The organism is Undibacterium sp. TJN25 (assembly GCF_049339885.1).
In the GTDB taxonomy this organism is placed as follows: Bacteria; Pseudomonadota; Gammaproteobacteria; order Burkholderiales; family Burkholderiaceae_D; genus Undibacterium.
The window spans coordinates 55,740-278,081 of the sequence record NZ_JBMPPM010000007.1; the positions used below are offsets into that span (position 1 = coordinate 55,740).

228 protein-coding genes, 1 pseudogene and 1 riboswitch (1 of these 230 cut by a window edge) are annotated in these 222,342 nt (G+C 58.1%); of the genes and pseudogenes, 84 read left to right on the plus strand and 145 right to left on the minus strand.

The window, feature by feature from the left end:
* The 4 genes from ACO0LO_RS18210 to ACO0LO_RS18225 form a co-directional block, all read right to left on the minus strand.
* Window positions 1–491 carry the 5' portion of a PhzF family phenazine biosynthesis protein gene (locus tag ACO0LO_RS18210; RefSeq protein ID WP_422966022.1) on the minus strand. The gene continues 409 nt to the left of window position 1, outside the view, so only the first 491 of its 900 coding nucleotides appear in the window; the start codon lies at window positions 489–491; its stop codon lies beyond the left edge, outside the window.
* Window positions 492–503: 12 nt separating this feature from the next.
* Window positions 504–869: a 5-carboxymethyl-2-hydroxymuconate Delta-isomerase gene (locus ACO0LO_RS18215; protein WP_422966024.1), complete on the minus strand. Its 366-nt coding sequence runs from the start codon at window positions 867–869 to the stop codon at window positions 504–506.
* 52 nt (window positions 870–921) lie between these two features.
* Entirely contained in the window at window positions 922–1,890 is a 969-nt protein-coding gene (locus ACO0LO_RS18220) for a threo-3-hydroxy-L-aspartate ammonia-lyase (protein WP_422966026.1), read from the minus strand.
* 75 nt (window positions 1,891–1,965) lie between these two features.
* Complete coding sequence (locus ACO0LO_RS18225) at window positions 1,966–2,598, minus strand: helix-turn-helix transcriptional regulator (RefSeq protein WP_422966028.1); 633 nt, start codon at window positions 2,596–2,598, stop codon at window positions 1,966–1,968.
* 180 nt (window positions 2,599–2,778) lie between these two features.
* Here ACO0LO_RS18225 and ACO0LO_RS18230 point away from each other — a divergent pair, with 180 nt between their 5' ends.
* Complete coding sequence (locus tag ACO0LO_RS18230; RefSeq protein WP_422966030.1) at window positions 2,779–4,020, plus strand: MFS transporter; 1,242 nt, start codon at window positions 2,779–2,781, stop codon at window positions 4,018–4,020.
* A gap of 38 nt (window positions 4,021–4,058) precedes the next feature.
* Here the strand turns inward: ACO0LO_RS18230 and ACO0LO_RS18235 are convergent, their stop codons facing one another.
* The 4 genes and pseudogenes from ACO0LO_RS18235 to ACO0LO_RS18250 all read right to left on the minus strand — a co-directional run.
* Window positions 4,059–4,391, minus strand: coding sequence for a type II toxin-antitoxin system HicB family antitoxin (locus ACO0LO_RS18235; RefSeq protein ID WP_422966032.1), 333 nt, complete (start codon window positions 4,389–4,391; stop codon window positions 4,059–4,061).
* Window positions 4,388–4,642 carry a type II toxin-antitoxin system HicA family toxin gene (locus tag ACO0LO_RS18240; protein ID WP_422966034.1) on the minus strand — a complete coding sequence of 85 codons (255 nt, stop codon included), beginning with the start codon at window positions 4,640–4,642 and terminating at the stop codon, window positions 4,388–4,390. The genes ACO0LO_RS18235 and ACO0LO_RS18240 overlap by 4 nt, the downstream gene beginning before the upstream one ends.
* 139 nt (window positions 4,643–4,781) lie before the next feature.
* Window positions 4,782–5,267, minus strand: a complete 486-nt coding sequence (locus ACO0LO_RS18245; RefSeq protein ID WP_422966544.1) for an SRPBCC family protein — start codon at window positions 5,265–5,267, stop codon at window positions 4,782–4,784.
* 18 nt (window positions 5,268–5,285) lie between these two features.
* Window positions 5,286–5,585 (minus strand): annotated as a pseudogene (locus ACO0LO_RS18250) (ArsR/SmtB family transcription factor); the annotation flags it as partial.
* A 128-nt stretch (window positions 5,586–5,713) separates the two neighbouring features.
* On the opposite strand from ACO0LO_RS18250, the gene ACO0LO_RS18255 reads away from it, so the two are divergent.
* Both ACO0LO_RS18255 and ACO0LO_RS18260 read left to right on the plus strand, forming a co-directional pair.
* Complete coding sequence (locus tag ACO0LO_RS18255; protein ID WP_422966036.1) at window positions 5,714–6,352, plus strand: DUF2239 family protein; 639 nt, start codon at window positions 5,714–5,716, stop codon at window positions 6,350–6,352.
* A gap of 132 nt (window positions 6,353–6,484) precedes the next feature.
* On the plus strand, window positions 6,485–7,885 hold the full coding sequence (locus ACO0LO_RS18260; RefSeq protein ID WP_422966038.1) for an MATE family efflux transporter: 1,401 nt from the start codon (window positions 6,485–6,487) through the stop codon (window positions 7,883–7,885).
* A gap of 635 nt (window positions 7,886–8,520) precedes the next feature.
* On the opposite strand, the gene ACO0LO_RS18265 is transcribed toward ACO0LO_RS18260, so the two are convergent.
* On the minus strand, window positions 8,521–9,213 hold the full coding sequence (locus ACO0LO_RS18265; protein ID WP_422966040.1) for a hypothetical protein: 693 nt from the start codon (window positions 9,211–9,213) through the stop codon (window positions 8,521–8,523).
* 339 nt (window positions 9,214–9,552) lie between these two features.
* Between ACO0LO_RS18265 and ACO0LO_RS18270 the strand changes: the two genes are divergently transcribed.
* Window positions 9,553–10,110 carry a TetR/AcrR family transcriptional regulator gene (locus ACO0LO_RS18270; protein ID WP_422966042.1) on the plus strand — a complete coding sequence of 186 codons (558 nt, stop codon included), beginning with the start codon at window positions 9,553–9,555 and terminating at the stop codon, window positions 10,108–10,110.
* 98 nt (window positions 10,111–10,208) lie between these two features.
* On the opposite strand, the gene ACO0LO_RS18275 is transcribed toward ACO0LO_RS18270, so the two are convergent.
* The 3 genes from ACO0LO_RS18275 to ACO0LO_RS18285 form a co-directional block, all read right to left on the minus strand.
* On the minus strand, window positions 10,209–11,018 hold the full coding sequence (locus tag ACO0LO_RS18275) for an N-acyl homoserine lactonase family protein (RefSeq protein ID WP_422966044.1): 810 nt from the start codon (window positions 11,016–11,018) through the stop codon (window positions 10,209–10,211).
* 85 nt (window positions 11,019–11,103) lie between these two features.
* Complete coding sequence (locus tag ACO0LO_RS18280; protein WP_422966045.1) at window positions 11,104–13,335, minus strand: molybdopterin cofactor-binding domain-containing protein; 2,232 nt, start codon at window positions 13,333–13,335, stop codon at window positions 11,104–11,106.
* Entirely contained in the window at window positions 13,332–13,808 is a 477-nt protein-coding gene (locus tag ACO0LO_RS18285) for a (2Fe-2S)-binding protein (protein WP_422966047.1), read from the minus strand. The genes ACO0LO_RS18280 and ACO0LO_RS18285 overlap by 4 nt, the downstream gene beginning before the upstream one ends.
* A 151-nt stretch (window positions 13,809–13,959) precedes the next feature.
* Here ACO0LO_RS18285 and ACO0LO_RS18290 point away from each other — a divergent pair, with 151 nt between their 5' ends.
* Window positions 13,960–14,334: a hypothetical protein gene (locus ACO0LO_RS18290; protein ID WP_422966049.1), complete on the plus strand. Its 375-nt coding sequence runs from the start codon at window positions 13,960–13,962 to the stop codon at window positions 14,332–14,334.
* 229 nt (window positions 14,335–14,563) lie between these two features.
* Here ACO0LO_RS18290 and dksA read toward each other — a convergent pair whose 3' ends face one another.
* On the minus strand, window positions 14,564–14,941 hold the full coding sequence (gene dksA, locus ACO0LO_RS18295; protein WP_422966546.1) for an RNA polymerase-binding protein DksA: 378 nt from the start codon (window positions 14,939–14,941) through the stop codon (window positions 14,564–14,566).
* A 573-nt stretch (window positions 14,942–15,514) separates the two neighbouring features.
* Here dksA and ACO0LO_RS18300 point away from each other — a divergent pair.
* The 9 genes from ACO0LO_RS18300 (at window position 15,515) to ACO0LO_RS18340 (ending at window position 24,368) form a co-directional block, all read left to right on the plus strand.
* Window positions 15,515–16,372, plus strand: coding sequence for an STAS domain-containing protein (locus tag ACO0LO_RS18300; RefSeq protein ID WP_422966050.1), 858 nt, complete (start codon window positions 15,515–15,517; stop codon window positions 16,370–16,372).
* A gap of 6 nt (window positions 16,373–16,378) precedes the next feature.
* Window positions 16,379–16,735: an STAS domain-containing protein gene (locus ACO0LO_RS18305; protein WP_422966052.1), complete on the plus strand. Its 357-nt coding sequence runs from the start codon at window positions 16,379–16,381 to the stop codon at window positions 16,733–16,735.
* A gap of 44 nt (window positions 16,736–16,779) precedes the next feature.
* A complete protein-coding gene (locus ACO0LO_RS18310; protein WP_422966548.1) occupies window positions 16,780–17,202 on the plus strand; it encodes an anti-sigma regulatory factor in 423 nt (140 codons plus the stop codon).
* The gene (locus ACO0LO_RS18315) at window positions 17,199–18,233 is read left to right on the plus strand and encodes a SpoIIE family protein phosphatase (protein ID WP_422966054.1); all 1,035 of its coding nucleotides are present in this window, start codon (window positions 17,199–17,201) and stop codon (window positions 18,231–18,233) included. The genes ACO0LO_RS18310 and ACO0LO_RS18315 overlap by 4 nt, the downstream gene beginning before the upstream one ends.
* A 17-nt stretch (window positions 18,234–18,250) precedes the next feature.
* The gene (locus ACO0LO_RS18320) at window positions 18,251–19,627 is read left to right on the plus strand and encodes an ATP-binding protein (RefSeq protein WP_422966056.1); all 1,377 of its coding nucleotides are present in this window, start codon (window positions 18,251–18,253) and stop codon (window positions 19,625–19,627) included.
* Between the two features lie 121 nt (window positions 19,628–19,748).
* Window positions 19,749–21,665, plus strand: coding sequence for a response regulator (locus ACO0LO_RS18325; RefSeq protein ID WP_422966058.1), 1,917 nt, complete (start codon window positions 19,749–19,751; stop codon window positions 21,663–21,665).
* 406 nt (window positions 21,666–22,071) lie between these two features.
* A complete protein-coding gene (locus tag ACO0LO_RS18330) occupies window positions 22,072–23,049 on the plus strand; it encodes an aldo/keto reductase (protein WP_422966060.1) in 978 nt (325 codons plus the stop codon).
* A 201-nt stretch (window positions 23,050–23,250) separates the two neighbouring features.
* Entirely contained in the window at window positions 23,251–24,102 is an 852-nt protein-coding gene (locus ACO0LO_RS18335) for an oxidoreductase (protein ID WP_422966062.1), read from the plus strand.
* Entirely contained in the window at window positions 24,099–24,368 is a 270-nt protein-coding gene (locus ACO0LO_RS18340) for a hypothetical protein (protein ID WP_422966064.1), read from the plus strand. The genes ACO0LO_RS18335 and ACO0LO_RS18340 overlap by 4 nt, the downstream gene beginning before the upstream one ends.
* Before the next feature lie 14 nt (window positions 24,369–24,382).
* Here ACO0LO_RS18340 and ACO0LO_RS18345 read toward each other — a convergent pair whose 3' ends face one another.
* The 4 genes from ACO0LO_RS18345 to ACO0LO_RS18360 form a co-directional block, all read right to left on the minus strand.
* Window positions 24,383–24,952: a YdcF family protein gene (locus tag ACO0LO_RS18345; protein WP_422966066.1), complete on the minus strand. Its 570-nt coding sequence runs from the start codon at window positions 24,950–24,952 to the stop codon at window positions 24,383–24,385.
* A gap of 7 nt (window positions 24,953–24,959) precedes the next feature.
* Complete coding sequence (locus tag ACO0LO_RS18350) at window positions 24,960–25,304, minus strand: zinc ribbon domain-containing protein YjdM (RefSeq protein ID WP_422966067.1); 345 nt, start codon at window positions 25,302–25,304, stop codon at window positions 24,960–24,962.
* A gap of 131 nt (window positions 25,305–25,435) precedes the next feature.
* A complete protein-coding gene (locus ACO0LO_RS18355; protein ID WP_422966069.1) occupies window positions 25,436–26,407 on the minus strand; it encodes a LysR family transcriptional regulator in 972 nt (323 codons plus the stop codon).
* Window positions 26,408–26,543: 136 nt separating this feature from the next.
* On the minus strand, window positions 26,544–26,747 hold the full coding sequence (locus ACO0LO_RS18360; protein WP_422966071.1) for a hypothetical protein: 204 nt from the start codon (window positions 26,745–26,747) through the stop codon (window positions 26,544–26,546).
* A 196-nt stretch (window positions 26,748–26,943) separates the two neighbouring features.
* Here ACO0LO_RS18360 and ACO0LO_RS18365 point away from each other — a divergent pair, with 196 nt between their 5' ends.
* From ACO0LO_RS18365 to ACO0LO_RS18415, 11 genes are all read left to right on the plus strand, one after another.
* Complete coding sequence (locus ACO0LO_RS18365; protein ID WP_422966072.1) at window positions 26,944–28,044, plus strand: glycerophosphodiester phosphodiesterase family protein; 1,101 nt, start codon at window positions 26,944–26,946, stop codon at window positions 28,042–28,044.
* A gap of 304 nt (window positions 28,045–28,348) precedes the next feature.
* Window positions 28,349–28,807, plus strand: a complete 459-nt coding sequence (locus ACO0LO_RS18370; RefSeq protein WP_422966074.1) for a hypothetical protein — start codon at window positions 28,349–28,351, stop codon at window positions 28,805–28,807.
* 187 nt (window positions 28,808–28,994) lie between these two features.
* Window positions 28,995–29,324: a hypothetical protein gene (locus ACO0LO_RS18375; RefSeq protein ID WP_422966076.1), complete on the plus strand. Its 330-nt coding sequence runs from the start codon at window positions 28,995–28,997 to the stop codon at window positions 29,322–29,324.
* Complete coding sequence (locus tag ACO0LO_RS18380) at window positions 29,306–29,452, plus strand: DUF6985 domain-containing protein (RefSeq protein ID WP_422966550.1); 147 nt, start codon at window positions 29,306–29,308, stop codon at window positions 29,450–29,452. The genes ACO0LO_RS18375 and ACO0LO_RS18380 overlap by 19 nt, the downstream gene beginning before the upstream one ends.
* A gap of 5 nt (window positions 29,453–29,457) precedes the next feature.
* The gene (locus ACO0LO_RS18385; protein ID WP_422966078.1) at window positions 29,458–29,946 is read left to right on the plus strand and encodes a lysozyme inhibitor LprI family protein; all 489 of its coding nucleotides are present in this window, start codon (window positions 29,458–29,460) and stop codon (window positions 29,944–29,946) included.
* 79 nt (window positions 29,947–30,025) lie between these two features.
* On the plus strand, window positions 30,026–30,946 hold the full coding sequence (lepB, locus tag ACO0LO_RS18390; RefSeq protein ID WP_422966080.1) for a signal peptidase I: 921 nt from the start codon (window positions 30,026–30,028) through the stop codon (window positions 30,944–30,946).
* A 193-nt stretch (window positions 30,947–31,139) separates the two neighbouring features.
* Window positions 31,140–31,340: a M15 family metallopeptidase gene (locus tag ACO0LO_RS18395; RefSeq protein WP_422966552.1), complete on the plus strand. Its 201-nt coding sequence runs from the start codon at window positions 31,140–31,142 to the stop codon at window positions 31,338–31,340.
* Window positions 31,341–31,344: 4 nt separating this feature from the next.
* Window positions 31,345–31,824, plus strand: coding sequence for a hypothetical protein (locus ACO0LO_RS18400; protein ID WP_422966081.1), 480 nt, complete (start codon window positions 31,345–31,347; stop codon window positions 31,822–31,824).
* Window positions 31,825–32,036: 212 nt separating this feature from the next.
* Complete coding sequence (locus ACO0LO_RS18405; RefSeq protein WP_422966083.1) at window positions 32,037–32,417, plus strand: hypothetical protein; 381 nt, start codon at window positions 32,037–32,039, stop codon at window positions 32,415–32,417.
* Window positions 32,418–32,763: 346 nt separating this feature from the next.
* Window positions 32,764–33,117 carry a hypothetical protein gene (locus ACO0LO_RS18410; RefSeq protein ID WP_422966084.1) on the plus strand — a complete coding sequence of 118 codons (354 nt, stop codon included), beginning with the start codon at window positions 32,764–32,766 and terminating at the stop codon, window positions 33,115–33,117.
* 115 nt (window positions 33,118–33,232) lie between these two features.
* Window positions 33,233–33,514, plus strand: a complete 282-nt coding sequence (locus ACO0LO_RS18415) for a hypothetical protein (RefSeq protein WP_422966086.1) — start codon at window positions 33,233–33,235, stop codon at window positions 33,512–33,514.
* A 288-nt stretch (window positions 33,515–33,802) separates the two neighbouring features.
* Here the strand turns inward: ACO0LO_RS18415 and ACO0LO_RS18420 are convergent, their stop codons facing one another.
* On the minus strand, window positions 33,803–34,615 hold the full coding sequence (locus tag ACO0LO_RS18420; RefSeq protein WP_422966088.1) for a class I SAM-dependent methyltransferase: 813 nt from the start codon (window positions 34,613–34,615) through the stop codon (window positions 33,803–33,805).
* 319 nt (window positions 34,616–34,934) lie between these two features.
* Between ACO0LO_RS18420 and ACO0LO_RS18425 the strand changes: the two genes are divergently transcribed.
* Entirely contained in the window at window positions 34,935–36,287 is a 1,353-nt protein-coding gene (locus ACO0LO_RS18425; RefSeq protein WP_422966090.1) for a GGDEF domain-containing protein, read from the plus strand.
* On the opposite strand, the gene ACO0LO_RS18430 is transcribed toward ACO0LO_RS18425, so the two are convergent.
* The 4 genes from ACO0LO_RS18430 to ACO0LO_RS18445 form a co-directional block, all read right to left on the minus strand.
* Window positions 36,238–36,837: a DUF1439 domain-containing protein gene (locus ACO0LO_RS18430; RefSeq protein ID WP_422966092.1), complete on the minus strand. Its 600-nt coding sequence runs from the start codon at window positions 36,835–36,837 to the stop codon at window positions 36,238–36,240. The two genes, ACO0LO_RS18425 and ACO0LO_RS18430, sit on opposite strands and share 50 nt — an antisense overlap.
* A 128-nt stretch (window positions 36,838–36,965) precedes the next feature.
* On the minus strand, window positions 36,966–37,718 hold the full coding sequence (locus ACO0LO_RS18435) for a carbon-nitrogen hydrolase family protein (RefSeq protein WP_422966094.1): 753 nt from the start codon (window positions 37,716–37,718) through the stop codon (window positions 36,966–36,968).
* 6 nt (window positions 37,719–37,724) lie between these two features.
* Window positions 37,725–38,564, minus strand: a complete 840-nt coding sequence (locus ACO0LO_RS18440; protein WP_422966096.1) for an isocitrate lyase/PEP mutase family protein — start codon at window positions 38,562–38,564, stop codon at window positions 37,725–37,727.
* Between the two features lie 162 nt (window positions 38,565–38,726).
* Window positions 38,727–39,335, minus strand: a complete 609-nt coding sequence (locus tag ACO0LO_RS18445) for an alpha-ketoglutarate-dependent dioxygenase AlkB (protein WP_422966098.1) — start codon at window positions 39,333–39,335, stop codon at window positions 38,727–38,729.
* Window positions 39,336–39,592: 257 nt separating this feature from the next.
* Here ACO0LO_RS18445 and ACO0LO_RS18450 point away from each other — a divergent pair, with 257 nt between their 5' ends.
* From ACO0LO_RS18450 to msrA, 5 genes are all read left to right on the plus strand, one after another.
* Complete coding sequence (locus tag ACO0LO_RS18450) at window positions 39,593–41,248, plus strand: acetolactate synthase large subunit (protein WP_422966100.1); 1,656 nt, start codon at window positions 39,593–39,595, stop codon at window positions 41,246–41,248.
* Window positions 41,249–41,310: 62 nt separating this feature from the next.
* Window positions 41,311–42,795 (plus strand): NAD-dependent succinate-semialdehyde dehydrogenase, encoded by a 1,485-nt coding sequence (locus ACO0LO_RS18455; protein WP_422966102.1) that lies wholly within the window; start codon window positions 41,311–41,313, stop codon window positions 42,793–42,795.
* A 579-nt stretch (window positions 42,796–43,374) separates the two neighbouring features.
* On the plus strand, window positions 43,375–43,980 hold the full coding sequence (locus ACO0LO_RS18460; protein WP_422966103.1) for a sulfite oxidase-like oxidoreductase: 606 nt from the start codon (window positions 43,375–43,377) through the stop codon (window positions 43,978–43,980).
* A complete protein-coding gene (locus tag ACO0LO_RS18465) occupies window positions 43,973–44,728 on the plus strand; it encodes an FAD-binding oxidoreductase (protein ID WP_422966105.1) in 756 nt (251 codons plus the stop codon). The genes ACO0LO_RS18460 and ACO0LO_RS18465 overlap by 8 nt, the downstream gene beginning before the upstream one ends.
* 96 nt (window positions 44,729–44,824) lie before the next feature.
* Window positions 44,825–45,343, plus strand: a complete 519-nt coding sequence (gene msrA, locus ACO0LO_RS18470; RefSeq protein WP_422966107.1) for a peptide-methionine (S)-S-oxide reductase MsrA — start codon at window positions 44,825–44,827, stop codon at window positions 45,341–45,343.
* A gap of 18 nt (window positions 45,344–45,361) precedes the next feature.
* Here msrA and egtD read toward each other — a convergent pair whose 3' ends face one another.
* The 8 genes from egtD to ACO0LO_RS18510 form a co-directional block, all read right to left on the minus strand.
* Window positions 45,362–46,339 (minus strand): L-histidine N(alpha)-methyltransferase, encoded by a 978-nt coding sequence (egtD, locus tag ACO0LO_RS18475; protein ID WP_422966109.1) that lies wholly within the window; start codon window positions 46,337–46,339, stop codon window positions 45,362–45,364.
* Between the two features lie 22 nt (window positions 46,340–46,361).
* Window positions 46,362–46,955, minus strand: coding sequence for a HupE/UreJ family protein (locus ACO0LO_RS18480; protein ID WP_422966111.1), 594 nt, complete (start codon window positions 46,953–46,955; stop codon window positions 46,362–46,364).
* Between the two features lie 49 nt (window positions 46,956–47,004).
* The gene (locus ACO0LO_RS18485; RefSeq protein ID WP_422966113.1) at window positions 47,005–47,778 is read right to left on the minus strand and encodes a DUF4198 domain-containing protein; all 774 of its coding nucleotides are present in this window, start codon (window positions 47,776–47,778) and stop codon (window positions 47,005–47,007) included.
* Window positions 47,779–47,842: 64 nt separating this feature from the next.
* On the minus strand, window positions 47,843–48,910 hold the full coding sequence (locus tag ACO0LO_RS18490) for a hypothetical protein (protein ID WP_422966115.1): 1,068 nt from the start codon (window positions 48,908–48,910) through the stop codon (window positions 47,843–47,845).
* A 98-nt stretch (window positions 48,911–49,008) separates the two neighbouring features.
* Window positions 49,009–49,518, minus strand: coding sequence for a c-type cytochrome (locus ACO0LO_RS18495; protein ID WP_422966116.1), 510 nt, complete (start codon window positions 49,516–49,518; stop codon window positions 49,009–49,011).
* Window positions 49,519–50,715, minus strand: coding sequence for an iron-containing alcohol dehydrogenase family protein (locus ACO0LO_RS18500; protein ID WP_422966118.1), 1,197 nt, complete (start codon window positions 50,713–50,715; stop codon window positions 49,519–49,521).
* A gap of 56 nt (window positions 50,716–50,771) precedes the next feature.
* Complete coding sequence (locus ACO0LO_RS18505) at window positions 50,772–51,365, minus strand: uracil-DNA glycosylase family protein (protein ID WP_422966120.1); 594 nt, start codon at window positions 51,363–51,365, stop codon at window positions 50,772–50,774.
* A gap of 119 nt (window positions 51,366–51,484) precedes the next feature.
* Window positions 51,485–52,468 carry an AraC family transcriptional regulator gene (locus ACO0LO_RS18510; protein ID WP_422966122.1) on the minus strand — a complete coding sequence of 328 codons (984 nt, stop codon included), beginning with the start codon at window positions 52,466–52,468 and terminating at the stop codon, window positions 51,485–51,487.
* A gap of 456 nt (window positions 52,469–52,924) precedes the next feature.
* Between ACO0LO_RS18510 and ACO0LO_RS18515 the strand changes: the two genes are divergently transcribed.
* The 4 genes from ACO0LO_RS18515 to ACO0LO_RS18530 all read left to right on the plus strand — a co-directional run bounded on the left by ACO0LO_RS18515 (window position 52,925) and on the right by ACO0LO_RS18530 (window position 57,292).
* Window positions 52,925–54,631 carry a cation:proton antiporter gene (locus ACO0LO_RS18515; protein ID WP_422966124.1) on the plus strand — a complete coding sequence of 569 codons (1,707 nt, stop codon included), beginning with the start codon at window positions 52,925–52,927 and terminating at the stop codon, window positions 54,629–54,631.
* Complete coding sequence (locus ACO0LO_RS18520; RefSeq protein ID WP_422966126.1) at window positions 54,576–55,517, plus strand: hypothetical protein; 942 nt, start codon at window positions 54,576–54,578, stop codon at window positions 55,515–55,517. The genes ACO0LO_RS18515 and ACO0LO_RS18520 overlap by 56 nt, the downstream gene beginning before the upstream one ends.
* A 69-nt stretch (window positions 55,518–55,586) precedes the next feature.
* Window positions 55,587–56,846 carry a YbfB/YjiJ family MFS transporter gene (locus ACO0LO_RS18525; RefSeq protein ID WP_422966128.1) on the plus strand — a complete coding sequence of 420 codons (1,260 nt, stop codon included), beginning with the start codon at window positions 55,587–55,589 and terminating at the stop codon, window positions 56,844–56,846.
* 53 nt (window positions 56,847–56,899) lie between these two features.
* Entirely contained in the window at window positions 56,900–57,292 is a 393-nt protein-coding gene (locus ACO0LO_RS18530; protein WP_422966130.1) for a RidA family protein, read from the plus strand.
* A gap of 159 nt (window positions 57,293–57,451) precedes the next feature.
* Here the strand turns inward: ACO0LO_RS18530 and ACO0LO_RS18535 are convergent, their stop codons facing one another.
* Window positions 57,452–57,766 (minus strand): hypothetical protein, encoded by a 315-nt coding sequence (locus ACO0LO_RS18535; protein WP_422966132.1) that lies wholly within the window; start codon window positions 57,764–57,766, stop codon window positions 57,452–57,454.
* Window positions 57,767–57,941: 175 nt separating this feature from the next.
* On the opposite strand from ACO0LO_RS18535, the gene ACO0LO_RS18540 reads away from it, so the two are divergent.
* Window positions 57,942–58,844 (plus strand): AraC family transcriptional regulator N-terminal domain-containing protein, encoded by a 903-nt coding sequence (locus ACO0LO_RS18540; RefSeq protein WP_422966134.1) that lies wholly within the window; start codon window positions 57,942–57,944, stop codon window positions 58,842–58,844.
* 25 nt (window positions 58,845–58,869) lie between these two features.
* On the opposite strand, the gene ACO0LO_RS18545 is transcribed toward ACO0LO_RS18540, so the two are convergent.
* Window positions 58,870–60,159, minus strand: a complete 1,290-nt coding sequence (locus ACO0LO_RS18545; protein WP_422966136.1) for a YbfB/YjiJ family MFS transporter — start codon at window positions 60,157–60,159, stop codon at window positions 58,870–58,872.
* Window positions 60,160–60,302: 143 nt separating this feature from the next.
* On the opposite strand from ACO0LO_RS18545, the gene ACO0LO_RS18550 reads away from it, so the two are divergent.
* From ACO0LO_RS18550 to ACO0LO_RS18560, 3 genes are all read left to right on the plus strand, one after another.
* Window positions 60,303–60,881 (plus strand): TetR/AcrR family transcriptional regulator, encoded by a 579-nt coding sequence (locus ACO0LO_RS18550; protein WP_422966138.1) that lies wholly within the window; start codon window positions 60,303–60,305, stop codon window positions 60,879–60,881.
* A gap of 289 nt (window positions 60,882–61,170) precedes the next feature.
* A complete protein-coding gene (locus ACO0LO_RS18555; protein WP_422966140.1) occupies window positions 61,171–62,220 on the plus strand; it encodes a reverse transcriptase domain-containing protein in 1,050 nt (349 codons plus the stop codon).
* Complete coding sequence (locus ACO0LO_RS18560; protein ID WP_422966142.1) at window positions 62,217–63,752, plus strand: AAA family ATPase; 1,536 nt, start codon at window positions 62,217–62,219, stop codon at window positions 63,750–63,752. The genes ACO0LO_RS18555 and ACO0LO_RS18560 overlap by 4 nt, the downstream gene beginning before the upstream one ends.
* 138 nt (window positions 63,753–63,890) lie before the next feature.
* On the opposite strand, the gene ACO0LO_RS18565 is transcribed toward ACO0LO_RS18560, so the two are convergent.
* From ACO0LO_RS18565 to ACO0LO_RS18575, 3 genes are all read right to left on the minus strand, one after another.
* On the minus strand, window positions 63,891–65,312 hold the full coding sequence (locus ACO0LO_RS18565; RefSeq protein WP_422966144.1) for a heavy metal sensor histidine kinase: 1,422 nt from the start codon (window positions 65,310–65,312) through the stop codon (window positions 63,891–63,893).
* A complete protein-coding gene (locus ACO0LO_RS18570) occupies window positions 65,309–65,992 on the minus strand; it encodes a heavy metal response regulator transcription factor (protein ID WP_422966146.1) in 684 nt (227 codons plus the stop codon). The genes ACO0LO_RS18565 and ACO0LO_RS18570 overlap by 4 nt, the downstream gene beginning before the upstream one ends.
* Before the next feature lie 115 nt (window positions 65,993–66,107).
* Window positions 66,108–66,905 carry an alpha/beta hydrolase gene (locus ACO0LO_RS18575; protein WP_422966148.1) on the minus strand — a complete coding sequence of 266 codons (798 nt, stop codon included), beginning with the start codon at window positions 66,903–66,905 and terminating at the stop codon, window positions 66,108–66,110.
* A 461-nt stretch (window positions 66,906–67,366) separates the two neighbouring features.
* Here ACO0LO_RS18575 and ACO0LO_RS18580 point away from each other — a divergent pair, with 461 nt between their 5' ends.
* Window positions 67,367–67,960, plus strand: a complete 594-nt coding sequence (locus ACO0LO_RS18580) for a TetR/AcrR family transcriptional regulator (protein WP_422966150.1) — start codon at window positions 67,367–67,369, stop codon at window positions 67,958–67,960.
* A 325-nt stretch (window positions 67,961–68,285) separates the two neighbouring features.
* On the opposite strand, the gene ACO0LO_RS18585 is transcribed toward ACO0LO_RS18580, so the two are convergent.
* The 7 genes from ACO0LO_RS18585 to ACO0LO_RS18615 form a co-directional block, all read right to left on the minus strand.
* Complete coding sequence (locus ACO0LO_RS18585) at window positions 68,286–69,596, minus strand: voltage-gated chloride channel family protein (protein WP_422966152.1); 1,311 nt, start codon at window positions 69,594–69,596, stop codon at window positions 68,286–68,288.
* An 80-nt stretch (window positions 69,597–69,676) separates the two neighbouring features.
* A riboswitch (Fluoride riboswitch) is annotated at window positions 69,677–69,760 on the minus strand.
* Between the two features lie 77 nt (window positions 69,761–69,837).
* Window positions 69,838–70,584, minus strand: a complete 747-nt coding sequence (locus tag ACO0LO_RS18590) for a hypothetical protein (RefSeq protein WP_422966154.1) — start codon at window positions 70,582–70,584, stop codon at window positions 69,838–69,840.
* Window positions 70,585–70,602: 18 nt separating this feature from the next.
* Window positions 70,603–71,307, minus strand: a complete 705-nt coding sequence (locus ACO0LO_RS18595) for a hypothetical protein (RefSeq protein WP_422966156.1) — start codon at window positions 71,305–71,307, stop codon at window positions 70,603–70,605.
* 120 nt (window positions 71,308–71,427) lie between these two features.
* Window positions 71,428–72,798, minus strand: coding sequence for a replicative DNA helicase (gene dnaB, locus ACO0LO_RS18600; RefSeq protein WP_422966158.1), 1,371 nt, complete (start codon window positions 72,796–72,798; stop codon window positions 71,428–71,430).
* Between the two features lie 291 nt (window positions 72,799–73,089).
* On the minus strand, window positions 73,090–74,181 hold the full coding sequence (locus tag ACO0LO_RS18605; RefSeq protein WP_422966160.1) for a hypothetical protein: 1,092 nt from the start codon (window positions 74,179–74,181) through the stop codon (window positions 73,090–73,092).
* A complete protein-coding gene (locus ACO0LO_RS18610; protein ID WP_422966162.1) occupies window positions 74,178–74,732 on the minus strand; it encodes a hypothetical protein in 555 nt (184 codons plus the stop codon). Before ACO0LO_RS18610 ends, ACO0LO_RS18605 begins: the two co-directional genes overlap by 4 nt.
* Complete coding sequence (locus ACO0LO_RS18615) at window positions 74,729–75,016, minus strand: helix-turn-helix domain-containing protein (RefSeq protein ID WP_422966164.1); 288 nt, start codon at window positions 75,014–75,016, stop codon at window positions 74,729–74,731. Before ACO0LO_RS18615 ends, ACO0LO_RS18610 begins: the two co-directional genes overlap by 4 nt.
* Window positions 75,017–75,262: 246 nt before the next feature.
* Here ACO0LO_RS18615 and ACO0LO_RS18620 point away from each other — a divergent pair, with 246 nt between their 5' ends.
* The 3 genes from ACO0LO_RS18620 to ACO0LO_RS18630 are packed head-to-tail and all read left to right on the plus strand — an operon-like array spanning window position 75,263 to window position 76,901.
* A complete protein-coding gene (locus ACO0LO_RS18620) occupies window positions 75,263–75,979 on the plus strand; it encodes a LexA family transcriptional regulator (RefSeq protein ID WP_422966166.1) in 717 nt (238 codons plus the stop codon).
* 20 nt (window positions 75,980–75,999) lie between these two features.
* Window positions 76,000–76,386 (plus strand): 2OG-Fe(II) oxygenase, encoded by a 387-nt coding sequence (locus ACO0LO_RS18625; RefSeq protein ID WP_422966167.1) that lies wholly within the window; start codon window positions 76,000–76,002, stop codon window positions 76,384–76,386.
* A 41-nt stretch (window positions 76,387–76,427) separates the two neighbouring features.
* Window positions 76,428–76,901, plus strand: a complete 474-nt coding sequence (locus ACO0LO_RS18630) for a hypothetical protein (RefSeq protein WP_422966169.1) — start codon at window positions 76,428–76,430, stop codon at window positions 76,899–76,901.
* A gap of 28 nt (window positions 76,902–76,929) precedes the next feature.
* On the opposite strand, the gene ACO0LO_RS18635 is transcribed toward ACO0LO_RS18630, so the two are convergent.
* The 4 genes from ACO0LO_RS18635 to fabF all read right to left on the minus strand — a co-directional run bounded on the left by ACO0LO_RS18635 (window position 76,930) and on the right by fabF (window position 81,911).
* Window positions 76,930–77,304, minus strand: a complete 375-nt coding sequence (locus ACO0LO_RS18635; protein WP_422966171.1) for a hypothetical protein — start codon at window positions 77,302–77,304, stop codon at window positions 76,930–76,932.
* A 642-nt stretch (window positions 77,305–77,946) separates the two neighbouring features.
* A complete protein-coding gene (locus ACO0LO_RS18640; protein WP_422966172.1) occupies window positions 77,947–78,468 on the minus strand; it encodes a GNAT family N-acetyltransferase in 522 nt (173 codons plus the stop codon).
* Between the two features lie 139 nt (window positions 78,469–78,607).
* Window positions 78,608–79,924, minus strand: a complete 1,317-nt coding sequence (locus ACO0LO_RS18645) for a hypothetical protein (RefSeq protein WP_422966174.1) — start codon at window positions 79,922–79,924, stop codon at window positions 78,608–78,610.
* Window positions 79,925–80,642: 718 nt separating this feature from the next.
* Entirely contained in the window at window positions 80,643–81,911 is a 1,269-nt protein-coding gene (gene fabF, locus ACO0LO_RS18650; protein WP_422966176.1) for a beta-ketoacyl-ACP synthase II, read from the minus strand.
* A gap of 179 nt (window positions 81,912–82,090) precedes the next feature.
* Here fabF and ACO0LO_RS18655 point away from each other — a divergent pair, with 179 nt between their 5' ends.
* Together ACO0LO_RS18655 and ACO0LO_RS18660 are read left to right on the plus strand one after the other, a co-directional pair.
* Entirely contained in the window at window positions 82,091–83,122 is a 1,032-nt protein-coding gene (locus tag ACO0LO_RS18655; RefSeq protein WP_422966178.1) for an AraC family transcriptional regulator ligand-binding domain-containing protein, read from the plus strand.
* 210 nt (window positions 83,123–83,332) lie between these two features.
* The gene (locus ACO0LO_RS18660; protein ID WP_422966180.1) at window positions 83,333–83,611 is read left to right on the plus strand and encodes a DUF4242 domain-containing protein; all 279 of its coding nucleotides are present in this window, start codon (window positions 83,333–83,335) and stop codon (window positions 83,609–83,611) included.
* A gap of 299 nt (window positions 83,612–83,910) precedes the next feature.
* On the opposite strand, the gene ACO0LO_RS18665 is transcribed toward ACO0LO_RS18660, so the two are convergent.
* Both ACO0LO_RS18665 and ACO0LO_RS18670 read right to left on the minus strand, forming a co-directional pair.
* Complete coding sequence (locus tag ACO0LO_RS18665) at window positions 83,911–84,972, minus strand: hypothetical protein (RefSeq protein WP_422966182.1); 1,062 nt, start codon at window positions 84,970–84,972, stop codon at window positions 83,911–83,913.
* A 216-nt stretch (window positions 84,973–85,188) separates the two neighbouring features.
* Complete coding sequence (locus tag ACO0LO_RS18670; protein WP_422966184.1) at window positions 85,189–86,457, minus strand: glycosyltransferase; 1,269 nt, start codon at window positions 86,455–86,457, stop codon at window positions 85,189–85,191.
* Window positions 86,458–86,610: 153 nt separating this feature from the next.
* On the opposite strand from ACO0LO_RS18670, the gene ACO0LO_RS18675 reads away from it, so the two are divergent.
* Complete coding sequence (locus ACO0LO_RS18675; RefSeq protein WP_422966186.1) at window positions 86,611–87,114, plus strand: cupin domain-containing protein; 504 nt, start codon at window positions 86,611–86,613, stop codon at window positions 87,112–87,114.
* A 37-nt stretch (window positions 87,115–87,151) separates the two neighbouring features.
* Here the strand turns inward: ACO0LO_RS18675 and ACO0LO_RS18680 are convergent, their stop codons facing one another.
* Together ACO0LO_RS18680 and ACO0LO_RS18685 are read right to left on the minus strand one after the other, a co-directional pair.
* Window positions 87,152–88,090 carry a DUF4214 domain-containing protein gene (locus ACO0LO_RS18680; protein ID WP_422966188.1) on the minus strand — a complete coding sequence of 313 codons (939 nt, stop codon included), beginning with the start codon at window positions 88,088–88,090 and terminating at the stop codon, window positions 87,152–87,154.
* 100 nt (window positions 88,091–88,190) lie between these two features.
* Entirely contained in the window at window positions 88,191–89,141 is a 951-nt protein-coding gene (locus tag ACO0LO_RS18685; RefSeq protein ID WP_422966190.1) for a LysR family transcriptional regulator, read from the minus strand.
* A 136-nt stretch (window positions 89,142–89,277) separates the two neighbouring features.
* On the opposite strand from ACO0LO_RS18685, the gene trxA reads away from it, so the two are divergent.
* Complete coding sequence (gene trxA / locus ACO0LO_RS18690) at window positions 89,278–89,604, plus strand: thioredoxin TrxA (protein ID WP_422966192.1); 327 nt, start codon at window positions 89,278–89,280, stop codon at window positions 89,602–89,604.
* 547 nt (window positions 89,605–90,151) lie between these two features.
* Here the strand turns inward: trxA and ACO0LO_RS18695 are convergent.
* The 4 genes from ACO0LO_RS18695 to ACO0LO_RS18710 all read right to left on the minus strand — a co-directional run bounded on the left by ACO0LO_RS18695 (window position 90,152) and on the right by ACO0LO_RS18710 (window position 92,695).
* Window positions 90,152–90,502, minus strand: coding sequence for a GlpM family protein (locus ACO0LO_RS18695; RefSeq protein ID WP_422966194.1), 351 nt, complete (start codon window positions 90,500–90,502; stop codon window positions 90,152–90,154).
* 125 nt (window positions 90,503–90,627) lie between these two features.
* Window positions 90,628–90,957, minus strand: coding sequence for a MoaF-related domain-containing protein (locus tag ACO0LO_RS18700; RefSeq protein ID WP_422966196.1), 330 nt, complete (start codon window positions 90,955–90,957; stop codon window positions 90,628–90,630).
* 119 nt (window positions 90,958–91,076) lie between these two features.
* Window positions 91,077–91,496, minus strand: a complete 420-nt coding sequence (locus ACO0LO_RS18705) for an SRPBCC family protein (RefSeq protein WP_422966198.1) — start codon at window positions 91,494–91,496, stop codon at window positions 91,077–91,079.
* Between the two features lie 182 nt (window positions 91,497–91,678).
* Window positions 91,679–92,695 carry an aldo/keto reductase gene (locus ACO0LO_RS18710; protein WP_422966200.1) on the minus strand — a complete coding sequence of 339 codons (1,017 nt, stop codon included), beginning with the start codon at window positions 92,693–92,695 and terminating at the stop codon, window positions 91,679–91,681.
* A 100-nt stretch (window positions 92,696–92,795) separates the two neighbouring features.
* Between ACO0LO_RS18710 and ACO0LO_RS18715 the strand changes: the two genes are divergently transcribed.
* The gene (locus ACO0LO_RS18715) at window positions 92,796–93,734 is read left to right on the plus strand and encodes a LysR family transcriptional regulator (RefSeq protein ID WP_422966201.1); all 939 of its coding nucleotides are present in this window, start codon (window positions 92,796–92,798) and stop codon (window positions 93,732–93,734) included.
* Between the two features lie 341 nt (window positions 93,735–94,075).
* On the opposite strand, the gene ACO0LO_RS18720 is transcribed toward ACO0LO_RS18715, so the two are convergent.
* Window positions 94,076–94,708 carry a hypothetical protein gene (locus ACO0LO_RS18720; RefSeq protein ID WP_422966203.1) on the minus strand — a complete coding sequence of 211 codons (633 nt, stop codon included), beginning with the start codon at window positions 94,706–94,708 and terminating at the stop codon, window positions 94,076–94,078.
* 310 nt (window positions 94,709–95,018) lie between these two features.
* On the minus strand, window positions 95,019–95,675 hold the full coding sequence (locus ACO0LO_RS18725) for a glutathione S-transferase (RefSeq protein WP_422966553.1): 657 nt from the start codon (window positions 95,673–95,675) through the stop codon (window positions 95,019–95,021).
* 177 nt (window positions 95,676–95,852) lie between these two features.
* On the opposite strand from ACO0LO_RS18725, the gene ACO0LO_RS18730 reads away from it, so the two are divergent.
* Window positions 95,853–96,428 (plus strand): TetR/AcrR family transcriptional regulator, encoded by a 576-nt coding sequence (locus tag ACO0LO_RS18730; RefSeq protein WP_422966205.1) that lies wholly within the window; start codon window positions 95,853–95,855, stop codon window positions 96,426–96,428.
* Window positions 96,429–96,487: 59 nt separating this feature from the next.
* On the opposite strand, the gene ACO0LO_RS18735 is transcribed toward ACO0LO_RS18730, so the two are convergent.
* The 3 genes from ACO0LO_RS18735 to ACO0LO_RS18745 form a co-directional block, all read right to left on the minus strand.
* Entirely contained in the window at window positions 96,488–96,808 is a 321-nt protein-coding gene (locus ACO0LO_RS18735) for a DMT family transporter (RefSeq protein WP_422966207.1), read from the minus strand.
* A 133-nt stretch (window positions 96,809–96,941) separates the two neighbouring features.
* Window positions 96,942–97,406, minus strand: a complete 465-nt coding sequence (locus ACO0LO_RS18740; protein ID WP_422966209.1) for a carboxymuconolactone decarboxylase family protein — start codon at window positions 97,404–97,406, stop codon at window positions 96,942–96,944.
* 125 nt (window positions 97,407–97,531) lie between these two features.
* A complete protein-coding gene (locus ACO0LO_RS18745; RefSeq protein ID WP_422966211.1) occupies window positions 97,532–98,947 on the minus strand; it encodes a PLP-dependent aminotransferase family protein in 1,416 nt (471 codons plus the stop codon).
* Window positions 98,948–99,105: 158 nt separating this feature from the next.
* Here ACO0LO_RS18745 and ACO0LO_RS18750 point away from each other — a divergent pair, with 158 nt between their 5' ends.
* Window positions 99,106–99,552, plus strand: coding sequence for a hypothetical protein (locus tag ACO0LO_RS18750; RefSeq protein ID WP_422966213.1), 447 nt, complete (start codon window positions 99,106–99,108; stop codon window positions 99,550–99,552).
* A 417-nt stretch (window positions 99,553–99,969) separates the two neighbouring features.
* On the plus strand, window positions 99,970–100,647 hold the full coding sequence (locus ACO0LO_RS18755) for a hypothetical protein (RefSeq protein WP_422966215.1): 678 nt from the start codon (window positions 99,970–99,972) through the stop codon (window positions 100,645–100,647).
* Window positions 100,648–100,775: 128 nt separating this feature from the next.
* Here ACO0LO_RS18755 and ACO0LO_RS18760 read toward each other — a convergent pair whose 3' ends face one another.
* Window positions 100,776–101,915, minus strand: a complete 1,140-nt coding sequence (locus tag ACO0LO_RS18760; RefSeq protein WP_422966217.1) for an alkene reductase — start codon at window positions 101,913–101,915, stop codon at window positions 100,776–100,778.
* Between the two features lie 90 nt (window positions 101,916–102,005).
* Here ACO0LO_RS18760 and ACO0LO_RS18765 point away from each other — a divergent pair, with 90 nt between their 5' ends.
* Complete coding sequence (locus ACO0LO_RS18765; RefSeq protein WP_422966219.1) at window positions 102,006–102,383, plus strand: winged helix-turn-helix transcriptional regulator; 378 nt, start codon at window positions 102,006–102,008, stop codon at window positions 102,381–102,383.
* Between the two features lie 94 nt (window positions 102,384–102,477).
* Here the strand turns inward: ACO0LO_RS18765 and ACO0LO_RS18770 are convergent, their stop codons facing one another.
* A complete protein-coding gene (locus ACO0LO_RS18770) occupies window positions 102,478–102,822 on the minus strand; it encodes a DUF3052 domain-containing protein (RefSeq protein WP_422966221.1) in 345 nt (114 codons plus the stop codon).
* A 135-nt stretch (window positions 102,823–102,957) separates the two neighbouring features.
* Window positions 102,958–103,878, minus strand: coding sequence for a LysR substrate-binding domain-containing protein (locus ACO0LO_RS18775; RefSeq protein ID WP_422966223.1), 921 nt, complete (start codon window positions 103,876–103,878; stop codon window positions 102,958–102,960).
* A 179-nt stretch (window positions 103,879–104,057) separates the two neighbouring features.
* On the opposite strand from ACO0LO_RS18775, the gene ACO0LO_RS18780 reads away from it, so the two are divergent.
* Complete coding sequence (locus tag ACO0LO_RS18780; RefSeq protein ID WP_422966225.1) at window positions 104,058–104,891, plus strand: SDR family oxidoreductase; 834 nt, start codon at window positions 104,058–104,060, stop codon at window positions 104,889–104,891.
* The gene (locus ACO0LO_RS18785; protein ID WP_422966226.1) at window positions 104,891–105,064 is read left to right on the plus strand and encodes a hypothetical protein; all 174 of its coding nucleotides are present in this window, start codon (window positions 104,891–104,893) and stop codon (window positions 105,062–105,064) included. Before ACO0LO_RS18780 ends, ACO0LO_RS18785 begins: the two co-directional genes overlap by 1 nt.
* 92 nt (window positions 105,065–105,156) lie before the next feature.
* Here the strand turns inward: ACO0LO_RS18785 and ACO0LO_RS18790 are convergent, their stop codons facing one another.
* The 4 genes from ACO0LO_RS18790 to ACO0LO_RS18805 all read right to left on the minus strand — a co-directional run bounded on the left by ACO0LO_RS18790 (window position 105,157) and on the right by ACO0LO_RS18805 (window position 108,478).
* Window positions 105,157–106,830 carry a methyl-accepting chemotaxis protein gene (locus ACO0LO_RS18790; protein ID WP_422966228.1) on the minus strand — a complete coding sequence of 558 codons (1,674 nt, stop codon included), beginning with the start codon at window positions 106,828–106,830 and terminating at the stop codon, window positions 105,157–105,159.
* A gap of 604 nt (window positions 106,831–107,434) precedes the next feature.
* Entirely contained in the window at window positions 107,435–107,665 is a 231-nt protein-coding gene (locus ACO0LO_RS18795; protein WP_422966230.1) for a hypothetical protein, read from the minus strand.
* Window positions 107,666–107,741: 76 nt separating this feature from the next.
* Entirely contained in the window at window positions 107,742–108,158 is a 417-nt protein-coding gene (locus ACO0LO_RS18800; RefSeq protein ID WP_422966232.1) for an SRPBCC family protein, read from the minus strand.
* A complete protein-coding gene (locus ACO0LO_RS18805; protein ID WP_422966234.1) occupies window positions 108,155–108,478 on the minus strand; it encodes an ArsR/SmtB family transcription factor in 324 nt (107 codons plus the stop codon). The genes ACO0LO_RS18800 and ACO0LO_RS18805 overlap by 4 nt, the downstream gene beginning before the upstream one ends.
* A 293-nt stretch (window positions 108,479–108,771) precedes the next feature.
* On the opposite strand from ACO0LO_RS18805, the gene ACO0LO_RS18810 reads away from it, so the two are divergent.
* The gene (locus tag ACO0LO_RS18810) at window positions 108,772–109,674 is read left to right on the plus strand and encodes a c-type cytochrome (RefSeq protein ID WP_422966236.1); all 903 of its coding nucleotides are present in this window, start codon (window positions 108,772–108,774) and stop codon (window positions 109,672–109,674) included.
* Window positions 109,675–109,921: 247 nt separating this feature from the next.
* Complete coding sequence (locus tag ACO0LO_RS18815) at window positions 109,922–110,560, plus strand: 2OG-Fe(II) oxygenase (protein WP_422966238.1); 639 nt, start codon at window positions 109,922–109,924, stop codon at window positions 110,558–110,560.
* A gap of 173 nt (window positions 110,561–110,733) precedes the next feature.
* Here the strand turns inward: ACO0LO_RS18815 and ACO0LO_RS18820 are convergent, their stop codons facing one another.
* The 7 genes from ACO0LO_RS18820 to ACO0LO_RS18850 all read right to left on the minus strand — a co-directional run bounded on the left by ACO0LO_RS18820 (window position 110,734) and on the right by ACO0LO_RS18850 (window position 118,236).
* Entirely contained in the window at window positions 110,734–111,015 is a 282-nt protein-coding gene (locus ACO0LO_RS18820; RefSeq protein ID WP_422966240.1) for a hypothetical protein, read from the minus strand.
* A 42-nt stretch (window positions 111,016–111,057) separates the two neighbouring features.
* Entirely contained in the window at window positions 111,058–112,974 is a 1,917-nt protein-coding gene (locus tag ACO0LO_RS18825) for a hypothetical protein (RefSeq protein WP_422966241.1), read from the minus strand.
* A 3-nt stretch (window positions 112,975–112,977) separates the two neighbouring features.
* The gene (locus tag ACO0LO_RS18830) at window positions 112,978–114,675 is read right to left on the minus strand and encodes a molecular chaperone HscC (protein ID WP_422966243.1); all 1,698 of its coding nucleotides are present in this window, start codon (window positions 114,673–114,675) and stop codon (window positions 112,978–112,980) included.
* Window positions 114,676–114,825: 150 nt separating this feature from the next.
* Window positions 114,826–115,632 (minus strand): substrate-binding periplasmic protein, encoded by an 807-nt coding sequence (locus ACO0LO_RS18835; protein WP_422966244.1) that lies wholly within the window; start codon window positions 115,630–115,632, stop codon window positions 114,826–114,828.
* Window positions 115,633–115,749: 117 nt separating this feature from the next.
* Window positions 115,750–116,526: an SDR family NAD(P)-dependent oxidoreductase gene (locus ACO0LO_RS18840; RefSeq protein WP_422966246.1), complete on the minus strand. Its 777-nt coding sequence runs from the start codon at window positions 116,524–116,526 to the stop codon at window positions 115,750–115,752.
* Window positions 116,527–116,734: 208 nt separating this feature from the next.
* Window positions 116,735–117,055, minus strand: a complete 321-nt coding sequence (locus ACO0LO_RS18845; protein WP_422966555.1) for an antibiotic biosynthesis monooxygenase family protein — start codon at window positions 117,053–117,055, stop codon at window positions 116,735–116,737.
* A 32-nt stretch (window positions 117,056–117,087) separates the two neighbouring features.
* Window positions 117,088–118,236 (minus strand): GGDEF domain-containing protein, encoded by a 1,149-nt coding sequence (locus tag ACO0LO_RS18850; protein ID WP_422966248.1) that lies wholly within the window; start codon window positions 118,234–118,236, stop codon window positions 117,088–117,090.
* A gap of 477 nt (window positions 118,237–118,713) precedes the next feature.
* Between ACO0LO_RS18850 and ACO0LO_RS18855 the strand changes: the two genes are divergently transcribed.
* Window positions 118,714–119,139, plus strand: coding sequence for a hypothetical protein (locus ACO0LO_RS18855; RefSeq protein WP_422966249.1), 426 nt, complete (start codon window positions 118,714–118,716; stop codon window positions 119,137–119,139).
* A gap of 156 nt (window positions 119,140–119,295) precedes the next feature.
* Here the strand turns inward: ACO0LO_RS18855 and ACO0LO_RS18860 are convergent, their stop codons facing one another.
* The 4 genes from ACO0LO_RS18860 to ACO0LO_RS18875 form a co-directional block, all read right to left on the minus strand.
* Entirely contained in the window at window positions 119,296–120,246 is a 951-nt protein-coding gene (locus ACO0LO_RS18860; RefSeq protein WP_422966251.1) for an alpha/beta hydrolase, read from the minus strand.
* Between the two features lie 359 nt (window positions 120,247–120,605).
* Window positions 120,606–122,120, minus strand: coding sequence for a peptide MFS transporter (locus ACO0LO_RS18865; protein WP_422966253.1), 1,515 nt, complete (start codon window positions 122,118–122,120; stop codon window positions 120,606–120,608).
* A gap of 443 nt (window positions 122,121–122,563) precedes the next feature.
* On the minus strand, window positions 122,564–123,880 hold the full coding sequence (locus ACO0LO_RS18870; RefSeq protein WP_422966255.1) for a glucoamylase family protein: 1,317 nt from the start codon (window positions 123,878–123,880) through the stop codon (window positions 122,564–122,566).
* On the minus strand, window positions 123,807–125,375 hold the full coding sequence (locus tag ACO0LO_RS18875) for a GH39 family glycosyl hydrolase (RefSeq protein WP_422966256.1): 1,569 nt from the start codon (window positions 125,373–125,375) through the stop codon (window positions 123,807–123,809). The genes ACO0LO_RS18870 and ACO0LO_RS18875 overlap by 74 nt, the downstream gene beginning before the upstream one ends.
* A 268-nt stretch (window positions 125,376–125,643) precedes the next feature.
* Here ACO0LO_RS18875 and ACO0LO_RS18880 point away from each other — a divergent pair, with 268 nt between their 5' ends.
* Window positions 125,644–128,262, plus strand: a complete 2,619-nt coding sequence (locus tag ACO0LO_RS18880) for a response regulator (RefSeq protein ID WP_422966258.1) — start codon at window positions 125,644–125,646, stop codon at window positions 128,260–128,262.
* Between the two features lie 64 nt (window positions 128,263–128,326).
* Here ACO0LO_RS18880 and ACO0LO_RS18885 read toward each other — a convergent pair whose 3' ends face one another.
* From ACO0LO_RS18885 to ACO0LO_RS18950, 14 genes are all read right to left on the minus strand, one after another.
* Window positions 128,327–128,716: a GFA family protein gene (locus ACO0LO_RS18885; protein ID WP_422966260.1), complete on the minus strand. Its 390-nt coding sequence runs from the start codon at window positions 128,714–128,716 to the stop codon at window positions 128,327–128,329.
* A gap of 222 nt (window positions 128,717–128,938) precedes the next feature.
* Complete coding sequence (locus ACO0LO_RS18890) at window positions 128,939–132,094, minus strand: efflux RND transporter permease subunit (RefSeq protein ID WP_422966262.1); 3,156 nt, start codon at window positions 132,092–132,094, stop codon at window positions 128,939–128,941.
* A complete protein-coding gene (locus ACO0LO_RS18895) occupies window positions 132,091–133,689 on the minus strand; it encodes an efflux RND transporter periplasmic adaptor subunit (RefSeq protein ID WP_422966264.1) in 1,599 nt (532 codons plus the stop codon). Before ACO0LO_RS18895 ends, ACO0LO_RS18890 begins: the two co-directional genes overlap by 4 nt.
* Window positions 133,686–134,945, minus strand: a complete 1,260-nt coding sequence (locus ACO0LO_RS18900) for a TolC family protein (protein ID WP_422966266.1) — start codon at window positions 134,943–134,945, stop codon at window positions 133,686–133,688. Before ACO0LO_RS18900 ends, ACO0LO_RS18895 begins: the two co-directional genes overlap by 4 nt.
* A gap of 146 nt (window positions 134,946–135,091) precedes the next feature.
* Window positions 135,092–135,538 carry a hypothetical protein gene (locus ACO0LO_RS18905; RefSeq protein WP_422966268.1) on the minus strand — a complete coding sequence of 149 codons (447 nt, stop codon included), beginning with the start codon at window positions 135,536–135,538 and terminating at the stop codon, window positions 135,092–135,094.
* A gap of 200 nt (window positions 135,539–135,738) precedes the next feature.
* On the minus strand, window positions 135,739–135,930 hold the full coding sequence (locus ACO0LO_RS18910; protein ID WP_422966270.1) for a GNAT family N-acetyltransferase: 192 nt from the start codon (window positions 135,928–135,930) through the stop codon (window positions 135,739–135,741).
* Window positions 135,931–135,949: 19 nt separating this feature from the next.
* Window positions 135,950–136,417, minus strand: a complete 468-nt coding sequence (locus ACO0LO_RS18915; protein WP_422966272.1) for a hypothetical protein — start codon at window positions 136,415–136,417, stop codon at window positions 135,950–135,952.
* A 171-nt stretch (window positions 136,418–136,588) separates the two neighbouring features.
* Window positions 136,589–136,903 (minus strand): hypothetical protein, encoded by a 315-nt coding sequence (locus ACO0LO_RS18920; RefSeq protein WP_422966274.1) that lies wholly within the window; start codon window positions 136,901–136,903, stop codon window positions 136,589–136,591.
* An 18-nt stretch (window positions 136,904–136,921) separates the two neighbouring features.
* On the minus strand, window positions 136,922–137,662 hold the full coding sequence (arsH, locus tag ACO0LO_RS18925) for an arsenical resistance protein ArsH (RefSeq protein WP_422966276.1): 741 nt from the start codon (window positions 137,660–137,662) through the stop codon (window positions 136,922–136,924).
* Entirely contained in the window at window positions 137,659–138,735 is a 1,077-nt protein-coding gene (arsB, locus tag ACO0LO_RS18930) for an ACR3 family arsenite efflux transporter (protein ID WP_422966278.1), read from the minus strand. Before arsB ends, arsH begins: the two co-directional genes overlap by 4 nt.
* A gap of 37 nt (window positions 138,736–138,772) precedes the next feature.
* A complete protein-coding gene (locus ACO0LO_RS18935) occupies window positions 138,773–139,282 on the minus strand; it encodes an arsenate reductase ArsC (RefSeq protein ID WP_422966279.1) in 510 nt (169 codons plus the stop codon).
* 61 nt (window positions 139,283–139,343) lie between these two features.
* Window positions 139,344–139,670, minus strand: a complete 327-nt coding sequence (locus ACO0LO_RS18940) for an ArsR/SmtB family transcription factor (RefSeq protein ID WP_422966281.1) — start codon at window positions 139,668–139,670, stop codon at window positions 139,344–139,346.
* Between the two features lie 149 nt (window positions 139,671–139,819).
* Window positions 139,820–142,183, minus strand: coding sequence for a PAS domain S-box protein (locus ACO0LO_RS18945; protein WP_422966283.1), 2,364 nt, complete (start codon window positions 142,181–142,183; stop codon window positions 139,820–139,822).
* 106 nt (window positions 142,184–142,289) lie between these two features.
* Entirely contained in the window at window positions 142,290–142,958 is a 669-nt protein-coding gene (locus ACO0LO_RS18950; protein ID WP_422966285.1) for a TetR/AcrR family transcriptional regulator, read from the minus strand.
* A gap of 147 nt (window positions 142,959–143,105) precedes the next feature.
* Here ACO0LO_RS18950 and ACO0LO_RS18955 point away from each other — a divergent pair, with 147 nt between their 5' ends.
* A complete protein-coding gene (locus ACO0LO_RS18955; RefSeq protein WP_422966287.1) occupies window positions 143,106–144,332 on the plus strand; it encodes an MFS transporter in 1,227 nt (408 codons plus the stop codon).
* Between the two features lie 35 nt (window positions 144,333–144,367).
* On the opposite strand, the gene ACO0LO_RS18960 is transcribed toward ACO0LO_RS18955, so the two are convergent.
* The 5 genes from ACO0LO_RS18960 to ACO0LO_RS18980 form a co-directional block, all read right to left on the minus strand.
* Complete coding sequence (locus ACO0LO_RS18960; protein WP_422966289.1) at window positions 144,368–144,832, minus strand: MarR family winged helix-turn-helix transcriptional regulator; 465 nt, start codon at window positions 144,830–144,832, stop codon at window positions 144,368–144,370.
* Window positions 144,833–144,947: 115 nt separating this feature from the next.
* Entirely contained in the window at window positions 144,948–145,373 is a 426-nt protein-coding gene (locus tag ACO0LO_RS18965; RefSeq protein WP_422966291.1) for a DoxX family protein, read from the minus strand.
* A gap of 30 nt (window positions 145,374–145,403) precedes the next feature.
* The gene (locus ACO0LO_RS18970) at window positions 145,404–146,363 is read right to left on the minus strand and encodes an NAD(P)/FAD-dependent oxidoreductase (protein WP_422966293.1); all 960 of its coding nucleotides are present in this window, start codon (window positions 146,361–146,363) and stop codon (window positions 145,404–145,406) included.
* A gap of 68 nt (window positions 146,364–146,431) precedes the next feature.
* Window positions 146,432–146,782 carry a hypothetical protein gene (locus ACO0LO_RS18975; RefSeq protein ID WP_422966294.1) on the minus strand — a complete coding sequence of 117 codons (351 nt, stop codon included), beginning with the start codon at window positions 146,780–146,782 and terminating at the stop codon, window positions 146,432–146,434.
* Window positions 146,783–146,940: 158 nt separating this feature from the next.
* Complete coding sequence (locus ACO0LO_RS18980) at window positions 146,941–147,348, minus strand: DUF4431 domain-containing protein (protein ID WP_422966295.1); 408 nt, start codon at window positions 147,346–147,348, stop codon at window positions 146,941–146,943.
* A 141-nt stretch (window positions 147,349–147,489) separates the two neighbouring features.
* On the opposite strand from ACO0LO_RS18980, the gene ACO0LO_RS18985 reads away from it, so the two are divergent.
* Window positions 147,490–148,032 carry a molybdopterin-dependent oxidoreductase gene (locus ACO0LO_RS18985; protein ID WP_422966297.1) on the plus strand — a complete coding sequence of 181 codons (543 nt, stop codon included), beginning with the start codon at window positions 147,490–147,492 and terminating at the stop codon, window positions 148,030–148,032.
* Between the two features lie 1,071 nt (window positions 148,033–149,103).
* Here the strand turns inward: ACO0LO_RS18985 and ACO0LO_RS18990 are convergent.
* Window positions 149,104–149,613 (minus strand): hypothetical protein, encoded by a 510-nt coding sequence (locus ACO0LO_RS18990; RefSeq protein WP_422966299.1) that lies wholly within the window; start codon window positions 149,611–149,613, stop codon window positions 149,104–149,106.
* A gap of 205 nt (window positions 149,614–149,818) precedes the next feature.
* On the minus strand, window positions 149,819–150,643 hold the full coding sequence (locus tag ACO0LO_RS18995; RefSeq protein ID WP_422966300.1) for an alpha/beta fold hydrolase: 825 nt from the start codon (window positions 150,641–150,643) through the stop codon (window positions 149,819–149,821).
* A gap of 346 nt (window positions 150,644–150,989) precedes the next feature.
* On the opposite strand from ACO0LO_RS18995, the gene ACO0LO_RS19000 reads away from it, so the two are divergent.
* A complete protein-coding gene (locus ACO0LO_RS19000) occupies window positions 150,990–151,412 on the plus strand; it encodes a cupin domain-containing protein (RefSeq protein WP_422966302.1) in 423 nt (140 codons plus the stop codon).
* A 19-nt stretch (window positions 151,413–151,431) separates the two neighbouring features.
* Here the strand turns inward: ACO0LO_RS19000 and ACO0LO_RS19005 are convergent, their stop codons facing one another.
* Window positions 151,432–152,088, minus strand: coding sequence for a glutathione S-transferase family protein (locus ACO0LO_RS19005; protein ID WP_422966304.1), 657 nt, complete (start codon window positions 152,086–152,088; stop codon window positions 151,432–151,434).
* Window positions 152,089–152,244: 156 nt separating this feature from the next.
* On the opposite strand from ACO0LO_RS19005, the gene ACO0LO_RS19010 reads away from it, so the two are divergent.
* A complete protein-coding gene (locus tag ACO0LO_RS19010; protein ID WP_422966306.1) occupies window positions 152,245–153,468 on the plus strand; it encodes a polyhydroxyalkanoate depolymerase in 1,224 nt (407 codons plus the stop codon).
* A 34-nt stretch (window positions 153,469–153,502) separates the two neighbouring features.
* On the opposite strand, the gene ACO0LO_RS19015 is transcribed toward ACO0LO_RS19010, so the two are convergent.
* From ACO0LO_RS19015 to ACO0LO_RS19100, 18 genes are all read right to left on the minus strand, one after another.
* Complete coding sequence (locus tag ACO0LO_RS19015; RefSeq protein ID WP_422966308.1) at window positions 153,503–154,036, minus strand: hypothetical protein; 534 nt, start codon at window positions 154,034–154,036, stop codon at window positions 153,503–153,505.
* A 1,098-nt stretch (window positions 154,037–155,134) separates the two neighbouring features.
* Window positions 155,135–155,533, minus strand: coding sequence for a hypothetical protein (locus ACO0LO_RS19020; RefSeq protein WP_422966310.1), 399 nt, complete (start codon window positions 155,531–155,533; stop codon window positions 155,135–155,137).
* Between the two features lie 357 nt (window positions 155,534–155,890).
* Window positions 155,891–156,322, minus strand: coding sequence for a DUF5990 family protein (locus ACO0LO_RS19025; protein ID WP_422966311.1), 432 nt, complete (start codon window positions 156,320–156,322; stop codon window positions 155,891–155,893).
* A 64-nt stretch (window positions 156,323–156,386) separates the two neighbouring features.
* The gene (locus ACO0LO_RS19030) at window positions 156,387–156,713 is read right to left on the minus strand and encodes a hypothetical protein (RefSeq protein ID WP_422966313.1); all 327 of its coding nucleotides are present in this window, start codon (window positions 156,711–156,713) and stop codon (window positions 156,387–156,389) included.
* A 171-nt stretch (window positions 156,714–156,884) separates the two neighbouring features.
* The gene (locus tag ACO0LO_RS19035; protein ID WP_422966315.1) at window positions 156,885–157,313 is read right to left on the minus strand and encodes a YybH family protein; all 429 of its coding nucleotides are present in this window, start codon (window positions 157,311–157,313) and stop codon (window positions 156,885–156,887) included.
* Window positions 157,314–157,361: 48 nt separating this feature from the next.
* Complete coding sequence (locus ACO0LO_RS19040) at window positions 157,362–157,568, minus strand: DUF6434 domain-containing protein (RefSeq protein WP_422966317.1); 207 nt, start codon at window positions 157,566–157,568, stop codon at window positions 157,362–157,364.
* A gap of 240 nt (window positions 157,569–157,808) precedes the next feature.
* Window positions 157,809–158,402 carry a sugar O-acetyltransferase gene (locus ACO0LO_RS19045; RefSeq protein ID WP_422966319.1) on the minus strand — a complete coding sequence of 198 codons (594 nt, stop codon included), beginning with the start codon at window positions 158,400–158,402 and terminating at the stop codon, window positions 157,809–157,811.
* A gap of 209 nt (window positions 158,403–158,611) precedes the next feature.
* Window positions 158,612–159,397 carry a PEP-CTERM sorting domain-containing protein gene (locus tag ACO0LO_RS19050; RefSeq protein ID WP_422966321.1) on the minus strand — a complete coding sequence of 262 codons (786 nt, stop codon included), beginning with the start codon at window positions 159,395–159,397 and terminating at the stop codon, window positions 158,612–158,614.
* Between the two features lie 332 nt (window positions 159,398–159,729).
* Window positions 159,730–160,098, minus strand: a complete 369-nt coding sequence (locus tag ACO0LO_RS19055; protein ID WP_422966323.1) for a 4-fold beta flower protein — start codon at window positions 160,096–160,098, stop codon at window positions 159,730–159,732.
* A 97-nt stretch (window positions 160,099–160,195) separates the two neighbouring features.
* Window positions 160,196–160,834, minus strand: coding sequence for an OmpW/AlkL family protein (locus ACO0LO_RS19060; RefSeq protein ID WP_422966325.1), 639 nt, complete (start codon window positions 160,832–160,834; stop codon window positions 160,196–160,198).
* A gap of 158 nt (window positions 160,835–160,992) precedes the next feature.
* The gene (locus ACO0LO_RS19065; protein WP_422966327.1) at window positions 160,993–161,814 is read right to left on the minus strand and encodes a substrate-binding periplasmic protein; all 822 of its coding nucleotides are present in this window, start codon (window positions 161,812–161,814) and stop codon (window positions 160,993–160,995) included.
* A gap of 432 nt (window positions 161,815–162,246) precedes the next feature.
* Complete coding sequence (locus ACO0LO_RS19070) at window positions 162,247–162,726, minus strand: cache domain-containing protein (protein ID WP_422966328.1); 480 nt, start codon at window positions 162,724–162,726, stop codon at window positions 162,247–162,249.
* Between the two features lie 298 nt (window positions 162,727–163,024).
* A complete protein-coding gene (locus ACO0LO_RS19075) occupies window positions 163,025–163,669 on the minus strand; it encodes a glutathione S-transferase (RefSeq protein ID WP_422966330.1) in 645 nt (214 codons plus the stop codon).
* A gap of 72 nt (window positions 163,670–163,741) precedes the next feature.
* Window positions 163,742–164,257 carry a hypothetical protein gene (locus tag ACO0LO_RS19080; protein WP_422966332.1) on the minus strand — a complete coding sequence of 172 codons (516 nt, stop codon included), beginning with the start codon at window positions 164,255–164,257 and terminating at the stop codon, window positions 163,742–163,744.
* 144 nt (window positions 164,258–164,401) lie between these two features.
* Window positions 164,402–165,421: a dienelactone hydrolase family protein gene (locus ACO0LO_RS19085; protein ID WP_422966334.1), complete on the minus strand. Its 1,020-nt coding sequence runs from the start codon at window positions 165,419–165,421 to the stop codon at window positions 164,402–164,404.
* Window positions 165,422–165,808: 387 nt separating this feature from the next.
* A complete protein-coding gene (locus ACO0LO_RS19090; RefSeq protein ID WP_422966336.1) occupies window positions 165,809–166,327 on the minus strand; it encodes an REP-associated tyrosine transposase in 519 nt (172 codons plus the stop codon).
* A 249-nt stretch (window positions 166,328–166,576) separates the two neighbouring features.
* Window positions 166,577–171,406, minus strand: a complete 4,830-nt coding sequence (locus ACO0LO_RS19095; protein ID WP_422966338.1) for an NAD-glutamate dehydrogenase — start codon at window positions 171,404–171,406, stop codon at window positions 166,577–166,579.
* A 479-nt stretch (window positions 171,407–171,885) separates the two neighbouring features.
* The gene (locus ACO0LO_RS19100; RefSeq protein ID WP_422966339.1) at window positions 171,886–172,527 is read right to left on the minus strand and encodes a TetR/AcrR family transcriptional regulator; all 642 of its coding nucleotides are present in this window, start codon (window positions 172,525–172,527) and stop codon (window positions 171,886–171,888) included.
* Window positions 172,528–172,729: 202 nt separating this feature from the next.
* Between ACO0LO_RS19100 and ACO0LO_RS19105 the strand changes: the two genes are divergently transcribed.
* The 4 genes from ACO0LO_RS19105 (at window position 172,730) to ACO0LO_RS19120 (ending at window position 177,621) form a co-directional block, all read left to right on the plus strand.
* A complete protein-coding gene (locus tag ACO0LO_RS19105; RefSeq protein ID WP_422966341.1) occupies window positions 172,730–173,533 on the plus strand; it encodes an SDR family NAD(P)-dependent oxidoreductase in 804 nt (267 codons plus the stop codon).
* Between the two features lie 112 nt (window positions 173,534–173,645).
* Window positions 173,646–174,767, plus strand: a complete 1,122-nt coding sequence (locus ACO0LO_RS19110; RefSeq protein ID WP_422966343.1) for a DUF5938 domain-containing protein — start codon at window positions 173,646–173,648, stop codon at window positions 174,765–174,767.
* 89 nt (window positions 174,768–174,856) lie between these two features.
* Window positions 174,857–176,440: an AMP-binding protein gene (locus ACO0LO_RS19115; RefSeq protein WP_422966345.1), complete on the plus strand. Its 1,584-nt coding sequence runs from the start codon at window positions 174,857–174,859 to the stop codon at window positions 176,438–176,440.
* On the plus strand, window positions 176,437–177,621 hold the full coding sequence (locus ACO0LO_RS19120; RefSeq protein ID WP_422966347.1) for a lipid-transfer protein: 1,185 nt from the start codon (window positions 176,437–176,439) through the stop codon (window positions 177,619–177,621). Before ACO0LO_RS19115 ends, ACO0LO_RS19120 begins: the two co-directional genes overlap by 4 nt.
* A gap of 23 nt (window positions 177,622–177,644) precedes the next feature.
* On the opposite strand, the gene ACO0LO_RS19125 is transcribed toward ACO0LO_RS19120, so the two are convergent.
* Entirely contained in the window at window positions 177,645–178,619 is a 975-nt protein-coding gene (locus tag ACO0LO_RS19125; protein WP_422966349.1) for a LytTR family DNA-binding domain-containing protein, read from the minus strand.
* A 156-nt stretch (window positions 178,620–178,775) separates the two neighbouring features.
* Here ACO0LO_RS19125 and ACO0LO_RS19130 point away from each other — a divergent pair, with 156 nt between their 5' ends.
* Window positions 178,776–180,023 carry an acyltransferase family protein gene (locus tag ACO0LO_RS19130; protein WP_422966351.1) on the plus strand — a complete coding sequence of 416 codons (1,248 nt, stop codon included), beginning with the start codon at window positions 178,776–178,778 and terminating at the stop codon, window positions 180,021–180,023.
* A gap of 188 nt (window positions 180,024–180,211) precedes the next feature.
* Here the strand turns inward: ACO0LO_RS19130 and ACO0LO_RS19135 are convergent, their stop codons facing one another.
* Together ACO0LO_RS19135 and ACO0LO_RS19140 are read right to left on the minus strand one after the other, a co-directional pair.
* A complete protein-coding gene (locus ACO0LO_RS19135; protein ID WP_422966353.1) occupies window positions 180,212–181,978 on the minus strand; it encodes an FAD-dependent oxidoreductase in 1,767 nt (588 codons plus the stop codon).
* 267 nt (window positions 181,979–182,245) lie between these two features.
* A complete protein-coding gene (locus ACO0LO_RS19140; RefSeq protein ID WP_422966355.1) occupies window positions 182,246–183,148 on the minus strand; it encodes a LysR substrate-binding domain-containing protein in 903 nt (300 codons plus the stop codon).
* A 190-nt stretch (window positions 183,149–183,338) separates the two neighbouring features.
* On the opposite strand from ACO0LO_RS19140, the gene ACO0LO_RS19145 reads away from it, so the two are divergent.
* Window positions 183,339–184,097 (plus strand): SDR family oxidoreductase, encoded by a 759-nt coding sequence (locus ACO0LO_RS19145; protein WP_422966357.1) that lies wholly within the window; start codon window positions 183,339–183,341, stop codon window positions 184,095–184,097.
* A 102-nt stretch (window positions 184,098–184,199) separates the two neighbouring features.
* Here the strand turns inward: ACO0LO_RS19145 and ACO0LO_RS19150 are convergent, their stop codons facing one another.
* Entirely contained in the window at window positions 184,200–184,520 is a 321-nt protein-coding gene (locus tag ACO0LO_RS19150) for a hypothetical protein (RefSeq protein ID WP_422966359.1), read from the minus strand.
* 172 nt (window positions 184,521–184,692) lie between these two features.
* Window positions 184,693–185,514, minus strand: coding sequence for a metal-dependent hydrolase (locus ACO0LO_RS19155; RefSeq protein WP_422966361.1), 822 nt, complete (start codon window positions 185,512–185,514; stop codon window positions 184,693–184,695).
* Window positions 185,515–185,643: 129 nt separating this feature from the next.
* Between ACO0LO_RS19155 and ACO0LO_RS19160 the strand changes: the two genes are divergently transcribed.
* Complete coding sequence (locus ACO0LO_RS19160; RefSeq protein WP_422966363.1) at window positions 185,644–186,255, plus strand: TetR/AcrR family transcriptional regulator; 612 nt, start codon at window positions 185,644–185,646, stop codon at window positions 186,253–186,255.
* A 25-nt stretch (window positions 186,256–186,280) separates the two neighbouring features.
* Here ACO0LO_RS19160 and ACO0LO_RS19165 read toward each other — a convergent pair whose 3' ends face one another.
* Together ACO0LO_RS19165 and ACO0LO_RS19170 are read right to left on the minus strand one after the other, a co-directional pair.
* Window positions 186,281–186,706, minus strand: coding sequence for a hypothetical protein (locus tag ACO0LO_RS19165; RefSeq protein ID WP_422966365.1), 426 nt, complete (start codon window positions 186,704–186,706; stop codon window positions 186,281–186,283).
* A gap of 40 nt (window positions 186,707–186,746) precedes the next feature.
* Entirely contained in the window at window positions 186,747–187,523 is a 777-nt protein-coding gene (locus tag ACO0LO_RS19170; RefSeq protein WP_422966366.1) for an SDR family NAD(P)-dependent oxidoreductase, read from the minus strand.
* Between the two features lie 241 nt (window positions 187,524–187,764).
* Between ACO0LO_RS19170 and ACO0LO_RS19175 the strand changes: the two genes are divergently transcribed.
* A complete protein-coding gene (locus ACO0LO_RS19175) occupies window positions 187,765–188,367 on the plus strand; it encodes a hypothetical protein (protein WP_422966368.1) in 603 nt (200 codons plus the stop codon).
* On the opposite strand, the gene ACO0LO_RS19180 is transcribed toward ACO0LO_RS19175, so the two are convergent.
* Window positions 188,252–188,944, minus strand: coding sequence for a M24 family metallopeptidase (locus ACO0LO_RS19180; RefSeq protein WP_422966370.1), 693 nt, complete (start codon window positions 188,942–188,944; stop codon window positions 188,252–188,254). The genes ACO0LO_RS19175 and ACO0LO_RS19180 overlap by 116 nt on opposite strands.
* A 278-nt stretch (window positions 188,945–189,222) precedes the next feature.
* Between ACO0LO_RS19180 and ACO0LO_RS19185 the strand changes: the two genes are divergently transcribed.
* Both ACO0LO_RS19185 and ACO0LO_RS19190 read left to right on the plus strand, forming a co-directional pair.
* Window positions 189,223–190,191, plus strand: coding sequence for a GlxA family transcriptional regulator (locus ACO0LO_RS19185; RefSeq protein ID WP_422966372.1), 969 nt, complete (start codon window positions 189,223–189,225; stop codon window positions 190,189–190,191).
* 116 nt (window positions 190,192–190,307) lie between these two features.
* The gene (locus ACO0LO_RS19190) at window positions 190,308–192,074 is read left to right on the plus strand and encodes a PAS domain-containing sensor histidine kinase (RefSeq protein WP_422966374.1); all 1,767 of its coding nucleotides are present in this window, start codon (window positions 190,308–190,310) and stop codon (window positions 192,072–192,074) included.
* Between the two features lie 81 nt (window positions 192,075–192,155).
* On the opposite strand, the gene mdeB is transcribed toward ACO0LO_RS19190, so the two are convergent.
* Window positions 192,156–194,846, minus strand: a complete 2,691-nt coding sequence (gene mdeB, locus ACO0LO_RS19195; RefSeq protein WP_422966376.1) for an alpha-ketoglutarate dehydrogenase — start codon at window positions 194,844–194,846, stop codon at window positions 192,156–192,158.
* Window positions 194,847–195,057: 211 nt separating this feature from the next.
* The gene (locus ACO0LO_RS19200) at window positions 195,058–196,128 is read right to left on the minus strand and encodes a 1-aminocyclopropane-1-carboxylate deaminase (protein WP_422966378.1); all 1,071 of its coding nucleotides are present in this window, start codon (window positions 196,126–196,128) and stop codon (window positions 195,058–195,060) included.
* 147 nt (window positions 196,129–196,275) lie between these two features.
* On the opposite strand from ACO0LO_RS19200, the gene ACO0LO_RS19205 reads away from it, so the two are divergent.
* Both ACO0LO_RS19205 and ACO0LO_RS19210 read left to right on the plus strand, forming a co-directional pair.
* Window positions 196,276–196,758 carry an Lrp/AsnC family transcriptional regulator gene (locus ACO0LO_RS19205; protein WP_422966380.1) on the plus strand — a complete coding sequence of 161 codons (483 nt, stop codon included), beginning with the start codon at window positions 196,276–196,278 and terminating at the stop codon, window positions 196,756–196,758.
* Between the two features lie 509 nt (window positions 196,759–197,267).
* Window positions 197,268–197,567, plus strand: coding sequence for a hypothetical protein (locus ACO0LO_RS19210; protein WP_394779092.1), 300 nt, complete (start codon window positions 197,268–197,270; stop codon window positions 197,565–197,567).
* Window positions 197,568–197,677: 110 nt separating this feature from the next.
* Here the strand turns inward: ACO0LO_RS19210 and ACO0LO_RS19215 are convergent, their stop codons facing one another.
* Window positions 197,678–197,842 (minus strand): hypothetical protein, encoded by a 165-nt coding sequence (locus ACO0LO_RS19215; RefSeq protein ID WP_422966382.1) that lies wholly within the window; start codon window positions 197,840–197,842, stop codon window positions 197,678–197,680.
* A 196-nt stretch (window positions 197,843–198,038) separates the two neighbouring features.
* Between ACO0LO_RS19215 and ACO0LO_RS19220 the strand changes: the two genes are divergently transcribed.
* Entirely contained in the window at window positions 198,039–198,476 is a 438-nt protein-coding gene (locus tag ACO0LO_RS19220) for a universal stress protein (RefSeq protein ID WP_422966384.1), read from the plus strand.
* Window positions 198,477–198,503: 27 nt separating this feature from the next.
* Here the strand turns inward: ACO0LO_RS19220 and ACO0LO_RS19225 are convergent, their stop codons facing one another.
* The 6 genes from ACO0LO_RS19225 to ACO0LO_RS19250 form a co-directional block, all read right to left on the minus strand.
* On the minus strand, window positions 198,504–199,028 hold the full coding sequence (locus ACO0LO_RS19225; protein WP_422966386.1) for a hypothetical protein: 525 nt from the start codon (window positions 199,026–199,028) through the stop codon (window positions 198,504–198,506).
* Between the two features lie 6 nt (window positions 199,029–199,034).
* A complete protein-coding gene (locus ACO0LO_RS19230; RefSeq protein WP_422966388.1) occupies window positions 199,035–199,964 on the minus strand; it encodes an ABC transporter substrate-binding protein in 930 nt (309 codons plus the stop codon).
* Between the two features lie 200 nt (window positions 199,965–200,164).
* On the minus strand, window positions 200,165–200,350 hold the full coding sequence (locus ACO0LO_RS19235) for a hypothetical protein (protein WP_422966389.1): 186 nt from the start codon (window positions 200,348–200,350) through the stop codon (window positions 200,165–200,167).
* Window positions 200,351–200,535: 185 nt separating this feature from the next.
* Entirely contained in the window at window positions 200,536–200,871 is a 336-nt protein-coding gene (locus ACO0LO_RS19240) for a thioredoxin family protein (RefSeq protein ID WP_422966391.1), read from the minus strand.
* Between the two features lie 99 nt (window positions 200,872–200,970).
* Entirely contained in the window at window positions 200,971–201,777 is an 807-nt protein-coding gene (gene dkgB / locus ACO0LO_RS19245; RefSeq protein ID WP_422966393.1) for a 2,5-didehydrogluconate reductase DkgB, read from the minus strand.
* 154 nt (window positions 201,778–201,931) lie between these two features.
* Window positions 201,932–203,143, minus strand: coding sequence for an MFS transporter (locus tag ACO0LO_RS19250; protein ID WP_422966395.1), 1,212 nt, complete (start codon window positions 203,141–203,143; stop codon window positions 201,932–201,934).
* Between the two features lie 111 nt (window positions 203,144–203,254).
* On the opposite strand from ACO0LO_RS19250, the gene ACO0LO_RS19255 reads away from it, so the two are divergent.
* Complete coding sequence (locus ACO0LO_RS19255; RefSeq protein WP_422966396.1) at window positions 203,255–204,145, plus strand: LysR substrate-binding domain-containing protein; 891 nt, start codon at window positions 203,255–203,257, stop codon at window positions 204,143–204,145.
* A gap of 62 nt (window positions 204,146–204,207) precedes the next feature.
* Here the strand turns inward: ACO0LO_RS19255 and ACO0LO_RS19260 are convergent, their stop codons facing one another.
* Window positions 204,208–204,777: a methyltransferase family protein gene (locus ACO0LO_RS19260; protein ID WP_422966398.1), complete on the minus strand. Its 570-nt coding sequence runs from the start codon at window positions 204,775–204,777 to the stop codon at window positions 204,208–204,210.
* A gap of 130 nt (window positions 204,778–204,907) precedes the next feature.
* Between ACO0LO_RS19260 and ACO0LO_RS19265 the strand changes: the two genes are divergently transcribed.
* From ACO0LO_RS19265 to ACO0LO_RS19275, 3 genes are all read left to right on the plus strand, one after another.
* Entirely contained in the window at window positions 204,908–205,807 is a 900-nt protein-coding gene (locus tag ACO0LO_RS19265; protein WP_422966400.1) for a helix-turn-helix domain-containing protein, read from the plus strand.
* 80 nt (window positions 205,808–205,887) lie between these two features.
* Window positions 205,888–206,136, plus strand: coding sequence for a hypothetical protein (locus ACO0LO_RS19270; protein ID WP_422966402.1), 249 nt, complete (start codon window positions 205,888–205,890; stop codon window positions 206,134–206,136).
* A gap of 318 nt (window positions 206,137–206,454) precedes the next feature.
* A complete protein-coding gene (locus ACO0LO_RS19275) occupies window positions 206,455–206,961 on the plus strand; it encodes a hypothetical protein (protein ID WP_422966404.1) in 507 nt (168 codons plus the stop codon).
* 240 nt (window positions 206,962–207,201) lie between these two features.
* On the opposite strand, the gene ACO0LO_RS19280 is transcribed toward ACO0LO_RS19275, so the two are convergent.
* From ACO0LO_RS19280 to ACO0LO_RS19290, 3 genes are all read right to left on the minus strand, one after another.
* The gene (locus ACO0LO_RS19280) at window positions 207,202–207,612 is read right to left on the minus strand and encodes a VOC family protein (protein ID WP_422966406.1); all 411 of its coding nucleotides are present in this window, start codon (window positions 207,610–207,612) and stop codon (window positions 207,202–207,204) included.
* Window positions 207,613–207,779: 167 nt separating this feature from the next.
* A complete protein-coding gene (locus ACO0LO_RS19285) occupies window positions 207,780–208,595 on the minus strand; it encodes a YciI family protein (protein WP_422966408.1) in 816 nt (271 codons plus the stop codon).
* A 104-nt stretch (window positions 208,596–208,699) separates the two neighbouring features.
* A complete protein-coding gene (locus ACO0LO_RS19290) occupies window positions 208,700–209,593 on the minus strand; it encodes a LysR substrate-binding domain-containing protein (RefSeq protein ID WP_422966409.1) in 894 nt (297 codons plus the stop codon).
* Window positions 209,594–209,694: 101 nt separating this feature from the next.
* Here ACO0LO_RS19290 and ACO0LO_RS19295 point away from each other — a divergent pair, with 101 nt between their 5' ends.
* Both ACO0LO_RS19295 and ACO0LO_RS19300 read left to right on the plus strand, forming a co-directional pair.
* Entirely contained in the window at window positions 209,695–210,465 is a 771-nt protein-coding gene (locus ACO0LO_RS19295; protein ID WP_422966557.1) for a sulfite exporter TauE/SafE family protein, read from the plus strand.
* A gap of 156 nt (window positions 210,466–210,621) precedes the next feature.
* On the plus strand, window positions 210,622–211,248 hold the full coding sequence (locus ACO0LO_RS19300) for a LysE family translocator (RefSeq protein ID WP_422966411.1): 627 nt from the start codon (window positions 210,622–210,624) through the stop codon (window positions 211,246–211,248).
* A gap of 110 nt (window positions 211,249–211,358) precedes the next feature.
* Here ACO0LO_RS19300 and ACO0LO_RS19305 read toward each other — a convergent pair whose 3' ends face one another.
* From ACO0LO_RS19305 to ACO0LO_RS19325, 5 genes are all read right to left on the minus strand, one after another.
* Window positions 211,359–212,153, minus strand: a complete 795-nt coding sequence (locus ACO0LO_RS19305; protein WP_422966413.1) for an N-acetylmuramidase domain-containing protein — start codon at window positions 212,151–212,153, stop codon at window positions 211,359–211,361.
* Window positions 212,154–212,487: 334 nt separating this feature from the next.
* Window positions 212,488–214,122 carry a methyl-accepting chemotaxis protein gene (locus tag ACO0LO_RS19310; RefSeq protein WP_422966415.1) on the minus strand — a complete coding sequence of 545 codons (1,635 nt, stop codon included), beginning with the start codon at window positions 214,120–214,122 and terminating at the stop codon, window positions 212,488–212,490.
* A 361-nt stretch (window positions 214,123–214,483) separates the two neighbouring features.
* Window positions 214,484–215,017, minus strand: a complete 534-nt coding sequence (gene pal, locus ACO0LO_RS19315) for a peptidoglycan-associated lipoprotein Pal (RefSeq protein ID WP_422966417.1) — start codon at window positions 215,015–215,017, stop codon at window positions 214,484–214,486.
* Between the two features lie 140 nt (window positions 215,018–215,157).
* Window positions 215,158–216,471 (minus strand): ATP-binding protein, encoded by a 1,314-nt coding sequence (locus ACO0LO_RS19320; RefSeq protein WP_422966419.1) that lies wholly within the window; start codon window positions 216,469–216,471, stop codon window positions 215,158–215,160.
* Window positions 216,468–217,142: a response regulator gene (locus ACO0LO_RS19325; RefSeq protein ID WP_422966421.1), complete on the minus strand. Its 675-nt coding sequence runs from the start codon at window positions 217,140–217,142 to the stop codon at window positions 216,468–216,470. The genes ACO0LO_RS19320 and ACO0LO_RS19325 overlap by 4 nt, the downstream gene beginning before the upstream one ends.
* Before the next feature lie 337 nt (window positions 217,143–217,479).
* On the opposite strand from ACO0LO_RS19325, the gene pstS reads away from it, so the two are divergent.
* Entirely contained in the window at window positions 217,480–218,520 is a 1,041-nt protein-coding gene (pstS, locus tag ACO0LO_RS19330) for a phosphate ABC transporter substrate-binding protein PstS (protein WP_422966423.1), read from the plus strand.
* 275 nt (window positions 218,521–218,795) lie between these two features.
* Window positions 218,796–219,287, plus strand: a complete 492-nt coding sequence (locus ACO0LO_RS19335; protein WP_422966424.1) for a hypothetical protein — start codon at window positions 218,796–218,798, stop codon at window positions 219,285–219,287.
* Between the two features lie 142 nt (window positions 219,288–219,429).
* Here ACO0LO_RS19335 and ACO0LO_RS19340 read toward each other — a convergent pair whose 3' ends face one another.
* Both ACO0LO_RS19340 and ACO0LO_RS19345 read right to left on the minus strand, forming a co-directional pair.
* Entirely contained in the window at window positions 219,430–220,143 is a 714-nt protein-coding gene (locus tag ACO0LO_RS19340) for a hypothetical protein (protein WP_422966426.1), read from the minus strand.
* Between the two features lie 420 nt (window positions 220,144–220,563).
* The gene (locus tag ACO0LO_RS19345; RefSeq protein WP_422966428.1) at window positions 220,564–221,166 is read right to left on the minus strand and encodes a DUF4124 domain-containing protein; all 603 of its coding nucleotides are present in this window, start codon (window positions 221,164–221,166) and stop codon (window positions 220,564–220,566) included.
* A 258-nt stretch (window positions 221,167–221,424) separates the two neighbouring features.
* Between ACO0LO_RS19345 and ACO0LO_RS19350 the strand changes: the two genes are divergently transcribed.
* On the plus strand, window positions 221,425–222,306 hold the full coding sequence (locus ACO0LO_RS19350; RefSeq protein ID WP_422966430.1) for an ankyrin repeat domain-containing protein: 882 nt from the start codon (window positions 221,425–221,427) through the stop codon (window positions 222,304–222,306).
* Window positions 222,307–222,342: the final 36 nt, after the last annotated feature.

The following is a 222,342-nucleotide window of genomic DNA, read 5'->3' on the forward strand; positions in this document are numbered from 1 at the left end:
TTGATGCGGCTGGTGCAGGCATTCAGAAAAGGCAAGTCCAGGATATCGGCCGGCTCCAGGCCGATGGCGCGGATGATGTCTTCGCGCAGTTCCGGCCGTGGGATTTCCTGTACAGTGCCTGCCGGCTGCGAGATCTCGATGAACTGCGTGCCGTCCGCCTCTGCCCGCAGCTGCGCCGTGACCTTGCCGCTCAGCGTTTGCACGGCAACCGGGCCGGCGCCAATGCGGCCGTGCCGGTGCAGCAGCCAGACCGCGCCTATCGTCGCATGGCCGCACATGCTCATCTCATGGCGCGGCACAAAAAAACGGAAGCGGAAATCGGCGTCCGTTCCGCTGTCGGGGCTGAACACAAAGCCGCTTTCATGGCCGTAGCTTTTTGCGATGGCCGTCATCGCGGCTTCATCCAGTCCCCCGGCATCGATGACGATGGGCGCCGGGTTGCCGCCGCCACTTGCGGAGGTAAATACATTGACGACTTCTACTGTAGGCATCACTGGCTCCCTTTAGTTTTCTTGCAGCCGCAGCTTCGCATACGAGCCGCGGTCCATGTCCACCGTCTCTGCCGTCAGCTGCACATCCATGCCGGCAGGCCAAGGGCCGGTTTTCTCCAGCGCCTGCAATACCGTATCGGCCAGCATGCGTTTGGTTTCCGCGGAGCGCCCGCTGAGCAGCGCCAGCCGCACATGAACAAACGCCCTGGCATCGGCAGAGGTGCCGACGGCAAAACTGTCCAGCCGTTGCGCGCGGCTCTTGATATCGTGTTCCTCGAACTCGCCGGTGGCAGCCAGCGCGTTGTTGAGCCCGGCCAGCGCCGCACCGGCGTCAAAATCCGGCAGGTTGGCGGTATATTCCAGATAGAGTTGCGGCATGTCGGTCCTGTTTTATGTGAAGGATGGAGGCGAATGAGAAGGCGATAAGAAATCAGCCCACCAGGAAGCCGGCCAGACGCGCCATATCGACATTGCCGCCGCTGATGACGATGCCCACGCGTTTGCCCTTCAGTTGCTCTTTCATCTGACGCGCCGCGGCATAGGCCAGGCAACCGGTCGGCTCCACCACCATTTTCATGCGCTCGGCAAAGAAGCGCATGCACTGCACCAGCTGTTCGTCGCTTGCGGTCAGGATATCGTTGACGTCGCGCTTGATGACCTGGAAGGTCAACCCGCCCAGGTGCTGCGTCTGCGCGCCATCTGCGATGGTTTGCGGGGTGCCGATGTGGACGATGCTGCCGCTGCGGAAGGATTGCTGCCCGTCGTTGCCGGCCTCCGGCTCCACGCCGTAGATCGTGCAGTCGGGTGCCAGCTGTCTTGCCGCCAGCGCGGAGCCCGACAACAGCCCGCCGCCGCCCAAGGGCGCAAACAGCACATCCAGCGGGCCGGTTTCTTCTAGCAATTCCTTCACTGCCGTGCCCTGGCCGGCAATCACATCGGCATGGTCGTAAGGCGGAATCAGCGTCATGCCATGTTTTTCCGCCAGCGCGGTGCAGATTTGCTCGCGGTCTTCGGTGTAACGGTCATAGGTGACGATATTGCCGCCGTAGCCCTTGGTCGCAGCGGCCTTGGCGGCAGGCGCATCCAGCGGCATCACGATGGTGGCAGGAATGCCCAGCATGCGGGCCGCCAGCGCAATGGCCTGCGCATGGTTGCCGGAAGAGAAAGTGATGACACCCGCCGCGCGCTGGCGCGCATCAAATTTTTGCAGTGCATTCATCGCACCGCGAAACTTGAACGCCCCCATGCGCTGGAAGTTCTCGCACTTGAAGAACAGTTCGGCGCCCAGTTCTTCATTGGCCGTGCGCGAGGTGCGCACCGGGGTTTTGTGCGCATGTCCATGCAGGCGTTCCGCTGCAGCGGCGACATCGGCGTAGGTGGGAAGTGCTAGGTGGTCCATGATGGGTCGCTTTCAAAAAGAGGGGTAGAGATTGTTGCAAACAGGATGCGGTGCAGCTTGCGGTATGCCGTGCAACTACTTTTCATCGTTATAGACCGTGGCCCGCGAAATGCCAAGATGGGCCGCCACGGTTTCTGCCGAGCGGCGCACATCCAGGCAGCCGGATTGCCGCAGCTCGCGCATCAGCGCGCGGCGCTCTTCGGTCTTGAAGGCGCGTGGCGTGATACCCAGGCGCGCCGCATACTGGTCTATGCGCTGGCGGATCACATCGGCACCTACCGGCTCCAGTGTCTCGCGCACGCCGGTCGCATCGTCAACCCGGCCGAACTGCGCCAGCATGCTTTGCAGCGCGCCGAACAGCGTCACGTCGATATTCATGCACAGCGCCGCCACATACTGGCCGCTGGAATCCTTGATGCCGATCGACGTGCTCTTGGCCTGCCTGCCGTCCGGAAAGCGGTTTGCATAATTGGCAATCACTTGCTGGTAATGCGCATCTGCCACGCGCGCCAGGCCAAGCTCGGTCGTCGCATCGCCCACCTGCCGTCCTGACAGGTTGTTGTGGATGGAAACGATGGAATGGCTGGCATCGCGCAAATCGTGCACCACCACTTCACAAAAGGGCGCAAAGGTCTCGCCCAGCCCCTGCGCTATTTGCTGCAGCTGCTCGATGAGTACGGTTTGTTCCTGAGAGGTGTTTTTTCGCATTTACACATATTATCTAATTTTAGATTTAATGTAAATGTCAAAAAAAGCCATTCTGAAGCTTGGGTTTTTGCCATCTTTCATGAATGACAAGCAACTTACAAACCGCAAGCATGATATTCTTCGCTTTCGCCGTACGTATTAAAACTACGTAGTTCAAACTACACCTTCATACCATCATCAATGCATTCCCCCGATTCTTCCCACTCCCCCGTAAGCGATCCGATTCCGCGCATCAGCGCTCCCTATGGCGCCGGCTGGGCCGATCTGGCGTTGGCCGTGGGCGGCCTGGCCATCGGCACCGGCGAATTTGCCTCCATGAGCATCTTGCCGGTGGTCGCCAATGACCTGGGTACGACCTTGCCGGAGATGGGGCACATGATCAGCGCCTATGCGCTGGGCGTGGTGGTGGGTGCGCCGCTGATCACGATCTTCCTGGCGCGCATGCCGCGCCGGCTGATGCTGGTCTGCCTGATGCTGATGTACACAGTCGGCAACCTGTTCAGCGCGATGGCGCCGCACTATGGCATGCTGGTGCTGGCGCGCTTTATCGCGGGCATCCCGCACGGCGCCTACTTCGGCGTGGCAGCCTTGGTGGCTGCGGCGCTGGCGCCGCCGGAGCGTCGCGCGCAAGCCGTGGCCCGCGTGATGCTGGGGCTGACGGTAGCCAATATCATCGGCGTGCCGCTGGCGACATGGCTGGGCCAGGGCATAGGCTGGCGCGCCGCCTTCCTGGCAGTTGCCGCCATCGGCCTGTTGACGATGCTGCTGGTGCGCATCTTCGTGCCCAAGATTGCTGCCGGCAATGCCAGCCCGCGCCGCGAGCTGGGTGTATTCCGCCGCCTGCAGGTATGGCTGACGCTGCTGATGGTGGCGATAGGCTTCGGCGGCATGTTTGCGGTGTATACCTACGTCACGCCGACGCTGCTGGAAATCACGCATGTCACGCCGTGGGTGGTGTCGCTGCTGCTGGCGGTGATCGGCATCGGCATGACCATCGGCAACCTGGTCGGCGGCTGGATGGCCGACCGTTCCCGTGTATGGACCATCTTCGGCGTGCTGATCTGGAACGCCTGCGCGCTGGCCGCTTTCACCTACACTAGCGCCAATATCTGGGCTGCCGCCATCAACCTGTTTGCCATCGGCGCCGGCATCGCCATCGGCCCTGCGGTACAGACCCGGCTGATGGACGTCGCCGGCGACGCGCAGACCGTGGCCGCCGCACTGAACCACTCCGCCTTCAATATCGCCAATGCCCTGGGTGCATGGGCCGGCGGCATGGCGATCGCCATGGGCCTGGGCCTGCGCTCCACCGGCTGGGTAGGCGCGGCGCTGGCGCTGGGCGGTGTTGTGGTGCTGGGTGTTTCCGTGGCGATTGAAAAGCGGGATGGCGGTGTGGGTGGCGTGGTGCCTGCGTCTGCCTGAAAAATTTATTAGAAATTTATTTAGCGCGCCTTATGGCCTTAGACAGCAGCGCGTTCCAGCACTTCATCTGCCCATTGATTCAAACTCTTGCCGGCGGCCTGGGCTGCAATTGCCGCAGCCGCATGCACTTCCGGGCGGATGCGCAGCATCAATTTTCCCGAGGCCGGTTTTTCAGGCGCGCGCCCTGTCTCCTTGCAATCTGCAAGGTAATGCATGACCGCACTGTGAAATTCCGCCGTCAAACCTTTGACGGTATCTGCGTGAAAACTAATGACATCGGCAACACCGAGAACTCGGCCAACGAAGATTTCATCCCGGGGGTCGAAATCAATGCGGGCGGTATAGCCTTTGTAGGTCATCGTATTATTCATGGCTTGATTCCTTGTAACGCCAATAGCTCGCGAACCTCTTCCACCTGGTAACGCTTGGCTTCCTTGCCAGGATGGGGTCGATGGGGATACAGCCGCTTGCCATTCAGTTCAAACACTACCCTCGAACCTTCGCTTTCACGCACCTCCCCACCTAAATGTCTGATCAAAGCTTCGATGTCGGCAAACACAATTCCGGCCGAAGTCGGCTTGGCGAAAATAGCCTGTAAGGTTTTTTGGTGTTTTGCCTTCATCTTTTCATGATATCACATTCTGATATCACGAACCAAAAAGTAAATAGTAGGCACAGAAAATGCCGATTATTAATTACCCCTGTCTCGGCCCATTTTCCAGGCATTGTTGTCCCATGGCCCACTCCTCATTGGTCCTTTCTTAAGTCCCCTCCGCAACCCCTTTCAAATGCTCCTTCTGCCCTTCCAGCCAGCGCAATGAACCCGGTGTCGTCAGCAGTTCTCCGGTTTCCAGCAAGGTCTTGATACCGGACAGCAGCATCGGCCAGCCACCGTACAACTGGTTATTGGCGCCTTCGCGCAACTGGTCATGCGTGACTTTCAGCAGGCAGGAATCGGCAATCTGCGTGATCTCCCAGGTCACCCGCGACGTACCCTCGCTCTTCACATCCTCACCCCATAGTGCGCGATAGCTTTGCACCAGCTTGCGCGGCGGGTCCACTTCCAGGTTCTCGCCTTCCAGGATCAGGTTGTCGCCGCCATACCCCTCATAGCGTGACCCCGGCGTCCAGTCCGACCTGACGACCGCGCCGAAATTGTATTTGCGCCGCATCTCAGTATCGGTAATCGCCTGCCACAGGCGCTCCGGCGTGGTCTTGATATAGATTTCAAACACTTTTTCCATCATCTTCTCCTCAGGCGTGCTTTCCAGATCATGTTTCAGGCCGCTCAGCGCCGCGGCCCAAGGCTCGGTAAATTTGCTGACCCAGCGGTCATGGATGAGCCGGATCGGCACTGCATTCAGGAAATGCAGCTTCTCCCGGCCGCGCCGCTGCGTCACCACCAGGCCCGCCTCTTCCAGCAGCTTCAGGTGTTTCATGACGCCGAAGCGTGTCATCTCCAGTGGCTGCTGCAATTCGCCCAGCGTCTGCCCGTCTTTTTTAAACAGCGCATCCAGCAGGCTGCGGCGCGTGGGGTCTGCCAGTGCTTTGAAAAGTTCATCCATGAAAAACACTATAGGTGACCATATAGTCACCTGTCAAGATCGGCTTTTCGCGATTATTACCCGGATAAATATTGACACTTTATTTTTACCCGGATATTATTAGTGCAGATAAAAATGAAAGCCCCGTCATGAACACACCTGCCAAGAACACACTTGCCACACATACCTACACTGCCTTCAACGGCCATCAACTGCTGGCCTCCGGCACGCTGCCCGCCGCTGCACTGGCTTTCAAGCACGCGCTGGAAACCGGCGCCACCGGCCCTGTGCTGCTGTTCGATAACCGCAACGGCCGTTCCATCGACGTGGATACGCGCGGCAGCGATGACGATGTGTTGGCGCGATTAGGCGAAGAGACCCGGCAGGAACACGCTGCAAGTGCAGCGGCAACGGAACCCGCCGCTGAAGAACCGCGCGGCCGCGGCCGCCCCAAGCTGGGCGTAGTGCCGCGCGAAGTAACGCTGCTGCCGCGCCACTGGGACTGGCTGGCCGCGCAGCCCGGCGGCGCATCTGTCGCGCTGCGCAAGCTGGTGGAAGAAGCCCGCCGCGCGCAGGGCGACAAAGACAATACCCGCAAGGCGCAAGAACGCAGCTACCACTTCATGTCTGCCATGGCCGGCGACCTGCCTGGTTTTGAAGACGCCAGCCGCGCACTGTTCGCCGGTGACCACGCCAGGCTGGCACATCTGGCCGCAGTCTGGCCGGAGGACGTGCGCGCGCACACGCTGTGGCTGGCCGGCAGCGACCTGGAAGCGCCGCATGGATAGATAAGCGCGCTTCAGCTGCATTTTTTCGGCGGTACGGACCGCCGTTTTTAACTAGCAATCTCTACGTTTATTTACCCTGAACCGGGCGGTCCGCCGCACCGGAGGGGCTCCCTTTTTCTCAAGGAAACCAATATGAAAACCAGCACGGCCATGCCCTCCTCCATAGCGTCAATACCCGCCCGGCATCCGCCGCCTGCACCGCCTTTGTGGAAGACCTATCTGTCCATCCTGATACCGATGGTGCTGACCAATTTCCTGCAAGCCGCGTCCGGCACCTTCAACGGCATCTACATCGGCCAGTTGCTTGGCGTGGATGCGGTTGCCGCCGTATCGGCCTTTTTCCCGGTGTTTTTCTTTTTTCTTGCCATCATCATCGGCCTCAGTGCCGGCGCCACCGTACTGGCGGCGCATGCCTGGGGCGCGCAGGATGCTGCCAGAGCCAGGGCCATCGCCGGCACTGCGCTGGCCCTGATGCTATGCGTGGGCCTCACGACTGCCGCACTCGGCTATGCATTCGCGCCGTGGCTGATGCTCGCACTCGGCACGCCCGACAGGATACTGGCAGACGCCGTGCTCTATGCCAGGCTGGCGCTGCTGGGCACGCCGCTGACCTTTCTGCTATGGCTGACGACCTCCATGAGCCGCGGCGTCGACGATGCCGTCACTCCGTTAAAAACCCTGGCACTGGCGACCGTAATTTCGCTGGCCAGCACGCCCGCGCTGATACAGGGCTGGTGGATACTGCCGCAACTGGGCGTGGCCGGTGCGGCCGTCTCCAACATGCTGGCCTTTGCACTCGCCATGGCCTGGATGTTCTGGCACTGGCGGCGCAAGGCCCACCCGCTGGCGCCGGACGCTGCGTTGCTGCGCCTGATCCGCATCGATCCCGCTATCGCCAAAAAAATCCTGACCATAGGCGTGCCTGCATCGCTGCAGATGCTGACAATGGCAGTGGCGGAGATCGTGCTGCTGCGGCTCGTCAACCAACACGGGCCGGATGCAACAGCAGCCTATGGCGCCGTCAACCAGGTCATGAGCTGGATACAGCTACCGGCGATGTCGCTGGGGATCACTGCCTCCATCCTGGCCTCGCACGCCATCGGTGCCGGGCGTAGTCACCGCCTGCCCGCCATCGCCCATACCGGCCTGCGGCTGAACCTGGTGGTCACTGGCGCCTTCGTCGCTGCCGCCTACCTGCTGGCGCCGCTGGTAGTAGGGCTGTTTCTCACGCAGGCGCCGGTGGTTGCGCTGGCGCTGAACCTGCTGCACATCGTCGCGTGGAGCGTGCTGGCGCTGGGCATGGGCAATGTGCTGGTCGGCGTCATGCGCGCCAGCGGCACGGTGTTCGGCCCCATGGTGCTGGGCATGTTTGCCATTATGTGCATAGAAGTGCCGGCAGCTTACTGGCTGGACGGAAAAATAGGTATCACTGGCATCTGGTGGGCCTACGCGCTGGCATTTATCTCCATGCTGGTGCTGTACTCGGCGTATTACCGGCTGGTATGGCGGCGAGATGTGCAGCCCATGGCGTGATGCAACGGGATAAAAAGAAAGCAGCCTGGAGGCAGCATGGCCGAAAGCGCAGGCATCCCCTCTCCAAAAAAGAGAAAAGTAGCCTGGATGGAGCGGAGCGCAATCCGGGAGCAAACCAGGGTAGCTGAAAATGGCCGGAGCATGACACGTCCAGAATGATCGGGGCTGAGAGGCTCGTTCCACAAACCGCTTCCCCCTCTCCCGCGTGCGGGAGAGGGCTAGGGTGAGGGGCGTCAATCTGGGGCAAAAGTTTTTTAGGACAGCGAATCTCCGGTTTTTATCGACGCAGGAATTCGAAAAGATTCAGCGTAATTTAATCCCCCCTCACCCCAACCCTCTCCCGCACGCGGGAGAGGGGACCGTATTCTCCAAAAAAAGAGGAAAGTAGCCTGGATGGAGCGTAGCGCAATCCGGGAGCAAACCAGGGTAGCTGAAAAATGGCGAGAGCATGACACGTCCAGAATGATCGGAAGCTGATAGGCCCCTTCCACGAGCCATGCCCCGGATTGCGCTACGCTCCATCCAGGCTACGAGGCTACTGTGGGGCATCCCCTCCCGCGTGCGGGAGAGGGCCAGTCCGCAGGGTGCAATAGCGCAGCGTATTGCACCCTACGAAAATACTGTAGGGCTTGCGGTCACGCGTTCCTCCTCACATCAAAAAGCAAACCCGCCGCTGCAAAATTCCACACCGCATGCAAGCCGAAAATCACCATCAGGCTAACCGGAGCCAGGCTGATTTGCGCAAGCAACAAGAATAGAGCGGGCAGCAAACCTGCAAGCATGCCCAAGCCCGCGCACCAGGCATACCAGCGCGTCGGGCGCTCGCCTGCGTACAGCGCCCACGCCCACGCGATGAGCGCGGCGCACATCGCCAGCAGGCCGGCCTTGCTCAGCACCTGGATGAGATCGCTGATTGCGTTCAGCACAACATGGACGCTCGCTATATCCACTGCCGACGCATTGCTGAATTGCCGCGCCAGTTGCGGCGTGACAAAGCCGTCCAGCAGCATCGCCCCCACCATTGCGCAGTAACCCAGCACGTAAGCGGCTCTGGCGAATGAGACCGGTGCGCGGCGTGCGCCCAGCACATCGCTGAAAACGCTAAAACCACAGGCCAATATCCCCAGCAAGGCGATGAGCCCGCCATGCACCAGCCCGTCCATCTGCTGCTGGGCAGCAATCTGTATCAGCATGTCCTGCACCGACGACGGGTGGCTGACCACCGGGTGGTGCGACAGCGCCACCAATACCAGGGCGGTGACACCGGCAATGGCTAGCGCTGCAACGCGGCGCTGCGATGAAAACGATGAGGCGGCTTGTGTAGTCATGTGAGTCCTTTACTTTTTAGATGGAATACGAGAACTCATTTCTTAAATAGGAGCGAGTGCGAACGAGTCCATTTGGGATGCAGTGCGAGGCGTGTTGCGACACAAAGACCGGCCGTCTTTGCTAGCGGCACAACGCTGCAATGCGCCCAAATGGGCCGTTCCCGTAGGATTTGCCTCTCACTCCTATTTATGAAATGAGTTCTCTAGTAATATCAGACACGCAGGAAAAGTTGGCAGGCGCTTGCGCCGCTTTCTCCGATAGCAGACAAAAGCACCGGGATGTCCGGCAAAAACACGTCAACAATACGGCAACAAACACACATCAAAAGAGAAACCCGCATGCTCGCCGAAAAACTCGACCGCCGGTCACAAAAGACGCGCTCCGCACTGCACGCGGCCTTTGTGGAGCTGGTGCTGGACCAGGGATATGATGCGCTGAAAATCGGCAGTGTTGCCGAGCGCGCCAATGTCGGCCGTTCCACCTTTTACGAACACTACCGCACCAAGCAGGATCTGTTAAAGGCCAGCATCAGCCAGCCGTTTTCCATCCTGGCTGACCTGGCGCTGCCGGCTTTGCCGGTGGGAGGCGTGGAGGATCTACTGCAGCACTTCCGGCAAAACCAGCAGGTCGCGCGCGTGCTGCTGGGCTCGCCGACCAGGCCGTTGCTGGCGAATACACTGGCCGGCCTGATTGCTGCGCGGCTGGCGCAGGCGCCTGTCTTGCGTCCGCTGGCGCCGCTGGAACTCATCGCCAGGCAGATCGCGGATTCACAGCTGGCATTGGTAGAAAGCTGGGTCATTGGCCGGCCCGCATGCAGTATTGAAGCGGCGACAGCGGCGCTGATACAGGGCACGCGCGCGCTGGCGAGTGCCCTGGCAGGCCTGGCCGCGGACTAGCCGGCGAAAAAAACCAATTCGCGGGGTGCAATACGCTGCATTATCGCCCCCGGCAAAAACAATGCAGCTACTGCCCGCAAGAGAAAAAAAGAAAAAACTCAGTCGTAAAACGCGGGCGCATAGCGCTGGCTGCGGCTCTGGCGCATTTCATGGTTGATCCATAGCTGCGCATGTTCGCGGGCCAGGATGTCGCTGATCTTGCGCATGGACGCACGCGTGGCATCGGCGTCCGCATTCTGGCTCGGCACCCATTGATGTTCCCAGCTTTGCTGGAAATGCACCGCATCGCCGCTCAGCACCACGGCGCCGGTCGTTGCCAGTTGCACCAGCAGCGACTGGTGGCCGCGCGTATGCCCCGGCGTGGACAGTATCACCACGCTGCCGTCGCCGAACACATCATAGTCGCCATTCAGCTGTTTGGCCGGATGCGCCGGCAAGAAGCGCGGGCCGCCGTCCAGTGCCGGCCAGGTGTATTCCGCCGCCTGCACCAGCAATGTCGCCTTGGGAAACAGCTCTACGTTGCCGGTATGGTCCGGGTGCGAATGGGACAGCGCCAGCCATTGGATGTCGGAAGGTTTCAAGCCCAGCTGCGCAATCTCATCGGCCAGCCTGGCCTTACGGAACCAGGTCGTCTTGATCTGCTCTATGCGCGTTCCTTCAGGGTGGTCCGCAACGCTGTCGGCCAGGCCGGTGTCAAACAGCAGCCATTCGCTGCCGTGCCGGATCAGGTAGCAGTTCTCCGACATGTCCACCTTCTTGCCCACATTCTCGCCCGGCGTCCACAGCGACTGGTCGTCCGCATGGCCTTCGCCGCAATCGAGCACATACAATCTGTCTGCCGTTGTTGCAGCCTGCACAGCGCCGCCAGCGCAGCACAGCGCAAGCGCCAGTAGTGGTATCAGTTTCATCCGTTTTCTCCTGTGATCTTTCGTCTGTTTTTACCTGGGCGCCCGGACTCAGGTATTCTTTTCAGTTCTTCTTTTCAATTTTTCTTCAGGCCTTCTTCAGCTGGTTTGGATCCACCGGCAGCTTCCGCAGGCGCTTGCCGGTCGCTGCGTAGATAGCGTTGGTCACCGCAGGCGCCAGCGCCGAGGTGCCGGGTTCACCCATGCCACCCGGCGCTTCCGTGCTGGCGACGACATACGTTTCTATCAGCGGCGCTTCGTCCATGCGCACTACCCGCACATCATGGAAGTTGGATTGTTCGATGCGTCCATCCTTCAAGGTTGCCTCACCATACAGCGCGGCAGAAATGCCGAAGATGACGGCGCCCTGCAACTGGGCCTGTACGGTATCGGGATTGACGATGACACCGGCATCGACTGCACATACTACACGCCTGACCGAGACATTGCCCTCGTCGGACACGGCGACATCCGCCACCAGCGCCAGATAGCTGCCGAAGGCAAATTGCAGCGACACGCCACGCCCCTGCCCCGCCGGCAGCACCTTGCCCCAGCCGGCTTTTTCTGCCGCCAGCGTCAGCACTGCCCTTGCGCGTGGATTCTTGTCCAGCAAGGCCATGCGGTAAGCCACCGGGTCTTGCCCAGCCGCCGCAGCCAGCTCGTCGATAAAGCTTTCCACGACAAAGATGTTATGCGTGGGGCCGACGCCGCGCCAGAATGCCGTCGGCACCGGCGGCTCATGGTTGACGTAATCCACCAGGATATTGGGCAGCGCATACGGCGGCGATGCCGCGCCGTCTATCGTCTCCGGGTCAAAGCCCTTGTTATAGGCCGGCGGCAGCCAGCGCTTGAGGATGGAAGAGCCGGTAATACGGTGGTGCCACGCCACGGGCATGCCCTCAGCATCCAGCCCGGCGCTGATGCGGTCGTAAAAATAGGGTCGATACATATCGTGCTGCACGTCTTCTTCCCGGGTCCAGATGATCTTGACCGGGCCTTCCACCTGCCTCGCGATCTGCACGGCGCGCGTTACGCTGTCAAACTCCAGGCGTCGGCCGAAGCCGCCTCCCAGCAAGTGGTTGTGCACGATCACTTTCTCCAGCGGCAGGCCGGTGACGGCCGCCGCCGCAGACTGCGCACGCGAGATGACCTGGGTGCCAACCCAGATTTCGCAGCTGTCCTTGCGCACGTGCACGGTGCAGTTCAACGGCTCCATCGCCGCATGGATCAGGAAGGGCACCTGGTACACCGCCTCATGCCGCGTCGCAGCCGCGGCCATCGCCGCGGCGTTATCGCCCTCGTTGCGCGCCACCGCGCCCGGCCGGCTGGACGCCTCGCGCATGGAATTGACGATGTCCGCCGTGCTCAGTTTTGCATTCGGGCCCTCATCCCATTCAATGGCCAGCGCCGCCAGGCCCTTCTTTGCCGCGCCCATATGGTCGGCGACCACTGCCACGCAGTCCTCCAGCCGCACGATCTGGCGCACGCCGCGCACGGCCCTGGCCTTGCTGTCGTCCACGCTGCGCAGGCGTCCGCCAAATACCGGCGACTGCGCCAGCGTGGCGACCTTCATGCCCGGCAGCCGGACATCAATGCCGTACATTGCCGTGCCGTTGACCTTGGCCGGCGCATCCAGCCGCTTGACAGGCGTGCCCACCAGCTTCAACTGGTCCAGCGGCTTCAGTACAAGCTTCTGCGGATCCGGCGCAGCCAGGCGGGCCGCGTCGCCTGCGAGCGCGCCGTATTTGAGCCTGCGGCCGCTGGGCCCATGGATAACCTCGCCCAGCTCCGCGCGGCAGGATGCAGCATCGACCTTCCAGCGCTGAGCCGCGGCCTCCACCAGCAAGACCCGTGCGGCCGCACCGGCGCGCCGCATAGGCTCAAACGCCGCGCGTATCGTCGTGGAGCCGCCTGTCACCTGAAAACCCAGCCGGGGGTTCATGTACAGTTTGTCGCTCGGCGGCGCATGCTCCAGCCGCACCGATCTGATATCAATTTCCAGTTCTTCGGCAATCAGCATGGGGATGGAGGTATAAGGGCCCTGCCCCATTTCAATGTAAGCCATGGTCACCGTCACCTGGCCGTCCGGGGCAATGCGCACAAAAGCATTGGGTATGAACGCACCGTCGGCAACGGATGCTGCCTCGGGCGTGGGTGTGGATGCAGATGCAGATGCGGCAAATGCATTGAAGCCGACGCCAATCAGCAGGCCGCCTCCTGCAGCCAGGCTCACGCTCAGGAAATTACGGCGTGATTTGTCGGGGCCAGCTTCCGGCGAAAAAGCAGGTCGGGCAAGGCGCTCAAGCCGGTCGAAAATCATGCGGGCTCCTTCATGGAAGTGGCGCCAAGAGCAGCAGCGGCATGCTTGATGCCGGCGCGTATGCGCAGATACGTGCCGCAGCGGCAGATATTGCCGCTCATTGCGGCGTCAATGTCGGCATCGCTGGGCGCAGGGTTCTGCGCCAACAGCGCCGCCGCCGACATCAGCTGGCCGGACTGGCAGTAGCCGCATTGCACCACGTCCAAGTCCAGCCAGGCCTTTTGCAGCGCCGCGCCGGCACGGGTGCCGGCCAGGGACTCTATGGTGTCCACTTTCGCGCCGCTGACCGATTCCACGGTGGTGATGCAGGAACGTGTCGCCACTCCGTCCACATGCACGGTACAGGCGCCGCACAGGCCCAGGCCGCAGCCAAACTTGGTGCCGGTCATGCCCAGCACATCACGCAATACCCATAATACCGGCGTATCGCCATCCACATCCACCCGCCGCTCTACTCCATCAACTGTCAACATACTGGCATCCCTCGCAGTTTCAATATTTTCCTGAAAAATATGATCACCGATTGCCGTTTTGAGAAAATGTCATATAGCCCTCGTTTTAAGACAACATGGCGGCGGGCCGGAAACGGCCCCGGCCGAGGAACGCCGGGGAAAGATCAGAAAAATGTCGGGGCTGGGCAAGGACGTGGCCCGAACAAGGCCGGACAAGGCCGGAACAAGGTCGGAACAAGGCAAGACAGGCGGGATATCGGCGGAAAATGCCGGGCGCGCGCCGCCAGGGTGTATGATGAACTTCGCCCACTCACCGAAAGCCACCATGCCGACCTATGCAGCGTCTTATAAAATTGTCGGCGATCCTGACCGCAAGCGCATCACCTTCCAGGCCGACCACCCGCCTTCCGACTACGAACTGCTGCGCATCATCGTCAAAACCATCCATCCGGACGAGATCGGTGTACATATCAATGCCGAGCTGATGAAGAAATATGCGATAGAAAATATCGCCTATGAACGCGAAGTGCCTGCCGGCCAATTGTAATTGCAAGCCGCACTCATCTTTCGCGCAAAAAAAATCCCCGGCACCATTAAAGTGCCGGGGATTTTTTTCGATGCTACGGAATAGACTACTGCCCCGATACGTAGGGTGCAATAGCGCAGCGTATTGCACCGCATTTAGTCCGAATAATAAGCAAACGTTGTCCGGCGGGTTCGGTGCAATATACGCTTTGCTATTGCACCCTACTAGAATGCATGCTCGCAATAACTTCTTAGTGCCCCATCATCTTCTGCTTCCGCTCATGCCTTTGCTGCGCCTCTATGGTCAGCGTGGCAGTGGGCCTGGCCAGCAGGCGGCGCACGCCTATCGGCTCGCCGGTGGCTTCGCACCAGCCGTAATCGCCTTCGTCTATGCTGGCGATGGATTGCTGCACTTTTTTCAGCAGCTTGCGCTCGCGGTCGCGGGTACGCAGTTCCAGGGAATGCTCTTCCTCCACCGTGGCGCGGTCTGCCGGGTCGGACACCAGTTCGTTCTCGCGCAAGTGCTCGGACGTTTCATTGGCATTGCGGATCAGGTCCTGTTCTATTTCCTGCAGCCGCGATTTGAAGAAGGCCAGCTGCGCCGCATTCATGTAATCCTTGTCGCCCATGGCCAGGATATCCTGCTCGCTCAGCGGCCGGAAAGCAGAGGCGGCGTTGCCGGCTTTTGCCGAGGCTGTTTTTGTGTTTGTACGCGTAGCGTCCATGATATCGACTCCAGATAATGTGAGGTTCAGGTATTTCCGGCGCGCCGTATGCCTTTATTCAAGGCCTATCCTGCTGGCCTGTCTTGCAGTATAGGCCTTGCGGGCTGCGATTGCCGGTAATTCGGTGGAGCAGACTATAGCAAGCACGCCATACAAATTCCACAAGCCGATAGCGGGAACACTTGTCAGCAGTTTCCTACGCACCGAAAGCAAGAGCATTCGCAGCGCGCGGCAAGCATTTTCATTTTTCCGGCCTCGTAGGATTGCAAAGTCAAAATTTGTAGGATTGGGACTACACACGATGCCACGCCCTTATTTTTATTAAGTTTCACGAGATTTGCCCTTTACGGCAAACTGTTGTGCAAGGGCAGCCCCCCTGTAATTACCTGTTGGCGCGCCCTGCCTTGATGTTATATTGATCAGCTAATCAAAACAGAAGTTCTGTCGAAACTTTTATCGCTCATTAAAGGGAATTCAATGCCAACCTCCACTGCCGGCAACATCAGCGACCTGATCCGTACTAACGAAGAACAAATCCGCGAAGAGTGGGTACAGAATCTGAAGGGCAATGCCACGCGCGGCGATGCCGATGGCAACGAGGTTCGCCGCCAGTGTTCGCAATTTCTGACCGTACTCAGCACCGCAGCGCAAAATGATCCTGCAGGCAACCTCAATACCGCTGCCTGGGACGAAACACGCCATGTGCTGGCAGACATGTCCGCCAGCCGCGCCAAGCAAGGCGCCAGCCCGGGAGAGACGGCAATGTTTGTCTTTTCACTGAAGCAAGTGCTGTTTGACCGCCTGGTGGCCGACTTCAAGGAAGACCCGGCTGTGATTGCCGCCTCCACGCTGAAAATTACCGCCGTACTGGACAAGCTGGGCCTGTTCACGATGGAAGCCTTCCAGAAAACCCGCGACCAGATCATTGTGCGCCAGCAGCAGGAGCTGCTGGAGTTGTCCACGCCAGTCGTCAAGCTATGGGAAAACGTGCTGGCGCTGCCGCTGATCGGCACGCTGGACAGCGCCCGCACCCAGGTCGTCATGGAAAGCCTGCTGCAAAAGATCGTGGAAACCGGCGCGGCGATCGCCATCATCGACATCACCGGCGTGCCCACCGTGGATACGCTGGTGGCCCAGCATCTGATGAAAACCATTGCCGCCGCCCGCCTGATGGGTGCCGACTGCATCATCAGCGGCATACGCCCGCAGATTGCGCAAACCATCGTCCACCTGGGTGTCAACCTGGAAGACGTGGTCACCAAGGCAACGCTGGCAGATGCCTTCCTGGTGGCGCTCAAGCGCACCGGCGCTTCCATCATCAACACCAAGGAATAAGCCACAATGGAACGCATACCTATTTTGAGGATGGGAGATCTGCTGCTCGTCACCATCCAGGTCGATATGCATGACAGGCTGGCCATGACACTGCAGGACGACCTCACCGCGCGCATCGTGTCGGACAACGCCAAGGGCGTGCTGATCGATATTTCGGCGCTGGACCTGGTGGATTCCTTCATCGGCCGCATGATCAGCAATACGGCTGCCATGGCGCGCGTGCTGGATGCACGCACCGTCGTGGTCGGCATGCAGCCTGCCGTGGCCATCACGCTGGTGGAACTGGGCTTGACGCTGACAGGCGTCATGACGGCATTGAACGTGGAAAAAGGGATGACGCTGCTGGGGAAAAAATTCTCTTGAACCCTTTCACTCCCCCTCCTGAAGACTCTTTTGCATACAGGGCGCTGGCAGCGCGCAGCAGGACAACGACGCCGACATTGGTTCTGCCGCTGCGCTCTGACGAACATGTCGTTGCTGTCAGAAAAATGGTTCGAGAAAAAGCGCTCGCCCTCAAGCTGAGCCTGGTGGACCAGACCAAGCTCGTCACCGCTTCCAGCGAGCTGGCCCGCAACACCATTAAATACGGCGGCGGCGGGGATGTATTTGTAGCAGAACTGTCTGACGGAGCCGGCCATGGAATCCAGTTCATGTTTATAGACGAAGGGCCTGGAATAGAAAATGTTAGCAAGGCACTGGAAGACGGCTATACCTCCGGCGGCGGTCTTGGGCTTGGCCTGGGCGGCTCCAAAAGACTGGTCGATGAATTCGACATCTATACCCGATTCGGAGAAGGAACCGCTGTCACAATTTCCAAGTGGAAACGATGAATAGCTCCTTATTAGAACAACGGCATTTCGACATCGCCCATGCCAGCGAAGTTTCCGCTGCGCGCCGCTTCGGCCAGCAGTTGGCCGAGTCTTTGCAACTGGACGATATACGAGCCGGCCGCCTGGCCATCCTGGTGACCGAGCTGGCAACGAATATGCTCAAGCATGCACAGGGAGGCCGGCTGATTGTCTCCCAGGCCAGGATAAACGGGCTCGATGCCATTGAACTGCTGGCGCTGGACAAGGGACCTGGCATCGCCAACCTGGATTTTTCCTTCCTCGACGGAAACTCCAGCACCGGCACTTCCGGCAACGGCCTGGGCGCATTGCGCCGGCTGTCCGATGAATTTGATGTGTACACTGCCGCCGGCAAAGGCACGGCGTTTTTTGTGCGCGTTTGGCAAACAGCGCCAAAAGCCGGCCAGGAAGGCGGTATCCAGAGCGGCGCCATCTGCGTGCCCATGCACGGCGAGGATGTGTGCGGCGATGCCTGGGCAATTGCCGGCGAAAGAACACAAGGAGAGCAGGCAGAGCAATTTTCCGTCATGGTGTCGGACGGCCTGGGCCACGGCCCGGATGCGGCCGCGGCATCTGCCGCCGCCCTTGCGGTCTTGAGAGATCGTCCCGGCGACAGCTGCGAAGACCTGGTCAAAGGGGCGCATACTGCACTGCGTGCCACCCGTGGCGCAGCGCTGGCGGTGGCGAAGATCAATCTGGCGGACTCCACGCTGACATTTGCCGGCATAGGCAATATCAGCGCCCATGTCATTGATGGGGATTCCAGGAGGCAGATCATGTCGCATAACGGCATCGTCGGCAACAACGTACGGAAGATACAGGAGTTTGTGCTGCCGTTTCCACCGCGCGCGCTGTGTATCCTGCATTCGGACGGCATCAACACTCAGTGGGGTATCGAACGCTATCCGGGGCTGGCCTTTTGCCACCCGGCACTCATCGCAGGCATATTGCTGCGCGATTTTGAACGCGGCAGGGATGACGTCACGGCGCTTGTCATCCGCAACCTTGGATAGGATTAAATTCATTCAGCATGCAAATCAGAATACTTACCGTCGGCATCAACAGTGAGCAAGATGTAGTCACTGTGCGGCAGCGCGCGCGGGAAATTTCTGGGCGGCTGGGTTTCGGCTTGCAGGACCAGGTGCGGGTTGCCACGGCTGTATCGGAAGTGGCGCGGGACTCTTATTTGAAAGTGGGTGGCGCGCGGGCGACCTTCGCGTTCGAGCAAGCCGGCACAATCCGCCAGCTGGTGGTGTCGGTGCGGGACAATGGCAGCGGCTACCGCGCGCCGTCCGCTCAGCAGGACACCCTGCCCGGTTTCCCGGTGAATCTTTCGCTGACGAATGCCGCCGTTGAAAATCCGGCGATCGTGGCGGCGCACCGCCTGATGGATGTCTGCACCTCATTGGAAGAGCCGGGCGCCGGCACGGTGGTCGTGCTGCGTAAAAACCTGGCTGCCTCCATGGTAGTGGATATCGACAAGATTGCCTCACTGGGCTCACGCCTTGCAGACACGCCGGCTTCTTCCACCTTCGCGGAAATCCAGCAGCAAAACCAGGAGCTGGCAGCGACGCTGGCCGAACTGCGTGAACGCCAGGACGACCTGATGTCGCTCACCAAGGAGCTGGAAGACACTAACCGAGGCGTACTCGCGCTGTATGCGGAGATAGAAGAAAAAGCGGAGCGGCTGCGCGAGGCGGATGAAACCAAGTCGCGCTTCCTTTCCAACACCAGCCACGAGCTGCGCACGCCGCTGGGCTCCATCCGGGCGATTGCCCAGATACTGCTGGACAGGATGGATGGCGAACTCACGCTTGAGCAGGAGCGGCAGGTGCAGTTTATTGCCGGCGCTGCGAACAACCTCTCCGATCTCGTCAACGATCTGCTGGATCTGGCAAAGATCGAGGCCGGCAAGGAAGACGTGCAGTGCGCGGATATTCACATTGAAGAGTTGTTCAGCGCGCTCAAGGGCATGCTGCGTCCGCTAAAGGTCAACCCCGATGTGGAACTGGTATTTTCAGACGCTCAGCTGCTGCCGCCTTTTTTATCGGACGAGGGCAAGGTGGCGCAGATATTGCGCAATTTCATTTCCAACGCGCTCAAATTTACCGAGCACGGCAGCGTGCGTGTCAGCGCTGTGGTTAACCATGCAGAGGCTACGATCTGCTTCTATGTGGTGGACACCGGCATCGGCATCGCGCCGGACGATTTTTCGCTGGTCTTTGAAGAATTTGGCCAGGTCGAACATCCGATACAGGGCCGCGTGAAAGGTACTGGCCTGGGCTTGCCGTTGTGCCGCAAGCTCGCCAGGCTGTTGCAGGGAGAAGTAAAATTGACCAGTACCGTAGGTGTAGGATCGATATTCAGCCTGATATTGCCGCTCAGCTATAAGAATCAGGCTGTATGACTTACGAAACAAACGCGAAGACAAACGCGGATTCGGCGCAAACGCGGCGCAAGACCAGCAGCGGTGCCGCCGATGAACAATATTTTTGGACCAGGGTCTGTACCCAGTCCGGTGAAGGCTAATGATGAATCCTCCTCCTACTATCGTAATTCTGAACGTGGACGATGAGCATGGCGCCCGCTACGCAAAAACACGCGTGCTGCAGAACGCCGGGTTCACGGTGATAGAAGCCGTTAACGGCACGCAGGCGCTGGAAATGGTTCAAAGCCACGACCCGGACCTGGTGCTGCTGGACGTCAGGCTGCCCGACATCAACGGGCTGGAGGTATGCCGCCGCATCAAGTCCGACCCTGCCTCCGCCGCCGTGCTGATCCTGCAGACCTCCGCCGCGCTGACGCAGCGTGAAGACCGCATACGCGGGCTGGAAGGCGGCGCAGACAATTACCTGGTGACGCCGCTGGAAGCCGACGAACTGGTCGCCAACGTGCGGGCGCTGCTGCGGCTGCGCAGCACGCAAAAGCAGCTAAGGGATAGCGAAGAACGTTTCCGCCAGTTTGCCGAGAACATCGCCGACGTGTTCTGGATGCTGGATGCGCAAGACTCCAGCGTACTGTATGTGAGCCCCGCGTACGAAAGCATGTGGGAAAGCTCCACCGAAAAACTGCTGGCGGAAAAAGACGACTGGCTCGCTAGCGTGCACGCGGAGGACCGCGAGCGCGTGGCCGACCGTTTTGCCGGCTTGGTCAATGAAGAATTGTACGACGAAGAATTTCGCTTGCAGCTCAGCGAAGGCCGCATGCGCTGGGTGCGCGACCGCGCCTTCCCGGTGCGCAATGCGCGCGACGAGGTGTACCGCATCGCCCGTATCACCAGCGACATTTCCAACCTGAAGGAAATGGAAGCCTTGCTGCGGGCTGCAGACAGCAACAAGGATGAATTCCTGGCCACGCTGGCCCATGAGTTGCGCAACCCACTCGGACCCATCCGCAATGCCGTCGCACTGATGGACAAGTCCGGCGATGGGCAGCCTGAAGTGCAGCAGAAATCGCGCGACATCATCCGCCGTCAGGTGGACCATCTCGCCCACCTGGTAGACGACCTGCTGGACGTGGCGCGCATCTCGCGCGGCAAGATCGCGCTGCGTCTGGCCGACGTCAACCTCACTGCGCTGGTCGCGTCGGCGGCGGACTCTTCCAGCAGCATCCTGCAAGGCAGGAACCTGACGTGGAGTGTCAATGTGCCTGAATCCTCGGTCTGGGTGTCCGGAGACGGCGTGCGCCTGGCGCAATCCGTCGGCAACCTGATCCATAATGCGGCAAAATTTACGCCTTCAGGCGGGCATGTGGATATCGGCCTGGACATCGCCGAACCCATGGCCACCATCACTGTCCGCGACAACGGCATCGGCATTGCACCGGAAAACCTGACGCAGATCTTCGACATGTTCGTGCAAAGCGGGCCGGCGCCGGACAAGGCTTCCGAAGGCCTGGGCATAGGCCTGTCGCTGGCCTCACGGCTGATCAGCATGCATGGCGGCAGCATCCACGCCAGCAGCGCCGGCATCAACCAGGGCAGCACATTTTCCATCCAGCTGCCCATCCTGCGCGTGGACCAGAGCCCGCAGGCTGCCGACACGCCCGCCGCACTGCAAAGCGCCGGCAAGGATGTGCTGAGAATACTGGTGGTGGACGATAACCAGGACGCCGTTGAAATGCTGTCCATGCTGCTCGCTGCGCTGGGCCACATAACCTTTACCGCCCGCGATTCCGCCTCCGCCATCGACGGCGCCTTGCAGCACCTGCCGGACGTCATCATCCTCGACATCGGCCTGCCTGTGGTGGACGGTTACCAGACAGCCCGGCTGCTACGCGAACAGCCCGCACTGGCCGCCACCCGCCTGATCGCCCTCACCGGCTACGGCTCGCAGCAAGACCGCGACAAGGCGCGCGAAGCCGGCTTCGACGCTCACATCGCCAAACCCGCTGAGCTGGACCACCTGCTGGAAGCACTCGCCCCTTCGCTGGCGCAAAAGCTGTAGAAAGAACAAACACCGTGTTCGCCTTCTCCAAAAAAAGGAGAACGGTAGCCTGGATGCAGCGCAGCGAAATCCGGGAGCAAACCCGAATGCTGGATGTTGGAGCAGATGCTGGCACGAATAAAGCATACGTCATCATCGAAAGCCGAAAGGCTCGCCACGAGCCATGCCCCGGGTTGCGCTACGCTCCACCCAGGCTACAGTCCGGGAACTTTTCAGGTATGTATATGCATGGCAAACCACTGGCCTCCGCCGTCACGGCAAGCCCCATATCAAAACCAATATCCCCTGCCCGCAATATTTCATTGGCAAGCCCGCCTTGCCGCGATTAAGATGCGCAATCCGGGGCCTTTCATGCAGAAATGCCCATCCCGTTCCCGCTTATCCAAGGAAGACAAGGAAAAATCCCATGCGCACAAGAAAACTCGGCAATGACGGCCTGGCCGTCCCTGAAATCGGCCTCGGCTGCTGGCAGCTCGGCGGGGGCTGGGGCAAGGACTGGGACAATGAGGTCGCCCAGCAGATCCTGCAGCAGTCCTATGATGCCGGCGTGCGCTTTATCGACACGGCCGACGTCTATGGCGACGGCGCCAGCGAGCGTTCCATCGGCCAGTTCCTGAAGACCCACCCGGACATCACCGTGGCCACCAAGCTGGGCCGCGGCGCGATGTACCCCAGCGGCTACACCCGCGATGCGGTGCGCAAGGCCACGCAGGATTCGCTGCAGCGGCTGGGCACGGACAAGCTGGACCTGACACAACTGCATTGCGTGCCGCCTGCGGTGCTGCGCGACGGTAAAATCTTCGACTGGCTGCGCGAGATGCGCGACGACGGCCTGATCAGCCGCTTCGGCGCCAGCGTGGAAACCGTGGAAGAAGGCCTGGTCTGCCTGGAACAGGAAGGCCTGACCTCGCTGCAGATCATCTTCAATATCTTCCGGCAAAAACCGCTGCAGGAATTGCTGCCCAAAGCGCTGGAAAAAGGCGTGGGCATCATCGTGCGGCTACCGCTGGCCAGCGGCCTGCTGAGCGGCAAGATGCGCAGCGACACCGTCTTTGCAGCGGCCGACCACCGCAACTTCAACCGCGACGGCCAGCAGTTCAATGTCGGCGAAACCTTTGCCGGCCTGGAATTTGCGACCGGCGTGGCGCTGTCCGAACAGGTCGCCGCCTTTGTGCCCGGCACGATGAACATGGCGCAGATGGCCTTGCGCTGGTTACTGGACCATGAAGCCGTATCGGTCGTCATCCCCGGCGCCAGCAATACCGCGCAGGCGCAGGCCAATGCCAGCGCCTCGGCACTAGCGCCGCTGCCGGCCGCCGTGCACCAGGGCCTGGCGGACCTGTACCGTGACCATGTGCATGCGGCGATACGCGGACCTTATTAAGCTCAACTAAGCTCATCCTTCCAGGCTACCGCCTCTAGGGCGGTAGCCAAAGCAAGGCAGCGCATTCACTGTTACCATGACGGCAACCACGGCAGGCGCCGTAATGCCCTGCCGTTTTTGCCCTCATTGACTTCCCTTTATGCCCCACCGCCATCGTGCGTGAACATGCCGCACGACAGGCACTTCTGAAGGAGATACACCATGGCTGCATCCGACACGTCCCCGGTCTGGTTCATTACCGGCTGTTCCACGGGCTTTGGCCGCGAACTGGCGGAACAATTACTGGCGCGCGGCTGGCGCGTGGTGGTGACCGCGCGCGACAGGGCGCGCGTGGCCGACCTGGTGCAGGGTGTGGAAGACCGCGCGCTGGCGCTGGAACTGGATGTCAACCAGGCAGGGCAAATCAGCGCCGCCGTGCAGGCAACGCTGGAGCACTTCGGCCGCATCGACGTGCTGGTAAATAACGCCGGCTACGGTTATATGTCCTCAGTAGAAGAAGGCGATGATGCGCAGATACGCGCGCAGTTCGACACCAATGTCTTCGGCCTGTTTGCGATGACGCGCGCAGTGCTGCCGGGCATGCGGCAACAGCGCAGCGGGCATATCATCAATATCACCTCGGTGGCCGGCCATGTCGGCTACCCGGGCTCCGGCCACTATGCGGCCAGCAAGCATGCGGTGGAAGGCTGGTCCGACTCATTGGCGGCCGAGACCCAGGGCCTGGGCATCCACGTCACCTGCGTGGCGCCCGGCCCTTCCCGCACCGACTGGGCCGGCCGTTCCATGACACAGACGCCGAACAAGATTGCCGAGTATGCCGACATTGTCGGTGCGCGCATGAAAAACACCAGCGCCGGCAGCGGCCACCAACCCGGCGACCCGGTCAAAATAGCGCAGGCCATCATCGCGCTGACGGAAGAAGCGGCGCCACCGCACCACTTCGTCACCGGCGCCTTCGGCATGGATGCCGTCACCGGCGCGCTGAAAAAGACACTGACGGAGATAGAAGCATTGCGCGATAAATCCGTGGCGACAGACTTTCCGAAAGAATGAATTTTTTCGGCATTGCCGCCCTGCTCTTCATCGTGCCTTTTGGCGCGGCGCTGCTGATACCGGGCTGGCGCAGCATGGCGTGGACGGGAGTTGTTGCCGCCGTGCTGCTGGCGCTGGTCTTTATCGGCTTCAGCCAAAGCACCGCCAGCAGCATAGGCAACGCGGTCCTCATGCTGTTTGTATTTTTTGCTGCCGGCGGCCTGTTAGCCGGAATGGCGCTGCGTGCCGCAATCCTGGCGTTTTCCGGAAAAAAGAAAACTCGTTGAGCTCGCTGAATTGACTACCTGAAGGTATACGCCGCGTAGCCTGCAACTTCCCTCAGCGTGGAATAGATGTCGCGCAGCTCGAATTGCCGCGAATGGATATTGCCTGCCGCGACAATGCCCTGTTTCTGCAGCGCCAGCCGCAGGCGGGAGATATGGAAGAACTGGCTGACCAGCACGGGGTTCTTCAAGTTTTTTGCACGGATCAGGCCGGCGGCAAAGCGCGCCGTTGCCAGCGTATCCCGCCCCTGGTTGTCGGTAAAGATGAGGTCTGCTGGAACACCCTGTGCTACCAGGTAAGCCTTCATCACCTCTGCCTCGTCAAAGCCTTCCACGCCGATGCCACCGCTGACCAGAACGAACCGGCAGTGGCCGGAACGGTAAAACCCCAGCGCCGCATCCAACCTGCCCTGCAAGCGCGGCGAAGGCTTGCCGTCCGGGTTCACGGTGTTGCCGGGCACAATGGCTAGGTCGGAATCAGCAAGTTTATCCGTCAGTCCATCGACGCTGATGGCCGCTGCCGCCATTGCAAGCATGAACAATAGGGCAGCAGCAGAAATAAGCAAACGCCGCGGCAGCTTGCTCATGGCGGCCTTAGACCTTTTTGACGAATTCCGTCTTCAGGCTCATCGCGCCGAAGCCGTCTATCTTGCAGTCGATATCATGGTCGCTATCCACCAGGCGGATGTTCTTGACCTTGGTGCCCATCTTGATGGTGCCGCCGGAACCCTTCAGCTTCAGGTCCTTGATGACGGTGACAGTATCGCCGTCCTGCAAAATGGCGCCGGTGGAATCGCGATATACCCTTGCGCTGTCCGCAGGTGCTTCGGCGCCGGCCTGAACACTCCACTCATGCGCGCATTCGGGGCACACATAGTTACTGCCGTCTTCGTAGGTGAATTCCGATTTGCATTGCGGGCAGGGAGGCAGAGCACTCATGGGGTAGTCCTGAATAAAATGAGATGAATGGCAGCAAGGCGCTGGCCTTGCAAAGCACGCAGTATACTCTGCCGCAGCGGCGGCATATACGGTTTACGCACGGACGCTCTGCGGAAGCGGCCGCCGCGAGCTTAGCTTCCGGTGCTTGCTTTGGTGCTTGCTTTGGTGCCTTCTTCTGCGCTTGCTTCTGAATTTTCCCGCGCATTTGCTTCCGCCGCCGCAAACATTTCACCAAACCACGCGATAAACACGCGCAGCTTGTGCGGTACGTGGCGGTTGGGCGGATACAGAACGGACACCGGCACGGGCGGCCTGCGGTAGCCGCTCAATATCTCCCGCAAGGCGCCGGTGCGGATATGCGGCGCCAGTATGACCTGGTAGCCCGCGATGATGCCCAGCCCGGCCAGGCCGCAGCTGATATAGGAATCGGCATCGTTGACGGCCAGCCGGCTGTCCATGGCTACCAGCTCTGTCTCGCCGTTGTGCAGGAATTCCCACGGCCGCACCCTGGCGCCGCTGCTCCACTGATAATGCACCGCATGGTGTGCGGCCAGTTCCTTGATCGTTTTCGGCTCTCCGTGCTCGACGATGTAGGCCGGTGCAGCGCAGGCAATCATCGATACCTCGCCGACGCGGCTGGCAACCAGCAGCAGGTCATCCACCGGGCCGATACGGATGGCGCAGTCCATGCCCTCTTCCACCAGGTCCACCCGGCGATCGGAAATGGACAGCTCCATATCGATTTCCGGATAGCGTTGATAGAAATCGGGCAGCGCAGGAATCAGCAGGCTTTTCGCGATAGATCCGGGCAGGCTGATCTTGATGCGGCCATGCGGGCTGGTGCGGGCGCCGGAGGCTTCGGCCTCCATGTCGTCGATCTCGCTCAGCACCTGCAGGCAGCGTTCGTAGTAAATCCGGCCTTCGTCAGTCAGGCTGACATTCCTGGTGGTGCGATTCAGCAGCTTGATCCGCAGATGCGCTTCCAGCGCCTGCACCATGCGCGATGCCGACGCGGCCGGCATCTGCATGTCTTCCGCCGCCTTGGAAAAACTGGACGTTTCTACGACACGCACAAAGGTTTTCATCGCGATCAGGCGGTCCATTGCATTTCTCCATCATCAGCAAGGCGCTTATTGTACCTGCGCGGCAATGAGCCCGTTTTCCAGCATGCCGCCGTTGCAAAACAAGCAAAGCAGACCAGGCAAGTCCGGCAGAGCCGCTGCATTCCATGAAGAACGCTCACGCGCCGGGCGGACTGCCCTTTTCTTTTTTCAGATACAGGTGGCATTGCTGGCCGGACGCATCAAACACTTCCAGCGACGGCAGGCGCGCGCTTTTGAAATTGAACGCGCGGCAGCCATACCGGAAGTTGGCATCGTAAGTAATGTAGTGATGTGTGCAGCGGTTGCAATTGGGCAGCGTGCTGCCGGGCGGTTTATCCATCGTGCGGGTAAGAAGGGGGTATGCAAGTGCATCATTTTAAGCTGAATGCCTGGCGCGGTGCAGCCATTGTCTTGCACCTCCCGCACCTGTTTGTCTGACCTGCTTGTCTGGCCCGCTTCTGTCCCTTACAATCGATTCCGGCTGAGTCATCCCCATTGATAGAAAAAAACAGGCGCCCCAACAGGTGGCGATACCCATGCAGATCAAGCGCAGGAATGTACTGAAAACCGTCGGCACGGTTTGCCTGGCGTCACTGCCCTTCCTCCAGCAAGCCCGGTCGGCAACACCGACGAAGGTAGAAGTATTCGGCCACCGCGGCGCCTGCGCGCTGCGCCCGGAACATACGCTGGCCTCTTACGCCAAGGCCATCGCTGACGGCGCCGACTACATTGAGCCCGACCTGGTCTGCACCAGAGACGGCATCCTCGTGGCCAGGCATGAAGCCAACCTGACCGAGACCACCGACGTCGCCAGACGCCCCGAATTCGCCGCCCGCCGTGCCACCAAGACCGTGGACGGCCAAAACCACACCGGCTGGTTCGTCGATGACTTCACACTGGCGGAACTGAAAACCCTGCGTGCCATAGAACGCCTGCCCAAGATAAGGCCAGACAATACCCGCTACGACGGCATGTTCCAGGTACCTACCTGGGAAGAGATTATCGATTTCGTCGCCGCCGAATCTGCCACCAGCGGCCGCCTGATCGGCCTGGTGCCGGAACTGAAAAGCTCCACCTATTTCAGCAGCGTGAAGCTGCCGCTGGAAGACCGCTTCCTGGCCACTATCGCAGAGCACGAATACACACGGCGCGCACCGCTGGAAATCCAGTCCTTCGAAACCGCCAACCTCAAATACCTGCGCGGCAAGCTGGGCAAGCGCGACCACATCCGCCTGATGCAACTGACCGGCGAAGGCCGGCACCGCCCCATCGATGTGGCCACTGCGGGAGGCGACCTGACGTTTGCAAAAATGACCAGCGCCGAAGGCCTGCGCGACATCGTGCAATACGCTGACGTCGTCGCCCCGCCGCTGCGCGCCGTGATCCCGCTCAAGATCAACGGCAAGCTGGATGCCCCCACCCCACTGGTAGCGGACGCCCACCGCGCCGGCCTGTTGGTTCACATCTGGACCTTCCGCCCCGAAAACCGCTTCATCGCGGATGATTTCAAGGACGGAAAGGACGAAAACGCCCGCAACGTCCCCGGCTCCATCGCCGAGATCAGGCGTTATGTAGAAGCAGGCGTGGACGGATTTTTCACCGATGACCCAGCAGTGGGCAGGGCGGCGCTGGCGTAACGAATTCGGAAAGAGTCAAGTTTGCGGGAGATATGGCCTTGCAAGCTTGGCCTGCAGAGGCAAAATCGCACATATCATCGTGCTCAGCACTTTCTCCAAAAAAGGAGAAAAGCTAGCCCGGATGCAGCGCAGCGAAATCCGGGAGCAAACCCGAACCTTGGCAACGGTAGCTTGGGCGAGCGCTGGGCTGATAAAGCCTTAGCCCAGCCTACCCTGCTGCATTCGATCCGTACATAATAAATAATTATTATAAAAACCACGTCACGCTTACAATGCGACATCACGTGGAATACAAAGGCTGGCCGTGCCCACCAGAAAACACCTGCAAAGCGTCGCTCGCAACATGGCTGCCTCCTTCATCAGCCGTAACAACAGCCTGGAAGGCTATTGGGCCATCGGCAAGCTGTGCAACTTTGCGGAGGCACAGCAGACCGACAAACTCATCATCGACCTGCTCAAAGGCGCCAATGGCGAAATATCCCCGCCGACAGAAGAATTTGCATTGCCCATCCATGTGTACCGCAGAAAGCTGGCCGCGCAGCTGCACGGCCTGGGCATTCCGCTGGAATGGGCGCCGCGCCTGGTGCTGACGCTGCTGTTCAACCTGCAGCACGGTGTCGAAAACGACAGCCACTACGCGCAAGGTCAGCCCTACCTATGTCTGTGCGAACTGACCGATGATAGAGGAACCAGCTATCGCTCCCGCATGGGCGGCTACTGCCGTCCACATAGCCAGTGGAATGAGTCCCGCAGCGGCGGTTAAGCAGCGCTGCGGCAAGCTCTGCATGGTACTGCCTGCAAAGAGCGAACATGCAAAATCATCTTCAATTTGATGTTGCTTTGCCAATTTTTATGTGGCAGCATTCGTAGGAGATTCCCCCCAATCGAAAAAACACGCCAATCGCTGGCGTTTTAACACGATGGTTGTTACGCCCACTGTGAGCCGGCAAATGAAGTTCACTTATATTTTTCTGCTGATTGGTTCACTACATTTTTCGGGCTGGGCGGCGCCGTCAGAATTTCCTAAGGACCTTGCTGTCTTTTTAGCCGAGCGTGAATCCTGCGACCATTGGCGCGGCGAGCCAGGTTACGACGACGAGCGTCAGGCGGACATTAATTGGTCTGTCTACCGGACTTGCTCAGGTACGGACTCAAAGCTGGCTGACCTGAAGAAAAAATATCGTGGAAAGGCGAATATCCTAGTTCATCAAAAAGTCTGCAAAACATCAAATCTCCAAATGATGCATGGTCCTGCGCGAAACTGCAGTTCATCACCATAGGCCCAATAGATGAGTCACTGATGATTGAGCTAGGTTATGAGACCGAATGGGATGAGGAGCATCTGCTTGGGATACGATTTCGAGACGGGAAATTCGTTGAACTTTGCGGAAGCGCTGTGCCAGCATAACGCCAATGCTTCCCCTCGTACTTGGGAAAAATGGCGGAAGACGGCCAGAAGAGGCCAATGCGGTTTGTTATTTGTTAAGGGTCAACATGCCAACACGTTTTGTTGTGGGACTTGTTTTTAGCTTCGTTCTCACCGCAGCTAGTGCGAAAGATGCGGTCTGCTATGACCCGAAAGATGACATCGAAGATAGGCAGTGCATGTCAGCAGAAGTTGATAAGGCAGACGAGAAACTCGCTAAGTATATTGAAGCAGCAAAGGCGCGCATCGCGGGAGACCAAACCATCGAGCTATCACTCGATGTTGCGCAGAAGGCATGGCTCAGTTACAGGTCGGCTCAATGTGGCGACGTCTATACATATTGGCTTCGAGGGACCTATCGATATCGCGTCTCACTGCAGTGTATGATTGATTTGACACAAGAAAGAACACACGACATTTGGTCCGCTTATCTCACATATGTCGATTCGACGCCGGCGATTTTGCCTGAGCCTTAATTGCAAAGTTCGATAGCAGGAATCGGCTATTAGCGGCCGTTGCACACGATGAGTTAGAAGAATTTGAGAGGAGTTGCCTTTGACTTGGAATCCCAAGCCATGGATCTCAGTTGTCGTAAGTCTCATTTGCGCGCCGCTAGGCTTGTTGTACGCTGGCAGACCAAAATGGGCGCTGTTATTCATGGCCGTCTTGCTGGCCCTCGGAGGCATGGATCTATTCCATTTTCTCGGCAACGGTACCGAGTGGATTGTATCAGCACTTCAATTTCTCACTTCAATTGCTGCGGCAGCTCTGGCTTATAGAATTGCAAAAGCGTGGTCTGGTCGACCACAGCCCTGGTATTCGCATTGGTATTACCTATTGTCGCTCGCAGGCCTCGCGGCATTCACTATTCTCAGCGTTAGAATCTTTCTATATGAGCCGTTCAGAATTCCTTCGACGGCGATGGAACCGACTGCTGAGATTGGCTCAAGAATTATTGTAAAAAAATGGGGATATGGGCACTACAGCGCATATGGAATGAGGTTCGGCAGTCAACTGCCGTTAGGACTACTTAAACGTGGCGATATCATTGTCTTTGATTTCCCGCGCGACCCTTCTCAGACTTACGTCAAACGCGTCGTTGGCTTGCCAGGTGATCGTATCGATTATTATGAAAAGCGCTTAATTGTTAACGCACGAGAAAGCCGCGTTCGTGAACTAGACGGATATTTACACTTAGATTTACCGCACAACTCCTCGCGTCGATTTCGTGAAGTGCTCGACGGAACTGCGTTTGACACATTGGTGGACACTGATCGTCCTGAGCGACGGACTGAGCCGTTAAATTTTGCACTTCAAGATCAGTGTAACGTCTCCGGCGAAGCGCTGCACTGCACTGTACCAGCAGGCAACTACTTCGTTTTAGGAGACAATCGCGACACTAGTTTTGACAGCCGTCATTGGGGTTTCGTTCGCTCAAGCCTCATCGTCGGTAAGGTCGTCAAAATTATTCCATAGATGAAGGTACCACTTGCACGTTGCAGGGCAATCCGTTGATATAGCCAAAAAACGGTAAAGGTCAGCTTTGGGGTGACCTTTACCGCAGGAGCGGTCATTCGGCTTTTTTTGCGCCAATGTTAAGGAAGTGTATCGCACGTATGAACAGCAAGATGACATTTATGCCCAGGGGCGCACTAAGCCGGGCAACATAGTGAGTTATGCGCGAGGTGGAGAAAGCAACCATAATTTCGCTTTTGCCGTAGACATATTCCGAATAGACGGTGGAGTCCTTTGCAATCCAGACGCAACGACAGTTTCAATCTTCAAGGGGTTAGGCTTCGCTTGGGGTGGCGACTGGCCAGGCAAGAAAGCCGACAAACCGCGTTTCCAGCGCGTGCCGTCTAAACAGTAGATCTATGAATGTGGAAAAAATGAACTCAAAGGCATTGATTCGGTTAATTGTTACCGTTATTTTTTTTCTGGTGTCCAAAGGCAGTGACGCACAATCATCGCAAATTGCAGAAGTAAAAGTGCGCCTGTTCTTTCAGTACAGTGGTGAGTTCTCCCAGCCTCTGAATGGGAAGGAGGTGCTATGGAACGTCATGGCTGGAGGCGGCGATGTTACGGAGCCAACGACTTCTGCATTCGTGGATATAGTGGTATCCGGTCTGCCAAACACCTACGTTGCTAAACAGGCTGTTGACCTTTTGGTCAAGAACGGGCGCACTGGCAAGATTGTAGAGCGACAAAGAGGGCGAATTGGAATTTATGGTCCATCGGGGGAAACTCACGTCGGATTTTGGTTGCGCTCCTTTAGTTGTGATCCCGTTATATTGGTTGTATCAACTGCAGGATCCTCAAAATCGCTGACTTTACCCTTTAGATGCGGTGAGTAGGGTATACGGCTTTTTGACGCTCATAGTGGATGTATGTTCCTCATCCCAGGCTTCAATAGAAAAAGCGTTTTATCACAGTAAACGCGTTGGATTCCCCTCCCATTTCACTATTGAGTTGGAAGGGTGAATCGCCATAGAAGAATTTTTATGGTCGCCAAGGCGTTTATGCAAATGTTTTTTTGTGGCAGCAATATTAGACTGGGAATCGTTAGTTGATGAATGATTTGCGTATGCCTCCGGTATCACCTGAAGAGCTTTGTAGGAATCTCGAGGAGAAGCTACCTGCAGGTGCGCGTGACTGGGTTGTAATGCGATTGGTTGAAGACAGCGGACTATCTATAAATGTAGATGGCGACGAGTGCTTAACATCAATCGGCATTTGGCCAAACGGATGCTGCGACGTCGATTTCCTGTTCGTTTCCACTGAGCGAGGTGAGTTTAGACATTTCGTGTTTGGAAGCACTGAAGAGGCGGTTACTACAGTATTAAAAGAAATTATTCTCGCTGTGGAACGAGGAGGAAAAACGTCCCTGACCGCCCAAAAGCAGACAGTTAAATGCGAGTACCAAATTCAGGATGAATCGCCACCTTAAGTTGTTCGGAAGAGGTATGGTAGTGTTTGTTGCATCATGGTGGCTCGCGTACTTTTGGAGCATCCATGGTAGTTGGTGGTTTGCGCATCGCCCAGAATCGATTCTTACTGCAATCCACACTATTGCGAAGCCGATTCTTTCCACAGAAGTTTGGGAGGCCGAGGAACAGTTAGATTTTCTAAGCTTTTGGTTGCTGACTCTCGTCGCTCTAATTTTGGTTATTTCCCTGTGCCTATTTGCTAGAAAATTTTTTCGGACTGAGGATGAATAGAAGACCGTTTCGGAGTGAAGACAAAAATCGGCCAAAAGCAGACATGCAATGTACTGACCAAGGTTAAGGAAAACTATGTACGTTAAAGTGCTTGCTGCACTCAGCGCATTCCTGTTTATTCCATTAGCTGCGATATTTGGAACCAATGGTAGACTAGCTCAGGCAGACCTGGTCACGGCTACTCTTTCTGTTCTATTGTTTGTGGTAGGAACGTCTTTTTTACTCGGAATTATTTTCGGCAGAACCGCGCTTCGCAGTGCCACCATTTTCGGTGGGCTCGCTCTGTTTGTCATGTGGCTACCGTTTCAGTATTACGCAACTGAAGAATCTCTGTATCGCTCGGCAATTGCGTTATTGCTGGTGGTCTTTATGCAGGTACCTCCATTCTTCGTGGGAGCTATGGTCCGAACCGTGTTGTCGCAAGACTGAGTAGTGCAAGTTGAACTGGACTTTTGTTTCGCTTGGCGCTGCAAGCGGCCAGGAGCGGCCGGTCGATTACATCCTGCAGTATCACTTTATGAACTATGGAAAGGAGGAGGTGTAAATGTTTCGAACATCAAACAACCGAATCACAGGAATTGGAATAAAACACATGCAAGTACATATCTTCAGAGGTCCCGCCCGTATTTTTGGCTTTACCACTCAATCATCAGGTCAAAATTTGCCGCAAAAGTATGCGCCATGGCTAGAATTTAAGACCGTCGAGCTTCTCAAGGGGCAACACACACCTGGTGTGGATGCAAACGAATGTTTGTGCGACATCGAGACTTATGGCGTACACGTAACAGATGCCCACATCCGAATCACTGAGGAGGCGATTCGGTAGTAATTTCCACGTCACGCAATGATGCCGTCGGCAAGCGCCAATGTGGCACCCAACAGGGCGCTAATTAGCAGGCTGACCCGTCATTGCACCAACAGGTCGCGGCGATCCGCGACCTGCTGCAGAATTCAGAACTGAATGGCTACTGCCTGCTTCAATTATTGACGACTGCGTGGCATTCAAGAAAGGAATCGACAGTAGTCGGCCAGTTCCAGTCTTTGGCCCCAGGCGGCTTTCTTGCATCTCACCAGTTCAGAGTTGCCACGATGAGGCGCGCACGTCGGGACTGCGTTATCCTGCCGCCACGATCACATGCGCCTGAATCTTGCCGGCCACCGGGCCTTCGCCATGGCGGCTGGCGATCGCCTGCGTCGCGCGTTCCGTGGCCAGTTGAAGCAGGCCTGGGTCGCGGACCTCGATCTCGTTGCGCAGCGGCGTCCCTTGGCAATACGCTGTCGCAGCGTCGCGCGGCGAGGGCGAGCGACTCACGCCCGCGCGCGTCTCGATGCTAATGTCGTCAAACCCTGCAAGGCGCAACTCGTCGCAGATCAGTGCAACATCGTGATACCCGTGAGGCGTACGGGCGAGAAATCGTGGAGGGTCGTGCGGAAATACTGTGGCGACGGCGTTGGTGACGTCGTCGGCAAAGGCGTTCTCTTCGATGCGGTCCCAGACGCTGAAGACAAAACGCCCGCCGGGTCTCAGTACGCGCCGCGCCTCGGCGTAGCCGGCGATCCTGTTGGGGAAAAACATCGCGCCGAACTGGCAGCAAACGACGTCGAACGAGGCGTCTTCGAATGGCAGGGCGAGCGCGTCCGCCTGCCGCCATTCGATACGGCCATCGAACCCCTGCCGGGCGGCGGCGTAGTCGAGCATGGGCTGGCTAAGGTCGGTCACCACGCAGCGCGCGTCGGCCCCGAGTCTTGACGCAAGCGCCCGCGTGAGCGCGCCGCTGCCGGCTGCGGTTTCAAGCACCGCGCGGGGGGACATCGCCGCGACAAGCTCCGCCATGTTGGCGGCATAGGCATCGAAGATCAGGGGGACCATCAGCGTGTCGTAGAGCTTCGGGATCGACCCCGCGAAAACCTTGTCACTCTCAGTCATGAGACCCCCTTAAAGGCTCTGAACGCCGCCCGGACCGCCCATTTAACAACGGACCGGCCATGTCCAACGAGTCCGTCGCCGAGTTGGGAACTGGCTGCGGTGCGCTATTGTGGCCGCGCACGCCGGTCTCGTCAACGTCGTCCAGCAGTCCTCTCCACCATGGCGGCTGCCGTACGGCAGCTTTGGTGCGATACCAGCCATACACTACTCCCGTACGGGGGATTTGAAATTCAGTAATCCAACGTGCATTTAGTCAAAAACACAATAACAAAAATACAAAACACCAACAGCATCCCGGTACCAAAACGAATGCAAATAAGTGGTCAAACTGCATCCGCACAACGATGCATTGCCGGATTGCCACACAAAATTGGCCTTCATCTCCGGCCCTGTGTATGATGGACAGGAAACCCTGTTACGCGCGTGGTCTACCCTTTGCCATCGCGGCCATACCGATAAAAAAAGCATGACCGAATCTGCAGCACACTTAACTACGCCCCCGATGGCGCCCCTGCTGGAAGCCTCTGCCTACAGGAACAAACGCACCAGCGAAGACCTGTATAAACGCGCGCTGATCGGGCCGGTGTTTTATCTGCTGGGCTGCGTGCTGATCCTCGCCATTGCCGGCTACCACCACCGCTGGCCACTGTACTCCGCATTGCCGATTGCCGCTTTCCTGCTGCTGTGGGTGCTGCGCTACCGGCACCGTCCGCCGGCGCCGGGTGCTTCTGCCGAAGCCTATACCTTGTGGAAGCGCGAGCAATGGTTTTTGCTGCACCTGGGCTCCGTGGTGTGGGGGGTGATTCCCGCCATCGTGGGCTGGATGCAGATGCGGCCGGACAGCACGGTGATGGTGGCTGCCATTGCCACGGTTGCGTTCGGCACCGCGGCCAGCCAGGCCTTTGCGCTGCATCCTGCGCAGGCCCGCATCACCATCCTGGTGCTGATGCTGCCTGCTGCTGCCGTGTTTGCGCTGCCGCAGCTGGACCTGGCCTCCACCGGCATCACACTATTCATCTACACCTTCTACCTGATGGCGAACCTGAAGCGCTCCGCCAGCGAATATGCACAGCAGGTGGATACCGAAATCGACCTCATCAGCAGCCGCGCCGAAGTGGCGCGGGTATCATTGACCGATACGCTGACGGGGCTGCCGAACCGCCTCAGCTATGAACGCGCGTGGGAGCAGGCATGGAACCTGGCAGTGCGCAACCAGGAAACGCTGAGCCTGCTGATGCTGGACCTGGACCATTTCAAGCAGATCAACGACACCTACGGCCACCAGGGCGGGGACGCCTGCCTGCGGCATTTTGCGGAACTGCTGCGGCGCTTCATGCGGCGGGACAGCGACATTATCGCGCGCATAGGCGGAGAAGAATTTGTCGTCATCCTGCCGGCCACCACGGCGGGCGATGCACGCGCGATGGCAGAGCAATTGCGCGTCGCGCTGACGGAATCGCCCTGCAGTTTTGAGGGCGCTGCCATTGCGATGACAGTCAGCATAGGCCTGGGCTGCGTGGAGCCGGGCACCGATGCCGATCCGGCAGCCACTTTCCGCCGCGTGGACCTGGCCTGCTACGAAGCCAAGGGCGCCGGCCGCAACTGCGTGATGGCGGCCCGGCCTATTTCGCCGGCTCGAAATTTATCACCAGGCCTCGCGACGTCGTCATAATCCAGGTCGGCACAAACTGCACACCCGCGATGCGCAAGTCTTCCGGGCGGAAGCTGTACAGCGGCACATCCTTGATCATCTTGTCCGCCACCAGGCTGGCCACCAGCCGGAACTGTTTCTGGCGCTCTTCATCCATGCCGTTGATGTCGGCCCTGTCCACCCGCGCATCGCTGATGAACACCGCATTGCGCACATTGTCGATCACCAGCCGGCCCGACAAGGCCACGTTGCCGCTCCACGTCTGCCTGATGAAAGGCGGCGCAATATTCACATCCAGCGCCAGGGCTACCCTGCCGCTGTCCGGCAGCATTGTCAGCTGCGGATGCGTCAGTTGCACATCCAGCAGCGCCATGGCGCGGTTGTTCAGCGGAAAACGGTGATCCAGCCCCTCTTGCAGCCGCGCCGTGGACACATCCAGCTGGCGCGGGCCGATCAGGCCGGCACAGGCGGCCAGCAGGCAGGCGGCCGCCACAGGCAGCGCCAGCTTTTTGCTACGGCGCAGCCACAGGGCTGCAGTGCTGGCGATGGCGTTTATCGTTATTGTTGTCATCGTGTATAAATGGATCAAAAAGCAGGGCCACGATTATGCGCCAGATTGCATGGCGGTGCAGCCGGCGGGGTCGCGCAAGTACAAGACATCATTCCAAAACGATATCGCGGCACAAGCATGAAACTGCCTCAGGCATCCAGTGCAATATCCAGCATCACAACGCCTTCTTCCCCTTCCGGCACCTGCTTCACCAGCGTGCCGTTGGGACTGACAATGCAGGTGCAGCCGTAAGACATTTTTCCGACGGTTTCTCCGGTCACGTCGGAAGATACCACCCAGCAGCCGGTGTCCAGGGCGCGCTGCTGCAAGTTCTGCAGGCTTTTGCTGCGCCATTGTTGCGCGGTGGCGGGCAGCAGCATATTGTTCAGCGGGTAGCACAGCAGGCTTGCACCCTGATGGCTGATCTCCAGCGCGACGTCGGCAAAATTGGCGTCATTGCAGATATTGATGCCATAGCGCCAGCCGGCCCTGTCAAACACGGGGAAGTCCTTGCCGGCGGCAAAGGCAGCTTCATTCGGATGCGCCTTGGCGTAACGGCCCAGCAGGCGACCTGAGCGCATCACCACGGCGGTGTTATAGAACTCAACGCCTGCACCGCCCGCGCCGGGCCTGCGTTCGGCGAGGCCGACAATAAGGTCGGTGCGAAAATCCGCCAGCGCCTTGGCAAACCCTTGGAAGTCGTCGCCCTGCAGCACCAATGCGCGGCGCGACACGGTATCCGTATCGCTCGCATAGCCTTGCAGATAACACTCGGGGAATACCGCCAGATCCACGTGCTCACGGTCGCACCACGCCAGGTCTTCCATCAGCCTTTGCGTGGTGCCGCTGATGTCATCAAACAGCGGGTGGCGCTGGAACGCCGCTACGCGGAATTTTTGCATGGAAGATTATTCGCCCTGCTGGCGAAAGAAGGCATTCAGCTCATTCCCCGCAGCGGCATCTGCAAAACCATCAAAACGCCCCTCTTCCGCAATAGCGCGTGCCGCGCGCTGGAAGCCGCCCCAGGCAGAACGCGCCAGTGCACCGCCCACGCTGACGCGGCGCACGCCCATCGCGGCAATGTCGGCCAGCGTGAATTCACTGGCAGAGCCTACCAGCAAATTCACCGGCTTGGGCGCAACGGCGGCAACCACGGCAAGGATTTGCTCGCGCGTGCGGATGCCCGGCGCATACAGGCAATCGGCGCCGGCTTCCGCATAAGCCTTCAGCCTGGCGATGGTGTCGTCCAGGTCTGGCCGGCCGACAAAAAAATTCTCTGCCCGGCCCACCAGCAGCGTATCGCCGCCCGCCGCATCAATGGCTTTGCGCGCTGCGCGCAAGCGTTGTACGGCAATGTCTATGCTGAACAACGGGTTGGCGGCATCGCCCGTGGAATCTTCTATCGACAAACCCGCCACGCCCGTCTCCACCGCCAGCCGCACGCTCTCTGCCACGCCTTGCGCATCGGCGGCAAACCCGTTTTCAAAATCGGCATTCACCGGCAAGTCTGTCGCCGCCACCATGGTACGTAAATGCGCCAGTACCATATCGCGCGACAAGCCGCCGTCTGCATGGCCCAGCGACCACGCAAAGCCGGAACTCGTCGTCGCCAGCGCCTTGAAGCCCAGCCCCTGCAAATAAAGGGCGCTGCCCACATCCCACGGGTTGGGCAGCACAAAGCAGCCTTGTTCATGCAGCGCGCGGAAGGCGGCGCGTTTCTGGGCGATAGTGCTAGTTGCGGCAGTCATCGTATCCTCGTCTTTTGGTGAAGAAATTTGGCGCCGCATGCCAACACATACTGCGGCATGCGAAACACAGGCCGAGTTAGTCTAACACCCCCATTCCTTTGCAGCCTAAAAAACGCTTAGCCGCTTACCTCAGGATTGTCCGCCATGTGCCATCAACAAAATCTATTTTACGGCGGGTGAGACAAAATTCCCTGCCATCGTACGGAATGTCAGCGAGTAGCGAGGCGCCTCCACAGCAGGAATGCTATGCTCCCACAGCATACGTACCTCGCCGGCCATGATGTAGGCAGACCGTGGCGCTATGATCTGGGACGCGCGAAGCCAGCCATCTTCTTGCCTGCGTCGAAGACGGAAATTAGCCGGTGATAGCAAGGATATGCCAACGATTTCATCATACTGTAGCCGATCTCGATGCCAGGCTAGGGCTGTGCCGGATTTGTATTCCGTGACGAGAACCTGCCTGAAATCCTCAGGCTCCCTATTGGCGAAAGCAGCAATTTTTTCCCGGATTTTTTGAAGAAAGGGTGGGATGTCCGGCGCTTTGATCAGGCTGCGCATTTTGTAGTCGTACCGAAATCCAAAGGCAAATACATTGCGGTTAGCGAGAAAACCTCGAAATTCGTATGGCGTCAACGGCAATGCCGCAATTTGGGATGCCAGCAGCATCTCCTCTTCGACGCTGATGAGTTCCTGTTGATAACGGAATCCTTCCGGCATAAGCGAAGCCGTTTGCGTGTCGATATCCGGAAACAGTGTCGCTTGCAGTGTCATCAAAAAAATCCGTACCGTCTTGAAACAGGAATTGCCAAGATTAATGAAAAGAATATCAAGGGGCCTGCTTAGGCAACCTCGTCCAGCTCCTCCCGCCAAAGACCAAGCTTACATCAATGAAATAAATAAAAAATCCTGGATATGTGCCCAAAAGTCCAATTTGCAAAACCCTACTTTCAAATTCGGCACGCAGGCACTAGACTTAAGGCTGGCGATTCATCGCTTGCTTTGCTTATCCATTCAGCGGAACACGACTAATGACTAAAGGCTCCGATCTGTTCATTGCCGCGCTCGAAAATGAAGGCGTCGACCGGATTTTCGGCATACCCGGTGAAGAAAATCTGGATTTCGTCGAATCGCTCCGCACATCCCGCATTGAACTGGTGCTCACGCGTCATGAACAAGCGGCCGCATTCATGGCTGCGACGCACGGCCGGCTGACAGGCAGGCCAGGCGTTTGCCTGTCCACCCTCGGGCCGGGGGCGCTCAATTTCACCACCGGCGCAGCTTATGCTCATCTGGGCGCTATGCCCATGTTGATGATTACCGGCCAGAAATCCATTAAAAGCGCCCGCCAAGCACGCTTTCAAATCGTCGATATCGTGGCAGCCATGCGGCCGCTGACAAAAATGACCCGGCAGATTGTTTCCGCGGCATCAATTCCCGCCATTGTGCGAGATGCCTTCCGCATTGCTTCCGAAGAACGGCCAGGGCCTGTGCACCTGGAATTACCCGAGGACATCGCAGCGGAGGAGGCTGACGTCCCGTTGCTCCCCCTGCACCTCACAGACCGGCCTGTGGCGCGCCCTTCTGCGATAGAGCGGACTGCCAGGATGATACTGGCGGCCAAGTGCCCGCTGATCATGATAGGCGCTGCGGGCAATCGACCCCGTCTGGTCGAAGAGCTTTCCAACTTCGTACGCCGGACACAAATTCCTTTCTTCAACACGCAAATGGGCAAGGGCGCCGTAACGGGAAACTCCGATCTCTATCTGGGAACTGCCGCGCTGTCGGAGCGAGATTATATCCACGACGCGATCGACCGGGCAGACCTCGTCATTGCGATTGGCCATGACACGATTGAAAAACCGCCGTTCCTGATGGGAGGCATTCAAGGTGGCCCCAAGGTCATCCATGTCGGCTATGTATCAGCCAATGTAGAACAGGTTTTCTATCCGGACGATGAACTGGTTGGCGATATAGGCGCGTCCGTGACGGGTTTGGCAGACCAGCTGGAAGGACGTATATCACGGGAGCAGGGGGTGCTTCCCCTCCGCAAGAAAATCCTGGCGCATATCAACGAACGCGCGGACGATGCGTCCTTTCCTCTGATTCCGCAGCGCATCGTGAGGGACGTACGCGCGGCCATGCCGGAAGACGGCATCGTCTGCCTCGACAATGGCATGTATAAAATCTGGTTCGCACGCAACTACCGCACTCAGGTCGCCAACACGCTGCTGCTCGATAATGCCCTGGCAACAATGGGCGCGGGGCTTCCCTCCGCCATTGCCGCCAAGCTGCTCAACCCGCACCGCAAAGTCATGGCCGTGTGCGGCGACGGCGGTTTCATGATGAATAGCCAAGAGCTCGAAACCGCGGTCCGGCTGAAGCTCGACCTTGTCGTGTTGATCATCGAAGATTCTGCTTATGGAATGATACGCTGGAAGCAGGCAATAGACAGTTTTACCGACTTTGGAATGACCTTCGGCAATCCGGACTTTGTCGCTTATGCACGTTCTTATGGCGCCCACGGCCACCGCATTATCTCTGCAGATGGACTTGCTGTGGAACTTGAATCGGCATTTGCCGCCGGCGGCGTCCACCTGGTCACTGTTCCGATTGACTACAGCGAAAATACCCGTGTGCTCGTCAATGAGCTAGGCGGCCGACATCCGGATATAGAGCCCGGCTGAGGCAAACCCTCCCCACAAACGGCAAAAGCGCCTCCGTGCGCCAATGTCAGATCGAGGTAAAAATGAGCACTCGCTTGTCGCTACGAAACCCCAGGCTTCTGGTGGAATCCTGCCTGATCGGAGGGGCATGGACAAATAGCGGAAAAGGCAGCACTGCCGTATCCAATCCTGCCAATGGAGAAACTATCGCAACGGTTCCGAATGCGGGAACGAGCGAGACTCGCGCAGCGATTGACGCCGCCCACGCCGCCTTTCCTGCGTGGAGCACAAAAACGGCAGCCGAGCGCGCAGTGCTGTTGCGGCGGCTTTCCACCCTTCTCCTGGAAAACCAGGACGATCTTGCTCGCATCCTGACCTGCGAACAAGGCAAGCCCCTACCGGAAGCGCTGGCCGAGATTGCCATGTCAGCGGCTTATATCCTGTGGTTTGCAGAAGAAGCGCGCCGGGTCTATGGCGATGTCATCCCTTCACCCTGGGCTGGCCGCAGGATACTGGTTACGCGCGAGCCGGTAGGCGTCGTGGGCGCGATCACACCGTGGAATTTTCCTTCGTCAATGATTGCGCGCAAACTTGGGCCGGCCCTTGCGGCAGGCTGCACCATCGTAATCAAACCCGCGCCGCAGACGCCACTATCGGCCCTGGCCCTAGGCCTGCTTTGCGAGGATGCCGGCATTCCCGCCGGAGTCGTCAATGTGTTGACCGGCGATGCCCGCGAGATTGGCGGCGAACTGACAGGCAATCCGCTGGTTAAAAAAATTACCTTCACAGGCTCAACCGCTGTCGGAAAGCTATTGCTCGGACAAGCTGCGCGTACGGTCAAGAAAGTGTCGATGGAACTCGGCGGCAATGCCCCCTTCATCGTGTTCGACGACGCCGACCTCGACCGTGCCGTCGAGGGCGCTATCGCCGCAAAATACCGCAATTCCGGCCAGACCTGTGTATGCACCAACCGCTTTCTGGTACAGGATGGCATTTATGACGAATTCGCCCGCCGCCTGTCCGGCGCAGTCGCGGGGCTGAAGGTGGGCAACGGATTCGATCCCGGCGTTGACAACGGGCCTCTGATCGATGCTGCCGCCCTGGCAAAGGTTGAGGAACACCTGCGAGATGCAGTGTCAAAAGGAGCCACCATCATTACCGGCGGCAAACGCCATGCGCTGGGCGGCACTTTCTTCGAACCGACGGTGCTGATTGATGCTACCCCTGACATGGAGATGGCGCGCGAAGAAACCTTTGGCCCGCTCGCCCCGCTTTTCCGCTTCCGCAGTGAAGACGACGCCATACGGATGGCAAACGATACCGAATTCGGGCTTGCATGCTATTTCTACACCCGTGATCTGGGCCGTACATTCCGTGTGTCCTCTGCACTGGAGTACGGCATAGTTGGCGTCAACGAGGGATTGGTCACGACCGAAGTCGCCCCGTTCGGCGGCGTAAAAGAATCGGGACTGGGCCGTGAAGGCTCATACCAGGGCATCGCCGATTATTTTGATACCAAGTACATCTGCATCGGCGGCCTGGAGCAAGGACGGGCTCCTGCAGATTGAGTTGCCGCAAACTTGTTTTTGCGATGCGCTTGGTGCCGGGACGGACGCCAGGTACGCGAAAATGTCTTTCCGCTGTCCCGGGTCGGCCACAGCCAGATAATATTGACGCCCTGGGACATCGCTTGCGGACCTTGCCGCCATTTATCCGGACGCTGCAGGATCATGCCCCTCCCAGCTTCTTCAACGCCATGTCGTGCATCTGGCACGCCCTGATCAGATCATGTTAAGTCCGGGATATTTTTACTGCTCTCCGACGCCTGTCTTTGCCTTGCAAGCCTTTGGTAACTCTGGGGAGTTTGTCACGCTGTTAAAAGGAGGAGGTGCATACTAGGACGATAGGACTCACTTGCAGGATTGCAGGATTCATCGTTAAACCTACGCAATGAAAAGCTTGGGAGCCACGCATTTTCGGCATACACTTTCATTCAGCGGCAATGCCCTATGGCAGAACGCCTATCGGAAGGATGATCAACCCTGTCGGGTGAGATACAACACAGCAATGTTCATCTTCACCGCGCTGGCCGACTTCCCCGCTAACCATCCCAGAAGCGGTCTGGTAAAACTCTAGGAGCAATCAACATGGTCACTCGCGGCTTTACACGACAACAGCTGCCGACTGAATTGGCCAGGCGGGTACCGCCGGGCCAGCATCTCGTGGATGATTTCCCCGTCCTCGCTATCGGCGCAGCACCCAATATCGCGACGGCCGGTTGGACGTTTGAACTAAAGCTCGGTTCCCGGCCCTTGAAAAAATGGTCATGGGCGGAATTCAACGCTTTGCCCCAGACGACGCTGACACGCGACATCCACTGTGTTACGAGCTGGTCCAAGCTCGACACCAGGTGGGAAGGCGTGCTGGTGGACGATATACTGGCGGCGGCCGGCGTTGAGGCACCGACGGCCTTTGTGCTCGCCAATTCCTACGACGACTATTCGACCAATGTGCCGGCCGTCGATCTGCTAGGCGGCAAGGCGCTCGTGGCCTTGCGCTATGACGGTGAGCCGCTGCATCGTGACCATGGCGGCCCGGCCCGGCTGCTGGTACCGCACCTGTATTTCTGGAAATCCGCCAAATGGCTGAAGGGCCTGACCTTTACGCAGCGCGACGAAGCCGGTTTCTGGGAGCTTCGTGGCTACCATCTGTACGGAGATCCCTGGCGCGAGCAGCGGTTTTCCGATGATTGAGCAACAACCGGCTCCTGTTGCCGGCATCCGATGGCAAACCGCAAAGGTGGCTGGAATCCGGCGCATCACGCCGCGTCTCAAAAGTTTTACCCTAGTACCGGCGACCTCCTTTGTTTTTCAGGCAGGGCAGCACGTCGACCTGCGGCTTACGGCCGAAGATGGATATAGCGCCATGCGCAGTTATTCGATAGCGTCCTCCCCCACCAACCCAGACGCGCTTGAATTGGCAATCGAGCGCCTTGACAATGGCGAAGTTTCTTCATTTTTCCACGATGTCGTCGCCGTGGGCGATGAAGTCGAATTGCGCGGCCCGCTCGGTGGTCACTTCATCTGGAAGCCTGCAGATGGCGGCCCCTTGTTGCTGGCAGGCGGTGGCTCAGGTGTGGTTCCGCTGCTGGCAATGATACGGCAGCAGCAAGCGCAAGCCGCTATGCTGCCGACCGCTCTACTGCTGTCTGCGCGCCGCTGGGAAGACCTGCCTTACCGGGAAGAACTGCTTGAATTCCAGCACGCAAAAAATGGATTCTTTCTGTCCATCGCGCTTACCAGGGAGATACCAAGGCGCGATGGCGACTATGGCCGCCGAGTCGACATGCCGATGGTTACCGCAATACTGGCACGTCTACCCGGCGTGCCGAAGCATATATTTGTTTGCGGAAGCAACTCTTTCGTCAATGCGGCAGCAGATGGCGCCATCGCGGCCGGAATTCCTGCCGGCACGATTCGCACTGAACGTTATGGAGGATAAAATAGCATGTAATAGCCTTGCCAGTTCTCGCACGGCGCAGTCGCTGCGGCTACATCTACAAGCCGAGCCTAACCCTTAACAAAAGGAAATACCGATATGACTACAGTATCTGAGAAAGCCATTCTTGCAGGAGGCTGCTTTTGGGGCATGCAGGAACTATTGCGCGAATACCCAGGCGTCATTTCCACTCGCGTCGGCTATTCCGGCGGTGACGTGCCAAACGCTACTTACAGGAACCACGGCACGCATGCAGAAGCGCTAGAGATTATGTTCGATCCCCAGATCATCAGTTACCGCAAAATACTGGAATTCTTCTTCCAGATCCATGATCCTACTACGCCAAACCGCCAGGGCAACGACCGCGGCGAAAGTTATCGGTCGGCCATTTTCTATATCAGCGGCCAGCAAAAGAAAATTGCGGAAGATACCATCGCCGATGTGGAAGCCTCCGGGCTGTGGCCCGGCAAGCCTATCACGGAAGTGACGGCCGCAGGCCCTTTCTGGGAAGCAGAACCGGAACACCAGGATTACTTGCAGCGCTATCCGTCAGGATATACCTGCCACTTCGTTCGAAAGGACTGGCAGCTTCCAAGTAGACACGATTCCGCCACTTAACGGCGCGCCCCTCCCCCGTTAAACCGGTGTGGCGTGGCAAACCATGTAATAGCGGCTCTCATCCTGCCAGGCCTGTATATTTCCAAAGCCGGCCTGGCCGAGCATCTGCACAAAGCCCGAAGGCGTGTATTTATAGCTGCTTTCGGTGTGGATACTCTCGCCTTTCCTAAAGTGCCTTGCGTGGACTCCCCACGCGACACTAAGGTCATCCATTGCATCCAGATGCATTTCTATCCGGCTATGCAAGGAGTTGAATATAGCGCGATGCCGCCACTGACGTGGATTGAAATTTGCGCCCAACAGGCCGTTAAGATGAAGCAGAAGATTGAGGTTAAAGGCCGCTGTCACGCCGATGGCATCATCGTAGGCAGCCTGCAAGATACCCCTATCCTTGATCAAGTCCACCCCAATCAGCAGGCCCCCGCCGGCCGGTTTATTTCCATGCCGACCTGTAGCGCAGGCACTGCGAATCTGTTTCAAAAAGTCCAGCGCTTGGCCGGGAGGGAAATTACCGATGGAAGATCCTGGATAAAAAAATAACCTGCGCATACTGTCCACTTGCGGTGGAAGCTGCAGGTTTTCAGAAAAATCCATCCCTACACCGGTAATCCGCAGTTCAGGAAACCGCTGCCGCACCGACTGTATCGCGGCGCGCATAAAATCTTCCGATATATCCACCGGCACGTATTGCCGGGGTCTCAATACAGGGATCAGCTTTGTCGCCTTTGCACAATTTCCCGCCCCCAGATCAATCAGCGTTGAGCCAATTCCGGCAGCATTCGCGATTGCCTGCAGATTTGCATCAAATATCGCCACCTCGGTGCGCGTCGGATAGTATTCCGGGAGCTCGCAAATAGCTTCGAACAACCTGGAACCCAGTGGGTCATACAGGTATTTTGCCGGAGTCCGTGCCTGAGCTTCGAGCAGACAGGCACTTAATTCCGCGTGGCATTCCTGTTTTTCAACTTGAAAGAGTTCGGATAAATCGTTCTTCATCTCAGCCACAAAGAGTAATGGTTTATACGCCGAATAACACTGCATAGGTCAGCCATGTGCCGCAAAGTGCGCAGGCAAAGCCTGCACACTTCAATATCCTTGCACCGCCGGAACATTTCAAAACAAAATAAGCGCCTATGGCTCCGATCAGGTGCAGCGTTGCCGTGGACGCGAGAAACCCTGCTACGTAAAGGAACTTATCGTCCATCACAGGCATCTCGTAGCCATGGGCATAACCATGGAATACGCCAAAGGTGCCCACCGTGGCCGAAGCAATCAAAATAGGCAGCGCTTTTGCACATCCTATCGCCAGCCCCAGCACAAGCACAGACAGTGCAACACCGGCCTCTACGCCCGGGATATCAAACTGCTCAAAACCTGCGACACCACCCAGCAACATGCAGCAGACAAACGCCGTCGGCACAAACCAGACCGCCCGGCCGCCAATCTGGGAACTCCAGGCGCCGACAGCAATCATTGCCAGCAAATGGTCAAGCCCGGTCAGCGGGTGCAGCCAGCCATCGGCAGAACCGGCGTGCGCCTGCGCCAGGGAGCAAAATAGACAAGCTGCCGGCGCTATCAGAATTCGGGCGATATACGAGTGCCTATAGCTCATTGGCTTCCACATCCATTGATGCGATCATGAAAACGATTGACAGCGTGCATCACCGCAAGGGGAAATCGATAGTCATGGAGGCCCACAGGCTCTCCCAATCAGCCGAATTTTCCATCGACGATTCCATGTGGACAGCGTTGAACAACCACAACCCACCCGACGGCAAAGAAAATCTGGCAATGCCCTGCCGGTCTGAGAACGAAGTCAATTCGACGGGTTTCCCGGCCTTGAGCTGCGCCTTGACTAATACGCCTTGCAGGGGTTCGCCATGGAACAGCAACTGCATAGAGAAAATTTCCCTTGTTTTGATTTGTAGCGGGTCCGTGACAGGAACCAATTCAAGGGGCAGGTTCATCACTCGATTGAACCCCTTGCTGCTACCGTCGACGAAAACGATGGTCTTGGCGCACCTGGAAAACAATTCTCGGCTGTCTGTATTTTTCAAGCCGTTCTTTTGACGAAACTCCGTCACCTCAGTCAGGCCCTCTTCCTTCAGGTATTGCTCAAACTCCGCAGCCGGCAATTCCAGCTTCGCCGGATTCGTGCGCAATGCAAATACTGCCGCACCGGGCACGCGAACGCGCGCATGCCCTACCGATAGGGCACCGTCCCTCCCCTTCACTTCCTGCTCGCCGATTTCATCGCGCATGACAAAACTACTGAATAAATTGGGAAGCCTCGATGTCTGTACACCGGGCCACGTGGGGCCAATGCGAAGCTCAAACACCACTTGATCGGCAGGCCTTGCCTGCGGACCATGCGGCACCAGCCAGAACTCATGCGGCAATGCCGGAATGCAGCACAGCAGGAGCAAGGCGGCCATTGCCAGCCGCGAAAAAATATATAGGCCCATGTAATGAAATTTTTGCAGCACCGAGAAGGGACTACTATTTCAATTCAGCTGGAATGATGTAAGGGAAAGCGGCCGTGTACAGCTTGGGATTGGGAATGGCCTGGTCCACCGGAGTACCGCACCACAGGGACAGCATGACACTCATTGCGTCATCGTCGATCGCGCGGCCATTGCGCATCTGGTTCGAATATTCAGCCTTGCTGCCGACTTTATAGCTCAGAACGTCTGGAACCAGCATGGCGGCGACCTTGTCGCCATAGGAAAACGGATCCGGCTGGGTCTTTGCCAGACCCGAGGCACGCGCTACGCGGGCAGAAACGTAATTCTTCATTTCGGCATCGCTATCGGGCCTGCTATGGTCATGCTGGGTCTTTAAGGTTTCACTCTCAAACAACATGGAATGCGAGAAAAGCGGATTGGCGGAATACTGTACCTGCTCCCATTTATCACCGTCTTTGACTGCGGTTGTCATGAACACTTTAACGTCGCTGCCTAGCATGCTATTAGGCACTTCGAGCACAATGACGGAAGACAGGCGTCCGGTGAAAATATTGGTGCCTTTGGCCGCCGTCCAGGCATTGCTGTCGTAGACCCCGCTATTCAGCTTGGTGCGGAACAAACCCAATCCTGGAGAATTTCCATAAAACGGATCTTTGGCTGTACCGGCCCAGACCTTGATTCCGCCGGCAATTTCCACCTGCTTTCCAATTCCCCCCGAGCCTATTTTCGGTCCTACTACGCCGACGGCGCCATTCGGTTTGTCGGTATCGTATAGCGTGAACTGGTCCGCCGAAAAAGCCATGCTGAAAGTGTGGCCCGAGCTGAATTTTTCGTCGCTGGAAACGTGAATATTGTAAAGCGCGTTGGTAGCAAAAACCCCGTCTGTGCCGAGTTTTGGCGCCGAGTTGACCGACATGACAAAGACCGTGTAATTCTTGCGTGATGATTCAAACACGTAGTTGTCCAGCTGGTTGAGCGCCGTCACCTTGCGAACAGCCGCTGTTTCAAAATGATGACTGGCCATGGTTTCATGCGCGGATAAAAGCAAGGCTGCGACGATGGCGATTTTCTTGTATTGGCGAACTGACAAATGGAGTTTCATATATACCTCAAAATGAAAAAAAGACAGGATTTGCAAGATGCACGGGCCATTTTTAGCCCCTTACGGCGACAATACATAAACAAGGGATGGTTGCCGTCTCAAGGCACGAGGGCTCCCACAGGTGCTTTCAAGGTTGACAAATAGGCGATGACATTGGCGCGCGCCTGGGCATCGGCAACGCTGAACCCCATCTTATTGCCCGGCACCAGCATATTGGGGCCGCTCAGCCAGCGATTGATAGTTTCCGCATTCCACACCAGCTTGCTGTTCTTTAAACCTTCAGAATAGTCAAACCCTCGGACGCTACCGGCAGGCCGTCCTACTACTCCTCCCAGAAAAGGCCCGACTTTGATCGTGTTGACCTCATGGCAGGCGATACAGATGGTTTCAAAGTATTCCTTGCCGCGTATGATGTCGCCTACAGGCTGAGCAAAGGCGTGGCCCACAATGCCTATTGCAAACATAAAAAAAAGTCTGGATTTCGGCAAAACCGATCGTTTTCTCCAGTCATGCAAGATGCTGCTCGCCGGTGGAGGAGAAACCTGGTTCCGATGGAGACTGATTGCCATATTGATTTTTCTCTTAGAAATGGAAGCGGAGAGCGCCATTCACTCATCGTAGGCACTGGCCAATATTCTGCGGAAACCGGAAATATCGGCCGGCACCGGGGAATATTGGGTGGACTGATAAGATGCGGCGGTGTGCGCCATTGCATCCACCGATAGCAGATAGCGAACAGAATCTACGCCCAACGCCTTTATGTTGGCAGGTATGCCGATCACCTCTTTGAAATCCTGGATCGCCGCAATCAGCTTCATCACGAGTTCTTCTTCGCTATCCCCTTCCAAGCCTAGATGGCGGGCAGCATGGGCATAACGCTGGCGGACTACGCTGTTGGATTGCATCAGGAATTCAATAGCATGAGGCAGCGTCATCGCATTGGCTACGCCGTGGGCTATGCCGAACTTTGCTTGTAAAGCTGTCGTCATGGAATGGGTAATGCCTGAAAACAGATTGCTAAACACCACGCCCGCATGCATAAACCCGTTAATGACCTTGGTTTTGGCGCGGATGTCATCCTGATTTTTGACCAAGGTTGGCAAATACCGGAACACGTCTGCCATGCCGGCCAGGCAATGCAGCTTGACGGTTTCATCTTCGCCGTCAGCGACGAAGCATTCAACGCAGTGCGTGAAAGCGTCAAACCCGTCTGCCGCCAGAATGGCGGCATCAACGGTGACTAGCAAGCAGGGATCAACGGCCAGGCGGTCTGGCAACAACGCAGGATCGATAAAGGCTTTCAGCTTACCTTCACGGTCGGGCAGCATGACATAAGGTCCATATTCACCTCCCAGCATATAGGCACCGGGAATCGCAAGTAACGTCGCCTTTCTGCCAGTGACGATAGTGGGGGCCAGCCCCTGCATCGCGTCTGCGAAATTGGTGTGCAGCCGTTCAATATCGAGCTGAGGATTTTCGTAGTATGCCCACATCATCTTGGCGACAAAATTGATGAAGTCCACGCCGAACGAAATAAAGCAATCCGGAAGTTCAGGCGCCGCTTTCCTGGCCAGTTCCAGAGCCTCATCAAAACTGGAAGCGGAGCTCGCCAGCACCGTGCTAAAGCGCAGGCCTTGCGTGGCAAGCTCGGCTTCCAGCATGGCGAGTTTGCCTTGCGCTTGGGTAACAGCGTCGGAAATGAGGATGATATTTTTGCGTCCCTCATTTTTTAAATCCAGTATCGCTTTTTTGTAGCAGCCTGCTCCTGTATAGGTTTTTTGGGGCTGTATGGTGCAATTAAACATAAAGGATCGTTCTCATGAATTAAGCGCTTGCAATGTCAGTAAGCGATGATGAAAGTTCAGCCAAGGTGTTGCCGTACTTCTTTTTTCAGGGCAGGCAGTACCCTGCTTTCGAACCAGGGATTTTTTTTCATCCAGCCTACGCTGCGCCATGAAGGATGAGGCAGCGAAAAAAATGCCGGGAGAAAGCTTTCAAACGCCTGCACGTTCTCGGAGAGCGAGCGGCTGGCAACCTGTGGCAAATAATGCGCCTGCGCATAACTGCCTACCAGCAAGGTCAGGCGATCGGCAGGCAGCAGAACCAGGATGGAATCGTGCCAGAGGGGTGCACATTCGGGCCGTGGCGGCAGGTCGCCGTTTTTTCCTTTTCCCGGATAACAAAATCCCATTGGCATCAGCGCAACCTTGCCTGCGTCATAAAAATCCGGCTTCGACAATCCGGTCCACTCCCTTAGCCTGTCCCCACTCTGATCGTCCCAGGGTATGCCGCTCGCATGCACCCGCGCTCCCGGCGCCTGTCCGATAATGAGAATACGCGCAGTAGAAGCAAACTGGACAATGGGCCGCGGACCAGCCGCCAGGTGCGGCGCGCAATATGTGCACGCTACAATGTCGCGGTACAGGGCCGATGAGGCATCTTCAACTTTCTTCATATCGGACAACTCCTGTTTCCTGCCTGGTCTCTGATCCATACTGCCGTATGCGCCTGAAAGGCAACATCAATGCAGAGCACCCACCAAAGGGGTGATAGCGTTGCGGCTTCTGCGCGCCATCACCCGGCTGGCACATAAGGCTGTCCCAAAGGGCATCGCCTACCGGCGCGATATTCGGAGGGATCGCACCCGTAGGATTTGCGGAATGCGCGCAGGAAGCTGCTACGGCTTGCGTAACCCGCATTGCGGGATATCTGCTCTATAGACAGGTCATGGCCAGCTAGCAATGATGCGGCCTGTCGCATTCGAAGCTCGCGCAAAGCCGCCATCGGTGCCTTCCCAAACAAACCGGTAAAACGCACCATGAACGCCGAGCGGCTGAGGCAGGCACTTTGCGCCAGGCTCTGCACCGAATGCGGAGCCCCCGGCTGGGCGACCATATCGGCAAACGCCCGCGCAATATGCGGATCGCTCAGTATTGAAAACCGTTCTACCCACAAATTGAGTGAACTCAGAGAACGGCGCAGAAGCGTCACAAAAACCTGTTTCAGCAGCGCCGTAGTCATGGCTCCCATCCCGATCTCCTGGGCAACGAGTTCCGCAAGGGCTGCTTTCAGCTTTTGATCCAATTGGTCTGCAGCATCGAATCTTTCGACGATAGGCCCGGCAAGCCCGGCAAACAGGTCGATTGACGCACCATAGGAAGCCTTGAAATAGCCGCAAATCAGCATAATGCGCGGTTCCCCCTCGCCGGCGGCGTAACGCCGCAATGCCCCCGGGGCGAATGTTTGCCAGCGGCTTTCTACTGTCTCCAGCGGCGCAGCTTCACGCAAATCATCTTTTACCTCAATGCGGAACGACTGTCTCGGAGGCACGATGATCAATGTATGCGGCAGCAACTCTATTGGAGGCTGGTCCCCAATGATCATCCTGCCTGTTCCGCTCAGGTTGTAGTGAATGCCAGGAGCATCGGTCTCCGCGAGCACTAGGCGCCAACCTGGGCTCACCAGACATTCCGACAGCTTGACGAAGTCGACTTCGAGCGTCGCCATCAAATTGTCCAGGTCTGAAGGAGAAATCCGAAGGATTGGTTTGCCGCTCATGCTTTCAAAGTCCTTTATTGAATAATTCAATTTTCCAGCTCAGCCTGCGCTGTGCATCAATCATTTTATGCCGGGTGTCTTCACCTTTTCGCTCAATTTTCCAAACTGCGGCGCCAGCTTCAGCGTCAGTTTGCATGCTCTAAAAGTTATAGTTTGGCAAATTTATAAGCTTTTCTCCATCATGGGAAGTTTAGACCATCAAAACAGGACGATTGGGCTCTTTCACAGGATTATTGGATCATCCCGTTCACTTAAACTGCAAGACTTAAGCCGAAGACGCCGAAGCCATACTTGACGGACACTACCGTAACGAATTGCACATGAAGAAAAAGATCGATGCCACGGCACCTGCCCTGCTTTTGCTATCCAATTTTGCTACCGTGCGACTTCTACGCCTGCAACCGCGCGCCATAACGCTTCATAAGGCTCTGCCGACATTGGAAAGGCAATAAGTCCATGGCCGACGCGGCAACCCTGGAAGCACTAGCCCCTGTCATCCTTCTCCTGTTTCTTGCCGTCACGGTGGCTATCGCCAGTCGGGCGGCAAGGCTAAGTCCCATCGTCGGCTATATAGCGCTGGGGCTGGCCTTGCGTGCAGGAGGATTGGGCTTGCTGTTCGACAAATCGACAATTTCAGTCCTGGCAGAGTTAGGCGTAATGTTCCTGCTATTTGACATCGGTTTGCACTTTTCGCTCGATCATATTCGTAAGCAGGCATCCGATATATTTGCATTCGGGCCCTTACAAGTTCTGTTCGCCAGCGTCGCATTGGGTCTTGCCGCGCTGGCCTTCGGTATGACACTGCTCCCGGCGTTGTTGGTGGGCGCCGTACTTGCGCTTTCCTCCACCGCCGTTGTCGGGCGCATCATTGCAGAGCGCCATCAGCGCAACTGCCCTGTAGGATTAACGGCTACGTCTATCCTTATTTTCCAGGATGTGATTGCCATATTCCTGCTGATTGTCGCCGGCTCGCTGGATGGAGGCGGCCCCTTGTGGCACGTCGCACTCGAGGCGCTGGTCAAGGCGGTACTGGCATTCAGCGCCACTGCCGTCATCGCGCGGCTGCTGATCGGACCGCTGCTCGGCCTGGTGGCACGCAGCCAGAATGAAGAAATATTCACCGCGGTAGCTTTGCTGCTTGCGCTGGCAGCAGGCTGGGCTACGGGCAAGATTGGCCTTTCACTCACGCTGGGTGCTTTCCTGGGCGGGCTGACGCTGGCGGATACACCGTACCGTGCGGTCATTGAATCCGAGATCAGGCCCTTCCGGGGACTACTACTGGGATTTTTTTTCATCTCCATAGGATTGTCGCTCGATGCCATGGCCATTGCTAGGTCGCTGCCAGCCGTTATCGGTCTTACAGGTATTTTGCTGACGATAAAGATCGTGTCCAATATCGGTGCAAGCCGCTTATTCCGTTGGTCAGCTCCAGGATCGACGCAGCTTGGCTTTCTGCTGGCGCAAGGTTCGGAATTTGCGTTCGTGATTCTCAGCCTGCCGGCGGCTCGCGCCGCCGTTGGCGCCTCCAGGGCGTCCATCATCATCGCCGTGGTCGCACTCAGCATCGCCGTCACCCCCACTCTTGCCGATGCCGGACGCATGTTTGCCGGGCGCATGCGCAAGCGCGTCAAAAAAATTACCGATAGGGAGTTGATTCCTCAACTCGACGCCGCCCCGGTAATCATTGTTGGAATGGGAATGATCGGTCGCACCATTGCCGATGCATTACTCAGATTCGGGATCACCTACTGCGCACTGGAGCGGGACCAGCATCGCCTGCAGATGGCCGTGGCTGACGGCTACAACGCTGTTTTTGGCGATGGCTCCGACATCCGCTTATGGAAAAGCGTAGGATTGCATAGCCGCAAACTGGTCGTGCTGACGGCTCCGGACTTTGATACGCTGAGTGAAACCAACTCCATGTCAGAGGCCCACTACCCGGACCTGAAGCGCTACGCCGTAGTGAAGGAAGAAAACCAGGCCAAGTGCTTTCGCGGCATAGGGCTGCTTGCCATTGTCGACAACAATTTCCCGCCCGGAATCGATGCTGCCGTCTACATCCTTTCGGAGATGAGTACGCCCGTGGCGGAAATTACAAGCTGGACTCTTGAATACGCACGACAAGGTAATTTGCCTTCTGCGCCGCCAAGGCTTGCCGCGTAGCTTGCCCTATGTCTATCGGGTTTGTCTGCGCATGATGAGCTGGAACGTATTTCATCAATATGGATGCTGTACTTTCAACCGGCTGCTGCTTATTCTGCCTATAGCATTTCGGACGCAACGAGCACAACCAAGCGCAAGCAAGAGCAAGCCAGCTTCTCAACGCCCGGCACGCCGTAAGACAGGGCCGCATTTATTTACAACAATGGACGAAAAATCTATGAGGGCACCACATACAGTTCGCAGCGCAGAAGAATTTGGACGAGCCCGCCTGTCGCACAGTTTTTTTATGCGCGATTTTCTCTATAGCGAGATCGCCAGTATCAACGGGATGGCAAATCTACCGGACAACCCGGATCTGGCTATCGCCGCCGGCAGCGCACTCTGTCAGCATTTGCTGGAACCCTTGCAGGCGACATTTGGCAGGCTCGCGATCCGGTCTTCCTACCGCTCCCCAGAGGTGAATTCTTTTGGATGCGCGCACAGGCTAAGCTGTGCTTCCAATGAAAAGAACCGCGCCCGCCATACCTGGGACACGCGCAGTAAAGACGGTGGCATGGGCGCCTTGGCCTGCATCGTTATTCCATGGCTGGTGGACCGTCTGGAAACGGGTATAAGCTGGCAAGCGATGGCTTGGTGGATCCATGACAATTTGCCGTACAGCGACCTGCAGTTCTTTCCAAAGCTCGCGGCGTTCAATATCGGATGGCACGAAAATCCAAAGCGTACTATCTACAGTTTCATCGAGCCTCGTGGATTCCTGACCAAGCCTGGATTCGACAACCATAACGGGGATCACTCGCATCTGTATCCTGGGTTTCCTGAACTTGTACGCGTAGCACCGTTTGGCCCTGGCGCAGGCAACCCGCTGGGCAACCGGCTATTCTGATAACGGATCCAGGCACGCCGTGCGGCACTTTGCAGCGACGGATATCTGTCTCTTTAGGAAATTGAACGCATGCATTCTGATCAGAATACGACCCCTGCACCATCCGGGCACATGCCCATGCATGTGTGGCGGATGATTTTTGCGGGCTTATCAGCGAGTTTTATCGGCATCGGACTCGCTCGGTTTGCCTATACACCGCTACTTCCCGCACTGATCCAGGCACATTGGTTTTCACAGTCGGAGGCAGTCTATTTGGGGGCCGCCAATCTTGCCGGCTACCTGATAGGCGCCATGATGGCGCGACCTCTGGCAGCGCGGCTGACGAATGTCAGGGTATTGCGTGCGATGGAAATGTTGGTGGCGCTGGCATTTTTTGCCTGCGCCTTCCCGGTCAGCGTCAGCTGGTTTTTTGCGTGGCGTCTGCTGTCCGGTTTGGCAGGAGGCACCATCATGGTACTGGTGGCGGCAACGGTGCTGCCCCACGTGCCTGAAAGTAGAAAGGGGATCGTCAGCGGCGCCGTATTCCTTGGGCTTGGGCTCGGTGTTGCAGCATCCGGCACCGTGGTTCCGCTGCTGCTTCTGCTGGGCCTGCGCGAGACCTGGCTGGGCCTCGGCGGTATCTGCCTTGTGCTGGCGGCAGTCAACTGGAACGGCTGGCCACAAGGCTCACCTGTCCAGGGTTCGGCAACAGCCGCGGCCACCGCCTCCTCGGCACAGCCGCCACTCATGGCCGGCTCAGGCTTTTTGCTCATCTACATTGCTTACGCACTGATGGCGCTGGGACTGGTTCCTGCCATGATTTTCCTCGTGGACTTTATCGCGCGGGGGCTCGGCGCCGGAACGCATCTCGGTTCTCTCTTCTGGATACTGTACGGCGTTGGCGCCATGCTCGGCCCTCCGTTGTACGGATTCCTTGTGGACCGCATAGGCGCACGGGCCGCCGTGCGGCTGCTGGTATTATTGCAGGCACTGGCAATCATGGGGCTTGCCGTATCCAGCAGCCATCTGCTCATCGCCCTGCTGACCATTGTCATCGGGACTTTTCCTCCGGGTATTGTGCCGCTGGTATTGGCATGGATACGGGAAAAGGCTCCTGGCGACGGTGCGGCACAAAATATCGCATGGAGCAAGGCAACAATCGTATTTGCCGCATCACAGGCGGTGGGTGGATATGGCTACTCGGCGATTTTTTCGCATAGCGAGGGTAATCACCGGCTGCTTTTCGAACTCGGCGCCACCGCCCTCGCAATCGCGCTTGCTGCGGATATTATTTTTTGGTTCTTTCGATGGGAAATTTCACCAAAGAGAACTGCAAGAGATGCCGCTTGAATTAAAGCCCTGCCATTTTGCCTGATCCACTCATCATGAAGGAGATACTAAAAATGAACCACACCATCCACGATATCGCCGTTGCCAGCCAGATCGGCAAATATAGCGACGCCATCGAAGTACGCCCCCACCAGAGATGGCTCTTCACTGCAGGCACGCCCGGACTTTCTGCCGCCGGCGAGCTGCCGGCAGACATTACCGGCCAGGCCGAAATTGCCTGGGCCCACATCGTCAGGCTGCTGGAAAAAGCAGGCATGGATGTCAACGATATCGTCAAGGTCACGCAAACCCTCACGCGCTCTGAAGATATCAAGGCGTATGCCGCCGTGAGGAACCGTTTTCTCGGCGACGCGCGGCCGGCGTCGATGCTGCTAGTCATCCCGGAGCTGGTATGGCCAGAATTTCTGGTGGAAGTTGAAGTGATTGCTGCAAAGGCAGATCAATAGTGTTTGGCATACCTCAGGCGGTAAGGTGCGTTAGCAACGCGTAACGCACCGCGCGATCCACTACCATCCGATTTTTTGATGATCTTGTCAAAAGCAACGCCAGGTTCTTTGACGCATCGGTGCAATACGCAAGCGATTGCACCCAACCTGCCCAAGAGCCTAAACCTCCACCCAATGCCCCACGGACGCCACCGTCCACGACACTGTACCCTGGTCTATCAATGCATGCACGGGCGACTGCGCCAGCTCGCTCATCAGCCGGCGCATTGCCGATGTGGCGTTGGCGGCGGTGGTCCAGATCAGCATGTCGACAATGCTGCCATCGTCCCTCTGCGCGATACGCCGGGATTGGAATCCGGGCTGGAGCCTGAGCCAGGCATCCACGTCGGCATTGGCAGCGATGAACTCCTTGAAGCTGCATCCGGCGAGGTGGAAGGTGGTGATTTCTATCGCTTCCTTCATTGTTTTTTCCATGTCCGTGCTCCTTATGTGAGGGTGCCATCGTATGCTGCGTGCCCTCTCCCGCGTTAGGCTTATCCTGCGTATATCATGCACGATCCTGCAAATTATAAAAAAGCCCAGCTACGCCGCCTGCAGGGTCGTGTAGCATGGTGTCTGCACAAACCCCTTTATCTTCAGGTGCTTTACGATGAACCCACTCACCGGCCGCTTCCAGGAGATTGCCGCCCTTATTGCCCGCTTCGCCAGGGAAGACCAGGAGTACAGCACGGCCATCGGCAATCTGTTTTTCAACCGCCGCTCGTCGCCGACGCAGCCGCTGCATGTCGCGCAGTGGCCCTGCTTTGCGCTGGTGGCGCAGGGTGCCAAGAGCATTACCGTGGGCACGGAGTCCTTCCACTATGGCGTCGGCAACTTCCTGCTGGTGTCGCTGGATTTGCCGGTGGTGTCGCGCGTGGTGCAGGCCAGCACAGAAGTACCGCACCTGGGCCTGGGCATGGCCATCGACAGTGCCGCGCTGGCGGATTTAATGAGCCGCATCAGCGTGCCGCGCCAGGCGCTGGCCACCGAGGGCATGCTGGGTGTGGCGGTGAACACCGCATCGGAAGCGCTGCTGGACGCTACCTTGCGGCTGCTGCGGCTGCTGGAACAGCCGGACACCATTCCCGCGCTGGCGCCGCTGATCGAGCAAGAGATTCTGTACCACTTGCTGATGGGTCCATGCGGGCCAAGGCTGCTGCAGATCGCCCAGGCAGACAGCCCCAGCAACAAGATCGCCAAGGCCATTGCCTGGTTGCGCAGGCATTACACCGAACAGCTGCGCGTGGATGAACTGGCTGCCCATGTGGGCATGAGCGTATCGTCGCTGCACCACCACTTCAAGGCAGTGGCCGCGATGACGCCGATGCAGTACCAGAAGCAGCTGCGCCTGCACGAGGCGCGCCGGCTGATGCTGGTGGAGCAGCGCGATGTGGGCCATGCCGGCTACAGCGTAGGCTACCAGAGCCCTTCCCAGTTCAGCCGCGAATACAGCCGGCTGTACGGTTTGCCGCCGCTGAAGGATGTGGAGCGCGCGCGTGCAACGCAAGCATAAACGGACACACTGATCCGGGCGCCAGCTAATTGCGCGCGGTGGCTTCGGCCAGCCCGTGCTTTCCATTTTTTCCATCGCGTTTTGCGACCAGCGCCACCACGATATCCAGCACAAACGCCAGCGCAATGGCACCCGCGCCGATGGCAAACATCAGCTGGTGGTTGCCGCCACTACGGTTAAACAGGTAGGAATACATATAGGCAGACAGCGCCTGGAACAGGGCGAACGCAATGGTGGCGCGACTCCAGGCCAGGTTTTGCGCAGCATGGTCGTTTGGCATGATGTCATGCAGGCGGCCCAGCACCAGCGGCACGATGCCGGCCGGGAAGGTGCCGATGAGCAGGCTGGCAACGACAATGACGGCGATATTGGTGGTAGCCACGCACACCAGCATCACTGCCACCTGCACCAGCAGCACCGCGCGCAATGCACGGCCGAAGCCGATGCGGTCGGCGATAAAGCCGTGCAGCACCGGGCCGGTCGTGGCGCCCAGGCCGTACAGCACCCAGCACAGCGAACCGGTATGCGCGCCCTGCCCCAGGCCGCGCGCAACGAAGTCCACCAGGAACACCATCATCGCCACCAGGCCGGCGGCCATCAGCGCATACTGCGCATACAGCATCTTCAAGGCAAAGCCGTGCTGCTGAGGATTGCCGGTGGTTGACGCGTTAGGCGCATGTGCCGGCGTTGCTGCCGTTGCAGATCCAACGGCAGGCGCAGCGCCCGGCCAGCCGAACCAGCTTACTGCCGTCAGCACCAGCGACAGCAGGCCCAGGCCTATCCAGGTCTGGCGCAGGCCCAGCTCCAGCAGCAAAGGCACCAGCGTGCCGGACGCAGCCACGCCCAGGCCGGCACCAAGGAAAATCGCGCCGCTCGCCATGCCGCGGCGCGCCACCGGCACATGCGGCAGCACTGTCATCGCCACCAGCACCATGATGGCGCCGCCGGCCACGCCGGAAACAAAGCGCCATGCAAAAAACCAGGCAACGGACAAAGGAAACGCACAGCCCAGGAAAGCCAGGCCCGCCACCAGCATCATCGTGCGCAGGATATGCACATTGCTGAAGTGGCGCGCCATCGGCCGCCCTATCAGCGCACCAACCAGATAGCCCGCCAGGTTGGCGGCGCCCAGATACACCACCGCCGAAGCGGCAAACCAGTGCGCCTCGATCAGCGGCGGGATCAACGGCGAATACGCAAAGCGCGCCAGCCCTATGCCCACCAGGCTGGCGCACAGGCCGGCAATGATGGCGGCCCAGGGCACCGATGGGGCGGCAGTGTCCGCAGCATCGTGGCGGGATGTTTCAGTAGTCATGGCAGATCCTTCCTGTATCGCCTGGCAGGCAAACCCCTCTGCGGCGGGCTTCCTGCATGGTAGCGCATTATTTTTGACAACAGTGTCAAGAATGGATAATACCCATGTTTGACATCAGTGTCAAACATGTGTTTTAATGCTCCATGGCTGGAATTCGACAATTTGATGAGAGCGCCGCCCTGGAACGGGCACTGGAAGTCTTTTGGCAAAAAGGCTATGGCCCCACGTCCATGCAAGACCTGGCGGAAGCCACCGGCGTGCAGCGCGGCTCGCTTTACAACGCTTACGGCGACAAGGAGTCGCTGTTCCTGCACGTCTATAACCAGTACAAGACTGCCTATCTGCAAGACCTGCGCACCGCGCTGGCCCAGCCCCGGCTGGACGATTCGCTGCGCGCCTTCTTCGATTTTTGCATCAACTCCATGACCGCCGGCACCCCGACCCGCGGCTGCATGACGACCAAAACCGCCACCGATATCCAGTCCAGCGGCGAAAACATACAGGCCGCAATCAAAAGCATGGCCGATGAAGTGGAGCAGGCATTGACGGAAAGACTGTCCACCGCCGACGCGTTGGCGCAACTGGAACTGCAGCCGGCCGAAGCCGCGCGGCTGCTGGCGACGTTCACGCGCGGCCTGGTGTTCATGGAACGTGTGTACCAGGACCCGGCGAGGCTGAAAGCGACAGCGGGGTCGCTGATCAAGGTGGTGGTGCGGGCTTAGGGGCTTAGCAGCGAGATGAGTGCATCTATGAACGACTCGAAATTCGAGATTTTGCTCTTTTATAGAAAATCGAAGTAATTGAAGACACACCAGTACCCCCTCCCGGTTAACTTAGAGTCGCGGGAGGTAGAAAAAAAATACATTGGGGTGTGGAATCTACTATCGCGAGGCCTGAGCTTTTATGCCCAAGCCTCGCAACCAAATTGAACAGGTAGATTAGACGGGCTAGAGGCCAGCATTAAGACTGGAGCTACTCCTAGTCACTGGCATATTAATATGATACAACAGCATGTTTCCCATTGCAAGGCCCTTGCTCCTCTCAATAGATGCCAGCTTGAATATGATAAAACAACCTTTACAAACACTATTCGACGCGATGTATCACGGAAAACTCAGCTTTCATGATTTTTTGTATAGTGAAATGCTTCAAAACTATGAGGTCGCTCACTTCGGGGTTGAAAACAAAAGAACTATATATAAGCCAAAAGAAAATCTGAAGATGTATCACAGATTCTTAAATCTTTTTTTATTCGAACTTTTGCCGATAAATGAACGTGCAGTCTTTTCGTACAGAAAAGGCACTGGTGCTGTGAACGCCGTAAAAAAGCACAAGCATGGAAGGTATTTTTTCCAAACAGATATACGCTCCTTTTTTCAATCAATCAACAGCTCTTTAGCACGTAGCGTCATTCTCGACGGTGCCAATTTTTGTGCTATATCCGATGTAAGCCAACACATCGATAGAATCATTGAACTAGTATGTATCGACGATTCAGTACCTGTCGGATTTCCCGCGTCAGCGCCATTAAGCAATGCGGTCCTTTTAAATTTCGACAATGAAGTGGAAAAGATCTGCAAAAATTTAGAGCTTGAGTATTCCAGATACGCCGATGACATAATTATTTCTGGCAAAGACCAAAGCAGTCTGCTCGGCATGGATGAAATCGTACAAGAAAAATTGCACACTTTTGCATCTCAAAAATTTTCCATCAATAGAAAGAAAACTCGATTTTTTCAAGTCGGTGGAAAAATTAAAATTCTTGGAATGATGATTCTTCCTAATGGAACAATAAGTCCTGATACTAAAAAGAAGGAAGAATTAGAGACCTTGCTTCATTTCTATTTATCCGACAAAGCTAAGTTCAATCGAATGATCGCCGATAGAACGCGAACAAAAAAAAACTTAGGGAATATCGAAGAAGCAGGACAGGAAATACTTAGCGGAAACTTAAACTACGTAGATTCAGTTGATCCAGAATATACCAATAAGTTACGTCGGAAGTTTGGAGCTGCAACCATTGACATATTGATACACAAAGGGTTTTCTAACAAAAAATGAAATTAGAAATCTCAATTCAAAATGTTCAACATATCAAAAAAATGGATTTTTCTGTCGATCTAGCAGGAAAGTCCCTTGTTTGTATTACTGGGAAAAACGGCTCAGGCAAAACCATTTTAATCAAGGCGATCAAAAATCTGATTAGTGCTGACACCTTTCAAAAAACAAGCTCTGCCAGATCTATTTCGATAAATAGCGAAATCCGCTATAAAATCGATGGCAACGAAATTGTCTTTAAATACGATCAAGATAAAAAAATGCTTGATTCGAGAGATTCTGTGCCAAATGCATTACGCAAAAAAATATTTATTGAGCTGCCAATTCCCCACGGTGAACGGTTTAATTTTTTTAAAAAAATTGGCGAAATAGACTCCAATCTTCGGGCTCAAATCGTTCTTCAACGGTACACCAAACCCGACGAGCTTATCAACTTTTTAGAATCGATTTATACAACGAAAAAATTCGAAAATTTGGTTGAGGTGCGAATTCGAAATATCCCATACTATGCCATCACTTTTGATGATAACTATTATCTTCGTGAAGATTTTTTCAGTTCAGGCGAGTATTTTCTTGTCAGTTTATACCGGCAAATAATATCCGGGCACATGGCTATATTTATTGATGAAATCGATATTTCCTTGGATGCTGCCGCGCAAGTTCGATTAATGGAATGGTTGAGAAAATTCAAAGAAAAATTTCATACAACCTTCGTGTTTACCACGCATTCGCTTGCCATGATGAGAATGTTGGAACCCGATGAGCTGTTTTATATGGAAAAGCAGGATGATGATTCACTATCCATTGAAAAAAGATCTTATGCCTTCATTAAAAGTACGCTATTCGGATTTAATGGGTGGGATAAATATATTTTAACCGAGGATGACGTACTCAAAGATTTTATCGAATATCTCATTAGTAAACATTGCAAAGTATCGTTCTATCAACACAAAATAATCTACGTCGGCGGCGGCACAAACACCACCGATCTGATGCGAAGAAATGAGGTTGAGAATTTCTTAACAAATGATTCAAAAAACGTAATCACGGTGTTAGACGGAGATCAAAGAAATTTCTCTCACAGCAAACTAGACAACGTTCTCTGCATCCCAATGGAAAGCATCGAAAAAGAATTGCTGTACAGATGCTTGCTTGGCCAATTCTGGGACACAGGCAAGTTGAAGTCGTTACTCGACGACTACGGCCGCCTGCTTGACTTCGTGAACGGGGAAAATAATAGCAAAAAAAATGGTCTTAAAATTCTGTTATATAAATTCATTCTAAAGATAAAAAAGAGCACTGAATTGCGCAGAAACTTAAGCGTCGCCAATGGAGAACCGGCCAAAGATAAAGATTTTAAGAAGGCCGGTAAGAGATTATTTAAATATTTGGTCAAAAAGGATTTCACAAAACAAGATATTTTCGAATTTCTCATAAAGAAAAATTCGAACGAAATGAAGGCTTTTAGTCGAAAAATAGAAAAATTCATTTGCCTTGAAGTTTCCCAGAGCGACGATAATAAAATTATTGAATAATTCCCTTTTGCTGCTGTGAGCTCTCAATGCTCAAACTAATTTTTGGCGCCGCCAAGCAATTAATTTTGATTTACTCCGTGCAAGCAGCGGCAAATTTTCTCGGACACTACTCAACGCTGGGGCGCTGCAAATATATATTCACTCCGTCTTGCCATCTACCGCCGGAAAAAACAATGTAAAACGTGTATTCCCTTCGCTGCTGGCGGCCTTCCACGTGCCCTGGTGCAGCAGCATGATGCTGCGGACGATGGACAGGCCCAGGCCGCTGGCGTCGGAGGAGCCTCTGCGGGAGGCGTCGGCGCGGTAGAAGCGGTCGAACAGGCGGGTGAGGTGGTGCGGCTCTATCGTCGGGCCTTTGTTGTCGACTTCCAGCGTGGTGCCGACGGCATCCTGTTGTGCTGTCAGCGTGATCTCTGTGCCGGCATCGGCATAACGCACAGCGTTGGACAGCAGGTTGGCAAGTGCGCGGCGCAGCAGGTCCGGGTCGGCGCAGACGGTGCCCTGGCCCTGGAAGCTGATGCGGATGTCGCGCTCTTCGGCCAAGCCTTCGAAGTATTCGACGATGCGTTCCAGTTCGTCGGCCACATCCAGCGCCTTGCGTTCTATTGCGTGGTCTGCATGTTCGGCGCGGGCCAGGAACAGCATGTTGTCCGTCATGCGCGACAGGCGTTGCAGTTCCTCAAAATTGGAACCCAGCAGCTGTTCGTAATATTCGGTGCTGCGGCGCTGGCCGAGGGCGACTTCGGTCTGGCCCAGCAGGTTGCCGATGGGCGTGCGCAGGTCGTGCGCCATGTCGGCGGACACCTGGCTCAACTGGGCGAAGCTGGTTTCCAGCCTGTCCAGCATGGCGTTGAAGCCGTCTATCAGCGGCAGCAGTTCGCGCGGCGCGCCGCGGCTGTCGATGCGGGTGGACAGGTTGCGGATGCCGATGGCGCCGGTCTGCTGTGCCAGCAGCCTCAACGGCAGCAGGCCGCGGCGGGCGACCCAGTAGGCCAGGAAGGAAGTCAGCAAGGCGGCGCAGCCGGCTACCAGCAAAATGTAGTTGCGATAGGCTTGCAGCATGCGGGTGCGTTCGGTGAGCATGCGGCCGGTGGTGATCTGCAAGGCCTGGCCGGCATATTGCGGATCGGACGTCTGGGCGGAGGCGGACACCAGAATGAAAGGCGTGCCGTTTTCCACCGTGTGGCGCACGGCAGCCAATGACAGTACGGCACTGGGTTCGGCAGAGGCGACCTCGGGCACATTGATGCGGCCGGGGTTCACTTCCAGCAGCGGTGCCTGGCCAGGGAATTTCAGCACCAGCAGCGCTTCGCGGTTGCCCAGCATGTTGCCGAACAGTTCCGGCTTCTGGTGGATCATGTCCAGCAGATCCACGTCTTTCAGCAGCGTGCGGATCTGGTCGATGCGCGAGACCAGCGCCGCATCGTCGCGCTGGATCAGCTGCGCTTCCAGCGCGGTGTACAGCGTGAGGCCGACCGCTGCCAGCACCGTAAACGACAACAGCGCAAACAGCAGCGCCAGGCGGGCAATCAGCGAATGGCGTGGCAGCAGCAGGCTCATGATTCCACTTCGCAGCGGTAGCCCACGCCATGCACGGTGTGGATCAGGGGAACGGGAAAAGGTTCGTCTATCTTCTTGCGCAGGCGGCGCACGGCCACGTCCACGACATTGGTGTCGCTGTCAAAATTCATGTCCCACACCCGCGAGGCGATCAGCGAGCGCGACAGCACCTGCCCCTGGTTCAGCATGAAGAAATGCAGCAGCGCAAATTCCTTGTTGGTCAGCGTGATGCGGGCACCGGCGCGGACCACGCGGCGCTTGGGCACGTCGATCTGCAGGTCGGCAATTTCCAGCGTATCTTCCTGCCTTACCTGGGTGCCCCGGCGCAGCACGATCTTTACGCGCGCCAGCAGCTCGGCAAAAGAGAATGGCTTGACGAGGTAATCGTCCGCACCCAGTTCCAGCCCTTTCAGGCGGTCTTCCAGCGTGCCGCGCGCGGTGAGGAACAGCACCGGCGTGTCGGCTTCCTTGCCGTCCAGCCGCAGGCGGCGCATCACTTCCCAGCCGTCCATGCCGGGCATCATCACGTCCAGCACGATGAGGTCGTAGCGCAGCTCCTGCGCCATGTGCAGGCCGTCGCTGCCGTTATGGGCCACATCCACCACATAGCCGGATTCAGTCAGCCCGTTGCGCAGGTATTCGCTGGTTTTAGGCTCGTCTTCGATGACAAGGATTCTCATTGCTTTACCCCGGTTGTGCGCTGATGTACAGATTGGTTCAATGTTGCATCGCTGCATAGTGCTTTGTAAAGGATTTTATCCCAGTAGGGCCCGACAGGCCCCGCCGGGAGCAGCATTACTGCTTGCCGGCGTTTTGCGCGGCGTCTTCTATCATCGCGGCCACTTCCTTGGCGCGTGAGATATAGATGGTGTGGGCGCCGTCCACTTCCACGGTGTGGCTGTGGGCGCGGGCAGCGTACATGCGTTCCAGGTCAGGATTGATGGCACGGTCTTGCCTTGCCACCATGTACCAGCTGGGCTTGACGCGCCATGCAGGGTTGGTGATCAGCGTGGTGTTCACTTTGGCGGCAGGCGGCATTTGCGAGCGCGCCATGAACTCTGCCTGGTCGGCCGGCAAATCGGCAGCAAAATCTTCACGGAAATGCGCAGGATCGACAAAGACGAAGCCGTCCGGCGTGGTCACGGTGCGGATCTGGCCGGGGATCTTGTTCTTGTTGCTGGCAGTGGATTCGCCGGCATCCGGCGCATGGGCAGCGATATACACCAGGCCCGCCACATGCGAATCGGTGCCGGCCTGCGTGATGACCGCGCCGCCATAGCTATGGCCTACCAGGATCACCGGGCCCGGCTGGCGTGCCAGCACGCGCACCGTGGCGGCAACGTCCTCTTCCATCGATGTCAACGGTTCCTGCACCATATTGACGTTATAACCATCCTTGGTGAGGATGTCATACACAGGTTTCCAGCCGGAGGCATCGGCAAACTGGCCGTGCACCAGCACAATGTTCTTCACTGCTGCCTCGGAAGCCGGGGCCGCAGAGGCAGGCGCAGCGGCAAAAGCCAGCAGCAAGGCGGAGGTGATGACAGAAGCGGAAACAGCGACGGCGCGTTTGGCGTTGAAAGAGGTTTTCATGATTACTCCTTGAGGTTTTTTAGGATTTACGGGTTTGCTACAGTGTTGACGTAGTATGCGCACCGGCCTCCAACAGCTCCATGACGGAGAGATTACAAAAAAATGACAATTCTCGTGGCGCCCGCCGGTTATCCGCCCTAACCAAGGTAGCCAGCGGTGCCAGGAGCAAGGTTTTTTTATGTTAAGCAACAGGGAAGATGGCCGTTCATTTTAATTTCGACCACATTTATTGCGTTTCGATCAACAAGCATAACGGCGCCCTGCGGTTGACCCCGTTTCCGACAGATAGATCAAGGCTGCCTGTCCTCCGCCGCAACGGAAGGCCGCATATAATGGTGGCAAATGAGTGGTGGCAAATGAGTGGTGGCAAATGAGTGGCAGCGAATAAGTGAAAACTAATCAGTGAACACCGTAGAAATGAACGAAGGCAGCCAGACCAGGCTTTTTGCACGAGGATCAACATGAAGGTATCGAAAGAACAATCGGATGCAAACCGGGCCGCGCTGGTCAAGGCGGCGAGCAAGCTGTTCCGGGAAAAAGGCATAGACGGCGTCGGCGTGGCCGAAATCAGCAAGGAAGCCGGCCTGACGCATGGCGCGCTGTATGCGCACTTCCCTTCCAAGAGCGCGCTGGCCGCCGAAGCGCTGGCCCTGGGGCTGGAGCTGGCCAACAAAAAGCTGTACGGTAAATCGGCGGATGAAGCGCCGGATCTTGACGCCTTTCTGGATTATTACCTGTCCACCCGGCAGCGCGACAACCTCGGCGGCCACTGCGCCATGGCCGCTTCCGCCAGCGAAATCGGCCGGCAGGATGAAGACGTCAGCGCCAGCTTCACCGAAGGCTATCTGGAAATGGTCAGGGCCTTTGAAAACCACGTGGCCCAGGCCCGGCCCGAACTGGATTCCAGCAGCCGCGGCCTCGCCCTCGTCGCCGCGCTGATAGGCGGCGTGGCAATGGCACGGGCCACGCAAAAATCCAACCCCGCCCTTTCCAAGAAGGTACTGCAGGGCATGCGGGAACTGGTGGATGAAGCGGGTGGGTTGGGGAAGAAATAGCCCCGGAATCGTAAAATCGTAGGGTGTCAATAGCGCAGTATCGTAGGTTGGGCTAACGCTGTATCAGCCCAACATGCATGCATAACCCGAACATGGCCTGTATGCGAACGCTGAGTGTTGGGCAGGTAAAGCTTTTGCCCAACCTACGAATCCTGGCTGGAATGCAGCGCAACCCGGGGCATTGCTCGTGAGTGAGCCTTTCGGCTTTCGATCATCATGGATATTGCGCATGCGGCGGCCATTTTTCAATGTCCTCGTTTCGCTCCCGGATTTCGCTGCGCTGCATCCAGGCTACTTCTCTCTTTTTTTGGAAAGCGCCACGCCCTTACCCTTTGTCTTCCTCTTTGCGATGCGCATCCACATCCCCCAACCGCACTGATTGCAGCTCTTCCGGCATGCGCCGGTACTTGCCCTGCCCTACGCGTTGCGCGCGGTAGATGCCGGTGTGGCCGGAGAACAGGTAGCTGATGACGCAGGCGATGGCGGCGTAGGGGCCGATGGCGGGGCCGAAGAGTTCTATCGCCATGACCGTGGAGGCAATGGGGGTGTTGGCGGCGCCGGCGAAGACGGCGACAAAACCCAGCGCGGCCAGCGTGGAAAACGGCAGCTGCAGCAGCGGCGCCAGTGCATTGCCCAACGTAGCGCCGATGTAGAACAGCGGCGTGACCTCGCCGCCCTTGAAACCAGTGCCCAGCGAGGCCACCGTGAAAGCGAATTTGCCGGCGAAATCGCTCCATGGCAGCGGATGCTGGAAGGTTTCCACGATCACCGGTATGCCCAGGCCGACATAGCGCTGCGTGCCCACCGCCCATATTGCCAGCGCCACCACCGCGCCGCCGATAAAGGGGCGCAGCGGCGCGTAGGCGATGCGTTTTTTCATGAAGGCCGACAGGCCGTGCGTGGTTTTGGCAAACAGCATGCCGGCCAGGCCGAAGAGCATGCCGGCCGCCAGCACCGCCAGCAGGCCCCACAGCGTGATGGAAGGAATCTGGCTCAGCACATAGTGGGTATGGTGCACGCCCCACCACAGGCCGACCTGGTCGGCGACGATGGCAGCGATGAAGCAAGGCAGTATGGCGTCGTAGCGCATGCGGCCTATGGCCAGCACTTCCAGCCCGAAGATGGCGCCCGCCAGCGGCGTGCCGAACACCGAGGCAAAGCCGGCGCTGATGCCTGCCATGATCAGCAGGCGGCGTTGCTGCTGCAATTCTGCCGGCGGCCGGCGCAGCACCCGCGTGAGCTGGTCCGCCAGCGCGCCGCCCATCTGCACCGCCGTGCCTTCACGCCCCACCGACGCGCCGAACAGGTGCGAGACAATGGTCCCGCCCAGCACCAGCGGCACCATGCGCAGCGGGATCACGTTCTTGGGATCATGGATCTCGTCGATCAGCAGGTTGTTGCCGGCCTCCACGCTCTTGCCAAAGCGCAGATACACCCAGCCCACAGCAAACCCGGCCAGCGGCAGCAGCCAGATCAGCCAGGGATGCGCTTCGCGCCATGCCGTAGCCCATTCCAGCGAAAACAGGAAAAAAGCGGAAGCGCTGCCCGCCAATACCGCAACCGCGGCGGCCAGCAGCAGCCATCTGGCCATATAGGGCAGCAGATCGATTTGTTCGGAAGAAGCAGAAAATTTCATCAGGCCTGCCAGATTAAATGTTGTGAATACCTGGTGGGCAAGCGGAAAAAGAATAGCCTACAGCTTCCCGACAACCAGGAACGTCTGTAGGCATCATCGGCAGCCCGGCATGCGGGCGGCGGTTTGGCAGGAATGCCGGGAGGAATGCCATCTCCCTGTTGCAGCCAAGATATTAGCAAACTTTATTGCGGCGGGCAAATCATCGCGCGCTGAGGTGAATACGCCCAAGCCTGACAGGACATCAGCGCTTCGGGTCCGGACATTCGTCAACCCAGATGTCTACCTTCATATCCTTGATACGCTCTCCTGTCGCAACAACAGCCATGCACTCCTTCTTTTTTGTGTAGTAGAACGTGCAGTCCGATCTGCCGGACGCCGTGCAAAATTCCATTTCACGCCATCCGCGGGCAATGATTTGCCGCTCCAGCCATTCGAATTCATGCCCCCGCTCGTTGCGCGCCACCATGTCAACCGGTTTCCAGCCGTGCGCCAGTATCTGCTTCCTGGCCTCGGCAAAGGGCATATCTTCCTCCGGCTCCCAGGGGTCGCCCTTCGCTTTTCGGGGGGCCACGACAGGTTTCGCATCGCTTACCGGTACGCCGCCCACCCCAGGGCATTCGTAAAAAACTTCTATCACTTTCATCTTTGTCAGGCGCGTGTCCCATACAAAGAGCCGAAGGCACTGCTTTTCTTTGATATAGTTAAAGAAGCAACCGTTAAAAGCCGCAGGACAGCCATCCCATTCAGGCACGGCAGCCTGCCACTTGCCCTCTCTAAAGATGGAGTCTTCTTCTTTCACGAACCGCAGCGGCAGCCAGCCGTCTGCCAAAATCAACTCCCTCGCTTGCAGGAATGGCTGGCCCTTCAGCACCAATTCTTGTGCCTGGGCAGCACTTGCCAGCAGCAAGATTCCCATCACGGCAACCAGCATTTGCCGCCATTGTTGCGTGAGACCGGATAAAGACAAATACAAGATGAGCTCCTTCACAGTGTATCTCTCACTTCCTCACTTCGACGGGCATTCGGTAGTCGAGCCAACTACTTCCATATCATTGATGCGTTCGCCTATTGTGGTAACGCTCATGCATTGCTTCTTCTTTTCATAATAGAACAGGCAGAGTACTCCGGCATCTAAAGAGCAAGACTCTAGCTCGCGCCAGCCAAGCGCAACAATTCTTTTTTCATGCGAGTCATAGCTGATTTCCGGGTCGCGGCGCGCCATGTTGATCGGTGTCCAGCCGTGTGCCAGTATCTGCTTCCTGGCCTGGGTAAACCGCATATCCTCTTCAGGCTCCCATGGACCGCCCTTCGCTTTCACGGGTAAGACAATCGCTTTCGGATGATCGACAGGGATGCCGGCTTCCTTTGGGCATTCATCAGAAATACTTTCAACCCTCATTTTCCTCAGCCGTATATCCCGTGCAAATATCCAAAGACATTCCTTGCCCTTGATGTAGTTAAAACCGCAGCCTGCAAGCGCCGCCGGGCACTCATCCAGCTCAGGCACTGCGACGCCGCTCAGCGTGGCATCTTGCCGCGTCTTGAGGGGCAGCCAGCCGTTGGCCAAAATAATTTCTCTGGCCTTTAAGAATGCCATACCTTCCAGCTTCACTTCTTTTGCGTGGGCTGCACTTGCCAGCAGCAATGCACCTGCCAGGGCAATCAGCCATTGCGGCCATTTTTTTAAAAACCCGGATAGAGATTGGTGCAAAGTGAACTCCAATTAAATTATTAAAGTGAATATTTAAAATAATAACTAATTTTCAATCCAAATAATGCCTTGGAGGAAATTATTTTTGTTGGGGATTGACGCCGTTGTCCCGCACATTGCTCATAATTGCTCGGCCAGCAGGCGCTGCCTGTGCGCGGCGCCTGCCGGAGCGTTGCTGAACTGATGGCGCTGCAGCAGGTTCTGGAACCGGGTCTGCGCGCCGATGTAGGCCAGTGCCGCGCGGCCGGGTGCACCCTGGCGGCACAGCGCGACATCGACCTCGCAGATGCCGCGGTCCATGCTGTCGGGGTGATAAACTTCATCGCGGTAAAGAAAGATGACGGCATCGGCATCCTGTTCTATGGCGCCGGAATCGCGCAGGTCGCTGGCCTGCGGACGCTTGTTGGGACGCTTTTCCAGCTCGCGGTTGAGCTGGCTGAGCAGGACGATGGCGATGTCGAGCTCCTTGGCCAGCGCCTTCAGGCCGCGGGTGATGCCTTCTATCTGGGCGTTGCGGTTGTCGCCTTCGCCTTCCATCAATTGCAGGTAGTCGATGACCATCACCTCCAGGCCGTGGCGGCGCTTGATGGTCTTGGCCTTCATGCGCACATCCAGCAGGCGCAGGCCACCCTGGTCGTCCAGGTAGAGCTGCATGGCGTCTATGCGGGCGATGGCGGCGGTGAGATTGGTCCAGTCCTCATCCGTCATGGCATTGGGCTGCAGCAGGTGGGCCAATGGGATATGGCCGGTGCTGGCGAGGTTGCGGTCGTGCAGCTGCGTGCGCGGCATTTCCATCGACAGCACCAGCACGCTATGGTCGTGGGCGATGTTGCAGGCCATGTTCAGCGCAAAGGCGGTCTTGCCCATCTTGGGGCGCGCGGCCAGCACCACCAGTTCGCCGCCGCGCAGGCCGCCGCTGAGCTTGTCATCCACATCGGCAAAGCCGGTGGAGATGGCGCGGCTACCGCCTTCGCGCCGGCGCTCCAGTTCTTCGATGTGGCGGTACAGGTCGGCGCCCGCCTTCACCGGCTCTTGCCGGGTGCGCGATACCGCCAGTTGCTCCAACCGGGATGATGCACGGTCCAGCAGCACGCCGGCTTCTTCGCGCGAGGCGCCGGCCTGGTCGGCCACCTCGCGGCCCAGCGCCACCAGGCCGCGCTTGATGGCACGGTCCCGCACGATGCCAGCATAGCGGGCGATGTTGGATGAGTAAGGCGTATTCTGCGCCAGCGAATTCAGGTAAGGCAGGCAATCGGCAATGCGGTCGCGCAGCAGGTCGGTCAGCGAGATGACATCGCAGCTTTTGCCGGCGGCAATCTGCGCCTGCAGCTCGCTGAAGATCAGCCGGTGTTCGCCGCGGTAAAAATGCTCTGCTTGCAGGTCGCCGATGCGGTCTATCGCATCATTGTCCAGCAGCAGCGCGCCGAGCACGCTTTGTTCGGCTTCGATGTTGTGCGGCGCCGGCACAGAGGTTTGCATGGAAGTTGGCATGGGGGCTTTCGTTTTCATCAGGGTCGTCATTCAAAATTTCGCAGCTTGGGCTAAGGGGCTATCAGCCCAACATTTCCGGCACCGCCAAAGCCCCGCCGACCCTTCCCTCCCAAAATAGAGAAAAGTAGCCTGGATGGAGCACAGCGCAATCCGGGAGCAAGCCCGAATGCCAGAGCAGACGCCGGCACTCGCAAAGCACATGCAATGACCGGAAGCCGAAAGGCTCGCCCACAAACCATGCCCCGGGTTGCGCTGCGCTCCACCCAGGCTACGGCCGTTGGATAGCCCTCATCAATAATTTTCATATTGCCGCTCCCTCACCTTCGCGAAATTGATGGCCTTGGTCAGCCAGCCCAGGTCGGCGATAAAGGGCCGCTTGCCCGGCAGCTGCGATTTGCCGGTCAGGAAGGCGCAGCCGGCCACGTAGGTGAAGTAGTTGCGCCAGTAGTCCAGGTTTTGCCTGTCGGGGTCTTCGTTCCAGCGGGTGCGCAATTGCAAAGCCCTGCCATGCGTCCAGTCGCGCACTCGCGGGCATTGCGGCAAGAGCGCGTGGTACAGCGCGATAATGTCCTGGTGGGGGCAGGCCGCTGCTGCAGTCTCTGCGCGTAGCGGGTCCTTCTCCTTGGCCGTGCTCTGGGCACTGTCGCCAAGGGACGGTCCTGCTGTTCCGGAGATTGCAGCGCTGCCTGTTGCCGCTGCCCGTTTGCCCCCACCACATGGAGAGCGTGCCGGCCTGGCAGCCACAGGCGGCATTTCCGCCTGCGCACTGCCGTAAGCCCTGGGCTCTCCCGACACGTCACCAGCATCGCTGGCGACAGCTAACACGTCAGTGTTAGCGAGGTTTTGACCTTTATCCTGCTCTTGTTCATGCTCTTGGCTTCCGGGCTTCTTCGAAGCTGGTTGCAAGCTACCCGGAAGGTCCTTCCCGCGCCCTTCGTCCGCCTCCTCAATTTCTTCAACTCCCCGGCAGCGGCTCATGCACAGCGCTACCGCATACTTGTCGTAAAAGGCTTTTAAAAAAGGATTGTCAGGCAGACTGTCGTACTCGCTTTGCACGCCGATGGCCCGCTTGTCGCGCGGCTTCAACCGGGCGCCGATCTGGAAACGTGCCATCTCGTGTACCCACACCATCCGCGATTTTTCGTCATACTGGCAAAAGCCGGAGCGCATGCAGCCCTGCAGGCCGATGGCGAGATTTTCCGGCGTCAGCCCGGTCTCGGCGAGCATGAAAGGCTTGGGCACGTAATACAGGCCGGTCATATTGGCTTGCGGGCTGCTCATCAGGTACAGCGCCACCATCTGCGATTGCCAGCCTTCTTCACGCAATTTTTCGCCGGTGCCGCTGATCCAGAACTTCGGCGCGATCTTTGCATACCCTCTCATTGCGCTTGCTCCTCCTGCAGTGGCACAACAGCTGCCAGCGCCGGCTGCAAGACCTCTTCCATCCTGGCGGCGGCCTGCTGCGCATCCAGCTGCTTCCACAGATAGCGCGCCGCATGCGGGCCGCGCAAAAAAGTGAGCAGCGCAGCATGTACCAGCTGCATGGCAGCGTCGTCCAGCTCTGCATAGGAAATGGATTTGGGCAGCGGCACAATGCCGCCCTTGGCGCCGGGCACCCAGTTCACATGGCCGGCGCCTATCTTCAGCCAGTTGCGGAACTGCTCGAACTCGGCAAAGCGCTGCTGCGCATCGAATACGGCCTGCTCCAGCGCCATGTGGCGGCGGTGGAAGGCAGTGTTGCGCGGGATGCGGATGCCCACCTGCGCCACCTCGCCCTCTTCCAGCGCAAAGAGGTCGCGCAAAAACCGCAGCCAGCGCGCATGGTGCTTGCCGTCCACGCCGCGCAAACCCTGCTGCAACAGCTGGAAGGCGGCATTGTGTTCTGCGTCCGACAGCGCAAGGCTGCGGTCGCGTTTGATCATCGTATGGCTCATGGTGTCATCCTGTGGGTTGAAGTGGGTGTGGCATCCTCATCTGCCGAATTTGTCGAATTTGCCGGCGGCCCGTCCGCGACTGCACGCCGGCAAACCTTGCGGTGCAACTCGGCGATAGCCATCCAGGTGGTGCTTTTGCAGTCTCCCTGGCCATGCACAATGCGGTTGACCGTGGGTTGCGACACGCCCAGCAGCCGGGCGATGCGGGGTTCGCTCAGGCCGGTGGCGGCCTTGATGTCTGCGAGGTATTTAGCGGCCGAAGGCGCTGTGTTTTTCTTATCCATGCACGCATTCTATACGTGTTTGAATAGTCTTTTCAATGCATATTTGAATAAATTTTTGCATAAATCTATACGTGCGTGTATAGTTTCATTATTCAGTTGTACAAGCCCCTTTGATTAACCGGCTTGGCAGGGAGAGTGGACGCTAACCGTCCGGCGCAAAAATAGGCAGGCAGGGGTAAATCCCTTGTTTGCCGTCCCGGCGCCTGCTTCCGCCAGCCACTAACCGGCCCCAAGCCACCCACTGCCATGACCCTGACATCGCGACTAGAAACCGCCATGCAAGCCGCCGGCTTTGCATCCCAGAGCGCCCTCTCCCGCGCCTCCGGCGTACCCCAGCCCACCATCAACCGCATTCTCAACGCCGTCGGCACCAAGGGCCCGGAAACGGAAACCCTGCGCAAGCTCGCCAGCGCCTGCAATGTCAGCTTTGAATGGCTGCACGAAGGCCTCGGCAGCATGCAGCGCGGCAGCGCAGCGGAAGACAGTGCCCAGGTCAGGCAGCCGCACATGCGCATCAACGCCGGCAACAGCGGCGACGAAGGCGCAGGCGCCATCCGCTTCATGCACGCCAGCGGCAGCTGTGGCGGCGGCTTCAACAATTACGAAGATCTGGAAAAAGAACCGCTGATCAAGGAAGAACGCTGGTTCTCCCGCTTCCACGTCAAGCGCGACGATGTGGTCGCCATCTATGCGTATGGCGACAGCATGGCCGACTTCATCATCGACGGCGACATCGTCATCTTCGACACAAAAAAAACCGAGATCACCAGCGGCCAGATCTACGCCATCGATTCGCCGGACGGCCTGCGCATCAAACGCGTGCACCGCCGCGCCGACGGCAGCCTGGTGCTCACCAGCGACAACCCCAACAAAAACCGCTACCCGGACGAGCTCTACACGCCCGAGCAATCGGCGCAGTTGGTGGTGAAGGGGAAGTTTGTTTACCGGCAGGGCGGGTATTGATAGCCTGAACGGAGTCAATAATGGCTGATAGCACAGGCAAACCCTCGCTTCTGCGCACCTACCTGCGCACTGCCCTGCGCTGGCAGCGCGGCCGCCAGCAATCCGGCTACGACAAGATGCTGCTGCTCCATAGCATGTGGCCGCTGCCGTTAGATGTGTATATCCTGCGTTTTCCGGAAGGGGCGGAGATTGCGCCGCATGTGGACAAGGTGAGTATCGGCGCGCACTACCGGCTGAACATCGTCGTCAAGAAAGCGGCATCGGGCGGCGAGTTCGTCTGCAAGACGCCGATTTTCGAGACGCCGCGCATCAAGTATTTCCGGCCGGACGCCTGCGAGCACAGCGTGACGCGCGTCAACCGGGGGTCACGCTATGTGCTTAGCATAGGCTGGGTGCGGCGGGGCTGAAACCAGGCTTTGCAAATAATATAAATTCATCGGACGTGCCATTGACTACCATGCCGCTGGCGATCGGCATCGTCTTCACGCTCAATCTATTATGGTTCGGCGCGGCCTTCCGCTATTTTAGCCTGACGCCGGACACGGCGGCAAGGATGCTGGTGCCGAAATCAGCACGCAGCTCGCCGCTGTTCAGCACGGTGTCGGCATCGGTGCGCTTCTTGGGCGGAATGAACTTTGCGTTCGCCGCCTTTGCCGCCCTGCTGCTGACAAACCGCGCGCTCTTCCCGGATGCGCGGCAAATGGCGTTGTTCGCAGGCGTGTTTGCCATCGCCCACGCCAGCCAGTTCGTGTTCAACCTGCCGGTGGCAATGCGCGGCGGCAGGCAGGGAGAATCGCTATGGCCGGTGCTCAGCGGCCCCATGCTGTTTATCTTTGCGACCGACTTTACGCTGATGGTAGCCAACGGCGTGCTGGCGGTAAAGTGCTGCAAAAGGACAGTCAAGTTATTGGCTCGTTTTTGATAAGGTCTGCTTCTGGCGGAATTCAGCATTAGTTCCCGTCACCTGTCTCTTTTTTGTCTTGCTTGCGGGGCCCCGAAAAACGAACTCGAAACTCGGTGTTTTCGGTACCTATATTCCACCATCTGTTCTCGCTTGAAAAGCTATCTCGGACTTCCAAATCCAACGGGCCGCAAGTTTTAATTTTCCATGCCTGCTTTGGCGATAATCTTTTTATGCCACAGTGCACCAGGCTACAGCATTGAGGGTGAGTACCGTCTATCAGGGAAATCCCCCAAATTTGATCTGCTTTATAGTCAACACCAAGACAAAGCACAGGATGATAGTTGCAGCTCTCGAAAATATCCCCAACTTTGATATTCAGCCGCTTGTATGCTTGAAGCATTTTTTTATCAAATTCACGCATAAATAGTAATCAGGTTGCACAGTCTAGTTTTGGCCGACTCTGGTCAACTAGCGTCCCGCAAGAAATTTAGCTCTCTGATGTCTCATTGAACCAGCTTTTTACGGTGGGGAGACGCATACAGAAAAACACCACCACGCAGACAAGCACTTCTGTACCTACCAGAGTACGCGCAAACGTCGTCATTGTGCCGAAGTGAACTGGAGTGGGCGGAAACATCACACTGATGAAGACCCACGCCCACGACCAATAAACACCCAACGCCAACTCCACCGTTGTCGAACCAGGATGGCAATGAAGAGTCCTGAAACTACGGCGAAGACAACTGGCGACAGAAAAACCAAATTACCTATCTCATAGAAAGGGGAGAACACCGCGTGCGCAAGAAATAGCAAGCTGGCCGCTACGCAGGCAACAAAATACAACTTAAGCATTGTGACCTTCGAAGTTAAACAGAATTAATATGGTTGGCTGATGATGCTCGCGGAAAGTCGAATGATAGAACTACAGCCGAATGCTGCCACGGACAAGTTGATAAAGCAATATCGGATTCGAGCAATAAGCAAGTGTCTGCTCCTGGCCGACAGGGGCCTCACCAAAGGGGACGGAACGAAGCAGAATTCCGTCTTTTTTATATTTAAGGATTCAGCGTTCGCGCTCAAGCGTGTAACTGCCGATTACTTTGCCGTACAACTCAGTTTCGGTCTCGTAAGTCATTCCAAGGCGCTCGGCAACACGGAGCGATGATTTATTGGCAGAAGCGATGAGAGCCCGAACTTTCGGCTCGCGTCGAGTCTCGAACGCATAATTCAAGACTGCCGCCGCTGCTTCATTTGCGATTCCTTGGCCCCAGAACGGTCGATAAGTATTCCAGCCCATCTCCATCTCAGTTGATTCCTCGCGGAAGAAAGCTCCAACATTGCCGACGAGTTGGCCAGTTTGCCTATTCTCTATAGCCCACCAACCCGCGCCATGTATGAGCCATAATCCAGCATGTGAACTGAAGATTCGCCAAGCCATTTGACGGTCAGACGAGCCCAAGTGAACCGAGCTTTCAGAATTCATCAAATGGTCCGCAAATACGTCGAAGTCCTCGCGCCGATATTCACGAAGCGTAAGTCGTTCCGTCTGAAGATGCTGGACGGACGTGGTGAACGCGTGATTCATGGGGTAATCTATCATTTAACTTGTTAGTGGTGATTGACCGTCTTTTGTTGGCCGAAATCAGCCTCAGCGAATTATTTGCACACAAGCTAATGCGAAATGCAAAGGCGATGAAGTCCGGCGTATCGAGCCTTCTACAAGCCTACTGGGAGCTGATTTTTCGAATGTACCGCCCTCCGCCCAGGACATAAACGTTGCCTAGCTGATCAATCTTGATGTCGCTGACTGCACTGAACTTAACGGTAGGTCCTATCCCTGTATTGTTAAGAGATGAGCCACCGCCTGCCAATGTTGTGACAACACCGTCGCGCGTAATTTTGCGGACCAACTGATTCTCGGCAACGTAAAGCATTCCCGTTGCATCAACAGCAATACTATTCGGATTAAAAAAGCTTGCCTTTGTGCCTGTACCGTCAACAGAATTGGCGCTGTATCCACTTCCGGCAAGAATGGTCACGACCTTGCTTGGGGTAATCTTTATTACCAAGTCATTGGTAGTATCCACGCCGTACAGATTTCCCGATGAATCGATGGTCAATGCATTCAGCGAGAGCAGATTTCCGTTGCCATTGGCGTAACAGCATTGAGGACCACCGGCGAAAGTCGACACAATTCCGTCGGGTGTGACTTTTCGGATCAAGCCACTTTGTGGTTCGCTGACAAAAAGGTTACCAGTCGCATCAATCGCTAAGCCTTGGGGGAGATTAAACTGGGCCTCAGTCCCCTTCCCGTCCATGTCACCCGCTTTGCCATTTCCTGCAAGCGTCGTCACGGTACCATCAGGGCCGATCTTGCGTATCGCATGGTTATATAGATCGGTTACATAGAGGTTTCCTGACGAGTCCGTGACCATGCTTCCTGCACCGTTGAACTTCGCCGCACTACCATTGCCATCGGCATAGCCTGGAAAACCAGCACCTGCCAAAACCGAGAGTTGTCCAGAAGCTGATAATTTGCGAATTACATAAGAATAGTCGTCGCTTATGTAAACATTCCCCGATAGATCCATCGCAAATGCAACCGGGCTCACACCTATGCCAGTTCCAACCACGACGCCACCGACGTCCTCTTGACCTGCAAATCCAGTAACCATCGCCTGCGCGGGATGACAGGACACAGTAATATTTTGCACATCAGCGGACCCGACAATGCCGGAGGCATTGCTTAATGTGCAGGCATCAATGAATCCGTATGGTTGACGTACCACCGTCAATTGGTAGGACGTGCCAGTCGGCGCGTGATCTTTGAAAGTGAAACTATTGCTATTGGGCGGCACATCCAAAGTAATGCCCCCATTTCCAAGAATTAGTCCTGCGTTGCCAAGTCCGCTAACCGTACCACCGATTGCAAACGACATTGGCACAGGCGGAGGCGGTGAAACTGGTTCAGAGTTGCTCCCTCCACCGCCGCACGCACTTAAGAAAAAACATAAGCTAGCACTCAAAATGAAACGTTGCATTGAGCCTCCAAAAATTGATATTAAGAAATAATTATATATTTTAATATACTTTCCAGCAACTTGGCGTATTCATTGAAAGCATGATCGCAATGTCAACACCAGCCCGATGCCCGTCATCTTTAAGCTCCATGACAATAGGTTCCGAAAGAGCTGCATACTGTCTAAAATTTCTTCTGGCTAGCCAAGGCATACCTAAAAAAAACCAGATAATCGAGCCCGCTACTATCGCAGCGATACTTAATGTCGGTGAAGCGATTAGCACCCACAGAATCAAGATGATCAATCCAAGTCCGGCAATCGCGAGCAGAGAACGAGGCCGCAAGTGTAGGTACTGGGCGGCAACGACGTCTTGTTCGCGGAAGTTACCTTTTGAACAGCTGCTCTTCGCCGGCTGCTGCTCATCCCTTACTCCGCTTACCTAGCGTTGGGTTTATCCAGCTTTTCTAAAATTGATTGAGAGACCGACAGACCAAATTTGCCACCTCATTGGAAAGCTTGATGAGATTATGGCCCGTCATGCTTCTTTTGATTTGTATTAAAAAGACTTTGAACGTCTTCTCGAGCGCCAAGTGCAACTCCCAACATTCAACAGTGCTATCGCAGGTTTGAGTGTAAGGATACCGTGCAAGAAAATTCTTACTTGGCCCCGCAAGTTCAAAATGCGCACATGGCAGGATCGCTGCGCGAAACGCTGGCAGCATTGAGGATATACCAAAGGTCAAACCCGCCCAAATACAAGACTGGCATTGACCCCACCAAAACCGAAGCCATTGGAGATGGCATAGTCTGTCGCTATTTTCCGGGCTGATCCGCTGACGATATCGATGCCCTCCGCTGCTGGATCGGGCTGTACCAAGTTCAGTGTGGGAGGCGCCATCTGGTCGCGCAGGGCCAGTATGGTGAAGATCGCTTCCACGCCGCCGGCCGCTCCCAGTAAGTGTCCTGTGGAGGACTTGGTGGCGGATACGGCGGGGCCGCGACCTGTTCCGAATATCGCCTTGATGGCAGCCAGCTCGCTGCTGTCGCCGACCGGCGTGGACGTGGCATGGGCGTTCAGGTGGCCTATCTGTTCGGGCGCCAGGTTTGCCTGCCGGATCGCCAGTTCCATGGCGCGCCTTCCGCCGGCGCCGTCATCGGGCGGAGAGGTCATGTGATAGGCGTCGGCGCTGGTGCCATAGCCCAGCAGTTCCGCAATGGGCGTGGCGCCGCGGCGCAATGCGTGCTCCAGTTCTTCGATGACCAGCATGCCGGCGCCCTCCCCCATGACAAAGCCGTCTCGTGCGGCATCGAAGGGGCGGGATGCCTGCGTGGGATGCTCACTGAAGCCGGTGGACATGGTTCTTGCGGCGGCGAATGAGCCGAAGCTGACGCGATCGATACAGGCCTCGGCGCCGCCGCAGACGGCAATGTCAGCCTCACCCGCACGAATCAGGCGCGCTGCGTCGCCAATGGCCTGTGCGCTGGCGGCGCAAGCAGTAACAGGCGCGCCGAGCGGGCCCCGAAAACCGTGGCGAATGGAAATGTGCCCGGCTGCCATATTGGCCAGAAAACTGGGAACGGTAAAAGGAGAAAGCCGCCTTGGCCCGCGGCCGTCGGTAGTTCTCACCGCCTCCACGATTGCGCCGAACCCGCCCACGCCTGAGCCCACAATGGTTGCCGTCCTTTCGCGCGCGCTGTCGGTGTCTGGCTGCCAGCCGGCCTGGTGCAAGGCTTCCTGCGCGGCGGCAAGGGCAAACAGGCTGAACCGGTCCATCTTCTTGTGGTCCTTGGGTTCCACCGCGAGGGCAGGATCGAAGCCCCACGGGCAGTCTGGCGTCAAGCCCGGCACGACGCCGGCGAGCTTGGCGGCTATCCCCTCCGTGACCTCTTCAGGCAGCACTACCAAGCCCGAATGCCCCTCCAGGAGCCGGCGCCATACGGTCTCCACTCCACAGCCCAGCGGCGACACGATACCCATGCCGGTTACAACAACTCGTCTTGTATTCAACTCATGCTCCTTTTTTGGCGAATGAAGATATGCAGACAGGCATGGGCAAAGTACGCCATACTAAAACTATCGCACACGTCAGGCATCGCAGAAATAAGACCTGATTATAGGGAGCCAGCGAGAAAGAAATTGGCACATCGCGCCAACGAATATGCAAAATGCGCCATAATAAGGGAATCATGAAGCTATCCTGGCAACGCGCTCTTACCGTTTCGGCCCACTTCCTGCACGGGATGCTGCACTTCGTCCGCACCCATCACGGAGACAAAGTGGTCGCCCAGGTACTCGCGAGCGCGGCCATCCCCCAGTCCCTTCTCCAGCAGCCTGATGCACGGCTGACGCGCCAGCAATACGTCGCGCTGTACAGGACAATTGCGGCGACACTTGATGATGAAATGCTGGGGCTGTGGTCACGGCCCATCCGCACCGGCACGCTGAAATACCTCATGCTCAGCCTGCTGGACGCGCCGACGGTGCTGGTTGCCCTGAATCGTTTTGTGCGCTTCTGGAATTTGCTGCTGGATGATTACCGGCTGCAGATTTCAACCAAAAATAATCTGGTACGGCTGGCGCTCGTGGAAAGAACGCCAGGTACGCCGCTCACGCCGCTTGGGCATGAGCTGATGATGAAGCTGATTCACGGTATCGCCTCCTGGCTGCTTGGCAGGGAGATCAATCTGCACTGCGTCGAATTCAGCTTCGCCAGGCCGAGGCATGTGGAAGACTATGTGTTCCTGTATCCCGGCGAGGTGCGCTTCAATGCCGGCGCGACGGGCATTTATTTCTCTTACCAGGACTGTGCGGAGCCGTTCAAACGCGAGAAACATGAGCTATGGGCGTTCCTGAAACGCGCTCCGGAAGACTGGACCTTCAGTGCATTTCACCGCGCTTCCATTGCCGCCAAAACGCGCGAGTATCTTGAGCAGCACATTGCACAGCCAGTGACGATACAGGATCTTGCGCAGGCACTGCACACCTCCGTGCGCACGCTCAACCGCCGGTTTGCACACGAAGGAACGCATTTCCAGGCGGTGAAAGACGGGCTGCGACGGGATATAGCCGTCCATCGCCTGACCAACTCCAACACGGGCGTGGCAGCGCTGGCATTCGACCTCGGCTTCTCCGACGCCACAGGTTTCTGTCGCGCATTCAAACACTGGACCGGCAGCAGCCCTTCCGATTATCGAAAGGACACCCGTCAGGATGAGTGACGATGGAGGAAGCCGCTCTCCTCCTTATAGGCTCACGCCAGATGCGCTTCTGGCCGGCTCCCACCATCCGCATATTTCTCCTCCGCCAATGCTGGCTTCCCATCTTCGCGGGCACCTTGTTAAGCAACGGCAACCAACGAAGATCGCAGATTGCAATCGGGATCATTTGAACTACACTTCAACGACATCTACTTGTCTGAGGAGAGCATCATGCCGAAGTATGTCATTGAGCGCGTCATACCTGGAGCGGGAGCTTTGGCTCCTGGAGAATTGCAAGCGATCTCTCAAAAGTCTTGCAATGTATTAAGTGAGTTGGGTCCTAGTGTCCAATGGGTCCACAGCTATGTGACCGACGACAAGATCTACTGCCTCTATCAAGCTCCGGACGAAGCATCCGTGCGTCGACACGCAGAGCTTGGCGGCTTCCCTGCCAACAGCGTCGCGCGCGTGCGCACCATCATTGACCCAAGCACTGCGGAAGTGGCGTGACAAGAAGCTCGAACTTGCTTGTGCGTAAATCCCCTACGTGCCGCTTGTTCATTGAACCAGTACCATGGGCGCCGGCTGCCAGTTCAAGAAGGGGATTGATGCACGCGAATGATTGCCAACGGCATGCTGGCGTAAAAATCCGATATCGTGGTCGCTGCAGCTGCTCGATTGCGAAAGTTCACGATTTTTCAAAGCGGATGTTCGCATTAGTGAATGTAAAACTTTGGCGTTTTCCGACAATCGCCGCAAGCTAGTGGACAGCCGCCTGCAGGCGGCTGTCCTCATTTCTGTTTCGGAGTTCAGGCTAACAACTCCTCCGGTGCTTCCCTCTCGCTCAGCCATTTGTCGAAAACCTTCTTAAACGCACGCGCCATCGGCTCGTCTTCGAAGTGATACATCGACGGAGCAAATTCCTTGAAATAGCGCTCCCGCAATTCATCCCAGGTCTGCACGTCCAAGGGCAAATGCTGACAGTCGATGGCGTCATTGATGACGTTCCGGCGGTCGGCGTTAGTACCCTTCATCAGCCGGCTCTTATTCTCAATGAGCCAACGTTTGAAAGAGGTCGACCACATTTGCAGCATCTCCTCATGCGTAGTAGTCCGACGGTAAAATATGAGGGTTGTCGCATGAGCCGAGTACCAGGTCCAATCTGCTAACTCAGCATACCGCCAACCTACTCGCGCAGCCAGCGCTTGTGCAGCTGGCAGCTCAGGAATTCGGAACGAACCTTTGTATGGCATGGACACAAGCGCCGAACTATACTCGACATACTTCCCGTTGGAGAGAGGAAGCCGCTCGTAGAACCGCACCTGGTGATCATTACCAGCGAATTCGATGCGCGGATGATTCGTGTTAACTGCGGTTCCCCAACCAGGCTGACAAGCCTTATGGTCTATGCCCCGAGTCCAGCGTTTCACCAAGTCCTTGCCATCCTCGCTTGGCTCGACATAACCAATGCCGAATGTCTTGCCGAACAGGATTGCACATTCCCGGCGCAGGGCATAAATTTCGGGATATCGTTCCTCGGGTCGCTCTTCAAGTTTCAGCAACCGGGCAATCAGGTTTCTCGCCTCTTCAGGAACACCATTTTGACCAAGCCATACAGTGCTAAAGGAGAAAGGCTGAATGTCTAGATAGCCCAGTTCATTGAGACGATGAACGAAAGGTTTATCATCCAAGAAGACAATAGGTACTGCCGTAGTACCCTGGGTATACGCAAGTAGAGCAGCATGAGTTCGAAATCCCACGGTTATCGCGATAGCTTCGCTAAGGTGAGACGATTTGACGGAGGGGAAGCGGTCTTGCAATGCGTTCTTGAGCGAACGGACGGACGTCGGGGACAAGGCGAAATTAGCCATGGTGAAATTCCAATCATATATGCGGTCAGCGTCTCCCGATTACGCACTGGCCAAATGAATGGAATGCGAGTGCCAAGTGTGCTGCATGTCTGCTTTAACCCGGGAGCAGGTTAGGCCCAGACGCCTTTGACATATAATAACACCGCCTTATCCTCGGTGGTCAACGTCAAAATTGCATGCCGACTAGCAGCCACTCGATTCACCAATACCCTTTTATCACCCAAACTGCTGCCCAATCAATCGCACCGCCTCCGCAACGCCGTTCTCCTGCTTCATCTTCTCCGCCACCACTTTTGCTTTCACGGCCATGGCAGGTGTGCCCTGCACCTGCCTGATGCGGCGCGCCAGTTTTTTCGCCGTCAGCGTGCGCCTTTTCAGGGGCTTGCCGGCGATGCCTATCCTGTGCAGTTCCTGCCCCCAGTGTTCTTGCTCGCTGATGTGGGCGACCACAATGGAAGGCTTGCCTGCCAGCGTGGTGGATTGCGTCGTGCCCGCTCCGCCGTGATGCACCACGGAGCTGCAATGCGGGAAAATGGCGTGATGCGGCGCGGCGCTAACATACAGCACCTGGTCGCTGGATTGGAAGCCGCAATCCTGCCAGGAAGGGCCCTGGACGATGGCGCGGCAGCCTGCGAGTACAGCTGTCTGCGTGAGCAGCTGCAAGGCAGCGGTCTGGTGGAGAACATCCCTGGGCATCCAGCTGCCGAAGCTCATGTACACTGGCGCCTCCCCTGCCTGCAGAAAGGCGGCCAGCGCCTCTGGGATTTGCCCTTCCAGTACCATGTTGGGCATATCCAGAAAGCCGCAGGTGTGCACGGACGCAGGCCAGTCTTGCTGCGGCCGGCATAATTGCGGGCTGACGGCCAGCAGGCTGAGCGGCTGCGAGATCCACACCTGCGAAACGATATCCGTAGTCGGCTGCATATCCAGCTGCCGGCGCAAACGGTTGGGATAATGCAGCAGCACCTTGTTCAGCCCCAGCCGCGTAAGCCACCATAGCAGGCGGTTGCCGGGTTTTCCAAACGGCAGCGTTATCGGATGATTGAAAGCGGTGGGCACGGCCACATGCGACAGAAGCACGCTGACATAGGGCACGCCGGCTTTTTCTGCGGCGACCTGCAGCGGATGCATGAAGTAGTGGCCGATTACCAGGTCGGCATCGGCGCACAGCGTTTGCGCGGCCTTGAACATGGCGTCTTCGGCGGGTGCAAAGCACAGGCGCAAAATGGTCGCCATCTGCGCCATGGGATTAAGGGCGCGATACGCCGCCTGGCTGATTGCCTCGCCCTCCTCCGGGCTGACGACAGGCGATGCCACCGTGCTGATACTGACGCCGTGCGCCGACACCACGCCGTCGTAGGCGGCGCCGTCCACACAGGTGATGACCAGGCTTACTTCATGCCCCGCCGCCTGCAGGCCTTCGGCCAGTGCCAGGAAAGGACGCACATCGCCATGGCTGCCCCAGGTTTGCATGCCTATTTTCATGTATTTTCCGGTTGGTGATACGCTCCCCGCAGAATTGTACACGAGCAAAAACCACACGCGGCACGCCTTGCACGCATGCCTGGTTTATTATCTTCCCTGGCACTCATCATCGGCCGCAATATCGGCCATCAGACCCAAAGATCGGACAGACCCATGAACGACAAGGCCACATCACTGCACGCCAGGCTTATCCGCAACTTCAATGAAGTGCCGCTGGAGCACCAGGTGCGCGCGCCCCTGTATGAAAGCCTGGCCGGCCGGCTGGGCACCGGCACCGCGGCGCAAAAGCTGGGCGCTTCCATCGATACGGTGGCGCCGGGAAAACGCTCCTGCCCCTATCATTTTCATTACGCGCAGGAAGAGATGTTTGTAGTGCTGGAAGGCACAGGCTCGCTGCGGGTGGCGGGCGAGATGCTGCCGATACGCGCGGGCGATGTGATCTTTATTCCACCTGGGCCTGAATACCCGCACCAGCTCATCAACACCTCGGATGCACCGCTAAAATACCTGTCTGTCAGCACGCGGGAGACGCCGGAGGTGTGCGAGTACCCCGATTCCGGCAAGTTCGCGGCTATGGTCAGGAGGGACGGCGTGGAGCAGTTCAACGCGACGCAGCGGCTGGACCACAATGTGGACTATTGGGATGGCGAGCCTTGATGCCGGCCGCCAGACGGTGTACCGTGCGTCTCTGGCTTCAGCCGTAAGGAATGAATTCTATGCCGTGCGACATCTGCCCGACGACCTGGGCAATGTTCTCGTCGCTTTCGTTGAAGCTCGCCAGGATACCGGCCCGGCTCATGCCATCGCTGACCCGGCCGTTCCAGTAGTCGAAACCGGCCTGGTCCGGCGCCCTGTGCAGCACGTTGCTGTAGAGCGCAGTGAGAAAGGCATTGTCGGAGATATTGTCTCCATATAGCTTTTTGAATTCGACGGAATTGACAAAGCCCGCGGCAACTTGCGTCAGATTTTCGATGCCCTGGTCCAGGTGCCCTATCCAGTAGCCCAGGCCTGCCTTGTCCGGGATACGGTCAAACGCTGCCTGGTACAGACGGTAGACCTTCCCTGCAACGCCATCCGTATCAAGTGCAATGACTTCATCCGCGAATTTGATTCTTTCTATGCTCGTCAGCGTATCCACCTGGCCGCTGATGCCGGTGCCGAGTGTCACCACTTTCAGCTGATAGCCTGTGCCCACCTTGGTGACGGAATAGTCGCTGGATTTCAGCACGCTGACTTCCAGCGTATCCATCCCGTCCTTGCCGTTGAAGCTGTCGTTACCCAAGTCTAATTCGAAAGTTTCGTTGGCGGCGGTCCCGGTCCAGTTATCGTTGCCTGCAATCAGCTTGGAAATCACCGCAGAAAAACCGACATCGCCAGACTGCGCCGCATAGGCAATATTGGATACCTGGATCTGGCTGGCGCCGTGGCTGTCTTTCAGCAAGAAAGAGGTATAGACGCCGCCGGATGCCTGGTAGGTATTGGCATTGTTATAGACGAGATTGGAGCCTGTCCAGTCCAGCTCATAATTCACGCTACGGTAAAAACCGGAGTCGGCCTTCAGCGAATAAACGGTGGCGGTATCTGCCGGAACGAAAAAACTCATGCCGTCGCCAAATACGGTAATGTCCGCCATGTTATTCTCCGTCAATGAATTGCAGTAATGGCAATATATCACGATTCATGTTTTCATAAATACATGAATTTCATTATTGCAAGTACGCCTTACGGCTGCTTTATTTTTGTGTTGCCGGCGCAACATGGCTGCGCAGGCTGGAGCGCAGCTGTATGCCGTCGTGCTCGCTGAAGAGCTCTGCAATCCAGTCTACGAACACGCGTATCTTGCGCGATAGATGGCGGTTTTGCGGATACACCACGTGCAGCGGCGCGGGCTCAGGGAACCAGTCACCCAGCACCAGTTCCAGGCTGCCCTGCTCCATTGCCTCTTTCAGCACAAAGGCGGGAATCTGTGCGATGCCCAGCCCGGCTTCGGCCGCGGCGACATAGCTGTTTTCATCATCCAGCGAGACAAAACCCTTCAAGGTTTTCTGGATGCGCATGGTGTCCTTGGCAAAGACCCAATCGAATACCTTGCCGGTGCGCGGGGAGAAATGGTTGATGCAGCGGTGTGCCGCCAGCTCGTCCGGGTGTTCCGGCTTGCCGTGTACGGCGAGGTAGGATGGCGCGGCGCAGCTGGCAAAATACAGTTCGCCGACACGGCGCGCGATGAGGCTGGAATCGGCCAGTTCGCCGCTCCAGACCGCGCAGTCTATGCCGTCATCCACCAGGTCTGCCCGGCCTTCGCTACAGCCCAGCTGCAGCTCTATGGCCGGATAGCGCGCAAAGAAATCCGGCAAGGCCGGCACGATGACCGAGCGCGCCATCAGCGTGGGCACTTCCACCCGTAACCGGCCGCCGGGCGTGGCATGCCGGCGGGCGAGCGATTCTTCCGTCTCGCGCAGCTGGGCCAGCAGGATCACGCATTGTTCGTAATAGGCGGCGCCGTCCTGCGTGACGCTGACACGCCGTGTGGTGCGGTTCAGCAGCTTGACGCCGAGCTTGGCTTCCAGCCCCTGGATCAGCGTGGTGGCGGTGGCCTTGGGCATGCCCAGGCTGTCTGCCGCGCGCGTAAAGCCGCCGGTTTCCACCACCCGCACAAATACTTCCATGGCCTGGAATTTGTCCATTGATTGTTCAGCAATCTGAATTATGAATTCGTATTATGGCTATTTATGCAGAGTGGGGCAAACAATATGATAGAGCCTAACCAGTAAACATCCACTGGCTTGCTATTGTAGAACGCTAACCACCGAGGAAACGATCATGAGCTCCAACATCAAACACATCTCCGACACGTCTTTTGAAACCGACGTCCTGAAGTCTTCCCTGCCCGTGCTGGTGGACTACTGGGCCGAATGGTGCGGCCCCTGCAAAATGATCGCCCCGGCGCTGGAAGATTCCTCCGCCAGCTATGCAGACCGGCTAACAGTCGCCAAGATCAACGTGGATACCAATCCCGAAACCCCCGGCAAATACCACGTGCGTGGCATCCCCACGCTGATGCTGTTCAAGGACGGCGAAGTTGTCGCCACCAAGGTAGGCGCCTTGTCCAAGGCACAATTGAACGCTTTTATTGAAGCGCATATCTGATCGCGCATGCGGTAGATAACGTAGGCTGGCGCCCGTGCGTGTAAGACGCCCGGCCCGGCTTACGTTTCGCCACTCCACCGGCCTTGTAGGGTGTCAATAAGCGCAGCGCATTGCACCGCAGTGGTCCCGACTTGCCAAGTAAATATTGTGATGCCGTTTTTGGTTAAAAAAAACGTCGGCAAGACATCATGCTTTCGATACATCCGCTTTGCTTGGAAGCCGCTTGCGGTGCAATGCGCTGCGCTTATTGAAACTCTACGAAATGTTCATCTGCCGTAGGTTGGGTTAAGGCTTTATCAGTGTAAAACGCCGACCCGGCCTATTTTCCGCCATTCCACCGGCCTTGTAGGGTGTCAATAAGCGCAGCGCATTGCACCGCAGTGGCCCTGACTTGCCTGGCAAATATTGTGATGCCGGTTTTGGTTGAAAAAAACGTCGGCAAGACATCATGCTTTCGATACATCCGCTTTACTTGGAAGCCGCTTGCGGTGCAATGCGCTGCGCTTATTGACACCCTACGAAATACCCAACCTACCCAACCTGTCCTTCAGGTCGCCGCCGGAAAAACCCGAAACCACAACAGCAGCATCACCGCTGCCGCCATCACCCACACCAGCGTTGCCGCCCCCAGCGTCACCGCCAGCGACAGCCGTGTGCTGAACAAGTACACCGCCATCAGGTAAGCCGCATACGGCGCCAGCGACCACAGGCCGAACAGGGCTGTGGTCTGCAATGCGGCTGCCGGCCGCGTTGTTCCCACCACAAAATGCGCGATCAGCGCAAACGTGGGAAACAAAGGCACCAGCCCCGCCAGCACAAAGTAGCGGGACCTGGACGCCAGCGCAATCAGCAGCACGGCAAATGCGCCGAACAGGCATTTGATGAAGAGGGAAATCATGGTGAGCAGGATGGGGAATAAGTGATGGCTGGCGGCCCCAGTGTAGCAGAGGCCGCGCATCCCTACCCTCGCCCGCCGCCTTGCTGCCTGGTGCGCGGCGATATCCGCCGCTCATGGCAAAGCGATTATTCGCTGATCGTCCCTGTGAGCCGGTAGAACTGGCCGTTCATCATGGTATAGAACGACTGCGTGGTCCCCGCAGCGAAATTATCGATATGCACGACCGTTGATTTGTCCCCCTCCTGCCAGGAGAGCACAAAATCTCCGCCCTCCAGCGCACGCCATTGGAATGGCATGGTCATCTGCGCGCCCTTCATGTCTCCCGCGAGGAAATCCGTGATCACCATCTTGCCATCGGCGGAATAGGTATTGCGAAAGACCAGGTTCTCGCCGTAATTCACGACGAAGGAGCGGCCGGCATAGGGGAACAAATTTGTGTTGGTCGCATTGGGCATTGCTGTTTCCTTTCAAATGTAAAGCGGGGGAAGATGTGGATTGCGGGGAAGGGGGGCGCCCTCCCCCACAGGTGCCATTACCGGGTGGCACGGGGCACCGGCGCTTTTACAAGTTAGCCTTATTTTTTGGCGAGGCCGACTTGCAAGGCCTTGAGGCCGTCTTCGTAGATTTCCCGGAACAGCGCCGAGGCGTCTGCATCGCTGACACCATTGGGCGTGAATTCGCCGGACCATTCAACGACTGATCCTCGGCCATCGCCGGAGGCCTTGACCCGCAAGGTGGAGCGGTAGTCGGTGACGGGGAACGGTGCTTCCAGAATCGCGTAGGAATAGCTGCGCGCGGCATGGTCGAAGGAAAGGAGCCGCTCCACTATCCGTTGCCCGTCTGGCGTGGCCAGGCTGCGCAGCCGGCCGCCTTCGGCCAGTTCTGATGTGGGAATGTAGGGCAGCCAATCCGGCAGCGAACCGAATCCGCCGATCAGCGCCCAAACCTGGTCGGCATCGGCCGCCAGTTCAATTTTTGTTTCTGCTGTTGCCATATAAACCTCCATGATGGTGATGGCAGGCGATGCACCGGGAATCCTGCGCATCTACGATACCTGCTCACGATTTTCGCCCGCGGCATCCGTGGGGGCGGAACTAAAATTTTTAACTCTGCGGCCTTCCACGCCATCCACCGTGAACGGCGAGGAAGGCCGGTGCGCCAACGCGCCGCCGGTGTTTAGGAACGATCGTCCGGCAGCGGTGCGGCCGCAGCGACAAGGCCCTGCTCGCGCAACTCGCGCCAGAAATCTGCGGGGATGGATTCCGCCAAGGCCAGCTTGTCTTCCGCGATGCGCTCAGGCTTGCTGGCGCCGGGGATGACGGCCGCCACCGCAGGGTTGGCCAGCACAAACTGCAATGCCGCCGCCTTGATGCTGACCCCGTGCCGCTCTGCCGTCGCTTTCATGCGCGCCACCTTCGCCATGATCTCTGCCGATGCAGGCTGGTATTCAAAGTGGGTGCCGCCCGCCAGCACGCCGGAGCTGTAAGGGCCGCCGACGACTATCTCCATGCCGTTTTGCAAGGCGGCCGGCATCACGCGCTGCAAGGCGCGCTCATGGTCCAGCAGGGAATAACGGCCAGCCAGCAGGAAACCGTCTGGCCTGGCTTCTTGCAGATCCATTGTCAGCTCCACTGGTTCAACGCGGTTCACGCCCAGCCCCCACGCCTTGATGACGCCTTCTTCACGCAGGCGTGTCAGCACACGGAAGGCGCCGGTGCGCGCTTCTTCAAAGCGGGCCAGCCATTCGTCGCCATAGAAATCTTGCGCGATGTCATGGACCCAGACAATGTCCAGGCGGTCTGTGCCGAGGCGCTTGAGACTATCTTCAATGGACCGCAACGTGGCATCGGCGGAATAATCGTTGATCACCTTGTTCTTGCGGCCATGCTGGAACAGGGTTCCTTTCTCACCGAACTCCTGGGGGCCGCCGACGATCTCATCCAGGACAATCCGCCCGACCTTGCTGCTGATGACATAATCGTCACGCTGGTAGCCGGCCAAGGCATTGCCCAGGCGAATTTCCGCCAGGCCGGCACCATAAAAAGGCGCGCTATCGTAGTAGCGAATGCCGCTTTCCCAGGCTGCATGCACAGTCGCGGCAGCTTCGGCCTCGGGGATATTACGAAACATGTTGCCTAGCGGTGCAGTACCGAAGCCGAGAACACTGCCTGCCAATTTGTCCTTGATACTCATGATCTACTCCTGAAATTTGTTAAGGTGACGCTATTTTAGGATGGCTATTTAAGTCTGTCCAAGACATAATATGGCATAGTTAAGTCTCATGAGGTCTTATATGTTGAACATTCAGCAATTGCATTATTTCGTCACGGTGGCCGAAGAAGAGCACGTCGGGCGCGCGGCCGAGCGGCTGCATATCTCCCAGTCCCCGCTCAGCCGGCAGATTGCCCAGCTGGAAGACAAGCTGGGCTTGACGCTGTTCGAGCGCAGCCAGCAGCGCATCAAACTGACCGCGGATGGGCGCATCTTTTTGGCAGAGGCGCAGGCATTTTTGACGCATGCAAAACGCCTGGAATCCATGGCTCGCCGCCTGGGCAGCGGCGACGAAGGCGGCCTGTGCATCGGCTACCTGGAAAACGCCATGCACTCCGGCGTGCTGCATCACGCGCTGCGAGAATTGCTGGCAGAAAAACCGGCGATCCACATCGCGCTCTACAACTATTCCAACGCAGCCCAGCTGGAAGGCCTGCGCCAGCGCAGTCTGGACGTGGGGCTTATCTGCGAACCGGTGCCCGCGGATGACCCGGAGCTGATTTCCTTCCAGGTCTTGAGCGACCCCATGTTGCTGGCGCTGCCGGCCAGCCATCCTTTGGCAAAGGCAAAGAAGTTCACGCCCAAGGACCTCGCAGAGCAGAAGTGGATAGGCGTCATCCACAAGGAAAGCGTACGCACAAACGACAACTTCATCGCCGCCTGCGCAGAAGCAGGCTTCGCCCCGGCCATCGCAGTGGAAGCCAGCGAACCATTGGCAGCGCTGGGCCTGGTGGCCGCCGGCCTGGGCGTGACGATGGTACAGAAAAGCCTGCGCCAGCAGGCGCCCGAAGGCGTAGTCCTGCATGAAGTCCCCTGGCTTAACTACCGGGCTTCACTGTGGGTGGCATGGCATAAGGTAGCGCTGCGCCCGCTGGTGACACACTTCCGCGAACTGGTGCAACGCTCCCGCATGATAGTGCCGATCAGGAAAGCGAAGCCGGCCATACAGGAAGCCGCGTGATATGCAATGAATATGCAATGAATGACGGGGATATGTGGGCATGAATGACTTGAGTAAAGCCGGTTGCGGGGATTGCAGGCATGGCGTCCTCTCCGGCATGTATTCACCGGCCGCTGCGGCCAGGGCCGAAAGGGAAGTAAGTCCTCCGACATTCGTATGCACTTCAATAGAAGCGCATGCCCACCTGTACCAATGCGAAAGATGCGGCGCGTGGTGGGAGTTTAACGAGCGGGAGGCGCATGTCATCAGTGAGGATGACGCCAGAAGCGTGTTTGCGGAATATTTTGGTTTGGAGAGGTAAAACCGATTTTATCAAAAAATGCGGCCTGAAATGGTTGCCATCATTGTTTGATCTCCGTGAAGTTAACGTATTGAACAACCGCATCTGCATCAAACGCGACATCTATTACGTAACTACTTCCATTTTTTTCTTGGTGATATTCGATGTGTGCGTTCCCATTCGGTTTTCTGGGTGATTCAAAAATTTGATGAGGCGACTGCGGCACCGTGGAATTTTCCCAACCACCTCCGAATATTTCCAAAAAATGGGCGTAGGAGACTGCCGCTTTTCGACGATAGATTATGTCGAGTCTTGCCTCAACATTCCCATTGCCTTTTAGTGGTAGATGGTAGTACATTGAAATCGGTGGCAACGAAAGTTCGCCAAGCACGATCGGATCGCCTCCAAAAATGAATGAGTCGATGCTTCCATAAATCCATTTGGAATCGATGAGGCATGAAGCTCGGTTGGCGCCAAATATATACCGCAGATTATCTTCGCTACAGAAGTCCCTCTCAACCAGCAAATGGCTATCCAAGGCCCGCTTAATATTCCGAAATAGATCAAGCTCCGACAGCGCGGGGTGACTCACCACTTCTCCAATTACTGAGTTGGTCTCTTTTGTCTGCGCATTTACCATTGGCATTAGGCAAGCGAGTAAAAGGAATATGCAGGTGCCCAGATTTTTTCTCAATGTCGCTTCCTTTCGTTTTCATAAAAACGCACGCAGCCCAAATGAATGCCGTATCGGAAGCAATTTGACCCAGCTTCAAGAATGCTTTCATTCAAACAGGATGGTCACTAGCAAAATCACACTTTCTTTTTCTTCAAAAGGGTTGAATAGATTTCATTGTGGCGGAATCATGTTACAACATCTCCAATGGGGTGTATCGCTAACTGCTGCATTACTCCATCTCCCGGTATACGCAAATAATAACGTTCTGTCTTTGCCTTGCAATGTGCCTACTCAGCAACCATCAAAGCGCCGCCCTAAGACAAGAATTTCAAACAGATGCCCTGGCCTGTTCCGACATGGTGATCCTGTTTTTTACGCTGGGGCGCTCCTGCATCCTGGCGTACCAGGCTTTAAGCGCCTCGCACTCTGCAGGCACCGGCAAGTCCACGAGCCCGGCAAAGATCAAACCGCCTATGACAGTAATATCCGCCATGGAAAAAGTGTCGCCCGCGACGAACGGCTGGTTGCTGAGAACGGAATCGAAGTAATGCATGCCCCTTAACGCTTTGTCGCGCTGGCGGAAACCCCATTCGGCGTTTTGATAAATTTCGACATCGGGTCCAAGCCCCGGCGTGGCGTGGTGAAAATAGACGCTGACGGCGTCGAGCAACTCCAATTCTGCGCGCTTGCTCATCATGTGGATGATGCCCTTTTCACGCGATGTCTTGCCGGTGAGTATGACATTGCCGTCCAGTGAATCCAGGTATTCAGTGATGGCAGTGCACTCTGCAATGTAGGTACCGTCATCGAGTTCAAGCACCGGCAACGTGCCCGAGTAGTTCTTGACGAGGAAATCGGCCTTCTTGTGCTCGCCTTTCCAGAGGTCGACCGACACAAACTGGACACGCGATTGCAGGTTCTTCTCAGCCAAAGCGATACGGACGCGGGCTGGATACGGGCCGGTGTGCCAATCGTAAATCTTCATCATGGCTGGGGTGCCTGCGTCGGTATGGGGAATATCTGTATGCATACTTACCTCTTTACAGTTTGCTTGTGAGAAACATAAATATCAGTGTCAATCAGCCTACCTAACACTTGGTAGGCAGAATATAGGCTATACTATTCCAAGTCAACACCCATTTTAATTATCAACGCAGAGGCCGTGAGGAATGAAGTGAATTCAAACTCCAGTGAAAGAATACTGGCAGCCGCCAGGAAGATCGCGCAGGCGCATGGGTACAGCGGTTTGAATTTTCGTGATCTTGCACAAGATGTCGGCATCAAAGCCTCAAGCATCTACCACCACTTTGCAAGCAAGGCCGATCTGGGTGCAGCGGTGGCAAAGCGCTATTGGGAGGACTCTGCGGCTGCCCTGGATGCACTGCTGGCCGAATCGACAGACCCGGTTCGCTGCCTGGCGCTGTATCCCGATACGTTCCGCAAGGCGCTTGAGAATGATAATCGTATGTGCCTCTGCAGCTTCATGGCAGCCGAATTTGATGACCTGCCGGAAGGAGTAAAAAGAGAGGTCCAAGTCTTTGCCGATGTGAATGTTGCGTGGCTGAGCAAGGTGCTCTCTGCCGCGGCCGTGGTCAGCCCCGCTGAGAGCGAAGCGAGGGGGCGCGCCATCTTTGCCTCCATCGTCGGAGCACAGCTCATGGCGAGGAGCCGTTCCGATATATCGCTGTACGATAGCTTAATCGACAGCTATCGCGCGGCTGGACTTCTGCCGGCGTAAACAATGGCAACTCCGCTGCCATTGCGCTTGATCCGTTGGGAGTGATATCGACGCCCGAATCAATTCCCCGATACCAGCTTAAGCCCGATCACGCCCGCCAGGATCAGCACGATACAGAATATCCTCATCGGTGCGGCGGAGTCGCCCAGCACTGCCACGCCCAGGATTGCGGTGCCGGCGGCGCCGATGCCGGTCCAGACGGCGTAGGCGGTGCCTACGGGCAGCGTGCGCAGCGATAATGACAGCAGCACGACGCTTGACAGGCCGGTGGCGACCGTCAGCAGGGCTGGAACCAGCCGTGTAAAACCTTCAGACCATTTCATGCAGAGCGCGAAGGCGATTTCGAGAATGCCGGCGATGCCAAGTAGTGTCCATGCCATAAGTGAAAAATCCAATGTAAATTCGCCGGCGTTGCCGCCGTGCGAAGGGGGTGAAAAAAATTCCAGCGCCGGAAAAGGGAATACGCTTCTGCTCCGCTTCGTTCGCTCTTCCGGCGTCTGATCCGCCGTCCGATCAGGCCTTGGCAGCAGCAGTTGCAGCAGCAGGAGGTACGCGGAAGGTGATGCCAAACCGGTTGAAGGCATTCATCAGGCCGATTGCATAGGTCAGGTCGGCGAGTTCTTTTTCGCTGAACTCGGCGGCAGCGGCGTCGTAGTCGGCATCAGGAACGCCGGTATCTGCCACCAGCGTGATGCTTTCTGCCAGCGCGAGCGCGATGCGTTCACGGGTGCTGAATACTGCGCCCGCTTCGTGCCATGCTTGCACCAGTACCAGTTTGTCCACGCTGATGCCGGATTTGATCAGGTCGCGGGAATGCATGTCGATGCAATAGGCGCAGCCATTGATTTGCGAAATGCGCAGGTACACGATATCGATCAGTTCCTTTGGAAGGCCGCATTTTTGGAGATAGACGTACACGCCGCCGAAAGCCTTGTAACCGTCAGGGGATGCTTTAGCGTAGTCGATGCGATTGCTCATGATGAATCCTTTTAATGTGTGAATGAAGAGACTCCATCGTGAGGCATCTTGGTCTATAGGAGAAGGACCATGATTAGCGTTTAATTATAGGTCATGATTTCGACGGGGGTGCGCCAGTGCCGCTGTCATAGCAGCTGCAGGATGCGCTTTCCGAGAAGCTCGGCAGTGCGCCGGGAATCGACATTGGTAAAATTGAGCAGCAGGGCCGAGGCGCCGCCTCCGCCCGTTGTCCAGTTCGTCAGTGCTTCTCCATACAGCCCCTCTTCCCGCATGCGCGCCACCAGGCGGCGGTCTGAGCGTTTGTCCTGCAGGCGCAGGATCAGGTGCATGCCTCCCGGTTGCGGATCTATCCGCAGGTAGTTGCCCAGCACGCTTTCCAGACCGGCCGTGGTCGCTTCGCGGCGTTCGGCATAGAGCTTGCGCATGCGCTGGATGTGGCGCGCGAAATGCCCTTCCTTGATGAAGGCGGTGACAATCGCCTGCGTCAGCTCCGGGCTGCCTGCGGCAAAGACCTGGCTGACCTCCTCAAAGCGTTCAACCTGCGCTTCCGGCACGACCAGGTAAGCCAGCCGGATGCTGGGGAACAGCACCTTGCTGAAGGTGCCGGCGTACAGCACGCGCCCCTCCCGATCCAGGCTCTTCAGCGCAGGCAGGGGGCGGCTGACATAGCGGTATTCGCCATCGTAATCATCCTCGATGATCCATGCCTTGTTGCGCGCGGCCCATTCCAGCAGCGCCTGGCGTCGCGGCAAGGATAAAGACACGCACAGCGGGCTCTGGTGGGCCGGCGTCACCACCGCCGCGCGCGCCCGCGGCGCTGCCTTGAGCCCTTCGGCAACGACCATGCCCTCCCCGTCTATCGCCACCGGCACGGCGGCAATCTGCATGTGCTCCAGCAGCTCCCGCGTGGGCGGGTAGCCCGGGTCTTCCACCAGCACGCGGTCCCCCGCCTTCAGCAAGGCGTGGCCGATAAGCTCCATCGTATGACGGTAACCCGAGGTCACGAAGATCTGCGAGGGCGAACAGTTGATGCCGCGCGACACCTGCAGATAAGCCGCGATCTCGGCACGCAGCGCCGGCAAGCCGTACACAGAAGGATGAGTCATGTCCGACGGCTGCATGGCGCGCACGCATCGCGCCCCCAACCGAGCCCAGATCTTGCGCGGAAATTCATCCAACGCAGGCAAACCCATCTGGAATGGCAGAATGGAATCCGGCCGAAAACTGACCGCAGGAACACTGCTCTGAAAGGACGGCGCCGTGCTTGCAACAGGCGCCCTCAGCCCCGGCGTGACAATCGTGCCCGCCTGGCCACGCGCCTGGATATAGCCTTCAGCCGCCAGCAGGGAATACGCGGTATCGATGGTGCCCCGCGCCAAGCCCAGCTCCTTGGTCAGCGCACGCGCAGACAGGATGCGGTCGCCCGGCTTCAGCAAGCCGCTGTTGATGGCTCCGCGAAACCGGTCGTAAATCTGACGGTAAAAAGGCTCGGCCGCAGCGGGGTCCAGCGGAGAGATATTGCCGGTCTTTGCGATAGTCATGGTCTAGTCGGTTTGGCAGTGAGATTTAAAAATTATTGTACCATCGAGAGCTTATCGTCAGCCTTTAACACGAATTAAAGCGATGTTGCCTTGTTAATTTTTTCGTGGCAACATGGATACATTCTCTTATCGCGCCTCCTTAGGCTAACTGGCATTTTTTGATTCGATCCACCAATATTTATATGACAGAAGGCGCTCAAAGGTTTCACTTCATTGAATTCTTGCTTGTCGCAATTCCGGCGGCTGTTTTTTGCATGATTACGGCGCTGCTACTGTTCGGGCTGATGGCAGCCAATGCTTCGGTCGCCCTTCAGCTTTTTCCTGTGTGGGTTGGCGGCTGCCTTGGAGTTCGCGCACTGTGGAAGATGTATTTCCGCCTGTATAGCGGCGAGCTTCCGCACAATATAAAAGAATTGCCACTGATTGAGTTAGTGTGTGGAGTAACGGCGAATGTGGTCGCGGTATTTTTCTTTATTTATAACGCTCGAACAGTAAATCACATCGCTTTCTCGGCATGCTTTTTGATTCCATCTGCTGTTGCGATGCATTGGCTTTTTGTATTGTTGAACAAACGCCGCGAGCTTCGTAGAGGCTTCGACAGTTAGGGAGCGAGAAGTCAAATGACGATACCAAATTGAACATGAATCGCCACATTAAATTGTTCGGAAGCGGCATGGTCGTATTTGTTGTTTCATGGTGGCTCGCATATTTTTGGAGTATCCATGGCAATTGGTGGTTTGTGAACCGGCCAGAGTTGATGTTGAGAGCAATCTACCTTATCGCGAAGCCAATTCTTTCTGCCGAAGTTTGGGAGGCTGAGGAGCAGTTAGATTTTTTAAGCTTTTTCGTACCAACCCTCATCACTTTAATTTTTATCCTATTTCTATTTTTCAGAAAATTTTTCCGGACCGATAACAAATAAAAGTGAGTTCTTGACAACAATGGTTCGACCGGTACGCACTCCGCACCAAGCGCTTAATTTTCATTTCCCCTGTTCTATACAACTGTGAAAACGCTTATTCATGTCTTCCGATAAAACACCGCCTCGCTATTCAAAATGGCTGGAATATGTTTTTGATCGCCCAGTCACGCAAAGCGGATGGTATTTCGATTCTGAAGACACTGACTTTGATGCCGACGAAATCGAGCTAACCGCGCTCGTCACGCATACCCTGGAAAACTGTGGTTCCGATTTAGCTGCCTATTCGGAAGCGCAGATCAATCACGGCCTGCAATACATCTTCGATGGAAGCTGCTCCCAAGTAGCCGGTGCACTAATGAGTGACAATGTCCCTATCGAATTGAGGCTTCAGGCTGTTTCAGCAATCAAGTTTCTATATAGGGATTGCTTCAGTCTTCGGTGTGCGCCGGTACTTGGGCATATTGGCGAATCCGGTGCAAATTCCTTGAATTACATCTGCTACATGCTTTGGGATGTTTCGCCGCTCTCATATTGGGAGCGAACAGCCAGTCCCGACAAGGAGGTTTTCTATAACGCAGTCGTCGACGTACTCGAAGATGCGCTCAACTCCACAAATCCAGCCTGCGTAGAAAGCGCACTCCATGGGCTTGGACATATCTTGAGCAGCCATATTGGCCGCGTACCTCAGGTGATCTCTGCATATCAAAAGCGAAATCTCTTAGCATCATCACAGCTTAAACTTTACGCGCAAAGTGCGAGCGTTGGACGAGTTCTATAGATCGATGTACTCAGTGAGTAAGCAACCAGCTAAACCATCCTTACGCCCGCAAACCTCGCCGGCAGTGCCAGTTCGCGGGACACTGCCCATCAGTAGGCGTCGGCGGGTCACCAACGCCACAAACCCCGCTACTGGCCGGAATACGCAGAGAAGTCCGTATAACCTATTTCACCACGCCGGGTGTAATAAGTTGACCGGTCCGCTTCGGCCAACGGCCAGCCGTGCTTGAGACGATCGGCGAGGTCGGGGTTGGCGATATAGGGTCTGCCAAAGGCGATCAGGTCCACCAGGCCGGTGTCGAGTGCAGTTTGGGCGCCCTCGCGGTCATTGAAGCCGCCGCACCAGATGATTGCGCCGGGAAACGCCGCCCGAACCTGGGCAAGCACAGAGTGGGAGATGTGGTGTTTCTTGAACTCGCCGGTCTCCATGTTGCCGATAGGCATCAACTCGTAGACCAGGTGCAGATATGCGACCCCGTGGCGCCCCAACTGCTCGCTGGCGAACAGCAACGTTTCCTCGACAAGTGGATCGGCTGGCATGGAGTTAAACTGGCCGAAGGGAGACATGCGAACGCCAACGTGCCCCGGCCCCCATTCACGCACAGCCGCTTCAACGACTTCCATCAGGAACCGCGTACGATTTTCTACGCTGCCTCCGCCGTAGCGATCGGTACGCGTATTGAGCGCCGAATTCATGAATTGGTCGAACAGATAGCCGTTGCCGGCGTGGATTTCGACACCATCAAAACCGGCCTGCCGTGCGTTCGCAAAAGCCTGGGAAAAGGTGTCGACCAGGGCCGAAACTTCATCCGTCCGGATACGCCTCGGCGTGCCTGCAGGAATGTAGCTCAACTTGCCATCCTGGTCGTGCGCAAAGACGTCCGAGTGTTCCGCCCTTTCCTCAGTCACGCCCCAGGGATCCTCGCCGTTCGGCATGAGTGAAGGGTGCGCCATCCTGCCGACGTGGAATATCTGCGCGAATATCGCGCCGCCGTGGTGATGAACCTCATCGGTCACCAAACGCCAGCCCTGCCGCTGAGCCTCCGTGTAGATGCCAGGCATCAATGCGTAACCCTTGCTAGAGGGAGCGACGTTGATCACCTCGGACACGATCAGGCCGGCACCGGCCCGTTGCCCGTAATAGGTCGCCATCATCTGGTTCGGGACATCGCCTTCGGATGTGCGCGTGCGCGTCATTGGCGCCATGACAATGCGGTTCTTCAGCGGAACGGTGGCGCCAAGCAGTTGAGGTTCAAACAGGTTTATCATAGACAGTTCTTCGGGTCGGTATTGATCGAAACAAAAGTGTACTTTTCGAATGCCGTTGCCCTCTACACACCAATTAGTCAGTGGAAGCAAATGAAGATCATCAAGAGATTGCCGGGCTTGCCGGTTGAGCGCACGCTGGGTGTCCTCTCAGGGCGCTGGAAGGCGGTCATCCTTCACGTGCTGCTGGATGGCCCGCAACGTACTTGTGAACTGGAGAAGCGCATTGCCGGCATCTCACAGAAGGTGCTGATCGAACAACTGCGAGCGCTGGAGGAACATGGTGTGGTGAACGGGCAGCCCAGCGCCGAGGATCGCCAGGGGGTTGAATACCTGCTCACTCCGCTTGGCGAAAGCCTGCGCCCCATCCTGGAATCCCTCATCGAATGGGGAGCCCATCACGCCAGGGAGCTCGACGAGGTTCATAGGCTTCTGCCATGCAATGCGGTTGTGCGGGATCGTACGGTCTGAATTTATTTCAAAACGTCTATGGCTATTGGTGGTTATTGCTTATTAACTATTGCCAGCAGATAAAATATACGATCAAGAACAAAAAGCTAATCCCCTACCGAAGCTCCTTGCGAATCACCAGCTTCAACCCCGACCACACCTCATCTACCGCACACACTTTCACATCCACAAACCCCATCGGCAAGGCCAGTTTGCGGATCGTGTCTTCCGTGATGTCGGTGGGCACCTTGGATACCTTCTTGGGCCAGGACACCCATACTGCGGCATTTGGCTTGATGCGCGTGCGCGCTGCTGCAAGCGCGGCTTGCAGGTCTGCTTTCTTGTCGCAGAAGATGTGAGCAATGTCGGTTTGTGAGGTGAGTGTTTTTTCAAACAGAACGCCTGGCGGCAGGGGTTGCAGCAGGTGCTGGTAGCTTGCCGGCGCATTGTGGACGAACACCTTGCTGCCTTCGGTGATGCCGAGCTTCTTTGCCAGCGGGGTGCCTGAGTGCCGGTGCTTTGCGTTGCCATGGGTGGCCTCGTCGATGGGTTGGATGGACGTTTCCGGATATCATCGCAGAATAGCTGTCGGGGTTCAGCGGCCTTGTGCGGGTGCCTTGTAGCTGCCGGCCACTTCACGCAGTATTTCCAGGAAGGCTTTCATGCCTGCGGGCACGTGCCGGTGGGTAGGGTAATACAAGCGCAGGCAGGAGGATTGCGGCGACCAGGGCTGCAGCACGGTTTCCAGCTTGCCGGCGGCGACCAGTTCGGCGACGTGCCATTCGCTGGTCCAGATGAGGCCGGCGCCCTGCACGGCGGCCGCCGTCATCAGGTGGTGGTTGTCCAGCGTCAATGGGCCAGCGGGGTCTATCTCTATCTTGTCTGCGCCACGCTGGAATTCCCAGCGGTACAGCGCGCCGCCGGGCAGGCGGGTACGGATGCAGGTGTGGCTGTGCAGGTCGCCCGGCGTCTGCGGTCTGGCGCGGCCGGCAAAGTAGGATGGCGCGCCGGCGACGACGAAGCGTATCGGCGGGCTGCAATCTACCGCCACCATGTCCAGCGGAACGTGCTCGGCGGCGCGTATGCCGGCATCAAAACCTTCGGCGACGATGTCCACCATGCGGCCTTCGGTGACGATATCGACTTGCATATCGGGATAGCGCCGCAAGAACTCCAGCACGACAGGCGCAAGCAGGATTTGCGCCGCGCCTTCGGATGCATTCAGCCGTATGGTGCCGGAGGGCGTGTCGCGGAATTCGTTGACGCCGGCCATGGCGTCAGTGATCTGTTCCAGCGCCGGGCTGACGCGGGCGAGGAATTGCGCGCCCGCCTCGGACAGCGCAACGCTGCGCGTGGTGCGGTTAAACAGGCGCACGCCCATGCGCTCTTCCAGGCTGGATACTGCATGGCTGAGCGCGGATGGCGACATGCCCAGCTCGGCAGCGGCCTTGCGAAAGCTACGCTGCGCCGCCACGGCCACAACGGCATTCAATTCGATGAGGCCGGCACGTTTCATGGTGTGCACTTCACTGTTTGCGTTTCATTGTTGGAGTTTCATTGTGTGCTTCATCGGTCACACTTCATTGTTCGATTTCTTTCATCAACTCATCCAATATTAAACGGATTGTTCGCACAATGCCAGCGGCCTATACTCGCCTCAGCTTTTTCTCTTCCGCACACAACAAGGATATTTCGATGAAAAAAACCGTATTGATTACCGGCTGCTCGTCCGGCTTTGGCAAAACCAGCGCACTATACTTTGCCCGCCAGGGCTGGAACGTGATTGCCACCATGCGCAATACCGAGTGCGACGCAGGTGCAGACCTGGCGGCGATGGACGGCGTGCTGGTGACGCGGCTGGACGTGCAGGATGCAGCCAGCATAGACCAAGCCGTGGCCGCGGGTATTGCGCGATTCGACCGCATTGATGCGCTGGTCAATAATGCGGGCTTCGGCCTGTTCGGCGTGTTTGAGGCCATGTCGGGCGACAAGATCAGGGAGCAGTTCGACGTCAATGTCTTCGGCGTCATGGATGTGACGCGCGCGCTGTTGCCGCACTTCCGCCATCACAAGGCCGGCACCATTATCAACATCAGTTCCGGCGCAGGCGTGTTTACGCTGCCGATGATCTCGCTGTACAGTGCCAGCAAGTTTGCGCTGGAAGGCTTTTCTGAATCGCTGTCGTATGAGCTGGCGCCGCTGGGCATCACCGTCAAGGTGGTGGAGCCGGGCGGCGTGATCAGCACCAGCTTCGGCCAGCGCAGCGGCGCGGAAGCCGGCCATGCAAGCACGCTGCCGGATTACGATGCCTTCATCACCGCCACCAGCGCTGTCTTTGCGGGTTTGCGAGGCCAGCGGCTGGCAACGGAAGAAGATGTGGCCAAGGTTATCTACCAGGCCGCTACGGACGGCACAGACCAGTTGCGCTATGTGGCCACCGACGACATCAAGCCGCTGGTGAAGGCACGCCGCGAAAGCACCGAGGCCGACTATATGCAGTTGATGCGCTCGCAGTTCATGATGCGCTGATGCCGGGCCAAAAGGGCAGCAGGCTCTTTCGGCCTGCCGTGCTGGAAAAGCTGCGCGCAACGGGCATAGACTATGCGCAAGGCTACCTGACGCACCGGCCCGCGCCGATAGAAGAACTGCTGTCCCTCGGTGCTGCAGACCGAGAGACCGAGGATATGCGGCACTGCGCCTAGTACGGCACCCTCGCGGCAAGAACACGCACCCGCAATAAAAAGGGCATGCGCAACATACATTGCGCATGCCCTTCTTTATCCTGCCGCCACTGCTACATCGACGACAGACGTTTCACACTGTCGCGCTCCGCCAGAACATGCGCAGGAGCAGAGGCTGTTGCGCGGCGTGCCGGCAGTTTTTGCACAACGGCTGAAGCCGTCTGCGCACCGTCAATCTTGAACACGCTGACGGCGTTGACCAGGTTGCCGGCCTGCTGCTGCATGGATTCTGCCGCGGCGGCGGCTTCTTCCACCAGCGACGCATTCTGCTGCGTCATGTTGTCCATTTCGATGACGGAACGGTTGATCTGGTCGATGCCGGCGGTCTGTTCCTGGCTGGCGGCGGCGATCTCTCCGATGATGTCGGTCACGCGCCTGACGCTTTGCACCACTTCTTTCATGGTTTCGCCGGCTTCGTCCGCCAGCCTGGAACCTGTGTCCACGCGCTCTACCGAATCGCCGATCAGCGTTTTTATTTCCTTGGCGGCACCGGCGCTGCGCTGCGCCAGGTTGCGCACTTCGCTGGCGACCACGGCAAAGCCCCTGCCCTGCTCGCCGGCGCGCGCTGCTTCCACGGCGGCGTTCAGTGCCAGGATATTGGTCTGGAAGGCAATGCCGTCGATGACGCTGATGATGTCCACGATCTTCTTGGAAGATTCATTGATGGACGCCATCGTGTCCACCACCTGCGACACTACGGCGCCACCTCTGATCGCCACGTCGGATGCGGATACGGCAAGGCCGCTGGCCTGGCGCGCGTTGTCGGCGTTCTGTTTTACCGTGGCGGTGAGCTCTTCCATCGATGATGCAGTTTCTTCCAGCGAGCCGGCCTGTTGCTCGGTGCGGGAAGACAGGTCGTTGTTGCCGGAAGCGATTTCAGAGGAGGCGGTGGAAACGCTTTCCGCATCCTGCCGTACAGTGGAGACTACGCGCGTCAGCGACATCTGCATGCGGCTGACAGCGGCCAGTACGCTGGCGGTGTCGCCGCTGCGGATGCTCAGCCGTGTCGTCAGGTCGCCATCGGCCACGCGGCCGACTACTTCGCATAGTTCTGCAGGCTCGGCGCCCAGCGCCTTTGCCAGGCTGCGTGTAATCAGGAAGCCGGCTGCCATGGCGGCAATGATGGCAACCAGGCTGCCGAAGATGAGGTAATTTCTTTGCACTGCATATTCCGCCTCTGCCGCGGCTACCAGTTGGGCGGAGCGCTCACCTGCATAGCTGGAATAGGCGTTGGATACTTTCACCAAGGCCGCCAGCAAGGGACGGCACTCATTGTTCATCTTGACGATGGCTTCTTCGTCTTTTTTATTCAGCGCCAGATCCACGATGCTGAGCGCGACGGGTGCGTAGGCTTGTTCTATGCGGTCTATCTCCGCAATCATGCGGTGCGCTTCTTCGGCCGTGCTCTTGTCTTCGGCCAGCTTCTTCAGCTTGGCCAGATTGGCGCCCACTTCGGCATGCGCCTTGAAGACCACATCTTTTTCCAGCGCGATATCTTCAGGCTTGGTGACCAGCACCAGGTTGCGGGCGGCAATGGCGCGCAGGTCTATCGCCTCGCGCACCAGGTGCGCCATGTTTGCCCGCGCGTTGATGCCGTTCACATAGTCTTCAAAGCGGGCATTGGCATCGCCCAGCGTTTTTAAAGCCAGCCCTGCGATGAGCAGCACCATCAAGGCCAGCCCGCCAAAAGCCAGCGTCAGCTTGGCGCGCACCGTCAAATTGTTCATGAAATATTCCAGATATTTTTGTTGGAGTGTTGGACAAGTAAAGCAGCCCATCCCTGTCATGGGCTTTACGTGTGGCGAGGCAGCTTATGGCCGCAACGCAAAAAGCTCCGGGACAATATCACGATTTATCTGGAAAAATTTGTTAAACATGTTGAATAAATGAGAAAACTATTTGAGCATGTTATCAATTTCCGAAGCATGTCATACAGCTGTCATTTATCTCCCAATAACGAGGCAGAATCTGGGTTACTTTTGAATGGCACATCCAATGCACGCACTGAAATTGTGCGTCATTAAATTGTGCTTCGCTCATTATTAGAGAGGTGAAATAAATCGGTTTTGTTCAATAAAAACGCAAACGCACATAGGCACGTCGCGCCAATCATTTGCGGTGTGGTTTCGTGTAAGAGAAAAGTAGCCCGGATGCAGCGCAGAGAAATACGGGAGCGAAACGGGAGCGCTGGAACAGATGGAGCGGCGCCAATGCATGTGATGATCAGCAAGCTGAAAGGCTTGCTGCGCGAACACTGCCCCGGGTTGCGCTGCGCTCCACCCAGGCTACGACTGCTACGACTGCTAGGGTTGCTGTGTCACTGCTGTGGCCTTACGCTTTTTCAGCGCCGTGCGCCGATGCATTGCGCCATCTGGCAGCATAAGGCAGCGCAAACATATACAGGCCGCTGAATAGCAGCAGGAACAGCGGCGGCAAAGGCGAGTAGGTGACCCACAGCGGCGGCTCCCCCTTTGCGCGGACGACAAAATTGGCGATAACGGTCAAGGTGAAGACAATGGACACCCAGCGGTGGCCTTGCCGAATCCAGTTACTGATGATCACGGGAAGCTCCTGGTGAGGCGCCGGCACAGGTCCGGCGCGTTGTACATACTGTGCACACGATGAATGCAGGCAGAGATTATTCCAGCCGCGCCAGCACCCGTTCCATGGCAGCGAAGAAGTGCGGCCATCCGGCTTTGGCGCCGTGGTAGGCCTGCTGCTGATCCGGCCGGAAACCCGACTGTTCCATCCGCAGCTGCGTTCCCGCGCCTGAGCCTGTGGGGCTGAGCGTCCACGTGACAACACTCGCAAGACCGAGGGCGGCCCAGGTGTAGGTCAAGGTTTTGTTCGGCTCTACTTCCAGCACCTGGCACTCCACCGTGCCCCAGTCTGCACGCAGCTGAAAGCGATGATCGATGGCGGGCATGAAATCATTTTTCATCAACCACTCTTCGATCAGGTGCGGCTGCGTCAGCGCGCGCCAGATTTTTTCGGGAGGATAAGGGATCTCGCGTTCAACAACGACGGAGAGCGTTTCGGTCGCAGCAGTGCTCATTGGTCCATCCTTTTCAGTAAGTTTTCAAGGTCATCAAACCGTTCGTTCCAGAAGCGGCCGTAGAAACGCATCCAGTCCGCCAGCGGCGCGAGTGCATTCGGCTGGACGCTGTAATGCGTCTCGCGCCCTTCGTGCCGCGCGCTCACCAGGCCCGCCTGTTTCAGTATCCCCAGATGCTTGGACACCGCCGGCTGTGAAACGCCGGAACTACCCGTCAACACTCCTACCGTTTGTTCCCCTTCCCGGCTCAGTCGCTCAAAGAGCGCGCGCCGGGTCGGGTCGGCAAGGGATTTGAAGACGGCATCGGGGTTTATTTGCATCAGGCAATCCATAACTATTTGGTTATGCGTTAATCATAACCATACAGTTATGGATTGTCAAGACAGGATTTTCAGGCGTTTCCACATGCGAAGACAGCACGCGCGCAGCATAAGCGTGCTACGCGATGGCCTTAGCCTTGGCCCTGCATCGATGTATTTCCCCTGATCAATCAATGTCTCATTTGTGCCGTATTCCCTCTAAAAACTGCGTCACGCTGCATCCGCCATGTTAGATTAGTAGACTAAAAGCTAACAATAAGCTTCCAACTCGCCACTCACTACGGGGAAATCACATGAAGAAATGGCTCAAATGGAGCGGCATTGTTGTTGGCGCCGTCATCGTTGCCGGTGCGGCTGCCGTGCTGGTGGGTGTGCAACTGGGCGAGCGCAAACTGGCGCGCAAGGTGGAGGTGCCGACGGTGCCTATCGTGCTGAGCGCCGATCCGGCCAAACTGGAACTGGGCCGCTACCTGTTCAATTCACGCGGCTGCGCGGAATGCCATGGCGCCAGCGGCGGCGGGCATGAGGTGATCAAATCAGGCAGCATGCTGGTGGTGGCGCCCAATATCACGCCCGGCCCGGACAGCGTGACCCGCAACTACCAGCCGGCAGACTGGGCCCGCACCATACGCCATGGCGTGCGGCCGGACGGCAGGCCGTTGATGATCATGCCCAGCGAAGACTACAACCGCATGTCGGATGATGACGTGGCGGCGCTGGTGGTCTACACGAAACAGCTGCCGCCGTTGCCCGGCAACCCGGCGGTAATACAACTGCCACTGCCGATGAAGCTGCTGTATGCGGCTGGCATCGTGCACGACTCTTCCGAACCCATCAACCATGCACTGCCGCCGGAACAGGCCGTGCCAGCGGCGGTGACGGCCGAATACGGCGCCTACGTCGCCAAGAATTGTGCAGGCTGCCACGGCGCGCAGTTTAGCGGCGGCAAGATACCCGGCGGCCCGCCGAACTGGCCAGCCGCCGCCAACCTGACGCCCGGCAAAGGCAGCGCGATGACAGCCTATGCTACACCACAGGCACTGGCCGCCATGTTCCGCAGCGGCCAGCGGCCCAACGGCACGGCCATCAACAAGGTGATGCCCTTCCAGTCGCTGAAGGAGCTCAACGATACCGACGTGTTCGCACTGTACGCCTACCTGAAAACGCTGCTGCCCCGGGACGCAGGGCTGCGCTGAAGCCTCAATGCTCGCCGTGCAGGCGGCACATCAAGCCGGGTACACACTGGGCATAGGTTCGTAAAAATCCTTATTCCAGTGTGCATCGGCATCAGTGGTACTATGACTGCGCCGGAGACAAGGTCTTGCGGCAAGCAGGCAACCCTCCTCTGCGGACTGTCTGTATCAGCGGTACGGCGTTAGAACAGACAATGACAATCCTGGGCTATTGGCGATCAGCAGTTAAGCCACCAGGAAAGTCCTGCCAATGCCCTTACACTCCCCCACCGGGCACTTCAGCGATGCCGCGCAATCGGCGATGGCCGGCAACCTGGCCGCACACGGCTGGTCGCAGCACAATATCTTTTTACCGCAGGAATTGACGCTGTTGCTGGAGGCGGAATGCCGCGTGCTGAATGCCAGCGGCGCGCTGGCTGCAGCCGGCGTAGGACGCGGCACGGCGCAGACGGTGCGCGCCGGCATCCGCAGCGACCGCATCGCCTGGCTCGCCGCCGGGCAATCGGTCGCCTGCGACCGCTATCTGCAGATCATGGAAGAATTGCGCATGAGCCTGAACCGCAGCCTGTTCCTGGGGCTGCACGACTACGAAAGCCATTTCGCCTTTTATGCGCCCGGCGCCGGCTACCTGAAGCACCTGGACCGATTTCGCGATGACGACTGCCGTACGGTATCGGTCGTCATCTACCTGAACCAGGACTGGCGGCCAGCAGACGGCGGCGCGCTGCGCCTGCATCCTGAAGGAAAAAACACGGAAGACATCGCACCGCTGGCCAGCCGCATGGTGCTGTTCCTGTCTGCCGACATGCTGCACGAAGTGCTGCCGGCCACGCGGGACAGGATATCGCTGGCGGGCTGGTTCCGGCGGCGAGCAGGGATCACTATGTAGGGTGTGCTAGCGAAGCGTAACGCACCGCTTTTTGCCCCTGGGGGCGAGGCTGGATTTTCTTGCGCCATAGCAGGAAATTTGTTGCTGGTCTTGCTTGGCAGGCACACGATGCGTTGCGCTATACGCTGCGCTGCACTAACACACCCTGCCTGGGATTATTGCATTTTTTGGGTTCAACAAAGCGCTGCATACCGCGCTTCGCTATCGGCCAGCCTCATATTCGCTGCGGCCAGTTGCAACTCTTTCCAGAATGCCGGCGGCGCCTGGCACAGACTGCCCAGGGTTTCTGCTTCGTCCAGCGCCAGCTCCAGTTCATTCTCGTCCACGTAGGCATTGAAGCGCGCGTTGGCGGCGCTTGCCTCTGCCGAACCCATGGTGTGCGGCAGGTGGAATCGGGCGGAGGCCAGGTGGCGCAGTGTGGTTGCCCAGGTGGCGATCAGGTGTTCAGCGGCCATGATGATAAGTATTCCGGAAAAGATGAGATTGAAGGAAAACGTTCAGGCATTTTTCGCCGCCTTGCGTTGTGCGATCAGGTCTTGCGCCAGGCCGATCAGCAGGCCTAGCGCCAGCGACGCCTGCAGGCGCAGCATGCCGGCCACAGTCCATTCCACATACCCCTTGGGAAGGACAGCCCACGGCAAATAAAAAATACCGAAGGTGCATATCATCCACAGGAAGGCGCCCGCCCTCCCCTGCAAACGGGTGATGAAGGTAAACGACAGGTCGCACGCCTGTGCCGCCAGCAGCACCCAGCACCAGCCTGCAATGGCGGCCGGCAGGGGCAGGTAAAGTCCTGCCAGCACTTGCACACCCACTAGGGCCAGGCCGCTGGCCAGCAGGATGAGGCGGTTTTGCCTGTCCTGCAGCGGTTTGCCGTAAAAGCGAAATAGAGGTACCGGCGCCGCCATCAGCAGGCCAGGCGCCAGCGCCACCGCAAAAAAAGCCCTTTCCTGCAGAAATGGCATCAACGCGCCGACCACACCCATGCCGGACCACAGCGCAAACATCAACACGGTGACCAGTATCTGTACATTGAAGCCATACCGGACAATGAGGTTGGCAAGCGCCAGTCCGAAGGCTGCGGCAATAAAACCGTCTGACAAGACCGGCGGCAGATAAACCAGTGCAAACGCCAGCAGCGAAAGCGCAACGTGCGCCAGCCATACGCCGTAGCGGGATTTTTCGCCTTGCACGACGCCGATGTCCACGCGGTTGCGCAGCGGGTATAAAAAGCGCGGATAAACAAGCAGCAGCACCGCCGGCAATGACCACGCCAGCATAAACAGCCCCCAGCCGAGACTGGCAGGAAGGCCGCTTTCCTGGAGCAGCTTAGTGCCCAGCGAGGCCAGGAAATAGCCTATGCCCAGCGCCCACATGTAATAGTTCAATTGCGGCCAGGGACGGAACACAGCCTCAGCCCAAATTTCCAGCTTGGGGGTACCTATGCGGTAGATTTCCAGCTCGCGCTTTTTTGTGCGGATTTCGTTCAGGGTTTCGCCCAGCTCTTGCCGGAATTTGGAGAAATAGAATTTGTGCCAGCGGATGCGGGGCGGGCCCGGCTCTATCAGCAGCTTGTCGGATTCGGTCAGCACGGAGGCGACGAACATCTCCTGGTATTGCTGGTCGGCGATGGCGCGGTTGATGGCCAGCCAAGCTGGCGCCGCAGCGTAGGAATGCAGGTAGTCGCGTTCGCCTTCCCAGTTGAAGGCGGCCAGGCAGGCCAGGCGTATCAACGGTGCTGCGTTCTCATCGGCACAATAGTGGATGGCGAAATGGTGCAACTCGGTGCGGGCGATCAGCGGTTCCATGTCGTCGCTGCGCAGGATATCTTTCAGCGCCTGCGTGACGGCGCCGAGCGTGTCTTTTTCCACCTGTACCGGCTCATGGCGCTCTAGGCTGTCCTTGACAAAATCCTGCCACATCTGCCCCGCAAGTTGCCAGGCCTCGCGCGGCGTTAAAAAAATGGGCTGCTCGGGCTGGTAAGGAAAATCCAGGCTGGGCTGCAGTACGATGGTTTTTGCGGGCGCGGGCGCAGCAAGCGGATCCGCTATCTGCGGCTGCACAGGCTGTAATGCTCCGTCGGCCGCTGCCTGCGGCTGTTCCGGCACGTCCGCCGGTAGCGGCGCCAATTGCTGCGAAGGCGCTTCAGATTGCGCGGCGTTCTGCTCCGTGCCTTGCTGCTGCTGATCCTGTGGCTGGTCTTGCTGCGGAGCCTGCGGTTGCGATGCCAGGTAGGCAGCCAGCTCCAGCGCCCACTCATAGGCAGCGCGCAGCTCCTGGAAGGCTGCGGCATCGTCGTCCGGGCGCACCACTTTCAGCCGCCGCGCGTAGGCGCGCTTGATGTTGCGCGCATCCGCGTCCGGTTCCATGTGCAGCACGGCCCATTCCGGGGCCTCGGTGTAGTGGTTGATCACGCGCTACTCAAACAGGGAAACGCCCTCCACCTGGTCCAGCAGGCGGCTGACTTCTTTGCGCACATTGCGAATGCGTTCCGGCTCTTGCGATTCCAGCGCACCGCGGAAGGCGGCGATGGCGTCGCCGACATAATCGCGGTCCGCGCCCAGCAGTTGCTGGTACACGCGTTCCGCCCGGGCCATTGTCGTGCGGTTCTGCGCCTGGTCGCGCGGATGAATCTTGATGGTCTGCAAAAACGCCAGGCGTTCGCGGATGTCCTGCTCGCTCATGACGCCGGGGTTTTCCTGTATCACCAGTGTATGCGTGGCGCCGGTTTCCAGCACCAACACTTCGGCTTCCAGTAGGCCGTTAACGTCATAGGTGAATCGTATATCCAGCGCCACTTCGCCTGCCGGGCGCGGCGGCACGGGAATGTGCAGCTCGCCCAGGAAGACATTGTCTGCCACCATCGCGGATTCGCCCTGGAACACACGCAGGGCCAGCTCCTTCTGGTTGTCCGCCACCGTCACCACGCGCGATACGCGGCTGACGGGCACCACGCTGTTGCGTTCTATGATGGGAGAGTAATAGCCGCCGGCATGCTGCTTTGGGCTCAGCTGGCGAGATACTTCCATGCCCATCGTGTAGGGCGACACATCCGTCATCACCACTTCGTCCAGCGCCGCATCACGCATCTTCAGGCCGGCCTGCACCGCGGCACCCATCGCCACGACTTCATCCGGGTTCAGGTCCACCACCGGGAAGCGGCCGAACATGCGGCTGACCATGCGCCGCAGCATCGGCATGCGCGTGGCGCCGCCGGCCAGCACCACGGCATCCAGCTCGGCCGGCATGATGCGCGCATCGCGCAGTGCGCGCTCGATAGGCTGGCGCAGGCGTTCCAGCAGCGGCTCTGCCAGCTTGTGGAACTCTTCCTGTGTCAGTGTCCATTCATGCGTGCCGCCATCGGCCTGCAACTGCATCTTCGCTTCCGGCGCATCGCTCAACGCGCATTTGGCGCGCTCGGCCACGGCGCGCAGGCGCTGGTTGAATTCCGGCGGCAGCTCCGTCTTGTGCAGGCCGTTTTTTTCCAGGAAATTCTTGCGTAACAGGTCTGCAAAATCCTCGCCGCCAAGAGAATTGTCGCCGGCGCTGGCACGCACTTCCATCACGCCTTCAAACAGCTCCAGGATGGAAATATCGAAGGTGCCGCCGCCGAGGTCGAACACGAGGAACTTGGATTCATCCTTGGTCTGCAGGCCATAGGCCAGCGCGGCGGCCGTGGGTTCGTTCAACAGCCGTTCCACCTTCAGCCCAGCCAGCTCGCCGGCAATGCGGGTGGCCTTGCGCTGCGCATCGCTGAAATACGCAGGCACGGTGATGATGGCTTCCGTTACCGGCTCGCCCAGGTAGGCTTCAGCATCCGCCTTCAATGCGCGCAGTACGAAGGAAGACAGCTCTTCGGCGCGGAAAACCTGCTTGCCCAGCTGCGTGGAACGGTTGGTGCCCATGTAACGCTTGAACAGCGCAGCGGTTTGCAGCGGATGGGTTTGCAGCCTTTCCCGCGCAGCCGCGCCGACCGAAATGCTGCCGTCATCCATGATGCCGACGCACGATGGCGTCAGCGCCTGCCCCAGCGCATTCGGTATGATGTGCGCTTTGCCGTCGCGCCACACGGCGACTAAACTGTTGGTGGTGCCCAGATCGATCCCGACTATCACGTTGGCCCTAAGATGTGCAGGCGCCCCAAAACCGCAGCGCATAAGGTTGACAAGAAATTTCTACATACTGATGGAAAGAATAACAGGGCAAACCCAAGTTTAACAAGCACCGGACATGCCCGCGCCGCAAGCTGTGGGTTTTCAAGGCAGCTAGGGCACGTACGGCAGCTTGCCCGCATGCCGTTTCCAGATCGCCGCTGCCTCGCCGGATTTGATCAGCGCCGTCAGCGCCTCGTTCAGCTGCGGCAGCAATTGTGCGCCCCTGCTGTTCTTGCCGGTGATCAGGTATTTGGATGGCGCCCTGGCGCCCGGCACCGGCGCATGCCGTATCCTGGGGTCGGACAGGTAATCAATGCCTATCATCCGGTAAGCGGACACCACTTCCAGTTCTTCGACAAAATAATCGCAGCGCCTGGCGTTGAGCTTGCGCACCAGCGAATCGTAACCTGTGCCCAGATCGAGTTCATCGGGCTTGAGCCCATAGTGCGCATAGCTGGCGCCCAGCACGCCGCAGCCGCGGAAATTCTTGAGATCGGCAACGCTTGCTATAACAATCGGATTGTCCGCGCGGAAGAAGACCTGCGGCGTCAGCGTGTTGTAGTGGACGGAATAATCAAAACGCTGTGCGCGCTCATCGTCGTAATAGCCGTCCATCGCAAAATCGACCTTGCCGGTTTCCACCATCATCAGGCAGCGCTTCCACGGCATGTCGCCATCGAACTGCACGGCCTTGCCCATCATGGCAAATGCGGCCTGCACAGTTTCCACCGAAGAGCCGGTAATGGTTTTGGTCTTTTTGCCGGCCGCATCCCGCTTCCAGTAAGCCCAGGGCGGCGGCTCGGCATCGGCGCACACGGTATAAGTCTGATTCTGGGCAGGCGCCTGGAGCTCTGCTGCATGCAATGCCGGAACCAGGCACAGCAGCCAAAGAAAACCCAGAACAATTGCAACACGCATGGCGGCCCTTATGTGAACGGTATCTGCAGACCTATGAAGCAGGCTGCGGATCGAGTCTAAAGGATATGTTGCGCCGTCGCAATAGAGTTTGTGTTACTGGATATTGCTAAAAACTTACTACCAAGCAGGCAAATTGCTCCTTCGCCACCACGCCAGCTGCACATCATCCTCAAACACCAGCCCGCTAGGGCCATCTGCCCCCAGTTGCGCCAGCCGCACTGCTACAGCGGCGCCTTGCTCTGGTGTGCGGGTGCCGCGGAAATTGTTGAAGTCCGTGGCGACGTGGCCGGGGGCGGCTCCGTTGACCTTGATGGCGGTGTGTGACAGGCTGCGGGCATAGTGGACGGTAATTGCATTGAGCGCCGTCTTGGAGCTTGAGTAGGGCATATAGGGCTGGCCGACCCAGGCGCCCTCTTCGCCCAGCGAGCCGCGCTTGCTGGTGATGTTGACGATGCGCGCGGCGGGTGCGCGCCGCAGCAACGGCAGGAACAGGTTGGTGACGGTAACAACGGCGAAGACATTGGTGTCGAACACGGCGCGCATGTTGGCCGCGGTTTCTTCCGCCGGTGGACGAATTCCTTTGACGTCCGGCCCGGCGCTGATGCCGGCGTTATTGACCAGCACGTCCAGGTGACCGTAATCGGCTTCTATCTGTTCTACAGCATGCCGGACGGAGGCTTCATCGGTCACATCCAGCTGTATGGCGATGATCTTGCCGCTTCCGGCGATGGGAGATAACCCCCTAGACAACTCTGCAGCCAATTCCGCCGCAACGTCTGCGCCGCGCTGCGTATTGCGCGAACCCAGATACACCACAAAGCCATCGTCCGCCAGCCCGCGCGCAATGGCCTTGCCTATGCCCTTGTTGGCGCCGGTGACGATGGCGACTTTCATATTTCCGCTTGTGTTTTGGCGATGCATCATGCTCTCCGCGGGTTGATATGACAACCATATTAAAGCCGATTAGTTGTCACGTCAACTTAAATGCCGTTAGCTGCCTGATGATTGCCTGATGATTGCCTGATGATTGCCTGATGATCGAATGGTACTTATCTGGAAATGGTGATCTGCTGCCTGCGCAGGAAGTTCGGGATAAAAAGCTTTACGGCTTCGCCGTGACGTGGCCCATGGTCTGGTCGCCATAGCTGCGTAGCACTTGCGAAATGATGACCTGGTATCCGGCCAGCCATTCCGAATAGCGGCGCTTGGCCTCGATATGGCTGGGGTGCGCCATCAATTGCTTGAGCCCGGCTTCGGATTCCCAGTAATAGACATTGGCGATGCGCCCGGTGTTGGGATCTTCCCAGGCCTCTTCGCCGAGATAGCCTTCCGTTTGCTTCGCTGCTTCTGCGATCAGCGCATCCAGGCGGTGGAAGTCGGCGTCAAACTGCCTGGTGTCGAAGATGAAGGTGGCGGAATACATGGGCTCTTTCGGATGAGGAGGGATAGGCTGGCTCACGCATCTACCGTGCGCGAACGGCCTTGCGCCTTTGCGCTATAGAGTGCTTCGTCGGCGCGGCGCAGCATCGCTTCCAGCGTATCGCGGTCGGAATCGCGCATGGCGATGCCGGCGCTGTAGCTGAGTTCGTAACCGAGCTTGCGCGGCGACATTTCTGCCAGGTAGGCACGCAGGCGCTGGTCCAGGGCCCTGGTGGCGGCGTGGTCGGCATGGCTCATCAGCACGCAGAATTCTTCGCCGCCGTAGCGGCAGATCACGTCGCCGGTGCGACCGGCCTTCTGCAATGCGGTCGCAAAAAACTGCAAGGCCTGGTCGCCGGCCTCATGGCCGAGGCTGTCGTTGATTTTCTTGAAGTAATCGAGGTCTATCATCAGCAGCGCCAGCGGGTGGCCGTAGCGCACGCTGGTCGCCAGGTCCACCTTGGATTGCGCCAGCCACGCCCGGCGGTTGAAGACGCCGGTGAGGCCGTCGATGGTGGCCAGGCGCTCCAGCGCGCGCGCCGCTTCGTCACGGTGGGCCAGCAGGATGCCGGCCAGCGACAATACCGCGGTGGAATTGGCGACGATGGCAAACGCAAAATTCACCGGGTGCGGCGTCAGGAAGGTCGGGAAGGCTTCGGTATAGAAAGCGCCCAGCACGCCACGCCATGCCGTCACCACCATCTGCGCGGCCAGCGCACCCACGAGCAGCCAGCGCCAGCGGCCCACCGGCACCAGCGGCTTGCGCGCCAGCGTGGCAGCCACCATCAGCATCTGCAAGGCAAGCAGTCCGTTGGCCCAGCCGACACGGAATGGATAACTAGAAAAGCCGATACAGTATCCCACCGTCAGCATCACGGCGATGACGGTGGGCGCGCGGGCCAGCGCCATCCTGCCGCACCACAGGTCAAATGCCAGCGCATTCAGGGCCAGGCCGCCGGCAATTCCGGCCATGGACAGGGTGGACAAGCTGCGGTCCAGCCAGGCGCCCTGCTCCACCAGCCCGGACGACAGCAACAGCACCCAGCCCGCCGCCTGCAAAATAACGCCAAGCTGCGCCCGGCGCGCCGCTGTGTTCACTTGTCCCATCACCCACGGCAATGCGACCGCCATGGTCAACATGCTGACGGTCAGGACAAATAACAGGGAGGCAATATCGGTAGGCATGGAAAAGGGAAAAACTAAGGTTTGCGCAAGTAGCTTGGGAAATATAAAAAGAGCGGCCGTGTCAATGCGGATGCGGACAGGTCCGTGTAAAGCGCACTCCACGGAAACGGTTTTATTTCATATAAGCAAGGATTGGGCCAAAAAAGAAGCTGATTATACGCAGGAATGCTGGGATGCGATGTGTAGCAATAACAACGGGGCGTAGAGCGAGGATGGGCGCTGGTTTCCGCCAAAAAGCCGCACGATGCAGCACGGATGCAGGCCCAGGTACACGAACGTATTTGGGGTTAAGATGGCTTGCAGCTCACTGTAAACATCGGATGCAAGGCGCAGCTTTACACGTAAAAAGACAGAGGCGTGTAAAACCCGGAGAGCGCAGCGGCGTGCCTGTATTTCAGAATGTAACGCCGGCTTGTGTATTGCCGCCCCTGCGGCTACATTGCCTTGATAGCCTTACCCATAAAAGAAGGATGCTCGATGAAATATTTCTTAAGTGCGGCCCTGCTCGCCTGCGCCGCTTGCTGCGTGCAGGCCGCTGTCGAGATTCCGGCGGAGATTATCGGCGTGTGGGCCAGCCCGGATGCGGAATTCAACGGCCAGGCGCTGAAGAAGGGCCGCGCCATCTACCTGGATGTGGACAGCAACGGAGCAACGATAGCGGGCGACGGCCAAAACGTCATGGGCGCAAAACTCGTGGCCACCGGCTACAACCCGCAGACCAATACCCTCAGCTTTGACATGGTGGAAAGCCGCAACATCATCATGAGTGCAGCCATGAAGTACGACCCGGTGAAAAAGACACTGTATTCGCAAAAAGACCCGGCCGACAAATACCAGCGCCGCTTTGAAGAAGTGCAGCCGGAAATGAGGAAAACGCTGGGGCTGGAGGCAAGGAGCAAATAGCCACGCATTAACGTAGCCAGGTAGGGTGCAATAGCGCAGCGTATTGCACCATCGCCCTGCGCTTAAAGACACTTTCCATTTCCAATCGGGCCTGCGGCATACCAATACCAATGCAGTGCAATACGCTGCGCTATTGCACCCTACCTTTAGCCTGGTTTATTTCAGGTTGGCCTTCAAAAAGCTGACCAGCACATCGCGCAGCTCAGGCGCCAGCGGCAGCGCCGGGTTGGAATACGACATCATCTGCTGCTGCATATCTGCCGGCACCATTTTCAGCACATGGTTCATCCCCGGCACAATCGCCAGCGTGGCAGCGGGGCTGGCTTTTTTCAGCGCCTCGGCTTCCGATACCGGCACCTGGATGTCGGTCGTACCCTGCAGGATCAGCGTGGGCATGTCCAGCTTGGCCAGCTCCGCCGCCGGCTCATACTTGAACCAGGAAATCAGGTAGGGCTGCACGTTGGGGCGATACAGCACGTTTAGCGCAGGCGGCACATTGTCTGCGGTGTTGCCGTGCTCCAGCGCGACCAGGATGCGTTCGTTTTGCGTCGCCAGCTCGCCGTTCAGCTTGGGCCGCAACTGCTGCCGCAATACCTGGCCCGCTGCCGCCGCAGGGCCGGCGATGGACACATAGGCATCTGCCCTCGCCTGCCGCGCGGCGAGCATCGCTATCAGCGAGCCTTCGCTGTGGCCGATGATGGCGACGGAAGAAAAGCGGCCATCCTGCTTCATCTTTTGCAGCCAGGCCGCAGCGTCATTGACATAATCATCAAACCGCAATGCCGACTCAACCGGCCCTGCCAGCGCGCTGGCGGCGATGCCGCGCTTGTCATAGCGCACGCTGGCAATGCCGGCATCGGCCAGCGCCTGCGCCAGCTGCTTCAGGCTGTCGTTGGGGCCGGGCAGCATATTGCTGTTGCCGTTGCGGTCTGTGGGGCCGGAACCGGCAACGATGACAGCCACCGGCATGCGGCCATCCGGCCTGGGCAGCATCAGCGTGCCGACGATCTTGCCGGTGGGCGTGTCGAGGATGGCGGCCTGCTCCAGCGGCGCGGCCATGGAGGATGAGCAAACGGCAAACAGCAGGCTGATGAAGAACATGCGCATGATGGAATCCTTTTGGTATGGAGCCCGCTTCGGTTAGCGGCGGCTTGATTCTAATACAAACGGAAAATCTTATTTTCAGATTCGGATTTGCAAAAACGCTGGGATGGTGAAGCTTTCGCTCAAGCTTGCGGCGATACAGTGGTAGCCTGGGTGGAGCATAGCGCAACCCGGGGCATGGCGCGTGGAAGGAGTCGTTCCGCCTGCTGTCAGCGCGGATGTTTCGTCTGTGCCGGACATTTTTCAGCTCCCCGGTTTGCTCCCGGATTTCGCTGCGCTGCATCCAGGCTACTTTTCTCTTTTTTTGGGAGCATAAAAAAAAGCGCGGCATGTGCCGCGCTTGTATTGTTTTATATGGCGAACTACGCGTGCACTTCCGCCACCGGCAGGGCCGCCAGTTCTGCACCGGCTTCCGGTGCTTCCACATCCTTGATGATCTTGCGCAGGAAAGGGATCAGCGCCACCATCACCACGCCGACGCCAACGCTGGACCAGCCCAGCGTGGAGAAGATGCTGTTGTAGGTAGGATTGGTGGCCACGGCGGACATGCCCTCCTTGGCATCCGGGATCAGGCCGGAGAACCAGCTGGAGATGACCGATGCCACACCGGTCACCAGCATGAAGCTGCCCATCATGATGCCCTGGTACTGGCGCGGCGCCAGACGGCCCACCATCGCGTAGCCCACCGGCGAGATGAGCAACTCGCCCAGGCTCTGGAACAGGTAGCAGATAAACACCCATTTGAAACCGACCACGCCGTCGCCGCCGGCCAGGGAAATGCCCAGCGGCAGCGCCAGGAAACCGATGCCGATCAGGATCAGCGCGGCGGCGAACTGCCGGCTGAGGTCGATATTCCAGCCGCGCTTGCGCAGCGTATCAAACAGTATCGCCGTCAGCGGGCCGCCTATCATGATGATGAAGCTGTTGATGTTCTGTATCCACTGCGGCGCAATTTCTATGCCCCATACCATGCGGTTCACGTTGTCGGTTGCAAAAATCTGCAGGCCGGAAGGCGACATCTGGTACAGCGTCCAGAACACGAGCGAGCCGGCTGTGAGGATCATGTAGGCCCACATATTATTACGCTCACGCCGGTCCTTGTGGCGGAAGGCCAGGAAAACCAGGATGGCGGCGATCAGCACACCCGCGGTAATAACGACATTGCCGCTCAGCTCGGAATGCTGCAGCAACAGGTAAATCACCGGCACCAGGCCGACCAGGATCGCCATGCCGGCGGCAAAGCGCAACTTGAATTGCGAGGGTGTCCTGTCCAGCAGCGGCGTATCCAGGTCGCGCAGCACTTTCCAGTTGCCGGCCGCCAGCACGATAGCCAGGAAATTGCCGATGGTGGCGAAGATGAACAGGCTGGAATAATCGCCCTGCAGCTGGTAATAGCCGGCGGCGCTAAAGCCGATGAAAAAGCCCAGGTTCATGCCGGCATAGTTCCACAGGAAAGCGCTTTCGCGGCGCGTATCTTCCGGCTTGAAGCGCTGGGTCAGCATCAGGTTCAGGCAGGTGACATTGAGCCCGCTACCGGTCAGGAACAGCGCCAGCCCCCAGTACAGCAGGTGTGCGCCGCCGCCCGAGATGCAGAAACAGCCCAGCACCTGCAGCACCATGCCGCCGACAAACAGGTTGCGGTTGCTGAGGAAGCGCCCGGCCAGGTAGCCGCCGAACAGGTGCAGCCCGTAATTGAAGGCGCCGAACACGCCCATGATGGCCGTGGCCTCTTTATTGGAAAAGCCCAGCTTCTTGGTCGCGTACAGCACCAGCGTGGAATACAGCACCGCAAAGCCCAGCGTTGCAAAAATCTGGATGAAAAACAGCGCGCCGGCCCCGTCTGGGATCTGCGATATCTTTTGTTTGAGTGTTAACAAGCTTGTCTCCGGCGGGTAAGGAGGTCAACGTGGATGAACCGTGCATACCCTGGGTGGAAAATGGTATAGACGATTCTGTTGGCCGCCATAGTAATGCTTATTGGCACGGGTGGGAAGCCTTCGCATGCCTACATTGCGTTACAGAGTCAATAGCTTTTTATTAAAATTTTGCACGGGAATCAATTGCTCCTGCCAATTTAAGCCGCTTGCGGTGCAATGCGCATATTGACACCCTATGGATCTCCCTGTTGTCGTAGCTTGGGCTAGCGTTTTATCAGCCTAACACTCAGCCTAACACTTAGCCTCCGCATAGGAAGTTGATCCAGGTTTGCGATGAATGTTGGGCTGATACAGCCTTAGCCCAACCTACCGCGCTAAGTAGAATTTCCCTATCCACAGACCCGGGTTGTGCTACGCTCCACCCCGGCTACCGCGCTGGCCAATTACGCCAGCCATCCGCCCTTAAACCCCGCGCGCCGCAAGCCATGCACGATATACGGGCACTTGCGCATCAGGCCCCAGATGAAATCATTCTCGAAATTATCGATCATGATTACCGTCGGTCCTTCGTTGATGCCGAAGTGGTAAGGCGACACCCAGCCGGCCTTGTGCGTGGGCATGCTTTCGCATTCGAAAGTAGGTGAAAACGACGCCTTGAAGCCGTAGGGATTGACTTCGCGCAGGCGCATGCGGTGGAAGTGCTCTACAGTGGGCAGCACGATCTCCGGCGCAAACGGCAGGCAGGCGGCCACCGCCCAGGGGGCCAGCGTGCCGTCGTCCGGGCCGTAGGGGGCGCCGCGGGCGATATAGTCGAAAAAGATGCGCTCTACTCCCTTGATCTTCTTGCTGAGGTTGCCGGGGCCGTCGCTGGCGGTGACGCCCCAGCAGAATTCGCCGTACTGCTCGAAACCCATCGGGTTCCGGATCGCATACTGCTGCTGGACCATGGTGGCGCGGCGGCTGTTTTCAAAATAATCGCATTCATGGTCGCGCATGAAGTCATCGCGGATGTTGCGGAAATCGATCCACAGATGGGATATCTGATGGATGAACAGCGGGCCGGCATACAGGTACTCGATACCGTACACCTCTTTCCACTCATAGGTGCTCATCCATGCGGAATAATTCTCCGGCTCGATAGGGTGAGTCGGCGAGGCCAGCGCCAGCACGTACATGACCAGCGCTTCGTCATAGCCTTCCCAGTGCCAGGGAAGGAAATTACTTTCTGGTTTCCAGCCGTGGCACAGTACAGGTGCGCCGGCCAGCATCCATTTCCAGTCAATGCGGCGATACAGCATGTCGGCCAGGTGGCGGATTTCTGTTTCACCTTCAGTATCCTGCTGGAAGTAGGCGGCGGCAGTGAGCGCGCCGGCGATCAGCAAGGCGGTATCGATGCTGGAGAGCTCGCAATCCCAGGCGCGGGCGCCGGTTTCCATATCGATGAAGTGATAATAGAAGCCCTTGTAGCCGGTGGCGGTGGGCGACGTGCTTTGCTCGCTGTCGGCCAGGAAGCGCAAGGTAGTCAGCGTGCGTTTAATCGCATGCGTGCGCGACATGAAGCCGCGCTCCACGCCGATGGGATAGACCGTCAGCGCCATGCCGACGGCGGCAATGCTGGCTGGCCAGTTCTCCTTGGTTTTATCGCAGATCAGGCCGTTTTTTTCATTTGCCTCGTGCAGAAAATAATCAAATGAGTCTTTCTGCAGACTGGAGAGCAAGGGATGCGGCAGCGGTATGTTCAGATTTGGGGAGGACGTCATGGTCTAGGTGTTCCCATATAATGCGCAGGAAGCTGAGGGATTGCGGGGCTGCCTGAAAAGTCACGATGGTGTGAACGGCGCCCGTATCAAACTCTGCAACAGCTTCCAGCAGTTCTGTGGATTTTTTCAGTGTTTCTATTTCGCCCGCGGACAGATAGCCAGGCTGGCCCATCTGTTTCCACAATAGCGCCGGATTGCAGCTGGTGTCGTCTATGCGGACCAGGGTGGCCGATTTGACAGTTTCGCCGGGACGCGTGTGCAGGCGCACTGCGATGTCTTCCGTCTGGATGGCATGGCGCGGCATGGCCTGGTTGACGCACAGAATATGCGTCTCGGCTGCGTGCTCGCCTTTCTCTCCCACCCATAGCGCCACCGTCGCATGCTGCTGCGTTTGCTGTTGCACTACCGGGAAATGCCGGTCGCCCAGTTCCGCCAGTAATTCAAAGGCTTTATGGGCCGGCTTCTTGATGCCGTGCAGGTTCAGCAAGCCGAAGCCGCCGTGGAAAGGCGCGCTGGGAAAACTCAGCTCTTCAAAGATATCGGAAAATACCCAGTAGCTATAGGCGTCCACCACATCGTCCACGCTCAAGGCAATGCGCGCGGCGAAGGCGGCGCCGAAGGAACTGTCATGCAAGGTATCGCGCGGGTTGGAACTGGTGTTCCATTCGGTATAAAACAGCGGCTTTCCTTGCGCCTGCCCACGCGCCGTCAATGCGCGCGTGCGCATCTCGTCCAACGGCGTATGCTCCAGCTGCGTGAGGGTATCGGCGCCGACTTCACCGAAGGCATCGGTAGGATAAAAATGCGTGCTGACAAAATCCACCGGCAGCTGGCGCGTGCTGCAAAACTGCATGAAGTCCTCTATCCACGCATTTTGCGCGGTGGCCGGGCCGCCCACCAGCAGGCGCGCATCCACGCCCTTGATAGCCGTGACGCTGGCTTCATATAACGCAAAATACTCCTGCTGGCTACCGGTCCAGAACTGTCGCAGGTTGGGCTCGTTCCATACTTCAAAATACCATTGCGCCACTTCGGCAATGCCGTAGCGCTCCACGCAATGCGCGGCCAGCCGCCGCACCAGTTCAGCCCATTGCGCCATGTCCCTTGGCGGCGTGATATTGGCGCGATAATGGAACACGGTATCGCTGCCGGAAGCCAGCGCGGAAGGCATGAAAGACAGCTCGATCACCGGCCGCATGCCTATGCTGAGCAGGAAATCGAAAATCTGGTCGATGTTGAAGAAGGAGTAGACGAGCTCACCGCCGTCAGCGCCGACACCGGCCTCAGCCGGCCGGCTGACGGTGCCCATGCCGTCGCCCAGCAAGCCATGAAAGCGGATATATTCAAATCCCAGTTCCGCCCTGGCCTGCCGCAGCTGCGCCTGCCAGTCGGCGCGCAGCGCGGTGGGCGCATGGCAGCTGCCTATACAGCGGCGCCAGGGATGGCGCAATGGCACGGAAGCGCCGTTCAGGTCGCAGTCCAGTTGGAGTGGCATAGAGGCTCGTGAAGGCAAAAAGGATACAAAGATAATGTTGCCCCACTGTAGCACTGCTGTTGCAGGCCGAATGTACGCTACCGAACAGTGCCAGGGGACCGCAGTGTTAAGCTGGCTCTCTGGGTAAAACGGCAATAGTCCGGGTTATAATTTGCGTTGGTAATGTGGATTAGTAATTTGCATTAATAAAACGCAAAATCCTGTTTTTGCACCTGTCATTTCTATCCACCCCTCCGCAAAGCCGGAAGTCCAGCAGGAGCAATACGCATTGAACAAGGCACCGTCCAATCTGGACTTCATGAGCGGCGGCGGAGAACTCGGCGAGCTGACCCGCGCGCATGCCTGGCAAGACACGCCGCTGGGCGAGCCGCATACCTGGCCGGAGAGCCTCAAGACCACGCTGCGCCTGCTCTTGACCAGCAATCACCCGATGTTCATCTGGTGGGGTCCCGACCTGATCCAGTTCTACAACGACGCCTACCGCCAGACCATGGGGCCGGAGCGCCACCCCGGCGCGCTGGGCCAGCCAGGCCGCGAATGCTGGGCGGAAATCTGGGACATCATCGGCCCGCAGATAGATTATGTATTGGCCGGCAATGGCGCCACCTGGCATGTGGGCCAGCTGGTGCCGGTTACCCGCCATGGCAAGCGCGACGATGTCTGGTGGACCTACGGCTACAGCCCCATCGCCGATGAAACCGGCGTGCGCGGCGTGCTGGTGGTATGCAATGACGTCACCGCAGAACACAAGGCCAGGGAAGAGCTGCGCGAGCTGAATACACAGCTGGCCGAACAGATACGCGAGCGCGAGGAAGCGCAGATCGCGCTGAAAGTGCTGGTCGGCACGCTGGAAGAAAGGGTCAGCATCCGTACCCAGGAAGAGCAGCAAATGCGCAGCTTGTTCGAGCAGGCGCCGGCGTTCATTGCTTTCCTCAAGGGGCCGCACCATGTGTTCGACCTGGTGAACTCCTCCTACTACCAGCTGGTGGGGCACCGCAACCTGATCGGCCGCCCGGTGCGGCAGGCGTTGCCCGAGGTGGAAGGCCAGGGCTTCTTTGAACTGCTGGACCAGGTGTATGCCAGCGGCCTGGCCTTTGTGGGCCGCAGCATGCCGGTGTCGCTGCAAAGAATTTCCGGCGCCGAGCCGGAGATGGCCTATCTCGATCTGGTGTACCAGCCGATCTTCTCCGAAACGGGCGACGTCATCGGCATCTTTACGCTGGGCAGCGACGTCACCGCGCAAAAGACCGCGCAAGACCAGGTGACGGCCTATCAGCAGCAGCTGGAAAAAATGGTGGCTGACGGCGCCACTGCGCTGGAAGAAACCCAGAGCGCATTGCGCCAGGCCACCAAGCTGGAAGCCATAGGCAAGCTCACCGGCGGCGTCGCGCATGATTTCAACAACATCCTGCAAGTCATCAGCGGCAACCTGCAACTGCTGGCCGGCAACATCAAGGGTGACGCCGAAGGACAAAAACGCCTAGCCACCGCCGGCCAGGCAGTAGCGCGCGGCGCCAAGCTGTCGTCCCAGTTACTGTCCTTTGCGCGCCGCCAGCCGCTGCAGCCTATTGTACTGAACCTAGGCCGCATTCTGGGCAAGATGGACGACATGCTGCGCCGCTCGCTGGGCGAGGCGGTGGAAATTGAAGCGGTCGTTGCCGGCGGCCTGTGGCACACGCTGGCCGATCCCAACCAGCTGGAAAACGTCATCCTCAACATCGTCATCAACGCCCGCGATGCCATGAACGGCGAAGGCAAGCTGACCATAGAACTGGCCAACACCTTCCTCGACAAGCAATACACCTCTCGCTATGAAGATGTGATCCCCGGCGAATACGTGATGATCGCCGTGTCCGACACCGGCGCCGGCATGTCGCCGGAGGTGCAGGAGCATGCGTTCGACCCCTTCTTCACGACCAAGCCGGAAGGCGAAGGCACCGGCCTGGGCCTCAGCATGGCCTACGGTTTTGCCAAGCAAAGCGCCGGGCACATCAACATCTACAGTGAACTGAACCACGGCACCACCATCCGCCTGTACCTGCCGCGCGCCCATGCCGAAGAAACCCGGCTGCCCGTGCCGCTCAGCGGCCCGGTGCGCGGCGGCAGCGAAACCATCCTGGTGGTGGAAGACGACCCGTCGGTGCAAAGCACCGTCATGGACATGCTGCGCCAGCTGGGCTACCAGGTGCTGAAAGCCAACGACGCGCAAAGCGCACTGACGATCATCCGAAGCGGCATCGCCATCGACCTGCTGTTTACCGATGTCGTCATGCCCGGCGCCATGCGCAGCACCGAGCTGGCCAAGCTGGCCAAGGCCCACCTGCCCCGGCTGGAAATCCTGTTTACCTCCGGCTATGCGCAAAACGCCATCGTGCACGGCGGCCGGCTGGACCAGGGCGTGGACCTGATCAGCAAACCCTACCGGCGCGAAGACCTGGCCCGCAAGATACGCCACATCATCGCCAACCGCGACCAGGCAGACATGCTGGAGGCCGCCACGCTGTCGGTGGCGGAATCAACACAGCAGGCGCCGTCGGATTCCGGCGAGCCCGGCACCATCCTGCTGGTGGAAGACAATGAAGACCTGCGCAGCACCGCCTGCGACCTGCTGTCGCTGCTGGGCTACCCGGTGCAAAGCGCAGCCAGCGCCGAAGACGCCCTGACGCTGCTGGCGGCACAGCCGTTCAGCATCCTGCTGACCGACATCAACCTGCCCGGCCTCTCCGGCCCGCAGCTGGCCGAGCTGGCTGCGGCGCAGCAGCCAGGGATACGCATCATCTTCGCTTCCGGTTATGGTGAAAAGCCGCAGCTGGCTGCGGGCATAACATGCAGCATGCTGGCCAAGCCTTACGACCTGGACCAGTTGAAGAAGGTGTTGAAGGGATAGGGGCAGCGCGGCCGCTTCTCCCTATCGCATGGCAGCATGTGCGCTGGTGCTCAGTATTCCATACTCAGTGCTGGTTCTGCGGCAGGCCATCAGCAATCTCGTAGTAATCCCCCTTCTCCGCCACGAAGATATGCATCTCCAGATGCGTGGCAGTCGGCGTATCGAAGGCGCCCATGGCGATGCCTATCCAGTCGCGCGCCAGCGGCTCAAAGAACAGCGAAGATCCGCAGGTGGCGCAAAAGCCGCGCCGCACCTTGGCGGAGGACTGGTACCAGCTCAGATTTTCCTGCCCCGTGATGGTGAGCGCCGCCTTGGGCATGTCGGTGGAGGCGAAATAATGGCCCGAATGTTTCCTGCACTGCAGGCAGTGGCAGGCATCGGGAGCTTTCAGGTCTCCTATCACCACAAAATTAACACGTCCACACAGGCATGCGCCTTTGTTCATGGTTGCCATGATGTGCTTCCTCTCCGTTAAAGGGGTATGAGAGCAGAAGAACCGTTGCCGGACCGGCGAAAAACGCCGGCTGTCGCTTGTCCGGCCAGTCCAATGAATCAAATGAATCCATTGTGCCCGGTTCACGCATCATGCTAATCGACTCGTCAGCGCATCGCAAGATGGCAGCGCGATGACTTGCGCCGATCTTGGTCAGGCCAGGCAGCCAACGCGCATTCGCCGCTAGCCCGGTGATGCAAGCTCCCGCACCTTGCGGCGCAACTGCCGCCGGCGCAGCAGCAGATAGACGGCCGGCACCACAAACATCGACAATAAAGGGGCGGTGATCATGCCGCCTACCATCGGGGCGGCAATCCGTTTCATCACTTCCGAGCCGGTTCCGGCGCCAAACATGATGGGTACCAGGCCGGCGATGATCACGGCGACCGTCATCGCCTTGGGCCGCACCCGCAGCACTGCGCCTTCGCGTATCGCTTCCAGCAGGTCCTGCTCGCTATTCCTGCCCGCTGCGAGGCGGTCTTCCCAGGCATGCTTCAAGTACAGCAGCATGATCACCCCGAATTCCGCGGAGACGCCGGCCAGCGCAATGAACCCTACCCCGCTGGCAACCGACAGGTTATGGCCCAGCGCCCACAGCAGCCAGATACCTCCGGCAAGCGCAAACGGCAGCGTTGCCATGATCAGTGCCGCTTCATCGGCGCGGGAAAAGGTCAGATACAACAGGACGAAAATAATCAGCAAGGTCGCGGGCACAACAATTTTCAGTTTGGCGGTGGCCCGCTCCAGGTATTCAAACTGGCCCGACCAGGCAATGGAATATCCCGGCGGCAATTTCACCTCCCTGGCCACGACCTGCTGCATGTCATGAACCGCAGAGCTCAGGTCACGGTCGCGGATATCCACGTAGACCCAGCCCGACAGCCGCGCGTTCTCGCTTTTCAGCATCGGCGGACCATCATTGATACGGATCGCGGCAACATCGCCCAGATGGATTTGCGCACCGCGCTCGGTCAATACCGGCAACTGGCGCAGCTTTTCGACCGAATCGCGCACCTCGCGCGGATAACGCACGTTGATAGGGAAGCGCTGCAAACCCTCGACTGTCTCGCCGATGTTGTCGCCACCGACGGCAGCCGACACGATGCCCTGCACATCGGCAATGTTCAGCCCGTAGCGCGCTGCTGCATCACGGTCGATATTGACGTCGATATAACGCCCGCCATTGAGGCGTTCCGCCAGGGCCGAGGAGACACCCGGCACGTTTTTCACGACCCTCTCAATATCGCCGGTAATGCGGTCGATTTCCTTCAGGTCCACGCCGGCTACCTTGACGCCTACCGGGCTCTTGATGCCGGTGGCAAGCATGTCGATGCGGTTCCTGATCGGCGGCACCCAGATATTGGACAGGCCCGGCACCTTGACGATGCGGTCCAGCTCATCGACCAGCTTGTCGGGAGTCATTCCCGCGCGCCACTGGTCGCGCGGCTTGAACTGTATCGTGGTTTCGAACATCTCCAGCGGTGCCGGATCGGTCGCCGATTCGGCTCGGCCTGCCTTGCCGAACACGCTTTGCACTTCCGGCACGGTCTTGATCAGGCGATCAGTTTGCTGCAGCAGCTCGGAGACCTTGCCGGCGCCCACGCCCGGTAGCGCGGATGGCATATACAGCAGGTCACCCTCATCCAATGGCGGCATGAACTCACCGCCCAGCCGGGACATCGGCCAGATCGTCGCGAGCGCAACCAGGGCGGCAACCAGCAAGCTCGCCTTTGGAAAACGCAGCACGCGTTCCAGCAGCGGACGGTATAGCGAGATCAGCAGGCGGTTCAGCGGGTTCTTTTGTTCATCCGGGATAGTGCCGCGTATCAGGTAGCCCATGAGCACCGGGATCAGGGTAACCGCCAGCACGGCAGCTGCCGCCATCGCATAGGTCTTGGTGAAGGCCAGCGGCGCAAACAGCCGGCCCTCCTGGGCTTCCAGCGTGAATACCGGAATGAAGGACAACACGATGATCAGCAGGGAAAAGAATAATGCCGGCCCCACTTCCGCCGCCGCATCGCCGATCACCCGCCAATGCGGCTCGCCGGTCAGCTTCTCGCCCGGATGCGCATGGTTCCAGGCTTCGATATGCTTATGCGCATTCTCTATCATCACCACCGCGGCATCCACCATCGCGCCGATGGCGATGGCAATGCCGCCTAGCGACATGATGTTGGCATTGACGCCCTGGTAGTACATGACGATATACGCCGCCAGTATGCCCAGTGGCAGGGATACGATGGCGACCAGCGCGGAGCGGATATGGAACAGGAAGATCGCGCAGATGAGGGCGACAACAATGAATTCCTCGATCAGCTTGTGCTCCAGATTGGTCACGGCGCGTTTGATCAGGCTTGAACGGTCGTAGGTGGTAACGATCTCGACACCGGGCGGCAGGCTGGCCTTGAGTTTTTCCAGCTTGGCTTTGACTGCATCAATGGTTTCCAGCGCATTTTTTCCGGAACGCATGACGATCACGCCACCGGCGACTTCGCCTTCGCCGTTCAGCTCCGCAATGCCGCGCCGCATTTCCGGCCCGACCTGGATGCGCGCAACATCGCCCAGCCGCACCGATACGCCGGCATCGGTGGTCGTCAACGGTATCTTGCGAAAATCCTCCAGCGACGTGAGGTAGCCCGAGGCCCGTACCATATACTCGGCCTCGCCCAGTTCCATCACCGAACCGCCGCTTTCCTGATTTGCTTTCTGCACTGCTTCCACGATCTTCCCATGCGGAATATTGTAGGCACGCATCTTGTCCGGATCGAGCTGGATCTGGTACTGGCGCACCATGCCGCCTATGCTGGCGACTTCCGATACATTGGGCACCGCTTTTAGCTCAAACTTCAGGAACCAGTCCTGGTAGGCGCGTAGCTGCGACAAGTCCATCTTGCCGCTGCGGTCCACCAGCGCGTATTCATACACCCAGCCAACGCCGGTAGCATCCGGCCCCAGCGCGGTCTTTGCCTGCGGCGGCAAGCGCGACTGCACCTGGTTCAGGTATTCCAGCACGCGGGACCGCGCCCAGTACATGTCGACGCCATCCTCGAACAGCACGTAGACGAAGGAGTCGCCGAAGAAGGAGTAGCCGCGCACCGTCTTGGCGCCCGGAACCGACAGCATGGTCGTCGTCAGCGGGTACGTGATCTGGTTTTCAACGATTTGCGGCGCCTGCCCCGGATAGCTGGTACGGATGATGACTTGCACATCCGACAGGTCGGGGATCGCATCCAGCGGCGTGCGCGACAGGGACCAGATGCCCCAGGCCGCAAGAATCACCGTCGCCAGCAGTACCAGGAAGCGGTTGGCGATCGACCAGCGTATCAGCCTAGCCATCATTTCCTGTCTCCTGACGCTGACGCAGGCGCAGGCATCTTCATGCCGTCGTTCCCCGCCTTGGCCGGCATGACGGGCCCGGGGGCATCCGCCGTGGGCGTGATCGAGCTTATCTGGTAGGCGCCTTTGCCGGTTTCTCGCAGATCGAAAACGACCATGTCGCCGACTGCGACATTGCGCGGCAGGCCGGCAGCCGGCAACTTGAAATCCATCGTCATCGGCCCCCATTGCAGCGACGGGATGGGCCCGTGCGACAAGGTGATTGCATCTTTGCCGATCTTTTCAACCTTGCCGCTGCCATGGTGGGTCAGGTCTGCCGCCGCTCCCGTGCCGGGCGGCGGTGCGTCGCTCATACGGGTTGTCGTCGCTTTCAGGCTGGCTTCGGAATCGATCAGGAACTGGCCGGAAACAACTATTTTCTGCCCAGCCTGCAGACCTCCGCGAATCTCGGTCTGTCCATTGGTTTCAGCACCGGTTTCAACATCCACCGGGATGAACCTGCCGCTGCCTTGCGACACCATCACCACGCTGCGCGTGCCGGTGGCAATCACCGCTTCGCTCGGCACCAGCAGGATGTCTTTGCGCGCGTCGGAACTGATGCGCAGCGTGGCAAACATGCCCGGCACCAGCTGGCCGGACGAATTGGCCAGCTCAATGCGCGCTTTCAGCGTACGGGTAGCCGCGTCCACTTGCGGCAGGATCGCACCGACCCTGCCCTTGAAGACCGTGCCGGGCAGCGACGGCGTGCGTGCTTCCACCGTATTGCCGGGGCGTACCTGGGCGGACTGGTTTTCCGGGATATCGGCGTTGACCCAGATCGTGGCCAGGCCATTGATGCGAAACAGCGGAGCCCCAGTAGCCACGGTCATGCCTTCGCGTATGTCCAGTTCCGAGACCACCCCGCTGACTGGCGCCATTATGGTGATGCGCGGGTGGACCTTGCCGCTGGCTTCTACCGCACGGATCTGATCCTCGGTCATACCCGCCAGGCGCAGGCGCTGCCTGGCGCCCTCCAGCAAACCATCGATACCCCCGGCTTGCATGCGTTTGGCCGTCAGGTATTCTTCTTGCGCCGCGACCCAGTCCGGCACGTACAGATCCGCCAGCGCCTGCCCTTTCCTGACAGGGTCAAGCGGTGCGCGCACATACAGTTTCTCGACGAAACCGTTGCTGCGTGCTTGCACCAGGGCGACATCGCGTTCATTGTAGGCCACGCTGCCGACAGCGGTTACCGCCGTTGACATACTCCCCCTGGTGACTTCCGCGGTGCGGATACCCAGATTCTGTTGCACGCGCGGGCTGATGCTGACACTGCTTTCATCGCCGCCGTCGGCATACACCGGCACCAGCTGCATGTCCATGAAAGGCGATTTGCCCGGCTTGTCGAATTTTTGAGCCGGAACCATGGGGTCATGCCAGTACAGCACCTTCTTGCCGCTGTCCTGGCCTTGGGGCATGGAGACTGCAGCATTGTCTGCGTTCGCAACTGCAGCAGCACCCTTCATTCCGTGCTGCATGCCGAGTTGGTACAGGCCATAACCACTGATTGTTAAAAGCCCGATTGCGGCAAGGGCGACTATGATTTTATTGTTTTTCATGGATTGCCCTTGTTCATGGACTGCGGCGAATGCACACCTTGCGCTTCGACCGGAAATAAAAAATTGAGCTGCGCCCACAAGCGGGCGGTATCGGCCAGCAATTGCAGCGCCTGAAGACGGAGGTCAATCTCGCTACGGCGCACAGCCAGCACGTCGCTCAGGCTGGATTTGCCGCCGCGATAGCTGGCCAGCGTGGCCTGGGTCCGCTCCCTGGACAGCGGGATCAGTTCACGCTCATAGCGGGTGATGCGCTCACGGTCGCTTTGCCATTCCTCGATCATGGTCCGGGTCTCGGCCACGTGGGCGCGCAGCATTTCATCGCGCTCGGCCCGGGATTGCTCCACCGTGGCCAGCCTGGAAGACAGTTCACGGTTTTGCCGGTTCTTCTGGTCCCACTGGAAAGGCAGCGACACCCCGACGGAAACCATATTGGAATACGCCGGGCCGCGCTGCTGGAACGCCACTTCAACGGTCCAGTCGGATTTTTTGTTGGCTTCAGCCAGCCGCACATCGGCTTCGGCGATTTCGGTCTGCCTAGTCAGTACAGCGATTTCCGGATGATGGGCCAATGAGGTGTCCAGCGACGCCGGATCCAGGCGAATGGTGTCGATGTCCGGCTGTCCGCTCAGTACCGTATCCGGTATATCGCCGGTCCAGCGGGCCAGCATGATGCGGGTGTTACGGAGCTTTCTTTGATATTCGCTGGCACGGTCGTCGATCAGGGCCAAGGCGCTACGTGCAGCGAATATGTCGGCCTGCGTACCCCGGCCTGCGCGATAGGCGCCTTCCGCCGCGTCGATTTCCAGCCTGGCCTGGCTGGCCTGCTCGGCGACCAGGCCCACCATTTGCTCGGCGTAGTAGCGATCCAGCCAGGCGATTGCCGTATCGCGCTGGACGGCGGCAATGGCTGTTTCCTTTTCCGCGAGGGATTTGTCGGCGGCGCGGTCATAACGGTCGGCGCGCAGCTTGCGCTTGTCCGCCCCGATCAGTTCCTGGGAGACGCCAATGCGGCGCATGGTCATGAAATCATTGGTCAGGCTGCCACGGTCCTGGCCGCTGACTGGCAGATTATCGATGCCTGCCTTCAGCACAGGATCGGGCAATTGGCCGGCAGCCACGGCCATTTCGCGAGAGGCGGTCACCGCCAGGTCCTGCGCGGACAATTGGCGGGATCGGGCGACAGCGAGCTGCTGCGCTTGCCCCAGGCTGAGGGGATGATCTGCCGCGAACAGATTAAAAGACGGCAGTGAGAGCATGCACGCAATCAATGCAGTGCGAAGTTTAAGATGCCGCCCAGAATGTGGCGCGGCGATACGGAATGACATGGAACCTCCAGACAACGATAGGCAACAGCGTCTACGCTGCTAAAGCGCGACGATGACGGACTAGGCGGTCTGGAAAATCAAATGCGGAAACAGCAGTTGCGGATAGCGATAGGGGGAGCGGTGGAACGTGCCAACGTGGAGGAAGGCAGCCAGGACGACTGCGGAAGCCTCGCCGTATCGACGATGTTCAATGCTAGCACCAGTCCTGCGGTGAGGAAGGGCTGAACATCCGGTAACTGAGGCTTGTCGAGCGATTGTTTGCTGAAAGAATCCTGTGCATAAGCGTGGCACAGCGTAGGCTGCTCCATGTCCATGCCGTCGCAATTCATCATCCCCGCCATATCCGTCGTCGCCGCCATCGTCGCCACGGCGGCTGTGGCATGGACACTGGCCGATGCGCCGGCATGTGCGCCTCCTGCCGTCATCCCCGGGCAGGCGTACGACGCCACAGCAAGCTGCATAAACAGCATGCTGAACAGCGCAATAAACGCAGCAACCAAGCGGGATGGACGGGAAAGCTTCATGGATTCATCAAATTTGTCTTAATTTATCATATATAGCGGTGGTGCATATTGTCAAGGCAGGGACGGCTCCATGGACATCTGTCGAGATTCCAGCCCAAACCTTACACCTGCCATTGCATTCAGCAGCAAAGAATTCATGGACTAGCTGGTTCTCCATGATTTTGCGTTGAAGCGTGGAGAGACCGGTTTGACCTGCATCTTCATTGATTCAGCGATAAATGCATGGGCTGAGACATGAATGCCGAGCCGGGGCGCAGCGGTTCAATTTCACCGGCTATCTTGAACCCTTCGCGCGCATACAGCCTTACCGCCGGCGTGTCGCCGCAGACCACGCCAAGTTGGACGCAGCGCGCACTGCGGCGCCGGGCCCAGGCGACAATGCTCACTTTCATAGTTGGTATAGACTACTTTTTAGCTTCCACTTATCCCACTAATTTTCCGGATTTTTCCACATGGGCTTAAAAAAATCCATTCATCCCATGTAATACTTGATCCGACGCCATTTCGTTTTTTGGCAAGGTCGGTCATTTCATAGGTCAAAAAAACTTCAATGCTGTCATCAAAAAAAACACTAAAAAGCCCTCCCAGCCTAAAACTTCCACTGAAGTTTCTATTTATCCTGCAGTGATTTTGATGATTTTCCAGATAGTCAAGGCCGTTCTTTTCCTGCACGCCTAACTTTAGATTCCCAGCTTTAATGGCACCCTCGAATAAGTTCTCGCAGATTTCTTGATCTGGGATCATTCGCTCTTGTTCTCGGCAATAGCCGATAGAATCTGCCGAGATATACGCATATATTAAATATGCCAGCAGCAATCCCGAAATTGCTACTTTAGGTGAATTAAGCGGATTTAGTTTATTTCTAATTTGAACACTCATCCCATCTCCTTAAAACCGTCGAAACTCTTACGTGCATTAATTTTGGTCCAATTTTTTTACATTGTTAGCCTAGTCACCTCTTGAGCATTTCTCTGGGCCACAAAATATAATTAGTGCACTATTATTTGAGGAGTGAGTTGCGAAATTCTAAGCTGCTCACTCGACTTATTTTTATTTTTCCCTAGCCGCCTCCTGCGTCGCCTTCTGCACCGGCGACAAATACTCCAGCACCGTTCGCTTGCCCTGATTGATCTCCGCTACCACCTGCATACCCGGCGTGATCAAGAGCTTGTTGCCCTGCGCATCCACCAGCACCTGTTTGTCCAATTGCACCTTGGCCTTATAGGTGGAGATGGTGCTGGCAGGATTGGTGTTGTCTGCAGTGCCGCCGCTACTGCCGTTGCTGTTGGTGTTGTTCTGCTGATTGCTGCTTTTGCCGGCTTCGGTCGCATCTGCGCTCAAGTGCGTCACTTTGCCGGTCAGCATGCCGTAGCGCTGGAAAGGCTAGTCGGGCTCTGGCGAGGCCTCGTGGACCATGGCCGCAGCGGCCAGTTCGCCCGCTACAACAAGATTCGATGCCTTTCGCTCGCTATAGCGGCTTGTCAGATAGTCGGAACGGTCGCGGACCAGCAACGTGAATTTGTAGAGTTCTTCCATCACGTCCACCAGGCGTTCATAGTAGGCAGAAGGCTTCATCCTGCCGTCTTCGTCAAACTCCTGATAGGCTTTGGCGACGGAGCTCTGGTTGGGTATCGTCACCATGCGCATCCATCGCCCCAGCACGCGCAAGGCATTGACGGCATTGAACGACTGCGAGCCGCCGGAGACTTGCATGACGGCCAGCGTGCGGCCCTGCGTAGGCCGCAAACTGCCGATCTCCAGCGGCAGCCAGTCGATCTGAGATTTGAAGACGCCGGTCATCGCGCCGTGGCGCTCCGGGCTGCACCATACCTGCCCTTCTGACCATGCCGACAGCGCGCGCAGCTCCTGCACCTTGGGATGGTCGGGCGGCACGCTATCCACCATCGGCAGGCCTGCAGGGTCGAACACCCGGGTTTCGGCACCGAATTCCTGCAGGATACGCTGCGCTTCCAGCGTCAGCAGCTTGCTGTAGGAACGCTCGCGCAGGGAGCCGTATAGCAGCAGTATGCGGGGTGCATGGCTGGCTGCGTCTTTCGGTTCCAGCTTTTCCGTTGTAGGCAAGTCCAGATGCGCGCGGCTGATGTGGGGAAGATGCTTGTTCACGATGGCGCTTTCAGTTCATACCAGGTTTGCGAACGGTTGACGACGGCAACAACGAGCAGCATCACCGGAACTTCGATCAGGACGCCCACCACGGTCGCCAGCGCCGCACCGGATTGGAAACCGAACAGGCTGATTGCCGTCGCCACCGCCAGTTCGAAGAAATTGGAGGCGCCTATCAGGCTGGAAGGCCCTGCCACACAGTGCGCTACGCCCAGCTTGCGGTTGAGCAGATAAGCCAGGCCGGAATTGAACAGCACCTGGATCAGGATGGGTACCGCCAGCAGCGCGATCACCAGCGGCTGCGCAAGAATGGCATTGCCCTGGAAAGCAAACAGCAGCACCAGGGTGAGCAACAGCGCCATGATCGAATAGGGGCCAAGCGTGGAAATTTTCCGTTCAAATGCTGCCTTGCCGCCGGACAGCAGCGCCCTCCTCATCCCCTGCGCCAGCATGACGGGAACGACAATGTACAAGCCTACCGACATGCACAGCGTATTCCAGGGGACGCTAATGGCAGACATCCCCAGCAGCAAGGCAACCAGCGGTGCGAAGGCGATGATCATGATGGCGTCATTCAGCGCGACCTGGGACAGCGTGAAGTAAGGATCGCCCTTGCATAGCTGGCTCCAGACGAAGACCATTGCCGTGCATGGCGCAGCAGCCAGCAAAATCAGGCCGGCAATGTAGCTGTCTGCCTGGCCGGCAGGCAGATAGCCGGCAAACAGGTGACGCACAAACAGCCAGCCCAGCAAGGCCATGGAGAAAGGCTTCACCAGCCAGTTGATGACAAGCGTGACGCCTATGCCGCGCCAATGCTCCGCGACCTGGGACATGGCCGTGAAATCGATTTTGATCAGCATGGGGATGATCATCACCCAGATGAGGATGCCCACTGGAATATTGACGTTTGCCAGCTCCAGCGAGGCTATCACATGGAACACGCCGGGCAACAGCTTGCCCAGCCCAATGCCGGCCACGATGCACAGCGCTACCCACAGCGTGAGGTAACGTTCAAAGAAGCCGATGGAGGGCGCGGCATTAGCTTCCATCACCATGGTATGTGGATTACTCATTGCGGTGAACTCTTGTTTAAGCTGGCACGGTACAGTGCTATTCCAGCCCGGCGGGAGATTCGCCAATTTTTTTGATTTCATGCTGGATGGCCTGCTTTTCCAGCCTCTCCAGCGGCAAGGCAAGGAAGGTGCTCAGGCGCGCCATGATCTGCCTGAATATCTTGTTGAAGGCGGCGCGCTTTTCTTCATCTGCCCCCTCTACTGCTGCCGGGTCTTCAAAGCCCCAGTGCGCAGAAGCCGGATGCCCCGGCCACACCGGGCACGCCTCACCGGCGGCGTTATCGCAGACGGTGATGATGAAGTCCATGTGGGGCGCATCCGGCCACGCAAATTCATCCCAGTTCTTGCTTCTCAGGTTCTCAAGCGGGTAGCCGGTTTCGCGCACTTTTTCGATGGCGAAGGGATTGACCCGTCCACCGGGATTGCTTCCCGCGCTATAGCCTTTAAAACGTCCCTTGCTCATCGTGGTGACCAGGGCTTCCGCCATGATGCTGCGCGCCGAATTGCCGGTGCACAGGAAGAGGATATTGAAATTTTTTTCCGGCATGATGTTCTCTCTGGGCTGAAGTTGACGAGGCGAAGAACTTGGAGAAGACGCTGTTGCGGACTTAATCGGTAGAACAATCGACGCCACAGACCGGCAGGCAAGGCGTGCCGCCGCAGCAATTTTCGGTCAGGAATCCGAGCAGGCCATTCATCGTCTGGAAATCCGCCGCGTAAATGATGGAGCGGCCATTCTTTGTTGCCGTCACCATATTGGCGTGCGACAGCTCCTTCAGATGAAAGGACAGCGAAGACGGCGGAATGTCCAGTTGCTCAGCGATTTGCAAAGGAGGCAATCCCTCTGGCCCCGCATGGACCAGCAGGCGGAACACGGCAAGCCGCGATTCCTGGGCCAGCGCCGCCAATGCGGCAAGTGCGTTTTTAGTTTCCATATTTCCATAATAATGGAAATATGGAATAAATACAAGCAGACCCGGCGTAATACCCGCGCCGTGGCCGGGTATGCTGGAGAGCCATTGATTCTTTGCCTCCACTTTGACTCCCAATTGTCTCCTCCTTCCAGCCACACCGCCGGCCGCATTCAGCCCCCTATAAAGCTCTGCAGACACGCCAGAATAGCCTGCGTGTCGTAAGGCTTGCGCAGTGTCACTGCTCCGCTGATATGGGATTGCGTATCGCTGCCGGAGGCAAAAATGACGCCGATGGAGGGCGACAGTTCACGGGCTTTCTCGGCAAGTTTCTCGCCTGACATGCCTATCAATTCAACGTCCGTCATCAGCACGTCCACCTGTGTGGCCTGCAGGCTTTGCAACGCCTGGCTGGCGCTTGCCGCCTCAACCACGACGTGCCCCATGTCTTGCAGCAGCGCGGCGGTGGTGACGCGGATGAGGTCATCATCTTCCACGAGGAGGATGCGCAATTTCCTGGTTTCAGCAAGCTGCCTGGCCAGCGGTATCAGCGCTGGTGAAACGGTCACCGGTTGCTGGCGCTGCTGCTGATTGGCGATGACGTGGCGGATCTTCCGCGCGAGTGCTTCCCTGGTGTAAGGCTTGCCGAGCAGCTCAACCCCGGCGTCCAGCCGGCCGCCGTGGACGATGGCATTCTGCGTGTAGCCGGAGGTAAAAAGCACGGCGAGATTGGGCAGGCGTTCCCTGGCCTTGCGGGCCATGTCGGGGCTGCGCAACGGCCCGGGCATGACTACGTCGGAGAACAGCAAATCGATTTTAAGGCCGCTATCGATGATCGCCAGCGCGCCGGCGGCATCGCTCGCCTTCAGGACCGAATAGCCCAGGCCACGCAAGGTTTCCACCACCGTTGCGCAGACCTGCTCGTCATCTTCCGCGACCAGTATCGTTTCCGACCCGCCGACGACTTTCTCCGCCACATGCCTGACGAGGATGTCTTCCTTTTCTGTTGACCTGGGCAGGTAGAGCTTGACGGTGGTGCCATGGCCTATCTCGCTGTAGATATTGATATGGCCGCCGGATTGCTTGACGAAACCATAGACCATCGACAATCCCAGCCCGGTGCCCTTGCCTTCCGGCTTGGTGGAAAAGAACGGCTCGAACGCCTGGGCAATGACCTCCGGGCCCATGCCGCAGCCGGTATCGGACACCGCCAGCATCACATATTGGCCGGCAGCGACCTCGGTGTGTCCGCGTGCATATATTTCATCGAGATAGGCGTTGCCGATCTCGATGGTGAGCTTGCCCTCGCCTTCCATGGCGTCACGGGCGTTCACCGCCAGGTTCAGCAGCGCATTCTCCACCTGGGTGACATCGGCAAGCGTGTTCCACAGGCCGCCGGCAACGACGGTTTCGACTTCGACTCCTTCTCCCAGGCTGCGTTGCAGCATGTCTTCCATCGCAAACACGAAACGCCCGACGTTGACGACCTTGGGATCAAGGGCCTGGCGCCGGCCGAAGGCAAGCAGGTAGCTGGCCAGCTTGGCGCCGCGACTCACACCGGCAAGCGCATTGGCCACCCGTTTTTCGGCGCGTTCATTACCGGCAATCTCTACCGACAGGAGCTGCAGGTTGCCCGAAATAATTTGCAGCAGATTGTTGAAATCATGCGCCACGCCGCCGGTCAGCTTGCCGATGGTTTCCATTTTCTGCGATTGCTGAAGCGCCAGTTCGGTACGCTTCAGCGCCGCTGCGGTGTGCTGCTTTTCGGTGATGTCGCGGGTGATCTTGGCATAGCCGATCAGCACGCCGTCCGAATTGCGGATAGGGTCGATGATGACGTGGGCGAAGAACCGGCTGCCGTCCTTGCGGACGCGCCAGCCCTCCTGTTCGAATTTCCCTTCCGTCCTGACAGTCAGCAACGCGCGCGCCGGCACCCCATTCTCCTGGTCCAGCTCGGTATAGAAGCGGGAAAAATGCGTGCCGATCACTTCTTCGGCCTTATATCCCTTGATGCGCTGCGCGCCGGCATTCCAGTTCGTCACGTGTCCATCAATGTCCAGCATATAGATGGCGTAATCCGTCACCCCGTTGATGAGCAGGCTGAATTGCTGCTCGCTCCGGCGCAAGGCTTCCTCGGAGGCTTTACGCTCGGTGATGTCGCGGGTGATTTTTGCGAAGCCGACGAGCCTGCCGTCTTCCCAGATGGGATCAATAACGACGTTGGCCCAAAACCTGGAGCCGTCCTTCCTCATGCGCCAGCCTTCGGTTTCGAAGCGTCCTTCCAGCTCAGATGTTTTTAATGCCCGCGCGGGGATTCCCGCAGCCTGGTCTTCGGGGGTATGGAATTGGGAAAAATGCTTGCCGATAATTTCTTCTGCCACATAACCCTTGAAGCGTTCGGCGCCGGTGTTCCAGCTGACGACATTGCCGTTGATGTCCAGCATGTAGATCGCGTAATCGCTGATGGCGTTGATCAGCATCTGAAACCGGTGCAGGTCGATCAGATTTTTATCATCGGGCAATTTGCTGATAGACATTGATAGTTTCCAATTTTATTTTTCTAGTGACTAAGCATCCACATCCGTCATGCAAGGATTGTACGCCAGAAGACATTGCACGAACGGGTTCATTGCCCTGCCCCCATTAGGCCACGCCCAGATAACTGAGAAACGCCCGCTTCAGTTCGCGCTTGAGGGAATTGTCGTCTTTGGGAATGACCCGCCGCCAGTTTGCCATGTCGTTGTCCGCCAGGATCAGCTCTATCAGCGTGCCGGTAAGGCTCACCAGCGCGAAGGAGACCGCCATTTTGGGATCTTCATGCCGCACCTCTTCCCGGTGCACCAGGAACAGCTCCACCAGATACTGGAAAGTGCCCATTTCCAGGTCGCAGACGGTTTTATGGAAGGCTGTGTGCTCGCGCCCTTGCGCGAACTGGCGCACCGCGCGCAGCAGGCCGGCATTGGCGCGGTAGCTGACCAGCATCGCGTGGATGATCTGTTCGACCAGCACCGCCAGCGGTATCTGTTTTGCCTTAGCGGGTGTGAGTGAGGCGCGCAGTTGTTCATCCTGCCGCTCCAGGATATCGAGGATGACCGTTTCCAGCAGCGCGTCCTTGTCGGGAAAGCGGCGGTAGATGGTGCCGGGCGTCAACCCGGCCTGCTGGGCGATCCTGGGGATGGTGGCGCCGTCCAGGCCGAGTTCCTTCAGGATGTCGGCGGCAGCCTCCAGCAGCTTGCGCATTGATTCCCGGCTTCTGGCTTGCTGGGGGGCGAGTGTCTTGGGTGTCTCCATACGGCTTCGTTGGTGCTTCATCGTGGTTCGGACCATCAAATAATACTTGAAATACGGCTCGATTTGGTCTTTAATGTAAATGTAAATTCACATTTACATATTAAGCCGGCGGCCGTGATGATGAATTCCTCCTGCCCTCCTCCATTTGCCCCTGTACAGGAAGATGCCATGAATGCACAAACCATCCACACCCCGGCTGCCCCGGCAACTGCCACGCACCCTTGGCGCATCCTGCCCTTCCGCCTGTGGCTGACCGGCGGCACCATCTCGCTGCTGGGAGACCAGTTCTACCTGGTGGCCCTGCCCTGGCTGGTGCTGCAGCAAACCGGCTCTGCCGCGGTGATGGGCGGCATCATGATGACGGAGGCCGTACCCCGCGCGCTGCTGATGCTGCTCGGCGGCGCGCTGAGCGACCGCATTTCTGCCCGCAAGATCATGATGGCGACGGCAGCGGCACGCGCACTGTGCGTTGCCGCGCTGGGCGTGCTGGCCTGGCTGCAGATTGTGCATACCTGGCAGCTGTACGTGCTGGCGTTTGCATTTGGCGTAGCCGATGCGTTTGCGGCGCCGGCCCAGTCAGCCTACCTGCCATCGCTGCTGAAGCCGGAGCAGCTGGTGGCGGCCTCATCGCTGAGCCAGGGTACGGCGCAACTGGCGGGCATCGCCGGGCCGGCGCCGGCAGGCCTGGTCATCAACATGCTGGGCGTGGCCTGGGGCTTTTTCGCGGATGCGCTCAGCTTTTTAGCGATCATTGCCGTGCTATGGAAGCTGCCCGACCCGCCGCAGACGCACATCGCCGGAAAAGGCCTGGGGCGGGAGATAGGTGAAGCCGTCCGCTACGTCGGCAGCGACGTGCCGCTGCGTTCGCTGATGCTGCTGGCGAGCTGCATCAATTTTTGCATCGCCGGCCCGGTGTCGGTCGGTCTTGCCTACCTGGCCAAAGAGAGTTTTGATTCTCCCCTTGCCTACGGCATCCTGGTGTCGGCTGTTGCCGCAGGCGGCCTGCTGGGCGCGGTGCTGGCGAGCGTATGGCAGATCCGCAGGCGCGGCGCCCTGATCGTGCTGGCCTCGCTGGCGCTGGGCCTGTGCCTGGGTGCGATAGGCTTATTGAGCGGCTTATGGAGCATCGTTGCGGTGCTGCTGCTCATGGGCGTGACAGCCGGCGTGGTCAACATCCACATCGGCGCGTGGATCATGCAGCGCATCGACCCCGCCATGCGCGGCCGCGTCGCCAGCGTGCTGATGCTGGCTTCCGTCGGCCTGATGCCGGTTTCCCTTGCCGTGGCGGGGCTGCTGGTTGCCTGGAACCTGAAGGCCATGTTTCTGCTTGCAGGCGGCGCCATGCTGCTGGCCGGCATGGGAGCCGGCTTGCAAACCACGGTGCGGGAAATTTAAATAGGCGTGAATAAGCTCGACTAAACGCGAACGGCTCAGCTATGTGCCGCCAGATGCGCGGCCAGCTTCAGCACCACGTCCCGCTCGGCGGGTCCGATAAACTGCAGGATGTGCTGGCGGATAGCCGCAGCGTGAACCGGGCGCGCAGCGGCAATGGCCTGTTGCCCTTCCGGCAGGATATGGACTTCCACGCCGCGGGCAGACCCGGTTTTTTCACGCCGGACCAGCTTGCGCGCTTCCATGCGCGTCAGATGATGCGACAGCCGGCTCTTGTCCCACTCCAGCGAACGCCCCAGCTCCGTCTGCCCCAGACTGCCGCCGCCGATATCTTCCAGACGAGACAGCACGCCGAAATCAGCGCCGGACAAACCCGTATCCGCCTCAATCGCCTTGCCGACGACGGAAAGCGCAATATGGCCCAGCTGCTTGACTGCATGCCACACTTCCTGTTCGTCCGCAGCCAGATGCGTTTTGCTAGCTGCGGTGGACTTTTTTGCCATGGATGATGCCTTGCTCTACTGAATATGATCAGCGTCCATGTTGTCATAAAAAAATGAGCGTGGCAATGACGGACAAACCTAACGATCAAGAGGCCAGCACGGAGCGAGCTACCCCCTATGCAATGCGCGTCCTCACAGGCTGCGCGCACCAGGCAATCAAGACCAGCAGCGCAAGCTGAATCGGCAGGCGCACCCACAATGCCCACAAGGGAATGGGAAACAGCTCGGGCTGCTGCAGCATGTAGATATGCGCCGGCGTCACGGCGACTGTGAGCGCGAACAGGCCGATTCCGGCGGCGCGCCGTGTTGTCGCCAACAAGATGCCGGCTGCGCCCAGCAGCTCAAACATGCCGCTGGCCAGCACAGCAGCGCGCGGCCAAGGAATATAAGGGGGCACGATGCGCATCTCGGTTGCGGTGGCGGTGAAATGCAAAATGCCGCCAATGAAGAACCACAGGAAGATAAAGACAATACCGGCATACCTGGCGTGGCCGACTTGCTGCGGGCGCACCGGTTCCAGCAGCTTGCTCAATGTAGCCATCAATATTTCTCCATAATACGGCGCTGTGGTTTAGCCTGCATGGGAAGCACGTTTCATTTGCGTGACTGCTTCCCTGTAGTGCGGCGGCAGCTCGGCATGGAGGTGGGTGGCGGCGATGGCGGCCTGCCCTGTCGCCACGGCGATCTGGTTCAGCCCCTGGACCACATCGCCGATGGCATACACGCCGGGCGCACACGTGCGCTGGTAGGCATCCACCAGCAGTTCGCCGCAGCTGGCCGTTTCGGCGCCTAGCGCTGCAGCCAGTTCCGAACGCGCGGTTTCGCCCAGCATGGGGTAAAGCACATCAAAAGGAAACTCGCTGCCGTCTTTGGTGTGCAGCACAGGCGTCATCTGCGGACTCATGCTGACGCCGAGCAGGGGCGACGTACAATACGAGACGCCGTTATCGGCAAGGATGCGTTTGTCCTCGGCGGACAAGATGACAGCTTCGCCACGCTCGAACAGGGAAACCTGTGAGGAAAATGTGCGCATGAACAACGCGTGGCCAATGGGGTTGGTAGCCGAGCTCACCACGGCAATCCGCTTGTCCATGACGTCATAGCCATCGCATACCGGGCACAGACGCACCGCGCCGCTGGCAATGGCCTCATGCCAGTGTTCTACGGGAAGGCCTGTATCTGCCACGCCGGTGGCGATCACAACCGCGCCGGCCTGCACCTTCTTGCCGCTGTACTCAGCTATGAAATACGCGCCTTCACGGGTGATGCTGCCGATCTCTCCCGAGACAACTTCGGCGCCATAGCGCCGCAATTGCTCCCGTAGCCTATGCAGCAGTTCCTTGCCCGGAACGCCCTCCGGAAAACCTGCGTAATTATGGGTGACAGGGATCAGCGACAAACGGCTATGCCCTTTATCGACCACCAATACCCGGCAGCGGAAGCGCCGCAGATAAATGGCCGCCGTCAATCCCGCCGGGCCGCCGCCGACGATGAGAACATCATAAAAAGGTAGTGAGAATGCCTCTGTCATACACAGCATCCCACCGGCGAGGATGAGAGCTGTAGGCGATAGCCACTGCGCATGTTAGCGGCCTGCATTTAAGGCTGGTGCAGCTCTGGCGACGATGGCGCGTTGTCGATATCCGTGCCTCGCGTGGTATCCAGCATCATCGTGCCTACCCAGGGCGCGTGCCTGGTCTCCAGCTCTTCCATGCCGCGCATCTCCAGCGGCACACGCGCATAAAGGAACTGGGTCATGGCGATGCGGCACAGCGTTTCGATGTCCAGCGACGCACTTTTTTGCTGCGATACCGCGAATGTGACGGGCACAGGCAGGTGGACAGTGGCTCCCTCTGCCGCATGCACCTCGATCAGCACTTCCGCGCCCCTGGCACCTTTTACATCGAGGAAGCATTGTGTCAGCGGCGGACAATCAACATTGAAACGCATACGTATCTCCTGGAATGAAGCTGCGACGGCCCCGTCGCACATGTGACGGAGTTCGCAAAACGCTATCATCTGGCAAAGAGCAGCGCGGGGATATAGGACTATTCCTAGAAAACAGTGGGAGAAGCGGAGCACCTGCCTGGGAAGCGCGGTTGGCGCGGCTATTTATCCACCGTCAGCAGAACGTCAGTATGGTGATGCCCGGTGAACCCGGCAAACAACTGCCCGCTGACAGAAACCTGCTGCCCCAGATGCGGGCGCAACTGATCGTACAAAGCCTGGTCTAGCACAAGCTGCACTTCTTTCACCACAGCAAACCCGGCCTGATCCCTGCCGGGATCTTCCTGGGTGCAGATGGGCTGGGCCAGCGTCAGGTAAAAACCGGTTTCCGCCGCATCGCCGTCCTTGACGCTTTCAAAGTTGGGCGTGCCGGGAAAGGTCTGCCGGTGCAGTTTGCCGGTGAGCGTGACCTTGGCCGGTTCGTATTGCAGGCATGCCGCAGAAGCCGGCGATACAGCTGATGATGCCAACGAGGCCAACGAGACCAGCAGCAATAAAGGGATGTGCATAGAGATGCTCCATTTTTTATGGCGGGGCGCCGGTTTATCCTGCGCCATCGTCATGTCTGGCGAAATATTACGATATCATACTCAGCTTGAGCGCTTCGCAGCCAGCGCCGCACCTTCCGTCTACTCTACAGGAGAACTCCGATGACCCGCCTTATCCGCGCCCTTCTTCTTTCTGCCGCTGCCACCTTTTGCGGCCACGCCCTGGCCGCCGGCAACGGCAATGAACCCTCCAAGCTGGTGACCGACAGCATTACCGTCAGCGGCAATGTGGAAAACAAGCTGGTCTTGAAGGTAGAAGACCTGCGCGCTTTTCCGCCGCAGCAGATCAGCGAGGTGCAGCTGCTGGGCCGCGGCGGCGCCAATATGGGCAAGCTGAGCAACGTCAAGGGCGTGCGGCTGCGCGATATCCTGGAGAAAGCGGTCGTCATCGCCAAGGACCATAACGATGTGAAAAAGACCGTCATCATTGCCGCTGCCAGCGATGGCTACAAGGTCGTGTATTCATGGAGCGAGGTGTTCAATTCGCCGCTGGGAGATGGGGTGCTGGTGTATTTTGAAAAGAACGGCGCGGCGCTGGGAGACGACGAAGGCCGCATCGCGATGATATCGGCCAAGGACACCAACACCGGCCCGCGACATGTGAAGTGGCTGCAGTCGCTGGAAGTGAAAAAGATTGCCGACTAGGCGAAGCACGCTCACATGCAATGAATGCGGTAAAGGAGCAAGGAAAGTAGCCTGGATGGAGCGCAGCGCAATCCGGGAGTGTTCCACAGGCCGCAGGTATGCTCCCGGATTGCGCTACTCTCCATCCAGGCTACAGATTAGGTAAGCGACGATTGCCGATTAGGCCTTCATCCCCTCTCCCGCACGCGGGAGAGGGTTAGGGTGAGGGGCGCAAATCTGGGGAAGAAATATTTTTCGAGCGTTGCTAAAAAAAACGACCCATACAAAAATATCTACCTTTAACAATGCAAGTACAGCCAAAAGCTTCAGCTTAATTTGATCCCCCTCACCCCAACCCTCTCCCGCACACGGGAGAGGGGGTGCCCGCCGAATTTCAGGAGTGCGCCACAGGCCGCAGGTATGCTCCCGGATTGCGCTGCGCTCCATCCAGGCTACAGATTAGGTAAGCGACGATTGCCGATTAGGCCTTCATCCCCTCTCCCGCACGCGGGAGAGGGTTAGGGTGAGGGGCGCAAATCTGGGGAAGAAATATTTTTCGAGCGTTGCTAAAAAAAACGACCCATACAAAAATATCTACCTTTAACAATGCAAGTACAGCCAAAAGCTTCAGCTTAATTTGATCCCCCTCACCCCAACCCTCTCCCGCACGCGGGAGAGGGGGTGCCCGCCGAATTCCGGGAGTGCGCCACAGGCCGCAGGTATGCTCCCGGATTGCGCTACGCTCCATCCAGGCTACAGATTAGGTAAGTAACGATCGCCGATTAGGCCTTCATCCCCTCTCCCGCGTGCGGGAGAGGGTTAGGGTGAGGGGCGCAAATCTGGGGGAGAAATATTTTGTGCGCGTTGCTAAAAAAAACGACCCATACAAAAAATACTTACCTTTAACAATGCAAGCACACATAAAAGCTTCAGCTTAATTTGATCCCCCTCACCCCAACCCTCTCCCGCACACGGGAGAGGGGGTGCCCGCCGAGTTCCGGGAGTGTTCCACAGGCCGTAGGTATGCTCCCGGATTGCGCTGCGCTCCATCCAGGCTACAGCCCGTGATCGCTACTCTTAGCGCCAACTCCACTACGCTACTGCGCGGCCCATTACCCACGATTTGTCCGCACGCAGGCGCCTGACCTGCAATACCACGCCGATCAGGAACAACAGGAAAGCGACGCCGGTTATCTGCTGCAAGCCTTCTGCGTCGGGGCTGGTGAATATCGGGTGGCCCAGCGGCAGCCGGGTCGTGGATTCGGTAATGCCGGGCACCATGTGAAAAAAGAAGGTGGTCGAATAACAGATGGTTTCCACATAGACGGAAGCCCTGCCAAACAGCCTGGTCCTGCCGGCCAGCGCGGCCAGGCCCAGCACTACCAGCGTGATGATGCCCAGTGCATGCGGTTTGCCGAAGCCGCCATGCGCAAAGATGCCGAAGCCTGTTACGCAGGTGAGCACGGTAGCCCAGATGTACACCTGGCCGGTGGTGTTGCCGGGGTTGATCCTTTGTTCACGCACCAGCGCAATGACCCCGGCGGCCACGGCCACCAGGCTGATCAGGGTGTGAATGATTCCGAGAGTAGATAATCCGAGCATGGCATACCTCTTCTAGTAGTAAAGGCCAAATGGCGTTTATAAAATGCAGCGGCAAATCACATCCTTGCGGATGCGGGCCGGGTGTGCTGCGCGCCCGGCACTTTTCCTGAGTTCCTGAGTTACGGCTAGCGCGCGTTCTGCCGCTGCATCCGCAAGCGGCAACAGCGCGGCACTTGTTTTTATTCTCTTACCCGATTCTGCCCCATCAGCCTTTGACAAAAGCGAGCATGTCGGCATTGACCTTGTCTTTATGCGTATCTGTCAGGCCATGCGGTGCGCCTTCATAGACGATGAGCTTGGAGTCCTTTATCAGCTTGGCAGACGCGCGCCCGGCGGCATCAATGGGCACGATCTGGTCGTCGTCGCCATGGATGATCAACGTGGGAATGTCGAATTTCTTCAGGTCTCCCCGGAAATCGGTTTCGGAGAAAGCCTTGATCGAGTCGTAGGTGTTTTTGTGGCCGCCCAGCATGCCCTGCATCCACCATGCCTGGATGATGCCATGCGACGGCGTTGCACCGGGCCGGTTGTAGCCGTAGAACGGGCCGCTGGGAATGTCCATGTAGAGCTGAGAACGGTTGGCCAGCTGGGCGGCGCGGATGCCGTCGAATACCTCTATCGGCAAGCCCAGCGGATTGTCTTCCGTCTTTAACATCAGCGGCGGCACGGACGAGATCAGCCCGGCCTTGGCCAGGCGTTTGGTACCGTGGCGGCCGATGTAGCGCGCCACTTCGCCGCCGCCGGTGGAGAAGCCGAACAGCACGGCGTTCTTCACATCCAGCAGGTCCAGCAGTTGCGCCAGATCGTCGGCATAGTGGTCCATGTCATTGCCGTCCCACGGCTGGCTGGAGCGGCCATGGCCGCGCCTGTCATGCGCGATACAGCGGTAGCCCTTGTCCGCGAAAAAGATCATCTGCGATTCCCAGCTGTCTGCATCCAGCGGCCAACCGTGGCAAAACACAATGGGCTGTCCCGCGCCCCAGTCCTTGTAGTAGATTTCAACGCCGTCGCTGGTGGTAAAAGTTGACATGGGTAGCTCCTGTAGATGTGCGTGGGTGGATGTTGCATCAGGCTAGGTTGTTGACCGTGAAAGCCCAGACGCTCGCTTATCCTGCAGCAAGCACGCAGTGATCGGGCTGCGCTTTGCTGCGCTGCGGTCCATGTCAGTGTAGTGCTTTTATCCGGCCTTGAGGCCGTGCCGGCGACATAAATTTAAGCGTGCAAAAAGCATTGCGGCAAGGCATCGCCAGCAGCTTGCAGGCATATTGCGGTCATTCAATGGAAGCCCGGCAAGCACCAGAAAAACCGCAGGCTGAAGCGTGGGCTGGAACACTTATTGCACCGCACAATACAGCCCTCACCTCAAAGGAGTTGCCATGTCTGATGCCGCTGCGACAAAGTTTTCTCATGTGAAACTCGCCGATACCGCCTTTGAGAGTGGCGGCCTGCGCGATTTCTTTCTCTATCGCGACCTCGGCGTGGCGGAAGCCACCAACGGCAAGGTCATCGCGCACCTTGTGAGGGCAAACAAGGCACCAGAAACGGGCACGGGGTGGCACCGGCATGAGGCCGATTTCCAGATCGTCATCATGACCAAGGGCTGGGCGCGCTTCATGTACGAAGACAAGATCACGCTGGTGGAAGCCGGCGATGTCGTGCACCAGCGCCCCGGCATACGCCATTACCTGTTCGACTATTCCCCGGACATGGAATACCTGGAGATCGTCAGCCCGGCAGACTTCAAGACTATCGACGTAGAGGCAGTATGCGATACGCCGCCGGTAACGCCGTGGAAATAGCGAGGGATGCGGGAGGCGCTTAAAACTCCGCGTCCAGCTCGTTGATGTCGTCGTGCTCCAGCTTGGCCGCATCCACCCATTCCTTTACATGCGGCAAGGCCATGATCAGCTTGCAGTAGGCGGCACAGCGCGCATCCAGCGCCACGCCGTATGTCAGGAAACGGGTAACGACGGGGGCGTACATCAGGTCGGCCATGCAGGGCTGCTCGCCGAACAGGTAGGGGCCGCCATAGTTTTCCAGGCATTCGTGCCAGATGGAAAGAATGCGGTCTATGTCTGCCTGCGCGCGCGCCCACACCTTGAAGTTCTTGAACTTGCCCTTGAGATTCATCGGCAAGGCCGAGCGCATGGCAGAGAAGCCGGAATGCATCTCGCCGCAGATGGCACGGCAATGCGCGCGCGCTGCGGTGTCCGCCGGCATCATGCCGGCCTTGGGCTTGATCTCGTTGAGGTATTCGGCAATGGCCAGCGTGTCCCACACCTTGATGCCACCGTGCGTGAGGCAAGGCACCAGCATGGAAGGCGCCAGCAGCAGGATCTCTGCCCGCATCGATGGATCATCCGGCGAGATCACCTCTTCCTCAAAAGGCAGGCCGGCAAACTTCACCAGCAGCCAGCCGCGCATGGACCAGGACGAATAGTTTTTGCTGCTGATGGTAAGCGAGGCTTTGGCCATGGTGCATTTCCTTTCGGCGAGGGCACATTCGTGAGGGGCGACCACAATGAACGCAAGGCCCATGCCAGAAACGCAAGCACTCACCACAAGCATATTCTGGCGCGCAAGTTGCTTTGAACAGAATGCCCACCCTCCAACAAAAAGACGGGACCCCAGATGAACTATCAAGCCTACCAGGCCTATGTGGACCTGATGTCGCCGATGCGTTTTTTTGCCGAAGCCGCGCGCACGCCGCTGGCCGACCCCGCCTTTGCCGGTTGCCAGGCCATGCGCAAGCTGAGCGCCTCCGTGGAAGTATTCCTGGCCAGCAAGGTCACGCACAGCCGGCCGGATTTCCAGATACGCAGCGTGATGGCGGGCGAAGGCCCTTCGGCAAGCGAAGTGGCGGTGCAGGAAGACGCGGCACACATCGCGCCCTTCGCCACGCTGCTGCACTTTAAAAAAGAAGGCATCACAGGCCAGCCGCGCGTGCTCATCGTGGCGCCGATGTCTGGCCACTTTGCCACGCTGCTGCGCGAGACCATACGCACGATGCTGCGCGACCACGATGTCTACATCACCGACTGGCACAATGCGCGCGACGTGCCACTGTCCGCCGGGCGCTTCGGCCTGGATGAATACACGGCATACGTGATGGATTTCCTGCGCATCTTGGGCCCCGGCGCGCATCTGGTGGCCATCTGCCAGCCCTGCGTGCCGGCACTGGCCGCCGCCGCCATCATGGCGGAAGACCGCGATCCGGCACAGCCGCGCAGCCTGACCCTGATGGCCGGGCCGATAGACTGCCGCATCAACCCCACCAAGGTGAACGAACTGGCGACCAGCAAACCCTTGGGCTGGTTTGAAAAGAACCTGATCAGCAGCGTGCCGTGGCGCCACAAGGGCGCCTCCCGCCGCGTCTATCCCGGCTTCCTGCAGCTGAGCGCCTTCATGAGCATGAACCTGGAACGCCACATGAACGCCTTCAAGGGCCTGTACCACGACCTGGTTGCCGGCGAGCTGGAAAAAGCGCACCACACGCGCGCCTTCTATGAGGAATATTTTGCGGTGCTGGACATGGATGCCGAGTTTTACTTGGAAACCATACAGCACGTCTTCCAGGAATATGCGCTGGCGCAGGGCAAGCTGCAATGGCGCGGCCGCACCGTCAGGCCCGCCGCGCTGCGGCGCACCGCGCTGCTGACGGTGGAAGGCGAGAACGACGACATCTGCGCGCTAGGCCAGACCATGGCCGCCCACGATCTGTGCAGCAGCATCCCGCCCTTCCTCAAATCGCATCACATGCAGGCCGGCGTCGGCCACTACGGCGTATTCAGCGGACGGCGCTGGAACCAGCAGATTTATCCTATTGTGCGGGAGATGATTTATTCGGCGCCGTAGGCCATCCAGGTGTCAAAAGACAGCCCTCCAGCTGCTACGCCCATTCAGGCATCACGGCGGCGAGCACATACAGCAGCAAGGCGTTATGTGTGGCATGGGTAGTGAAGGCGCAGATAAAACCGGCCCAGATGCCCTTCGAACGAAACATCAGGTATGACGTCGCAAATATAGGGCCGATGATGGTAGCAGAGATGCCGTGCACAAGTCCGCCGTTCAGGTAATGCATGCCGCCAAAGAAAAGTGCGCTGAATACAGTGCATAACATCGCCCCGCCGCCCAAGCGTCGAACCAAAGCCACCGGCAGCATTTGTCCCAGTACGGTTTCATAAGCCGGAACAAATAACACCGCGGTAAAAAACATCATGCCGCCGGAAAGCTCCCCCAAGTGCTGTGCCGCCGAATCGCCCCGCAGTTCTTTCGGCAGGAACGCATCGAAGGCAACAAGCATGAGGCACGCAATCATCGCGCTTATCATGCCAATCAACATTCCGGCCAAGCCTGCGCTCAGAACAGGCCATTGCTCAATACGATGCCTTACTGCGCCAGCGGTGATAACAAGACTGCTCATGCCACATCCTCTTCAGGTAAGTGTTGCATTAATGACGGCCTCAACCCGATGGCCATCAGGATCAATCAAAAAAGCGGCGTAATAATGCGGCCCGTAGTCAGGCCGCAGCATGAAAAGCATCCACCTCCTCGCGCGAAAGCGCCGCAAACGCCAGATGAAATCCCGCCTCCGGTGACACTGCATCCGGCCTCAGCTTCAGGCACAGAAAATCGTTTACCTCTTCTCGCGAAGCTGACCTATCCCCCTCCTCCGTGGTAATCGAAATCATTACAAGTCGGGGCAATATCTTTGACATGGTCCACAGGTGGGGACTGAAATAACGGTACGTCTTTGCGACACAAATAAAGCACTAGATATGCACCACCTATTGGCACCAACAGAATCAAAGCGACCTTCGCCCAGCGCTGGCCTGAGCTGTAAAACGACGACATGAACAAGCTTCGGATAGCCAAAGCATCCATGCAAAATATCAAAACGCACAATCCAATTAGGATCGCATTCAGAATCATAAATATCACCCAAGTTCCGTAGGTTGGGCTAACGGGTTATCAGCCAACGTTCTATACTTATAGTGGCCGTATTCATATGCGAAGGTTGAATGTTGGGCTGATGAGGCACTAGTCCAACCTACAAAACTGATGAAAGGGATTGTTTTGGCAGTTCTCTTGTTGGTTTTCTCAATCAGTGGCAGGTTTCGCCCCCGTTGTGTGCATTTAAAGCACTACAGATTGGACTCTCAAATCTGCCCTCAAATTGACAGACGATCTCGCGATCCACTATCTCAAAATGTTATAAGCCACTATAAATAACAAGATAGTATTTAGCGCTACAGGGATAATGCATGCACCCAGCGCAAACTTATGGGTACGACTTGGAGCGTTAAACTCCTGCCGTAGAAGTTCGTTATACGAGCGCACGCCTCCAATAAAAGCTATATCGCTGACAAGCAAACCAAACAAAAAATTCTCTCTATAAAAACTAATTCCGTAGCCACAGACACCCAAGGTTAAAAAAAGCGGAGCAAGAATAAAGATCAATAATTTTCTCATAGCCCATCACATATAAAGATGTCCGCATTTGGCCGGACTACGTAGGTCACTAAGTTCGTCGCTGTCCAAACTCCAACTCATCTTCATGACAATAGAAAAGAATAGATTCGTTGAGATTATGCAGTACGATGGCGTCGTCTCTCGAAGGAGCAAAAATGTTCTGCCAGTTATTTAGAAAATCTTGAGTAGATATAACGCACACGTCGTCGTGACCATATACTATTTGAACCGTGCCAGCGCCGCCTAGTCTATCTTTTATCCAGCTATTGGCAACCGAATAGCTTTCTATTATCAACGATTCGATATCAGACACCGTATCGGTTTTTAGACCGTATCTTGCATTGCTGCTGAAGCCAAGAGCATAGCGGTAGGCATGGGCCGCATGTTCAATATCGAGCCATCGAGCCTCAATACTTAATTCGTAAAATTGTTGTCGGCGATCATTCATACTGCTTCAACAAACCTCCCTAGTTACTTAAAAATTTCTAATTCGCTTGCTCTTCGACGCAACTGGCTTGATTTCTTGACTGGCCGCTCCTGGCCCTTACTAGTCGCCAATAAAAACAATGAAAGTGTTCGCCTTACCAACGGCGACTTGAACGAGCTTAATTATTTTCTCAAGTGTTCACGGCCTTTAATCAATTTTTGAAAACTAAGTACAGTTCCGTAGGCTGGGCTACTGGGTTATCAGCCCAACGTTCTATACTTATAGTGGCCGTATTCATATGCGAAGGCTGAATGTTGGGCTGATGAGGCACTAGCCCAACCTACAAAACCATACCCCCCACTGTTCGGTATATGTCATTCAAAGCAGCACCCAGGAAATGGGGCGACTTCCGCCGATATTTTCTCCGGTTGAAGTCACTCGCGGGTGATGGTCAAGCAACACCGCGACCAATGGCTTCTGCTGGTCAAACGCATTGCGCACATCGTCCCAGGCAATGCCGCCAAGCGGGAGCTTTATACGCTGGGTAAGCGTTCCCTGCGACTCACACCAAGCCAGGTACAAAAATCGCCCTCCAGGCGGCCCATGCGCGAAAGACCCGCTGAATACAGGCTCGCTTGATTTCCCGGGCTTCACTTGCAGCGTCAGGTCGAATAACACTGTTCCGTCAGGGGCCGGGATACCCAAATCCAGGTGGCCCGACTTGTCCTGCATGCCGAACGTTCCCGGCTTCCGGCTCCATTTCAACGGCCCGTTGCCATCGTAGATTAGCCTAAGGCGTATTGAATCCATTTTATGAACGTCCTATCATGAGTGCCGGGTTCTGGTTATTTACAGTCATCATGAACGCAATCTCTCAGACCCGGCCAAACACTGCATCCAATGCGGCCAGAGTCCAGTGACTTGTTCTGTCATGCGGATGGACCAATATTTCCCCCTTGTCAAGCAAATGGCCCAGGCGCTGTCGAATAAGGCGTATGGCAAGATTCAGGGATTGCATGGAACTCTCCCCCACGATGTCGGAATATCGCCTATCCACTCCGGCTAACGCTGTCGGGCACGCCCATGCATTTGGCCTCCGATACGGCACACCTATGGCAGCTTGAATCAATACTTCCGTGCCATCTGCCTGTAACCAAAGAATGTCTTCAGTCGCGATGAAACCTGGGTTTTCGATTTTCAATTAAGGCCTCCTGTCGAAGCTTTGGGTTTGCGCCCTTCGCGGCTCCGTGATGTCAGTTGCGTAGCTTGGGCTAGCCCAGCATTCGATGCCTGCCGAGATATTATGGATATGCGAAGGTTGAGTGTTGGGCTGATAACTCTTAGCCTAACCTACCGTCTGCCAGACATAGCTTTACCGCTTAAGTATCGCCTTCGTATCTTCAAATCCCACAGGCGCCGACGTATGTTCATGAACGATCTTCCAGGCGCCCCCTTCCAGCTTCAGCACCCACGTAAGCCGGTTCTGCATCGCGCGCAGGCTGACGCCTTCTGCCGAGATCGCCGCATAACTCCCTATCGCGCTGACCGTCGCCAGATCCGTGCCGGCGACGACCTGAACCTCGTCCATGTTCACCAGCACTTTCTCGGTGCCCAGCGAAGAAAACCACTCTTCTATCATTCCTCGCCATGCCGCCGCACCTTCGTAGGACCATACGCCCCAGGTGTCGAATACCCTTACCCGGTCGTCGTAGAGGCGCATGAAGGCATCCACATCCTTACTGAAGACCGCTGCCTTATAGGCGTTCAGCATGAGCAAAATCCGGCTATCAAGATCGTTCATTTATCTCTCCTGCTTATGCGCGGCTGTAGGCCTTAGCCACCCAACGCGCTATCCGTTGCGCCTGAGCCATTCGTCCACAACGTCGCCCATGTTTTTGCTTGTGCCGTTGCGTATCCATGCCATGAAGTCGCGGTCGAATTTGAAGGCGGGGCCGCATTGCAGCGTCATGAAGCGGCGCACGTTTTGCGTGTTCTTGTAAGTATCATCCACCGCGGTCGTGCGCGTGATGGGATTGCCATGCCAGTCGAAATCCATTTTTACTTTTTCCTTACACAGAGCTGTACATGGTGAATGCAGCGGGTAATGTAGAAAGAACGCAGAAAGAAAAGCTTACGGCATGTTGACATAGAAACATTGTCAATGCAACATCAGAGTGCAGTGGCAGGATGGCGTGGCATGACGGCTATTTCAAGGCAGCCAGATCGTGAGGATGGAACGGCTGCCTGCCCGGTTACCTTCGTTATCCGTCCGGAAGAAAGCCGGTAGCGCTGCAGTTCAGGCCAGCGCCCTGATCACCCGCGCGGGATTCCCTACCGCCACCACATTCGCCGGAATATCCCTGGTCACCACCGCGCCTGCGCCGATCACGCTGTTTTCGCCTATGGTTACACCGGCCAGCACGATGGCGCCGCCGCCCAGCCAGACGTTGTCGCCGATGACGATGGGTTTGGCGGCTTCGTATTTGGCGCGCCTCAGGTCGGCCTCTACCGGGTGGGTCGGCGTCAGCAGCTGTACGTTGGGGCCGATCTGCACGTCGCGGCCTATGGTGATGGCAGCCACGTCCAGTGCGACCAGGCCGTAGTTGGCAAAGGTGCCGGCGCCTATGCGGATGTTGAAGCCGTAATCCACGTACAGCGGCGGCTTGATGTGGACCTGCTCTCCCAGCTCGCCCAGCAGTTCTTGCAGCACCTGCTGCGCCTGTTCCAGGTTCTCTGCATAGCGCGCTTCATAGTTGCGGGCCAGTAGGTGGGCGCGGCGGCCGGCCTGGCTGAGCTCGGCATCGTCGGCAATGTACAGATCGCCGGCGAGCATTTTTTCTTTCTGGCTGCGGGTGTCGCCGGGGTCGGCGTCAGGCTTGTTTTGTGCCATGGATCATCTCCTGCATGTGGGAATATAAGGGCGGAGGTTCATCATATAGCATGCTGCACTTGGGTTCCGGCGGTGGGCTTGCGGCGGCCAGGGCAGTTGCCTGCCATGCTCCTCGCCAAAAAAAATGCCGCCTGGTCTGCACCGGGCGGCATCATGGCGCGAAGTTGCGCCGGGCTTACATCATTGTTGAATACTCTGATTACTTCTGATTACTTCTTTTTACGGCGGCGCACTGCTGCCATGCCGGTCAGGCCCAGGCCGAACAGGGCAATCGACATTGGTTCCGGTACATCGGCCGGTGGCAGCACGGCGCCGAAGCCGTCCAGGTAGGCGTAACCGGTATGCGCGGTGGGGTTGCAGTCTGCGGCCAGCAGCGACAGCGTAAAGTCATGGCCGGACAGGCTGGCATCGATGTTCAGCTGTTCCAGCTGCCACTGGGATGTATAGAAGAAATCGCCGCTGGATGAAAAGCGGCCATCCACACCGCCGCCGCCATCGCCTGCGTTGTAGACGCGGCGGATGACATCGGTGTTGTTGGTGTCGTCATGCAGCACGATCATCATCAGCGCGGATTCATCATCCGAGTGGCCGCCGTTTTCCAGCACGGCTTTCCACGCGAAGAAAATGTTGGCATCGGTGTAGTTGGTCACTTTCTGGCTGATGACGGAGGCATAGCCACCGCTGGTGGTGTCTTCGGCGCGGTAGGAGTAGTTACCGTTGTAGACAGTACTGCCCAGCAGGCCGCCCAATATCGGATCCACTGTGCCTGCGGAAATGAGGGAGGAATGATTTGTGTAGGAGGCGTTGTACAGAGCGCCGCTGGGCAGGAACAGATCTGGCGTCATGCCGGCGTTCAGCGTATTGCCACGGTATCCGGCGCCTGTTGTCCAGCCGCTGGTATTGCCGTCTTCAAAGCCGCCGTTGACGAAAGGGCTGGCAAAGGCGCTGCCGGTGGACATCAAGGCGATTGCAAGCGCCAAGCTAAGTTTTTTCATTAAGTCGTACTCCTGATTTATCAAAGTTAATTTTTAAACAATACTGCACGGGCTATATAGCAAAGCCTGTGCCAAAATAATTAACTTTTTGGAATCAATGACTTAAAATTTAATATTAATATATCTATACTTTTTGTAAAGTATTTCGACATATTACGTTACATTTAGTTACGCAATCTTGGCCAGAAAAAACCGGGAAATAAATTTTTGAGCAAAGCTGCATGGCTTACCCACCGTTTCGGTGATTTTTAGGCACCCCATGATGAGGGCTCAGGATGCTCTGGTCCGCTGGCTTGTCCGAGGGCAGCGCTGACGCCAGGAAGCTGGCGACTTTAGCTTGCCAGCAAGGCGCCCCACCCCATCCTGGACCAGGCGCCCGGCGGCGCTGCAGGCGCCGGCGGCGTGGGCGGCGCAGATGGCGTATTCAAGGTGGGCGGCACTGCCGGCGTCGGTGGCACCGGAGGCACGGGTGGTGTGGCGCCGACAGTGTGGCCGGGGGTAAAGGCGACAGCGCCGGCCTGGCGGTCCCGGAAGATGCCATCCATGAAAAAGCCCAGGTGTTTCGCGCGCAACGAGAACAGGCCTCGGCCATGCACGAAGGCGATGAACTGCATGCGGGTGTCGAATACATAGGCATGCGTTGCGTCGTACCAGCCTACATGGGTGCAATTGCGGTCGAAGACCGGTGTCATCGTTGTCATCTGCGGCCCTTTCTTTTCACCTGAAAAGGACAGTGTATCAGTGTATGCGCGGAGGGCATTGCCGCACAATGCCGGCAATGCCTTCGCCAAGCGGATTTTAGAAGCGGTAGCCTGCGCCCACGCCTATCATCAGCGGGTCCACCTTGACGGCGCTGGCCTTTGCACCGGAGATATACACATCGCTGCGGATCTGCACTTTTTTCACATCGACGTTGAACGACCAGTGCCGGTCCACCTTGTAGTCGAAGCCTGCCTGCAGCGCCAGTCCGGTGCTGCTGTTTTCCAGCGAGCCTGCACCGCCCAGCAGGTTCACGCTGGAGATGCGGGTGTAGTTCACGCCCGCGCCTACGTAGGGGTTGAACTGCGCTTCCGGCAGGAAATGGTATTGCGCCAGCAGTGTCGGCGGCAGATGCTTGAAGCTGCCGATGCGCTTGCCGTCCAGTGTCACATCATGCTTTTGCGGATAGGTCAGCACCAGTTCGGCAGAGATATTCGGCGTGAAGAAATAAGAAATATCCACTTCGGGAATGGTCTTCTCCGACACGCCCAGGCGGTCTGCCACACCAGCACCGGCGATGGGGTCGGACTTGTCTGCCGGCGCCAGGTGGACTGCGCGTACCCTCAGCATCCACGGGCTTGCTTCTGCAGTTGCCGCGGCATTTTCAGCATTGGCCGCAGTTGCAAAGAGTGTCAAAACGGCCGCGCTCAGCGCGGAAATCATCACTGCCTTTTTCATGTTTACTTCCCTCATCGTTCGTCATTGGTATAAGGAGAAGTGTAATCATGCGACGCAATAGCAGCCTTGATCTGCATCAAGACCCGGCTTGACCTAGATCAAGGAAAGGCGATACGGGAGCGGCAGGACAAAAAAGTCAACTAAGAGTCAATTAAGAGTCAGTTCAGCACGCTGTTGGATTGCTTCAGTATGCGGTAGGCCGCCGCCAGTCTTTGCATGACCTGCTCTGCGTTGGGCACACGCTTGTTCAGTATCAGGAAAAATTCGGCGCGCGCCAGCTCGCGATAATCCACCGCATCCTGGCCATGGATATTATTCAGCGCGAACTCCGCCGGCCTCTGGTAATCCAGCACGAATTCCGCGCGGCCGACAAGCAGCATCTTGAAGGCGGCTTCATGCGTATACGCATCGGTCACCCGGATCTTGTTGACGGGGTCCGTCACACGCGCAGCCATGCCGTCATAGCTGTAACCCGACAGGACGATCAGCGACCTGCCCTTGAGCTCTTCTATCGACTTCGGCAGCGCGCGCCCTTTTAAGCTATACAGGTTGATGCTGTTCAGCAGTATTCTTTCGGGGCTGTACAGGACATCGCTGATGCCGCGCGGGCCGACAAAAATGCTGGTCTTGCCGGAAGCGATATTGGCCTTGATGCGGTTCAGCGGATAGCCGGCCAGCGTATAACGAATACCGGTCTGTTTCAGCAGATTCTCTACTAAATCGACCATGGGGCCGCGCACGGGGCCGTTGTCGTCGACAATAGAATAAGGAGGGAAATTGACAAAGGCGGCCTCCAGCGTCAGCGTATCGGACGCATGGGCCGTATTGGCCGCCTCGGTACCGCGTGCAGCTGCCGCATCATGGGCGAAAAAACAAAGGCCGGCAACCAGCATGCAGCAAACGGCAGATACCGTGAAAACCATGGATTTCATCGCGCGCGCAAGCGACAGTGCCTCCGGTTTTGGTACAGCGTTGTGCATCGCCTGTCCCTTGCAAGTGTTTTTTATGGATTGCTTCCGGCGCTGCTCTGCTTCGGCCGATGGTGAGGCATTTGCTTTTCTTTGCCAGCCCCTCTTTTGCTACTGCTTGATGGCAGGGCTCACTTTAGAATATTACCACTACCGAATTCATCCACAAACCTCCTGCTACGTAAACCCACAGGAAAAGTTGCCGCGTAACACGGGGTGGCCTGGTCCGTATGGCATCAAAACGACAAATGTCATTAAACGTAACAATTCGAGGAGGTCAGCCTGGATAGGGAAAGTTGAACACCTGCCAGCGGCAAAGCAGCTGTCACAGCAGCTAGCGGAAATAAGACGGCCCCGCCATGCACTACGCATGGCGGGGCCGCTTTGAATTGCGACAGCATGGCATGGTTCTATATAAATCTGGAACCACGCCACGCTGTTTTTTTATTTAACGTAAGTTCCCACGCACACCATCGTGTCGCCGGCGCCGCGTTCGCAGTAGGATTTTTTCAGTTCATATCCCTGGCTGTTCGGGTTCGTGAATTTATACGGACCGTACCAGCCTTTGCCGGATTTTTTGACCAGATCGATCTCGCCCTTGATGAAGGCATTGCCGTCGCCGTCTTTCAGCGCGATCAGGTTCTTGCCTATCATTTTTGGGTTCGCACCTTGCGCCAGGCAATTGCCGTCGAAGTCATACACGAACACGTACAGGTCCCTGTCCTTGAATGCACCGTCCGGGTGTTCGGTGAATACCTTGTAGGCTTTTTCAGGGCCGGCGGATTTAATCAGCGCCACCGCTTTTTTCACCATTTCCTGCGCTTCCGGCTCCGTGCCCCGGTCTGCTGCCGCGTAGGCGACAGAAGCGCTCATGGAAAGGGCGAGGCAGGCAGCGGATGCTGCGATAGAAAAGTATTGTTTCATTTGGTCTCCGAATTTGATGTAGGCGATATAGGATTTTTTGGGTGTCCGTTGTTCAGTAGCGGCGGATCAACAAAAACATGCGCTGCATACGCTAATATGTAACGATATGTTTCCGCATGGCACTATGCTATTACAATGAATTCAAAGGCACAAGCTTGGCATGTGAATTGTTGTTTTGGCTTACCAATGAAGCTGCTGCGACCCTGCTCAACACACTTGAACTTCACGGAAGAAGCCCCTTGATTCCACCATGCGGAACCAAGGGACTATGCAGGCTATCAAGCTGCCAGCGATTTAATCAGGACTCGGCGGGATTTTGATAGGTGCCGTCGCCAAACGGCGCCGCCCTGAATTCCGCCAGCAGCTCCGCCTGCCGCGAAAACTCCTGCAGCTGCGGGTAGGAAGCTGCAGGCACGACATCAGCCACCATCTGCTGCAGGAAATTCCACGTCACTGCCACCGAGACGCCGGCCTGCGTCATCGTATCGCTGGTCACCGCCAGCGGTGCGGCTTTCAATTCGGCTTCCAGCAAATCCAGCGCTGCCAGCAACTGGCCGGCGACGCGCTCCATCCAGGGTGCATGCACTTTCTCGGCAGGCCGCATATTATGCTCATAGACAATCTGTACGCCCTTGTCCAGGGCCGCCAGCGCCAGACCGATAGTGCGCAGCGTATGCTGCCGTTGCTTGATATCAGCCGGCATCAGGCTCTTGCGCGGCGCGGCCAGTGCCTCGGCATAGTCGATGATCAGCGTCGATTCCATCAACACCTCGCCGTCATCGCACACCAGCGTCGGCGCCTTGACCACGGGGTTGATCTGCTTGAACTGGTCATAGGTGCTGAACACAGACAGCGAGCGGTGTTCAAAGCGCAGGCCCAGCAGCTGCAATGAAATCGCCGTGCGGCGGACATAAGGTGAATCCAGCATTCCTATCAGTTGCATCAAAGCTCCTTTGCGTGTTGGAAGATCGGTTTACTGCAAATGCGTTTTTGGCTCATTTGAGCTCATTTTTGTTCACTTGGATTTTGCAGCGCTGGCGGGCGCATCCATGGGCTTGGGCGGCAGGCTGTAGTAGCGCATCAGCGTCCTCGCCTGCTCCGGTTTCAGCACACGCGTGTGCGCCTGCCGCAGTGCCTCATCCTCGGTGTACATGGAGCGCAGCAACAGCACGCGGTAGACATCCATCTGTTCTATCTCGGTCTTGCAGCGGAAGTGGCAGTAGGATTTATACGCCTTCAATATTTCCTCCCACAGCGCCAGATTGGCATTGCGTTCCGGATCACGCTTGTAGAGGTCCACCGCCTGCTCATAGGAAATACCGTCTATCTTTTCAAACGCATCGGTAATCGTGTGGATGCGCTTCAGGAAGGCGGGCGCAAGGTCCACCTGCGGTGGAGAGGTGGAAGGAGCTTTGAATGGGGCTGGTGCAGCTGGTACAGCGAGGGCAGCGGGGGCGGAGGCCGCCAGCTGGGCAGAGGCCAGAGACGGAAAGGCAGCCGCTGCGATAGCCAGAAGTGGAAGTAGACGCATGGTATTCATCACTGAAGAGTAGGATTTTGAAGCGGTCGGCAGGCCGATCGATGACACGATAGTACGATAAAACTCTCATACACGCATCTGGAAAGCCGGTGTGCCGGCGATATGAAAAATACTTTGCGCCGCGCGCATGCTTCCCTATTGCAGATGAAACGCTTTCTGAAGGAATACTCTTACATCCGCTTCCGCCCTGTTTCCCTGCTCAATATTAGACCCTGTGGACACGCCACGGATCAGGCAAGCCTTGATCAACTCCTCCACCGCCGCCAGCGATGCCAGCTTTTCTCCTGTCAGCAGATAGCGGTATTCACCGTGCTCCATATCAAACTGAACTTGCGGGCACTTTTGCGCCGATGTTGCCATCGGGTGGTATTTGAAATAGGGAGTGGTATTATCAAAATCATGATAAGCGCCGGGATACACATGCACCTCCACCTGCTGCTGATCCCGCTGCATGATTTCCGCAAAATTCTGGCACAGCCTGGCGGGTGTGTAGTTGTCCTTCTCTCCCAGCGCCATCATCAGCGGCGCGCCGCTCAGTCTGGGCGCCGGCGTGGTCCACCAGACTTGCGGGCAGCCGGGATAAAAAGCGATCAGCGCGGCAAACCTGGTATCGTCGTCAATGATGCCTTTCCGGAAGGACTCCATCGTCATTTCCAGCGCCACCCCGCCGCCTCTTGAAAAACCGATCTGGCCGATTTTCTGCGGATCTATACGCGGATCGGTCGCCAGCAGCCTGAGTGCCGCCAGCGCATCGGCATCGTTTGCGGCGGCATTCAGCTTACCCTGGTCGGCTTCGGTATTGGCGATGTTACGAGGGCCGAAAGAATCGACAACAAACGCGGCAATCCCCATCTCATTAAAGGCACGCGCCCAGCGCTGCACATCCTTATCCTGCAAACCCGCCGACCCGTGCGAAATCACCATCGCCGGGATGCGCCCTTTTATCTCCCTGGGCAGATAAAGATTTGCCCAGATAACAGTCGGCGTCTTGTCGTATTTACGGTGCACCAAGTCCCATTTGGATTTGGGTGTGACGCTGTTGAAATAGATTTTTCCTTCAGGCTGCGAGGACAGGTCGGTGTAGACTTGTTGTGCAGCCGCGAGTATCGGCAGGAGGAAAAGGGTAGCGATGGTCAGAAGTGAAGATAGGCGCATGGGGTCGAAAAATGGCGAGAAAGATTCTGAGGTTTGACGCTCATGGTACGATAAAAATCTAGTCACAATGCCAGGAAAGTTGGAATCGTTTGCAGTTATTCAGAAAATGTTGGGCGGATAAACGCTAGCCCAACTCACCGCTTCAAAAGGAACTCCGCTATATCTGTAGGTTGGGCTAACGCTTTATCAGCCCAACATTTCCAAAATCACCGGCCCAGCTTTATTCAATAGCCTGTGGTTACGCACAGAATGTTGGGCAGATAGAGTTTTAGCCCAACCTACCGTCCCAAGATCGGTTTCGCTAAATTGGCAAGTTGGGCTAACGCTTCATCAGCCTAACGTTTTCAAAATCGAAAACACCTCCTTATAGCGCCTGGTATTTCGACGCTATTCCGCAATATTCACATCTTCGAGAAACGCCCAGCCGGCATCCAGATTTCCCAGCATAATTTCCCGATGAATTGAGGAATACGGCCAGTCGGCTGCCTTCTCTACATAGCCATGCTTCACTGGATTAAAGTGAATATAGGCCACATGCTTTTCCAGGTCATCGTCGTCTCTGATCTGGTGTTCCCAGTAACGCCGCTGCCAGATGCCACGCTCCCGCTTCTTCCTTCTACTATCCGGAACAATTTCTACTTTCGGTAGCGCTCTCGAAAAAGCGGCCTTGATTAAAGACCAACGCAAAGGAAAATTGGCGTCACCTTCCGGCAGACGCCAGATCGCGTGCAAGTGATCCGGCATCACCACCATGGCGATGACGTCAAACGGGTTTGATTGTTTAACCTGGCGAATAGCACTGCGAAGCAAATCCACGTGCTCAACAAGAAGTTGGCTTTTTCTGTCAGCCAGACTAACGGTAAAAAAATAGGTAGCGCCGGGGATATCGGATCGTCGGTATCGCATGGTAGCTATGTTAAGGGGACTTAGACTGGCGATGCACCTCAATCTTATCCGTGTTTGCAAACTGATTTCGCAGGTTGGGATGACGCTCCGTCAACCCAACATCTCCAGATTCAACGGTACAGTTTCATTCAGCAACCTGTGGTCATGCATAGAACGTTGGGCAGATAAAGCGCTTGCCCAACCTACCGTTCTATGCCGGCTTCGCAAATTTGGCAGGTTGAGCTAAAACGCTATCAGATCAGGCAGCATTTACGCCAGCATTCTCAACTCCCGTAACAGCACTGACAACATTGCCAGATCCGACTCGCGCGCAGCCTTCACATCGGCCATCACTTCATTCACGCGCACCAGTGCCTTGCCGCTGTGCTCCGCCCATGCTGCCAGCAATGCGTCCGGGTCTTTCAGGTCTGGCGAATGGGCCAGGATGCCTGCTGTCATCTGGCGTTGCAGGCTGGCGAGGTCGTCGCGCATGGCGGCTCTGGCCATGGTTTGCCAGTGGGTGTCGGACGGCAGCTTGCTGATCTGCGAGGCGACCCAGCGCAGGCCGAGCTTGCCGCCCAGCTTGAAGTACAGCGCGGCGGCGAGTTCTACCGGGCGGCCGGATTCGTGCGAGGTTTCCACTACGTCCAGCAGCGCATACATATTGTCGAGGCGGGCGATGGTTTGCGCCACCTGTTCCGGCACGCCCTGCTCTGCCAGCGTATTTTGCGCGGCGCGGCAGGCGTTCAGGTCTTCTTCCGCCAGGTAGCTGCCGGAATCGCGCGCGATGACGGCGGCGCCGGGCGAGAAGAATTCCAGTACCTGCGTGATCGGCATTTTGATTGAGCGGCGGCGCAGGAACCACAGCGTGGCGCGCAGGATCAGGCGGCCGGCGTCAATCAGCATTTCAGACTGGGCCTGGGCCGGCACCTTGCCGTCCAGCGCATCAATCTCTTTCCACAGCTTGCTGATGCCGAACACTTCGCGCGCCAGGATGAAGCAGCGCACCACTTCCGGCGCAGTGGCGCCGGTTTCCTCGCGCATGCGGTGCACGAATACGCTGCCGGTGCTGTTGATGGTGTCGTTGGAAATGACGGTAGCGATGATTTCGCGCTTCAGCGGATGGCGCGGCATGATGTCGGCAAAACGCTGCTGCAAAGCTTGCGGGAAATAGCTGGTCAGCGCCTGTGCGACATAGTCGTCATCGATCAGGTCGGACTTGATCAGCTCATCGAACAGTTCCATCTTGCTGTAGGCCAGCAGCACCGCGCGTTCCGGCGATGTCAGGCCCTGCTTGGCCGCCTTGCGCTCGCTGATTTTTTCTTCGGACGGCAGGTACTCTACCGCGCGGTCCAGGCGGCCGGCTTTTTCCAGGTGGCGGATGAAGCGCGCCTGCGCATCCAGCATCCTGTCGCTGCGCACGCCGGAGACCGCCAGCGATTGCGTCTGGTAGTAATTGTCCTTCAGCACCAGCAGGCCGACTTCATCGGTCATGCTGGCCAGCAGTTCATTGCGTTCGCTTTCCGGCAGCGCACCGCCTTCGATGACGGCGTTCAGCAGAATCTTGATGTTGACTTCATGGTCGGAGCAATCCACACCGGCGGAGTTGTCGATTGCATCGGTGTTGATGCGGCCGCCGTGCGCTGCATATTCCACGCGGCCCAGCTGCGTGCAGCCGAGGTTGCCGCCTTCGGCGACGACCTTGCAGCGCAGCTCATTACCATTGACGCGCAGGGCATCGGTGGCACGGTCGCCCACGCTGTCGTGGCTCTGGTAGCTGGCCTTGACATAGGTGCCGATGCCGCCGTTGTACAGCAGATCCACCGGCGCCTTGAGGATGGCGCGCATCAGTTCCACCGGTGTCATGCTTTGCGCATTGATGTCCAGCGCCGCCTGGATTTCCGGCGACAGCGGAATGCTCTTGGCGCCGCGCGAGAACACGCCGCCGCCAGCCGAGATCAGCGATTTGTCATAATCTTCCCATGACGAGCGCGGCAGGTTGAACAGGCGCTCGCGTTCGGCAAAGCTGCTCGCCGCCTCCGGCGTCGGGTCCAGGAAGATATGGCGATGGTCGAAGGCGGCGATCAGGCGAATGTGCCTGGACAGCAGCATGCCGTTGCCGAACACGTCGCCGGACATATCGCCGACGCCGGCCACGGTGAATTCGGTACTTTGCGTATCGACGCCGAATTCGCGGAAGTGGCGCTTGACGCTTTCCCATGCGCCGCGCGCGGTGATACCCATTTTCTTGTGGTCATAGCCGACCGACCCCCCGGATGCAAACGCATCTCCCAGCCAGAAATTGTATTCGGCGCTGATGGCATTCGCATAGTCGGAGAAGGTCGCTGTGCCCTTGTCGGCGGCAACGACCAGGTAAGGATCGTCCGAATCATGGCGCACCACGCCTTCAGGGTGCACGACCTTGCCTTTGATGAGGTTGTCCGTCAGATCCAGCAGGCCGCGCAGGAAGGTCTGGTAGCAGGCCACGCCTTCTTTCAGATAGGCTTCGCGGTCGGACGCAGGCGGCGCGGCTTTCAGCACGAAGCCGCCTTTGGAACCCACCGGCACGATCACCGCATTCTTGACCATCTGCGCTTTTACCAGGCCCAGCACTTCGGTACGGAAATCTTCTGGCCTGTCGGACCAACGCAAACCGCCGCGGGCGACCTTGCCGCCGCGCAGGTGAATGCCTTCCACCCTTGGCGAGTAAACGAAGATTTCAAACATCGGCCGTGGCTGCGGCAGTTCCGGTATCTTGCTGGAGTCGAACTTGATGGACAGGTAAGGCTTGCGCTTGTCGCCCTCGCCTATCTGGTAATAGTTGGTGCGCAATGACGCCTGCAGCACGGCCAGGAAACGGCGCAGGATAAAATCTTCATCCGCCACCGCAACCTTGTCCAGCTGGCCTTCAATCGCCGCTGCTGCCATGGCGATGGACTTGTCGCGTCCTTCGGAATGGGCAGGCACAAAGCGCGCATGGAACAGGCGCACCAGCGCCTGCGTGATGCCGGTGTGCTTGGACAGCGTTTGCTCTATGTAGCTCTGGCTATAGGTAAAGCCTGCCTGCTTCAGGTATTTTGCATAGGCGCGCAGCATGACGATCTCGTCGCTGGACAACGCGGCAGCCAGGGTCAGGCGGTTGAAGCCATCGTTCTCCACCTCTTTGCCCCAGATGCGGGCGAAGGATTCTTCAAACTTGGGCTTGACCTGCTCAAACTGCAGATCGCCGAAGGTGTGGCTGAGGCCGAAGTCATGGATGTGGATGGGCGGCAGGTCAGCGCGCTCTATCACGTATGAACGCTCACTTTCCACGCGCACACCCATGTTTTCCAGCATCGGCAGGCTGCCGGACAGCGGCACTGCCTGGCCCAGGCTGTACAGGCGGAAACGCAAGGTACTCAGCGCATCGGATTGCGCGTCGGCCGGCGCCGGGCGGTACAGGGACATCGCGATCGGCGCAGCGCTGCTGAGGCTGCGGCTGGCCAGGAAATCGTCCACCGCCTGGTCCACCGAGACATCTTCGCGGTAGGCGGCGGGGAAGGACAGGGCAAATTCGCGGCGGGCCTGGTTGGCGATCTCTTCGCTCTTCATCTTGCCCAGGTGCTCGAACACGCCCTCTTCCCAGCGGCGCACGGCAGCCGCAAGCTGCGCTTCCAGCGCCTTTACATCCACCGGCTGCGTAGGGCCCGGATCGGTGCGCACCAGCATGTGCACGCGCGCCAAGGCGGATTCGGACAACTGCAAATTGAATTCCACGCTGATGCCGTTGAAGGCGCGTTTCAGTATCTCCTGCATACGGATGCGGACTTCGGTGTTGTAGCTTTCGCGCGGCAGGTAGATCAGGCAGGAATAGAAACGCGCATAGTCGTCGCGGCGCACGAACAGGCGCGTGCGGCTGCGCTCGCCCAGGTGCAGGATGCCCATGACGGTATTGAACAGCTCATCCTCGCCGATCTGGAACAGCTCATCGCGCGGCAGCGTCTCGAAGATGGACACCAGGCTCTTGCCGGCGTGGCTATGCTCCGGGAAGCCGGCACGCTGCATCACGCGCGACAGCTTGTTGCGCAGCAGCGGGATTTCTTTCGGATAAGCGTGGTAGGCGCTGGACGTATACAGGCCGACAAAACGGCGCGCGCCTGTGACCTTGCCATTGGCATCGAAAGTCTTGACGCCGACATAGTCGAGGTAACCGGCGCGGTGTACCGTAGCGCGGGAATTGGCCTTGGTCAGCACCAGGATCTGCGGCTTGCGGGCCAGTTCGCGCACTTCGGGCGACGACTGCACAAAGCTTTCGGAAATACCGCCGGCTTTCGGCTCGCGCAAGATGCCCAGACCGGAATTGGCGACGATGTACATCACGTCCTGGCCGTTTTCTTCTTTCAGCTCATATTCACGGTAGCCGATGAAGGTGAAATGGTTGTCCGCCATCCAATGCAGGAAGGCGCGTGCTTCATCCAGCTCTTCCAGCGGCACGACCTTGGCGGCGCCGCCCAGGCTGGCCAGGATTTCCGGCACTTTCTGCGTCATCTGCGGCCAGTCTTCGACCGAGGAACGTACATCGGACAGTATCCTGCCCAGGCCTTCTTCCAACTCGGCCAGGCGCTTGGGATCGGTGATCTTGTCCAGCTCTATATGGATCCAGCTTTCCTGCTTCTTGCCGCCCTGGCCCGGCGCCAGCGATGAACATACGCCCTTGGCATCGCGCTCGGCGGCAAACAGCGGGTGGACGATGAATTGCACGGCGCCGCCCTGACGGTTGATTTCCATGGAAATGGAATCGACCAGGAAGGGCATGTCGTCATTGATGAATTCCACCACGGTGCGGGCGGCATCCCAGCCGTTGTCGCTGAGCTTGGGATTGAAGATACGGATTTTGGGAGCGCCGCTGGCAAACTCGCGGCCGAACTGGTAATGGGACAGGGCGATTGCAGCCCAGGTTTTGGGGTCGCGGGTAAGAAAATCTTCCTCGTCGACATCGCCGTAATACTGTGAAACGAATTGCCTCGCCTGTTCTTGCTCTGCGGCAGCAACGGATTGAGCCATGATTTGCTGAATTTGTGCGACAAAAGCCGCCTTGCCTTGTTCTGGAACTGAAGACATAAAAACTCCTGAGTTTCTTGTTGTGCGGACAGTATAGCTCCGCTTGCCGACCGGCGCGCAAGTTTGCAGTGTGGCCAATGTGGCGGCTAATTTAGCCGGTAGATACATGGTTTTATCCGAATTTTATGCGGCGGATTTTGAGGAAATCGGAATGCAGCGGAGGGAAGAAAAAAGGAGGATGCGCGACGGCGCAATAATAAAACGCGTTCGTCAAATATATCAGACAACTTTCATTGCGCGCATTCACTCTCCCGCGTGCGGGATAGGGTTCGGATGAGGGTGAGGAGGATTAAATGAAGCTGATGCCATTCGTAAGCGGCACAGACAAGCTCCGCATTGAATGGCGTATTGCAAAGACGCGGGAACAAATCTCTTCTGCCTTGATTTACGCCCCTCACCCTAACCCTCTCCCGCACGCGGGAGAGGGGATGATCATGGCTGCGTTTTATCCAGGGTACCAACCCGCGGTTTACCGTGAACTAAGCCGCGGCTAAGCCCATCAGTGTGGAGATCGCCTGGCGCACGTCCGCCTGCATCGTCGTCACCGCATCGGCATCGCCGGACAGGTGTTTGAACAGCGCCTGCTGGAACAGGCCGTCCAGCAAGGCATAGGCGGTGGAAGGCGGCAGTGCCGGCGGTATGCCGGAGAGTTCGGAGAAGCGGCTCATCACGCGCCACACCATGTTTTCCAGGCTCTTGTCGATGTCTGTCACATCGGGGCGGAAGGCTTCTTCAAACAGGGCTTGCGAGCGCAGGTCGTACCACAGGCGGTGCATGTGGGCTTCATCGCGCAGCGTGTCGCCCAGCGCCGCCAGGAAACCGGCCATCAATTCTTCCACGCTGGTGGCTTCTATTGTCGCCTTGTCGTAGCGGGTGACGCAGCGGGCCTTGTACTGGCGCACGCTACAGACGATGAGGTCTACCTTGTCGCTGAAATAGTAATGCAGCACGCCGTGCGAGAACTCGGAATTTTGCGCGATTTCGCGCAGGCTGGTGCGGGCATAGCCCAGTGTCGCCAGCGTTTGCAGCGCGGCTTCGCCCAGTTCGGCGCGGCGTTCGGCGAACTTGTCCACGCGTGATGCGGGCACCCTGTCGGCTGGTTTTTCCTTGACTGTACTCATGGTGTTGCTGTGTCGGCATGCTTTAGATACAGAAAGCATAGCACGCCGCCCCTATGGAATGGGCATTTTGTGGCCTGCCCACATCATTTATTTGACAGTTGCCCAAAATAATCTGGACAATTGCCCAATATTTTCTTGACAGTTGTCAAGACGAGTTCTACGATCAATCTGCTTCACCATAAAAAACAAACAGGAGACAAGAATGACCAAGTTCGATCTGACGGGCCGCAAGGCTCTCGTCACCGGTGCTGCGCGCGGCATTGGTGCAGGTATTGCAGAAGCGCTGGTGAAAGCCGGCGCTTCAGTCATGATAGGCGACGTACTGTCCGAGCAAGGGCAGGAAACGGCGCGCAAACTATCCGCCGGCGGCGGCAAGGCCGCCTTCACCAGGCTGGATGTCACCAAGGATGCCGACTGGGCTTCCGCCGTGGCCGCCACCGTCAGCGAGCTGGGCGGCTTCGACATCCTCGTCAACAATGCCGGCATAGAAATCACTTCGCTGATCGTCAACGTGGATGCAGACGACCTGCGCCGCATGATGGATGTCAACGTGGTCGGCTCGCTGCTGGGCCTGAAGCACGCATTCAAGGCCATGCAACCCAAGGGCAGCGCGGGCCAGGGTGGTGCAGTGGTCAATATCTCTTCGGTGGCAGCCACCATCGCCTTCCCTGCCATTGCCGGCTACTCCGCCACAAAATCGGCGGTGGACCGGCTGACACGCGTGGGTGCGATGGAATCGGGAAAACTGGGCTACGGCGTGCGCGTCAACTGCATCTACCCCGGCCTGGTCGCAACCGACATGGGCATGAAGCTGGCGGGTGATGTCGTGGAAGCGGGCCTGTGGCCCAACGTGGAATCGGCCATCGGCGACGTGATCGGCCAGACCCCGCTGGGCCGCCTGGGTGAAGTGCCGGACATGGCCGATGCGGTGGTCTTCCTGTGCTCCGATGCGGCGCGCTTCATTACCGGCGCGGGCTTGCCGGTGGATGGCGGCATGGGCATGTAAGCACCTCCGTATGTAGAAAAAAACATAAACACATCAGCAGCAAGGGGCCGGCAATACCAGCGGCCGGCCCCGCTATGCCCGTCATTTAATAAGCAATCTTCAGGAGACAAACATGAGCAGCAAGAAACCAGTCATAGTGTACGGCGCCTCGGGCTACACCGGACGCCTGGTCTGCGAATACCTGCGCGAGATGAATGTGCCTTTCATCGCCGCCGGCCGCGATGCAGCGCGCATACAGGACGTAATGGACAAAATCCCCGGCATAGAGACCGCGGATTACCAGGTGGTGGAAGTGGAACACAATGTGGAAGCGCTGACCGAGCTGTTCCGCGGCGCGCAGGTAGTGAGCAATATGGTGGGTCCGTTCATCAAGTACGGCCATGAAGTGGCGGAAGCCTGCCTGAAGGCAGGCTGCCACTATACCGATACCACCGGTGAACAGGACTGGCTGCTGGAGGCGCAGGAACGCTGGGGCAAGAAGTTCGCCGAAAAAGGCTTGCTGCTGTCGCCCGGCCTGGCGCAGATGTACACCACCGGCGAGATCGCGGCCAACATCTGCCTGGAAACGCCGGGCATCGATACACTGGACATCCTGGTGCTGTGGAAAGGCATGCCGACTTACGCATCCACGCAGACCATCTTCACAATATTGAAAGCCAAGTGGTACTACCTGGAGCAGAACAAGTTCGTCGAATGGCCGCAAAGCACGCACTTTGAAGTCAACGTGCCCGGCCACCATGTGCCGGCGGTGGTGACGCCGTGGGCGGGCACCGCGCATCCGGTCTGGTTCAAGAATGATCCGCGGGTGGCCAACTGCAAGGCGCTGGGCGGCGTGTTTGCGCGCGAAGTGATGGAAGGTTTTATCGCCACGCAAAAAATGTATGAAGAGCAGATCGCGCCGCTGCCTGCGGACAAGCGGGAAGAACAACTGGCGGCGATTGCAGCATCCATCCAGGCCGGCATACCGCCGCGCGAGAATCCGCGCGTCAATATCTCGCTGGATTCTGTCTACGGTTCCGGCCCGCTGGCACGCGTGCATTGCGTCATCCACGGCAATTGCAACTACAAGCAGACCGGCCTGCTGCAGGCGCATGCCGCCTACACGCTGCTGCAACAGGCGCCGAAACGCACCGGTTTTGCATCAGCCTGCCAGGCTTTCGGCCACCGCGAGCTGCTGGGCGTGCTGCAAAGCTTTGGCCTGGCAATGGAACCAGTGGTCACGATCAATAAATAATAAAATAAGTTGATCTACTTTGTCGGGCGCTGCCTGCACATATACACATGCAGGCAAGCAGCGTCCGGCCTTACCTATTGAGAAAAACCATGCGCTTGATTGACTACCTCGACAAAGGGGCGATGCTGGGCGGCGATGCGCCCTGCCTCACGATGAACGGGAAAGACCTGTCATACACCCAGGCGCAACGCCTGAGTTACCAGGTCGCCCGTGTGCTGCAAAGCCTGGGCGTACAGCCCGGCAACAAGGTGGCGGTACTGTCGGGGAATGACCCGGTGGCCTTTGCCTGCGTGTTCGGCATTTCACGCGCAGCCGCCGTGTGGTGCCCGATCAACCCGCGCAATGAGGCAGCCGAAAACCAGTTCGTGCTGGATGCCTTCGATTGCCAGTGCCTGCTCTTCCACAGCAATTATGCGGCGCTGGTGGAGCAGATCCGCCCTGCACTGCCCAAGCTGACGGCGCTGGTCTGCCTGGACCGAACCATGCCCTATGCGTCGTCGCTAGACCAATACCTGCACGACGCCGGCGCAGAGCCGCTGGACGTGGCGCCCGTGGACGACGTGGCGATGATCGCCGGCACCGGCGGCACGACCGGCTCGCCCAAGGGCGTGATGCTATCCGGCGGGAACCTTGAAAGCATGTCGGCGCTGACGCTGATGGGCTACCCGTTCAATGGCCGCCCCGTCTACCTGGCGCTGGCGCCGCTGACGCATGCGGCCGGCGTACTGTGCCTGCCGGTGATGGCGCTGGGCGGGCGCGTGGTCATCATGCCCAAGCCGGACCTGGGCGAATTCCTGCGGTTGATCGCCCACTATGGCGTGACCCATACTTTTTTGCCGCCGACACTGATCTACATGCTGCTGCAGCATGAGCTGCTGGCCGCCAGCGACCTGAGTTCGCTGCAATGCTTCTGGTACGGCGCCGCGCCTATCGCCGCCGCGCGGCTGGAAGAAGCATTGCACAAGATAGGCCCGGTCATGGCGCAGCTGTTCGGCCAGACCGAAGCGCCGATGATGATTTCCATGATGGCGCCCGCCGACCATTTCAATACAGACGGCTCCATCGCGCGCCACCGGCTGACCTCCGCCGGCCGCCCCGGCCCGCTGGTGCAATGCAGCGTGATGGACGACAAGGGCACGCTGCTACCGCAGGGCGAAACCGGCGAGATCGTCGTGCGCGGCTCGCTGGTGATGCTGGGTTATTACAAGGACCAGAAGGCGACGCGGGAAGTATCCCGCTTCGGCTGGCATCATACCGGCGACATCGGCTACCTGGATGACGAAGGTTTCCTGCATATCGTGGACCGCGCCAAGGACATGATCATCAGCGGCGGCTTCAATGTGTATTCGGTGGAAGTGGAGCAGGTATTGATGCAGCACCCGGACGTGCAGGACAGCGCCGTCATCGGTCTGCCGGATGAAAAATGGGGTGAACGTGTAGTCGCCGTACTGCAGCTGCATGCCGGCCGGCAGGTGCAGGCCGACGATATTAAGGCCTTCGTCAAGGCCCGCATCGGCAGTGTGAAATCGCCGAAGCAGGTGGAAATCTGGGCCGACCTGCCGCGCTCCAAGGTTGGCAAGGTGCTCAAGAAAGAAATTCGCGCAACGATGCTGGACAATAAGCCAGTCCCATCATCTGCGTCTGCATCCATATCCGCAGGAGAAAAAGCATGACGCATCCAGTCTTCGTCGCCGGTGTCGGCATGATCCCGTTTGCCAAACCCGGCGCCAGCGATCCCTACCCATTGATGGCGGCCGCCGCAGGCCGCCAGGCGCTGGCCGATGCCGGGCTGGAATACGCCGCCATCCAGCAAGCCTATGTGGGTTATGTGTATGGCGATTCCACCGCCGGCCAGAAAGCGCTGTACCCGCTGGGCATGACAGGCATCCCTGTCTTCAATGTCAACAATAACTGCTCCACCGGTTCCACCGCGCTGTTCCTGGCGCGCCAGGCCATCAGCAGCGGCGCCGCCGATTGCGTGCTGGCGCTGGGCTTTGAGCAGATGAACCCGGGCGCGCTGGGCACGGTCTTCCACGACAGACCCAGCCCGTTTGAAGATTTCGACCGCGAGGCGGAAGCGCTGGTCGGCATGCCGGAGCTGCCGCTGGCGCTGCGCTACTTCGGCGGTGCGGGCCTCTCCCACATGCAGAAATACGGCACGCCGCTGGAAAGTTTTGCCAAGGTGCGCGCCAAGGCAAGCCGCCATGCGGCGCGCAACCCGCTGGCACTGCTGCGCAAGGAACTCAGCGTGGACGACGTAATGAACGCGCCCATGCTGTGGCCCGGCGTGCTGACCCGGCTGATGGCCTGCCCGCCCACCTGCGGCGCGGCAGCCGCTGTGCTGGTATCGGAACGCTATGCCAAAGCCCACGGCCTGCGCCTGGACGTGCGCATCGCCGCGCAGGCCATGACGACAGACCGGCCCGACACGCTGGACAGCCACGACATGATGAACCTGGTCGGCTACAGCATGAGCAGCGCCGCCGCACGCCAGGTATACGAACAGGCAGGGATAGGCCCGCAAGACCTGGACGTGGTGGAACTGCATGACTGCTTTGCGCAGAACGAGCTGATCAGCTACGAAGCCCTGGGCCTGTGTCCGCCCGGCGGCGCACAGCAGTTCATCGATGATGGCGACAATACCTACGGCGGCAAGGTCGTGACCAACCCTTCCGGCGGCCTGCTGTCCAAGGGCCACCCACTGGGCGCAACCGGCCTGGCGCAATGCTATGAACTGACGCACCAGTTGCGCGGCACCGCGCAAGACAGGCAGGTAGCCAACGCCCGCATAGGCTTGCAGCACAACCTGGGGCTGGGCGGGGCTTGTGTAGTAACGCTGTACCAGGCGCAGTGATAACAGGGATGCGGTAAAACCGCTCAGGCGCCCGACATCTTGCGCAGGTTATCGCGGTAGCGGCGGCTGATCGGCACCTGGCTGCCGTCGCGCATGGTGGCGCGGGCGTCGCCGGAATCCAGCGGCACGATCTCCTGCACGTAATCCAGGTTAACGATGTAGCTGCGGTGCACGCGCACGAAGCGGCTGGCATCCAGCCGGCTTTCTATCGCCGCCATGGTCGAGCGTAGCGGGTAGTCATGCGCCCTCACCCGCAGGTTCACATAATTGCCCCAGGCTTGCAGCCACTCTACCTCGGCCGCGGGCAGCAGGAATTCCTTGCCGAGCTTGCGCACGAGGAAGCGTTCCGGATGTTCTATCGGCTCCACCGGAGGGCCGGATTCGGGCGCGGCCAGCAGGCTGGCTTCGCCTTGCAGCCGCAACAGCAATAGCCGGTATAGCGCAACCACGGCCAGGATGCCGACATAGGCACGCACATCCTTCAGGTATTCATAACCTGTCTCGCGCATCCACGCGCCGAAATCGTAGTCATAACCGGCCAGCAGGTACACCAGCTTGCGCAAGGCCACCATCGCCGTCACATGCACCAGGCAAAACACGACGCTGGCCGCGAGGTGCAGGCGCCAGTTTTGCCGCCATGTGGAAAACTGCAAGGGGTAGCGCCGCTCAAATGCCAGGATGGCCGGAATCAGCGCCAGCACGACCAGGTTGCTGCTCAGCTCCCATACCACAGGTTCCCAGGTGGCAAACCCCAAGCCGGCGCGGCGGATGTCCAGCCAGGTCACCAGGCTGTTCATCATTACTTCAAAGCAAAAGAAAACGATCCAGAAACCCGGCTCTACAATATGCCGCCACGGCTGGTAGCGCGCCAGCAGGTCGTTACCGGCAGGCACAGCGATGGACGTAGCGATGGACGCAGAAGCAGCGGGCACGGTGTCTGGAGGAGGTCCAGGGAAATCCGCTTCTGCGTCGAAAGTGGTGGGCTGATCGAGGTTCATCGCTGGATTTTACCTTTTCTGTCCCCTTTCGCCGCCGAATTTCGTCACTACCAGCCTCCGCCTGCCCCTTTTTACCCCCCTGTCGTCACATTTCGCAGCGCGGGGATGGGTGACGCCCTACATTGCGGAGGTCTTCCACCTTCCGGAGTTTCCGCCATGACCGGTTTTGCCGTGCAACAAAAAGCAAACATCAGACGCCACGATATTGATGCGCTGCGCGCGCTGGCCTTCGGCCTGCTGATCCTGTACCACCTTGCGATGGTCTACGTGCACGAGTGGGATTTCCATATAAAAAGCAGCTATCAATATGACTGGCTGCACTGGCCGATGATGTTCGTCAACCGCTGGCGCATGGACCTGATCTTCATGATCTCCGGCATGTCCACCGCGATGCTGTTGCAAAAAATGCAGCAAAACCGTTCTGGCACAGCGAACAGGCAGCCAGGCTTTTTCTGGCAAAGGACCAGCCGGCTGATCTTGCCGCTGCTGTTCGGCATGGCTGTGGTGGTGCCCATACAGCCGTATTGCCAGGGTGTCGCCAATGGGCTGGTGGCGCCAGGCTTCTGGCAATTTATGGCTCACTATTACAGCGGCTACCACTGGCCCGCGGGCGCGTTTGACGGCTGGCAATACGGCTTTACGTGGAACCACCTGTGGTATCTGGTGTACCTGTGGATCTATACCGCCGCGCTGCTGCTGGGCCGGCAGCTTGCCCGCATCCCCGTATTCGGCGAGATGGCGACGCGCTGGCGCGCAGCTTTCCTGGGCCTGCGCGGCTGGCAGCTGCTGGCCTTGCCTGCCGGTCTCATCTTCCTGTGGGCAGGCACGCTGCAGCTGGCTTATCCGGATACGCACGCCGTTGTCAACGACTGGTATGTGCACGCCAATTATTTCACGCTGTTTATTTTCGGCTGGTGGATGGGCGGCGACACTGCAATCTGGGCCGAGCTGGCCCGCCTGCGCAAACCGGCGATTGCCGCTGCGCTGGTGCTGTTCGTCGTCTACAGGGTCGTCGCCGATATGTTGCCCGACGAAGCGGCGGTGTGGCAATTGCTCACGGTATGGGCGCTGCGCTCGCTGTATGCCTGGAGCATGCTGTGCGCGCTGCTGGGCTGGGGCCATGCGCTGCTGAACCGGCCCTTCCGCTGGCTACCGTGGGCCAACCAGGCAGTGTACCCCTGGTACATACTGCACCAGAGCCTGATTATCCTGCTGGCTTACTGGCTGATCCCGCTGAAACTGGGCGGCGCGGTGGAGGCCTTGCTGGTGGGTGCGGGGACGGTTTTGGGATGCTGGCTGATTACATCGGGTGTGGTTGCCAGGGTGGGCTGGTTGGGGGTGTGTTTTGGGATGAAGAAGATGGGGCGGCCGGCTGTTGCAAGCTTTGAACGCGCTAAAGCCTAAACTCCGGCTGGAGTTAAATATGGGGGCATTCAAAAGCCAGTGATTCGCTCCCGGATTGCGCTGCGCTCCATCCAGGCTACTTTTCTCCCAGATTGAATTGCCGCGTCTGTTGGATATCCACGGATGTAGCCTGGGTGAAGCGCAGCGCAACCCGGGAAAACTTCCACGGGCCTACGCTTGTCAAGAGTCTACATCGCCGCAATAAAAGCATGTATCTGCGCCACCGCTGCCGCGCCCTCGCCCACTGCGGCCGCCACGCGCTTGGTAGAATTCCAGCGTACGTCGCCGATGGCGAAGACGCCGGGGGCGCTGCTTTCCAGCGTCGGTTTTTTGTTCGACACCGGGCCTTCAACGTCCGCCCCTGTCAACACGAAGCCCTTGTCGTTCAGTTGCACCGGGCACGTATGCAGCCAGCCCGTATTGGGGTCGGCGCCGACGAACAGGAAGACGTGGCGCACGGGCAGCGACTTGATGAGTTCTTCATTGCCGCCGCAGCGGCAGTGCACGCCCTTCAGGCTGACTTCATCGCCTTCAAAGGCGACGATCTCGGAGCGGGTGTGCAGCGTGACGTTGGGCAGCGAGCTGATCCTGTCGATCAGGTATTTGGACATGCTGGCTTCCAGCCCACCGGCGCGGATCAGCACATGCACGTGCGATGCAGATGAAGCCAGGAAAGCGATCGCCTGCCCGGCCGAATTGCCGCCGCCGACGACGACGATCTCCTCGCCCTTGCACAGCTTGGCTTCTATCGGCGAAGCCCAGTAATACACGCCGCGGTCTTCATATCTTTCCAGCTCTGGAATGGCAGGACGCCGGTACACGGCGCCGCTGGCGATGACCACCGTCCTGGTGGACACTCTGCTGCCGTTGAACAGTTCCAGTTGCATGGGCTTGTTGCCGCAATGCAGTGCCTTGATGCGGGTGGGGATGGCAACCCTGGCGCCGAATTTCTGCGCCTGTATGAAAGCCCGCGCCGCCAGCGCATTGCCGGAGATGCCAGTGGGGAAGCCCAGATAATTTTCTATCCTGGCGCTGGCGCCTGCCTGGCCGCCAGGCGCATGAAAATCAAACAGCGCCACCGACAAGCCCTCGGAAGCGGCATACACGGCAGTGGCCAGCCCAGCCGGGCCGGCGCCGACTATGGCGACGTCATAGATGGTGGCAGGATCGAATTCGGGAATCAGGCCCAGATGGGTTGCCAGCTGGCCCACGTCCGGAGCGCGCAGTATGCTGCCGTCCGGGCACAGCACCAGCGGAAAATCATCTTCCGTCGGCGCCAGCCTTTCCAGTAAGGCCACCGCATCCGGGTCGGAACGATTGTCCAGTACCGTGTGCGGATAGCCATTACGCTGCAAGAACCCCTGTAGCGGCAGCAGCCCGCTCTTGACGCTGCATCCCAGCAAGATGGGGCCGACACCCTTTTCTATCAGCGCGGCGCGCCGCAATATCAACGCCCGCATGATGCGCTCGCCCAGTTCTGCTTCCGCAGTCAGCAGCGTGCGCACGCTTTCCGGCGTGATGACCAGTGCCTCCACATCTTCCAGCACCAGCACGGAAGCAATGGCAGGCTTGTTGGACAGCTGGCCCACCTCGCAGATGAAGTGGCCGCTGCCGTGCTCAATGAGTACGGTCTCGCGGCCTATGCCGTCACGTACCAGCACGCGGAAGCGACCGCTGAGGATGACGAACATGCCGGGCGAGATATCGCCTATGCGGTACAGGTAGTCATCCTTTTTCCAGCAGGCACGGCTGCCGAACCTGTGCAGGCGAGAAACTTCCGCCGGCGTAAGATGCGGATACAGCTGGTGCTGCCGGTTTTCAAATTTGGAGAACGGCGCCTGCAAGGCCACTTCCGCCGGTGCAGCAGTGTCGACGGTGTCGGTGGCAGCGGAATTAGCCTCGGGCGACGCCACGAGTACGTCGTCATCTGACATGCCTGCAGGAATAGTGTGCATTTTGGTGCCTGGATTTGCGATGCGGTGGAAGTTCTGTGCCTGCGTCGGCGCTTGCGGTGATGTTACCCCATATTAGAGCCGATTTCACCTTCTCATCAGCAGACATTGCAGTCCCTCCCTCTAAATGGGGAGGCATTTGCCTCGAACTGTGAACTCCAGCTGCAAACAAAAATTGTCAGTAGCGAATACTTTAACCCTTGCATCGATAGCTGGTTGCTTTCTGCACATCGGGAATAACTATTCTCGCGACCATCCCAAGCAGGAGTTTCAATACGCCGGCGTCTCAAACCGCGCTGCAATCCAGTCGATGAACACACGCAGCCGGTTGCTCAGATGGCGGTTCGGCGGGTACACGACATAAAACGGATAAGGCGGCGGCGCCCAGTCTTGCAGGATGGGAACCAGCGCGCCGCTGGCGATATGCGCCTGCGCGGTATACGCAAAGGTGTGAATGATGCCCAGCCCCGCCAGGCCGGCGGCCAGGTGGGCATTGCTTTCATTGATGCCCACGGCGTGGTTGCCGGTGATCTCCAGCTTTTCTGCGCCGCGCGCAAACGGCATGGGCACTACCCGGCCGGTGCGGGCGGACAGGTAGTTGACGATGCGGTGCCCCTGCTCCAGTTCCCTGGGGTGCCGGGGCACGCCGAACTGCCGCAGGTAGGTCGGTGTGGCGCAGGTGACCCAGGGGGCCTTGCCTATCTGCCGCGCCACCAGCGACATATCCGTCAGCGCGCCGCCGCGGATCACGCAATCCACGTTGTCGCTGACCAGGTCCACATGGCGGTCGCTGACACCCAGATCCAGCTGTATATCAGGATAACGCTGCAAAAAATCCGGCAGCGCCGGGATGATGATGAGGCTGGCGACGGAAGAGCCGGTGTCCACGCGCAGGTGGCCGCGCGGCGTGCTTTGCGCGGCGCCGAAGCTGGTATCGACATCGCCCAGTTCTTTCAGAATACGCGCGGTTTTTTCATAATAGGCGGCGCCCTCCGGCGTGACGGTGACGCGGCGCGTGGTCCTTTGCAGCAGCTTGACGCCCACGTGCGTTTCCAGCGACTGGATCAGCTTGGTGACGGTGGCATTGGGCATTTGCAGCGAATCGGCGGCTTTGGTGAAAGTGCCTGCTTCCACCACACGCGCAAAGGCGCGGATTGCCAATAACTGGTCCATCTTGTCTCTCCGTCTGCAAAATGCATCGTACAGCGCCCCACACTACGATTATTCACACACATGAATAAAGTATTAGCGATCAGCTACTTTATTCAATAATAGGCCAGAAGTAAAGTGGCTCCGTCGTCTTCACCGACAGCAGAGCAACAAGCAAGACAGCGCTGCCATCACTCACATCAAAGGAATTATCATGAGCAAGAAACTGGAAGCCAAAGTAGCACTGATCACCGGCGGCACATCGGGCATAGGTCTGGCGTCAGCCCAGGAATTCGCCGCGCAGGGCGCCACCGTCTTCATCACCGGCCGCCGCCAGGCGGAGCTGGATGCGGCGATAGCCACGATTGCCGCCATCGGCGGTAAGGCCGTCGGCATCCGCAGCGATGTCTCCAGCATGGAAGACCTGGACCGCGTATATGCCGAGATCAAAGCCAAGGCCGGCCACCTGGATATTCTGTTTGCCAACGCAGGCGGCGGCGACATGCTGCCGCTGGGCGCGATCACCGAAGAGCATTTCGACCGCATCTTCAACAACAATGTGAAAGGCATGCTGTTCACCGTGCAAAAAGCGCTGCCTTTGCTGAAGGACGGCAGCTCCATCATCCTGACCTCGTCCACCACGTCTTCCAAGGGCACGGCCAATTTCAGCGTCTATAGCGCCAGCAAGGCCGCAGTGCGCAACTTCGCCCGCTCCTGGCTGCTGGACCTGAAGCCGCGCAACATCCGCGTCAACGCCATCAGCCCCGGCCCGGTGCGCACCCCCGGCCTTGGCGAACTGGTGCCGGAAGAACACCGCGAAGGCCTGTTCGCCCACCTGTCTACGCTGGTGCCGGTCGGCCGCCTGGGCGAAGCCAGTGAAATCGCCAAGGCGGCAGCCTTCCTGGCGTCTGACGACAGCAGCTTCATCAACGGCATAGAATTGTTTGTGGACGGCGGCACTGCGCAGATCTGAGACTAAGGCGCTTGCAGCAAAAAACGGCCCGCCGGCTTTCACGCTCGGCGGGCTGTCTTTTATACGAGTTTTCCCTTGGATGGGAGAGTGCAGGTTTGCAGATTACCTGTATTCAGGATTCTGCTTGCAGCCGGAATAGTCAGGGCTGCCACTTTGCTTGGTGGTGTCTGTAGGGCAATTGGTGTTGTTCGCGGGTTTTTTCTTGCCGGGCTTTTTGCTTTTTGTGGTTGCGTTGGTGGCTGTACTGGCACCCATGTTCGGATTCGTACTGGCCGCCTTATCGGCGGCGGAATGCGCGGTGTCCTGCTTGCCGACGTTGGCTTCGTTGCCGTTGTTTGACGACTGCGCTTGCGCAAGGCTTGAGAATACAAGCAGGGAACCGATGATCGTTGCGTTTACTGATGCAGATAAGAAATGCTTCATGCCAGTCTCCAGAAGTTTAAGAAAATGCCGGCATGACCGGCACTTCCTAAGCTTAGTTGATAGGCAACGAAAATGACACCGGAATCCTCCACCAACCACTGTAGGAAGGGATGAAGCAGCGACGTGGGTGCAACAGCGGGACAAGTTGCCCGGATACCATATCCGAACCGGCTTAGCCTGCCCCTACCCTGACGTATTTTTCTGCATTATCTTCCAGCCAGCGATGCGACAGCGTGCCGTCCTGCTGTTCCGGATGAAAATCCTTGCGGAAATATTGCTTCCACGGCTGGTAAGTCTGCCGTATCAAACCCTGCTTGCCGAACAGGAAGCCAGCCGCGCTGGACAGTGTGCTCCATTTCCACAGCGTGCCGTCATGCCGCAGATTGTTCAATGTCTGGCGCAGCACATCCGACAGGAAGATGAACGAGGTACGTCGGAACCAGGTGATGCGCCATGCATGGTCGCCGCCCAGCGCGTAATACAGGTCGAAGGCCGTGCTCTTGTGCTCTACCTCTTCCGCCGAATGCCACAGCCACATTGTCTGCAGCCGTCCTTCGCTGCCGGCCAACGCCTGCGGACGCTGCAACAGCCATTCGGCAAAGATGGCGGTGAAATGTTCGGTGGCAGCAGTAATTGCCAGGCAATGGCGCGGGTCGCTGCCGGCCATCAGTTTCATGCGCTCCGTCGCGCGGGTGGCCCAGGCATTGTGCAGACCCTGCTGTTCCAGATGCTCGTTGAACAGCGCATGAATGCGGCGATGGGTTGCCTCCTGGCCGATAAAGCCCTGCACCTGCGCCTGGAACTCCTGCTGTTTATCTGCCGGCAGCGCCGCCTGCGCAGCGCGTACCGCATCGATAAAGAATTGCTCGCCGACAGGAAAGCTCATCGACAGCGCATTGAAGAACGCCGAGCGAAAAGCATCGCCGCCGCACCAGTGGCGGTCGAAAGGCGCTTTCAGGTCGATCAATAAACGGCGGATGACGAGATTGCTCATGAGAACTCCTGCAAGGGTGCATCAATACTGTGGAACAGCTTTTAAAGCGCTCGGTACTGTCTCGTACCATTTGAATGATATTGCGCCGGATTTGTGGTACTGTCAAGTACCGACACGATTGTAAAAATCATGGATCACATTCAAACCGATAGCGAACACCTGCACCGCTTGCTGGACGGCATGGCCAACGCCGTTGCGGCCAGCGGCTATGCGGCCACGACAATTGCCGACATCGTCCGCTTGGCCGGCGTATCGCGCCGCACCTTTTATGAGCACTTTTCGACCAAGCAGGAATGCTTCATCGCCCTGTATGAAGCGGCGAGCCTGAATGCCTTGAAAGTCTTGCGCAACGCCATCGACCCTGCGCACGACTGGCACACCCAGCTGGAGCGGGCAATGAGCGCCTATCTGGGTTCGCTGGCGCAAAACCCGGTGCTGATGCGCACCCTGTTCATCGAGATCCTGGGCCTGGGCGAAGAAGGGCTGGCGGCGCGGCGGCGCATCAATGAAGAGATCGTCGCCTTCATGCTGAAGGTGGTCAACGGCCAGCAAAGCAGCCACGGGCCAGGTAAGCAACAGCCGCAGCAGCAGCAGCAGCCGGCTGTATTATCACCGGACATTGCCATGGCCCTTGTGGGCGGCATCAATGAGCTGGTGCTGCAGGCGATAGAACGCAAGCGCGTGGATAATTTGCAGGACATTGTGGCCCCGGCGTTGCTGCTGATAGGCGCCGTTACCTGAGCCGTCTTACCATTGCGGCGGCGATCTAGCGGGACAGCGTCACGCTGGCGCCGTAGCTGCGATCCTGCAGCAGGGCCGACAGCTTCTTCTGCGTATCCTGCCACTGCACTTCCGACGCCAGCGTCATCTGCATCAGCTTGAAAGTCCATTTTCTCGACGTCAGCCTGCTTTCACCGGCCGGCACCGTCGTGCCTGATGCGGACAAAGGCCCCGGCTGGCTCTGCGTCACCACTTCTTCGCTTTCCAGGAAATACAGGCCCGTACCGCGCACCGAGGCGGCAAACGCTTCCGCCTGCGACCGGCTCTGCATGACGAATACTGCATCCAGTTTGACCGGGTAACCCAGGTCTTTTGCGGTGCTGTCCAGGCCGTCATAGGAAGCCGCTACCGCTGTGGATGCAAAAGCGGCTGAGACTGCCATGCCGGCAATAAAGGGGAGAAGGCGCGCCATAGTCATCCTCAGCAGAAAAGCAGTCATTATAAGGTGCGCCTCAGGCCATAGGCAGCGCAACGCCAGACAGCCTGCGGTATTCGTCCAGCAGGCGCTGCTGCACCTGTATATCGCTGGCTGCCGCATCCACGGCCCAGCGCTTCATGTGGTAAAAATATTTCCCGGTGACCTTGGCCGCCGCGTCGTCGCTGCCGGCCAGCCATGCCTGCGTTACGGGCGCCGCCTGCATATCGTCCGGTGCGCCGCTGCCGCCCATCTTGGTGGGCACCCAGCCCGGCTCCAGCGAATTGCTCAGCACATCCGGCCATTTGCACGCCATCGCAAAGGCGAGGATCACATTATGCAGCTTGCTGTCGGCATAGGCGGCCGAGCCGCTCCAGCGCCGGCGCTCCCAGTTCAGGTCTTCCAGACTGGCATCCGCCCCCCGGTGCATGCCGGAACTGAGGTACACGAGGCGCCCGGGCTTGTGCATCAGCGCCGTCAGGATATACGGCGACAGCGAATTGACGGCAAACACATGCGACAACCCGTCCTCGGTTTCTATGCGCTGCGGCTCGCGGTAGCCCACGGCGGCATTGTGGATGACCGCATCGAAACTGCCGAGCCTGTTCAGCTGCGCTGCAAGTTCGGTTGTCTGCGCAATGCTGGCCAGGTCGCCGAAGACCGCTGCCTGCGCACCCGGCAGCGCATCCAGCGCCTGCTGCGCGCGCTGTTCGCTGCGGCCATGCAGCACTACGTGGTGGCCGGCGTCAATCAGCAGCTTTGCACACATCTGGCCCAGCCCGTCGGCAGAGCCGGAGATAAAAATACGTGACATCCTTGTTCCTTCCATGGTGAGCAGCAATGCCCACATCATGCACGCAAGCACCATCTTTGACGATGCCGTACAGGTTATTTCACTAGTGACTGGATTGCACGGGTCTGCCACCGGGTTTTAGCATTGCTGAACAACGCCAACAATTTCTTACAAAGCCGGCTGGCAGCGAAGCACTACCGTTACACGGCCATGTTTAAATCAGGCATCGTCAAGCATTTTCATGAAACTGAAGAGGTGATATATGGCCGGGTCCGTTTTTGCAGAAACCGAATTTTTCCTGCTGCTCTTCTTTTCCTTCATCGTGCCGTTTTGCCTGAATGCCTTCATGATGTGGAAAAAATCCATCTCGCGCACGACAGTGCTGGCTTCCGGCGTCATATTAATTGCGATCTCGGGCTTGAATATCCTGCTGTTGCAGCACCTGAAGACCATGGCCAGGGTTTCGCCATCGCTGTTCGACGACAGGATTTTTGCGTCCGAGATCTCGGTGGCGCTGTATGTGGTGCCGGCCGTCTTCGGCGGCATAGGGGTGAACCTGATCTCGCATATCCTGATCAGCCACCTGCGCGATGCCGAGAAAAAGTTTGACCGGGACGACAGGAGGAATGCGCGCTGGATGAACCGCAGGCGAGTGCGCGGGCCAAAAATCGCAGCAGGCGCAACAGGTACGGAAAGCACGGAAGGCGCAGCAACCGCGGCCACCGCGCTCCCGTCGCCGCTGTCCGTGCTTAGCCCTGTGCGTAACTCTCGTCGTCCAGCAGCATATCTTCAAAAAACGCGCCGTACGGTTTTTGCGGATGGCGCAGATGGATTTCCAGTATCCAGCGCATACTGGAAGGACTGATGTCGTAGTCGGCCAGCGAACCGGTGTGGATGGCCGCATGCGGGAAATCCGAAACGCGGTGGCCCGGCAGGTCGAAGTTCAGTTCCCAGCCCATGCCCTTTGCGGTCTGCTCTGCATATTGGTATAGCTGCTGGCCGGTGAGCTTGTCATTCTTCCAGACCTGGCGCACCGCGTGGAACAGCGCCTCTGCATCAGCGGCACAGCGAGCCTGCTCTTCATCCTGGCCGACGACGAACGAGGCGCCGCCGTCGCCTTCCCAGGCGTCGTAGCGCGGCGCGATGTCGATAAAAAAGATATCGTTCTTCTGCAGCACCACGCCGGGCACGGATGCCTGCTTCATCGGCTTGGTGGTATTGCTGCCGAAGCGCACGCGGGTCGGATGCCAGCTCAGGTTCAGGCCGGATTCGATCAGGATATTCCTGGCCATGGCGACCGCATCTTCCTCCACCATGCCGGGCCTGACCGCGGCGGCGATGTCGCGTATCGCCTGGCGGGTCTTGCCCCTGGCTTGCAGCATGCCTTCGACGGAAAAAGCAGGGCCTACGCGCTCGGCGGAGGTAAGTATCGTTTGTGTCATGGAAATCTCCCGGAAAATTAAAAATCAAAATGTCTTCTGTGCACACGCAGTATGGGAAATTCCTTGCCGAAGATGAAGCGCGGCGCCATGCGGAAAACGGACAGCGGGGGCCGGGTTTCTGCCAGCGTTGCAGATATGCGGAGGCCTTGTCCGGTAAACTGCCATCCGGCAGCGTTTTTCCGCCATGCGGGCACAGTGCGGGATAAAGCGGGGATGCAGCGTTAGCACAGCAGACCGTAGTGAGGTATTGTTAACACACTTCAACCCAGGTAGATCAAATGCCAACGCTTGCCATCCTTGTCTTCCCCGGCGTGCAGGCGCTGGACGTGTCCGGCCCGCTGGATGTTTTTTCCGAAGCCAACCGTTTCCTGACGCGCGAACACCAGTACCAGCTGGAAGTGCTGGGCACGGAACGCGGCATGATGCACTGTTCCAACGGCTTGCCGATTGCCGCGCACCGTCACTACAGCGAAGCGCTGGAAGCCTTTGACCTGATCCTGGTTGCCGGCGGGCCCGAGCTGCCCCGCCAGCCGCGCGATGAAGCGCTGTCTGCGTGGCTGCATGCGGCAGCACTGCGCAGCAGGCGTTACGGTTCCATCTGCAACGGCGCCTTCCTGCTCGGCCATGCCGGCCTGCTGGACGGCAAGACGGTGACCACGCATTGGAACGATGTTGCCGCCCTCGCCCGCCTGTTCCCGCACACCACGGTAGACGGCGACCGCATCTATCTGCAGGATGGTGACCTGTTTACCTCGGCCGGCGTCACTGCCGGCATCGACCTGTCGCTATACCTGCTGTCGCGCGACAGCGGTCCCGAAGTATCGCTGAACGTCGCCAAGCGCCTGGTTGTATTCACCCAGCGGCGCGGCGGGCAATCGCAGTTCAGCCCTTACCTGACGCCCTATGTGGAAGAAACCTCGCCGGTGAACGCAGTACAGCAGTATGTGCTGGCGCACCTGGAGCAAGAGCTGAGCGTGGACAGCCTGGCCGCCATCGTCGCGATGAGCCCGCGCAATTTTGCGCGCGTGTTTGCGCGCGACGCCAGGGTAACGCCGGCGGAGTTCATTGAAAGTGCGCGGATGGATGCCGCCCGCGCACTGCTGGAATCCACGCAGGAGCCGATCAAGCGGGTGGCACACCGCTGCGGCTTCAGCAACGTCAACCAGATGCGGGCGGTCTTTGTCAAACGCCTGGGCGTCACCGCGGCGCAGTACCGCACCAACTTCGAGGGTTTTAAGCAGGATTGATCCTGGCCTTCTCCCTGCATTGCAACAAAATCCCTGCCCCTGCTTTTCTTTTCCTGAAAAGTTAGTAGAATAGAAACGCGAATAAGAAGAAAAATCCTCAGTCCAGGAAAACCCACATGCTCGACTACCAAGCCTTGTTTGAAGCAACGCCCGGCTGTTACCTGGTGCTGGCGGTAGACCTGACCATAGTTGCCGTCAACGATGCCTACCTGAAGGCGACGCTGACGCAACGCGACGCCATCATCGGCCGCCCGCTGTTCGACGTCTTTCCCGACAATCCCGACGACATCAACGCCAATGGCGTCAGCAACCTGCGCGCGTCGCTGATGGCGGTGCTGAAATACAAAAAGCCCGACATCATGGCGGTGCAAAAATATGATATCCCGCTGCGCGACGGCAGCGGCTTTGAAGAACGCTACTGGAGCCCGGTCAATTCCCCCGTGTTCGGGCCTGACGCCGAAGTCAGCCTGATCATCCACCGCGTGGAAGATGTCACCGAGTTCATGCAGATCAACAAGCGGCGCGAAGAGCAGAACCGGCTGAATGAATCGCTGCACGAATCACTGAAAATCCGCGCCGACCAGGCAGAGGCGGAAATGTACCGCAATGTGCATGCGCTGCAGCAGACCAACAAGCAGCTCAACGCCTTGAATGAAGCCTGGTCGCAGCTGGCGGCCATTGTGGACGGCTCCGACGATGCGATCATCAGCGAGAGCCTGGAAGGCATTGTCATCAGCTGGAACATCGGTGCGCAGCGGCTGTACGGCTACCGCAGCGAGGAAGCGATAGGCAAGACCATGGCTTCGCTGACGGCGCCTGCCGGCCTGCGCAAGGAACGCCATGCGCACGAAATGCGCCTGCTGGACCGCATCCGCGAGGGGCAGCACATAGAGCATTTTGAATTGCAGTCGGCGCGCCAGGATGGCTCTGCGGTGAGCGTGTCGGTCACCATGTCGCCGATTGTCAGCATGCAGGGACAGATTATCGGCGCCTCCAAAATCGCGCGCGACATCACGCAGCACAAGATAGTGGAGAGAATGCTGCGTGAGCAAAGCGAGGAGATATCGAAGAAAAACGCACAGCTGGAAATCGCCAACAACATGAAGTCCGAATTTCTCGCGAACATGTCGCATGAGCTGCGCACGCCGCTGAATGCGATCATCGGTTTTTCTGCGGTGATGCGGGACGGCCTGCTGGGCCAGATGAGCACCGACCAGCGCGAGTACCTTGGCAATATCCACAGCAGCGGCGAGCACCTGCTATCGCTGATCAACGACATCCTGGACCTGTCCAAGGTGGAGGCCGGCAAGATGCGCATAGAGTTCGAGGCGATCGACGTCGCCTCGCTGCTGAGCCACACCATCTCCATCGTGGCCGAGAAAGCGGCAACGCAGCAGATGCGGCTGGACCTGGATGTCGCCGGCGTACTGCACGCTCAGCCTGAAGCGGTGCAGGCCGATTCCCGCATGCTCAAGCAGATGATGTACAACCTGCTGTCCAACGCAGTCAAGTTCAGCCATCCGGGCGGCAGGATACATGTCAGGGCCGACATCGTGCCGTCCTTCCAGGTCGGCACCTTCGATGCGCCTTCGGTATGGGCGTCGCTGCACATGCCTCTGCCGGGCGCGGCAGGAGAGCAATACCTGGCGCTGAGCGTGGAAGACCGCGGCATCGGCATTCCCGCCGCCAGCCTGGAAAAGCTGTTCCTGCCTTTCAGCCAGCTGGAAACCGGCATGCAGCGTAAATTCCAGGGCACCGGGCTGGGGCTGGCAATGGTGCGCAAGCTGGCGGAAATGCATGATGGCACCGTGGGCGTAGCCAGCGCCGAAGGGCAAGGCGCCTGCTTCATGATGTGGCTGCCGCTAAGGCCGCCTGCTTCCTGAAGACGCTTCCGGCACAAGTTTTTTTCTGCATAAAAATGGGTCCGCAAAGGCCCGCTCCCCTGCATTCCAGTCGCGTCGGTATTACATCGTGCCCAGCGACGATAGTGCGCTGATGCTATGGCCAATGCTGTGCTGCCCTCCCCGGCCTTCATCAGCATACACGGAAGCCAGGCATTTGAGCGCAGCCTGCACAATCGCTTGCGCATCGACCTCGAAATGTCGCCGCAGCGCCGCGCGCGTGTCGCTGCGACCAAAGCCGTCGGTACCCAGCGTGATGCATGGCCGGCCCGACGGCAGGAAGGCGCGTACCTGCTCGGGCACGGCGCGCACATAGTCTGTAGCGATGATGATGGGCCCTGCTGTCGGAGCCAGCTGCTGCGTCAGGTAGGGCTGGCACTGTTGCGCATCGCCATGCCGCCAGGCGGTTTCACAGGCGATACCGTCGCGCGCCAATTCGCTGAAGCTAGTCACGCTCCAGATGTCGGCGCCGATGTCCTGCGATTCCAGCATCTCCGCCGCGCGTATCACTTCGCCGAGGATGGCGCCCGCGCCCAGCAGCTGAACACGGCGCGGCGAAACCGAGGCGGATCTGCGGAAGCAGTACATGCCCTTGATCACCCCCTCATGCACTTCCGCCGGCAGCGACGGCTGCGCCGCATTTTCATTGACGACGGTGACGTAGTAGAACACATCCTTTTGCAGCTCCAGCATGTCGCGCATGCCGCGGTCGATGATGACGGACAGCTCGCCGGCAAAGGCCGGGTCGTAGGCCTTGCAGTTAGGGATGGTGGCGGCGATCAGGTGGCTGGTGCCGTCCTGGTGCTGCAAGCCTTCGCCTCCCAGCGTGGTCCGGCCAGACGTGGCGCCGATCAGGAAACCGCGCGGACGCTGGTCTGCCGCCGCCCAGATCTGGTCGCCGACGCGCTGGAAGCCGAACATCGAATAATAGATATAGAACGGCAGCGTCGCCAGGCCGTGCACGCTGTAGCTGGTGGCGGCAGCGGTCCAGCTGGCGATGGCGCCGGCCTCGGAGATACCCTCTTCCAGTATCTGCCCATCCAGCGCTTCGCGGTAGCTGAGCACCGAGCCTATGTCTTCCGGCGCATAGCGCTGGCCCACGCTGGAATAGATGCCGACCTGCTTGAACAGGTTGGCCATGCCGAAGGTGCGTGCCTCGTCGGCGACGATGGGCACAATGCGCGGCCCCAGCGCGGGATCTTTCAGCAGGCTGCCGAGCATGCGTACAAAGGCCATTGTCGTGCTCATTTCCTTGCCGTCAGCAGCCACTGCAAACTGCGCATACGCGGGCAAGGCAGGCACGGCGACGGTATCGCAGCGGCTGTCGCGCTGCGGCAGGTAGCCGCCCAGCTGCGCGCGCTGCCGGTGCAGGTATAACATCTCCGGGCTGGCGGCGTCCGGCTTGTAAAAACTGAGCGACGTGGCCTGCTCGTCGCTCAGCGGCAGGTTGAAACGGTTACGGAACTCCAGCAGGTCGGCGGCATCGAATTTCTTCTGGCTGTGCGTGGTCATCTTGCCCTGGCCCGAACTGCCCATGCCGTAGCCTTTCTTGGTGTGCGCCAGTATCACTGTCGGCTGGCCGCGATGCCGTGCCGCTGCATGGTAGGCAGCGTGGATCTTGACGAGATCGTGTCCGCCGCGCCGCAGCCGGTCTATCTGCTCATCCGTCATGCCCTGCGCCAGCCGCGCCAGTTCTTCATTCTGGCCGAAGAAGGTGTCGCGGTTGTAGCGGCCGTCCTTGGCGGCAAAGGTCTGCATCTGGCCATCCACGGTGTCGGCGAAGGCCCTGGCCAATGCGCCTGTGAGGTCGCGCGCAAACAGGCCGTCCCAGTCGGAGCCCCACAGCAGTTTGATGACGTTCCAGCCGGCGCCGGCAAACAGTTTTTCCAGCTCGTCGATGATGCGGCCGTTACCGCGCACCGGACCATCCAGCCGCTGCAGGTTGCAGTTGACGACCCAGACCATATTGTCCAGCCCTTCGCGCGCGGCCAGCGTCAGCGCGCTCATCGATTCCGGCTCGTCCATCTCGCCATCGCCGAATACGCCCCAGACCTTGCGCCTGGAGCAGTCAAGCAATGTGCGGTGCGTCAGGTAGCGCATGAAGCGCGCGTGGTAGATGGAGCTGATCGGCCCTATGCCCATGGAACCGGTGGGGAACTGCCAGAAATCGGGCATCAGGTAGGGATGCGGATAACTGCTGAGCCCCCTGGCGCCTGCAGCCGGGGCGGTCAGCTCCTGGCGGTAAAACGCCAGGTCTGCTTCGCTGAGCCGACCTTCCAGGAAGGCCCTGGCATAGACGCCGGGCGCGCTGTGGGGCTGAAAAAACACCAGGTCGCCGCCATGCCCGGCACCGTCGTCGCGCGCATGGAAGAAATGATTGAAGCCGACCTCGAACAGGTCCGCCGCGCTGGCATAGCTGGCGACATGGCCGCCCAGTTCGCCATACGCCTGGTTGGCGCGCACCACCATCGCCAGTGCGTTCCAGCGCATCAGCGACGCCAGCCGCTCTTCGGTCGCCAGGTCGCCAGGAAAAGCCGGCTGGCTCTCCACGGCGATGGTATTGACATAAGGGGTTTCCAGCGGCGGCTGCCAGCCTATGCGGTGGCGGCGCGCGAGAATAGCCAGTTCATCCAGTATCTGCCTGGCGCGGTCAGGGCCGTGCGCATTCAGCAGCGACTGGAAGGCGTCGCGCCATTCGGCGGTCTCTTCAGGGTCGATATCGGGCTCAATGTCGGAGATTGACTGCGCATCCATGCTTGTCCTTTAGCTTCCGGGCCGCCGCATGCACCCACGCGACGGCCCGGAAAAATTGTTCTGCTCCGGCCGCAGCCGAAAAAAATACCAGGCTTCAAACCCCGGCGCCTTCGTGATAGACAACGGTTGTTGACCACGAATATACCGGCGTCCTTTCAGATTGTAGTCCGCTACCGCTTGTCCCGTGGGAACGGACTACAACCTCGCCTCCCTACTCCTCGTAGCGCGCCGCCTTGGCCAGCGTCGTCAGGTTGGATTTGTCTTCAAAGGCCTTGTAGTAGGCATTCACCGCCGGTGCGCCGCCAAGGTGTACATACAGCACGTTGGCGCCTGCCGGGATATCCTTGCGCAAAGCCAGCTGGATCAGGCCGTCCATTGATTTTCCTTCGTACACAGGGTCCGTGATCATCGCTTCCAGCTCGGCCGCCTTGCGTATCGCCGCTATCGTGGATTCGCTCGGCAGCCCATAGCCGGGAGCGCTGAAGTCTGCATTGATCTCGATATCGCTGTCCTTGATGTCGGTGGCATGGCCGCCTTTGGCGCGGATCTGCTCTACCGTGCTGTGTGCGATCTTGCTGACCGCACGGCGTGTCATTGCCGCATCGTCCGCGGTATCGATGCCGATGATGCGGCGCTTTTTATCCTGGTGCGCAAAGCCGACCACCATGCCCGCCTGCGTGGAACCGGTGCAGGTGGCGACAACGATAGTGTCGAAGAACACGCCCATTTCCTTCTCTTGCGCGGCCACCTCGTCGGCAAAATTGGCATAGCCCAGACCGCCCAACGGATGGTCGGAAGCGCCTGCAGGAATCGCATACGGCTTGCCGCCTTTGGCGCGCACCGCTTCCATCGCGTTTTCCCAGGTGTCCTTGGCTGTGGTGGAATAGCCGTAGCCGGCCAGGATAGGATGGCCGCCCATGATGCGCGTGAGCAGGATATTGCCGACCTTGTCGTAGACCGGGTCTTCCCATTCGGCCCAGGTCTCCTGCACCGTATAGGCGTTCAGCCCCAGCACGGCCGCTACCGCCGTCACTTGCCGCGTATGGTTGGACTGCACGCCGCCGATCGACACCAGCGTATCGCAGCCCTGCGCAATGGCGTCAGCAGCCAGCCATTCCAGCTTGCGCACCTTATTGCCGCCGTAGGCCAGGCCGGAAGAAACATCGTCGCGCTTGGCATAGACGCTGACGCCCAGTTCCCTGGAAAGCCGTTCGCAACGGTGGATGGGTGAAGGAAAGAAACCGAGTTTGGTGCGTGGGAAGAAAGATTCTAGCGACAGCATGGCAGCTCCTGTGAGGTGGATATGATCTGAAACGACAGGAAAAATTATAGAAAACATCTACAAGAATAGGCTTCTTATTTATGCCACAATTAAAGACTCTTATTTCTATAATTTCCTCATCCTCAAATCAAATTTCCTGAATACATCATGAAAACAGAAGATTCTTCCAATTCCATAGACAAGACCGACCGCAAGCTGTTGAAGCTGTTGCAGGCGGATGGACGCATGTCGAATGCAGACCTGGCGGCGAAGGCCGGCCTCAGCGCTACCGCATGCTGGACGCGCACCAAACGGCTGCATGAAACAGGCCTGATCACCGGCACGCATGCGCGGCTGAACTATGCGCAGCTGGGTTATCCGGTGCTGGTATGCGTGGGGGTGGTGCTGGACAGGTCCACGCCGGAACTGTTCAAGAATTTTGAGCAGGAAGTGGCGAAGGTGGCGCAGATATCGGAATGCCTGCTGCTGGCGGGCGAATTTGACTACCTGCTGAAAATGCGGGTGAAGGATGTGGACGCGTTCAGCCGCATGCATGCGAAAACCCTGCTGAAGCTGCCCGGCGTGAGGCAACTCCGTTCTTTTTTCGTACTGAACGAATGCAAGATTGATGCACCCATGCCGCTGGAATAAGATGGCAAGAAGACGGTTGCTCCACGCAAATGCGCGGAGCTCAGCCGGCCGGCAGTATGCAATTTCGCAAATTTTAGTAAATTTCAGTCAATGCGCCCATCAGCCATCAGCAAACATCTAGAGAGAAACTGTTGTTTATATGTTGACAAATGAATCATTTTAGCGAGTTAATTGAATAAAACAATGTCAACTTCGGTTAACACATGTAAGCTTTGTGTAACTTATCTGTAAAGCAAGACTATCCGAATAATATATTTAGCCGGAATAGCCTCAGACTATGGGAAGAGCGGCGTGCAATAACGCTCTGCCACGTTTTATCCGTGCGCCAGCCCACCTAAACATTGTTCTGATTAATTTTACATTCTCTAACAATGTTCCGTAATCGGAACTTAGTAAATTGCAATATTGCATATACAATAAAAACGTTGATGCAGCGGCACAAAGCTAAATCAACAAGTTTTATCCAAGAGTAAACATCGACATATAGCGAGGCAATTATGACAACATTGATGGATCTTGATTCTGATGACATCAAGTACGATCCTAACCATCTGCTGGATACGCTGATCAAGCAACTGCATCTGAAAAATGATGCGGCACTATCCAGGGCACTGGAAGTCGCACCTCCGGTTGTCAGTAAAATCAGACATCGCCGCTTGCCGGTGGGCGCTTCCCTGCTGATACGCATGCATGAAATCAGCGACCTGAGCATTAAGGGATTGCGCGAGCTGATGGGTGACAGGCGGACCAAGTTCCGTATCAGCGATAAGCAGTTCAAGCCCAAGCAGGACGGCGCCGCTGCTCATTAAGTTGGGCTGATCTTTGGCGTGGAGGGACTGGTGCATTTACCGGTGCATCTATTGAGTTGGCAATTCTAAAATAGCCGCTGCAACCTGGGCGGATAGTACCGGTATTTGAATCAGTCCTGTTTCTGAAGTGCCTGCAGGCCTCCCGGCTTTGCATGCTGTTGTACCGCCGTCACAGCGGAATAACGGTCGTTTTTATAGGATAGCAGCGTCGCTGCCTCTCCACCCCGGCTCTTGCCGTCCTTCTCGCGATCGGCTGTCGCAGCCTGTTGTTGCAATTTAGTATTGCAACGCTCTTGCAATCACCTCTTGCCATCCATTATTGCCATCAACTATCAAGCAGATGCTGTCCCCATGTTTTATGCTATGCCGTGGGCGACTGGAATACAAGCTGGTAAATTTAGCGGGATATACTATTCTTCACTATGAAGCTACGGCGGCATCCAAGTGCCGCAAGCTCACAGGGAGGGAATCATGTATACGCACATATTACTGCCCACCGACGGTACCGCATCATCCAAAGACGCCATCCGGCAATGCATGCGTTTTGCAAAATCGCTGAACGCCAAAGTCACCGGCCTGCACGTCGTGCCGCAATACCACATGTATAGCTATCAACCGGAAATGCTGGATGACAGCAGCGAAAAGTTCACGCGGGAATGCCAGGACCAGGCACTACGGTATTTGTCCGATGTGGAGCTGGAGGCGAAGGAATTCCGCATCGATTGCAGCACGCTGGTGCTGACCAACGACCATCCGTATGAAGCCATCATCCATGCAGCGGAAAGCCGCGGCTGCGACCTGATCGCCATGGCCTCGCACGGCAGGAAAGGCATCAAGGCGCTGCTGCTCAGCAGCGAAACGCAGAAGGTGCTGGCGCACAGCAAGATACCGGTGCTGGTGTACCGCTGAAGGCAGCGATATAAGATATAAGCTCTCTTAGCGCAGCCCGGCAGCGCCTGCTGTATCCAGCGCTTCCAGCGCATCGTCCCAGCGCTGCAGATGCGCGGGCTTGGTCCCGGCATGTACACCGAGCAGCACTGGCGGCGGCACTGTTACCGCGCCCTGCTTGAACTTCATCTTGACCAGCACTTCGCCATGCCGTTTGCCGCGCACGACAAACACGTGCGAGAAATACGCGCATTTATCATCGGCAAAAACAATTTCCGTCTCCACGCTGACACGGCTGAGCAGCCGCACCGGCTTGCTGAACTTCACCAGTTGCGACGCATTGACAAAGCTGTAGCCCTTGCGCAGCATGGTGGCAATCAAGCCGGTGCGGATGACAAAATCCAGTTGCGCCGCCTCGGCCAGTTGAAAATACTTGTCGCTTTTCAGCGTAGCAATGCCTGTATCGAATGGCGAGATGAAAAAACGGGAAGTCAGCCTCGCTGCCGTGCCGCTGCTACGGTAGCGAAACAGCGCGCTGACAACGGCCAGCAGGTTTCTGAGTATGCCCGACATGCCTGTCTAGCGGGCAGTAGTTGCAGTAGTTGCAGTAGTTGCAGTAGTTGCAGTAGTTGCAGTAGTTGCAGTAGTTGCAGTAGTTGCAGTAGTTGCAGTAGTTGCAGTAACTGTGGCGGCACCTGCGGCCGCAACATCGGCGCCTTCGATATGGTGGCGCTGCAGCGATTGTGCAACGAAGCCGCTGCGCTTCATCTCTTCAACGAAGTCGCTCAGGTAAGCCAATGCGGCATCGCGGTTTTTAGGCATTGCCATCGCCTGCCGGATTTCCATGAAGCGGCCGTCAAGCAGGCGCAAACCCGGCACCCGTTTTGCATCGGCCTGCAATTGCTGGCGCACGCCGGCGGCCACTTCCAGATTCTGCTGCATGAAGGTATCGGTCACTGCGGGCGACGTCGGCACGCGCACCAGCTCGGCCTGCTTGATCTCGCGGCTCAGGTATAAGTCGTAGGCACTGCCCTTGCCCACTGCGATACGGTTGCCGGGCCGGTCCACTTCGGCATTGCTGCGCAGCGGCGACGTCTGGCGCACCATGTAAGCGCCTTCAATGACGACATACGGTGAGGTGAACAGCGTGTCTTCGGCGCGCTTGGGGTCCAGTGCGTAGAAAGCCACATCCACCGCATTGGCGGCCACTGCCTCGCTGACCTTGCCGGCGGCATCGAAGGTGACCAGCTCCAGCGGCACATCCAGCCGCCTGGCCAGTTCCAGCGCCAGATCCACCGACACGCCGGTGGGTTCGCCCGTGGCCGCATCGCGGCTGGCCAGGATGGGATTGCCGTAATTGATCGCCGCCCTCAGCTTGCCGCCGGGCGCCAGCGCGTTGACGACCGTGGCAGGCGCCTTGGGAGGCGTACTGCACGCTGTCACGGCAATGATGGACGCAGTCAGCAAAGCGGTTTTGAAGGTCGAGCTGATTGCTAAGGGTAAACGCATGCGATGAGTCTCCGGTGGCGTGGCGATGTAAACATCAATTGATGCATAGCATACTACGCCGCCCCAAAAGCGGCTGCCCGGAATTTAAGCACGGAAAGAATCCCGTTTAAAATCAGGTAGATGGATAAGACCGCGGGCACTTATCCACAGGATTGTTAACAGACAATGTGGGTAAAAGGAGTTCCCGGCAGAGGTAAATGCTATGGGCTTTCGACCAGTGCAATATGGCCCGGCAATTTGAAAAAGGAACGGCCATGCGGCAGTTCTATCTTGATGTGGGCGTATTCCCACTCTATCTCATTGGCCTCGGCGGCTGCCTTGGCGTTCCTGATGGCGATCTGTTGCCATTTTTGGGCGGGCGCCCTGAGTATATTTATTGTAATCATGATTTTTCTCATCGAAGAGTGTTCGATTGCTTTCTTTATGGGGGAAAGCAATTCCGCATTAATGGATGCGGTAGGAAAATCATATTTTGTTGCGCGCTGAAAAAATATCAGCAGCTATGCAGCGCCGCTGTAGGACGAGGCGAAGCCGCCATGTAGCCCGGGTACCGGTTTTTTTTGCAGTTTTTTTATGCTGCTGCAGGATCGATCTGCGTCATGGCCCGGCGAATGTCTTCCACGTCTGTGGGCCTGACAAGCTTCGCCACTTCCTTGCCATGATTGAGGAACACCAGCGTAGGCCACAGCTTGACGCCGAAAGAGCGCCCCAGCCTGCGGCCGCTGCCGTCTTCTATCTTGACGTGGCTGACCTTGGGATGTTCATCAAATGCCGACGCCAGCAGCGGCTGCGCAGCGCGGCAGAAACCGCACCATGGCGCGCCGAATTCAATGACGGTGGGGCCGTCCAGGGTATCGATGTCGGTACGCTTGGGTTCGGTTGACGAGTAAGTGTCGCTCATAGCCATGATATGTCCTGTCCTAAAACGATATCTGAAGAATATAGTTTATATCCTATGCCGATTCCGTGCGCGGCCCCGCTTAAAGTTTGTTAACTACACCGGGTTTCAGTCCCAGGCAGGCGCCAGTCCCTGCGGGCTGGTCAGGCGCTGGTTGCGGTCGAGTGCGGCGATCTGCGCCATTTCTTCTTCCGACAAGCTTAGCTGCTGCGCCTTCAGGTTGCTTTCCAGGTTCTCACGCCTGGTCGATGATGGGATGACGGCATAACCCAGCTGCATCGCCCAGGCCAGCACCACCTGCGCCGGGGTTGCGCTGCGTTGCGCCGCGATCTTGCCGATGACGGCATCCTCCAACACCTTGCCGTATGCCAAGGTCATGTAAGACGTAATGGCGATGTCATGCCTGCGGGCAAAATCAGCGACCTCGCGGTTTTGCAGATAGGGATGCAGCTCCACCTGGTTGGTGGCGATTTCCTGTGCGCCTGCAATGGCAACTGCCTGCTGCATCAGATCCACGGTAAAGTTTGACACGCCAATTTGCCGGGTCAGCCCCAGAGTTTTCGCTTCCTTCAGCGCAGCCAGGCTGTCCGCCAGCGGCACGGCATCAGCGGGCGAAGGCCAGTGGATCAGCACCAGGTCGACATAGTCGGTGCGCAGCCTGGCGAGGCTTTCCCTGAGGCTGGGCACCAGGCCCCCGCGCGACAGGTTCTCGGTCCAGATCTTGGTGGTAATGAAGAGCTCGCTGCGCGGCACGCCGCTGTCGGCAACGGCCTGGCCTATGTCGGCTTCATTGCCGTAAATCTGCGCGGTATCGATAGCGCGGTAGCCGAGATCGAGCGCGTTCTTGACGGAATCGATAACGGTCTGGCCTTGCAGGCGGAAAGTGCCTGCGCCGAAGAGGGGGATGTTGTTCATGATGGTTCCTTAGATTGATTAATTTGTGCGCGCTCCGCTGTATGCGGTGTTGTAGCCTGGATGCAGCGCAGCGTAATCCGGGATGCGTACCTGCGGCTGGTGGACCGCTCCCCGGGTTGCGCTGCGCTCCACCCGGGCTACAACTGCGGTGAGCTTAATGCCCCACGGCCAGGTTCGATTTCTTCACACCGGTCACATGCGGATTCGGATTCCTGCGGTCCAGCGCGCCGCTCCAGGCTGTCAGGCCCAGCGCGCCCAGCACGACCAGCGCACCTATCCACGGTGTATGCATCAGGCCCATGTGTTCAACGATCAGGCCGCCACCCCAGGCGCCGCCAGCGATCCCGACATTGAACGCCGCGATATTGAGGCCGGAAGCCACGTCCACTGCGCGCGGCGTGAAGTGCTCCGCCTGCTGCACCACATACACCTGCAGGCCGGCCACATTGCCAAAGGCGACTGCGCCCCAGACCAGCACGGTTGCCACCACCAGCCACGGATGCGGCGCGGTAAAGGTCAGCACCAGCAACACGGCGGCCAGCAGCGAGAAGATGATCTTCAGCGCGCCGACAGGGCCGCGTTTGTCCGCCAGCTTGCCGCCCCAGATATTGCCCACCGCGACCGACACGCCGTACACCAGCATGACCAGGCTGATGGCGCTGGCGCTAAAGCCCGAGATGTCTTGCAAAATAGGAGCAAGGTAAGTAAAGGCGACAAACGAACCGCCATAGCCGACCGCCGTCATTGCATACACCAGCAGCAGGCGCGGCTGGCCCAGCACCTTGACCTGCTCCAGCAGCGACGCCGATGCAGAACTCTTGATATGCGCCGGCACAAAAATCAGGCTGCCGACAAAGGCGATGACACCCAGCGCAGACACCGCGAGAAAGGTTTCGCGCCAGCCGAAATGCTGACCGATGAAGGTGCCCAGCGGCACGCCGGTGACCAGCGCGACCGTCAGGCCGGTGAACATGATTGCAATCGCGCTGGCCGCTTTTTCTTTCGGCACCAGGCCGGTGGCAATGGTGGAGGCAATAGAAAAGAATACGCCATGCGCCAGCCCCGTCAGGATGCGGGCAACGATCAGCGATTCATAACTGGGCGCTTTCCAGGCCAGCAGGTTGCCCAGCGTGAACAGCACCATCAGCGACACCAGCAGCATCTTGCGCGGCAGCTTGCCGGTGAGCGCCGTCAGCACCGGCGCGCCTACGGCCACACCCAGCGCATACAGGCTGACCAACAGGCCGGCGGAAGGCAGGCTGACGCTGAGATCGCCTGCGATAGTGGGAATCAGGCCGACGATGACGAATTCCGTCGTCCCGATGGCAAAGGCGCTGATCGTCAGCGCAAGTAGGGCAATAGGCATGGCATTTTCTCCGGATAGCAGTCGATGAAAGACAACAGCCGCAAGTGTCCGTGATTCCGCGTTGCTGAAAAAGGCCGTGCCAGGCACAAGATATTTGATTAAAATTCAAGAATGAAGACCACATTAGACGAATTACTGGCATTTATCACCGTGGTGGACAGCGGTTCGGTGACGGCAGCGGCAGAACAGCTGGAGCAGACCGTGTCCGGCATCAGCCGCGCGCTGGGCCGGCTGGAAGAAAAGTTGCAAACTACACTACTACGCCGCACCACCCGCAAGCTGGAACTGACGGAGGAAGGCGGCGTGTTCCTGGCACAGGCGCGCAAGATACTGGAAGCGGTGGACGACGCGGAAGAACAGATGGCCGTGCGCCGCCAGCGCCCTTCGGGCCGCCTGCGCATCAATGCCGCCGTGCCCTTCATGCTGCACGTGATCGTGCCGCTGGCGGAGGGCTTCCGCCGTGCCTACCCTGAAATTGAACTGGAACTCAATACCAACGACCTCAACATTGACCTGCTGGAAGAGCGTACCGATATTGCCATCCGTATCGGCACACTGCGCGATTCCACCTTGCACGCCCGCCCGCTGGGCAGCAACCGCCTGCGCGTGCTGGCCAGCCCGGCCTATCTGAAAGAGCATGGCAAACCCAAGACCGTCGTCGACCTCGCCCAGCACAGCCTGCTCGGCTTTACCCAGCCGGAATCGCTGAACCAGTGGCCGCTGCGCCATCCGCAAGGGGACCGGCTGGCCATTACCCCCAGCCTGCAGGCCAGCAGCGGCGAAACGCTGCGCCAGCTTGCCCTCGCCGGCCAGGGCATCACCTGCCTGGCAGATTTCATGACCAAGGCCGACCGCAAGCGCGGCGACCTGGTGCAATTGCTGATGGCCGACACGGTGGAGGTACAGCAGCCTATCCACGCCGTGTATTACCGTAACACGCAACTGGCATCGCGGATAACCTGCTTCCTGGATTATGTGGCGCAGCACATGGGCGAAGAATAGGCGGCAGGCATGCGCGGATTTCTGGCGGACATGCAGCGCATTTGTCAGGTTTATCCGGTTTGTCAGTACACAAAGGGAAACAGTCGTTTGGTTTTGCGCATGTACTCTGCATATGCCGCTCCCAGCCCTTCCGACAAGGCAGCTTCTTCAACGCCGATGCGATATCGCAGGGCGATAAAAATCGGCACCATCAAGGCCAGCAGCGCCAGGATATTCGCGGAGCAAATTCCTATCCCGAGGAACTGCAGCAACAGCCCTGTATAAGAAGGATGGCGGACATACCGGTAGGGCCCGGTATCGATCAGCGTGTGCTTTGCATCAATCGCCACGTCGATGGTGAAGAAGCGGCCCAGATGAATGATGGAAGCCCAACGTATGATCAGTCCGGCAAAAAATAAAAGCACTCCCGGCAAAGCGATGTGCGTCAGGCTCTCCAGATCTGCTTGCGGGAAATGGATCTTCACAAACCGCGCCAGACCCAGGCTCGCCACGAAGATGAACATCAGCAGATACAGTGAGCCGCGGTCCTTGGTTTCGGAATATTTGCCGGAAAATTTAAACCGCACAACCAGAAATTCCGATACACAGTAAATCGCAAAGAGCGTTGTTGGAGAATAGGGGTTGAAGTTCATTGATCTGTCCTAAAAGGGTGTGGAGTTGGCAGCCAGCAAACAGTATCCGGCACAAGCAGGGGCAGAGTATTGAACGAATGCGACACGCAAAAGATGCCTCCTGCATTTTGAGTTAGGATAGAATGCCCCGATGCGCTCCCATCAACCAGTGAGTATCACCCCAAGCACCCCCAGGCATGTCAGCGGCACCCACGCTGCCGTGCACGCACCACGTGTTTCTCTGGGCTCCTGCATCCGCGCCTACATCACGCGCAGTACCTTGGATGTGGCGCTGCTGCCTGAACATGGCCGCTTGAATCATTTTCCTCCGGCCCCGCTTTGCACGATTGCCTGGTATCTGCATGGAGAAGCCGAACTCATACAAATCGGCGAGAAGGCAGTCACACAAGCCTTGCCGACTCCCATCGTATTCAACGGCCCACGCACTGAACCCGTGGTGTCCTATAACCCCGGCCAGGTGGAAGTATTCATGCTTGCCCTGCAACCTGAAGCCCTGCACCTGCTGACGGGCCTGAACATGGCAGAATATACCAATCGCAGTTCGGCCTTTGCACAGGTCTTTGATGCAGAATGGCAATCCATGGCGCAGGCCGTGCTGAAAGCGCCCGACCATGGTAGCCGAATCGCGCTCATTGAGGCGTTTATTGAGCCGCGCTGGTTTGCCGCCCGGCCGCACAAAAGCCCATTCGCGGACTGGATGCGGGATTCCTTTGAAAGCATGGCAGTGCGCATGCTGGCCTCTCGCTGGGTGCGCAGCGGGCGCCAGCTGGAAAGGCAGATGAAGGTCTGGAGCGGCTTGTCGTATCAGCGCTTGTGGGGGCTGAGGCGGGCCGAGTTTCGTTTCATCGCTGCGCGCGAGATGCTGCGCGGCAGCGATTCGTCGTGGAGCGACGTAGCAGCCAGCACCGGCTATGCAGACCAGGCGCATTTTTGCCGCGAGACACGCAAGATTACCGGGCTCTCACCGACGGAGCTGAAGCGCCGCGTGATGGAAGAAGAGAGTTATTGGGTTTACCGGATCTGGTCATGACTAGAACGCCCGGCCCGGCTCTTTCGTTGCTTTCATTGCTTTCATTGATCCCTGAATACCGCACAATCCCTTAGGAAAACATGGCCGCACTGTCCCTCGTTCTCACCGCCCTATCTGCGTTTACTTTTTGGCTAGTTATTCCCTTGTTCGTCCTGCCTCCGTTGGCCTTTTTCTTCGGATATAAGGCGCACAAGGCCAACAAGACGAAATGGGCCCAGACTCTTCAAACAAGCCGCATCACAAAGCTGCTGTCTATATTGCCCATGGTGCTTGCCGTAGCTGCGTTCTTTCTGGAGCTCTATTTCATGAACACGGCGTATCGCGTTTAGTGACAAGCTGCCAAGATGCACATGGACAGCTTGACCGTGTAATCCATGCATAACGGTGACCTTGGCCACCGTTTCTTGGTAAGCGTCCAGCCGCGCCCTACCCATGAACTCATGCTCAGACCAGTCACTCTGCCCTCTTTAATTGTTTAGGAGGCAGATGGCGGTAAATTCAGAACGAGAAAAAGTTGGGCAGGAATGCGTGGCCCAATGGCAGGTGGGCGGTCTATCGCAGCACGCATACGCCATCGAACAAGGCTTCCCGATACTCCAGCTGTTCGCTTTGCGCTCATTCGCAACTAAGGTGACAAACTACATACCATGCATAAACTCAATAGTCGCTTCAATTACCTGCGCGGGATGGAAGCCCTGGCTGCCGTCGTGCTGCCGATTATTTTCATCCTGGATTGGCGCAAGTCTGCAACGGGTGTACATTGGCCGCTCGGACTTGCAGCGCTGCTCTCGGTGAGCTACTTGCTGGCGCAAGGATCCCTGTATTGGCAACTGAAACACAGCGCCCTGTCGGCGTCGGCCCCATTGCCGAATTATTTTGGCAGGTTGTTCAACGCATTCAAGGCAACCAATCTTGTGCTGTTTGGAGGCGTGGCGCTCGGCTTCATTGTCCAGGTCGTGAGCGCCGGGTGGAACACGCAATTGGCATGGCCCCTCGGAATTTTCCTGTTCGCCGTGCTTGAGCACATCAACTATTACCATTACCAGCTCATGTATGACACCTCCGCGTCGGTGCGTTATGTGCTGCGCAATCGCCGTCTTCGCAAGGCTGCACTCGGCGTCGACTTGAATCGGCGTGCTGGCCGCAGTGCGTAGGCACGGGGCAAGATGCGCTGTGCTGCTGGCAGTCGTCACGTTGGCGATGGTTAGTTTGTGCCTGTTCGGCCGCATTCCGCGGGCCGGCCGACACCCCAGAACAACTCCCTACTTGCCCCAATAGCAGTATCGGCTCACTATTGCCGTTCGCGATCGCTACACGGGACTAAGTGCTAATGGAAGATGGAGCGCTGGCCGCACATCACATCAAGAAAATTTCGCAAACCTGATTCATCACAATTAAGCATGTGGCGGGGTCGCGGCGGGCTCCATATACATCAGTTCCCAGTTATGCCCGTCCAGGTCTTCATAGCCATGGCCGTACATGAAGCCGTAGTCCTTGGGTTGACTGGGCGTGGCGCCGCCTGCGGCCACGGCCTTGGCGACCATTTCATCCACCTGGGCGCGGCTGTCGCAGGACAGGCACAGCAGCACTTCCGTACTTTTGCGGGAGTCGCAGATGTCTTTTTCGGTGAAGGTCTTGAAGAATTTTTCCACCAGCAGCATCACATAGATGGTGTCGCTGACGATCATGCAGGTGGCGTTTTCATCAGTGAACTGCGGATTGAAGGTATAGCCCATGCGGGTGAAGAATTCGACCGATTTGTTCAGATCCTTGACCGGCAGGTTGACAAAAATTTGGGTGCTCATCGCGGCTCCATAAAAATTTCAGGGTTTCAGAATGACGGGGCGGCCGGTTTTTCCTGCCGCTTACAGGTACGACGAACGGATTGCAGCCGGATCGACATCAAGTTGAACATATTTTTCGTGGGCAGGAAGGCACCCGCTTTTCCAGCAATGCAGCACATGACCGTAGCTCAGGAGTGCAGGCTTTCGGCATGCGCGATGCCGGGCAGAAATGCCGCGGCCAGCCCGGCGTCTTCCTGTACCTGGCGGATTTCCACCATGGCATCGTCAATGAAGGGATAAGGATAGTTCCTGACCCAGTCCACGGCATCCGCGATGGATTTGCTTTGCAGCAGCCAGTAGCCGGCGATCAGCTCCTTGGTTTCGCTGAAAGGGCCGTCCAGCACGGTCGCTTTGCCGTTGCTGAACTTGACGCGTTTGCCGCTGGCGGTCGTCTGCAAACCTTCGCCGGCCACCAGCAGCCCGGCTCGCGTGCCCTCTTCATTTCTTTTGGCCATGGCGGCCAATACGACATCGCTGGGGATGGCGCCGGTTTCTGCCAGGGGGCTGGCCTTGAGCAGCACCAAAAACCGTTTCAGGTGCTGCTGGTGCCCGTCCGCTGTGTCCTGCGTCAGGTTAATGCATTCCAGGCCGCCGGGGCAGCCGCTGCCGCGCAGTTCCAGCGTCAGGTCGGCATCGCCTGCGGGCCAGCGCTTCAGCCACGCTATTGCCTCTTGCTGCGAAGCAGCTTCCAGCATCGTGAAGCCGGCGACCAGTTCTTTTTCCCCGGGGAAAGGGCCTTCGCTGACACGGATGTCTCCATCATGGAAATGCAGTCTCAGTGCGCCCTCGCTGGAATGCAGCATCTGGCCTGCGCAACGCAGGCCGGATGCCTGCAGTTCGTCGCCATAGCGCGCCATGGCCGCGGACATTGTCGCAGCATCCTGGCCGGTATGCCCGCCGGCTTCGGTGGACTCATCCGCCTTTCTCAAGATCATGAAACGCATGGCTGTCTCCGCTTATCAATTTTGCAAAAGCCTACCAGAAAAATACGGTGATGCAAAATCGTATTTCCGGCAGCAACAGAGCTATGCAGCTGCCCATTGATGGCTCAGGTCTTGATGGCATCCACCAGGCCGCGTGCATAGGCGGGCAAATCCTCGTAGCGCCGCATGCAAACCAGCAGGTGGCGCTGCGTCCACGCATCGGTCAGGCGAAAATGCCGTATCGCCATCGTCTTTTTATACCGCAGCGCCGCAGCTTCGGGGATAACGGCAATACCTGCGCCACTCTCCACCATGCGGCAGATCGCATCGAAACTACGCAGCCGCAAGCGGTAGCGCAATCGCTGGCCCAGCTTGAGCGCATGCGCGGCGATATGCTGCTGCAAGGCGCTGTCGCCGGCCAGGCCGATGAAGTCGTACTGCAGCAGGTCGGCAAACGCCAGGCGACGCCTGCTCCCTGCGGCGACGGACAGTGGATGACCGGGCGCGGCCACGGCGACCAGCTGGTCGTCGCGGAAAGGAAAAGTCTGCAGGCTGCCGCTGGCAACGGTATCGGCGATGATGCCGATGTCGGCCAGGCCGTCCGTCAGCGCCTGTACGATGTCATAGCTGAGCCGTTCTTCCACATCGATATTGACGTGCGGATGCCCCTTCATGTAGCCGGCCAGCACTTCCGGCAGGAACTCCATCATTGCCGAGGTATTACACAGCAGGCGCACATGCCCTTTCAGCCCTTGCGCATATTCGCCCAGGTCGCCGCGCATCCTGTCCATCTGCTGCATGACGACGCGTGCATGGTGCAGCAGCGTGCGGCCGGCATCGGTAGGCTCCACGCCGCGCCGGTTGCGGAACAGCAAGGGCACACCCAGCAGGTCTTCCATGCCGCGCAGCCGCGCACTGGCGGACGCCAGCGCCAGATGCGAGCGCCCGGCGCCGGACGTGATGCTGCCGCTCTCCACCACGTGGAGAAATAATTGCAGGTCGGTCAAATCAAAGCGCACGGCAATCTCCCTTGAATAGCGGCTCAGCCTTCGTTTTATACGCAGGCAGGCTGAGTGTATTCCAGATTTTCAGGAAGCGCCATCCGTGGCAGACTGGCGGCATGGAAAATCTGATCACACTCCTCTCCTCCAGCAATCCGCGGCACCTGCTGCTGATCTGTCTGGTATTTGTATTGGCTGGCGCCGTCAAGGGTGCCATCGGGCTGGGCCTGCCCACCGTTGCCATTGGGCTGCTGAGCCTGCTGATGACACCGATGGAAGCCGCCGCGCTGCTGATTGTGCCTTCGTTTTTTACGAACGTGTGGCAGCTGGCGGCGGGGCCGGATTTTTCCGGTCTTCTGCGCCGGCTGTGGCCCATGCTGCTGGGGGTGTGCGCGGGCACCTTTGCAGGCGGCTTATTGCTGGCGCGCGTGCATGCCGACTGGGCCGCGGCCGGCCTGGGGCTGGCGCTGATCGTCTATGCGCTGATGGGGCTGGCGTCGGTCAAGCTGGCGGTGTCTGCCGCCATGGAGCGCCGGCTGGGGCCTGCCATCGGCGCCATTACCGGCGTCGTCAGCGCGGCAACCGGTGTTTTCACGATCCCCGCCGTGCCTTTCCTGCAGGCGCTGGGACTGGACAAGGACGACCTGGTGCAGGCGATGGGCCTGGCATTCACCGTCTCCACAGTGGCGCTGGCGCTGAACCTGGTGGCCGCCGGTGCGCTGCCCTGGTCAGGCGCGGAAACTTCCATCATCGCCTTGCTGCCCGCGCTGGCGGGCATGGCACTGGGGCAGTGGCTGCGCAGCCGCATGAATCCCGTGCTGTTCAGGCGCTGCTTCTTTGCTGGCCTGCTGTTGCTGGGTGCGCATTTTGTCTGGTCTTACTTCGCCTGAAGGAGACGGCATCGCATAATCCGGCACAGCCGAGGTTTTCCCGCCTGCCGTTCCCGCAGCCCCGCCCTTCCTGGGCTGTTCAGGACAGAAGCCGGGATTTTCGGTAAGATCATTCCAGAAGGCGGCCCCATGCCACCTGCCCACTCTGGAGAAGACATGTTTGACCTGACTACACTTGGAACCTTTGTCGCGGTAGTGCTGGGCCTGTTCCTGATACCCGGCCCTGCGGTGCTGCTGGTGGTCACCCGCACCGTGCAGGGAGGCCGCAAAGCCGGCATCCTGACCGGCCTGGGCGTTGCCGCCGGCGATTTCCTGCACACGCTGGGCGCTGCAGTGGGCCTGTCTGCCCTGCTGATGACTTCAGCGCTGGCATTCACCATCGTCAAACTGGTGGGCGCTGCCTACCTGATCTACCTGGGCGTGCGTGCGCTGCTGGAAAAACCGTCTGATCCTGCACTGCCCAAAATAGCCGCAGTTACACCAGCTCGGGCCTTCCTGCAGGCCATCCCGGCCGAGCTGCTGAATCCCAAGACCGCGCTGTTCTTCCTGGCTTTCCTGCCGCAGTTTGTCCATCCCGAACATGGTTCCACGTTTGCGCAGTTTGCCGTGCTTGGCCTGCTGTTTGTCGGCCTGAGCGCTGCCTATACGACACTGATCGCGCTGAGCGTGCGTCCCTTGGGCCGCCTGGTGAAACGCCTGTCGTGGCTCAGCCGCTGGCAGGGCAAGATCATCGGCAGCATCTTTATCGCCCTTGGCCTGAAAGTGGCGACGCAGCACCGATGATGCACCAACAATAAAAAACTCGCGCCCAGCCAGGGACCAGGTTTTGCTGGACAGGGTGCCGCGCCTGCCCTCCCCGTATTTCATGCCATGCCGGCAAAGTCTTGCCTGACTTATTTCAAACCGGCCGCAGCCAGCAGCGCCGAATACGTCGCATCATCGAGCACACCGTTGGGCGCGAGCGGCACGCCTTTCTGGAATTCCTGTAAGGCGCTCTGGCTCATTCGCCCCAGCCAGCCGTCCACGCCATGCGGGTCCAGCCTGGGGCGTTCACTGCTCAGGTAGGTAAGCGCCAGTTGCGCGGTGCGGATGCGCAGGTCCGGCAGCGGGCCGGCCGCGAGCTTCTGGTAGTGCTGATCCAGTTTGGTGTCGTAGCTGTTTTTGGCATATCCCGCACCGTTGTAGCCCAGCGCAAACTCCGCCCAGCTTTTTTGCTTCAGCTTGGCCGCCAGGCCCTTATGGCTGATGAACAGCGCCATGGCATGCAGCTGGCGGCCTTCGGATTCGCACATTTCAGAAACAAACGCGGCCACGCTGGCATAACCCAGCGATGACCAGTTTTCTCCCATCACCTGCCCCAACCCCCAGGAAGCGGATTCCAGCGCTGCGCTTTCATTGAGCTTGATCGCCTGCGCCAGGCGGTCATACTGATGCTGGCCTGCAGGGCCGTAGCCGCCCCAGACCGGGTTGCTGATATCCGGATAGGTAGAATCCCATTTGCCCGCGGTTTTCTGGCTGAACTTGTGGCGTTCGAACAAGATGATGGGCTGCTTCGAGGCCATGAAACCGACGCCCGAAGTCTCAACCTCGATGATGGCCCACAACGAGGCCTCTTCTATACCGAGCGGCGTGATCACATCATTCACCGCGCTTTTGTCCAGCGGTACCGCTTTTCCTTGAAATGCCATTGTCATCTCCTGAGTGCTTGGAGCTGCTGAGCCCGAAGCCATTTCCCCATCCTCGAATTTCCGGCGCGGCTCCCTGGGCTTGCCGCCCTACCTATAAGCAGGGGGCAGTTTTATTGTTCTTGAAGGGAAGAAAAGCCGGGACATAAAAGCCGCCCCGCAGCCGATTGCATATAGGCGGACAGCGGCTTCCGCAATGAAGGGTAGCAGGAATCAGCAGAAAGACAATGGAGTTTTGTTATAAAAATGAATTTATTTTATGAAAACATTTTTCAGGGAAACAGGCACCGGCAGACCAGCTTCTACCTGGGTTTGCATCACAGCATGCTTATGTTGCTCAAGTTGCCTTCAGCAGCCTCAAGCCGCCGGAACGGCCACGCCCATGCGTCGCCGCCGCTGCCAGCTTGTTCGTGGTAAACACGCTGACGACTTCGGTCAGATGCTGCGCCTGCTCCTGCAGCGATTCCGTCGCGGCTGCGGCCTGCTCCACCAGCGCGGCGTTTTGCTGCGTCACATTGTCCATATTGCTGACGGCCTGGTTGATCTGGCTGATGCCCTCGTTCTGCTCATGGCTGGCGGCAGTGATCTCTATCAGCACCTCGCTGACGCGCCGCACGCTGTCCACCACTTCCACCATTGTGTCGCCGGCCTGGTTGACCAGGTCCGCGCCTGCTTCAACCTGGGCAACGGAATCGTTGATCAACTGCTTGATTTCCTTCGCGGCGCCGGCGGAGCGCTGCGCCAGGTTGCGTACTTCACTGGCAACCACCGCAAACCCCCGGCCCTGCTCGCCGGCCCTTGCCGCTTCCACGGCGGCATTCAGCGCCAGGATATTGGTCTGGAAGGCAATGCCGTCGATGACGCTGATGATATCCACGATCTTTTTCGAGGCATCGTTGATCGACTGCATCGTCTGCACCACTTCGGACACGATGACGCCCGCCCTGGAAGCAATTTCCGATGAAGCCACGGCCATCTTGCTGGCGGCGCTGGCATTGCCGGCATTCAGCCTGACATTGGTCGTGAGCTCTTCCATCGACGATGCAGTTTCTTCCAGCGAGCTGGCCTGGTCTTCGGTACGCGAGGACAAATCGAGATTGCCGGTAGCGATTTCGGTGGAAGCGAGGGCAATGGTTTCCGTACCCGTGCGAACCTCATTGACGATGTTGGACAGGCTTTCGTTCATGTGTTTCAGCGACTTCAGCAGCAGGCCAATTTCATCGGTGCCGGTCACCTGTATCGGCGTTGTCAGGTCGCCGGAGGCTGCGGTCTGCGCAATTGCCACTGCCTTGTGCAAAGGGCGCGTGATACCGAGCACCAGCCAGTAAGTCACTGTGCCGCCCAGCACCAGCGCCAATACAATGGCGGCCCATAGCAGGCGCGACGAAGCCTGGTGATGCTGCTGGGTTTCCTGCCGGGCTTCCAACTCCAGCCGGTCGGCCTGTGCCAAGATGAAATCGACAATGGCGTCGATTTTTTGCGTAGGCGGCCTATCCATGCCCTTGACCAGAGCATCCACTGTCTGCGCACTGCCGGGCGTACCCCGGTCGTACTGCTTCAGCGCTTCCAGGTATTTGCCTTGCAGTTCCTGATGTGTTTTCAGCGTGTCGTCCACTGCCTGTACATCCAGCCCGAGCTGCGCAAACAGTTCTTTCAACTGCTGCAGGTTCTTTTGCGTGAATTCACTCTGCTTGACGAAAGCATCGGAGTGTTTCTTGAATGCTTCGGCATCATTGCCTCTTATTAGCAGGTCTTTCCATTCCTGTACCTGCTTCTTGAACTCTACCTGCGCTTTCCTGGCCGTGTTGACGGCCTGCGTAATCGTGATATCCCTTTGCATCACTTCCGTGTTCCGGGCATTGCTCTCGCTCAACGCGTTTTGACCGCCGAGACCCACGCCTATCACCGCACACAATAGCAACGCCGATAGCGCGCCCAGTTTTACACCGATATTGATATTAGCCAGCTTCATTTCTTTTCCCTTTTAACAAGAAAGAGGTGAGCTTACTGAAACGACGAGAGAACGCGGTATTGCTGCTCATATCAAAGCATGCGGCGTGCCATAGTGAACGGGATTTAACGATATCTCACAATTTTCCCCGACATCGCTCCAGTATACAAAAGGCTACGGGAAACGCTGGGAACTTCAGGTCAATTGCAGGAGGTGATGGGAAGACTAAAGGAAAGAGCAAGGGAAGAAGCGCCGGTTCGGAACCGGCCCGGAAAAGCCGTGCGGCCTTTCCGGGGTACTACTCCCGGATTGTTATGGGATGACATAACAACCAGGGTGAAATGCGCGCTGGGGGCAAAACGGAGCGCCCCGCTACGCTGGATTACCTGGCGGTGTAGACGATGTCGGCACGGCGGTTCTCTGCCCAGGCTGCTTCATCGCTGCCGCTTGCCTTCGGTTTTTCCTTGCCGTAGGAAACAGCTTCCATCTGCGCATCAGGCATGCCTAGCAGTGCCATTGCCTTGCGCACTGCTTCCGCGCGCTTTTGGCCCAGCGCCAAGTTGTACTCGCTGCCGCCGCGCTCATCGGTATTGCCCTGGATGAGGATCTTGCGGCTGGCGCTGCCGGCTACGTATTTGGAATGCGCTTCAACGACGGAGTTGTAGTCTTTCTTGACGGTATAGCTGTCAAAATCGAAATAGACGCTGTGCTTGGACAGGATGTTGTTCGGATCTGTCAGCGGGTCCATCACTGGCGCAACGACGGTGGACACGGTGCGGGAATCAGGAGCAGGCGCGGCCTTCGGCGCTGCGGCGACAGGCGCAACCGGCTTTTCGTCCACTTTCACGGGCGTGCTGCATGCTGCAAGAATGGCAGCGCCGGAGACGATGGTGGCGAGAGTAGCGATGGCACGCATGAAAATTCCTTCTGGTATGGTGGTTATTGATAGAAAAACTCGGCAGAGCTTGTCTATACCGGTTTTGAGCCTGGGCAATATTGCCTGAAGAAACTTAGGCGAAACTTAAACGCAGCGGAGTTTTAAAAAAATCGACCCGATCATCCTGCCATGAGCGGAAATGACATTTTGACCATCAACCCGCCCAGCGCGGAATCGCCGAGCGTGATCTGCGCGCCATGCCGGTCGACGATCGTCTTGGCGATGGCAAGGCCGAGGCCGCTGCCGCTGGGGCTGGTGCCCGGCACGCGGTAGAAGCGGTCGAAGATCCTGCTCCGCTCCTGCGGCGGGATGCCGCTGCCGGAATCCTCCACGCTCAGCTCCGCATGCGTGCCCGTTGCCTGCAAAGCCACCCTGACCTCGCCGTGCTCGGGAATGTAGCGCACCGCGTTGTCGAGCAGGTTGCACACCAGCACGCGCAGGCTGTCGGCATCGCCCGAAATCTGAAGATGCGGCAGCGGGCCGCCGTGCAGGCGGATATGACGCGACACCGCCAGCGGCGCGATGTCCGCCATTGCCTGCTCGGCGCAGATATCCACGAACAGCGGGGCCAACTCGCCACCGCGCGATGACGGGTCTTGCCGCGCCAGTGCAAGCAGCTGCTCCACCAGGCGGGAAGCACGGTCCACGCCGCCCAGCAGGCGCCCCACCGCCTGGGTCGTGGCGAGTTCATCCCTGGAGCGGGCCAGCGTCTGCACCTGCAGCCTGAGCGCAGTAATCGGCGAACGCAGTTCATGGGCAGCGTCCTCCACAAACCGCTGCTGCAGCTGCAAGGCCTGCGCCGTACGCAGCAGCAGCGAGTTGAGCTCGGTCACCAGCAGCGACACTTCCTGCGGCACGCCGGTATCCGGCACAGGCTCGGTGGAGCCGGCGTTGCGGCCTGCCAGCTCCTGCCCTATCCGCGTCAAGGGAGCGAGCGCCGAGGTGACAACCCACCACGCTGCGGCAAACAGCAGCAGCGACACGGGGATGACCGGCCACAGTGCGCTGAAGGCGAGCGAGATCGCGCGGTCGCGCCGGGCTTCGATCTTTTGCGCGACCTGGATCAGCCGCTGGTGCTCCCGCACCGCATAGATGCGCCAGTCTCCGTTGTCCAGTGTCACCGTCGAATAACCGAGCGCCGCCTGCTTGGGCAAGGAGCGGTAAGTCCGTGATTGATACACACGCATGCCGTCTGCCGACCAGACCTGGACGACGAAATCGAAGCTGTTGCTCTCGATGCCCGGCAACGAATCCCATTCTTCCAGGTCGAAATTACCGTCCTGCAGCGCCAACGCCAACTGCTGCATGTGATAGTCGAACAGTTTGTTGGCCTGTAGCATGGCAGCCTGGAACGAGGTCGCAAACTGCAGCGCCGCAGCGGCCATGATGGCAACGCCAAACAGCAGGATCAGGCGGATACGCAGGGACTTCATGCGCTTTTCTCCCCCATTTTTTCCACCATGTAGCCGACGCCGCGCACATTGACGACGAACTTTTGGCCAAGCTTTTTGCGCAGGCCGTGAATGTAGACCTCGACCGCATTGCTCTCCACTTCGCCGGACCAGCCGAACAGCCGTTCTTCCAGCTGCGCGCGCGACAGGATGGCGCCGGGGCGCGCCACCAGCGCATCGAGTATTGCCCACTCGCGGGAAGACAGGATCACCTGGCTCCCGCCTACCGCCACTTCGCGCGTGACAGCGTTGATGACAACGTCGCCGTTGCGGTATAGCGGCTCCACCCGGCCGCGCGAGCGCCTGACCAGCGCGTGCAGGCGCGCAATCAGTTCGTCCAGGTCAAAGGGCTTGACCAGATAATCGTCGGCGCCGCTGTGCAGGCCCAGCACGCGGTGCGGCACTGTATCCCTGGCAGTGATGACCAGCACCGGCAACGCATCGCCTTTGGCCCTGAGCTCGCGCAGGATGTCGATGCCGTCGCGATGCGGCAGGCTCAGGTCCAGCAGCAGCGCGTCATAGCTGTGCAGGTGCAGTGCGCTTTCCGCCGCGCCGCCGTCCCTGAGCCAGTCCACGGCAATGGCTTCGCCCTCCAGCGCAATCTGGATATTCTCCCCTATCATGGGGTCGTCTTCGATCAGCAGGACTTTCATGGGTGGCCCGGAAATAGGAAAAAAACAGCCCGCCAGGGCAATTGGGAGTTTCCGGGATTGTAAGCCAATGCAGGAAAAAATATAAATCCATGCCGCTTCACGCCCTCCGAACCCGGCCGCCGGCGTCTTCCCGGCGCGGTTTCCCTGCGGTTGCGGCGATCAATTTTCACTGTGCTTTTTACTGAATTTTCACTGCGGCTTTCACTGTGGTTTTCACAGAAGATCAGCGCTTCAGGTACGTGCGGCCTGAAGAAACAGGCGCCCCGTCTGTCATCGTATCGTCATAATTTAAGCATAATCTTCGCCGCTCCTATCTTTTGAGTTGAAGGAAATGACAATGAACACGAACATTATTTTGAAATCCACGGTCGCGGCGATCGCCGCGATGCTGACTTTTTCTTCCGCAACGGCCGCTGAAATCACCGGTGCGGGCTCCAGTTTCGTCTACCCTATTGCATCGAAATGGGCCGAAGCCTACAAGACAACAACGGGCAACAGCCTGAACTACCAGTCCATCGGCTCCGGTGGCGGCATCAAGCAGATCAAGGCCAGCACCGTCGATTTCGGCGCATCCGACATGCCGCTGTCCGCCGAAGAGTTGGACAAGGACGGCCTCGTGCAATTCCCTGTCGTCATGGGCGGCGTGGTGCCTGTCGTGCACATCGACGGCGTCAAGCCGGGTGAACTGAAACTGACAGGCCAGGTCCTGGCAGACATCTACATGGGCAAAATCAGCAAATGGGTCGCCCCTGAAATCGCTGCACTGAACCCTGGCGTAAAACTGCCGACGGAAGACATCACCGTTGTGCACCGCTCCGACGCATCGGGCACTTCCTTCCTGTTCACCGACTACCTGTCCAAGGTGAACCCGCAATTCAAAACCGCAGTCGGCAGCGGCACTGCGGTCAAATGGCCTGCAGGCCTGGGTGGCAAAGGCAATGAAGGCGTCGCCGCCAACGTACAGCGCATCAACGGTTCCATCGGCTATGTCGAGTTTGCCTACGCAAAGAAAAACAACCTGGCATACACGCAGCTGAAAAACCGCGACGGCCAGTATGTACAGCCTAACAATGAGACTTTCAAAGCCGCCGCCGCAGGCGCAGCCTGGGACAAGACGCCAGGTTTCGCCGTGGTGTCTACGGACCAGCCGGGCAAGGCCAGCTGGCCTATCACCGGCGCGACTTTCGTGCTGATGCACAAGACGCAGGCTGATGCCTCACGCGGCAAGGAAGTATTGAAATTCATCGACTGGTCCTACAAAAACGGCGGCGCAATGGCAACCGAACTGGACTACATCGCCATGCCTGCGGCAGTCGTGGAAACGATTGAAAATTCCTGGAAACAGGTGAAGGATGCTTCCGGCAAGAACGTCTGGTAAAAGCTGATTTTTCTCGCCGGGCCGTAAGTAGTCTCGGCGCGACGATGCCGGCTAACGCCGCTGCAAGGGAGAGGTCCTTTGCAGCGGCGTTTTTTCTTCGTCAAATACTGATTCAGCAATCCGGATCAACTTCCTCCAATCGAAAAATAATAATTGCTTACACAATTCACATCTTCCCTGTCATCCTGAAACACCGCAGCTGCGCTAAGAGCTCGTGGCACAACAAGATTGTTCCCCATCAATCATCACAATCATAAAAGACAAGAGGAAACATCATGACACTGAAAAAAACCTTCGCCCTGCCGTTATTGCTGAGCGCAGTAGCAGCCATTTCTGCATGCTCCACCGGGGCGGCGCACGCCGACGAACCCGGCCGCCATCCTGCATATCTGCATGCATTGTCCGACCTGAGGGCGGCCAACTGGATGCTGGAACACCGCCGTCCTGAAGACGGCGCCATTGCGGATGATGAGCTGATAGCACGCGACGAAATAGGCGCGGCCTTTAACGAGATCAAGCGCGCAGCGATCTTCGACGGCAAAGACGTGCGCTACCATCCGGAAACCGATGTTGCCCTGCCACGCGACGGACGCCTGCATAAAGCCCTAGACCTGTTGCGCAAGGTGCACAACGATATCGCGCGCGAAGAGGATGATCCCGGCACACGCGGCCTGCAGCATCGCGCACTGGAACATGTGAATGCAGCCTTGCATGCCGCCGAACACGCTATCGGCGAAGTGCGCAAGCACGACCGCATGAAGGAATAAAACTTGTGGCGGCAAAAGCCGCCCTCCCCATGATTTTTTTGCGGCTTGATCCACAGCTCACCTCGTCAATGCGGGTAAGGCTGTGGATTTTTTTTTGCCGCGTTTTCCCGTGGCCGGAAACGCCGGAAGGCTAAAAGCCCGTTCAGACCTTGGTGCTGACAACGTTGCCGGTGGACGGTGCACCGTGCAGGTTTTGCGAAAGGTTCTGCAGGAAATTGCTTAGCGTGGCCCCGCTGTTGCTGGCGCCGTCGGCAGCCAGCAGGTTATTGAAGCTCTGCTGCAGAGCATCCAGAGGCGAACCGGAGCTACTCGACGTGGAAGACGAACCCGATGCACTGGAATCCGCCGTGCTGGAGTCGGACGTGCTGGAATCCGATGTCGACGTATCCTGGCCTGACGACAGTTGCTGGATCAGATTCTGCAAGCCGCTTTCCAGTTTGCTGACGCCCCCGCCACCGTGATGGTGGTGATGCCCGCCGCCGCCGGACGCGCCGCTGACAGCACTCGCATCGGAACTGGTGGAGCCCACCGAGCCGTTGGTGCTCGGAGAACTGCCGGACTGGCCGCTGGCCTGCGCCTGCAAGGCGGCAAACAGGTTCTGTGCAAAGGCAGACAGCGCCTGCTGCGGGTCTTGGGTGGAAGTGGTTCCGGAGGTGCTGGACGTGCTGGAATCGCTGCTGCCGGTCGAGATGCCAAGCTGCGACAAGGCGTCGTCCAGCGCGGAAGCAAATTTTCCACCGCTTGCGGCGCCGGGCACGCTGCTGGTGCTGCCGGTGCCGGAGCTGCTGGTCGTGGTAATGGGTGGGAACTGGGTATTGTAAAGGGCGGAGTTACCGCTGAGCGGTGAGATGGACATGAAATTTCCTATCAAAGGTGGGATTCGTGGGATTCGATGGCGCCTGATGGGCTACATTCACTTTATACCCATTCATTTTTTTTAACGGCGTTTCAAATCGGGGAATAGAGGGGCGTTTCCGAAATATTTGTAACGTACTTGCACGTTAAGTATCCGGTGGCAGACATTGTTAAGACGGGTTAATTTTCGTGGGCAGTTTGTAAAGAAGGTAAATTTTTCAGTGCTTTTTTGTTGCAGCAGGGAAGCTGCTGTCAGCCCTGGATTGCACGGCGCGATGCGCGCTGTGACATGCGGACGCCGGCGGGCATTGCCGTGGCGGAAGTGGAGAAAAAAGTGGGTGGGAATGGAAATGGAAAACGGCAGCGCTTGTGGGCAATTGTAAAGATCGCGCTGCCGAATGTGGTGCTGAAACGGGTGGAGTCAGTCGCCGGTGCGGCGGATTTTTCCGGTATAGGTATCGCGCCTGTCGGGATTGACGGCCGCCAGGCGGAAGTCGATGGCCTTGATGTCTTCGGGCTTCATCGCCGGACTGAATTTTTCCTTGACGAATTTCCACATATTCGATTGCAGCGCTTCGCATTGCAGGTTGGTGTCGGATTTGTCGCTGCTGCTGTCGTCGCGGTTGCGCGTGCGGTTGTAGCGGTCCCTGCTGGCGTTGATGCGTTCTTTTATCTGGTCGCTCGCATCGCGCTTCATCGGTCCTTCGCAATTGGCATTGAAGGCAGAATTGAGCATGTAGTCTACTGCCACCCGGCAGCGTGACCTGCGGTCCACCAGCGCGCGGCAGGTCTGGGCGACATTCTTGTTTTCATCCCGCGCGGCAATCGCGGCAAACGCCTGCGAATTTTTGACCTCGGCCGTCTTCAGGCCCTCCTTTGCCAGACAGGGCTGGTCGGAATAAGTGACCACACCGGCGGCGTCCGTGCATTTGTTGACACCGGCAAAGCTGGCCAGCGGGCTGAAGAGGGCGGCACAGGCAAGGCACCACAAAAACCGGAAGAGCAGGTAATTATTCTTGGACATGAGCGTAGGATTTATAGATTTTTCTCAGGAACTTCCCTTTACCGCCTGGATTGCCGGCGGCAAGGAGTCTTCCATACTATAAGGCAAGGCTTCCCGGTTTAACAGCCCTGAACGGCTTTTTGCCGGGTTTTATACGCCGACTGTTGCTATGCCAAATTTTTTCCATCCGCCCGGCGCAATAGGCTTTTCAGCCAGAAACTGCTGCGTATAATAGCTATTAACAATACAACACTAATATATTGATCTCGGGGAGCGTTGATGGGTGCAGAGAAGTCCGGTTCCGGGCTGGGCAGGGTCGCGGGCATTATCCTATTGTGTGCATTACTGGGCTGGTATGCCGTACATCGCCGGACACAGCAGGCAGCCGCGCCGATGAAGGCTGAGCTGCTGGGCCTGATGATGGAAAACGGCCTGGCAGATGGCCCCAATCAGGATCTTGCCGATGCCGCCAGGCGGATAGGCCCTGCGCGCATGGACAGGCTGCTATACGATGCCGCTCCTACTGCGTCGCTGGCCGCCATGAAATGGATGGTTGCCTATGGCGCCGATCCCAAAAATATCGGCATCCTGCAGGATGTGAGCCTGCTGCAAAGGGCAGCGCGCCTGCCGCAATACGACCGGATGGCCTATTTGCTCGGCTTCGGGCTGGACCCGCTGGTGCGCACCAGCGACGGCAGGACCTTGATCCACATCGCCGCAGCGGGCAGCCTGGATGACCGTACACTGGCCCTGTTCATCTCCAAGGGCATGAAGATCACCGACGTTGATCTGCTGGGCCGGATGGCGATCCATTATGCGTCGCCCAAATCGATACCGGTGCTGGTGGCAGCGGGCGCCAGCATAGGCGCAACCGACAGCAGCGGCCGCACTGCCTTGCACCTGGCGGCCAAGGATAATCGCAATGACGCGGTGGCAGCCTTGCTGGCCAGTGGCGCATCGGTCTATGACAAGGACAAGACCGGGGAAACGCCGCTGCACCTTGCAGCAAAGGCCCGTAATACGGACGCCGTGCTGGAAACGCTGCTGGCAGCAGGCGCGCCGACTACCGACAGGGACGACAACGGCAATACCCCCAAGGATTTGTCGGACGACAGCAACCGCTTCGGCAATCGCCGCTCTTCCATCAGGGACAGGCTGTAAAGAAGGCGCAAGGCCTGATCGCCAGGCCTCCCCGAA

Bases quoted from the DNA above. Each gene is read 5' to 3' on its own strand.
- ACO0LO_RS18215 (WP_422966024.1), bottom strand. From the start codon at position 869: ATGCCGCAACTCTATCTGGAATATACCGCCAACCTGCCGGATTTTGAC.
- ACO0LO_RS18220 (WP_422966026.1), bottom strand. From the start codon at position 1,890: ATGGACCACCTAGCACTTCCCACCTACGCCGATGTCGCCGCTGCAGCG.
- ACO0LO_RS18225 (WP_422966028.1), bottom strand. From the start codon at position 2,598: ATGCGAAAAAACACCTCTCAGGAACAAACCGTACTCATCGAGCAGCTG.
- ACO0LO_RS18230 (WP_422966030.1), top strand. From the start codon at position 2,779: ATGCATTCCCCCGATTCTTCCCACTCCCCCGTAAGCGATCCGATTCCG.
- ACO0LO_RS18235 (WP_422966032.1), bottom strand. From the start codon at position 4,391: ATGAATAATACGATGACCTACAAAGGCTATACCGCCCGCATTGATTTC.
- ACO0LO_RS18240 (WP_422966034.1), bottom strand. From the start codon at position 4,642: ATGAAGGCAAAACACCAAAAAACCTTACAGGCTATTTTCGCCAAGCCG.
- ACO0LO_RS18245 (WP_422966544.1), bottom strand. From the start codon at position 5,267: ATGATGGAAAAAGTGTTTGAAATCTATATCAAGACCACGCCGGAGCGC.
- ACO0LO_RS18255 (WP_422966036.1), top strand. From the start codon at position 5,714: ATGAACACACCTGCCAAGAACACACTTGCCACACATACCTACACTGCC.
- ACO0LO_RS18260 (WP_422966038.1), top strand. From the start codon at position 6,485: ATGAAAACCAGCACGGCCATGCCCTCCTCCATAGCGTCAATACCCGCC.
- ACO0LO_RS18265 (WP_422966040.1), bottom strand. From the start codon at position 9,213: ATGACTACACAAGCCGCCTCATCGTTTTCATCGCAGCGCCGCGTTGCA.
- ACO0LO_RS18270 (WP_422966042.1), top strand. From the start codon at position 9,553: ATGCTCGCCGAAAAACTCGACCGCCGGTCACAAAAGACGCGCTCCGCA.
- ACO0LO_RS18275 (WP_422966044.1), bottom strand. From the start codon at position 11,018: ATGAAACTGATACCACTACTGGCGCTTGCGCTGTGCTGCGCTGGCGGC.
- ACO0LO_RS18280 (WP_422966045.1), bottom strand. From the start codon at position 13,335: ATGATTTTCGACCGGCTTGAGCGCCTTGCCCGACCTGCTTTTTCGCCG.
- ACO0LO_RS18285 (WP_422966047.1), bottom strand. From the start codon at position 13,808: ATGTTGACAGTTGATGGAGTAGAGCGGCGGGTGGATGTGGATGGCGAT.
- ACO0LO_RS18290 (WP_422966049.1), top strand. From the start codon at position 13,960: ATGTCGGGGCTGGGCAAGGACGTGGCCCGAACAAGGCCGGACAAGGCC.
- dksA (WP_422966546.1), bottom strand. From the start codon at position 14,941: ATGGGCGACAAGGATTACATGAATGCGGCGCAGCTGGCCTTCTTCAAA.
- ACO0LO_RS18300 (WP_422966050.1), top strand. From the start codon at position 15,515: ATGCCAACCTCCACTGCCGGCAACATCAGCGACCTGATCCGTACTAAC.
- ACO0LO_RS18305 (WP_422966052.1), top strand. From the start codon at position 16,379: ATGGAACGCATACCTATTTTGAGGATGGGAGATCTGCTGCTCGTCACC.
- ACO0LO_RS18315 (WP_422966054.1), top strand. From the start codon at position 17,199: ATGAATAGCTCCTTATTAGAACAACGGCATTTCGACATCGCCCATGCC.
- ACO0LO_RS18320 (WP_422966056.1), top strand. From the start codon at position 18,251: ATGCAAATCAGAATACTTACCGTCGGCATCAACAGTGAGCAAGATGTA.
- ACO0LO_RS18325 (WP_422966058.1), top strand. From the start codon at position 19,749: ATGATGAATCCTCCTCCTACTATCGTAATTCTGAACGTGGACGATGAG.
- ACO0LO_RS18330 (WP_422966060.1), top strand. From the start codon at position 22,072: ATGCGCACAAGAAAACTCGGCAATGACGGCCTGGCCGTCCCTGAAATC.
- ACO0LO_RS18335 (WP_422966062.1), top strand. From the start codon at position 23,251: ATGGCTGCATCCGACACGTCCCCGGTCTGGTTCATTACCGGCTGTTCC.
- ACO0LO_RS18340 (WP_422966064.1), top strand. From the start codon at position 24,099: ATGAATTTTTTCGGCATTGCCGCCCTGCTCTTCATCGTGCCTTTTGGC.
- ACO0LO_RS18345 (WP_422966066.1), bottom strand. From the start codon at position 24,952: ATGAGCAAGCTGCCGCGGCGTTTGCTTATTTCTGCTGCTGCCCTATTG.
- ACO0LO_RS18350 (WP_422966067.1), bottom strand. From the start codon at position 25,304: ATGAGTGCTCTGCCTCCCTGCCCGCAATGCAAATCGGAATTCACCTAC.
- ACO0LO_RS18355 (WP_422966069.1), bottom strand. From the start codon at position 26,407: ATGGACCGCCTGATCGCGATGAAAACCTTTGTGCGTGTCGTAGAAACG.
- ACO0LO_RS18360 (WP_422966071.1), bottom strand. From the start codon at position 26,747: ATGGATAAACCGCCCGGCAGCACGCTGCCCAATTGCAACCGCTGCACA.
- ACO0LO_RS18365 (WP_422966072.1), top strand. From the start codon at position 26,944: ATGCAGATCAAGCGCAGGAATGTACTGAAAACCGTCGGCACGGTTTGC.
- ACO0LO_RS18375 (WP_422966076.1), top strand. From the start codon at position 28,995: ATGAAGTTCACTTATATTTTTCTGCTGATTGGTTCACTACATTTTTCG.
- ACO0LO_RS18385 (WP_422966078.1), top strand. From the start codon at position 29,458: ATGCTTCCCCTCGTACTTGGGAAAAATGGCGGAAGACGGCCAGAAGAG.
- ACO0LO_RS18400 (WP_422966081.1), top strand. From the start codon at position 31,345: ATGAATGTGGAAAAAATGAACTCAAAGGCATTGATTCGGTTAATTGTT.
- ACO0LO_RS18410 (WP_422966084.1), top strand. From the start codon at position 32,764: ATGTACGTTAAAGTGCTTGCTGCACTCAGCGCATTCCTGTTTATTCCA.
- ACO0LO_RS18415 (WP_422966086.1), top strand. From the start codon at position 33,233: ATGTTTCGAACATCAAACAACCGAATCACAGGAATTGGAATAAAACAC.
- ACO0LO_RS18420 (WP_422966088.1), bottom strand. From the start codon at position 34,615: ATGACTGAGAGTGACAAGGTTTTCGCGGGGTCGATCCCGAAGCTCTAC.
- ACO0LO_RS18430 (WP_422966092.1), bottom strand. From the start codon at position 36,837: ATGACAACAATAACGATAAACGCCATCGCCAGCACTGCAGCCCTGTGG.
- ACO0LO_RS18435 (WP_422966094.1), bottom strand. From the start codon at position 37,718: ATGCAAAAATTCCGCGTAGCGGCGTTCCAGCGCCACCCGCTGTTTGAT.
- ACO0LO_RS18440 (WP_422966096.1), bottom strand. From the start codon at position 38,564: ATGACTGCCGCAACTAGCACTATCGCCCAGAAACGCGCCGCCTTCCGC.
- ACO0LO_RS18445 (WP_422966098.1), bottom strand. From the start codon at position 39,335: ATGACACTGCAAGCGACACTGTTTCCGGATATCGACACGCAAACGGCT.
- ACO0LO_RS18450 (WP_422966100.1), top strand. From the start codon at position 39,593: ATGACTAAAGGCTCCGATCTGTTCATTGCCGCGCTCGAAAATGAAGGC.
- ACO0LO_RS18455 (WP_422966102.1), top strand. From the start codon at position 41,311: ATGAGCACTCGCTTGTCGCTACGAAACCCCAGGCTTCTGGTGGAATCC.
- ACO0LO_RS18460 (WP_422966103.1), top strand. From the start codon at position 43,375: ATGGTCACTCGCGGCTTTACACGACAACAGCTGCCGACTGAATTGGCC.
- ACO0LO_RS18465 (WP_422966105.1), top strand. From the start codon at position 43,973: ATGATTGAGCAACAACCGGCTCCTGTTGCCGGCATCCGATGGCAAACC.
- msrA (WP_422966107.1), top strand. From the start codon at position 44,825: ATGACTACAGTATCTGAGAAAGCCATTCTTGCAGGAGGCTGCTTTTGG.
- egtD (WP_422966109.1), bottom strand. From the start codon at position 46,339: ATGAAGAACGATTTATCCGAACTCTTTCAAGTTGAAAAACAGGAATGC.
- ACO0LO_RS18480 (WP_422966111.1), bottom strand. From the start codon at position 46,955: ATGAGCTATAGGCACTCGTATATCGCCCGAATTCTGATAGCGCCGGCA.
- ACO0LO_RS18485 (WP_422966113.1), bottom strand. From the start codon at position 47,778: ATGGCCGCCTTGCTCCTGCTGTGCTGCATTCCGGCATTGCCGCATGAG.
- ACO0LO_RS18490 (WP_422966115.1), bottom strand. From the start codon at position 48,910: ATGAAACTCCATTTGTCAGTTCGCCAATACAAGAAAATCGCCATCGTC.
- ACO0LO_RS18495 (WP_422966116.1), bottom strand. From the start codon at position 49,518: ATGGCGCTCTCCGCTTCCATTTCTAAGAGAAAAATCAATATGGCAATC.
- ACO0LO_RS18500 (WP_422966118.1), bottom strand. From the start codon at position 50,715: ATGTTTAATTGCACCATACAGCCCCAAAAAACCTATACAGGAGCAGGC.
- ACO0LO_RS18505 (WP_422966120.1), bottom strand. From the start codon at position 51,365: ATGAAGAAAGTTGAAGATGCCTCATCGGCCCTGTACCGCGACATTGTA.
- ACO0LO_RS18510 (WP_422966122.1), bottom strand. From the start codon at position 52,468: ATGAGCGGCAAACCAATCCTTCGGATTTCTCCTTCAGACCTGGACAAT.
- ACO0LO_RS18515 (WP_422966124.1), top strand. From the start codon at position 52,925: ATGGCCGACGCGGCAACCCTGGAAGCACTAGCCCCTGTCATCCTTCTC.
- ACO0LO_RS18525 (WP_422966128.1), top strand. From the start codon at position 55,587: ATGCATTCTGATCAGAATACGACCCCTGCACCATCCGGGCACATGCCC.
- ACO0LO_RS18530 (WP_422966130.1), top strand. From the start codon at position 56,900: ATGAACCACACCATCCACGATATCGCCGTTGCCAGCCAGATCGGCAAA.
- ACO0LO_RS18535 (WP_422966132.1), bottom strand. From the start codon at position 57,766: ATGGAAAAAACAATGAAGGAAGCGATAGAAATCACCACCTTCCACCTC.
- ACO0LO_RS18540 (WP_422966134.1), top strand. From the start codon at position 57,942: ATGAACCCACTCACCGGCCGCTTCCAGGAGATTGCCGCCCTTATTGCC.
- ACO0LO_RS18545 (WP_422966136.1), bottom strand. From the start codon at position 60,159: ATGACTACTGAAACATCCCGCCACGATGCTGCGGACACTGCCGCCCCA.
- ACO0LO_RS18550 (WP_422966138.1), top strand. From the start codon at position 60,303: ATGGCTGGAATTCGACAATTTGATGAGAGCGCCGCCCTGGAACGGGCA.
- ACO0LO_RS18555 (WP_422966140.1), top strand. From the start codon at position 61,171: ATGTTTCCCATTGCAAGGCCCTTGCTCCTCTCAATAGATGCCAGCTTG.
- ACO0LO_RS18560 (WP_422966142.1), top strand. From the start codon at position 62,217: ATGAAATTAGAAATCTCAATTCAAAATGTTCAACATATCAAAAAAATG.
- ACO0LO_RS18565 (WP_422966144.1), bottom strand. From the start codon at position 65,312: ATGAGCCTGCTGCTGCCACGCCATTCGCTGATTGCCCGCCTGGCGCTG.
- ACO0LO_RS18570 (WP_422966146.1), bottom strand. From the start codon at position 65,992: ATGAGAATCCTTGTCATCGAAGACGAGCCTAAAACCAGCGAATACCTG.
- ACO0LO_RS18575 (WP_422966148.1), bottom strand. From the start codon at position 66,905: ATGAAAACCTCTTTCAACGCCAAACGCGCCGTCGCTGTTTCCGCTTCT.
- ACO0LO_RS18580 (WP_422966150.1), top strand. From the start codon at position 67,367: ATGAAGGTATCGAAAGAACAATCGGATGCAAACCGGGCCGCGCTGGTC.
- ACO0LO_RS18585 (WP_422966152.1), bottom strand. From the start codon at position 69,596: ATGAAATTTTCTGCTTCTTCCGAACAAATCGATCTGCTGCCCTATATG.
- dnaB (WP_422966158.1), bottom strand. From the start codon at position 72,798: ATGCCAACTTCCATGCAAACCTCTGTGCCGGCGCCGCACAACATCGAA.
- ACO0LO_RS18605 (WP_422966160.1), bottom strand. From the start codon at position 74,181: ATGAGAGGGTATGCAAAGATCGCGCCGAAGTTCTGGATCAGCGGCACC.
- ACO0LO_RS18610 (WP_422966162.1), bottom strand. From the start codon at position 74,732: ATGAGCCATACGATGATCAAACGCGACCGCAGCCTTGCGCTGTCGGAC.
- ACO0LO_RS18615 (WP_422966164.1), bottom strand. From the start codon at position 75,016: ATGGATAAGAAAAACACAGCGCCTTCGGCCGCTAAATACCTCGCAGAC.
- ACO0LO_RS18620 (WP_422966166.1), top strand. From the start codon at position 75,263: ATGACCCTGACATCGCGACTAGAAACCGCCATGCAAGCCGCCGGCTTT.
- ACO0LO_RS18625 (WP_422966167.1), top strand. From the start codon at position 76,000: ATGGCTGATAGCACAGGCAAACCCTCGCTTCTGCGCACCTACCTGCGC.
- ACO0LO_RS18635 (WP_422966171.1), bottom strand. From the start codon at position 77,304: ATGCGTGAATTTGATAAAAAAATGCTTCAAGCATACAAGCGGCTGAAT.
- ACO0LO_RS18640 (WP_422966172.1), bottom strand. From the start codon at position 78,468: ATGAATCACGCGTTCACCACGTCCGTCCAGCATCTTCAGACGGAACGA.
- ACO0LO_RS18645 (WP_422966174.1), bottom strand. From the start codon at position 79,924: ATGCAACGTTTCATTTTGAGTGCTAGCTTATGTTTTTTCTTAAGTGCG.
- ACO0LO_RS18655 (WP_422966178.1), top strand. From the start codon at position 82,091: ATGAAGCTATCCTGGCAACGCGCTCTTACCGTTTCGGCCCACTTCCTG.
- ACO0LO_RS18660 (WP_422966180.1), top strand. From the start codon at position 83,333: ATGCCGAAGTATGTCATTGAGCGCGTCATACCTGGAGCGGGAGCTTTG.
- ACO0LO_RS18665 (WP_422966182.1), bottom strand. From the start codon at position 84,972: ATGGCTAATTTCGCCTTGTCCCCGACGTCCGTCCGTTCGCTCAAGAAC.
- ACO0LO_RS18670 (WP_422966184.1), bottom strand. From the start codon at position 86,457: ATGAAAATAGGCATGCAAACCTGGGGCAGCCATGGCGATGTGCGTCCT.
- ACO0LO_RS18675 (WP_422966186.1), top strand. From the start codon at position 86,611: ATGAACGACAAGGCCACATCACTGCACGCCAGGCTTATCCGCAACTTC.
- ACO0LO_RS18680 (WP_422966188.1), bottom strand. From the start codon at position 88,090: ATGGCGGACATTACCGTATTTGGCGACGGCATGAGTTTTTTCGTTCCG.
- ACO0LO_RS18685 (WP_422966190.1), bottom strand. From the start codon at position 89,141: ATGGACAAATTCCAGGCCATGGAAGTATTTGTGCGGGTGGTGGAAACC.
- trxA (WP_422966192.1), top strand. From the start codon at position 89,278: ATGAGCTCCAACATCAAACACATCTCCGACACGTCTTTTGAAACCGAC.
- ACO0LO_RS18695 (WP_422966194.1), bottom strand. From the start codon at position 90,502: ATGATTTCCCTCTTCATCAAATGCCTGTTCGGCGCATTTGCCGTGCTG.
- ACO0LO_RS18700 (WP_422966196.1), bottom strand. From the start codon at position 90,957: ATGCCCAATGCGACCAACACAAATTTGTTCCCCTATGCCGGCCGCTCC.
- ACO0LO_RS18705 (WP_422966198.1), bottom strand. From the start codon at position 91,496: ATGGCAACAGCAGAAACAAAAATTGAACTGGCGGCCGATGCCGACCAG.
- ACO0LO_RS18710 (WP_422966200.1), bottom strand. From the start codon at position 92,695: ATGAGTATCAAGGACAAATTGGCAGGCAGTGTTCTCGGCTTCGGTACT.
- ACO0LO_RS18715 (WP_422966201.1), top strand. From the start codon at position 92,796: ATGTTGAACATTCAGCAATTGCATTATTTCGTCACGGTGGCCGAAGAA.
- ACO0LO_RS18725 (WP_422966553.1), bottom strand. From the start codon at position 95,675: ATGAAGATTTACGATTGGCACACCGGCCCGTATCCAGCCCGCGTCCGT.
- ACO0LO_RS18735 (WP_422966207.1), bottom strand. From the start codon at position 96,808: ATGGCATGGACACTACTTGGCATCGCCGGCATTCTCGAAATCGCCTTC.
- ACO0LO_RS18740 (WP_422966209.1), bottom strand. From the start codon at position 97,406: ATGAGCAATCGCATCGACTACGCTAAAGCATCCCCTGACGGTTACAAG.
- ACO0LO_RS18745 (WP_422966211.1), bottom strand. From the start codon at position 98,947: ATGACTATCGCAAAGACCGGCAATATCTCTCCGCTGGACCCCGCTGCG.
- ACO0LO_RS18755 (WP_422966215.1), top strand. From the start codon at position 99,970: ATGTCTTCCGATAAAACACCGCCTCGCTATTCAAAATGGCTGGAATAT.
- ACO0LO_RS18760 (WP_422966217.1), bottom strand. From the start codon at position 101,915: ATGATAAACCTGTTTGAACCTCAACTGCTTGGCGCCACCGTTCCGCTG.
- ACO0LO_RS18765 (WP_422966219.1), top strand. From the start codon at position 102,006: ATGAAGATCATCAAGAGATTGCCGGGCTTGCCGGTTGAGCGCACGCTG.
- ACO0LO_RS18775 (WP_422966223.1), bottom strand. From the start codon at position 103,878: ATGAAACGTGCCGGCCTCATCGAATTGAATGCCGTTGTGGCCGTGGCG.
- ACO0LO_RS18780 (WP_422966225.1), top strand. From the start codon at position 104,058: ATGAAAAAAACCGTATTGATTACCGGCTGCTCGTCCGGCTTTGGCAAA.
- ACO0LO_RS18785 (WP_422966226.1), top strand. From the start codon at position 104,891: ATGCCGGGCCAAAAGGGCAGCAGGCTCTTTCGGCCTGCCGTGCTGGAA.
- ACO0LO_RS18790 (WP_422966228.1), bottom strand. From the start codon at position 106,830: ATGAACAATTTGACGGTGCGCGCCAAGCTGACGCTGGCTTTTGGCGGG.
- ACO0LO_RS18800 (WP_422966232.1), bottom strand. From the start codon at position 108,158: ATGAGCACTGCTGCGACCGAAACGCTCTCCGTCGTTGTTGAACGCGAG.
- ACO0LO_RS18805 (WP_422966234.1), bottom strand. From the start codon at position 108,478: ATGCAAATAAACCCCGATGCCGTCTTCAAATCCCTTGCCGACCCGACC.
- ACO0LO_RS18810 (WP_422966236.1), top strand. From the start codon at position 108,772: ATGAAGAAATGGCTCAAATGGAGCGGCATTGTTGTTGGCGCCGTCATC.
- ACO0LO_RS18815 (WP_422966238.1), top strand. From the start codon at position 109,922: ATGCCCTTACACTCCCCCACCGGGCACTTCAGCGATGCCGCGCAATCG.
- ACO0LO_RS18820 (WP_422966240.1), bottom strand. From the start codon at position 111,015: ATGGCCGCTGAACACCTGATCGCCACCTGGGCAACCACACTGCGCCAC.
- ACO0LO_RS18835 (WP_422966244.1), bottom strand. From the start codon at position 115,632: ATGCGTGTTGCAATTGTTCTGGGTTTTCTTTGGCTGCTGTGCCTGGTT.
- ACO0LO_RS18840 (WP_422966246.1), bottom strand. From the start codon at position 116,526: ATGAAAGTCGCCATCGTCACCGGCGCCAACAAGGGCATAGGCAAGGCC.
- ACO0LO_RS18845 (WP_422966555.1), bottom strand. From the start codon at position 117,055: ATGTATTCCGCCACCTTCATCTTCGACACCAGGCAGTTTGACGCCGAC.
- ACO0LO_RS18850 (WP_422966248.1), bottom strand. From the start codon at position 118,236: ATGCCTACCGATATTGCCTCCCTGTTATTTGTCCTGACCGTCAGCATG.
- ACO0LO_RS18855 (WP_422966249.1), top strand. From the start codon at position 118,714: ATGAAATATTTCTTAAGTGCGGCCCTGCTCGCCTGCGCCGCTTGCTGC.
- ACO0LO_RS18860 (WP_422966251.1), bottom strand. From the start codon at position 120,246: ATGCGCATGTTCTTCATCAGCCTGCTGTTTGCCGTTTGCTCATCCTCC.
- ACO0LO_RS18870 (WP_422966255.1), bottom strand. From the start codon at position 123,880: ATGACGTCCTCCCCAAATCTGAACATACCGCTGCCGCATCCCTTGCTC.
- ACO0LO_RS18875 (WP_422966256.1), bottom strand. From the start codon at position 125,375: ATGCCACTCCAACTGGACTGCGACCTGAACGGCGCTTCCGTGCCATTG.
- ACO0LO_RS18885 (WP_422966260.1), bottom strand. From the start codon at position 128,716: ATGGCAACCATGAACAAAGGCGCATGCCTGTGTGGACGTGTTAATTTT.
- ACO0LO_RS18890 (WP_422966262.1), bottom strand. From the start codon at position 132,094: ATGATGGCTAGGCTGATACGCTGGTCGATCGCCAACCGCTTCCTGGTA.
- ACO0LO_RS18895 (WP_422966264.1), bottom strand. From the start codon at position 133,689: ATGAAAAACAATAAAATCATAGTCGCCCTTGCCGCAATCGGGCTTTTA.
- ACO0LO_RS18900 (WP_422966266.1), bottom strand. From the start codon at position 134,945: ATGCTCTCACTGCCGTCTTTTAATCTGTTCGCGGCAGATCATCCCCTC.
- ACO0LO_RS18905 (WP_422966268.1), bottom strand. From the start codon at position 135,538: ATGAAGCTTTCCCGTCCATCCCGCTTGGTTGCTGCGTTTATTGCGCTG.
- ACO0LO_RS18910 (WP_422966270.1), bottom strand. From the start codon at position 135,930: ATGAAAGTGAGCATTGTCGCCTGGGCCCGGCGCCGCAGTGCGCGCTGC.
- ACO0LO_RS18915 (WP_422966272.1), bottom strand. From the start codon at position 136,417: ATGAGTGTTCAAATTAGAAATAAACTAAATCCGCTTAATTCACCTAAA.
- ACO0LO_RS18920 (WP_422966274.1), bottom strand. From the start codon at position 136,903: ATGCTGACCGGCAAAGTGACGCACTTGAGCGCAGATGCGACCGAAGCC.
- arsB (WP_422966278.1), bottom strand. From the start codon at position 138,735: ATGAGTAATCCACATACCATGGTGATGGAAGCTAATGCCGCGCCCTCC.
- ACO0LO_RS18935 (WP_422966279.1), bottom strand. From the start codon at position 139,282: ATGCCGGAAAAAAATTTCAATATCCTCTTCCTGTGCACCGGCAATTCG.
- ACO0LO_RS18940 (WP_422966281.1), bottom strand. From the start codon at position 139,670: ATGGAAACTAAAAACGCACTTGCCGCATTGGCGGCGCTGGCCCAGGAA.
- ACO0LO_RS18945 (WP_422966283.1), bottom strand. From the start codon at position 142,183: ATGTCTATCAGCAAATTGCCCGATGATAAAAATCTGATCGACCTGCAC.
- ACO0LO_RS18950 (WP_422966285.1), bottom strand. From the start codon at position 142,958: ATGAAGCACCAACGAAGCCGTATGGAGACACCCAAGACACTCGCCCCC.
- ACO0LO_RS18955 (WP_422966287.1), top strand. From the start codon at position 143,106: ATGAATGCACAAACCATCCACACCCCGGCTGCCCCGGCAACTGCCACG.
- ACO0LO_RS18960 (WP_422966289.1), bottom strand. From the start codon at position 144,832: ATGGCAAAAAAGTCCACCGCAGCTAGCAAAACGCATCTGGCTGCGGAC.
- ACO0LO_RS18965 (WP_422966291.1), bottom strand. From the start codon at position 145,373: ATGGCTACATTGAGCAAGCTGCTGGAACCGGTGCGCCCGCAGCAAGTC.
- ACO0LO_RS18970 (WP_422966293.1), bottom strand. From the start codon at position 146,363: ATGACAGAGGCATTCTCACTACCTTTTTATGATGTTCTCATCGTCGGC.
- ACO0LO_RS18975 (WP_422966294.1), bottom strand. From the start codon at position 146,782: ATGCGTTTCAATGTTGATTGTCCGCCGCTGACACAATGCTTCCTCGAT.
- ACO0LO_RS18980 (WP_422966295.1), bottom strand. From the start codon at position 147,348: ATGCACATCCCTTTATTGCTGCTGGTCTCGTTGGCCTCGTTGGCATCA.
- ACO0LO_RS18985 (WP_422966297.1), top strand. From the start codon at position 147,490: ATGACCCGCCTTATCCGCGCCCTTCTTCTTTCTGCCGCTGCCACCTTT.
- ACO0LO_RS18990 (WP_422966299.1), bottom strand. From the start codon at position 149,613: ATGCTCGGATTATCTACTCTCGGAATCATTCACACCCTGATCAGCCTG.
- ACO0LO_RS18995 (WP_422966300.1), bottom strand. From the start codon at position 150,643: ATGTCAACTTTTACCACCAGCGACGGCGTTGAAATCTACTACAAGGAC.
- ACO0LO_RS19000 (WP_422966302.1), top strand. From the start codon at position 150,990: ATGTCTGATGCCGCTGCGACAAAGTTTTCTCATGTGAAACTCGCCGAT.
- ACO0LO_RS19005 (WP_422966304.1), bottom strand. From the start codon at position 152,088: ATGGCCAAAGCCTCGCTTACCATCAGCAGCAAAAACTATTCGTCCTGG.
- ACO0LO_RS19010 (WP_422966306.1), top strand. From the start codon at position 152,245: ATGAACTATCAAGCCTACCAGGCCTATGTGGACCTGATGTCGCCGATG.
- ACO0LO_RS19015 (WP_422966308.1), bottom strand. From the start codon at position 154,036: ATGAGCAGTCTTGTTATCACCGCTGGCGCAGTAAGGCATCGTATTGAG.
- ACO0LO_RS19020 (WP_422966310.1), bottom strand. From the start codon at position 155,533: ATGAATGATCGCCGACAACAATTTTACGAATTAAGTATTGAGGCTCGA.
- ACO0LO_RS19025 (WP_422966311.1), bottom strand. From the start codon at position 156,322: ATGGATTCAATACGCCTTAGGCTAATCTACGATGGCAACGGGCCGTTG.
- ACO0LO_RS19035 (WP_422966315.1), bottom strand. From the start codon at position 157,313: ATGAACGATCTTGATAGCCGGATTTTGCTCATGCTGAACGCCTATAAG.
- ACO0LO_RS19040 (WP_422966317.1), bottom strand. From the start codon at position 157,568: ATGGATTTCGACTGGCATGGCAATCCCATCACGCGCACGACCGCGGTG.
- ACO0LO_RS19045 (WP_422966319.1), bottom strand. From the start codon at position 158,402: ATGGCACAAAACAAGCCTGACGCCGACCCCGGCGACACCCGCAGCCAG.
- ACO0LO_RS19050 (WP_422966321.1), bottom strand. From the start codon at position 159,397: ATGAAAAAACTTAGCTTGGCGCTTGCAATCGCCTTGATGTCCACCGGC.
- ACO0LO_RS19055 (WP_422966323.1), bottom strand. From the start codon at position 160,098: ATGACAACGATGACACCGGTCTTCGACCGCAATTGCACCCATGTAGGC.
- ACO0LO_RS19060 (WP_422966325.1), bottom strand. From the start codon at position 160,834: ATGAAAAAGGCAGTGATGATTTCCGCGCTGAGCGCGGCCGTTTTGACA.
- ACO0LO_RS19065 (WP_422966327.1), bottom strand. From the start codon at position 161,814: ATGCACAACGCTGTACCAAAACCGGAGGCACTGTCGCTTGCGCGCGCG.
- ACO0LO_RS19070 (WP_422966328.1), bottom strand. From the start codon at position 162,726: ATGAAACAATACTTTTCTATCGCAGCATCCGCTGCCTGCCTCGCCCTT.
- ACO0LO_RS19075 (WP_422966330.1), bottom strand. From the start codon at position 163,669: ATGCAACTGATAGGAATGCTGGATTCACCTTATGTCCGCCGCACGGCG.
- ACO0LO_RS19080 (WP_422966332.1), bottom strand. From the start codon at position 164,257: ATGCGTCTACTTCCACTTCTGGCTATCGCAGCGGCTGCCTTTCCGTCT.
- ACO0LO_RS19085 (WP_422966334.1), bottom strand. From the start codon at position 165,421: ATGCGCCTATCTTCACTTCTGACCATCGCTACCCTTTTCCTCCTGCCG.
- ACO0LO_RS19090 (WP_422966336.1), bottom strand. From the start codon at position 166,327: ATGCGATACCGACGATCCGATATCCCCGGCGCTACCTATTTTTTTACC.
- ACO0LO_RS19095 (WP_422966338.1), bottom strand. From the start codon at position 171,406: ATGTCTTCAGTTCCAGAACAAGGCAAGGCGGCTTTTGTCGCACAAATT.
- ACO0LO_RS19100 (WP_422966339.1), bottom strand. From the start codon at position 172,527: ATGAGTACAGTCAAGGAAAAACCAGCCGACAGGGTGCCCGCATCACGC.
- ACO0LO_RS19105 (WP_422966341.1), top strand. From the start codon at position 172,730: ATGACCAAGTTCGATCTGACGGGCCGCAAGGCTCTCGTCACCGGTGCT.
- ACO0LO_RS19110 (WP_422966343.1), top strand. From the start codon at position 173,646: ATGAGCAGCAAGAAACCAGTCATAGTGTACGGCGCCTCGGGCTACACC.
- ACO0LO_RS19115 (WP_422966345.1), top strand. From the start codon at position 174,857: ATGCGCTTGATTGACTACCTCGACAAAGGGGCGATGCTGGGCGGCGAT.
- ACO0LO_RS19120 (WP_422966347.1), top strand. From the start codon at position 176,437: ATGACGCATCCAGTCTTCGTCGCCGGTGTCGGCATGATCCCGTTTGCC.
- ACO0LO_RS19125 (WP_422966349.1), bottom strand. From the start codon at position 178,619: ATGAACCTCGATCAGCCCACCACTTTCGACGCAGAAGCGGATTTCCCT.
- ACO0LO_RS19130 (WP_422966351.1), top strand. From the start codon at position 178,776: ATGACCGGTTTTGCCGTGCAACAAAAAGCAAACATCAGACGCCACGAT.
- ACO0LO_RS19135 (WP_422966353.1), bottom strand. From the start codon at position 181,978: ATGCACACTATTCCTGCAGGCATGTCAGATGACGACGTACTCGTGGCG.
- ACO0LO_RS19140 (WP_422966355.1), bottom strand. From the start codon at position 183,148: ATGGACCAGTTATTGGCAATCCGCGCCTTTGCGCGTGTGGTGGAAGCA.
- ACO0LO_RS19145 (WP_422966357.1), top strand. From the start codon at position 183,339: ATGAGCAAGAAACTGGAAGCCAAAGTAGCACTGATCACCGGCGGCACA.
- ACO0LO_RS19150 (WP_422966359.1), bottom strand. From the start codon at position 184,520: ATGAAGCATTTCTTATCTGCATCAGTAAACGCAACGATCATCGGTTCC.
- ACO0LO_RS19155 (WP_422966361.1), bottom strand. From the start codon at position 185,514: ATGAGCAATCTCGTCATCCGCCGTTTATTGATCGACCTGAAAGCGCCT.
- ACO0LO_RS19160 (WP_422966363.1), top strand. From the start codon at position 185,644: ATGGATCACATTCAAACCGATAGCGAACACCTGCACCGCTTGCTGGAC.
- ACO0LO_RS19165 (WP_422966365.1), bottom strand. From the start codon at position 186,706: ATGGCGCGCCTTCTCCCCTTTATTGCCGGCATGGCAGTCTCAGCCGCT.
- ACO0LO_RS19170 (WP_422966366.1), bottom strand. From the start codon at position 187,523: ATGTCACGTATTTTTATCTCCGGCTCTGCCGACGGGCTGGGCCAGATG.
- ACO0LO_RS19175 (WP_422966368.1), top strand. From the start codon at position 187,765: ATGGCCGGGTCCGTTTTTGCAGAAACCGAATTTTTCCTGCTGCTCTTC.
- ACO0LO_RS19180 (WP_422966370.1), bottom strand. From the start codon at position 188,944: ATGACACAAACGATACTTACCTCCGCCGAGCGCGTAGGCCCTGCTTTT.
- ACO0LO_RS19185 (WP_422966372.1), top strand. From the start codon at position 189,223: ATGCCAACGCTTGCCATCCTTGTCTTCCCCGGCGTGCAGGCGCTGGAC.
- ACO0LO_RS19190 (WP_422966374.1), top strand. From the start codon at position 190,308: ATGCTCGACTACCAAGCCTTGTTTGAAGCAACGCCCGGCTGTTACCTG.
- mdeB (WP_422966376.1), bottom strand. From the start codon at position 194,846: ATGGATGCGCAGTCAATCTCCGACATTGAGCCCGATATCGACCCTGAA.
- ACO0LO_RS19200 (WP_422966378.1), bottom strand. From the start codon at position 196,128: ATGCTGTCGCTAGAATCTTTCTTCCCACGCACCAAACTCGGTTTCTTT.
- ACO0LO_RS19205 (WP_422966380.1), top strand. From the start codon at position 196,276: ATGAAAACAGAAGATTCTTCCAATTCCATAGACAAGACCGACCGCAAG.
- ACO0LO_RS19210 (WP_394779092.1), top strand. From the start codon at position 197,268: ATGGATCTTGATTCTGATGACATCAAGTACGATCCTAACCATCTGCTG.
- ACO0LO_RS19220 (WP_422966384.1), top strand. From the start codon at position 198,039: ATGTATACGCACATATTACTGCCCACCGACGGTACCGCATCATCCAAA.
- ACO0LO_RS19225 (WP_422966386.1), bottom strand. From the start codon at position 199,028: ATGTCGGGCATACTCAGAAACCTGCTGGCCGTTGTCAGCGCGCTGTTT.
- ACO0LO_RS19230 (WP_422966388.1), bottom strand. From the start codon at position 199,964: ATGCGTTTACCCTTAGCAATCAGCTCGACCTTCAAAACCGCTTTGCTG.
- ACO0LO_RS19235 (WP_422966389.1), bottom strand. From the start codon at position 200,350: ATGATTACAATAAATATACTCAGGGCGCCCGCCCAAAAATGGCAACAG.
- ACO0LO_RS19240 (WP_422966391.1), bottom strand. From the start codon at position 200,871: ATGGCTATGAGCGACACTTACTCGTCAACCGAACCCAAGCGTACCGAC.
- dkgB (WP_422966393.1), bottom strand. From the start codon at position 201,777: ATGAACAACATCCCCCTCTTCGGCGCAGGCACTTTCCGCCTGCAAGGC.
- ACO0LO_RS19250 (WP_422966395.1), bottom strand. From the start codon at position 203,143: ATGCCTATTGCCCTACTTGCGCTGACGATCAGCGCCTTTGCCATCGGG.
- ACO0LO_RS19255 (WP_422966396.1), top strand. From the start codon at position 203,255: ATGAAGACCACATTAGACGAATTACTGGCATTTATCACCGTGGTGGAC.
- ACO0LO_RS19260 (WP_422966398.1), bottom strand. From the start codon at position 204,777: ATGAACTTCAACCCCTATTCTCCAACAACGCTCTTTGCGATTTACTGT.
- ACO0LO_RS19265 (WP_422966400.1), top strand. From the start codon at position 204,908: ATGCGCTCCCATCAACCAGTGAGTATCACCCCAAGCACCCCCAGGCAT.
- ACO0LO_RS19270 (WP_422966402.1), top strand. From the start codon at position 205,888: ATGGCCGCACTGTCCCTCGTTCTCACCGCCCTATCTGCGTTTACTTTT.
- ACO0LO_RS19275 (WP_422966404.1), top strand. From the start codon at position 206,455: ATGCATAAACTCAATAGTCGCTTCAATTACCTGCGCGGGATGGAAGCC.
- ACO0LO_RS19280 (WP_422966406.1), bottom strand. From the start codon at position 207,612: ATGAGCACCCAAATTTTTGTCAACCTGCCGGTCAAGGATCTGAACAAA.
- ACO0LO_RS19285 (WP_422966408.1), bottom strand. From the start codon at position 208,595: ATGCGTTTCATGATCTTGAGAAAGGCGGATGAGTCCACCGAAGCCGGC.
- ACO0LO_RS19295 (WP_422966557.1), top strand. From the start codon at position 209,695: ATGGAAAATCTGATCACACTCCTCTCCTCCAGCAATCCGCGGCACCTG.
- ACO0LO_RS19300 (WP_422966411.1), top strand. From the start codon at position 210,622: ATGTTTGACCTGACTACACTTGGAACCTTTGTCGCGGTAGTGCTGGGC.
- ACO0LO_RS19305 (WP_422966413.1), bottom strand. From the start codon at position 212,153: ATGGCATTTCAAGGAAAAGCGGTACCGCTGGACAAAAGCGCGGTGAAT.
- ACO0LO_RS19310 (WP_422966415.1), bottom strand. From the start codon at position 214,122: ATGAAGCTGGCTAATATCAATATCGGTGTAAAACTGGGCGCGCTATCG.
- pal (WP_422966417.1), bottom strand. From the start codon at position 215,017: ATGCGTGCCATCGCTACTCTCGCCACCATCGTCTCCGGCGCTGCCATT.
- ACO0LO_RS19320 (WP_422966419.1), bottom strand. From the start codon at position 216,471: ATGAAGTCCCTGCGTATCCGCCTGATCCTGCTGTTTGGCGTTGCCATC.
- ACO0LO_RS19325 (WP_422966421.1), bottom strand. From the start codon at position 217,142: ATGAAAGTCCTGCTGATCGAAGACGACCCCATGATAGGGGAGAATATC.
- pstS (WP_422966423.1), top strand. From the start codon at position 217,480: ATGAACACGAACATTATTTTGAAATCCACGGTCGCGGCGATCGCCGCG.
- ACO0LO_RS19335 (WP_422966424.1), top strand. From the start codon at position 218,796: ATGACACTGAAAAAAACCTTCGCCCTGCCGTTATTGCTGAGCGCAGTA.
- ACO0LO_RS19340 (WP_422966426.1), bottom strand. From the start codon at position 220,143: ATGTCCATCTCACCGCTCAGCGGTAACTCCGCCCTTTACAATACCCAG.
- ACO0LO_RS19345 (WP_422966428.1), bottom strand. From the start codon at position 221,166: ATGTCCAAGAATAATTACCTGCTCTTCCGGTTTTTGTGGTGCCTTGCC.
- ACO0LO_RS19350 (WP_422966430.1), top strand. From the start codon at position 221,425: ATGGGTGCAGAGAAGTCCGGTTCCGGGCTGGGCAGGGTCGCGGGCATT.